This window comes from Rhizobium mongolense subsp. loessense (genome assembly GCF_900099775.1).
GTDB lineage: Bacteria > Pseudomonadota > Alphaproteobacteria > Rhizobiales > Rhizobiaceae > Rhizobium > Rhizobium loessense.
Genome location: NZ_FMTM01000002.1, coordinates 56,010 through 286,695 on the forward strand (window position 1 = coordinate 56,010; position 230,686 = coordinate 286,695).

At 59.5% G+C, this 230,686-nt stretch carries 198 protein-coding genes, 10 pseudogenes and 1 riboswitch (1 of these 209 running past the window's edge); of the genes and pseudogenes, 109 read left to right on the forward strand and 99 right to left on the reverse strand.

The window, feature by feature from the left end:
* Positions 1-60 precede the first annotated feature (60 nt).
* Together BLP23_RS07960 and BLP23_RS07965 are read right to left on the reverse strand one after the other, a co-directional pair.
* Positions 61-315 carry a YMGG-like glycine zipper-containing protein gene (locus BLP23_RS07960; protein WP_092584369.1) on the reverse strand — a complete coding sequence of 85 codons (255 nt, stop codon included), beginning with the start codon at positions 313-315 and terminating at the stop codon, positions 61-63.
* 26 nt (positions 316-341) lie between these two features.
* On the reverse strand, positions 342-656 hold the full coding sequence (locus BLP23_RS07965; protein WP_074071606.1) for a hypothetical protein: 315 nt from the start codon (positions 654-656) through the stop codon (positions 342-344).
* 236 nt (positions 657-892) lie between these two features.
* Here BLP23_RS07965 and BLP23_RS33620 point away from each other — a divergent pair, with 236 nt between their 5' ends.
* Positions 893-1,063 (forward strand): hypothetical protein, encoded by a 171-nt coding sequence (locus BLP23_RS33620; RefSeq protein ID WP_167363843.1) that lies wholly within the window; start codon positions 893-895, stop codon positions 1,061-1,063.
* Positions 1,064-1,364: 301 nt separating this feature from the next.
* Here the strand turns inward: BLP23_RS33620 and BLP23_RS07970 are convergent, their stop codons facing one another.
* Together BLP23_RS07970 and pcaQ are read right to left on the reverse strand one after the other, a co-directional pair.
* A complete protein-coding gene (locus BLP23_RS07970; protein WP_167363844.1) occupies positions 1,365-1,904 on the reverse strand; it encodes a DUF2380 domain-containing protein in 540 nt (179 codons plus the stop codon).
* Positions 1,905-2,248: 344 nt separating this feature from the next.
* Entirely contained in the window at positions 2,249-3,169 is a 921-nt protein-coding gene (pcaQ, locus tag BLP23_RS07975; RefSeq protein ID WP_092584371.1) for a pca operon transcription factor PcaQ, read from the reverse strand.
* Between the two features lie 92 nt (positions 3,170-3,261).
* Here pcaQ and pcaD point away from each other — a divergent pair, with 92 nt between their 5' ends.
* The 11 genes from pcaD to BLP23_RS08030 all read left to right on the forward strand — a co-directional run bounded on the left by pcaD (position 3,262) and on the right by BLP23_RS08030 (position 13,147).
* A complete protein-coding gene (gene pcaD / locus BLP23_RS07980) occupies positions 3,262-4,071 on the forward strand; it encodes a 3-oxoadipate enol-lactonase (RefSeq protein WP_092584372.1) in 810 nt (269 codons plus the stop codon).
* Positions 4,068-4,472, forward strand: coding sequence for a 4-carboxymuconolactone decarboxylase (gene pcaC, locus BLP23_RS07985; RefSeq protein WP_092584373.1), 405 nt, complete (start codon positions 4,068-4,070; stop codon positions 4,470-4,472). Before pcaD ends, pcaC begins: the two co-directional genes overlap by 4 nt.
* 9 nt (positions 4,473-4,481) lie before the next feature.
* Positions 4,482-5,231, forward strand: a complete 750-nt coding sequence (gene pcaH / locus BLP23_RS07990) for a protocatechuate 3,4-dioxygenase subunit beta (protein ID WP_092584374.1) — start codon at positions 4,482-4,484, stop codon at positions 5,229-5,231.
* A gap of 2 nt (positions 5,232-5,233) precedes the next feature.
* Positions 5,234-5,845 (forward strand): protocatechuate 3,4-dioxygenase subunit alpha, encoded by a 612-nt coding sequence (gene pcaG, locus BLP23_RS07995; protein ID WP_167363845.1) that lies wholly within the window; start codon positions 5,234-5,236, stop codon positions 5,843-5,845.
* 184 nt (positions 5,846-6,029) lie between these two features.
* A complete protein-coding gene (locus tag BLP23_RS08000; RefSeq protein ID WP_092584930.1) occupies positions 6,030-7,199 on the forward strand; it encodes an acyltransferase family protein in 1,170 nt (389 codons plus the stop codon).
* Between the two features lie 110 nt (positions 7,200-7,309).
* Positions 7,310-8,356 (forward strand): 3-carboxy-cis,cis-muconate cycloisomerase, encoded by a 1,047-nt coding sequence (locus tag BLP23_RS08005; RefSeq protein ID WP_092584931.1) that lies wholly within the window; start codon positions 7,310-7,312, stop codon positions 8,354-8,356.
* A 180-nt stretch (positions 8,357-8,536) separates the two neighbouring features.
* Entirely contained in the window at positions 8,537-9,709 is a 1,173-nt protein-coding gene (locus tag BLP23_RS08010) for an ABC transporter substrate-binding protein (protein ID WP_092584375.1), read from the forward strand.
* 104 nt (positions 9,710-9,813) lie between these two features.
* Positions 9,814-10,677, forward strand: a complete 864-nt coding sequence (locus BLP23_RS08015; RefSeq protein WP_092584376.1) for a branched-chain amino acid ABC transporter permease — start codon at positions 9,814-9,816, stop codon at positions 10,675-10,677.
* Between the two features lie 13 nt (positions 10,678-10,690).
* Positions 10,691-11,689 (forward strand): branched-chain amino acid ABC transporter permease, encoded by a 999-nt coding sequence (locus BLP23_RS08020; RefSeq protein WP_407691773.1) that lies wholly within the window; start codon positions 10,691-10,693, stop codon positions 11,687-11,689.
* Entirely contained in the window at positions 11,686-12,450 is a 765-nt protein-coding gene (locus BLP23_RS08025; RefSeq protein WP_092584378.1) for an ABC transporter ATP-binding protein, read from the forward strand. The genes BLP23_RS08020 and BLP23_RS08025 overlap by 4 nt, the downstream gene beginning before the upstream one ends.
* The gene (locus BLP23_RS08030) at positions 12,431-13,147 is read left to right on the forward strand and encodes an ABC transporter ATP-binding protein (RefSeq protein WP_092584379.1); all 717 of its coding nucleotides are present in this window, start codon (positions 12,431-12,433) and stop codon (positions 13,145-13,147) included. The genes BLP23_RS08025 and BLP23_RS08030 overlap by 20 nt, the downstream gene beginning before the upstream one ends.
* On the opposite strand, the gene BLP23_RS08035 is transcribed toward BLP23_RS08030, so the two are convergent.
* Entirely contained in the window at positions 13,144-13,668 is a 525-nt protein-coding gene (locus BLP23_RS08035; RefSeq protein WP_092584380.1) for a GNAT family N-acetyltransferase, read from the reverse strand. The genes BLP23_RS08030 and BLP23_RS08035 overlap by 4 nt on opposite strands.
* A 116-nt stretch (positions 13,669-13,784) precedes the next feature.
* On the opposite strand from BLP23_RS08035, the pseudogene BLP23_RS33020 reads away from it, so the two are divergent.
* Together BLP23_RS33020 and BLP23_RS08040 are read left to right on the forward strand one after the other, a co-directional pair.
* Positions 13,785-13,907 (forward strand): annotated as a pseudogene (locus BLP23_RS33020) (gluconate 5-dehydrogenase); the annotation flags it as partial.
* 362 nt (positions 13,908-14,269) lie between these two features.
* Positions 14,270-15,100 (forward strand): MBL fold metallo-hydrolase, encoded by an 831-nt coding sequence (locus tag BLP23_RS08040; protein ID WP_092584381.1) that lies wholly within the window; start codon positions 14,270-14,272, stop codon positions 15,098-15,100.
* Here the strand turns inward: BLP23_RS08040 and BLP23_RS08045 are convergent.
* Entirely contained in the window at positions 15,082-15,861 is a 780-nt protein-coding gene (locus BLP23_RS08045) for a polysaccharide deacetylase family protein (RefSeq protein WP_092584382.1), read from the reverse strand. The genes BLP23_RS08040 and BLP23_RS08045 overlap by 19 nt on opposite strands.
* Entirely contained in the window at positions 15,858-16,946 is a 1,089-nt protein-coding gene (locus BLP23_RS08050) for a glycosyltransferase family 4 protein (RefSeq protein WP_092584383.1), read from the reverse strand. The genes BLP23_RS08045 and BLP23_RS08050 overlap by 4 nt, the downstream gene beginning before the upstream one ends.
* A 221-nt stretch (positions 16,947-17,167) precedes the next feature.
* Between BLP23_RS08050 and BLP23_RS08055 the strand changes: the two genes are divergently transcribed.
* Entirely contained in the window at positions 17,168-18,886 is a 1,719-nt protein-coding gene (locus BLP23_RS08055; RefSeq protein ID WP_092584384.1) for an adenylate/guanylate cyclase domain-containing protein, read from the forward strand.
* Positions 18,886-19,764, forward strand: coding sequence for an FkbM family methyltransferase (locus tag BLP23_RS08060; protein WP_092584385.1), 879 nt, complete (start codon positions 18,886-18,888; stop codon positions 19,762-19,764). Before BLP23_RS08055 ends, BLP23_RS08060 begins: the two co-directional genes overlap by 1 nt.
* 198 nt (positions 19,765-19,962) lie before the next feature.
* On the opposite strand, the gene BLP23_RS08065 is transcribed toward BLP23_RS08060, so the two are convergent.
* Positions 19,963-20,442, reverse strand: a complete 480-nt coding sequence (locus tag BLP23_RS08065; RefSeq protein ID WP_092584386.1) for a class I SAM-dependent methyltransferase — start codon at positions 20,440-20,442, stop codon at positions 19,963-19,965.
* 124 nt (positions 20,443-20,566) lie between these two features.
* Here BLP23_RS08065 and BLP23_RS08070 point away from each other — a divergent pair, with 124 nt between their 5' ends.
* Complete coding sequence (locus BLP23_RS08070) at positions 20,567-21,742, forward strand: DUF3095 domain-containing protein (protein ID WP_092584387.1); 1,176 nt, start codon at positions 20,567-20,569, stop codon at positions 21,740-21,742.
* Here BLP23_RS08070 and BLP23_RS08075 read toward each other — a convergent pair.
* A complete protein-coding gene (locus tag BLP23_RS08075; protein WP_324613725.1) occupies positions 21,732-23,072 on the reverse strand; it encodes a nucleotide sugar dehydrogenase in 1,341 nt (446 codons plus the stop codon). The genes BLP23_RS08070 and BLP23_RS08075 overlap by 11 nt on opposite strands.
* 447 nt (positions 23,073-23,519) lie before the next feature.
* Here BLP23_RS08075 and BLP23_RS08080 point away from each other — a divergent pair, with 447 nt between their 5' ends.
* From BLP23_RS08080 to BLP23_RS08125, 10 genes are all read left to right on the forward strand, one after another.
* Entirely contained in the window at positions 23,520-24,863 is a 1,344-nt protein-coding gene (locus tag BLP23_RS08080) for an adenylate/guanylate cyclase domain-containing protein (protein WP_092584389.1), read from the forward strand.
* A 145-nt stretch (positions 24,864-25,008) separates the two neighbouring features.
* Positions 25,009-26,904 carry an ABC transporter ATP-binding protein gene (locus BLP23_RS08085; protein WP_092584390.1) on the forward strand — a complete coding sequence of 632 codons (1,896 nt, stop codon included), beginning with the start codon at positions 25,009-25,011 and terminating at the stop codon, positions 26,902-26,904.
* The gene (locus BLP23_RS08090; RefSeq protein ID WP_092584391.1) at positions 26,898-28,808 is read left to right on the forward strand and encodes an ABC transporter substrate-binding protein; all 1,911 of its coding nucleotides are present in this window, start codon (positions 26,898-26,900) and stop codon (positions 28,806-28,808) included. The genes BLP23_RS08085 and BLP23_RS08090 overlap by 7 nt, the downstream gene beginning before the upstream one ends.
* A gap of 1 nt (position 28,809) precedes the next feature.
* On the forward strand, positions 28,810-29,808 hold the full coding sequence (locus tag BLP23_RS08095; protein ID WP_040115158.1) for an ABC transporter permease: 999 nt from the start codon (positions 28,810-28,812) through the stop codon (positions 29,806-29,808).
* The gene (locus BLP23_RS08100) at positions 29,808-30,980 is read left to right on the forward strand and encodes an ABC transporter permease (RefSeq protein ID WP_167363846.1); all 1,173 of its coding nucleotides are present in this window, start codon (positions 29,808-29,810) and stop codon (positions 30,978-30,980) included. The genes BLP23_RS08095 and BLP23_RS08100 overlap by 1 nt, the downstream gene beginning before the upstream one ends.
* Before the next feature lie 90 nt (positions 30,981-31,070).
* Positions 31,071-32,279, forward strand: a complete 1,209-nt coding sequence (locus BLP23_RS08105; protein ID WP_092584392.1) for a glycosyltransferase family protein — start codon at positions 31,071-31,073, stop codon at positions 32,277-32,279.
* 11 nt (positions 32,280-32,290) lie between these two features.
* Positions 32,291-33,538 carry a glycosyltransferase gene (locus BLP23_RS08110; RefSeq protein ID WP_092584393.1) on the forward strand — a complete coding sequence of 416 codons (1,248 nt, stop codon included), beginning with the start codon at positions 32,291-32,293 and terminating at the stop codon, positions 33,536-33,538.
* On the forward strand, positions 33,535-34,668 hold the full coding sequence (locus tag BLP23_RS08115) for a glycosyltransferase family protein (RefSeq protein WP_092584933.1): 1,134 nt from the start codon (positions 33,535-33,537) through the stop codon (positions 34,666-34,668). Before BLP23_RS08110 ends, BLP23_RS08115 begins: the two co-directional genes overlap by 4 nt.
* 193 nt (positions 34,669-34,861) lie before the next feature.
* Positions 34,862-37,576 (forward strand): ABC transporter ATP-binding protein, encoded by a 2,715-nt coding sequence (locus tag BLP23_RS08120; RefSeq protein ID WP_092584394.1) that lies wholly within the window; start codon positions 34,862-34,864, stop codon positions 37,574-37,576.
* Positions 37,577-37,683: 107 nt separating this feature from the next.
* A complete protein-coding gene (locus BLP23_RS08125) occupies positions 37,684-38,154 on the forward strand; it encodes a cyclic nucleotide-binding domain-containing protein (RefSeq protein WP_022716669.1) in 471 nt (156 codons plus the stop codon).
* 72 nt (positions 38,155-38,226) lie between these two features.
* On the opposite strand, the gene BLP23_RS08130 is transcribed toward BLP23_RS08125, so the two are convergent.
* Entirely contained in the window at positions 38,227-39,561 is a 1,335-nt protein-coding gene (locus BLP23_RS08130) for an MFS transporter (protein ID WP_092584395.1), read from the reverse strand.
* Positions 39,562-39,929: 368 nt separating this feature from the next.
* Between BLP23_RS08130 and cyoA the strand changes: the two genes are divergently transcribed.
* The 5 genes from cyoA to BLP23_RS08155 are packed head-to-tail and all read left to right on the forward strand — an operon-like array spanning position 39,930 to position 45,000.
* The gene (gene cyoA / locus BLP23_RS08135; RefSeq protein ID WP_092584396.1) at positions 39,930-41,117 is read left to right on the forward strand and encodes a ubiquinol oxidase subunit II; all 1,188 of its coding nucleotides are present in this window, start codon (positions 39,930-39,932) and stop codon (positions 41,115-41,117) included.
* Positions 41,118-41,163: 46 nt separating this feature from the next.
* The gene (gene cyoB / locus BLP23_RS08140; RefSeq protein ID WP_092584397.1) at positions 41,164-43,167 is read left to right on the forward strand and encodes a cytochrome o ubiquinol oxidase subunit I; all 2,004 of its coding nucleotides are present in this window, start codon (positions 41,164-41,166) and stop codon (positions 43,165-43,167) included.
* A gap of 5 nt (positions 43,168-43,172) precedes the next feature.
* A complete protein-coding gene (gene cyoC / locus BLP23_RS08145; protein WP_092584934.1) occupies positions 43,173-43,793 on the forward strand; it encodes a cytochrome o ubiquinol oxidase subunit III in 621 nt (206 codons plus the stop codon).
* The gene (cyoD, locus tag BLP23_RS08150; protein ID WP_022716674.1) at positions 43,790-44,191 is read left to right on the forward strand and encodes a cytochrome o ubiquinol oxidase subunit IV; all 402 of its coding nucleotides are present in this window, start codon (positions 43,790-43,792) and stop codon (positions 44,189-44,191) included. Before cyoC ends, cyoD begins: the two co-directional genes overlap by 4 nt.
* A gap of 47 nt (positions 44,192-44,238) precedes the next feature.
* A complete protein-coding gene (locus tag BLP23_RS08155) occupies positions 44,239-45,000 on the forward strand; it encodes an SURF1 family protein (RefSeq protein WP_092584398.1) in 762 nt (253 codons plus the stop codon).
* Here the strand turns inward: BLP23_RS08155 and BLP23_RS08160 are convergent.
* The 3 genes and pseudogenes from BLP23_RS08160 to BLP23_RS08170 form a co-directional block, all read right to left on the reverse strand.
* Positions 44,903-46,489: pseudogene (locus tag BLP23_RS08160) on the reverse strand (ATP-binding protein); the annotation flags it as partial. The gene BLP23_RS08155 and the pseudogene BLP23_RS08160 overlap by 98 nt on opposite strands.
* 114 nt (positions 46,490-46,603) lie before the next feature.
* A complete protein-coding gene (locus BLP23_RS08165; protein WP_092584400.1) occupies positions 46,604-48,010 on the reverse strand; it encodes an FAD/NAD(P)-binding protein in 1,407 nt (468 codons plus the stop codon).
* 331 nt (positions 48,011-48,341) lie between these two features.
* Positions 48,342-49,271: an alpha/beta hydrolase gene (locus tag BLP23_RS08170; protein ID WP_092584401.1), complete on the reverse strand. Its 930-nt coding sequence runs from the start codon at positions 49,269-49,271 to the stop codon at positions 48,342-48,344.
* Between the two features lie 62 nt (positions 49,272-49,333).
* On the opposite strand from BLP23_RS08170, the gene BLP23_RS08175 reads away from it, so the two are divergent.
* The 3 genes from BLP23_RS08175 to BLP23_RS08185 all read left to right on the forward strand — a co-directional run bounded on the left by BLP23_RS08175 (position 49,334) and on the right by BLP23_RS08185 (position 54,474).
* Positions 49,334-50,530, forward strand: coding sequence for an acyltransferase family protein (locus BLP23_RS08175; protein WP_092584402.1), 1,197 nt, complete (start codon positions 49,334-49,336; stop codon positions 50,528-50,530).
* A 167-nt stretch (positions 50,531-50,697) separates the two neighbouring features.
* Positions 50,698-52,551 (forward strand): ABC transporter ATP-binding protein, encoded by a 1,854-nt coding sequence (locus tag BLP23_RS08180; RefSeq protein ID WP_092584403.1) that lies wholly within the window; start codon positions 50,698-50,700, stop codon positions 52,549-52,551.
* A 24-nt stretch (positions 52,552-52,575) separates the two neighbouring features.
* On the forward strand, positions 52,576-54,474 hold the full coding sequence (locus BLP23_RS08185) for an ABC transporter ATP-binding protein (RefSeq protein WP_092584404.1): 1,899 nt from the start codon (positions 52,576-52,578) through the stop codon (positions 54,472-54,474).
* 10 nt (positions 54,475-54,484) lie between these two features.
* On the opposite strand, the gene BLP23_RS08190 is transcribed toward BLP23_RS08185, so the two are convergent.
* The 7 genes from BLP23_RS08190 to BLP23_RS08220 form a co-directional block, all read right to left on the reverse strand.
* Positions 54,485-55,576: a Gfo/Idh/MocA family protein gene (locus BLP23_RS08190; RefSeq protein ID WP_092584405.1), complete on the reverse strand. Its 1,092-nt coding sequence runs from the start codon at positions 55,574-55,576 to the stop codon at positions 54,485-54,487.
* A 145-nt stretch (positions 55,577-55,721) separates the two neighbouring features.
* On the reverse strand, positions 55,722-56,837 hold the full coding sequence (locus tag BLP23_RS08195; RefSeq protein WP_092584406.1) for a Gfo/Idh/MocA family protein: 1,116 nt from the start codon (positions 56,835-56,837) through the stop codon (positions 55,722-55,724).
* Between the two features lie 10 nt (positions 56,838-56,847).
* The gene (locus BLP23_RS08200) at positions 56,848-57,633 is read right to left on the reverse strand and encodes a ThuA domain-containing protein (protein ID WP_092584407.1); all 786 of its coding nucleotides are present in this window, start codon (positions 57,631-57,633) and stop codon (positions 56,848-56,850) included.
* 65 nt (positions 57,634-57,698) lie between these two features.
* A complete protein-coding gene (locus BLP23_RS08205; protein WP_092584408.1) occupies positions 57,699-58,724 on the reverse strand; it encodes an ABC transporter ATP-binding protein in 1,026 nt (341 codons plus the stop codon).
* A 12-nt stretch (positions 58,725-58,736) separates the two neighbouring features.
* Positions 58,737-59,567 (reverse strand): carbohydrate ABC transporter permease, encoded by an 831-nt coding sequence (locus BLP23_RS08210; protein WP_092584409.1) that lies wholly within the window; start codon positions 59,565-59,567, stop codon positions 58,737-58,739.
* Positions 59,567-60,553, reverse strand: a complete 987-nt coding sequence (locus BLP23_RS08215; RefSeq protein WP_092584410.1) for a carbohydrate ABC transporter permease — start codon at positions 60,551-60,553, stop codon at positions 59,567-59,569. The genes BLP23_RS08210 and BLP23_RS08215 overlap by 1 nt, the downstream gene beginning before the upstream one ends.
* 69 nt (positions 60,554-60,622) lie before the next feature.
* Positions 60,623-61,873 carry an ABC transporter substrate-binding protein gene (locus tag BLP23_RS08220; RefSeq protein WP_407691777.1) on the reverse strand — a complete coding sequence of 417 codons (1,251 nt, stop codon included), beginning with the start codon at positions 61,871-61,873 and terminating at the stop codon, positions 60,623-60,625.
* Between the two features lie 319 nt (positions 61,874-62,192).
* Here BLP23_RS08220 and BLP23_RS08225 point away from each other — a divergent pair, with 319 nt between their 5' ends.
* Both BLP23_RS08225 and BLP23_RS08230 read left to right on the forward strand, forming a co-directional pair.
* Positions 62,193-63,209 (forward strand): substrate-binding domain-containing protein, encoded by a 1,017-nt coding sequence (locus BLP23_RS08225; RefSeq protein ID WP_092584412.1) that lies wholly within the window; start codon positions 62,193-62,195, stop codon positions 63,207-63,209.
* 191 nt (positions 63,210-63,400) lie between these two features.
* Positions 63,401-64,000 carry a HupE/UreJ family protein gene (locus BLP23_RS08230; protein WP_092584413.1) on the forward strand — a complete coding sequence of 200 codons (600 nt, stop codon included), beginning with the start codon at positions 63,401-63,403 and terminating at the stop codon, positions 63,998-64,000.
* Positions 64,001-64,083: 83 nt separating this feature from the next.
* Here the strand turns inward: BLP23_RS08230 and hppD are convergent, their stop codons facing one another.
* The gene (gene hppD, locus BLP23_RS08235) at positions 64,084-65,196 is read right to left on the reverse strand and encodes a 4-hydroxyphenylpyruvate dioxygenase (RefSeq protein ID WP_092584414.1); all 1,113 of its coding nucleotides are present in this window, start codon (positions 65,194-65,196) and stop codon (positions 64,084-64,086) included.
* Positions 65,197-65,324: 128 nt separating this feature from the next.
* Between hppD and BLP23_RS08240 the strand changes: the two genes are divergently transcribed.
* The 4 genes from BLP23_RS08240 to BLP23_RS08255 all read left to right on the forward strand — a co-directional run bounded on the left by BLP23_RS08240 (position 65,325) and on the right by BLP23_RS08255 (position 68,198).
* Entirely contained in the window at positions 65,325-65,810 is a 486-nt protein-coding gene (locus tag BLP23_RS08240) for an Lrp/AsnC family transcriptional regulator (RefSeq protein ID WP_092584935.1), read from the forward strand.
* Positions 65,811-66,129: 319 nt separating this feature from the next.
* On the forward strand, positions 66,130-67,116 hold the full coding sequence (gene nuoH / locus BLP23_RS08245; RefSeq protein ID WP_092584415.1) for an NADH-quinone oxidoreductase subunit NuoH: 987 nt from the start codon (positions 66,130-66,132) through the stop codon (positions 67,114-67,116).
* A gap of 30 nt (positions 67,117-67,146) precedes the next feature.
* Positions 67,147-67,713 carry an NADH-quinone oxidoreductase subunit I gene (locus BLP23_RS08250; protein ID WP_092584416.1) on the forward strand — a complete coding sequence of 189 codons (567 nt, stop codon included), beginning with the start codon at positions 67,147-67,149 and terminating at the stop codon, positions 67,711-67,713.
* Between the two features lie 44 nt (positions 67,714-67,757).
* Positions 67,758-68,198, forward strand: a complete 441-nt coding sequence (locus tag BLP23_RS08255; protein ID WP_092584936.1) for a CBS domain-containing protein — start codon at positions 67,758-67,760, stop codon at positions 68,196-68,198.
* On the opposite strand, the gene nuoG is transcribed toward BLP23_RS08255, so the two are convergent.
* From nuoG to BLP23_RS35065, 15 genes and pseudogenes are all read right to left on the reverse strand, one after another.
* Positions 68,192-70,810, reverse strand: coding sequence for an NADH-quinone oxidoreductase subunit NuoG (gene nuoG, locus BLP23_RS08260; protein ID WP_092584417.1), 2,619 nt, complete (start codon positions 70,808-70,810; stop codon positions 68,192-68,194). The two genes, BLP23_RS08255 and nuoG, sit on opposite strands and share 7 nt — an antisense overlap.
* A 32-nt stretch (positions 70,811-70,842) precedes the next feature.
* Complete coding sequence (nuoF, locus tag BLP23_RS08265; protein ID WP_092584418.1) at positions 70,843-72,108, reverse strand: NADH-quinone oxidoreductase subunit NuoF; 1,266 nt, start codon at positions 72,106-72,108, stop codon at positions 70,843-70,845.
* 4 nt (positions 72,109-72,112) lie between these two features.
* Positions 72,113-72,625, reverse strand: a complete 513-nt coding sequence (nuoE, locus tag BLP23_RS08270; RefSeq protein ID WP_092584419.1) for an NADH-quinone oxidoreductase subunit NuoE — start codon at positions 72,623-72,625, stop codon at positions 72,113-72,115.
* A gap of 19 nt (positions 72,626-72,644) precedes the next feature.
* Positions 72,645-73,859 (reverse strand): NADH dehydrogenase (quinone) subunit D, encoded by a 1,215-nt coding sequence (gene nuoD / locus BLP23_RS08275; RefSeq protein ID WP_092584420.1) that lies wholly within the window; start codon positions 73,857-73,859, stop codon positions 72,645-72,647.
* Position 73,860: 1 nt separating this feature from the next.
* A complete protein-coding gene (locus BLP23_RS08280) occupies positions 73,861-74,424 on the reverse strand; it encodes an NADH-quinone oxidoreductase subunit C (RefSeq protein ID WP_092584421.1) in 564 nt (187 codons plus the stop codon).
* The gene (locus BLP23_RS08285) at positions 74,421-74,924 is read right to left on the reverse strand and encodes a NuoB/complex I 20 kDa subunit family protein (protein WP_092584422.1); all 504 of its coding nucleotides are present in this window, start codon (positions 74,922-74,924) and stop codon (positions 74,421-74,423) included. The genes BLP23_RS08280 and BLP23_RS08285 overlap by 4 nt, the downstream gene beginning before the upstream one ends.
* On the reverse strand, positions 74,912-75,277 hold the full coding sequence (locus BLP23_RS08290) for an NADH-quinone oxidoreductase subunit A (RefSeq protein WP_092584423.1): 366 nt from the start codon (positions 75,275-75,277) through the stop codon (positions 74,912-74,914). Before BLP23_RS08290 ends, BLP23_RS08285 begins: the two co-directional genes overlap by 13 nt.
* 154 nt (positions 75,278-75,431) lie before the next feature.
* Positions 75,432-76,871, reverse strand: a complete 1,440-nt coding sequence (locus BLP23_RS08295) for an NADH-quinone oxidoreductase subunit N (RefSeq protein ID WP_092584424.1) — start codon at positions 76,869-76,871, stop codon at positions 75,432-75,434.
* A complete protein-coding gene (locus BLP23_RS08300) occupies positions 76,868-78,343 on the reverse strand; it encodes an NADH-quinone oxidoreductase subunit M (protein ID WP_092584425.1) in 1,476 nt (491 codons plus the stop codon). The genes BLP23_RS08295 and BLP23_RS08300 overlap by 4 nt, the downstream gene beginning before the upstream one ends.
* Before the next feature lie 8 nt (positions 78,344-78,351).
* On the reverse strand, positions 78,352-80,112 hold the full coding sequence (locus BLP23_RS08305) for a Na(+)/H(+) antiporter subunit D (protein WP_092584426.1): 1,761 nt from the start codon (positions 80,110-80,112) through the stop codon (positions 78,352-78,354).
* Positions 80,105-80,359 (reverse strand): hypothetical protein, encoded by a 255-nt coding sequence (locus BLP23_RS08310; protein ID WP_092584427.1) that lies wholly within the window; start codon positions 80,357-80,359, stop codon positions 80,105-80,107. The genes BLP23_RS08305 and BLP23_RS08310 overlap by 8 nt, the downstream gene beginning before the upstream one ends.
* Positions 80,356-81,819, reverse strand: coding sequence for a monovalent cation/H+ antiporter subunit D family protein (locus BLP23_RS08315; RefSeq protein WP_092584428.1), 1,464 nt, complete (start codon positions 81,817-81,819; stop codon positions 80,356-80,358). Before BLP23_RS08315 ends, BLP23_RS08310 begins: the two co-directional genes overlap by 4 nt.
* 4 nt (positions 81,820-81,823) lie before the next feature.
* Positions 81,824-82,126 carry an NADH-quinone oxidoreductase subunit NuoK gene (nuoK, locus tag BLP23_RS08320; RefSeq protein WP_074071540.1) on the reverse strand — a complete coding sequence of 101 codons (303 nt, stop codon included), beginning with the start codon at positions 82,124-82,126 and terminating at the stop codon, positions 81,824-81,826.
* Positions 82,126-82,620 carry an NADH-quinone oxidoreductase subunit J gene (locus tag BLP23_RS08325; RefSeq protein WP_022716706.1) on the reverse strand — a complete coding sequence of 165 codons (495 nt, stop codon included), beginning with the start codon at positions 82,618-82,620 and terminating at the stop codon, positions 82,126-82,128. The genes nuoK and BLP23_RS08325 overlap by 1 nt, the downstream gene beginning before the upstream one ends.
* Before the next feature lie 181 nt (positions 82,621-82,801).
* Positions 82,802-82,918 (reverse strand): annotated as a pseudogene (locus BLP23_RS35065) (ABC transporter ATP-binding protein); the annotation flags it as partial.
* 314 nt (positions 82,919-83,232) lie between these two features.
* Here BLP23_RS35065 and BLP23_RS08330 point away from each other — a divergent pair.
* The 3 genes from BLP23_RS08330 (at position 83,233) to BLP23_RS08340 (ending at position 85,699) form a co-directional block, all read left to right on the forward strand.
* Positions 83,233-83,550, forward strand: coding sequence for a co-chaperone GroES (locus BLP23_RS08330; RefSeq protein ID WP_092584429.1), 318 nt, complete (start codon positions 83,233-83,235; stop codon positions 83,548-83,550).
* 49 nt (positions 83,551-83,599) lie between these two features.
* Positions 83,600-85,234 carry a chaperonin GroEL gene (gene groL / locus BLP23_RS08335; protein WP_092584430.1) on the forward strand — a complete coding sequence of 545 codons (1,635 nt, stop codon included), beginning with the start codon at positions 83,600-83,602 and terminating at the stop codon, positions 85,232-85,234.
* A 72-nt stretch (positions 85,235-85,306) separates the two neighbouring features.
* Positions 85,307-85,699 carry a hypothetical protein gene (locus BLP23_RS08340; protein ID WP_092584431.1) on the forward strand — a complete coding sequence of 131 codons (393 nt, stop codon included), beginning with the start codon at positions 85,307-85,309 and terminating at the stop codon, positions 85,697-85,699.
* Positions 85,700-86,136: 437 nt separating this feature from the next.
* Here BLP23_RS08340 and BLP23_RS08345 read toward each other — a convergent pair whose 3' ends face one another.
* Positions 86,137-86,586, reverse strand: a complete 450-nt coding sequence (locus BLP23_RS08345) for a MarR family winged helix-turn-helix transcriptional regulator (RefSeq protein WP_092584432.1) — start codon at positions 86,584-86,586, stop codon at positions 86,137-86,139.
* A 67-nt stretch (positions 86,587-86,653) separates the two neighbouring features.
* On the opposite strand from BLP23_RS08345, the gene hmgA reads away from it, so the two are divergent.
* From hmgA to maiA, 3 genes are read left to right on the forward strand one after another with little or no spacing between them, the layout of a single operon-like run.
* Entirely contained in the window at positions 86,654-88,009 is a 1,356-nt protein-coding gene (gene hmgA, locus BLP23_RS08350; RefSeq protein WP_092584433.1) for a homogentisate 1,2-dioxygenase, read from the forward strand.
* Between the two features lie 39 nt (positions 88,010-88,048).
* Positions 88,049-89,065: a fumarylacetoacetate hydrolase family protein gene (locus BLP23_RS08355; protein WP_092584434.1), complete on the forward strand. Its 1,017-nt coding sequence runs from the start codon at positions 88,049-88,051 to the stop codon at positions 89,063-89,065.
* Between the two features lie 8 nt (positions 89,066-89,073).
* Positions 89,074-89,733: a maleylacetoacetate isomerase gene (maiA, locus tag BLP23_RS08360; protein WP_092584435.1), complete on the forward strand. Its 660-nt coding sequence runs from the start codon at positions 89,074-89,076 to the stop codon at positions 89,731-89,733.
* Positions 89,734-89,742: 9 nt separating this feature from the next.
* Here maiA and BLP23_RS08365 read toward each other — a convergent pair whose 3' ends face one another.
* The 3 genes from BLP23_RS08365 to BLP23_RS08375 all read right to left on the reverse strand — a co-directional run bounded on the left by BLP23_RS08365 (position 89,743) and on the right by BLP23_RS08375 (position 92,978).
* On the reverse strand, positions 89,743-90,690 hold the full coding sequence (locus tag BLP23_RS08365) for a lytic transglycosylase domain-containing protein (RefSeq protein WP_092584436.1): 948 nt from the start codon (positions 90,688-90,690) through the stop codon (positions 89,743-89,745).
* 67 nt (positions 90,691-90,757) lie between these two features.
* A complete protein-coding gene (locus BLP23_RS08370; protein WP_092584437.1) occupies positions 90,758-91,921 on the reverse strand; it encodes an aminotransferase in 1,164 nt (387 codons plus the stop codon).
* A gap of 25 nt (positions 91,922-91,946) precedes the next feature.
* On the reverse strand, positions 91,947-92,978 hold the full coding sequence (locus BLP23_RS08375; protein WP_092584937.1) for a LysR substrate-binding domain-containing protein: 1,032 nt from the start codon (positions 92,976-92,978) through the stop codon (positions 91,947-91,949).
* Between the two features lie 166 nt (positions 92,979-93,144).
* Here BLP23_RS08375 and speB point away from each other — a divergent pair, with 166 nt between their 5' ends.
* From speB to BLP23_RS08400, 5 genes are all read left to right on the forward strand, one after another.
* Positions 93,145-94,236 (forward strand): agmatinase, encoded by a 1,092-nt coding sequence (gene speB / locus BLP23_RS08380; RefSeq protein ID WP_092584438.1) that lies wholly within the window; start codon positions 93,145-93,147, stop codon positions 94,234-94,236.
* Between the two features lie 28 nt (positions 94,237-94,264).
* Positions 94,265-95,353, forward strand: a complete 1,089-nt coding sequence (locus tag BLP23_RS08385) for an ABC transporter substrate-binding protein (protein WP_167363848.1) — start codon at positions 94,265-94,267, stop codon at positions 95,351-95,353.
* Between the two features lie 107 nt (positions 95,354-95,460).
* Positions 95,461-96,498, forward strand: a complete 1,038-nt coding sequence (locus tag BLP23_RS08390) for an ABC transporter ATP-binding protein (protein ID WP_092584439.1) — start codon at positions 95,461-95,463, stop codon at positions 96,496-96,498.
* Positions 96,495-97,349: an ABC transporter permease gene (locus BLP23_RS08395; RefSeq protein WP_092584440.1), complete on the forward strand. Its 855-nt coding sequence runs from the start codon at positions 96,495-96,497 to the stop codon at positions 97,347-97,349. Before BLP23_RS08390 ends, BLP23_RS08395 begins: the two co-directional genes overlap by 4 nt.
* A complete protein-coding gene (locus BLP23_RS08400) occupies positions 97,346-98,143 on the forward strand; it encodes an ABC transporter permease (RefSeq protein ID WP_092584441.1) in 798 nt (265 codons plus the stop codon). Before BLP23_RS08395 ends, BLP23_RS08400 begins: the two co-directional genes overlap by 4 nt.
* Positions 98,144-98,570: 427 nt before the next feature.
* Here BLP23_RS08400 and BLP23_RS08405 read toward each other — a convergent pair whose 3' ends face one another.
* The 9 genes from BLP23_RS08405 to melA (BLP23_RS08450) all read right to left on the reverse strand — a co-directional run bounded on the left by BLP23_RS08405 (position 98,571) and on the right by melA (BLP23_RS08450) (position 110,533).
* Positions 98,571-99,689 (reverse strand): HPP family protein, encoded by a 1,119-nt coding sequence (locus tag BLP23_RS08405; protein ID WP_092584442.1) that lies wholly within the window; start codon positions 99,687-99,689, stop codon positions 98,571-98,573.
* A 67-nt stretch (positions 99,690-99,756) separates the two neighbouring features.
* Complete coding sequence (locus tag BLP23_RS08410) at positions 99,757-100,647, reverse strand: LysR family transcriptional regulator (RefSeq protein ID WP_092584443.1); 891 nt, start codon at positions 100,645-100,647, stop codon at positions 99,757-99,759.
* Positions 100,648-100,843: 196 nt separating this feature from the next.
* Positions 100,844-101,299 (reverse strand): hypothetical protein, encoded by a 456-nt coding sequence (locus tag BLP23_RS08415; RefSeq protein ID WP_139187039.1) that lies wholly within the window; start codon positions 101,297-101,299, stop codon positions 100,844-100,846.
* Between the two features lie 228 nt (positions 101,300-101,527).
* Positions 101,528-102,898, reverse strand: coding sequence for an alpha-glucosidase/alpha-galactosidase (melA, locus tag BLP23_RS08425; RefSeq protein WP_092584446.1), 1,371 nt, complete (start codon positions 102,896-102,898; stop codon positions 101,528-101,530).
* A 22-nt stretch (positions 102,899-102,920) separates the two neighbouring features.
* Positions 102,921-104,588, reverse strand: coding sequence for an ABC transporter ATP-binding protein (locus BLP23_RS08430; protein WP_092584939.1), 1,668 nt, complete (start codon positions 104,586-104,588; stop codon positions 102,921-102,923).
* Between the two features lie 10 nt (positions 104,589-104,598).
* Positions 104,599-105,732: an ABC transporter permease gene (locus tag BLP23_RS08435; RefSeq protein WP_040115063.1), complete on the reverse strand. Its 1,134-nt coding sequence runs from the start codon at positions 105,730-105,732 to the stop codon at positions 104,599-104,601.
* A 1-nt stretch (position 105,733) separates the two neighbouring features.
* Positions 105,734-106,741 carry an ABC transporter permease gene (locus tag BLP23_RS08440; protein WP_092584447.1) on the reverse strand — a complete coding sequence of 336 codons (1,008 nt, stop codon included), beginning with the start codon at positions 106,739-106,741 and terminating at the stop codon, positions 105,734-105,736.
* Between the two features lie 117 nt (positions 106,742-106,858).
* The gene (locus BLP23_RS08445; protein ID WP_092584448.1) at positions 106,859-108,946 is read right to left on the reverse strand and encodes an ABC transporter substrate-binding protein; all 2,088 of its coding nucleotides are present in this window, start codon (positions 108,944-108,946) and stop codon (positions 106,859-106,861) included.
* 120 nt (positions 108,947-109,066) lie between these two features.
* Positions 109,067-110,533, reverse strand: coding sequence for an alpha-glucosidase/alpha-galactosidase (gene melA, locus BLP23_RS08450; RefSeq protein WP_092584940.1), 1,467 nt, complete (start codon positions 110,531-110,533; stop codon positions 109,067-109,069).
* A gap of 212 nt (positions 110,534-110,745) precedes the next feature.
* Between melA (BLP23_RS08450) and BLP23_RS08455 the strand changes: the two genes are divergently transcribed.
* The 6 genes from BLP23_RS08455 to BLP23_RS08480 all read left to right on the forward strand — a co-directional run bounded on the left by BLP23_RS08455 (position 110,746) and on the right by BLP23_RS08480 (position 119,422).
* Complete coding sequence (locus BLP23_RS08455; RefSeq protein WP_167363849.1) at positions 110,746-111,633, forward strand: AraC family transcriptional regulator; 888 nt, start codon at positions 110,746-110,748, stop codon at positions 111,631-111,633.
* Positions 111,634-111,900: 267 nt separating this feature from the next.
* Positions 111,901-113,184 carry an extracellular solute-binding protein gene (locus BLP23_RS08460; protein ID WP_407691778.1) on the forward strand — a complete coding sequence of 428 codons (1,284 nt, stop codon included), beginning with the start codon at positions 111,901-111,903 and terminating at the stop codon, positions 113,182-113,184.
* A 91-nt stretch (positions 113,185-113,275) separates the two neighbouring features.
* A complete protein-coding gene (locus BLP23_RS08465; RefSeq protein WP_208603133.1) occupies positions 113,276-114,208 on the forward strand; it encodes a carbohydrate ABC transporter permease in 933 nt (310 codons plus the stop codon).
* The gene (locus BLP23_RS08470) at positions 114,205-115,047 is read left to right on the forward strand and encodes a carbohydrate ABC transporter permease (protein ID WP_092584450.1); all 843 of its coding nucleotides are present in this window, start codon (positions 114,205-114,207) and stop codon (positions 115,045-115,047) included. The genes BLP23_RS08465 and BLP23_RS08470 overlap by 4 nt, the downstream gene beginning before the upstream one ends.
* A gap of 28 nt (positions 115,048-115,075) precedes the next feature.
* Positions 115,076-118,099 (forward strand): alpha-mannosidase, encoded by a 3,024-nt coding sequence (locus tag BLP23_RS08475; protein ID WP_092584451.1) that lies wholly within the window; start codon positions 115,076-115,078, stop codon positions 118,097-118,099.
* Positions 118,100-118,252: 153 nt separating this feature from the next.
* Positions 118,253-119,422: an ROK family transcriptional regulator gene (locus BLP23_RS08480; protein ID WP_092584943.1), complete on the forward strand. Its 1,170-nt coding sequence runs from the start codon at positions 118,253-118,255 to the stop codon at positions 119,420-119,422.
* 35 nt (positions 119,423-119,457) lie between these two features.
* On the opposite strand, the gene BLP23_RS34370 is transcribed toward BLP23_RS08480, so the two are convergent.
* The 3 genes and pseudogenes from BLP23_RS34370 to BLP23_RS08490 all read right to left on the reverse strand — a co-directional run bounded on the left by BLP23_RS34370 (position 119,458) and on the right by BLP23_RS08490 (position 120,937).
* Positions 119,458-119,853, reverse strand: coding sequence for a hypothetical protein (locus tag BLP23_RS34370; protein ID WP_233426681.1), 396 nt, complete (start codon positions 119,851-119,853; stop codon positions 119,458-119,460).
* A 504-nt stretch (positions 119,854-120,357) separates the two neighbouring features.
* Positions 120,358-120,432: pseudogene (locus BLP23_RS34375) on the reverse strand (hypothetical protein); the annotation flags it as partial.
* 301 nt (positions 120,433-120,733) lie between these two features.
* Positions 120,734-120,937, reverse strand: a complete 204-nt coding sequence (locus tag BLP23_RS08490) for a response regulator transcription factor (RefSeq protein WP_022716742.1) — start codon at positions 120,935-120,937, stop codon at positions 120,734-120,736.
* 470 nt (positions 120,938-121,407) lie between these two features.
* Between BLP23_RS08490 and BLP23_RS08495 the strand changes: the two genes are divergently transcribed.
* Genes BLP23_RS08495 through BLP23_RS08505 form a run of 3 tightly spaced genes read left to right on the forward strand, consistent with a single transcriptional unit; the run spans position 121,408 to position 123,266 of the window.
* Positions 121,408-122,178, forward strand: a complete 771-nt coding sequence (locus tag BLP23_RS08495) for a PAS-domain containing protein (protein WP_167363850.1) — start codon at positions 121,408-121,410, stop codon at positions 122,176-122,178.
* Positions 122,126-122,653, forward strand: a complete 528-nt coding sequence (locus BLP23_RS08500) for a GGDEF domain-containing protein (protein ID WP_167363851.1) — start codon at positions 122,126-122,128, stop codon at positions 122,651-122,653. The genes BLP23_RS08495 and BLP23_RS08500 overlap by 53 nt, the downstream gene beginning before the upstream one ends.
* Positions 122,553-123,266: a putative bifunctional diguanylate cyclase/phosphodiesterase gene (locus BLP23_RS08505; RefSeq protein ID WP_092584455.1), complete on the forward strand. Its 714-nt coding sequence runs from the start codon at positions 122,553-122,555 to the stop codon at positions 123,264-123,266. The genes BLP23_RS08500 and BLP23_RS08505 overlap by 101 nt, the downstream gene beginning before the upstream one ends.
* Before the next feature lie 157 nt (positions 123,267-123,423).
* Here BLP23_RS08505 and glgB read toward each other — a convergent pair whose 3' ends face one another.
* The 4 genes and pseudogenes from glgB to BLP23_RS08525 form a co-directional block, all read right to left on the reverse strand.
* Complete coding sequence (glgB, locus tag BLP23_RS08510) at positions 123,424-125,631, reverse strand: 1,4-alpha-glucan branching protein GlgB (protein ID WP_092584456.1); 2,208 nt, start codon at positions 125,629-125,631, stop codon at positions 123,424-123,426.
* Positions 125,628-128,945 carry a maltose alpha-D-glucosyltransferase gene (gene treS / locus BLP23_RS08515; protein WP_092584457.1) on the reverse strand — a complete coding sequence of 1,106 codons (3,318 nt, stop codon included), beginning with the start codon at positions 128,943-128,945 and terminating at the stop codon, positions 125,628-125,630. The genes glgB and treS overlap by 4 nt, the downstream gene beginning before the upstream one ends.
* A 14-nt stretch (positions 128,946-128,959) precedes the next feature.
* Positions 128,960-132,208, reverse strand: a complete 3,249-nt coding sequence (locus BLP23_RS08520; protein WP_407691774.1) for a maltotransferase domain-containing protein — start codon at positions 132,206-132,208, stop codon at positions 128,960-128,962.
* Positions 132,209-132,551: 343 nt separating this feature from the next.
* Positions 132,552-132,746: pseudogene (locus tag BLP23_RS08525) on the reverse strand (NAD(P)/FAD-dependent oxidoreductase); the annotation flags it as partial.
* On the opposite strand from BLP23_RS08525, the pseudogene BLP23_RS08530 reads away from it, so the two are divergent.
* Both BLP23_RS08530 and BLP23_RS08535 read left to right on the forward strand, forming a co-directional pair.
* Positions 132,745-132,909: pseudogene (locus BLP23_RS08530) on the forward strand (ABC transporter permease); the annotation flags it as partial. The pseudogenes BLP23_RS08525 and BLP23_RS08530 sit on opposite strands and share 2 nt — an antisense overlap.
* A 283-nt stretch (positions 132,910-133,192) precedes the next feature.
* Positions 133,193-134,728: a cation:proton antiporter gene (locus BLP23_RS08535; protein ID WP_092584458.1), complete on the forward strand. Its 1,536-nt coding sequence runs from the start codon at positions 133,193-133,195 to the stop codon at positions 134,726-134,728.
* Between the two features lie 77 nt (positions 134,729-134,805).
* Here the strand turns inward: BLP23_RS08535 and BLP23_RS08540 are convergent, their stop codons facing one another.
* Together BLP23_RS08540 and BLP23_RS08545 are read right to left on the reverse strand one after the other, a co-directional pair.
* Positions 134,806-136,047 carry a flavin monoamine oxidase family protein gene (locus tag BLP23_RS08540; protein WP_233426658.1) on the reverse strand — a complete coding sequence of 414 codons (1,242 nt, stop codon included), beginning with the start codon at positions 136,045-136,047 and terminating at the stop codon, positions 134,806-134,808.
* Positions 136,048-136,237: 190 nt separating this feature from the next.
* On the reverse strand, positions 136,238-136,864 hold the full coding sequence (locus BLP23_RS08545) for a TetR/AcrR family transcriptional regulator (RefSeq protein WP_167363852.1): 627 nt from the start codon (positions 136,862-136,864) through the stop codon (positions 136,238-136,240).
* Between the two features lie 88 nt (positions 136,865-136,952).
* Between BLP23_RS08545 and BLP23_RS08550 the strand changes: the two genes are divergently transcribed.
* Positions 136,953-137,693 (forward strand): NIPSNAP family protein, encoded by a 741-nt coding sequence (locus BLP23_RS08550; protein WP_092584460.1) that lies wholly within the window; start codon positions 136,953-136,955, stop codon positions 137,691-137,693.
* A 362-nt stretch (positions 137,694-138,055) separates the two neighbouring features.
* Here BLP23_RS08550 and BLP23_RS08555 read toward each other — a convergent pair whose 3' ends face one another.
* From BLP23_RS08555 to BLP23_RS08585, 5 genes are all read right to left on the reverse strand, one after another.
* Positions 138,056-138,418, reverse strand: coding sequence for a response regulator (locus tag BLP23_RS08555; protein WP_092584461.1), 363 nt, complete (start codon positions 138,416-138,418; stop codon positions 138,056-138,058).
* A 284-nt stretch (positions 138,419-138,702) separates the two neighbouring features.
* A complete protein-coding gene (locus tag BLP23_RS08560) occupies positions 138,703-142,398 on the reverse strand; it encodes a PAS domain-containing protein (RefSeq protein WP_092584462.1) in 3,696 nt (1,231 codons plus the stop codon).
* A 676-nt stretch (positions 142,399-143,074) separates the two neighbouring features.
* Positions 143,075-143,725, reverse strand: a complete 651-nt coding sequence (locus BLP23_RS08570; protein ID WP_092584464.1) for a response regulator transcription factor — start codon at positions 143,723-143,725, stop codon at positions 143,075-143,077.
* Between the two features lie 235 nt (positions 143,726-143,960).
* Complete coding sequence (locus tag BLP23_RS08575) at positions 143,961-144,482, reverse strand: RrF2 family transcriptional regulator (RefSeq protein ID WP_092584465.1); 522 nt, start codon at positions 144,480-144,482, stop codon at positions 143,961-143,963.
* A gap of 410 nt (positions 144,483-144,892) precedes the next feature.
* On the reverse strand, positions 144,893-145,564 hold the full coding sequence (locus BLP23_RS08585; RefSeq protein WP_092584467.1) for a TetR/AcrR family transcriptional regulator: 672 nt from the start codon (positions 145,562-145,564) through the stop codon (positions 144,893-144,895).
* A gap of 88 nt (positions 145,565-145,652) precedes the next feature.
* On the opposite strand from BLP23_RS08585, the gene BLP23_RS08590 reads away from it, so the two are divergent.
* From BLP23_RS08590 to BLP23_RS08610, 5 genes are all read left to right on the forward strand, one after another.
* Positions 145,653-146,699 carry an HlyD family secretion protein gene (locus BLP23_RS08590; protein ID WP_092584468.1) on the forward strand — a complete coding sequence of 349 codons (1,047 nt, stop codon included), beginning with the start codon at positions 145,653-145,655 and terminating at the stop codon, positions 146,697-146,699.
* Positions 146,696-148,372 carry an MFS transporter gene (locus BLP23_RS08595; RefSeq protein ID WP_233426659.1) on the forward strand — a complete coding sequence of 559 codons (1,677 nt, stop codon included), beginning with the start codon at positions 146,696-146,698 and terminating at the stop codon, positions 148,370-148,372. The genes BLP23_RS08590 and BLP23_RS08595 overlap by 4 nt, the downstream gene beginning before the upstream one ends.
* A 504-nt stretch (positions 148,373-148,876) precedes the next feature.
* Positions 148,877-150,652, forward strand: coding sequence for an adenylate/guanylate cyclase domain-containing protein (locus BLP23_RS08600; protein WP_092584469.1), 1,776 nt, complete (start codon positions 148,877-148,879; stop codon positions 150,650-150,652).
* 806 nt (positions 150,653-151,458) lie between these two features.
* Positions 151,459-151,929 carry a transposase gene (locus BLP23_RS08605; RefSeq protein ID WP_092584470.1) on the forward strand — a complete coding sequence of 157 codons (471 nt, stop codon included), beginning with the start codon at positions 151,459-151,461 and terminating at the stop codon, positions 151,927-151,929.
* A gap of 292 nt (positions 151,930-152,221) precedes the next feature.
* On the forward strand, positions 152,222-152,836 hold the full coding sequence (locus BLP23_RS08610) for a hypothetical protein (RefSeq protein ID WP_092584471.1): 615 nt from the start codon (positions 152,222-152,224) through the stop codon (positions 152,834-152,836).
* A gap of 49 nt (positions 152,837-152,885) precedes the next feature.
* Here BLP23_RS08610 and BLP23_RS08615 read toward each other — a convergent pair whose 3' ends face one another.
* From BLP23_RS08615 to BLP23_RS08635, 5 genes are read right to left on the reverse strand one after another with little or no spacing between them, the layout of a single operon-like run.
* Positions 152,886-154,403 carry an ABC transporter substrate-binding protein gene (locus BLP23_RS08615; RefSeq protein ID WP_092584472.1) on the reverse strand — a complete coding sequence of 506 codons (1,518 nt, stop codon included), beginning with the start codon at positions 154,401-154,403 and terminating at the stop codon, positions 152,886-152,888.
* 19 nt (positions 154,404-154,422) lie between these two features.
* Entirely contained in the window at positions 154,423-156,126 is a 1,704-nt protein-coding gene (locus BLP23_RS08620) for a dipeptide ABC transporter ATP-binding protein (RefSeq protein WP_092584473.1), read from the reverse strand.
* On the reverse strand, positions 156,123-156,974 hold the full coding sequence (locus BLP23_RS08625; RefSeq protein ID WP_092584474.1) for an ABC transporter permease: 852 nt from the start codon (positions 156,972-156,974) through the stop codon (positions 156,123-156,125). The genes BLP23_RS08620 and BLP23_RS08625 overlap by 4 nt, the downstream gene beginning before the upstream one ends.
* Positions 156,971-157,909, reverse strand: coding sequence for an ABC transporter permease (locus BLP23_RS08630; protein ID WP_092584475.1), 939 nt, complete (start codon positions 157,907-157,909; stop codon positions 156,971-156,973). The genes BLP23_RS08625 and BLP23_RS08630 overlap by 4 nt, the downstream gene beginning before the upstream one ends.
* A 51-nt stretch (positions 157,910-157,960) precedes the next feature.
* Positions 157,961-158,851, reverse strand: coding sequence for a proline iminopeptidase-family hydrolase (locus tag BLP23_RS08635; protein WP_092584476.1), 891 nt, complete (start codon positions 158,849-158,851; stop codon positions 157,961-157,963).
* Between the two features lie 127 nt (positions 158,852-158,978).
* Here BLP23_RS08635 and BLP23_RS08640 point away from each other — a divergent pair, with 127 nt between their 5' ends.
* The gene (locus BLP23_RS08640) at positions 158,979-159,761 is read left to right on the forward strand and encodes a LuxR family transcriptional regulator (protein ID WP_092584477.1); all 783 of its coding nucleotides are present in this window, start codon (positions 158,979-158,981) and stop codon (positions 159,759-159,761) included.
* Positions 159,762-159,866: 105 nt separating this feature from the next.
* Positions 159,867-160,781, forward strand: coding sequence for a proline iminopeptidase-family hydrolase (locus BLP23_RS08645; protein WP_167363853.1), 915 nt, complete (start codon positions 159,867-159,869; stop codon positions 160,779-160,781).
* 204 nt (positions 160,782-160,985) lie between these two features.
* Here BLP23_RS08645 and BLP23_RS08650 read toward each other — a convergent pair whose 3' ends face one another.
* Both BLP23_RS08650 and BLP23_RS08655 read right to left on the reverse strand, forming a co-directional pair.
* Positions 160,986-161,957 (reverse strand): 3'-5' exonuclease, encoded by a 972-nt coding sequence (locus tag BLP23_RS08650; protein WP_092584478.1) that lies wholly within the window; start codon positions 161,955-161,957, stop codon positions 160,986-160,988.
* 110 nt (positions 161,958-162,067) lie between these two features.
* Complete coding sequence (locus BLP23_RS08655) at positions 162,068-162,652, reverse strand: DUF4304 domain-containing protein (RefSeq protein WP_139187041.1); 585 nt, start codon at positions 162,650-162,652, stop codon at positions 162,068-162,070.
* 150 nt (positions 162,653-162,802) lie between these two features.
* Here BLP23_RS08655 and BLP23_RS08660 point away from each other — a divergent pair, with 150 nt between their 5' ends.
* Entirely contained in the window at positions 162,803-163,315 is a 513-nt protein-coding gene (locus BLP23_RS08660; RefSeq protein WP_139187042.1) for a hypothetical protein, read from the forward strand.
* Between the two features lie 184 nt (positions 163,316-163,499).
* On the opposite strand, the gene BLP23_RS08665 is transcribed toward BLP23_RS08660, so the two are convergent.
* The 4 genes and pseudogenes from BLP23_RS08665 to BLP23_RS08685 form a co-directional block, all read right to left on the reverse strand.
* Positions 163,500-163,916, reverse strand: a complete 417-nt coding sequence (locus BLP23_RS08665) for a helix-turn-helix domain-containing protein (protein WP_092584481.1) — start codon at positions 163,914-163,916, stop codon at positions 163,500-163,502.
* A 1,798-nt stretch (positions 163,917-165,714) separates the two neighbouring features.
* Positions 165,715-166,610 (reverse strand): annotated as a pseudogene (locus tag BLP23_RS08675) (SMP-30/gluconolactonase/LRE family protein).
* Positions 166,611-166,669: 59 nt separating this feature from the next.
* Positions 166,670-167,701: an L-idonate 5-dehydrogenase gene (locus BLP23_RS08680; protein ID WP_092584483.1), complete on the reverse strand. Its 1,032-nt coding sequence runs from the start codon at positions 167,699-167,701 to the stop codon at positions 166,670-166,672.
* Positions 167,702-167,712: 11 nt separating this feature from the next.
* Positions 167,713-168,660 carry a 2-hydroxyacid dehydrogenase gene (locus tag BLP23_RS08685; protein WP_167363854.1) on the reverse strand — a complete coding sequence of 316 codons (948 nt, stop codon included), beginning with the start codon at positions 168,658-168,660 and terminating at the stop codon, positions 167,713-167,715.
* 88 nt (positions 168,661-168,748) lie between these two features.
* Here BLP23_RS08685 and BLP23_RS08690 point away from each other — a divergent pair, with 88 nt between their 5' ends.
* From BLP23_RS08690 to BLP23_RS08710, 5 genes are all read left to right on the forward strand, one after another.
* Positions 168,749-169,507: an SDR family oxidoreductase gene (locus BLP23_RS08690; RefSeq protein ID WP_092584485.1), complete on the forward strand. Its 759-nt coding sequence runs from the start codon at positions 168,749-168,751 to the stop codon at positions 169,505-169,507.
* The gene (locus BLP23_RS08695; protein ID WP_233426660.1) at positions 169,476-170,012 is read left to right on the forward strand and encodes a gluconokinase; all 537 of its coding nucleotides are present in this window, start codon (positions 169,476-169,478) and stop codon (positions 170,010-170,012) included. The genes BLP23_RS08690 and BLP23_RS08695 overlap by 32 nt, the downstream gene beginning before the upstream one ends.
* A complete protein-coding gene (locus tag BLP23_RS08700) occupies positions 170,009-170,896 on the forward strand; it encodes an NAD(P)-dependent oxidoreductase (protein WP_092584487.1) in 888 nt (295 codons plus the stop codon). Before BLP23_RS08695 ends, BLP23_RS08700 begins: the two co-directional genes overlap by 4 nt.
* A complete protein-coding gene (locus BLP23_RS08705; RefSeq protein WP_092584488.1) occupies positions 170,893-171,225 on the forward strand; it encodes a hypothetical protein in 333 nt (110 codons plus the stop codon). Before BLP23_RS08700 ends, BLP23_RS08705 begins: the two co-directional genes overlap by 4 nt.
* A gap of 160 nt (positions 171,226-171,385) precedes the next feature.
* Positions 171,386-172,405: a LacI family DNA-binding transcriptional regulator gene (locus tag BLP23_RS08710; RefSeq protein ID WP_167363855.1), complete on the forward strand. Its 1,020-nt coding sequence runs from the start codon at positions 171,386-171,388 to the stop codon at positions 172,403-172,405.
* A gap of 49 nt (positions 172,406-172,454) precedes the next feature.
* On the opposite strand, the gene BLP23_RS08715 is transcribed toward BLP23_RS08710, so the two are convergent.
* The 4 genes from BLP23_RS08715 to BLP23_RS08730 form a co-directional block, all read right to left on the reverse strand.
* Positions 172,455-173,186, reverse strand: a complete 732-nt coding sequence (locus BLP23_RS08715; protein WP_092584490.1) for an amino acid ABC transporter ATP-binding protein — start codon at positions 173,184-173,186, stop codon at positions 172,455-172,457.
* Positions 173,167-173,826, reverse strand: a complete 660-nt coding sequence (locus BLP23_RS08720; RefSeq protein ID WP_092584491.1) for an amino acid ABC transporter permease — start codon at positions 173,824-173,826, stop codon at positions 173,167-173,169. The genes BLP23_RS08715 and BLP23_RS08720 overlap by 20 nt, the downstream gene beginning before the upstream one ends.
* Positions 173,823-174,527: an amino acid ABC transporter permease gene (locus BLP23_RS08725; RefSeq protein WP_092584492.1), complete on the reverse strand. Its 705-nt coding sequence runs from the start codon at positions 174,525-174,527 to the stop codon at positions 173,823-173,825. The genes BLP23_RS08720 and BLP23_RS08725 overlap by 4 nt, the downstream gene beginning before the upstream one ends.
* A gap of 66 nt (positions 174,528-174,593) precedes the next feature.
* Positions 174,594-175,397 (reverse strand): transporter substrate-binding domain-containing protein, encoded by an 804-nt coding sequence (locus BLP23_RS08730; RefSeq protein ID WP_092584493.1) that lies wholly within the window; start codon positions 175,395-175,397, stop codon positions 174,594-174,596.
* 214 nt (positions 175,398-175,611) lie between these two features.
* On the opposite strand from BLP23_RS08730, the gene BLP23_RS08735 reads away from it, so the two are divergent.
* On the forward strand, positions 175,612-176,631 hold the full coding sequence (locus tag BLP23_RS08735) for a LacI family DNA-binding transcriptional regulator (protein ID WP_233426661.1): 1,020 nt from the start codon (positions 175,612-175,614) through the stop codon (positions 176,629-176,631).
* Positions 176,632-176,727: 96 nt separating this feature from the next.
* Here BLP23_RS08735 and BLP23_RS08740 read toward each other — a convergent pair.
* Positions 176,728-176,931 (reverse strand): annotated as a pseudogene (locus tag BLP23_RS08740) (substrate-binding domain-containing protein); the annotation flags it as partial.
* A gap of 536 nt (positions 176,932-177,467) precedes the next feature.
* Between BLP23_RS08740 and BLP23_RS08745 the strand changes: the two are divergent.
* Positions 177,468-177,812 (forward strand): annotated as a pseudogene (locus tag BLP23_RS08745) (GGDEF domain-containing protein); the annotation flags it as partial.
* Positions 177,813-177,928: 116 nt separating this feature from the next.
* Positions 177,929-178,033, forward strand: a pseudogene (locus BLP23_RS08750) (tautomerase family protein); the annotation flags it as partial.
* Between the two features lie 140 nt (positions 178,034-178,173).
* On the opposite strand, the gene htpG reads toward BLP23_RS08750, so the two are convergent.
* Entirely contained in the window at positions 178,174-180,066 is a 1,893-nt protein-coding gene (gene htpG, locus BLP23_RS08755) for a molecular chaperone HtpG (RefSeq protein ID WP_092584495.1), read from the reverse strand.
* A gap of 841 nt (positions 180,067-180,907) precedes the next feature.
* Between htpG and BLP23_RS08765 the strand changes: the two genes are divergently transcribed.
* Positions 180,908-181,654, forward strand: a complete 747-nt coding sequence (locus BLP23_RS08765) for a Crp/Fnr family transcriptional regulator (protein ID WP_092584497.1) — start codon at positions 180,908-180,910, stop codon at positions 181,652-181,654.
* A gap of 685 nt (positions 181,655-182,339) precedes the next feature.
* Here BLP23_RS08765 and atzF read toward each other — a convergent pair.
* From atzF to BLP23_RS08800, 7 genes are all read right to left on the reverse strand, one after another.
* Positions 182,340-184,166 (reverse strand): allophanate hydrolase, encoded by a 1,827-nt coding sequence (gene atzF, locus BLP23_RS08770; protein WP_092584498.1) that lies wholly within the window; start codon positions 184,164-184,166, stop codon positions 182,340-182,342.
* Positions 184,166-187,702: an urea carboxylase gene (gene uca / locus BLP23_RS08775; protein ID WP_092584499.1), complete on the reverse strand. Its 3,537-nt coding sequence runs from the start codon at positions 187,700-187,702 to the stop codon at positions 184,166-184,168. The genes atzF and uca overlap by 1 nt, the downstream gene beginning before the upstream one ends.
* A gap of 1 nt (position 187,703) precedes the next feature.
* On the reverse strand, positions 187,704-188,354 hold the full coding sequence (locus BLP23_RS08780) for an urea amidolyase associated protein UAAP2 (RefSeq protein WP_092584948.1): 651 nt from the start codon (positions 188,352-188,354) through the stop codon (positions 187,704-187,706).
* Positions 188,355-188,367: 13 nt separating this feature from the next.
* A complete protein-coding gene (locus BLP23_RS08785) occupies positions 188,368-189,186 on the reverse strand; it encodes an urea amidolyase associated protein UAAP1 (protein WP_092584500.1) in 819 nt (272 codons plus the stop codon).
* Complete coding sequence (locus tag BLP23_RS08790; RefSeq protein ID WP_092584501.1) at positions 189,183-190,010, reverse strand: ABC transporter ATP-binding protein; 828 nt, start codon at positions 190,008-190,010, stop codon at positions 189,183-189,185. The genes BLP23_RS08785 and BLP23_RS08790 overlap by 4 nt, the downstream gene beginning before the upstream one ends.
* Positions 190,007-190,825: an ABC transporter permease gene (locus tag BLP23_RS08795; RefSeq protein ID WP_092584502.1), complete on the reverse strand. Its 819-nt coding sequence runs from the start codon at positions 190,823-190,825 to the stop codon at positions 190,007-190,009. The genes BLP23_RS08790 and BLP23_RS08795 overlap by 4 nt, the downstream gene beginning before the upstream one ends.
* 62 nt (positions 190,826-190,887) lie before the next feature.
* Positions 190,888-191,961: a putative urea ABC transporter substrate-binding protein gene (locus tag BLP23_RS08800; protein WP_092584503.1), complete on the reverse strand. Its 1,074-nt coding sequence runs from the start codon at positions 191,959-191,961 to the stop codon at positions 190,888-190,890.
* Positions 191,962-192,035: 74 nt separating this feature from the next.
* Positions 192,036-192,144, reverse strand: a riboswitch (guanidine-I (ykkC/yxkD leader).
* Positions 192,145-192,481: 337 nt separating this feature from the next.
* Between BLP23_RS08800 and BLP23_RS08805 the strand changes: the two genes are divergently transcribed.
* The 12 genes from BLP23_RS08805 to BLP23_RS08860 all read left to right on the forward strand — a co-directional run bounded on the left by BLP23_RS08805 (position 192,482) and on the right by BLP23_RS08860 (position 203,234).
* Entirely contained in the window at positions 192,482-192,967 is a 486-nt protein-coding gene (locus tag BLP23_RS08805) for an Hsp20 family protein (protein ID WP_092584504.1), read from the forward strand.
* Positions 192,968-193,112: 145 nt separating this feature from the next.
* Entirely contained in the window at positions 193,113-193,334 is a 222-nt protein-coding gene (locus tag BLP23_RS08810) for a hypothetical protein (protein ID WP_022716806.1), read from the forward strand.
* A gap of 183 nt (positions 193,335-193,517) precedes the next feature.
* Positions 193,518-193,787 (forward strand): acylphosphatase, encoded by a 270-nt coding sequence (locus BLP23_RS08815; RefSeq protein ID WP_092584505.1) that lies wholly within the window; start codon positions 193,518-193,520, stop codon positions 193,785-193,787.
* Between the two features lie 170 nt (positions 193,788-193,957).
* On the forward strand, positions 193,958-194,611 hold the full coding sequence (locus BLP23_RS08820) for a Rieske (2Fe-2S) protein (protein WP_092584506.1): 654 nt from the start codon (positions 193,958-193,960) through the stop codon (positions 194,609-194,611).
* The gene (locus BLP23_RS08825; RefSeq protein ID WP_092584507.1) at positions 194,608-195,453 is read left to right on the forward strand and encodes an aromatic ring-hydroxylating oxygenase subunit alpha; all 846 of its coding nucleotides are present in this window, start codon (positions 194,608-194,610) and stop codon (positions 195,451-195,453) included. Before BLP23_RS08820 ends, BLP23_RS08825 begins: the two co-directional genes overlap by 4 nt.
* Positions 195,450-196,109 (forward strand): glutathione S-transferase family protein, encoded by a 660-nt coding sequence (locus BLP23_RS08830; RefSeq protein ID WP_092584508.1) that lies wholly within the window; start codon positions 195,450-195,452, stop codon positions 196,107-196,109. Before BLP23_RS08825 ends, BLP23_RS08830 begins: the two co-directional genes overlap by 4 nt.
* Position 196,110: 1 nt before the next feature.
* Positions 196,111-197,490: an amidohydrolase gene (locus tag BLP23_RS08835; protein ID WP_092584509.1), complete on the forward strand. Its 1,380-nt coding sequence runs from the start codon at positions 196,111-196,113 to the stop codon at positions 197,488-197,490.
* A gap of 24 nt (positions 197,491-197,514) precedes the next feature.
* Positions 197,515-198,612, forward strand: a complete 1,098-nt coding sequence (locus tag BLP23_RS08840; protein ID WP_208603142.1) for a BMP family ABC transporter substrate-binding protein — start codon at positions 197,515-197,517, stop codon at positions 198,610-198,612.
* Positions 198,613-198,615: 3 nt separating this feature from the next.
* Positions 198,616-200,139 (forward strand): ABC transporter ATP-binding protein, encoded by a 1,524-nt coding sequence (locus BLP23_RS08845; protein WP_092584511.1) that lies wholly within the window; start codon positions 198,616-198,618, stop codon positions 200,137-200,139.
* Positions 200,136-201,236, forward strand: coding sequence for an ABC transporter permease (locus BLP23_RS08850; RefSeq protein WP_092584512.1), 1,101 nt, complete (start codon positions 200,136-200,138; stop codon positions 201,234-201,236). The genes BLP23_RS08845 and BLP23_RS08850 overlap by 4 nt, the downstream gene beginning before the upstream one ends.
* On the forward strand, positions 201,233-202,144 hold the full coding sequence (locus BLP23_RS08855) for an ABC transporter permease (RefSeq protein ID WP_092584513.1): 912 nt from the start codon (positions 201,233-201,235) through the stop codon (positions 202,142-202,144). Before BLP23_RS08850 ends, BLP23_RS08855 begins: the two co-directional genes overlap by 4 nt.
* A gap of 292 nt (positions 202,145-202,436) precedes the next feature.
* On the forward strand, positions 202,437-203,234 hold the full coding sequence (locus BLP23_RS08860) for a creatininase family protein (protein ID WP_092584514.1): 798 nt from the start codon (positions 202,437-202,439) through the stop codon (positions 203,232-203,234).
* 2 nt (positions 203,235-203,236) lie between these two features.
* Here the strand turns inward: BLP23_RS08860 and BLP23_RS08865 are convergent, their stop codons facing one another.
* Positions 203,237-204,187, reverse strand: a complete 951-nt coding sequence (locus BLP23_RS08865) for a LysR family transcriptional regulator (protein ID WP_092584515.1) — start codon at positions 204,185-204,187, stop codon at positions 203,237-203,239.
* A 185-nt stretch (positions 204,188-204,372) separates the two neighbouring features.
* On the opposite strand from BLP23_RS08865, the gene BLP23_RS08870 reads away from it, so the two are divergent.
* The 6 genes from BLP23_RS08870 to BLP23_RS08895 all read left to right on the forward strand — a co-directional run bounded on the left by BLP23_RS08870 (position 204,373) and on the right by BLP23_RS08895 (position 210,434).
* On the forward strand, positions 204,373-205,389 hold the full coding sequence (locus BLP23_RS08870; protein ID WP_092584516.1) for an ABC transporter substrate-binding protein: 1,017 nt from the start codon (positions 204,373-204,375) through the stop codon (positions 205,387-205,389).
* A gap of 73 nt (positions 205,390-205,462) precedes the next feature.
* The gene (locus BLP23_RS08875; protein ID WP_092584517.1) at positions 205,463-206,290 is read left to right on the forward strand and encodes an ABC transporter ATP-binding protein; all 828 of its coding nucleotides are present in this window, start codon (positions 205,463-205,465) and stop codon (positions 206,288-206,290) included.
* Between the two features lie 2 nt (positions 206,291-206,292).
* Positions 206,293-207,132, forward strand: a complete 840-nt coding sequence (locus BLP23_RS08880; protein WP_092584518.1) for an ABC transporter permease — start codon at positions 206,293-206,295, stop codon at positions 207,130-207,132.
* On the forward strand, positions 207,132-208,445 hold the full coding sequence (locus BLP23_RS08885; protein ID WP_092584519.1) for a cytosine deaminase: 1,314 nt from the start codon (positions 207,132-207,134) through the stop codon (positions 208,443-208,445). Before BLP23_RS08880 ends, BLP23_RS08885 begins: the two co-directional genes overlap by 1 nt.
* A 1-nt stretch (position 208,446) precedes the next feature.
* Positions 208,447-209,856: an FAD-binding oxidoreductase gene (locus tag BLP23_RS08890; protein ID WP_092584520.1), complete on the forward strand. Its 1,410-nt coding sequence runs from the start codon at positions 208,447-208,449 to the stop codon at positions 209,854-209,856.
* Complete coding sequence (locus BLP23_RS08895; RefSeq protein WP_092584521.1) at positions 209,853-210,434, forward strand: NAD(P)H-dependent oxidoreductase; 582 nt, start codon at positions 209,853-209,855, stop codon at positions 210,432-210,434. Before BLP23_RS08890 ends, BLP23_RS08895 begins: the two co-directional genes overlap by 4 nt.
* Here BLP23_RS08895 and BLP23_RS08900 read toward each other — a convergent pair.
* Positions 210,431-210,820: a RidA family protein gene (locus BLP23_RS08900; RefSeq protein WP_092584522.1), complete on the reverse strand. Its 390-nt coding sequence runs from the start codon at positions 210,818-210,820 to the stop codon at positions 210,431-210,433. The genes BLP23_RS08895 and BLP23_RS08900 overlap by 4 nt on opposite strands.
* Before the next feature lie 451 nt (positions 210,821-211,271).
* Here BLP23_RS08900 and BLP23_RS08905 point away from each other — a divergent pair, with 451 nt between their 5' ends.
* The 3 genes from BLP23_RS08905 to BLP23_RS35215 all read left to right on the forward strand — a co-directional run bounded on the left by BLP23_RS08905 (position 211,272) and on the right by BLP23_RS35215 (position 214,618).
* Complete coding sequence (locus BLP23_RS08905; protein ID WP_092584523.1) at positions 211,272-213,140, forward strand: TPR end-of-group domain-containing protein; 1,869 nt, start codon at positions 211,272-211,274, stop codon at positions 213,138-213,140.
* A gap of 631 nt (positions 213,141-213,771) precedes the next feature.
* A complete protein-coding gene (locus BLP23_RS08910; protein WP_092584524.1) occupies positions 213,772-214,005 on the forward strand; it encodes a BrnA antitoxin family protein in 234 nt (77 codons plus the stop codon).
* 190 nt (positions 214,006-214,195) lie between these two features.
* The gene (locus BLP23_RS35215) at positions 214,196-214,618 is read left to right on the forward strand and encodes an SOS response-associated peptidase family protein (RefSeq protein ID WP_407691779.1); all 423 of its coding nucleotides are present in this window, start codon (positions 214,196-214,198) and stop codon (positions 214,616-214,618) included.
* Positions 214,619-215,314: 696 nt separating this feature from the next.
* On the opposite strand, the gene BLP23_RS08925 is transcribed toward BLP23_RS35215, so the two are convergent.
* The 3 genes from BLP23_RS08925 to BLP23_RS08935 form a co-directional block, all read right to left on the reverse strand.
* On the reverse strand, positions 215,315-215,521 hold the full coding sequence (locus BLP23_RS08925) for a KTSC domain-containing protein (RefSeq protein WP_092584527.1): 207 nt from the start codon (positions 215,519-215,521) through the stop codon (positions 215,315-215,317).
* Between the two features lie 243 nt (positions 215,522-215,764).
* Entirely contained in the window at positions 215,765-216,361 is a 597-nt protein-coding gene (locus tag BLP23_RS08930) for a general stress protein (protein ID WP_092584528.1), read from the reverse strand.
* A 24-nt stretch (positions 216,362-216,385) separates the two neighbouring features.
* Positions 216,386-216,700: a PepSY domain-containing protein gene (locus BLP23_RS08935; RefSeq protein ID WP_092584529.1), complete on the reverse strand. Its 315-nt coding sequence runs from the start codon at positions 216,698-216,700 to the stop codon at positions 216,386-216,388.
* 369 nt (positions 216,701-217,069) lie between these two features.
* Between BLP23_RS08935 and BLP23_RS33025 the strand changes: the two genes are divergently transcribed.
* Positions 217,070-217,360, forward strand: a complete 291-nt coding sequence (locus BLP23_RS33025; RefSeq protein ID WP_139187043.1) for a hypothetical protein — start codon at positions 217,070-217,072, stop codon at positions 217,358-217,360.
* A gap of 18 nt (positions 217,361-217,378) precedes the next feature.
* Positions 217,379-217,534, forward strand: a complete 156-nt coding sequence (locus BLP23_RS34380; RefSeq protein ID WP_092584531.1) for an entericidin domain-containing protein — start codon at positions 217,379-217,381, stop codon at positions 217,532-217,534.
* 460 nt (positions 217,535-217,994) lie between these two features.
* Here BLP23_RS34380 and BLP23_RS08950 read toward each other — a convergent pair whose 3' ends face one another.
* Entirely contained in the window at positions 217,995-218,909 is a 915-nt protein-coding gene (locus BLP23_RS08950) for a LysR substrate-binding domain-containing protein (protein WP_092584532.1), read from the reverse strand.
* Between the two features lie 118 nt (positions 218,910-219,027).
* Between BLP23_RS08950 and BLP23_RS08955 the strand changes: the two genes are divergently transcribed.
* The gene (locus BLP23_RS08955; RefSeq protein WP_092584533.1) at positions 219,028-220,101 is read left to right on the forward strand and encodes an alpha/beta fold hydrolase; all 1,074 of its coding nucleotides are present in this window, start codon (positions 219,028-219,030) and stop codon (positions 220,099-220,101) included.
* Positions 220,102-220,312: 211 nt separating this feature from the next.
* On the opposite strand, the gene paoC is transcribed toward BLP23_RS08955, so the two are convergent.
* The 3 genes from paoC to paoA are packed head-to-tail and all read right to left on the reverse strand — an operon-like array spanning position 220,313 to position 224,099.
* Positions 220,313-222,511, reverse strand: a complete 2,199-nt coding sequence (paoC, locus tag BLP23_RS08960) for an aldehyde oxidoreductase molybdenum-binding subunit PaoC (protein WP_092584534.1) — start codon at positions 222,509-222,511, stop codon at positions 220,313-220,315.
* A gap of 2 nt (positions 222,512-222,513) precedes the next feature.
* Positions 222,514-223,464: an FAD binding domain-containing protein gene (locus tag BLP23_RS08965; protein WP_092584535.1), complete on the reverse strand. Its 951-nt coding sequence runs from the start codon at positions 223,462-223,464 to the stop codon at positions 222,514-222,516.
* Positions 223,461-224,099 carry an aldehyde dehydrogenase iron-sulfur subunit PaoA gene (gene paoA / locus BLP23_RS08970; RefSeq protein ID WP_092584536.1) on the reverse strand — a complete coding sequence of 213 codons (639 nt, stop codon included), beginning with the start codon at positions 224,097-224,099 and terminating at the stop codon, positions 223,461-223,463. Before paoA ends, BLP23_RS08965 begins: the two co-directional genes overlap by 4 nt.
* Before the next feature lie 324 nt (positions 224,100-224,423).
* On the opposite strand from paoA, the gene BLP23_RS08975 reads away from it, so the two are divergent.
* Positions 224,424-224,702: an HU family DNA-binding protein gene (locus tag BLP23_RS08975; protein ID WP_092584537.1), complete on the forward strand. Its 279-nt coding sequence runs from the start codon at positions 224,424-224,426 to the stop codon at positions 224,700-224,702.
* Positions 224,703-224,907: 205 nt separating this feature from the next.
* On the opposite strand, the gene BLP23_RS08980 is transcribed toward BLP23_RS08975, so the two are convergent.
* On the reverse strand, positions 224,908-225,333 hold the full coding sequence (locus BLP23_RS08980; protein ID WP_092584538.1) for a VOC family protein: 426 nt from the start codon (positions 225,331-225,333) through the stop codon (positions 224,908-224,910).
* Positions 225,334-225,458: 125 nt separating this feature from the next.
* Positions 225,459-226,355 carry a LysR family transcriptional regulator gene (locus BLP23_RS08985; RefSeq protein WP_092584539.1) on the reverse strand — a complete coding sequence of 299 codons (897 nt, stop codon included), beginning with the start codon at positions 226,353-226,355 and terminating at the stop codon, positions 225,459-225,461.
* Between the two features lie 156 nt (positions 226,356-226,511).
* On the opposite strand from BLP23_RS08985, the gene BLP23_RS08990 reads away from it, so the two are divergent.
* The 3 genes from BLP23_RS08990 to BLP23_RS08995 all read left to right on the forward strand — a co-directional run bounded on the left by BLP23_RS08990 (position 226,512) and on the right by BLP23_RS08995 (position 229,110).
* The gene (locus tag BLP23_RS08990; RefSeq protein WP_092584540.1) at positions 226,512-227,501 is read left to right on the forward strand and encodes an aldo/keto reductase; all 990 of its coding nucleotides are present in this window, start codon (positions 226,512-226,514) and stop codon (positions 227,499-227,501) included.
* Positions 227,502-227,504: 3 nt separating this feature from the next.
* Positions 227,505-227,729 (forward strand): MDR/zinc-dependent alcohol dehydrogenase-like family protein, encoded by a 225-nt coding sequence (locus BLP23_RS33030; protein ID WP_139187044.1) that lies wholly within the window; start codon positions 227,505-227,507, stop codon positions 227,727-227,729.
* A 187-nt stretch (positions 227,730-227,916) separates the two neighbouring features.
* Positions 227,917-229,110 (forward strand): (R)-mandelonitrile lyase, encoded by a 1,194-nt coding sequence (locus BLP23_RS08995; RefSeq protein WP_092584949.1) that lies wholly within the window; start codon positions 227,917-227,919, stop codon positions 229,108-229,110.
* A 360-nt stretch (positions 229,111-229,470) separates the two neighbouring features.
* Here the strand turns inward: BLP23_RS08995 and BLP23_RS09000 are convergent, their stop codons facing one another.
* Positions 229,471-230,686, reverse strand: partial view of a SulP family inorganic anion transporter gene (locus BLP23_RS09000; protein ID WP_092584541.1) — the 3' portion only. It continues 314 nt past the right edge of the window; 1,216 of the gene's 1,530 nt are visible here — the last part of the coding sequence; the start codon falls outside the window, past its right edge; its stop codon occupies positions 229,471-229,473.

A 230,686-nucleotide genomic window follows, 5' to 3' on the forward strand; every position in this document is an offset into this window, starting at 1 on the left:
GGCAAAAGGCCACAAATGAGCCAGCTCTATCTGTTGGATGGATGCGATTCCGCCGTTTTACTAACAGCGTGCCTCGTAGGTCCGTCCGTAGCGATCTCGATACACGCAGTAGCCGCGACGTTCGGTCGAGCGTCCAATCAGGGCGCCGGCCACGCCGCCGGCAACGGCTCCGACCGCAGCACCTTCCCAGCTATTGCTGACGGCCCCGCCGATAACTGCTCCGGTGCCGGCCCCGATGGCCGTTCCCCTCTCCGTCGCTGTGCAGGATGCCAGGGCACCAACGAAGGCGCTGGCAAGGACGATATTTCTCATCATTTTGAACGCCTCCTTATCTGCCGATACTACTGCTGCGCGGGAGAGGCCGGCGGCGTAGCCGGTGCCGGCGTCGCGTTGTTATCAGCTGGTGCCATCGGCTTTGCCGGACCAGGGGTTGGCTCAGAATTCGTGGTGGATGCCGTGGGCTGCGGATCCGTATCCGGAGCACCGCTCCACAGGGTGTAGGCAACCGCAATCACGGCGATTGCTGCAATGGCGGCGGCCCAGCCCACCCATGCGCTGGATCGGGCGTGCTCCACCGGTGTCGTGCGCAGGTCCAGATCGGGGTTCGGGGTCGTTGTGCGATTAGGATCGTTCGGATTGTTAGGGTCGTACGTCATCTTCATTCTCCGCTTTCTGATGAATAAGGGAAGCGTTGGATGGCTTGTTTGTTCCGCTAGCGCTCCGGCCCGATCTCCTGTGTCGGACTTCGGTCTGAGATCAATCGGACTTTGGCCCCATGAAAAACCAAGTCCAAAGTCTTTCTGAACTTCAGACCGTGGTCCCGGCTCGGGAACGTCATTCACTGCCCGGCATTGGGGTGGCGTGACGGAAGAGCGGTCAAAGGAGGTTTGCAATGAAGGACGATGGATCCGCCCGTGGCAAAAGTGGCTGGAGCGTGGCGGCCGTCGTCATTGTCGTCGCCCTTGCCGCCTTGCTCCACGTCTATGGTCAACTCCTGTCGGGCGACAGCGAGCAATTGACGAGGAGTCTTCGCGAACCCGCGGCTACCGCCGATGGAGGCTAACGGGATCGAGAAGCACACGAGTTGACCCGCGGGGGCTCCATCCTCCGGTCGACTTTTCGATTGTTTGGCGACGAAGCGCGACAACGCATTCTCGCCGCTGCAGACCGATGTTGCTATGAAGGATCTGTGTTCATTCAATCGTAGACCAATATCTGGGGCCTCGTCGGCATGAAAGAGGCCGCAGCACGCGCTGAGAAAACGCAGCACCGAGATGCAGGTGATGGTCGAGCGACAGTTAAACGCCTAGAGTTCGGCACCTCAGATCCTAACGATGGTCCGATCCGCGGTCGCAACAACTGCCTCACGGAATGCAGTTCTTTTCAATGTCATTTGCCACAAACCTTGCAGCACGGTTCCAGGCTTCGCCCGTATCGCCTCGATACGTTATAAAACGGTCGCAGGTGGGCTTGTTGGTGTGGATGTCCAACAGGACATACTTCGCCCAGCCCACCAAGGTGCTCATCTTGTGAATCTCGCCTATGAGCAAGTAATTCGCGCCAGCCGTTTTCGCCTCTTTCGAAAGCTCCGCGATCCCCGGTTCGCGCGCCGTGCACCGCCCATTCTGGCAAGCCAACGAAGTGATGCTGATCTTGCTACGTTTCGAGAGACTGTCGCGTAGGGTTGAGACAAACGCCGTCAACCGAGCGTCGTGGTCGCGGAGCTGGTGACCCGCTTCGCCGGACGTGTCCTTAAAGTCAAAATTGGCAACGGCTAACGTTAGCGGTTCAATCGTGTCTGCAACGGCGACTGATGCAAAGGCGCTGGCACACGCCAACGATGTGGCGGCCCACCAACCTGGGAAGCACCATCTCCTTGCAACGTTAGAGCTCGCTTTTACCACGTCCTCCTCCCAACTTAGAATTGACGCCAAGCCAGGGGCAGCGTCCTATGTTGCCTCACGCGAGATGAACGCCGCTGCTATGCCGACGCGTTCATTAACCAGAAGTCTAGTGCAAGGATCGGCCACGATAGCCGCCCGTGATGCACGTCATCGAAAGGGTTTCAGAGAGGTAGCCCACGGCATCTCCGTCTCCGTCGTGTCAAACAGATTGCATAGTGTCGACCGCAACACGGCCCGTAGTCGCCACAAGTACAGCCGAGGGCTCGATTGGAGAACACGGCTCGCGGCTAATTAGTCCGTGCGTGGCGGCGCGATCAGTGTAGGCCGACATCCGCGCCACTTCATCATGCGGAAATCTCGCGCGCGGCCTCCCGGATCGTCTGCATCAAAATAGATAGCGGCAATGAGGGGATGGCATCCGTGCGCATCGTCAGACCCACAGGCCCTTTCGTTTCGCTCGTGTCGATCGGCAGTACCGCCAGCACGCCGTCCTCAATGTCGGCTGCCACAACGCCAGCCGATATGATCCAGATTGCGTCGCTTGACCGCAGGAAGGCGCGGCCGAAAGAATCGGAAACCGTCTCGATCTGGTTCGGCAGGTTTGGTACGCCGTTGGCGATTAGAAAACTTTCCACGAAAGGACGGATGATCGAGGCCCGCGTCGGCATCAGCACCGTGTAATCCGCGAGCGCGCCAAAGGGCGACTGCCTGGTTTTTAGCAGCGGATGGCCAGCCCGGACGGCAAACACCACCTGCTCGGAATAGAGATGCTCAAAGGAAAAGCCTGCCATCTTTTCCGCTCCTGCAAGGCGTCCGACGACAAGATCGAGGTCGCCCACTCGAAGCTGCTCCAAAAGCACCGCATTTTCCCCAGTCACGATCTTAATGCGGCTCCAGGTATTTTCTTTGAGGAATAGCTCCATCGCCTGCGGCATGACGCGCGTCGAAACCGTCGGAAGCGCGCCGATGCGGATCGGCGGAGCATCGCCCACCCGCTCCTGGGTGACGGAATCGAGGCCGTGGCGGAGCGCCGTCAGCGCCGCGCCCGCATGCTTCAGGAACACCTCACCGTACCGTGTGATCTTGATGCCGCGCCCGTCGCGCTCGAAAACCGCAACGCCCAGCACCTCTTCCAGTTCGCGGATCGTCTTTGTCACCGCAGGCTGGCTGACACGCAGGAGTTCAGCCGCCTTCATGACGCTTTTCTGCCGCGCAACCTCGACAAAGGTCTGTAGATGGCGAAACTTGATACGGCTGTCGATCATTGATCACATAACCCAGAAGTTATCGGAAAGCCACGAAATATCATTTTACCTAACCGGATTAAACATTCAATTTCGTGCCAGGAGGAAGTCCCGTGCAATTTGCCCGCGTCAACGATGTCACGATTCACTATCAAATCATTGGCGGCCCTGCCGACAAGCCGGTCATTGTCTTTGCCAATTCGCTCGGCACGGATTTCAGGATCTGGCGCGATGTGATCGTGCGGCTGGCAGGTGATTTCGCAATCGTGCTTTACGACAAGCGCGGGCATGGTCTTTCGGATGTCGGCCAGTTGCCGTATTCGATCGACGATCATGCCTCAGACCTGATCGGCCTCCTGGAGACGCTTGAGGTCGAACGGGCCTTCATCTGCGGCCTTTCGGTCGGCGGGCTCATCGCGCAGTCGCTTTACCAGCAGCGCCCCGACCTCGTGCGCGGCCTCATCCTTTGCGATACGGCACACAAGATCGGCACTGCCGAAACGTGGAACGCCCGCATCGAGGCAGTCGAAAAGAATGGGATCGGCAGCATCGTCGATTCGGTGATGGAGCGTTGGTTTACGCCGGCCTTCCGCCGCCCTGAAAATCGGGCCTATGCCGGCTACTGCAACATGCTTGCCCGCCAGCCCGTCGAAGGCTATGCGGCGACCTGCGGCGCCATCCGCGATGCCGATTTCACAAAAGCCGCAGGCAAGATTGCCGTTCCCACCATCTGCATTGTCGGCGATCAGGACGGTTCGACGCCACCGGACCTGGTGAGGTCCACCGCGCAGCTGATCCCGAACGCCCGCTTTGAAACGATCCGCGATGCCGGTCACATCCCTTGCGTCGAACAACCCGAGGCGCTTACCGCTGTCATCCGCGCCTTCATCGATATCGCCTTGCATGGAGAACCAAGCCCATGAATGAAGCCTCGACCCCGTCCGAACGCTACCGGCAGGGCATGGCGACCCGCCGCGCGATCCTCGGCCACGACCATGTCGATCGCGCCGAAGCAGGCTCGACGGCTTTTGACAAGCCGTTTCAGGAACTGATTACGGAGGCTGCCTGGGGACATGTCTGGTCGCGCCCGACCTTCACGAAACGCGAGCGCTCGATCGTAACGATCGCGCTTCTGGCAGCACTGGGCCAGGATGACGAGACTGCGATGCATGTTCGCGCTACGGCCAATACCGGCGCCAGCCGCGAGGATGTTTGCGAAGCGCTTTTGCACGTGGCGATCTATGCGGGTGTTCCGGCTGCCAATCACGCGATCAAGATCGCCAAACAGGTTTTCGAGCAGATGGACGCCGAAAAGACAGCCTGAGAGGAAGAGATGTCCGATATTTCGAACCGCAAGCCGGAAACCGGCGCCTTCTTTGCCCGCGACCGCGCCTGGCATCCACCGGCCTATGCGCCCGGCTACAAGACCTCGGTGCTGCGTTCCCCACAACGCGCGTTACTGTCGCTCGACGGCACGATTTCAGAGATTACCGGGCCGGTCTTTGGCCATTCGATCATCGGTGAACTCGACAATGACCTGATCCACAACTTCGCCCGCCCCGGCGAGAGTGCCATCGGCGAGCGCATTATCGTTCACGGCCGGGTGCTCGACGAGCGTGGCCGGCCGGTCTCCGGCGCGCTGGTCGAATTCTGGCAGGCCAATGCTGGCGGGCGTTATCGCCACAAGAAGGAAACCTATCTCGCGGCCATCGATCCGAATTTCGGCGGCTGCGGGCGCTGCATCACCGACGAATACGGGCAATACTCCTTCCGCACCATTCGCCCCGGCGCCTATCCGTGGCCGAACGGCGTCAACGACTGGCGCCCGGCGCACATTCATTTCTCGATCTTCGGCCACGGCTTTGCCCAACGGCTGATCACGCAGATGTATTTCGAAGGCGACCCGATGATCTGGAAATGTCCGATCGTCGCCACGATCCCGGACAAGGCTGCGATCGAGCAGCTGATTGCCCCGCTCGACTGGGGCAACACCATCCCCATGGACGCGCGCGCCTACAAGTTCGATATCGTTCTGCGCGGCCGCCGCTCGACCCTGTTCGAAAACCGGCTAGAGGGCAACTGATCATGCAGGAACTCGGCTATCTCAAGGAAACCCCGTCGCAAACGGCAGGTCCTTATGTCCATATCGGCCTGACGCCGAATTTCTGTGATATCGGCGGCATTTACGCACAAGACCTCGGCAGCGCGATGGTCAACGAAAAGACCCTCGGCGAGCGCATCACCGTGACGGGCCACATCTATGATGGAACAGGCGCGCCCGTGCGTGACGCGGTCGTCGAAATCTGGCAGGCCGACAGCGCCGGGCTTTACAACAGCCCATCGGAAATGCGCGGCGCGGCCGACCAGAATTTTGCCGGTTGGGGCCGCTGTCCGACCTGCGCCGAAGATGGCGTTTATAAATTCGAAACCGTCAAGCCTGGCTGCGTGCCCTTCAAGGACGGCCGCACGATGGCGCCGCACATCTCTTTCTGGATCGTCGCGCGCGGCATCAATATCGGGCTCCACACCCGCATGTACTTTCCGGAGGAAGCAGACGCCAACAAGGCCGATCCGCTGCTTGCCCGTGTCGAACACGGCGAGCGCATTGCAACAATGATCGCGAGCCGGGAAGACGCAACCTATACGTTTGATATCCGCCTTCAGGGGGAGAAGGAAACGGTATTTCTCGACATTTGATCAGCATGTAAGATAAGGCGATTTTCCCTCTAATGCAGGCGCTTCCCGCTGGAAGTCGATGCCGCCGACACCCCCGTTTACAACCAAAGAGCGCTGCACACGTGCCGAAACGACGATAGGCGGGTTGTTAAAAATGCTGCACCGCAGTAAGACTTTCGACGGGCTGAACGTTGATGGTGGAAACATGCAGAAAACATTCGGGCACGTCCTGACGGCACACAAGGGTCTTGGTCCAGGTTTTGACTTCCTCAGGATTGCCCTGGCTTTTTCAATCGTATTGGCACATTCATTTTTGCTGACCGGAAATGACGCTTTTTTCCGCTCGAGCCCATTGTGGTTTGCCGAATACGCACTGGTTCCGATGTTCTTCGCTCTCAGCGGTTTTCTGATCGCCGGCAGCGCTCAGCGCCTCAGCCTGAAAAACTTTCTTTTGAACCGGGGACTGCGCATCGTCCCCGCTCTTGCGGTCGATATCGTCGTCTGCGCGCTCATCATCGGCCCGCTGGTGACGACCGTCGCTTTGCGTGACTATTTTCTAGGCGCCGACTTCTACAAGTATTTTCTCAACATCATCGGCTGGATTCATTACAGCCTGCCGGGTGTATTTGAGGAAAACCCGACGCATCGGGTGAACGGAGCTCTGTGGACCGTGCCATGGGAAATCTTCTGCTACATCATCATGTCTGCGCTCATGATCACCTCGATCATCAAGTCATGGCAGAAGCTGGCAGTTTTGACCGGTGGCTTTATCCTGAGCGGGCTTATCGTCCAGTTCTTCGGTCATCTGCTGCCCTATCGCGTAAACCTGGTCTTGAGCACGCTGTTCGTCAGCCGCGGCGCCCAGCTGGTATTTGCGTTTCTGCTCGGGATCTTGGCCTATCAATTGCGGGATTTCATTCCGCATAAAAAATCACTGTTCTTGGCCAGCATGGCAGTTTCCGTCCTGGCGATGCTGTTCTTGAGCAGCCCCTCCATCGAGAGCGTGCCGAACAGACTGGTCGTAATCCCAGCGCTCGTCTATATCACCGTATTTGTCGGTCTGACGCCGGTGCCGCTGCCCTCCGTCTTTCACAAAGGCGACTATTCTTATGGCGTCTATCTTTATCACGACCCCTTTCTTCAGATTTTGATCAGTCTGGCGCCGGGCCTGTTCCTGATCCCGAAAACCGGCGCGCTCGCGCTCTATGCTATCGGCATCTGCGCCGCGATGGGCATCGCTGTCTTTTCCTGGCATATGATCGAAAAGCCGATCTTGGGCATGCGAAAGAAATTCTCGTTCGTTGCAAAGGCGCGAGGCGTCGACGAGAATGGGGATATAAAGATTCTGCCCGTCGAGAAACCGGTAAAGGCATAGTTGGCAAAGGGGCGGACATCCCGTGCGATCTCTGCCGGCATCTTTACAGCCGATGCGGTTCTGCATCGGCAAGCTGGCGGCAGAAATAGGCAAAATCAATGAGACGTCACGTGACCGCATCCGCCTTCGACCACCCATTCCTCAGCGGCCTTTTCGGAGACGACGAGATATCGGCCTATCTTTCGGCCGATGCCGACATCCGCGCGATGCTCTCCTTCGAGGCTGCACTTGCCAAGGCCGAAGGCGCCCAGGGCCTGATCCCGCAAAGGGCAGCAAGTCGCATTGCCGAAGCTTGTCGAGGTTTCACTGCCGACATCGCAGGCCTCAATGTTGCCACCGCCAGAGACGGCGTCGTCGTTCCCGATCTCGTCACGCAACTGCGCACGTCAGTGGGTGGCGAGGCGGCCCAGTATGTCCATTTCGGGGCGACCAGCCAGGACGCCATCGATACCAGCCTGATGATCAGGCTAAAGGCGATCGTCTTTCTTTTTGCCGGCCGGCTCGATGCCATTGTTCGCGCTCTCGACGCGCTCGATCGCCAGTTCGGCCAGAACAGTCTGGTAGGCCATACCCGCATGCAGGCGGCAATCCCGATTGCCGTTTCCGATCGTCTGCGGACATGGCGAGCGCCGCTTGAAGGCTATCACGGCCGGCTAAGGGGACAGACGTTTCCCATCCAGTTCGGTGGCGCGGCCGGGACGCTGGACAGGCTGGGCGGCAAGGCTGCCGCCATTCGCGCGTCGCTCGCCCAGGAACTTGGACTGGCCGACGAGCCTCAATGGCAAAGCCAGCGCGCGCCAATCGCCGACCTTGCCAACCTTTTTTCGCTGATCACCGGCAGCCTGGGGAAGATGGGCCAGGACATCGCCCTTCTGGCGCAGGCAGGCGGCGAGATCGAACTTGCCGGCGGCGGAAGGTCGTCAGCCATGGTGCACAAGCAGAATCCGGTCGGCGCCGAAACGCTTGTCGCATTTTCCCGCTTCAACGCCGCCCAACTTTCAGCCATCCACCAAGCGCTTGTTCACGAACAGGAACGTTCGGGTGCCGCCTGGACACTTGAATGGCTCGTGCTGCCGCAGATGATCATGGCGACCGCCGGCGCCCTGCGGCTTGCGCGTGAGCTGACCGGCAATATCCTGCGCCTGGGGGGTTCGTAGACAGGCTTCCTTCCTCACCCTTCGTCGCAGCCTCAGGAAGATGGGTAACATAATGCACCAGTTATGAATTACCTTATTTATTTCATTTTACATTACCGTTTCGCATGACACACTGACGTGAAATTTAGCTGCGCGCTAAGCCGGCGGTGGAGTCCGCCGTGAAATAAAGGGAGAGGAAAGATGAAACAGCTGGTTCTGGCCGCTGCGGCGGCGATCGTCATGGGTACCGCCGCCTATGCCGACACGATCAAGGTCGGGGTCGTTGGACCGTTTTCAGGTCCGTTCGCGCTGCAAGGCAAGAACTTCAAGGCCGGGATCGACGCTTATATGGCAACGAATGGCGCCAAGATCGGCGACAATACCGTCGAAGTCATATATCGCGATCTGCCGACCGCCGATCCGGCCAAATCCAAGGCGCTTGCCCAGGAACTCGTCGTCAAGGAGAAAGTCCAGTATCTGGCCGGGTTCTATTTCACGCCGGACGCAATGGCCGTCACACCCATCTTGGAACAGGCCAATACGCCGCTCGTGATCATGAACGCCGCAACCTCTGCCATCGTCACCAAGAGCCCTCTGGTCGTTCGTACATCCTTCACCCTTTGGCAAACCTCCATGCCAATCGCCAAGGTCGCTTTCGACAAGGGCATTAAGAAGGTCATCTCGGTTGTCAGCGACTACGGTCCGGGGGTCGACGCTGAAAACGCCTTCAAGGCCGGCTTCGAAAAGCAAGGCGGGGAAATCGTCGAAGCGATCCGCATGCCACTCGCCACCAACGATTTCAGCCCGATCATGCAGCGCATCAAGGATTCGGGTGCTGAGGGCGTCTTTGCCTTCCTGCCGTCCGGTCCGCCGACGCTTGGTTTCGTGAAGTCCTACAGCGAGAATGGCCTGAAAGCCGCCGGCATTCAGCTCTTTGCCACCGGCGACCTGACGCAGGAATCCGACCTTCCGGCGCTCGGCGATGCCGCGCTCGGCATATTGACGACATACCACTACGCGGTTTCGCATGACTCGCCCGAAAACAAGGCCTTCGTTGCGGCCGCCGGCAAGGCACTCGGCAATCCGGCCGAACTCACCTTCCCGGCCGTCGGGGCCTATGACGGCATGCACGTCATCTACAAGATGATCGAGGCAACTGGCGGCAAGCAGGATGCTGAAAAGGCTGTGGAAGCCGTAAAGGGACTTTCCTGGATGAGCCCGCGCGGCCCCGTTTCCATCGATCCCGAAAGCCGCCACATCACAGAAAATATCTATCTGCGCGAAGTCGCCAAGGATGCGGACGGCAAATACATCAACAAGGAAATCCAGACCTTTGAGAAGCAGGGGGATCCGGGTCTGGCGGCGACGAAGTAAGGGGCAAGGCTTTTCACCGGCAGGTGTTGGGGCGGGACGACGTCCTCAACGACGCAGGGCGGGCTTCAGTACCTGCTGAACGAGATAAGGAACACACGGGCCTCATGCAGACTGTCTTCAGCATTGCCGTCGACGCGCTTGCCTATGGCATGGTGCTGTTCGTGATTTCGATCGGCCTTTCGGTCACCATGGGCCTGATGCGGGTCGTTAACCTTGCCCACGGTGCCTTCGCCATGATCGGCGGGTACATTGCCTCCTATGCAGCGCGCGATCTTGGCCTCGGCTATGGCATTGCGGTACTTGTCGCCGTCACTGGAACCATCGTCATCGCCATTCCGATCGAACGCTTCCTCTACCGGCGCATCTACGGCGCGCCGGAACTGACCCAGGTTCTGATGACGATCGGCATCACCTTCTGCATCATCGGCATAGCCAACTACGTCATGGGTCCGACGCTGAAGACCATCCCATTGCCAGACGGCCTGCAGGGCTCCGCCAATCTTGGCTTCCGTACCATTCCGGTGCATCGGCTTTTTGCTATCTTCTGCGGCCTCGCCGTCGCAAGCGCCCTTTGGTACACGATCGAAAAGACAAGTTTCGGTGTAAAACTGCGCGCATCCGTCGATAATGCCGCCATGGCGGCCGCGCTTGGGGTGCGCACGGAGATCATCTATGCACTGAGCTTCGCAGTCGCCGTCGGCCTGGCAGCCTTCGGCGGCGTGGTCGGCGCCGAGCTCTTGCCGGTCGAGCCCTATTATGCGCTGCGCTACATGGTGACTTTCCTCGTCGTTGTCTCGGTCGGCGGCGCAGGCTCGATTCCCGGCGCTCTGATCGCCTGCCTGGTTCTTGGCGGCATCGACACCACGGGCCGTTACCTGATGCCCGAATACGGGGAATTCTTCTTCTATCTCGCCGTCATTGCAATCATCTGCGTTTTTCCGCGCGGCTTTGCCGGAAGGGTGAAGTAGGATGACGCTCGCCATGGACACGCAAACCACGACAGCAGTACAAATCCGGCGCAATCGCTTTTTCGGCCGCGATACAGCCGGCATTGCCGCAATCGTCGCGCTCGCCAGCATCGGCTATTTACTCTTCCCGGATAACCTTGCGCTGCTGACGCGCGTCATCGCAATCGCATTGCTCGTTCTCTCGCTCGATCTCGTCACCGGATATTGCGGTGTGGCGACGCTCGGCCATGCAGCACTCTTCGGCTCGGGCGCCTATGCAGCTGGCATCGTCTCGGCCCATTTCGGCATCACCGATCCTCTTTTGATGACGCTTGCCGGTATCATCGGTGGCGCTGCTGCGGGCCTCGTCTGCGGCATCGTCATCCTGCGTGCCCACGGCCTGCCGCAGCTTGTCCTTTCGATTGCGCTCATCAACCTCTTCCACGAATTCGCCAATAAGGCATCTTCCTGGACCGGCGGCAGCGACGGCCTGTCCGGCATCTCGGCCGATCCGATCTTCGGCACCTTCGAGTTCGACCTTTACGGCCATACCGCCTATGTTTTCGGGGTGATCCTGCTGCTTGTCGTTTTCATTCTTCTGCGCCTTGTGGTGCGTTCGCCCTTTGGCATGCTGTGCCGCGGTATCAAGGAAGATGCCTTGCGCATCCGGGCCATGGGCGCCTCGCCGAAAGCGGCGCTGATGAAGATGTATGTCATTTCCGGCGCCGTCGCCGGTGTTGGCGGAGCGCTCAATGCCATCTCCACACAGGTGGTCGGTCTCGACAGCCTCTCCTTCACGCTTTCGGCCGAAAGCCTCGTGATGCTCGTTCTCGGCGGCACCGGCTCGCTCTTCGGCGCGCTCTCCGGCACCGTCATCTTCATGCTCTTCGAAGATTATGTTTCGGCTGCAAACCCGTTCCACTGGCTGACGATGGTCGGCGCGCTACTGGTCGCTGTCGTTCTCTTCGCTCCGAAGGGCCTTTATGGGACTGCGACTGCCTTTTTCGTCCGCCGGAAGGAGACCGCGCAATGAGCCCCGTCTTCGAAGTCGTCAACCTCAGGAAATCCTTCGGTGGCCTCGTGGTGACCAATGATGTATCTATCTCGGTGGCAGCAGGTGACCGCGTCGCGCTCATCGGCCCGAACGGCGCTGGCAAGACCACTTTCGTCAATCTCGTCACTGGCAACCTTTCGCCCGACGCCGGCGATGTCCACCTCGGCGGCGAGAGCGTGACGAGAATTGGTGCGGCGGGCCGCGTCAGGCGCGGCCTCGTCCGTTCCTTCCAGGTCACACGGCTCTTCCAGGAAATGACGCCGGCCGAACACGTAGCGCTTGCGATCCTGCAGCGTGACGGACTCACTGGCCGGATGTTCGGCAACTATCTCGCGATGCCGGACCTCATGGCAGAAGTCACCGATCTGCTCGGCACGCTCGGCCTTGGCGATCTCATGTGCCGCAGGGTCAGTGAAATTGCTTACGGACAGCAGCGTCTCCTCGAGATTGCCGTCGCCATGGCACTGAAACCGAAGGTGCTGTTGCTTGATGAACCTGCTGCCGGCGTGCCGCAAAGCGAGACCGCCCGGATCGAGCAGGCGCTCGCCGGTCTGCCGACCGATCTCGCGGTGTTGATGATCGAGCACGACATGGACCTCGTGTTCCGCTTCGCCAGGCGTGTCATCGTGCTTGCGGCAGGCACCATTATCTTCGACGGCTCGCCGGTCGAGGTCACCAAGGATGCCCGCGTGCGCGAGGCCTATCTCGGGAGCTATGCCAATGCCAGCCACGCCGCTTGAGGTCGACAATCTCTCCGCTGGCTATGGACCGACGCGGGTTCTCGAAAACGTCTCATTCGCCGTGGCCGCAGGCGCCCGCCTTGCCATCCTTGGCCGCAACGGAATGGGCAAGACAACGTTGCTTGCGACGCTTGCCGGACAGACCAGGCGCTATGACGGCCGCATCCGCCTCGGCTCGGCAGACCTCACCGCCATGGCCAGCTCGGCTCGCGCCCGTCAAGGGCTCGGTTATGTGCCGCAGGCGCGCTGCATCTTCCCGACGCTGACGGTTGAGGAAAACCTCTTCGTCGGCCTCAAAGGACGGCCGAAGACGGCGCTCGAAGAGGCATACGCGATGTTTCCACGTCTGAAGGAGCGCCGCCGCAATCTCGGCGGCCAACTCTCCGGCGGCGAACAGCAGATGTTGTCGACTGCCCGCACGATTCTCGGCCGCCCCTCCGTTCTGCTGCTTGACGAACCCCTGGAAGGTCTCGCACCTATCATCTGCGAAGAGTTGATGGCCGCGTTTTCCGAACTCGCCAAGACCGGCGACATGACGATCCTGCTTGTCGAACAACGCATCCAGAGTGCGCTCGACTTCGCCGATCAGGTCATCATCCTCGAACGGGGGCGCCTTGCCTGGACCGGCACGTCCGAGGCGCTATCGACGGATCACGCCGCCGTGGAACGTCTGCTCGGGGTCGGCGGGCTGCACTAGGTCACGTGGCGTGGCGCCTCGTCATTCGTTATGTCGAAAGCCGCGTCATAGGTGACTGTGCCGGACGGCATTTCACCGCTGAAACACAGTGCCTGAAAATATTCGGTCGGAACACCTGCAAGCCTGAGGCGAGCATCCGCCTTGAAGCCGAACCGGCCGTAATATTTGGGATCGCCAAGCAGGACGCATCCCGTGGCGCCGAGTTTGCGGATGGATGCAAGTCCATCCTTCACCAGACCAGTACCGATCCCCTCGCCCTGCCTTTCGGGTGTGACCGCGATTGGTCCGAGGCCGTACCAGCCCAAATCCCTGCCGTTGATCATCACCGGTGAGAACGCGATATGGCCGACGATACGGCCTTCATCTTCGGCAACGAGCGTCACGGAAAGCGCTCTGTTCCCGCGCAGGGCATCGACAATTGCTGCTTCCGTCTGGCTGCTGTAGGCCTTGCCGGAAAACGCCGTACTGACAAGCCCGCGGATCGCCGGGATATCGGCTTTTGTCTCGTTGCGGATGCGCATGACGAACCTCCGTTGCAGTCCCGCACATAACAGACCGGAGCGCCTTGCGTCAAAACGATGCTTGCATCGACCCAAGGAGTCCTCTTCAATCGGGCACCGCGATAATGGAGCCCCGCTTGTCTTTCCCCTTATTCGACCTCACCGGCCGCCGAGCGCTTGTTACCGGCTCCAGCCAGGGCATCGGTCATGCGCTGGCCCTCGGCCTTGCAGAACACGGCGCTTCCCTCAACGCAACCGGCAACGTATCAGAGACCTGACAATATGATGGCCCTGCAATCGTTTGATCTCAATCTTGTGACATTCAATCCGACGAAGATGGGCTAGAAAAAGCGGAGAATTGTATTTTCGCCCCGGAAGAGCCACCTAATAGAGCAAGAGATGTCCGCCGACTTTCAGACACCGGCATTTCCGTTTACGCAACGCAAACCATATCCGGCGGCTTTCGGATCCAACTCCTGTGCCTTAGGAAAATCTACTCCTTCTGCTGCTAGCGATTGGGACAATAGGCAAGATAGAGGCACCCCGGCAGAATTCCGCACTTCGCATCAGGGTTAAACTATGATTACGATAGCGCTGTGCGGGAGCCCGATTTTGAAGAACCATGAGTAACGATCAGTTTCAGGTAAAATTTTGGGGCGTTCGCGGCAGCATCCCGGTATCGGGCCCCGAGTTCGATCACTACGGCGGCAACACCACCTGCATCGAACTGCGCTGCGGCGGCCACCGGTTGATCTTCGACGCGGGCTCGGGTCTGCGCGAGGCCGGGCTTGCGATGCTCAACGAAGGGGTCACGCAGGTCGATCTGTTCTTCAGCCACTGTCACTACGACCACATCATTGGATTGCCCTTCTTCAAGGCGATTTACTATCCCTCGATCAATCTCAACATCTGGTCCGGCCATCTCGACGGCAAGATGAGCACCAAGGATATGGTCGATCAGTTCATCAGCCCGCCCTGGTTTCCGGTAAAGACCGATATCTGCCAGGCAACGATGAACTTCCGCGATTTTCATGCCGGCGACATGCTTTCTCCGCGCGATGGTGTGCGCATCAAGACCTACAAGCTGAACCATCCCGGCGGGGCGATCGGCTATCGCATCGAGTGGGGCGGCCGGATCGTCGCGCTTGTCTTCGACGTCGAGCATATCCCCGGCACTTATGACCCGGTGTCTCTGGAATTGATGAAGGATGCGGATCTGGCGATCTACGACTGCACCTACAACGAAGACGAGATGCAGCGCTTCAAGGGTTTTGGCCATTCGACCTGGCAGCACGGCATCGAATTGGCCAAAATGGCGGGAACGAAACGCTTCGCGCTCTTCCATCACGCGCCATCACGCACGGACGAGCAGCTCGGCCAGATGGAAAAGAATGCCCAGGCGGCATTCCCCGGCGCCTTCGCCGCGCGTGACAATCAGGTCGTCGACATCTGATCTTTCAGAAGCTCAGCTGCCGGTTTCCATAAAATCGCCTGATGAGTGTTGGCCTCAGCGAGAAATGCCTCGGTAAATTTCCACGCCGTCTCGTCATGCGCGAGGTGATGGGTCAGCAAACCGACCGGCTCGTTTCGGCCTTCGAAGCGGTCCTGCAGTTCTCCCACAAGTTCGCTTACAACTTCGTCATGTGGCCGACCGACGCGCGGCCCCTTTCCGTCGGCTCGCCGTCCCATGATGTCGATATGGGTGTTAAGGAGCGGGATCGCCGCCTCCGCAGTCGCCCGGCCGAACGTCGACATGCATTCGAAACCAAGAGCCGGGAGCTTGGGAACAAGGCTGCCGTCGATGCGGTTCCATGGCGGCACCAGCATGGGAATGAACCTGGCCGGATGCAGCCGCTGCAGCGTCAGGAAGCCTTCATGAAGTTCGCCAAGCACGGCCTCCGCCTGCCGGTGTCCGCCAAGTTCCTGCTTTTTTTCTTGCGGCGACGCGTAATTGTCATGCGACCAGCCATGTACGGCAACGCTGACCCCGCTCGTACCCGAAAGCCGTTGAGAAAGTGCTGGACCGGTCTTTGCCGGGATGACGGCAACGGTCACCGGCGTCTCATGCGCGCTTGAGAGGCCGAGCAATCTGTCGAGCGCCGCCGTCGGCTCGATCGCATCGTCATCGCGCCACCAGAAGCGGGCCACCCTTCCAGCCTCCCGCCAGCGCGCGAGTTCCTCACGGAGGGGTTTCCAGATCGAACTGCCGCTCATGGTTCAACTCGTGCGTATCGTTTCAGTATTCTGTCGAGGTCTAAGGCAGCGATCTCCAGCGATCGCTCCTCAAGCACGAAGTGCCGCGCCGCCGCACCCATCTCCTGGCGTCGCGCCGGATCGTCCAGCAGGCGGCCGATGGCGGCGGCAAAGGCGTCGACATCGCCATCCGCCGTCAATATGCCGGTCACCCCATCCTCAATGACCGCGGGCACGCCCGCGGTCCGCTGCGCCACCACAGGCAGGCCGGCCGCCTGCGCCTCGAGATAGGCAAGGCCATAGGCTTCACCGCAACCGGGCCAGACATAGATCCCCGATCGAGCAAGCAGACTTGCGACGTCTGACGCACTTCGTTTGCCCAGCCAATCGATTCGGGCGGGCGCGAAATTCGAAAACAGCGCCTCGACTTGCGCCCGCATCGGGCCATCGCCGATGATGCCGAGCGTCCAGGCCTTGTCTTCGATTGCGCGCAGTGCCGCAGCCAGCACCTTATAACTCGCCATCTTGTCGCCGGCGCGCATCATGGCGACCGTCACGAGCCGTTTCGAATCCGGCAGCAGATCGATGTTTTTGATCGATGCCGTGTCGATGAACGGCTTGATTGAAGCAAGCCGGGCCTCGGGAACGGCCTGCGCGATCCCTGCTCCGTCGCGTTCCGTGAGCACGACGTTGACCGCCGCCTGCCGGATTGCCGCCGCGACTGTCGCCTGCGCCGATGCCCAGCCGCTGGCGTCGCGTTTGCGGGAATAGGACGCCTCGGCAGTCACATAGGGAATGCCGAATTCGGCCGCAAGCACGGGTCCGAAAGGATCCGGCGATTTGTAATACGGGTGATAGCAGAACCACAGATGCGGTTTTGGTCCACGGCGCCATGTGCTCTTTAGCCGGAAAAGCTCCGCCTGCCGCTCGCCCTCAAGCATAGCTGCCGCCTCGGGAGTTGGCGCAAAATTGCGGAATTCGGAGGCGATCTCGACCGAATGACCGCAACGATGCAGCGCCTTTACAAGCAGCCGTGCCATCAGGCGGTCGCCGGATGGTGTCGGATGGTTTGGGGATTTCAGCGGCGCGTAAAATGCAATCCGCATCAAGACGCTCCATTGAAAAAGCGCTTTATTGCGCCGCCCATCCAGCCTATCGCAAAAATTACCGCTATTTGTCCGTTTCCTTAAAAGTTACTGATAAACATATGGAATGTGATCGTGGCTGGAGAAGATGGCATTTCGCTTTCACCCCAACATCTCTAGAGCATGATCCTCGAAGCTGTGAAACGGTTTTCCGCAGGTCAAAACGTCAAGAACGGAAATGAATGGCAACCATCGCGGATATAGGCATTTTTTCGGAGCGCAACATCCGGCGCGCCCGGCTCGGTTCAGGCCTTGTCATGTTCACTTTCGTGGTCCTCCACCTGTCGAACCATGCACTCGGCCTCATTTCGGTCGCTGCTGCCGATGACGGCCGCCGCCTGTTTGTCGCCCTTTGGCGAAATCCGGTCGGCACGCTGATCTTCTACATCGCGATCTTCATTCACATCGCTCTGGTGCTTCGCTCGCTCTACATGCGTCGCAGCCTGGTCATGCCAAACGGTGAAATGGCCCAGATCGTGCTCGGCCTCGCCATCCCGCTGCTCCTGATCGATCATGTGATCGGAACCCGTATCGTCAATGAACTCTACAGATATGCCGACAACTACGAAACGGTCGTTCGCCAGCTGTGGATCGTCTCCTTCGGCAACGGCATCCGGCAGGCAGTCGCCCTTATCGTCGTCTGGATCCACGGCTGCATCGGCTTGCATTTCTGGCTGCGCTACCGGCCTTGGTACGACGGACTTGCACCGCTGCTTCTCGCGCTTGCCATCCTGCTGCCCGTGCTATCGCTGCTCGGCTTTATCGAGATGGGCCGCACGATCGCCGAGCCGGACTATGAGGGTCTTGTCGACACCGGGCGCTATCAGGAGAACCTGAATACCCGCTATTACTCCGACCCGCACGCCCAGCGGCAGATCGCGATGATACGCGCCGGGCTCTATGGCAGCTTCTCGCTGGCGCTTCTGTCCGTCGTCGCCGCGCGCACCCGCCGCAAGTGGAAGGAGCGCACTGACCAGATTGCCGTGCACTATCCGGGGGGCGAGACGATCAAGGTGCCGCGCGGTTTTACGGTGCTGGAGGCGAGCCGTCTCGGCGGGCTGCCGCATTACTCGGTCTGCGGCGGCAAGGGACAGTGTTCCACCTGCCGCATTCAGATCCTCGGCGATTACCAGCGCCTGCCGCAACCTGATCAACTGGAGCAGAAGACGCTCGAGCGCATCAATGCGGCGCCGGACGTGCGCCTCGCCTGTCAGCTGCGCCCGGACCATGACATCACCGTCGCGCCACTTCTGATCCCGGCGACCGAAACGGCCCTTCCTGCCAACACGCAGGAAACAAGCCCTGGCCGGGAGCGTGAAATTGCCGTGCTCTTCTGCGATATTCGCAATTTCACGAGTCTGACGGAAACCCGGCTGCCCTTCGACATCGTTTTCCTGCTCAACCGCTACTTCGCCCTTGTCGGCAAGGCAGTGGAACAGGCCGGCGGACGGATAGACAAGTTCATTGGCGACGGCGCCATGGCCCTTTTTGGCATCGGCACTTCGCCTGGCGAGGGCTGCCGCCAGGCGCTGAAGGCAGCCGAAACGATCACGTCGGAAATTGAAAAACTCGGCACCGAACTCGCCGATGAACTGACGATACCGCTTCAGATCGCGATCGGCATTCATTTTGGGCCGGCCGTCGTCGGGACGATGGGGTACGGCAGGGTGCGAAATCTCACCGCCGTCGGCGACACGGTAAACGTTGCCAGCCGTCTTGAAAACGCCGCCAAGGAGTTCGAGGCGGCGCTCGTCATTTCCGAGCCTGTGGCCGATCTGTCGGGCGCCGACATGCGCGGCATCGAAAGCCGCGACATCAGTGTGCGCGGCCGAGCGCTGCCTTTGAAAGTCTATGTGATCCACAAGGAACAGGCGGGTCGGCCGCTCAATGGGAAGGCCTGATGGTCGTTGACGCGTTGGGATCAAAAAAATACTGGCGAAAGCGCCTGCGCAGAGCGCGGAACGCCGTGGCAAGCCGCTTCTTCGACACGCGCTTCGGCCGGCGGTTGCTCATCGAGAACATCGGCCCGCGGGTCGTTTCCATGACCGTTGATGCCGGCGATCATCTGATGACCTTTTCGCCATCGGACTATATCGGCCGCAAGGTCTTCCGGAAGGGGCATTTCGAGCGCGGGAACGTCGATCGGCTCCTGGCGGTGCTGCGCGAGCGCGGCCTTTTGCGAAAGGACGGCGTCCTGCTCGAGCTTGGCGGCAATATCGGCACGCAGACGGTCTATTTCGCGCTGAGCAACGCTTATTCGCGCATCGTCAGCGTCGAACCTGATCCTCGCAATTTCCGGCTGCTGCAAACCAACATTCGCCAGAACCGCCTGGAGGAGACGGTCACGCTCGTCAACTGCGCCGCAGGCGAGACTGCAGGGGAGATCGACTTCTTTCTCAACGCAACGAACCATGGAAAGAGCAGCGCCATTCGACAGAGTTCATCGGATATGAAGGTGAGCGTCCCGGTAGCGCCGGTGGGCGACATCCTGCGCGAGGCAGGTTTCAATCCGGACGACGTCAGCCTCGTCTGGATGGACATCGAAGGATACGAGCCTGTCGCGTGCCGCTCCATGGTTCCGCTGATGTCGCGGCGCGTGCCGCTCTACATGGAATTCACACCCATTTTCTACGGTCCTGAGCAGACCCGCGATTTCGTATCGATGCTTGCCGGCTGCTATGAGGATTGCGTCGTCTTCTTCGAGGAGGGCGAGCAGGAAATGAAGGTCCGCGACCTGCCAGCCGGCATTGATCAGTACGACGTCCTCTTGCTGCCCTGATCCCTCGCTTGCGGCATTTATGGCAAGGGATTGATGGGAGTTGACGCCAAAGAACGACCGAAGCCGACGCAAGCGTGGGGTTTGCGTCCGCTGGCCCGCATCGCTTTGACCTTCGTCTCCTGCTTTGTCATCGGTGCGGATGACCGGACCGAAGGCGCCTCATCGAATGCACAATGCCTACCGCACGGGAAACCTGCGCTATTTCCGCCGATAGAGAAAATACCGTCCTTCCTTGATTCCGTCAGGCAGCGGCAGCGGCTCAAGCTCCGGCCAATCGAGCGGCAGACCGCTGACGGCGACGCCGCCCCTTGCAAGAACACCGGCCACCAGCTGCGGCAGCCACGTCAGCGTTATTGCATCGATCTCGTCATGGCCCGTTCCAATATCGGCATGGGCAAGTGCTGCACCGATACCGATGAAGCCTTGGCCGCTTTCGCGGATATCGCCCGTCACCATGTCGTTGGCAGGCGGGGTCGAGGCCGAATAGGAATGAACCTCGCGATCGAATGCGATTATCCGGCGGGTCGGGAAGTGCTCGCGCAAATGATCATAGGTCCGGCCATTTCCAAGGCCGAATTCCAAAACCGGACCTTCTGTCTCCTTCACCAGATCACAGATGGAATTGAGGATGTCGCGCTGAGCCGTCAAACGGCGGATGAAGCTGTCGAGGCGGCTCATCTATGTCCTTGTCCGTCATTGTTTTTTGCAATCCGGTGCTATCACATGAAACCGCGCAAAGTCGACCACCGTAAATCAAAATGCCGTTGCCGCGGCGACACGCGTCTGTGATAAAGGTCGGATCATGAATGCCGTTCCGGATCAACAATTCTTCGCGACAGTGCCGGTCTTCACCGATTTCGAGGACGTTACCGATGCTGGAAACTACCGGCCACTGCCGGACGGCTGGATTTTGGCGCTTGCCGATATCGTCGGATCGACGCAGGCGATCGAAGCCGGACGCTACAAGGACGTCAACATGGCGGGCGCCTCTGTTATCTCCGCCGTGTTGAATGCCGTCAGCAAGGGCGATTATCCCTTCGTCTTCGGTGGCGACGGGGCACTCATCGCTCTACCGGGATCCCTCGAAATGATTGCGCGCGATGCGCTCGCAGCCGTGCAGATCTGGGCCGAAGAGGAGCTCGGCTTCATCTTGCGCGCCGCCGTCGTGCCGCTCGCCGATATCCGCCGCGAAGGTCTCGATGTCATGATCGCCCGTTATTCCGCGAGCCCCTACGTCAGCTACGCGATGTTTTCGGGAGGCGGCAACAGCTGGGCCGAACGGCAGATGAAAGACGGCAACTACGCCGTTTCGCGCGCCGCGCCAGGCACCCGGCCGGACCTCGCCGGCCTCTCCTGCCGCTGGAACCCGATTGAATCGCGACATGGAGAAATCGTCTCCATCATTGCCGTTCCCGGCGCAATGGGAGCAGGCGCGGAGTTTCAGCAACTGGTCACCGCAGTCGTCGCGATTGCCGCAGAGCAGGGCCGAGGCGGCCATCCGATACCCCCGGAAGGTCCCAAGCTCTCCTTTTCGATGAAAGGCATCGATCGCGAAGCGAAGGTGACTGCACCAAAGGGAAAGCGCTTCCTGACAAAGCTCTTCATCGTGCTTCAGCTCGCCCTGCTTTCCGTGCTCTATAAACTTGGGATGCCGCTCGGCCATTTCGACGCCCAGCGCTACAAGGAGGATGTTGCCGGAAACTCGGATTTCCGCAAATTCGACGACGGGCTGAAGATGACGATCGATGTAGATGCCGCACGTCTGAAGCGGATCGAAAAGCTGCTCGATCAAGCGCAAGCCGGCGGCATTGCCCGTTACGGCCTGCACCGGCAGAAATCGGCGCTTATGACGTGTTTCGTGCCGACGCCGCTCTCACGCGACCACATGCATTTCATAGATGGCGCAAACGGCGGCTATGCCGTTGCCGCCGGCAAGATCACCGGCAAGGCTGTTTCGGCGGCAAGCTTCACGCCTTGATGACGTGACCTGCCGAAAGGCCGAGCCGTTTGAAGACGTTTCGCGTGTCGACAATGAGCGGCGCGTTTTTGACAAGCGTGGCGTAATCGATCTGGTCGTGATCGGTTGCGACCAGCACCGCGTCGTAATCGACCAAAACCTCCGGCGCAAGCGCCACGGATTTGCGTCCTTTCAGGGCCTGATGTTCGCGGGTCGGCGGAATTTCGGCCACAAACGGATCGTGATAATCCGCCTTGCCGCCGCGCTCCTCAATGATCTCGATCAAGCGTAGCGACGGGCTCTCGCGGATATCTGCGACATTCTTCTTGTAGGCAAGACCGAGGACCAGAACCCTGCTGCGGCTCAGTGCCTTCCCGCAGCGGATATCCAGCGCTTCTGCAAGCTTGCCGACGACATAGCGCGGCATAGCCGAATTGATCTCGCCCGCAAGTTCGATGAAGCGCGTCGGCAGTTCATACTCGCGCGATTTCCATGTCAGATAGAACGGATCGATCGGAATGCAGTGGCCGCCGAGTCCGGGCCCAGGATAGAACGGCATGTAGCCGAACGGCTTGGTCTTGGCCGCGTCGATCACTTCCCAGACATCGATGCCCATCGCCGCATAAACGGTCTTCAGCTCGTTGACGAGCGCAATATTGACCGAGCGAAAGATGTTCTCCGTAAGCTTCACCGCTTCGGCCGTCGCGTTGGAAGAAACGGGAACCACGGTTTTCACCGCCGCGCCATAAAAGGCTTTCATCAGGTCCAGCGCTTCCGCGCCGTCGCCAGCGATCACCTTCGGAATGGTCGCGGTGTGATAGTGCTGATTGCCGGGGTCCTCGCGCTCGGGAGAAAAGCCGACAAAGAAATCCACGCCCGATTTCAGGCCGGTCTTTTCCAGGATGACCTTCACGACGTCGTCCGTGGTGCCGGGATAGGTCGTCGATTCCAGAACGACGAGCTGGCCGGCACGAAGATGCGCTGCGATCGAGCGTGACGTCGCTTCGACATAAGAAAGATCCGGATCGCGATGCTTCGTAAGCGGCGTCGGGACGCAGATGACGATAACGTCGCAGGCCGCAAGCCCAGAAAAGTCCGTCGTCGCCGAAAAGCGGCCCGCCTCCCTCTCGGCGCTCAATGCCTCGTCGGCCACCGCGTCGATATAGGATTTGCGGGCATCGAGCGCCACGATCTTCTTCGGATCGATGTCGAAGCCGGTCACTTCAAAACCGCTTCGCGCAATTGCAATCGCCAGCGGCAAGCCGACATAGCCGAGCCCGATGACGCCCGCACGGGCCGAGCGGTCTTTAATCTTTGCGGAAAGGTCGGCGAAGGAGGATGGGCTTACCAAGACAGGTCTCTTCAATAAGAGGAAGTTAGGCGTGAGATAATGCAAGATTGCCGAGATTGAAACCCGCCGTCTTCTAACGGTGATGTGAAGCCGGCCTGATCGCCTTGCCTGCATGGGGCCGCATCTGTCAGGGCAGGTTTTTCCGGTGTGACCAAAAAGACTCGCAAGCTGCTCGAGATGATTGCCCAGGTGGAGAAAAATGCACAGATGCCATTGTTTCGCATTCCCGGCACGCCTATTTAAATCGAATAAGTGAATGACGGAAAGGGCTGCCCGTCCTCCCGGTTTTTGTGGGTTTGACAGGTACGTCTGCCGGTTCCGCGGCAGATCGTTGACACGATAATACCGCTCGTCCATCTTGAATTTCCGCCCTGCGCACGACAGTGCCGCGGGCCGGTTTTCTATCGTCTTCAGGAACGGACGTGCTTTATGAGGATAATACCAAGAATGAGCACGATCGAATCCAGCGTGTCCTCCATCCTTCTGGACCGCGTCGCCGAATGGCTGACAAATTCCTCGCTTGCCGGTGATGATCTCGAAAACATCGTTCGCGGGTTCTGCGAGCGGATTGCTGCCGCCGGTCTCCCGATCGCGCGCGTGCACCTGACCTTTTCGATGCTTCATCCGCTCTATGACGCATTGGGCTTCACCTGGCGGCGTGCGAGCGGCGTCACGATCGAAGGCTACCGCCATTCGGTGGGCGCAAAGCCCGACCGTTTTCTCCAGAGCCCGTATTACTATCTTCTCGACAACAATCTGCAGCATATCCGCCGCCGCATCTCGCTTGATGGCGCTGCGGAATTCCCGATCTTCGAGGACCTGCGGGCCGAGAAGATCACCGACTATCTCGCCTTCGTGCAGCCCTTCGGCGACGGTTCTGTCCAGGGCATGATGGGCTCGTGGTCGACGGACAATCATTTTGGCTTTTCCGACGACATGATCGACGCGCTGCTGCGCATGCAGAACCATCTGGCCGTCGCCGCCAAGATGGCCGTGCTCGGCAAGCTCGCAAACAACATGCTGACGACCTATCTCGGCGGCGACGCAGGCAAGCGCGTGCTGAACGGCCAGATCCGCCGCGGCGACGGAGAAACGATCCGGGCCGCCCTTGTCATGGGCGACATGCGCCAGTCGACGATGTATGCCGAAAAGGAGGGCCGGCAGGCCTATATCGACACGCTGAACGAGTTCTTCGACGCGATTGCAGCACCTTTCAACCGCAACGGCGGCGAAATATTAAGCTTCCTCGGTGACGGTTTTCTCGCCGTCTACCCCTGCGGCCGTCACAAGGATCCGTCGAAGATCGCCTCGCAGGCGGCCCTTTCTGCCGTCCATCAGGCGCAGGCCCGCGTTGCCGAGCTCAACAACGAACGCGCCGAAAAGGGTCTTGGCGCTATCAAATATGGCATCGGGCTGCATATCGGCAACGTGATGCTCGGCAATGTCGGCCTCAAGGACCGCCTGACGTTTTCGGCCTTCGGTTCGGCCGTCAACGAAGTCCAGCGCCTGCAGGCGCTGACGAAGAAGTACAATCGCGAGGTCGTCGCCAGCCAGGCGTTTGCCGGTTACTGCGGTGGCGAATGGACGACGCTTGGTGAAGAGAAGCTGCGCGGCATCCGCCAGAAGGTGACGATACTTCAGCCGCGCGCGCCCGCACAGGCACGCGCCATCGACGGGGATTTCCGCGAAGTCGCGCCAAATTGCCTTTCCGAAGCCGAACAGGTCATCCTCCTCCACCGCGATGCCAAGAAGCAGGCGAGGCGGGCGACGGCCGAGGGATTTGTTCAGTAGGCTGCGGCTGAAATGCTTGTTTTGCTTTTGTAAATCAGACGGAACGTGTCGGCTCCCCATGCCTGGTCATCAACTGGACACCCCGATTGCGGTACGATAGTGTGCCTTAACGGGAACAGAAAAGAGACTGGGGAATATCGTTGGTATGGCGTCCGCGTCCGACTTATTGCGTATCGAGAATCTCGACGTCTCATTCTCAGTGTTCGGAGACAAGCTGCGCGTTGTAAAGAATGCTGAACTGCGCATTCTTCCGGGCAAGGTGACCGCGCTTGTCGGGGAATCCGGCTCCGGCAAATCGGTTATCAGCCAGTCGATCATGGGCATCCTGCCGAACGCCGCAAAGGCGACCGGCCGCATTCTCTTCACCGATCCGCTCAACGGCGAGACCACCGATATCCTGCAGTTCGGCCGCGACAGCGAGGAAATGCGGGATTTGCGCGGCAAGCGCATGGCGACGATCTTCCAGGAGCCGATGACGTCGCTCTCGCCGCTCCACACCATCGGCAACCAGATCAGCGAGGTGCTGCTGATCCACACGGATGCCGACAAGACCGAGGCACGCGAAAGAACCCAGGAGATGCTCGGCCTCGTCGGATTTGCCAATCCGCAGCGCACCTACGACATGTATCCGTTCGAGCTTTCAGGTGGCATGCGCCAGCGCGCCATGATCGCAATGGCGCTGATCTGCAATCCCGCCCTTTTGATCGCCGACGAGCCGACCACGGCGCTCGACGTGACGATCCAGGCGCAAATTCTCGAGCTGCTGCGCGACCTTCAGCATAAGCTCGGCATGGCGATGCTGCTTATAACTCACGATCTCGGCGTCGTCGCCAACATGGCAGACGAGGTCGTCGTGATCTATCACGGCGAAATCATGGAAGCTGGACCCGTCAATGCGATATTTCGCGATCCGCAGCATCCATATCTCAAGGGCCTGATGGCTGCCGTGCCGCATTTTGACATGAAGCCGGGCGAGCGGCTGAAAGCGCTGCGTGATGTTCCGGTCAATCTGGAATCGTTTCTCGGCAAAGAGCGAATGGTGGGTGCGGACGGGCCGAAGCTTTTGCTCTCGGTCAACAATCTCTCCAAGGCGTTTGCGACGCGCAAGCGCAGTTTTTTCGGCAGAGGTGAAGCGGCAGCCGTGCGGGCCGTCGACGACGTCAGTTTCGATATCCGGCGCGGCGAATGTCTGGGGCTCGTCGGCGAGTCGGGCTGTGGCAAGACCACCGTCAGCAAGATCTTGATGCGCGCAATCACGCCCGATGGCGGCTCGGTGATCTTCAATGACGGCAAGGACGTGATCGACGTTCTTTCCGTCAAGGGCGACGATTTGCAAGCGCTGCGCACCAAGATCCAGATGGTGTTTCAGGATCCGGTCTCTTCGCTGTCGCCGCGCATGACGGTGCGTAACATCCTGAGCGAGCCGCTGGAAATCCACGATCGCGGGGACAGCGCCGAACGCAAGCAGAAGGTCGAAGCGCTGATGGGCGCCATCGGCCTCGACCGGCGTTACCTGAGCCGCTATCCGCACAGCTTCTCGGGCGGCCAGCGCCAGCGCATCGGTATTGCCCGGGCCTTAGCTCTTGGTCCCAAACTGATCATCCTGGACGAACCGGTCTCCGCCCTCGACGTTTCCGTGCAGGCACAGATTCTCAATCTGCTCAAGGATCTGCAGAAAGAGCTCGGCCTGACCTACCTCTTCATTTCGCACAATCTCGCCGTCGTCGACTATATGGCCGATCGCATCGCCGTGATGTGCAAGGGCCGCATCGTCGAAATCGCCCCGCGCGAGATCATCTTGCGGGATCCGGTGCATCCCTACACGAAATCGCTGCTTGCCGCCGTCCCCTTCCCCGATCTCGACCGGCCGCTCGATTTCGAAGAGTTGCGCAAAAGTGGCGCCGCCGACAAACAGAACTGGGGCATCACCTTTACCGCCGAACATGACGATGCGTCAGAACTTGCCTATGCCGATCTCGGCAACGGTCATCTGGTGCGCGCCCGTAAGGGTGCGGATGCAAAGGAACTGCGTGCATGGTAACCCGCCGAACCTTTCTCGGCGGCCTTCTTGGCGCAGCCGTCGGACCGGCTGCTGCACGTGATATGGGCGACCGCGATATCGAGCCGGAATTCCTGCGTGACCTGTTGACAGCAGATCGCATTCCGCCAATGCCCGAGCGGTTGCCGAAGCATCCGCGCATCATCAACATGAAAGAGGCCGGTCTGACGCCCGGCGTCTACGGCGGTTCTGTGCGCACCATCATCGGCGCCGCCCGCGACATCCGCTACATGACCGTTTACGGCTATTCGCGCCTTGTCGGGTATGACAAGCACCTGCGGTTCCAGGCCGACATTCTCGGCGGCTATACATCGGAAAACGATAGCATCTTCACCTTCCACCTGCGCGAAGGCCACAAGTGGTCCGATGGGCATCCCTTCACTGCCGACGATTTCCGTTACTGGTGGGAAGACGTCATTTCCAACAAATCGCTAACGCCCGGCGGCGGGGCGTTGGAGCTGCGGCCCCACGGCGTGCTTCCGCATTTCGAGGTGCTAGACGAATTCACCGTCCGCTACAGTTGGGACAAGCCCAACCCGAATTTCCTGCCGGCGCTCGCCGGCCCGTTGCCGCTCGTCATCTTCGGTCCCGCCCATTACCTCAAGCAGTTCCACAAGAAATACCAGGATGACTTCCGGCTTTCCGCACTCATGCGGGAAAACCGGGTGAAGAAGTGGGTTGACCTGCACATCAAGATGTCGCGCGCCTCGCGTCCGGAAAATCCGGAGCTGCCGACACTCGATCCATGGCGCAACACGACAGCACCGCCAGCCGACCAATTCGTTTTCGTGCGCAATCCGTTCTTCCATCGCGTCGATGAAAACGGCATGCAACTGCCCTATATCGACCGCTTCATCCTGAACGTCAGCTCGTCGTCGATCATCGCGGCCAAAGCGGGTGCGGGGGAATCCGACCTGCAGGCGACCGGCATCGATTTCAATGACTATACCTTCCTCAAGGAGGCCGAGAAGCGCTTCCCGGTCAAGGTCAATCTCTGGAAACAGGCGCGCGGATCGCGGATCGCGCTCCTCCCGAACCTCAATTGCGCCGACGAAGCCTGGCGCAAGCTCTTCCGCGACGTTCGCTTCCGCCGGGCGCTGTCACTTTCGATCGACCGTCACGAAATCAACATGGTCGCCTTCTACGGCCTCGGCAAGCCGAGCGCCGACACCGTTTTGCAGGACAGCCCGCTTTATAAGCAAGAATACGCCGACGCCTTCATTCAGTTCGATCCGGATGAAGCCAACCGCCTGCTTGACGAACTGGGTCTCAAAGCGCGTGACGGCGAAGGTTTCCGCCTGTTGCCGGACGGACGGCGAGCGGAGATCACCGTCGAAACTGCCGGCGAAAGCACACTCGATACCGACGTTCTTGAACTCGTCCACGATCATTGGAAGAATATCGGGCTTGCGCTCTACACGCGAACGTCGCAGCGTGACGTCTTCCAGAGCCGCGCCATGAGCGGCACGATCATGATGTCGACGTGGTTCGGCATTGAAAACGGCGTTCCGACCGCCGACATGGCGCCAAGCCAGCTGGCGCCGACCGTCGACGATCAGCTGCAATGGCCGATCTGGGGCATGTACTATCTGTCTGCCGGCCAGGAGGGCAGCGCGCCTGACCTGCCTGAGGCGGTCGAGCTCGTCGACCTCCTGAAACAGTGGGGTGCCACTGCCGACTTCCGCAAGCGCGAAGCGATCTGGCACAGGATGCTGTCGATCTATACGCAGCAGGTGTTTTCGATCGGGCTCATCAATGGCGCGCTGCAGCCGATCCTGCGTTCGGCCAAGATGCAGAACGTGCCGGAGCGGGCGCTCTACGGCTTCGATCCAACGTCTTATCTCGGCATTTACATGCCGGATGCTTTCTGGCTGAAGGAGGCGTGACGTGCTGAGATACATTCTCTGGCGGATTGCCGCCATGGTCCCCACGCTGCTCGTGATTTCGGCGCTCGTCTTTACAATCATCGAGTTGCCGCCGGGCGACTTCTTCGAAAGCCAGATCGCCGAGCTGCGCGCACAGGGCGAGAGCGCCAACCTGCAGGAGATCGAAGAGCTGCGGCAGCAATACGGTTTCGACAAGCCGGCCATCATCCGCTACTTCTATTGGGTCGGCGGCATGCTGCACGGCGATTTCGGCTATTCATTCGAATACCAGCTGCCGGTTTCCGCAGTGGTCGGCGACCGTCTGTGGCTGACGATCCTCGTTTCCTTCACGACCATCCTGGTGACGTGGCTGATCGCTTTTCCGATCGGCATCTATTCCGCTACTCATCAATATAGCTGGAGTGACTACGGACTGACGTTTCTCGGGCTGCTCGGCATTGCCATCCCGAACTTCATGCTGGCACTCATCCTGATGTATTTCGCCAATATCTGGTTCGGCATCTCGATCGGTCATCTGATGGACCAGAAATATCTCTCCGAGCCAATGAGCTGGGAGAAGGCGCGATCGATCCTGTCCCACCTGTGGATCCCTGTCATCATCGTCGGCACGGCGGGTACAGCCGGCATGATCCGCCGCCTTCGTGCCAATCTGCTGGACGAGATGCAGAAGCAATATGTGACGACTGCGCGTGCCAAGGGCCTTCATCCGACCCGTGCACTCATCAAATATCCGCTGCGCATGGCGCTCAACTTCTTCGTCGCCGACATCGGTTCGATCCTGCCGTCGATCATCTCGGGCGCCGAGATCGTCGCCATCGTGCTGTCGCTCGAAACGACTGGCCCGATGCTGATCAAGGCACTGCAGAGCCAGGACATGTATCTTGCCGGTTCTTTCCTGATGTTCCTTGCCTTCTTGAACGTCATCGGCGTGTTGATTTCCGATATCGCCCTCGGCTTCCTCGATCCGCGCATCCGTCTGCAAGGCAGGAGCACCAAATAATGTCGCCCTTGCCACCGCCCGGCGCTCCCTTGCAGCACTATGTCTCGACCGCACCGTTCGATCCCATCGCAACGGAATCGATGGCGGCTGCCAGTTCGCGTATTCACCTTGCTTCCCAAAAGCAGCTGATGTGGTGGAAGTTCAAGCAGCACCGTCTTGCGCTGGCTTCCGGCATCTTTTTGCTTGTCGTCTATCTGATGATAGTGGTCGTTGAGTTTCTGGCGCCTTACGGCCTGCACACGCGCAATGTCGACTATATTCATTCCCCGCCCCAGCGCGTGCACCTCTTCGACAAGGGCGAATTCGTCGGTCCCTTCGTCTATGGCCGCACGATGCAACTCGACCTTGACACGCTGCGCCGGGTCTACACCGACAATCCGAACGACGTTCAGCCGATCCGCTTCTTCTGCCGTGGCGATTCCTATAAATTTTGGGGCCTCGTTCAGTCCGATCTGCACCTTGTCTGCCCGGCACAAGGCGGCCAGATGTACCTGCTCGGCACCGATCGCCTCGGCCGCGACGTGCTCTCGCGTATCCTCTACGGCGCCCGGATTTCGTTGACAATCGGCCTGATCGGCATCGCAATCAGCTTCGTGCTGGGCATCGTCATCGGCGGCCTTGCCGGCTATTGGGGCGGCGTCTTCGACCTGATCGTCCAGCGGGTGATCGAGGTGCTGCAGTCGCTGCCGAGCCTGCCGCTCTGGATGGCTCTTGCAGCCATCATGCCGGTGACGTGGAGCCCGATCGTCATCTATTTCGGTATTACTGTAATCCTCGGCATCATCGATTGGACCGGGCTTGCACGTGCTGTGCGTTCCAAGCTTCTCGCGCTGCGCGAAGAGGATTATGTGCAGGCTGCCCAGCTGATGGGGGCAAGCACGCCGCGCATCATCGCGCGGCATCTTGTGCCCGGCTTCATGTCGCATCTGATTGCCTCGGCGACGATCTCGATCCCGGGCATGATCCTCGGCGAAACGGCGCTTTCTTTTCTGGGGCTTGGCCTTCGGCCGCCGATCACCAGCTGGGGTATCTTGCTCACCGAGGCCAAGAGCGTCAGCGTCATCGCCTTTTATCCGTGGCTGCTTTTCCCGATTATTCCAGTGGTTCTTGTCATTTTGGCCTTCAACTTTCTGGGAGATGGGTTGCGCGATGCAGCAGATCCCTACAAATAGCAGGCTTGGTGGAGATTTGCCGCTCTGCTGTGTCTCGCCCTCCGGAAAACTGGGGGCCTAACTATGTTGTTCGCCCCGAAGGAAATACCCATGGCCAGACGCGTGGAAGATGCTCGCATCCTGATGTACAGCCACGATACGTTCGGCCTCGGCCACCTGCGCCGGTGTCGGACAATTGCACATGCGCTCGTCGAGGATTATCGCGGTCTCAATGTGCTGATCATTTCCGGCGCAACGATTGCTGGTGCGTTCGACTACCGGGCGCGCGTCGACTTCGTGAAGATCCCCAGCGTGATCAAGCTTCACAACGGCGAATATACGTCGATGGCGAGCCATATCGATCTTCACGAAACGCTGAAGATGCGCGAATCGAGCATCCGCCATACGGCAGAGACCTTTCAGCCGGACATCTTCATCGTCGACAAGGAGCCGATGGGCCTCAAAGGCGAAATCGAGGACACGCTTGCTTATCTGAAGGCACGGGGCACGACATTGGTGCTCGGTCTGCGCGAGATCATGGATGCGCCGCATCTGCTCGATGCCGAGTGGAAGAGGAACGGTATCATGCAGAAGATCGAACAGTATTACGACAGCGTCTGGGTCTATGGGCCGCCTGATTTTTACGATCCGCTGATCGGCCTCGATGTTCCCCACAGCGTGCGCCGGAAGATGGACTTCGTCGGCTTCCTGCAACGCAGCGTTTCGGTCGGCAAGACATCGGTCAACGCGCGCAAGGACGATTACATCCTCGTCACCACCGGCGGCGGCGGAGATGGTTCCGACCTCGTCCATGACGTTATGAACGCCTATGAGCATGATGCGACGCTCGAGCAGAAAGCGCTGGTCGTGCTCGGACCCTACATGCCGGCGGCCGAGCGCTCGAAACTCGTCAGGAAAGGCGAAAAGATCCCCTATATCGAAGTGATCGAGTTCGACAACCATATGGAAGAACTCATGGTCGGCGCCACGGGCGTCGTTGCCATGGGCGGCTACAACACCTATTGCGAAATCCTGTCCTTCGACAAGCCGGCGCTCGTCGTGCCGCGGGTCAAGCCCCGGGAAGAGCAGTTGCTGCGTGCCCAGCGCGCCAGCGAACTCGGCCTGGTGGACATGCTTCTGCCCGATCAGTCGGCTGATCCGGTGATCATGGCAGAGGCGCTGAAACGGTTGCCGCAACGCCTGCCACCATCAAAGAGCGGACGCGATATGCAACTTCAAGGGCTCGACCATATTTCGCAAACCGTCGGCCACTGGCTCGACAATCGCGGCAGCCATCTTGCCGTCGTCGGCGCAGAATAAAGATCAAAGCCTTGCCGGAGCGTCGCAAGATTCTTGTCGTGCTGAAAGGCTATCCGCGCCTTTCCGAAACCTTCATTGCTCAAGAGCTGCTCGGCCTGGAAAAAGCGGGCTTCCATCTGACGCTGATTTCGATGAGGCGGCCGACCGACACGAAACGCCACCCGGTGCATGACGAGATCAAGGCGCGCGTCGTCTACCTGCCGGAATACCTGCACGAAGAGCCGCTGCGCGTCGTGAAGGGGCTTTTTGCCGGCTTTCGAAAGCCGGGTTTCAAGGCCCTGATGAAACGCTTTCTGACCGATCTGCCACGCGATATCTCCCGCAACCGCTTCCGCCGCCTCGGCCAGGCGCTGGTGCTTGCCCGCGAGTGGCCGGATAACGGCCAATGGCTGCACGCACATTTCATCCATACCCCTGCTTCTGTCACCGGTTATGCAAGCATTCTGACGGGCGTGCCCTGGACCGTCTCGGCCCATGCAAAAGACATCTGGACCTCGCCCGACTGGGAGCTGAGCACCAAGCTTGGCACCGCCCGCTGGGCGGTAACGTGCACGAGGAGCGGCTGGGAGCATCTGCGAAGCCTGACCGGGCGGCCGGATGCGGTCCACCTCAGCTATCACGGACTCGATCTGGCGCGCTTCGGCCGTTTCGAAGGCCAGCACTCCAACCGGGATGGCACCGATCCTTCCGACCCGGTTCTTCTATTGAGCGTCGGCCGGGCGGTCGAAAAGAAGGGGTACGACGTGCTGCTGCGTGCCCTCGCCCTGCTTCCAAAAAGCCTCAACTGGCGTTTCGAACACATCGGCGGCGGTGACGAACTGGCCAGATTGAAGGCGCTCGCCGCGGAGCTCGGACTTGCCGGCAACATTGTCTGGAAAGGCGCAATGGCGCAGAAGGAGGTCCTCGCTCATTACCGCAGCGCCGACCTTTTTGCGCTTGCCTGCCGCATTGCAGCCAACGGCGACAGGGATGGATTGCCAAATGTGCTGGTCGAGGCGTCGAGCCAGCGGCTGATGTGCCTTTCGACCGATGTTGCAGGCGTGCCGGAACTGCTGACAAACGGCGAGAACGGTCTCGTCGTTCCGCCGGAAGATCCGATGGCGTTCGCTGGCGCGCTTGAGGCGGCGATCCGCGATCCGGCGCTGCGAAGACGCCTGGGCGATGCGGCGGAAACATGCGTGCGTGCGCATTTCGACTATCATTCCAGCATAAAGCAGCTGATACACCTCTTCGAAGAGGAATGGCAACAACCCTCATGAGCGCAAAACGCATCCTCTTTTACGTCCAGCACCTGCTCGGCATCGGCCACATCGCGCGCGCAAGCCGCATTGCCGACGCATTGGTCAAGGACGGTTTTGACGTGACGGTCGCAACAGGCGGCTTGCCAGTTCCAGGCTTTCCCGGCGCAGGCATAAAGACCATAGCCTTGCCGCCGGTCGTTGCCAGCAATGCCGGCTTTTCGGGTCTTGCGGACGCCCACGGCAACGTCGCCGGCGACGACTTTTTGTCAAGACGGCGCGACCTGCTGCTTGCCGCATTTCAGGAGGTGCGGCCGCATGCCGTCATCACCGAGGCCTTCCCCTTCGGCAGGCGTCAGATGCGCTTCGAACTGCTGCCGCTGCTCGATATGATCGGCAGGACAGATCCAAAGCCAAAACTCTTCAGTTCGGTGCGCGACATTCTTCAAGAAAACCGCAAGCCCGGCCGCGATGAGGAAACCGTCGACCTGGTGAAGCGTCACTTCGACGCCGTGCTCGTTCACGGTGATTCGGATTTTGTGCGACTTGAAGATACCTTTCCGCTGACGGCCGAAATCGTAGACAAGGTACGATATACCGGTCTCGTTGCACCCCCGCCGGCCGCTGCTTCGACCGACGTTTTCGACATCATTGCCTCCGCTGGCGGCGGGGCCGTCGGCCTGAAGCTCATCCGCGCGGCCCGCGATGCCGCAGCCATGCTGCCTGCAAGTCATCGCTGGCTGCTCGTCACCGGTCCCAATCTGCCGGAAGCGGACTTTGTCGCGCTGAGCGGGGCGGCATCTGCCAACATCACGCTTGCGCGCTTCCGCAAGGACTTCCCCTCGCTGCTGCGCGGCGCGAAAGTCTCGATCTCGCAGGCAGGCTACAACACGGTCGGAGACCTGCTGCGAACGGATTGTCGTTCGATCCTTGTCCCCTTTGTCGCCGGCGGCGAAACGGAGCAGACGGTGCGGGCGAAGCGATTGCAGGCACTTGGTCTTGCCGCAGTTCTTCCGGAGCAAGGACTGACCGCCGAGCATGTGGCAGCGGCGGTCGAAAGAGTGCTTGCAGCACCTGCCAGAAAGGACGTCACGCTCGATCTGACGGGTGCTGAGACAACTGCTTCGATCATCCGCTCGATGCTTGGTTGAATCGCTCGCCTATTATGAAAATCCTGTGATATAACTGAAGCTCCGGCGAGAATCGGCATTCGACAGCAATCCGCATCGCCTTGACTTCCCTACATTACCCGGCGGTCCGGTTGCATGAATCTGTTTTCGGCATCTCCCCTTACGAATGGCCCCCTATCCGGGCCCGCCCTTTCCAATCAGGCTGACGGTTAGCATGGAAAAGAGCCTCGCCCGCTATATCTGGACGAACACGCGGCGACAGCAGCTTTGGATTCTGGCTGTGGTTGCCGTCTCGATGGTCCCCTATTTCCTGTCCTTCGATTTGCCGAAACAGATCGTCAATGGCCCGATTCAAGGTGATGGCTTCGCGAATGCGAATGCGACCCAGACCTTCATGCATCTTGCCTATGACATCCCACTCATCGGGCATGTCGAGTTCTTCGAGGGGTTCCAGCTCAACCGCCTTCAGATGCTGATGGCGCTGAGCCTCGTCTTCCTGATGCTCGTCGTACTGAACGGCCTCTTCAAGTTCTACATCAATACCTACAAAGGCCGCCTCGGCGAGCGCATGTTAAGGCGTATTCGATTCCAACTCATCGACCGGGTACTGCGTTTCCCGCCCGTCCATTTCAAGCGGGTGAAATCGGCTGAAATTGCCACGATGATCAAGGACGAGGTGGAGCCTATGGGCGGCTTCACCGGTGATGCCTTCGTCTCGCCTGCCCTTCTCGGCGGCCAGGCGCTGACGGCACTTGCCTTCATCATTGTCCAGAACTTCTGGCTCGGCATGATTGCGGCCGCAATCGTCGGCGTGCAGGCGGTCGTCATTCCGCGCATGAGAAAACGGCTGCTGGAGCTCGGCCGCCAGCGGCAACTGACAGCCCGCGAGCTTTCCGGCCGTGTCGGCGAGATTGTCGAGGGCATCGGCACGATCCACGGCAATGACACCTCGAACCTGGAACGCGCCGACATTGCCACGCGTCTCGGCCTCATCTTCTCGATCCGCTACGACCTTTACCAGTGGAAGTTCCTGGTGAAGTTCCTGAACAACTTCCTGGCGCAGGTGACGCCGTTCCTATTCTACGCGATCGGCGGCTATCTCGCGTTGCAGGGGCGCCTTGACATCGGCCAGCTCGTTGCCGTCATCAGCGCCTACAAGGATCTTCCGGGGCCGTTGAAGGAGCTGATCGACTGGGATCAGATGCGCCAGGACGTTCAGGTCAAGTATCAGCAGGTCTATGAACAGTTCAATGTCGAGCCGCTCATTGACAGCCGCATCCAGGAAATCCCGGCAGAAGCAATCGGCCCGCTGACTGCAGCCCTCGTCGTCAGCAACCTCACCCTCAGCGACGATAGCGGCGCGCGCCTGGTCGACCACGTCTCGGTCGAGATCAGGCCGAACGAGACCGTGGCGATTGTCGGGCCGAACGGCAGCGGTGCGGAGGCTTTCGCCGAAGCGCTCGGCCGCATCGTCTGGCCGGACTCTGGCCGTATCAGCATCGACGGTCGCGATCTTTTGGAACTGCCGGAATCGATTACCGGCCGTCGCATTTCCTACGCTTCCGCCGATACCTATTTTTTTCACGGAACGCTGCGCGACAACCTGCTTTACGGTCTCAAGCATGCACCGCTGACCGATCCCAACTACGAGGACCAGGCGGCACAAGAATTCAAATGGCATGCCACCGAGGCGCTGAAGGCCGGCAACCCGACGCTTGATCTGAACAGCGACTGGGTCGATTACAACGCCGCCGGGGCAACCGGACCGGACGATCTGCTGACAGCGATCCGACCGGTGCTCGATGCCGTGTTGATTTCGCAGGACATCCTCGACCTTGCGCTGCGCTCGACGGTCGATACGACAGTGCATGTGGCGCTTGCGGGTCGCATCGTCGACCTGCGTCGGTCGCTGCGAGAGCGTATGAAGGAGGAGAGCCTCGATGCGATCGTCGTGCCTTTTGATTTCGATAACTACAATTCCCAGGCAACGGTCGGCGAAAACCTGCTCTTCGGCACGATGAAACGGCCGATGATGAACAACCGCAAGCTTGCGGCGCACCCCTATTTCCAGCAGCTTTTCCGCGATACCGGCCTCAGCAACGACCTCTATGCGATGGGCCTGGAAATCGCCGAAAACGCCGTCGAACTCTTCCACGATCTGCCGCCCGACCACCCTTTTTTCCAGCAGCTGACCTTCATGACGGCGGATGATATTCCAACCTATCAGGCCTTGCTGCAGAAATTGCAGAGCCGCCGGTTCGAGGATGCGAGCATCGATGAGCGCTCGATGATCATCCGGCTGAGCTTTGCCTATATCGAGCCGCGCCATCGCTTCGGCTTGCTGAGCGATGAACTGATGGCCAAGATCGTGAGCGCCCGCAAGCAGTTTCACGAGCATATACCGGATGATCTGGCCGTTCTCATCGAGCGGTACGATCCCGAGCGCTTCACCTCCTCCGCAACGCTGATGGATAACGTGCTGTTCGGCCGTATCGCCTATCAGCAGGCGGACGCTTCCGATCGTATTCGCACCATCATGAGCGAACTCTTCGATGCGCTTGATCTTTACGACGACGTGCTATCGATCGGCCTTGAGTTTGACGTCGGTTCCGGCGGCAAGCGATTGACGATGGTTCAACGCCAGAAACTCAACCTTGCCCGCGCGCTTTTGAAACGTTCGGATTATTTCATCTTCAACCGGCCGCTTTCCGCGCTCGATCAGCGTGTGCAGGACCAGATCATCCGCAAGGTCGTCCAAGACCTGCACGAGGAGGGTAAACGTCCTGCGATCATCTGGGTTCTTTCAAACGCAAGACTTGCAGAAATCTTCGACCGGATTTTACTTTTTAATCGCGGAGATTTAGTGGAAGCGGGAAACTATCCGGAACTTTCCGAGAAAAACGGGATGTTCAAGGAACTGTTATCGTAATATTCTATTGCAGCGGCTGAGACGGCATTCTTGCGAGGGAATGCCAGTAGAGTTTTTTAAAGCGCATTCTCCTTCGGCGAGGAGAAGCGGCAGGGGGTGAGACGCTCATGCTGTTGAGAGATGAAGTCGAAATGCTGCGGCGGGTGCCGATCTTCGCAAGGATCGCCCCGGCGAAACTCAAGCTTTTGGCCTTCACCTCCGATCGGATGACCTACAAGGCCGGTCAGGATCTTTTCCACCAGGGCGATCCGGGCGACGCGGCTTATGTGGTGCTTTCCGGTACCGCCGATATTCTCGTGAATTCGCCTGCAGGCGACATAAAAGTCGCCGACGTCGAGGTCAATTCCATCGTCGGCGAAATCGCCATCCTCTGTGACGTGTCGCGCACCGCAACCGTCCGTGCCACCTCTCCACTGGAAGTGCTGCGCATCAGCAAGGAGCATTTCCTGAAGCTTCTCAGCGATTTTCCCGAAATTGCCGTCGAGATCATGCGCGTCCTTGCCGACCGCCTGAACCATACGACGGCGGAATTGACGGCCGCACGCGCTGCAAAGCAGCCGCAGGCGGCGCTTCAGTAATTTTCGGCAGGTTTTCGAACATGAATATAGCCCGCGCGGCCGAGGCCGGCGGGCTTCACGCTTCAGTCGTCGCTACTCGCGCTGCTCCAGCGCCTTGCTGAAGGCAAGAGCGGCAAGCGTGCAGATAGCGCCCGAAAGCAGGTAGTAGCCGACAAAGGGCAGGCCGAAGCGGCTGGACAGACCAAGTGCAACGAGCGGCGCAAAACCCGCCCCCACCAGCCAGGCGAGATCCGACGTGAAGGCCGCGCCCGTATAGCGATAGCCGCGGCCGAACCGCGAAGAAATCGAACCGGTCGCCTGACCGAACGAAAGGCCAAGCACGCCGAAGCCAATGATGACGAAAGCGTCCTGTCCAGTGTCGCCGGCGGCAATCAGCATCGGACCGATGAAGGAGAAGATCGCGATCAGCACGGCACAGACGGCAAGCTGACCGCGGCGGCCGATGCGATCGGCGATCAGGCCAGAAGCGATGATGGCGACGATGCCGACCATGGCACCGATGATCTGCACGACCATGAACGTGCCAAGCGGCTGGCTGCCGTAAAGGCTCATCCAACCAAGCGGAAAAATGGTGACGAGATGGAACATCGCAAAGCTTGCGAGAGGCACGAAGGCGCCGATCAGGATATCGCGACCGTGGACGCGAAGGACATCGACAATTGGCGCCGCTTCCAGTTCATGCTGCTCCAGGAGCGTGCCGAATTCTTTCGTCATGACGAGACGCAGGCGGGCAAAGAGGGCCACGACGTTGATGGCGAATGCAACGAAGAAGGGGTAGCGCCAGCCCCAGGAGAGGAAATCATCGTTTGAGAGATTGGCGATGAAGAAGCCGAACAGGGTGCTCGCCAGCGCAAAACCGATCGGTGCACCGAGCTGCGGGATCATCGCATACCAGCCGCGGTGCCGCTCCGGCGCATTCAGCGCCAGCAACGACGCAAGTCCGTCCCATGCGCCTCCGAGGGCAAAGCCTTGCCCAAGGCGAAAAAGCGCGAGCAAGGCTATCGACCAGTAGCCGATTACGTTGTAGCCGGGCAGGAAGGCAATCGAGGCCGTCGAGCCGCCGAGCAGGAAGAGCGCAATCGTCAGCTTTGTGCCGCGGCCGTAGAGACGGTCGATGGTCATGAACACAACAGAGCCGACCGGGCGGGCAAGAAAAGCCAGCGAAAAGATCGCGAAGGAATAAAGCGTCGCCGTCAGCCGATCCGGCGCGAAGGGAAAGACAAGCTGCGGAAAGACGAGAACCGAGGCCAGGCCGTAAACGAAGAAATCGAAAAATTCCGACATGCGTCCGATGACGACGCCGATCGCGATGCTGCCCGGCGAGACCGGCTTGTCATCGTGAATTCTGCGTGCGTCGCGTTCCAGCGTGCGCGATGACGGTCCGTAAGGTACCTGTGTTTCAGCCATTTAACGCCTCCCTCGTTGAGGAGCTTATACGAAGCGCCTCAAGACGATCTTGATCAAACCCGCCGGGTTATCAAGACCGGACGGCGCAAATAGTTCATCATCCATTCTCAAAATTGCATGGAGATCGCAAAATGCGCACGGGGAGCCTGGCGAAACTGGCCAACCGCGCATTTGCGGATATATAGGCCGGAAAAACATTTGATCCCGGCACAATCCTTCTTGAATCGATCAGGATTTTCACAAGGGCCGTGGAAATGACATTCTGCCGCATCGCGGCATATTTGCTGCACTGCGACCAAACACCTCATGTCACCATGCCGCTTCGTGCTTTAGTCGCGGTTCGGACGAAACAACAAGAGCTTAGAGACGTGCAAAAACTGATGAAGTTTTCCCGCCTTCTATCCGTGTTGCCGCTATTCATGCTGGCAGGGTGCAATCTGGTGGTGATGTCGCCTTCGGGCGATATCGCCAATCAACAGGCAGACCTTATCCTGGTCTCGACCTTCTTGATGCTTTTGATCATCGTGCCAGTCTTGTTCCTCACACTGTTCTTCGCCTGGCGATACAGGCGCTCGAACACGGCGGCGACCTATGATCCGGAATGGCATCACTCCACCCGCCTTGAAGTCGTGATCTGGTCAGCGCCGCTTGCCATCATCATTGCGCTCGGCGCAATCACCTGGATCAGCACGCACAAGCTCGACCCCTACCGCGCGCTTGACCGGCTGGATGCAGAACGCGCGATTCCCGCCGACGCGAAGCCGCTGACCGTCGAAGTCGTGGCGCTCGATTGGAAATGGCTGTTCTTTTATCCTGAGCTCGGCATTGCGACCGTCAACGAACTGGCAGCCCCGGTCGACGTTCCGATCACTTTCAAGATCACCGCGTCGTCGGTCATGAACTCCTTCTACATTCCGGCGCTTGCCGGCCAGATCTACGCCATGCCCGGCATGCAGACGAAGTTGCACGCCGTCATCAACAAGGAAGGCGAGTACGAAGGCTTTTCTGCCAATTACAGCGGCGACGGCTTCTCGCATATGCGCTTCAAGTTTCACGGCTTAAACCAGCAGGGCTTCGACGATTGGGTCGCCCGCGTCAAAGCGCAAGGTACGGCGCTTAACCGCGATGCCTACCTGAAACTAGAAAGGCCGAGCGATCGAGAGCCCGTGCGCTACTTCGCCAGCGCGGAGGCCGGCCTCTACGAGGCCATCCTCAACATGTGCGCGACGCCCGGCAAGATGTGCATGAACGAAATGATGCACATCGACATGATGGGCGGCGCAGGCAAGGAGAGCGCCGAAAACCGAACGCGGCTGGAATATGACAACCGCCATGCCGAACAGGGTGAACGCACCAATGCCCCGACCTTCCCTGCGACCGGCACGCCGGCACGCAGCGGGCAAGAGCCCGAGGGCACCGACGGCAACCCCCAGCAGCCTGACGCCCCGCCGCAGCAGGGCGGGCAAACCATGCCCGGGATGCAGCATGACGGTCATTCGATGCCCGGCATGGATCACGGCAGCGGCAGTCCGGCTCAACCGGGCAGCAACAATTAAAACCTGGCGCTTTGCGTCGCTAAGACACCAATGAACGGGTTAATCCATGTTTTCCAATCCTGACCTCCTGAAGTTCATCTTCGGCCGGTTGACCCTTGAGGCGATCCCCTATCACGAGCCGATCCTCGTCGCGACCTTCATAGGCGTGGTCATCGGCGGTCTCGCCGTGGTCGGCCTCATTACCCATTACCGATTTTGGGGTCCGTTGTGGCGCGACTGGATCACCAGCGTCGATCACAAGAAGATCGGCATCATGTACGTGATCCTCGCCGTCATCATGCTGCTGCGCGGCTTCTCGGACGCGATCATGATGCGGATCCAGCAAGCAATCGCCTTCAACGGATCGGAAGGCTATCTGCCGCCACACCACTACGACCAGATCTTTACTGCCCACGGCGTTATCATGATCTTCTTCGTGGCCATGCCCTTCGTCACGGGCCTCATGAACTTCGTGGTACCGATGCAGATCGGTGCTCGTGACGTCTCCTTTCCCTTCCTCAACAACTTCTCCTTCTGGATGACGACGGCCGGCGCCATCATCATCATGCTGTCGCTCTTCATCGGCGAGTTCGCGCGCACCGGCTGGCTTGCCTACCCGCCGCTTTCAGGCGCCGACTACAGTCCGGGGGTCGGCGTCGACTACTATATCTGGGGCCTGCAGGTTGCAGGTGTTGGGACGACACTGTCGGGCATCAACCTGATCGCCACCATCGTGAAGATGCGTGCGCCTGGCATGACCATGATGAAGCTCCCCGTCTTCACCTGGACCTCGCTTTGCACCAACGTCTTGATCGTCGCCACCTTTCCGATCCTGACGGCAACGCTTGCGCTGCTGTCGCTCGACCGCTACGCCGGCACGAACTTCTTCACGAACGACCTCGGCGGCAATCCGATGATGTATGTCAACCTCATCTGGATCTGGGGCCATCCGGAGGTCTATATCCTCGTACTGCCGGCCTTCGGCATCTTCTCGGAAGTGGTCGCGACCTTTTGCGGCAAGCGCCTGTTCGGCTACGCCTCGATGGTCTATGCGACGGTGGTCATCACCATCCTTTCCTATATCGTCTGGCTCCATCACTTCTTCACCATGGGTTCCGGCGCCAGCGTCAACTCCTTCTTCGGAATCACGACCATGATCATCTCGATCCCCACGGGAGCGAAGATGTTCAACTGGCTCTTCACCATGTATCGCGGCCGCATCCGCTATGAAGTGCCGATGCTTTGGACCGTCGGCTTCATGGTGACCTTCGTCATTGGCGGCATGACCGGAGTGCTGCTTGCCGTTCCGCCTGCAGACTTCGTGCTGCACAACTCGCTGTTCCTAATCGCCCACTTCCACAATGTGATCATCGGTGGCGTGCTGTTCGGCCTGCTTGCCGGCGTCAACTACTGGTTCCCGAAGGCCTTCGGCTTCAAGCTCGATGCCTTCTGGGGCAAGATGAGCTTCTGGTTCTGGCTGACCGGCTTCTATTTCGCCTTCATGCCGCTCTATGTGCTCGGCCTGATGGGCGTCACCCGCCGCGTGTCGCAGTTCGAGGACCCATCGTTGCAGATCTGGTTCATCATCGCAGCCTTCGGTGCTTTCCTGATCGCGCTCGGCATATTGTCGTTCCTCGTCCAGCTTGTCGTCAGCTTCATGAAGCGCGAGGAACTTGCCGACCATACGGGTGATCCATGGGATGCCCGCACGCTTGAGTGGTCGACGTCGTCGCCGCCGCCCGACTACAACTTCGCCTTCACGCCCGTGGTGCACGATCATGACAGCTGGTACGACATGAAAAACCGCGGCTACGAACGTCCCCTCGAAGGCTTCAAGCCGATCCACATGCCGAAGAACACCGGCACCGGGGCAATCCTTTCGGCCATCAGCGTGGCTCTCGCCTTCGGACTGATCTGGTACATGTGGTGGCTCGTCGTGGTCTCCGCCGTGGCGCTGCTCGTCGTCACCATTGCCCATACCTTCAACTATCGGCGCGACTTCTATATCCCGGCCGAAGACGTCAGCAAAACGGAAGGCAAGCGGACCGAATTGCTTGCGACACAGGTGTAATGACCATGAGCGATCATACTATCGACACGGCGCAAAAGCCTGAGTTCTATCTGACCGAAGAACATCATCCCGAAGGCAGCACAAATCTCGGCTTCTGGCTCTACCTCATGAGCGACTGCCTGATCTTTGCGGTGCTGTTTGCGACCTATGGCGTTGTTGGCCGCAATTATGCGGCAGGGCCCTCGCCCAAGGACCTGTTCGATCTGCCACTCGTGGCAATCAACACGTCGATGCTGCTGTTTTCTTCCATCACCTACGGCTTCGCCATGCTCCAGATGGAAAAGAACAGCAAATCGGGCACGCTGATGTGGCTGGCGGTGACCGGCCTGTTCGGCGCGGCGTTCATCGGTCTTGAACTTTATGAGTTCATTCATTTGATCCACGAGGGTGCAGGTCCATCGCGAAGCGCTTTCCTTTCGGCCTTCTTTACGCTGGTTGGGACCCATGGGCTGCATGTCACATCCGGCATCATCTGGATGGCAACGCTGATGGTGCAGGTTTCGATGTATGGCCTGATCGAAGCCAACCGGCGCCGCCTCATGTGCCTGTCGATGTTCTGGCATTTCCTCGACGTCGTCTGGATCGGCGTTTTTTCCTTCGTCTACCTGATGGGAGTTCTCGGATGAGTTCGCAAGCACCGGCACATGAGGACGCACACGAAGCCCATCATGGCCATAGCCATGGACACGGGGCAGGCCACGGCTCGATGAAGAGCTATACGATTGGTTTCGTCCTCTCGGTCATCTTGACCGCCATTCCCTTCTGGCTTGTCATGGCCGGTGTCTTCGAAAGCCCGGGGGTGACTGCTTTTCTTGTGATGGCACTCGGCGCGATCCAGATCGTCGTTCACATGATCTGCTTCCTGCATATGAACACCCGCTCGGAAGGCGGCTGGACGATGATGGCGCTGATCTTCACGATCGTGATCGTGGCGATCGCGCTTTCCGGGTCGCTTTGGGTCATGCATCATCTGAATACCAATATGATGCCGATGAGCCCTGAAATGATGAAGAACATGCCCTAGGGGCGTCGAGCGGGCGGCGGCAAGGCCGCCCGCGCAGGTTTTCCGCCATGCCAGACAGCTTTCCTTTACCGAAAGACCGGCGCCGACCATCCGTCAGGCTTACAATGCTGTGCAGCCTGATGCTTCTGTCGACGGCAGGTTTCGTCGCCCTCGGCCTCTGGCAGGTGGAACGGCTGTCCTGGAAACGTGACCTCATTGCTCTGGTCGATCAACGGGTCCACGCCGAGCCGGCTCCGGCCCCAACGCGAAGGGCAGTCAATGCCGCCGAGGACGAATACCGCCGCATAATGGCGACCGGCACATTGCAGAACGGCAAGGAGACGCTGGTCTATGCGTCGACCGAACTGGGTCCAGGCTTTTGGGTGATGACACCGCTGTCGCTTCGAGATGGCCGGGCGGTCTTGATCAACCGCGGCTTTGTGCCGACCGACAAGCGCGATCCGCAAACCCGGCCATCCGGCCAACTCTCCGGTCAGGTCACGATCACAGGACTGATGCGGATGACGGAACCGAAGGGTTCGCTGCTGCAATCGAACGATCCCGCCTCGGGCCGCTGGTATTCCCGCGACGTAGCTGCAATCGCGGCGGAAAAGCACGTGGCGGACGCTGCCGAGTATTTCATCGATGCCGACAACACTCCCAATCCCGGCGGTCTGCCGGTTGGCGGACTGACGCGCATCGTCTTTCCGAACAACCACCTCGTCTACGCGATCACATGGTTTGGCTTGGCGCTGATGGCGGCAGGCCTGCTGGCATTCGTGATCCGAAGCGAGGTTCAAACGCACCGGCCGTGGCAATCGTCCGGCTGATTGCTTCGGCAAGTTGTGCCTGCGAGAAGGGCTTGCCGAGACGCGGCAGGTCGATGAGGCCGCCGCCGGGCGGAATATCGGCATAGCCCGTGGCAAGGATGATCGGCATGTGCGGCCAATCACGGCGGATCGCCTCCGCAAGCTCTGCACCCGTCATCCGCGGCATGGCGTGGTCGGAGATGACAAGGTCGACCTGTTCACTGGAAAGGATGGCCAGCGCATCGGCACCCGATGGCGCCTCGATGACGTCGTAGCCGAGGTCTTCCAGCATCAAAACCGTGTTCATGAGCACAAGACTGTCATCGTCGACGGCCAGGATGCGCAGCGAGCGCGGAAGGCCGGGATGATCGGCCGCTTCCTGCGAAAGCTCTTCCGGTGCGTCATCCTGCGCCAGGACCGCTGGGAACCAAAGCTCGGCGACCGTGCCTTCGCCGAGGCGGCTCTTCAACAGCAGCCGGCCGCCTGACTGCGCGGCGAGCCCTTGAACCATAGGCAATCCGAGACCCGTGCCTTTCCCGACTCCCTTCGTCGTGAAGAAGGGTGTCGTCGCCTGCTCAAGTGTCTCTTCGTCCATGCCCTCTCCGCCGTCGATGACTGAGATGCAAAGATACGCACCGGCCGTAAGGATCCCTTCCTTTTCACCTACCGTCCGCTCCTGCGCTCTGACAGTGATTTTCCCTCCGCGCGGCATGGCATCACGCGCATTCACAATAAGATTGAGGATGGCTGTTTCGAGCTGGTTGGGATCGGTGGCAATTGCTGGAACGCCCGGCAGCATATCGATTTCCAGCATGGTCAGGGGCCCGAGCGAACGCTGCAGCATGTCGGCCATTCCGTCCATGAGCGTTGCAATCTCGATCGTCTTGACCGCCAGTTCCTGGCGCCGGGAAAAGGCGAGCATGCGCTGCGTCAAGGCGGCGCCGCGCTGCGCACCCTGGATGGCATTTTCGACGAGGGGCATCAGCTCCGGCTGCTCAGGCATCCGCTTCTTCAAAATCTCCAGGCTGCCGAGAACGGCCATCAGAAGATTGTTGAAGTCGTGGGCAATGCCGCCGGTGAGCTGGCCGATCGCCTCCATTTTCTGCGCCTGGAAGAGCTCTTCGCGTGCCTGATCGAGCGCACGCTGGATTTCGCGCTTCTCGGTCATATCGCGCGTGATCTTCGCAAAACCGATTACTTCCCCGCGATCGTCCGTGATCGCGTCAAGGACCACGTTCGCCCAAAACCGGCTGCCGTCCTTGCGCACGCGCCAGGCCTCTTTTTCGAAGCGGCCGTCGCGGCGGGCAATGTCAAGCGCACGTTCCGGCTCACCGGAAGCTCGGTCCTCCTCGGTGTAGAAACTCGAGAAGTGCCTGCCGATGATCTCTTCCTGTGAATATCCTTTGAGGCGCTGAGCACCGACGTTCCAGGTGGCGACGTGACCCTCCGGACTAAGCATATAGATCGCGTAGTCGGTGATGGCATCGACAAGTAACCGCAAGCGGCCCTCGCCCGTGAGAGACGCACCAATTCGATCCATCACTTCCATAAGCCCCCCGTGGGAAACACTCGTTTCCTAAACCGAAGGAGCCGCGAAATGGTTCCCGCAAAGATCCGAATAAATTCAAACAGCTCTGCTTTGAGGATAGAACTGCTCTGCGACCTTTTCCGCAGCCGCGTAGGCCTGGGTGACGATTTCAGGAACCAGATCGATATCCGGCAGGCTGCCAAGGCCGAGCGGACCGACGGCGAAGAGGCCGTCCACCGTCGATCCGTCCTCCAGGCAGAGGCCGCCGCGCTGATCGACGGCAAGCCCGAGCGAAAGCTCGTCGGGCGCGGCAAGGCCGGCGCCGATGAGGCTCTGCATCAAAGGCATCCCCAGATCAGGTGCCTTGCAGCGGCAGTCAAAAACACGCTCCGCATGGATGATTTCCTCGACATTTGATCCGGCCGGCGTGAAGAAGATGCCGCTGAGCCCCCGGCGGCCGGCCGTGCCTCGACGAAGGACAGTATTGCCTTCGGCAAGCTCGCGTTTCAAGCGCAGATGCATCGCTTCTGGCAGGCGGTTCCGGTGGCTGTCGTAGATGGCGCGCAGATGCCTATTGAACTGGCGTTTCTGATCGGCCGGCAGCGAACGCCAGAGAGAGCGGGCATGTCTGCGCAGACCGTTCATCACCGACTGCCAGCTACGGCCCTCTTCTTCTGCCTCGCGGCAGGCCGCGCGGATGAAGCGGACGATCTCGGGCAGCTTTTGCGGCAACGCCTCGGCCGGGAAAACCGGATCGGCGGAATTCGGTGTATGGCTCTGCGGCAGGAAACCATGCTTCGAGACAATCGTGATCTGGCCGTTGTAACCGCTATCGCGCAGTTGCAGCAACTGGTCAACCACGCGGATGCCGCTTCCAAGGAGAACAGCATGCGGCCGGGAGACGAGACGCTGGGCCCGCACCGGCGACCGATCCTCCGTCTCCGGCTCGGGCTCGCAAAGCCCATAGCCGGTGGCCAGGACGACGGTATCAAAGAGCGGATTGGCTGGATGGGCGCTTTCGAGCAGAAAGCGGTTTGCTTGGCTTCTGCGGATTGCGACGACCGGCTCGTGGCAGACCTGTACGGTGATATCCTTGCGGGCTGCGAGCGCTTCTGAAAAACGCTGATAGACGTAGTCGCTGAAAAGTGCCTTCGGAACGAAAATCTGGCGGAAACCCGGGATCGCGGCACGCACGGCAGCCCGGAATTCCGCATTGCTACAGAGCCAGTCGTTGAAGTCGTCGGCGTCGCCGAGCGACACCGAAAGATCGCGCACGCGGGTATTGAGTATCGTCGAAGCGCGCGCCGACGACAGCGCTTGGCCCCCGCTGACCGAGGAATTCGGATCAAAAAGCTGAAGATGGAACGGCGTCCGCACCGTTTTCATCAAGGCGATTGCGCTCATCATGCCGGAAAAACCCCGGCCGACGATTGCGATACGGCGGACAGCCGAAACCCGTGCCGTCGTCTTGAACTTCGAAGCAAAAAGTCCCTGAACCGTCATCTCAACTCCCTTGCGGGATCAGCCCGCATCGCGTCTCGATCAAGGTTTTCAACGCAGGAAGACACGCGCCTGCGTTGGTGAGGTTCGTGCGGCCGTCTGGAACGCTTGCCGCTCATCGAAGCGTTGAGCTTCGCCAGAAACGAGGGAACATTGCCGCCGTCATAGTCTATCAAACTAGTCGTGTATGAAAGCCCTAAAATGGGAAAGTGGCAAGCGTTTTGTTCGCGATGACTGCAGGCAAGTCAGCCAGAGCGCTGAAACTAAAGAGAGATTTGTCTTTTCCACGGCGCCTTGTGCTGCCTTGTCCAAGATACCTATTCGGACCAGGCGTCTATTTCACAACGCGGTCGATCAGGAAATTGAAGAAATCGCTATAGCGCGCCGGAATACGCTCTGCCCCCTCGAGAAGGGTCACGGCATGGCCGTTCCTTTCGGCGGTCTTTTGAAATTCTGCGCCGAACTTCGGGCTGTGAACAAGCGCCATGTGATCGCTCGACTGATCCTGCAGACCCCCCGAATAGAGAAGCACGATCGGCGGCGAGTTTGCGCGAACCAGATAGGAGGGTGACAGCGTCGAGATGTAACTCAGGAATTTATCCCTTTGCGCCAGAAAGGATTGGAAATCCGCTTCTGGCAGGCCAAAGGCATGGCCTCCGTAATTGATGGATGGACCGACCCAATCGCGCATTTCAAAGGGATCGATCGTGGTTTGCGCATCGATGCCGCCGACCGCCTTGATCGCCTGCAGCGAACCGTCCCCATTGACCGACAATGCCAGCCAGAGCGCATTGAAGCCGCCTGCCGAAGCGCCGTATATGGCAAGCCGTGTATTATCAATGCCAAGGCTCCCGCCGTTCTTCAGGAGATATCCGTAGGCCGATTTGGTATCCTCAAGCGCGGCAAGCACGGGCGGGAATATCCGGTCGCGTTTTGCCTCGACGAGATTGCGATAGTTGATCGCAACGACCGCAACGCCCTTCGACAGCATATAGTCCCTGGCATTGGCCGCGAGAAACTGCTTGTCACCATTCCACCATCCGCCGCCATGGACATAGATGATCGCCGGAAACGGACCGGCACCGGGCGGCTTATAGATGTCCATCCTGTTGCGGGCGTCGCTTCCGTAGGCGATGTCCTTGAAGGCAGGACCGTCCCTATCGGTCGAGGCCAAAACCTCGCAAGTTCCGGCCGCAAGTAAGAAAAACGCGAGCCCGGCTACAGCCAGCATCGCCGTGATACGCCTCGATAATCCGTAATTCATTCTGCAACCTCTCGCCGTCCGCCACGCGTTCAAATATAAAAAGTTTACAAGCCACGCACAATATGGGTGGACAACGGAATTATATTAATAGTAATACACTACAGAAACAAATACTCGAAATTTATTCGGGACATATACTCCTTTTGGATGATAGTATGCCTGAGAAAAAGCCTGCAACACATTACTATGTGGTAGATATAGTCAGAATTTATGCTGCTGCATTGGTTCTGCTATTCCACTTTTCAGCCTTCCAGCTTCCGCAAACTAGCGGGCCGGTGTTCGCCTTCCTCTGGCCATTCGATGGGGTTGGCAGCATTGGCGTTGAGATTTTTTTCGTGATTTCCGGCCTAGTGATCTCCATGAGCGCAGAAAGCGCCAGCGGCATGCACGGCGCTCTCCGTTTCATTCACCTGCGCGCCCTTCGAATCCTGCCGGCTTTGTGGATTTCCAGCGTCATAGGCTTTGCGGCCCTATCGCTGGCGGGCCAGGACATTACGTCTCTCATTCCTCCCCTCATCCGTTCCTCGGTCCTTTCGCCGGTCGGGCCTTATATTGATGGCGTCGTATGGTCGCTGGTGGTCGAGGCTGCATTCTACCTGACGGTCGGGATCACGATCGTCTTTGCGCCGCGTCTTTCTTTGGAAAATCTGGCGAAGATCATTTGCGCCGGAAGCTCGGTCTATCTCGTGGTATGGTCTGCGGCCTTTCTACTCGACAAGGACCTGTTTGCGACGCTTTCGCGTTTTCCTTCGAAGGTCTTTCTCATGCGCTACGGCGTTTTCTTCGCGCTGGGCATGTTGCTGTGGGCTCAACTGCGCGGTCATCGTCCCAAAGTCGCGATCGGCGCCCTGCTGCCAGCAGGTTTGATGTGCATTGTCGAGATAGTCGTGGGCAGGGATCTCTTATGGGGCATCGGCACCGGAGCCTGTGTGGTGTGGCTGACGGCCATAGCCTTTATGGTTTTTTGCATCATGCATGCGGACGCATTCGAGACCGGGTTAACCCATCGGCAGCGGACAATATTCCGATATCTCGGAAGCCTGAGCTACGCACTCTACCTTAATCATTACACGTTCGGCGGCTTGATCGTCCAAACGCTGGCGACAGTGCTGCCGCCAGTCTCGCGGGTGTCTGTCGGTTTGCTGTTTTGCGTTTCGGTTTGCGCCGTCCTTTTGATGTCCTGTTTCGTCACGTCCGCAGAAAGGATCGTGAAGAAACCTCTAATGCTGCGGCGTTCACCGCAATTGGGACCGAGCTGAGGAGCGGTTGTGATCGTCTCGCTCACGAGAAAATAACCAACTGGTGAATTCTTTACTTGAACGCCCAGGTAGAATCGGCGAAACTTAGCGCGCTAATCAATCCCTTCATGGAATTGCCGTCTTCTCGGGCCAGCGTCCGACCCATACATCTATTTGGAATCAATACCGTGAGCAGCGATGCGTCGATACGCGCGACGAAGCCTTCAGCTTCGCTTGCGCTTGTGAATGCGGCAGGCTGGGGCAAGGGCCTTTATACGCTGGTCCGCATCACCGTCATGGCCTTTCGTCACCCTTGGCAGGCGGGTTTGGCCATCGGCGCAACCCTCATCGCATCCACGTTCCAGCTTCTGATACCGCGCCTGCTCGGCCAGGCGGTCGACCATACCCAGGTTGCATTGACCGGCGGAGCGGCCGGCCAGCTGGCGCAAGAGGCGCTGCTGACGACGGCGATGCTTTTGCTCGGCGCCAGCGTGCTCCGCGGCGTCTTCACGATGGTTCAGAACTATTACAGCGAAAGCGTCGGCCACCACATGGGCTACGAGCTGCGGCTTGCCTGTTACGAGAAGATCCAGCGGCTCTCCTTCAGTTTTCACGACACGGTTCATTCGGGCGATCTGATCACTGTCGGACTGCTCGATCTCGAAGGCGTGCGAATGTATTTTTCGACAGCACTTGTGCGTGTGTTCCTGCTTTCGATGCTGATCGGGATCGGTGCGTACATGCTGATTTCGACCGATGTGGTTCTTGGCCTCCTGGCGTTGAGTTTCGTGCCTTTCGTCGGCTGGCGTTCCTCAGTGACGCAGCTGCGGCTGCGTGCCACGTGGCTCGACCTGCAGGAGCGGCTTTCGGTGCTGACCCGCATCATGGAGGAGAATCTCGGCGGCATCCGTGTCGTCCGTGCCTTCGCTGCGCAAGACCATGAGCTCTCCAAATTCGAGAAGGCATCGAAGAATGCGCTGACGCTTGCGCACCAGCGTGTCGGTATCCGTGTCGCCAATACCAGCGCCATGACCTTTTCATTCTTCGCTGCGATGGGCCTCGTGCTCTGGGTCGGCGGAGAAAAGGTGACGGCCGGCGACATCACCGTCGGTACGCTCGCCTCGTTCTTGACGTTCATGACCATTTTGCAAATGCCGGTGCGCCAACTCGGCCTGATGGTCAACGCCTTTGCCCGGGCATCGACATGCGGCACACGCCTCTTCAATCTGCTCGACCTGGAGATCGCCATACGCAATGCCCCGGATGCAAAGGAACTGAAGGTATCAGATGGCACGCTTCGTTTCGAGAATGTCGCCTTCGCTTATCCAAGCTCGGACATGCATCAGGTGCTTCACGGCGTTTCCTTCGAAGCGCGGCGTGGTGAAACGGTCGGCATCGTCGGCCCGCCTGGCAGCGGCAAATCGACGATCGCCCATTTGGTCCCGCGCTTTTATGACGTGACGAAGGGCAGGATCACGATCGACGGGCAGGATATCCGCAAGGTGACACTGCAATCGCTCCGCCGCGCAGTTGCCGTCGTCCAGCAGGATTCCTTCCTGTTCACGACGACCATCGAAAACAATATCGCCTATGGCGACCCATGGGCCAAGGAGCCGCGGATCGAGCGCGCGAGCGAAAGCGCACAGCTGCACAACTATGTCCTCGGCCTGCCGACTGGCTACGGCACGGTGGTCGGAGAACGCGGCGTTTCGCTGTCCGGCGGCCAGCGCCAGCGCCTTTCGATCGCGCGCGCGCTGATGCTGAGGCCGGCGGTGATGGTATTTGACGACTCTACGGCGGCGATCGACGCTGCCACCGAACAGCGCATCCGCGCCGCCATGCGCCAATACGCCGCCGACCGCGTGACGATCATCGTCGCCCACCGCCTGAGTTCGCTGATGCATGCCGACCAGATCCTCTTCGTCGAGGACGGCTGCATCGTCGAGCGCGGCACGCATGAGGAACTGCTGGCCGCCGGCGGCCGGTACAAGGCACTTTACGACTTGCAGGTGCGGCCGGGCGACGACGCTTTGAGCGCGTAAGAAACCGGCGCAGGGGAGGACTTCATGGCCGAGGAACTGGAAACCGAACGTTCCGACGTCCGCGAGGACGGACGCCGTCCGCCGCGGGCGGTGGTCGGCTCGCACCGCATCGAAGAGGAAATGTTCGGAAAGGCCTTCGACGGCAACATCGTCAAGCGCATCTGGGCTTTTGTCGAGCCATACCGCAGGCAAGTCATGTGGTCGGTCGTAGCCGTGCTCACCTTCACGGCGATGCAGCTGTTGATCCCCCTGATCATCCGCTACGCGATCGACCACGGCATGCAGCCGGGCGGGGATCGTTCCGCCCTCCTCTATTCGATCATCGCTTTTGTGATTGCGATCTTGATCAATTATGCGGCGAGCTACGCCCAGGAGACCCTGGTCGGCAACGTCGCCGAGGAGGTGCTCTTCGACATCCGCAAGGCAATGTTCTCCCATCTCCAGCGGGTCTCGCTTTCCTTCATGGACAAGACGGAGGTCGGACGGCTGATGTCGCGTCTTCAGGGCGACGTGAACTCCATGCAGGAGTTTCTCGAGACGTCAGTGCTTTCCGTCGGCGATATCGCGCTGCTCTTCGGCATCGTTTTCGTGATGCTCTATCTCGACTTCAGGCTTGGCCTGCTGACACTCTCCGTCTTGCCTGTGCTCTTCATCGTCCGTCTCTTCTGGCTGCCGCTGGCGCGCAAATCCTTCATGGCGGCGCACGAGACGAATTCCGTTGCGGCTGGTGCGCTTGCCGAGGCAATCCATGGCGTCCGCGCCGTGCAAAGCATGGATCGCCAGGGCGTCAATTTCACGCTCTATGACGACAAGGCGCACGCGAACCTCAAGACGCATCTGACCGCCGCCCGCTATGCCCAGGTGATGGTACCGATCGTTGATTCTTTGACCGGCGTGGCAATGGCTCTCGTTATCGTCGTTGGCGGGGCGCGCGTTCTGAACCAGGCTCTCGATGTCGGGGTGCTCGTTGCCTTTCTCTTCTACATCCAGCGTTTCTTCGATCCGATCCGCTCGCTGACGCTGCAATATTCCGTCATGCAGCGCGCCATGGCTTCGGGTCAGAGACTGACGGAGGTTCTCGATGTCCCGGTAGAGATCAAGGATGCACCGAACGCCATGGCGCTTTCGAAAGACATGGACGGTTCAGTTGAATTGCGCGATGTCGTCTTCGGTTACAATCCGAGGCACCCGGTGCTGAAGCATGTGAGCTTCAAGGTGAACCCCGGCGAAACAGTCGCCCTTGTCGGCCCCACCGGCTCGGGCAAATCGAGCTGTATGTCGTTGATCCACCGCTTTTACGACGTGCAGCAGGGCCAGGTACTGGTCGGAGGGCATGATGTACGCCAGCTGACGCAGGATTCACTCGGCGATCAGATCGCCATGGTATTGCAGGAACCGTTCCTTTTCACCGGTACCGTCTTTGACAACATTCGCTATCACAAGACAGAGGCGACGCGCGAACAGGTGATCGAAGCCGCCAAGGCAGTGGGTGCCCACGACTTCATCATGCGCCTGCCCGAGGGATACGACAGCGTGCTCGGCGAGCGCGGCGGCAATCTATCGCTCGGCCAGCGGCAGCTGCTCAGTTTCGCTCGTGCGCTGGTTGCCGATGCAAAGATCCTGGTGCTCGATGAAGCGACGGCGAATATCGACAGCTACACGGAAATGCTGATCCAGAAAGCGCTGGTTAAACTTCTCGAAAACCGCACCGGCCTCGTCATCGCCCACCGGCTGGCGACGATCCGGGAGGCCGACCGTATCATCGTCCTGCAAAATGGAGAGCTTATCGAAAGCGGTAATCACCGGCAGCTGATGACGAACGGCAAACTTTATTCGCGCCTCTACAATCTGAACTATCCCTCCTTCGACGATATTCCGGAGGAGGTTTTGGAAGAGACGGCCGTCAGCAGTTCGGCGACGTGAACGCAACTGCCTAACGACGACGCTGCCCGGCAGATCCCGTGTCATATTCTCCGCTTTTGGCGATGATCAGGGAGGGCAGGCTGGCGGCGGTGTTGCGTGCGTGGTCGATGACCTCTTGCAGATTGGCGGCATGTCGGAAGGATGGCTCCTGTCCGACGCCGGTCCTGACGGCCTCGGCAAACCGCTCGAAGTTCGTCGCAACGGGTTCAACCTCAACCCGCCGCCAGATCGCATTGTCGGCATCTGCGCCGGCACAGGTTCTAAGCGTCGCGCCGTTCGGCGTGTCGGTGACTTCGATTGCCCCCCTGTCGCCGTGGACCCGCAGCCGCAATTCGTTCAGGTGTCCGGTCGCCCAGCGGCTGGCATGGATGACGCCTAAAGCACCGTTCTGCAGCTCGGCCATCATCACGAAGCTGTCGTTTGCGTCGAGCTCGTATTCGCCAATCCTGTTACCCGGCGCCTTTTCGAAGGTCTTCAGTTGCGCAGCCGCAGTCTTGATATCGCTTCCAGCCCCGTAGACCACGAAATCGAGGATATGAATGCCGATGTCGCCGAGAACGCCGTTCGACCCATGCTTGCTCGACAGGCGCCAGAGCCATTGCGGCTGCGTCGTCCAGTCGCCCCAGGCCTTCGACACGAGCCAGCTCTGAAGGTAGGAAGCCTCGAAATGCCGGATCTGACCGATATCGCCGTTCAGCACCATTTGCCGAGCCTTCTGCAGCGGAGCGACATTGCGATAGGTGAGGTTTACCATCGTCATCTGCTTCGACCTCTCGGCGGCGTCGGCCATTTCTGCAGCCTGGGCGAAATTCTCAGCCAGCGGCTTTTCGCAAAAGACATGTTTTCCGGCCGCAAGCAGGGCCAAGGTCGTGGCATAGTGCACGCGGTCCGGCGTGACATTGGTCGCTGCGTCGAATTCGCCCCAGGCAAGCGCTTCCTCCAGTGAGTTGAAGGTGAGCGGAATATTGTGCCGGGCGGCAAAGGCACGCAGGCGCACATCATCACTATCGACCGCCGCGACGATCTCAACGCCTGCGATCTCTGAGAAACTCGTGGCATGGGCGTTCGCCCACCAGCCGGTGCCAAGTATGATCAGCTTCATTGTCGCCTCCTTATGCTTGCACCCGACCAGACGGGCACATGGGCGTCTGCGCCCGGCCTTCGGTCATACTTCATCAGGGCGGGACTTCAACATCGAGCCATGCGGCCCTTTGAACAGGCCGCATGGGGCTTCGTGCGGCAAGCGCTTAAACCGCGATCGGCAGCACCTCCACGTTGCCGGCGCCTTCCGGTCCGGGCGTCATGCCGGCCTCCTCCGACAGCAGATTGAGCTCGCGGCGCTCCTTTTCCGAGACGATCGCGAGATCGATGACCTTCTGCAGGTTGGCGGCATGACGGAAGTTCGGATCAAGCTGCTTGCCGGTCGCGACCGCTTCGACAAAGCGCTGGTAGTTGGTCGGAACCGGCGCAACATCGATATCGGCCCAGGTCGCCGTCTCGATGTTCTCACCAAAGCAGCCGCGCAGCTGCGAACCGTTCGGCCGGTGAATGACCTCGAGGCTGCCCCGTTCGCCGTAGATGCGAAGCTTCAGCTCATTGAGATGACCCGTCGCCCAGCGGGTCGCGTGAATGACGCCGAGCGCACCATTGGCGAAGTCGACAGACATCGTGAAGCTGTCGTTGGCATCGAGCAGATACTCGCCGATCTGGCCGCCCGGCGCCTTGTTGAAGGTTTTGAGCCGCGCAAAGACGTGGTCGATATCGGTTGCCGCGCCATAGGCGGCGAAGTCGAGGATATGGATGCCGACATCACCAAGCACACCGTTCGAGCCGTGACCGGTCGAAAGCCGCCAGAGCCAGCGTGATTCCGTGCGCCAATCCCCCCAGGCCCGAGACACCAGCCAGCTCTGCAGATAGGATGCTTCGACATGCTTGATCGTACCGAGTTCACCGGCGAGCACCATCTCGCGAGCCCGCTGCAGCGGCGCGACGTTGCGATAGGTGAGGTTGACCATATTGATCACTCCGGCCGTTTCCGCGGCAGTCGTCATCTCCAAAGCGTCAGTGTAGTTTTCGGCCAGCGGCTTTTCGCAGAAGACGTGCTTGCCGGCGGCAATCAGCGCCATCGTCGTCGGATGATGGATTCGGTCTGGCGTTACATTGGTGGCCGCATCGAAATCTCCCCAGGCGATTGCTTCCTCAAGCGCGAGGAAACGTTTCTCAATGCCGAAATGATCGGAAAATTCGGCAAGGCGTGTCGGATCAGTGTCGACAGCGCCGACGACCTCGACGCCGTCGATCAATTTGAAATGACTGACCTGGCTCTTTGCCATCGAGCCCGTACCAAGAACAAGAAGTCTCATCCTCGCCCCCTCAGCGATAACCGGCTTCGCCGGCCTGGTGCAATTTCGGGCCGCGCTCCACAATCGGTTCGTGCGCCTTCTCCACCGGAACGTTCGGGGCATCTGTGATGGTCTTAAGGTCGCCCTGCGGGTTATGGGCCCATTTGACAGCGTTGATGAGCACCTTGCGGATATTGGGGTCGTGATAGGTTGGATAGGTCTCGTGACCGGGGCGGAAATAGAAGATGTTGCCCGCCCCACGCCGCCAGGTCATTCCGGACCGGAACACCTCACCGCCCTGGAACCAAGAGATGAACACTGTTTCCAGCGGCTCGGGAACCGAAAACTGTTCGCCGTACATCTCCTCGTTTTCAAGGACGAAGTTCTCGTCGAGGCCAGCAGCGATCGGATGGCGCGGATTGATGGTCCACAGCCGCTCGCGTTCGCCTGCCTCACGCCATTTCAGCGCGCAGGGTGTTCCCATCAGCCGCTTGAAGATCTTGGAAAAATGCCCGGAATGAAGCACCAGCAGGCCCATGCCTTCCCAGACCCGCTTGGCGACGCGTTCAACCACTTCGTCGGAGACTGCGCCATGATCCTTGTGGCCCCACCAGGTGAGGACATCGGTTTCGGCAAGCCGCGCTTCCGACAGGCCGTGCTCCGGCTCCTGCAGCGTCGCGGTCGTCGCCCTGATTGCCGGGTCGCTGTTTAGCGCAGCGGCAATCGTGGTGTGCATGCCTTCGGGATAAATTTCCCTGACGACGGTATTGGTGTTCTCATGGATGTTTTCACCCCAGACAATGGTGCGGATAGGCACGGTCGTTACTCCTTGCGATATGAAGAGGACCGAGCCTGGGAGGTGGATCGATCCTTGGTGGATAATCAGGCAGCGCGCATGGATGCCTTCGCAAGCGCGCGGCCAGATTGGTCAAAACGGTGTATGTGGCCGGCAACTGGCGCAACGCCGAGCTTCTGGCCCGGCTCATGGCCGGAAACGCCGGTCTCACGTACGATCAGCGGCTCAGCTGCACCGATGTCCAGATAGACAAAGCTGTCGGAGCCGAGGATCTCCGAATGAATGACGGTTCCGCTCCAGACTGCCGCTTGCGGAGTGATCCGGATATGCTCTGCACGCACGCCGATCGTATGGGTATTGAACGGCTGCGCCAGGCCGCCGGACAGGAAATTCATCTTCGGCGAGCCAATGAAGCCGGCAACGAAGATTGAGTTCGGGCTCTCGTAGAGCTCAAGCGGCGTGCCGATCTGCTCGACAACGCCGTCCCTCAGCACGCAGATACGGTCGGCAAGCGTCATGGCCTCAACCTGATCGTGCGTCACATAGATCATCGTCGTGTTGTGCATGCTGCGGTGCAGCTTGGCAATCTCCAGCCTTGTCGCCACGCGCAAGGCGGCATCGAGGTTCGACAGCGGCTCATCGAAGAGGAAAACCTTGGGATCGCGAACGATCGCCCGGCCGATCGCGACCCGCTGACGCTGCCCGCCCGATAGCTGACGCGGCAGACGGTCCAGATAGGGCGATAGCTGCAGCATGCCGGCGGCTTGCTCGACCCTTTGCCGGCATTCATCCTTCGTCCGTCCCGCAAGCTTCATGCCGAAGGCCATATTGTCGAAAACCGTCATATGGGGATAGAGCGCATAGGATTGGAACACCATGGCGATCCCTCGCTTCGACGGCGCACGCTGGTTTACCACCTCGTCGTCGAAGGCGAGCGTGCCCGACGTAATGTCCTCGAGGCCCGAGATGAGGCGCAGCAGCGTTGATTTGCCGCATCCGGAGGGGCCGACGAAGACCATGAACTCGCCGCGGCGGATGTCCATCGTAACACCCTTGATGACCTCGAAGGCGCCGAAACTCTTGCGGATATTGTCTAGGCGGATCTGTGCCATTGGTCTACTCCCTCAGCCCTTAACGCCGCCGGCGGTCAGTCCCGAGATGATCCGGCGCTGGAATATCAAGACGAGAACAACAACCGGCACGGTGACAATGACCGACGCCGCCATGATGTTGCCCCAAGGAATTTCAAACTGGCTGCCGCCCGAAAGCAGGGCAATGGCAACCGGCACGGTCCGCTGCGCATTCGATGATGTGAATGTTAGCGCGAAGAGGAATTCGTTCCAAGCGGTGATGAAGGCAAGCAGGCCGGTTGTTACAAGCGCCGGCCACATGAGCGGCATGAAGACCCGGGTGATGATGACCCATGGTGAAGCGCCGTCGACGATCGCGGCCTCCTCGATCTCGATCGGCAGGTCGCGCATGAAGGTCGTCAGTACCCACACGGTGAACGGCAGTGTGAAGATCATGTAAGAAAAGATCAGCGCGAAAGGCGTGTTGAAGATGCCGATCCACCGAATGAGCTCGAAAAGGCCTGCAAGGACGGCGATCTGCGGGAACATCGACACTGAAAGGATCGTCAGCATCAGCAGCGCCCGGCCGCGGAAATTCACGCGCGCCAAGGCGAAAGATGCGGTGATTGAAAGCAGCAGCGACGCGGCAACCACGATCAACGCAACCATTATGGAATTTCCAAGGCTGCGGACAAAGCCGCCCTGGTTCATCACCGATGTGTAATTTCCGAATGAAATCGAACTCGGCCAGTAGTTGACTTCGAAAAGCGCGGTGCCGGTTTTGAGGCTCGTGAGGATCGCGTAGTAGAAAGGAAAAACGGCAACAAGGACGATCACCGCGACGAGCAGGTAGAAGAGCGTGTTCTTCGTGATCTGCAAGAGCATCAACGGTCCTCCCCACCGAGTTTGACGCGCCCGAACCAGATGTAAAGTACGGTGACGGACGCAATGATGAGGAAGAGAACTGTCGAAGCAGTTGCGCCATAGGCGAACTTGTCAAAGTCGAACAGATTCTCACGCGCCATGACCGACATGGTCTTGGTCTGGGCATTGTTGGGCGTCAGCACATAAATCAGATCAAAGATGCGCATCGCATCCAGCATCCGGAAGATCACGGCGACCATAATGGCAGGCCGGATCAGTGGCAGCGTCAGCCGCCAGAAGACCTTGACTGGATTGACGCCGTCGATTCTGGCAGCCTCATAGATATCCGCCGGCACCATCTGCAGTCCGGCAAGGATCAGAAGCGCCATGAAGGGCGTCGTCTTCCAGACGTCGACGATCAGAACCGCAATCATTGCCGTTTCCGGATTGGCAGTCCAGGCGATCTTTTCGCCGATGAGACCGACGCCAAGGAGGATATCGTTCAAAATGCCAAACTGGTCGTTGAGCATCCAGGCCCACATTTTTGCCGAAACGATCGTCGGAATTGCCCAGGGAATAAGGATTGCAGCGCGCACAATCCCGCGCCCGGCAAACTGTGCGTTCAGGACCAGCGCAACAATAAGGCCAAGCGTGGTCTCGATCATGACCGAGACCACCGTGAATTTGGCGGTGTTCCAAACGGCGCTCCACCAGACGGGATCGGCAAGCAGCCCACGATAGATGGTTCGCCCGCTCTTCAGCGTGACCCAAGACAGATAATTGCCGAAACCGATGAACTGCGCGTTGCCAAGATCGGTCAGCGACGCATTCGTGAAGCTGAAATAAATTGTTCTGAACAGCGGCCACCCGGCCACCACTGCCAATATAAAAAGCGTCGGCGCCAGAAACAGCCAGGCCGATCTGACACGCTCGGAGCGCAATTCGCTCGCCGACCTCAAAGCGGAGGCTCGCGGTTTGAGCGCTTGTGAAACTGCGATTTCGCTCATGGAAAGGCTATCCGTGCTTGAGACACCTGCAGACGGGACCGGCGGCTTGCCGGCCGCCGGTCCCGCTCATCACCAGCTATCGCCCTTAAGGGTCGTCAGGTCGGCCTCGAGAAGCTCAAGGTTCTCGGCCGCGGTCCCGTTGCCGGACAGCGTGTTGTGTACTGCCGTCCAAAACTTCGATGACACTTCGTTGTACTTCACCTTGGCTGTCGCCGAAGGACGCGGCACGGCATCCTGGAAGATCGGCTTCCACTCCGGCATGAAAGGCTGCGCGGCAGCGACATCCTTATCGTCGTAAAGCGCCACCAGGGTTGGCAGATTGGAAAGTTCGATGGCACGTGCCTTTTGAACGTCTTTCGACGCCAGAAACTTGACGAGCTCAATGGCCGCCTGCTGCTCGTCGGAATACTTCGAAACTGCGAGATTCCAGCCGCCGAGTGCTGAAGACGGCTTGTCGCCGACCGCGGCGACGGGAAGCGTCGTTACGTCGAACTTGCCCTTCACCGCGCTATCAGCGCCATTGCCGAGCGAGTAGGCATAGGGCCAGTTACGCATGAAGACGGCATTTCCGGTCTGCCAGACGCCGCGTGATTCCTCCTCCTGATAGGCGAGCACGCCAGGCGGGGAAATCGTGCCGACCCAATCCTTCGCACGGTCGATTGCGGCGGCTGCTTTTTCATTGTTGATCGAGATCGTTCCGTCCGGCTCCACGATCTGGCCGCCGCCGGAGGATTTCACCCATTCCAGCGCATTGCAGGTGAGGCCTTCATAGGAATTCCCCTGGAAGACGAAGCCCCACATGTCCTTTTGGCCGGCCGCGCGTTCCTTCTCCTGGATCTCCTTGGCGGTCTCGGCAAGCTCGTCCCAGGTCTTCGGCGGCTGCTTGCCGTATTTCTCAAGCAGGTCCTTGCGATAATAGAGCGCCGGCGCATCGGTATACATCGGCAACGCCACGAGACGATCGTTGACCGTCTGTGATGCGATGATCGAAGGAAAGAACTGCTCGACGACGTCTTTGGCAGCCTCCTTCAGGTCCACGAACTGATCGGCAAGCTGCGGCGCCCAGATAACGTCGGTCTGGTAGACATCGACGTCCTTGTTGCCGGCGGCAAGCCAAAGACGGTACTGCGAGAACTGCTCAGAACTCGACGACGGCATGCTCACGATATTGACCTTGTGGCCCGTCTTTTCTTCGAAGACGGCAAACTGCTTGCGGAAGAACTCGAGGTTATTGCCCGTCGAACTCGCCGCGAAGGAAAGCTCGGCTGCAGCCGCAAGATTCAAGGTACAAATCATGCTCACCGCCGAAACGGCGGCCATCAAACGATATTTCATGTCATCCTCCCATTGGCACACGAAAAATTGAAATCGATTTGGCTAGACGGAACATTGCAAAAGTTTTTTCAACCGTCAAGAGCGTGCATCTCAGAGATTCACAACGTCGCCAAGTTTCAATTTTCGTGTTTTATATCAAATATTTACACTGGTAAACTAGATGATCAGAGCAATTGTTCGTTTCTATTAATTGCTTGCAAGTAATTGAAAACGATTTCAAATCTCCCCAGACGGTGATAGACGAGATTGCCGAGCGTTCAACAATCCGTCATTGATCCGCACGGATCCAACTATACGTGTTCGAATGAAGCTCAAGGAATTCGCAAAACAAGTCGGCCTGTCGCCGACAACGGTAAGCCGAGCACTGAGCGGCTATCCGGAGGTAAGCGAGACGACCCGCGCACGCGTCGTTGCGGAAGCCCTGAGGCTCGGCTACCGGCCGGACGTCAACGCCGTCCGGCTGAAAACCGGCCGCGTCGGCGCGATCGGGGTCATCATGGGACGATTCGGTGAATTCCACTTCTCTGAATTCATGGCCGGTATGGCGGAGCGACTGGCCTCGGAGGATACTGATATCCTGGTGATCCCGATGGCCGATCGCGATCTCAACGAGGAGATGCAGACCTATAGACGGCTTGCCGAAAGCCGGCGCGTCGATGCAATTATCGTCCACTCCCCGAAACCGAACGACCCGCGCATCGAGCTTCTGGACAGGCTCGGAATTCCTTTCTTCGTGCATGGGCGATCGGATATCGCCATTCCCCATGCATGGCTGGACATCGACAATGAAGGGGCAATCCGGCGGTCGACGGAGCATCTGCTGGACCTCGGCCACCGCAGGATCGCGATGATCAACGGCCGCAAAGGACTGACTTATTCCATCCACCGCGATATCGGCTTCCGCAAGGCCTTCGAGGGGCGGGCTCTTGAGCAGGACGCCCAGCTGATCGCCCACGACACATTCACTGACGAGCTCGGCTTCAGACATGCCCGCTTTTTTCTGGAGAGTTCCAATCCGCCGACGGCTATCGTGGCCGGTTCGATGATGACAGCGCTCGGCGTCTATCGCGCCGTCCGATCCCTCGGCCTCGCTATCGGCGAGGACGTCTCTGTCATCGCCCATGACGATGTCTTTCCCTACCTGACGGCGGAAAACATGGCACCCTCACTTTCGGCAACCCGATCATCGATGAGAGCAGCAGGCGCAAGATGCGCCGACCTGACCTTGCAACTGCTGGGGGGACGCTCGGTTTCGGATATTCATGAATTGTGGCCTGTCGAACTCAATTTGCGGGAATCGACGCGTCCCGCAAGGGGATGAGTGCTCTCCTATTAGGCAGATGCACAACCCGAATGCACTACTGATAAACCGTTGAAATACATTCATATTCGACATTTTTTCATTGACGTTTCCGCCGTCTGTCACATAGCATTGCCGACACGATATTCACCGTGCTTACCCCGATGCGGCACCCGCAAACGACATTCTATGACTCAATGGGGAATTGATTAATGAAATCAACATTCAAGAGCGGTCTTTTGGCACTGGTCGCAACAGCGCTTCCAGCCGCCGCCTACGCCCACCCCGTTGCCGGTGAAGCAGCAGGCTTCGCGCATGGCTTCAGCCATCCCATATCGGGTCTCGACCATGTCCTTGCGATGATCATGGTTGGCGTCTTTGCCCATCAGCTTGGCGGTCGGGCAACTTGGCTTGTCCCGGCAACCTTCGTCCTTGTTATGGCCCTTTGCGGCGCGCTCGGTGTTGCGGGCATCGATATCCCATTTGTTGAAGCGGGTATCGCGTTATCGGTCGTCGTCCTCGGCGCGGTCGTGGCGTTCAACGCCAAGGCCCCAGCAGCCATTGCGATGGCCGTGGTCGGGCTGTTTGCGATCTTCCATGGCCATGCCCACGGCACCGAAATGCCGGAAAGTGCGGCGGGCGCTGCTTACGGGGGAGGTTTTTTGATCGCGACCGCTCTTCTGCACGCCGTCGGGCTCGGGTTTGGCTATGCGACCGGCCGCATCGGCGAACGCCGACGCTTCATCGTCACGCGCCTTGCTGGCGGCTTTGCCGCTGTGGCAGGCGCAGGCATCCTCGTCGGCATGATATGATCGTTCGACAAACACCAAAAATCTAAGAGCGGCGATCCGTCGATCGCCGCCTTTTCTCACCTTGTTCTCATACGCGGCTCTGGTTATTCGGCAGCCGTCGGGCGCAGCACGCCGCGCCGGATCTGATCAGCTTCGATCGATTCGAACAGAGCGCGGAAGTTTCCTTCGCCGAAGCCTTCGTCGCCCTTTCGTTGAATGAACTCAAAGAAAATCGGTCCGATGACGGTTCGCGAGAAAATCTGCAGCAGGATGCGGGTCGTGCCGCCATCCAAGACTCCCTCGCCGTCGATCAAAATGCCATGCTCTTTCATCCGCTCGATCGGTTCCTCATGGCCGTGTACACGCTCATGGGAGAGTTCGTAATAGGTATCGGGCGGCCCGGGCATGAATTTCAGGCCGTTTTCGGCGAGTTTGTCCGTCGCGTCGTAGATTGCCTCCGTACCAACGGCGATATGCTGAATGCCCTCGCCCTTGTACTTGCGCAGATATTCCTCGATCTGGCTGGTGTCGTCCTTGGACTCGTTCAGCGGGATGCGGATCTTGCCACAAGGAGACGTAATTGCCCGGCTCATCAACCCGGTAATGCGGCCGTCGATATTGAAAAAATGGATCTGCCGGAAACCGAAGAGCTCGCGATAGAACTCCCACCACTTATCCATATTGCCGCGATAGACATTGTGGGTCAGATGATCGAGGTAGTAAAAGCCAACGCCTTTCGGCTTCGGGTCGCGTTCACCCAGCCATTCGAACTCTGCATCATAGGGCGAGCCCTTCTCGCCGTAAGTTTCCACAAAATAAAGCAGCGAACCGCCGATGCCGACGATGGCCGGGATATCGACGGTCTTGTCCTTGCCTTCATACGGCCTCGCCCCCTTTGAAACCGCGTGGTCGAAGGCATGTTCGGCGTCGGTGACACGCCAGGCCATGGAGGGCGCGCAAGGGCCGTGTTCGGCGACGAAGCGCATGGCATGGCTGCCGGGCTCGGCATTGAGGAGATAGTTGATATCGCCCTGGCGCCAGACGGTAACGTCCTTCGTGCGGTGCTTGGCAACGCAACTGTAGCCCATGCAGATAAAAAGCTCGCGCAGTTTTTCCGGCTCCGGATGGGCGAATTCAACAAACTCAAAACCGTCAGTGCCGGCCGGATTGTCGGAAGTGATGCCTGTCGGCGGCGCGTCGTGCGGATAAGGGCCCATCGTTCTCTCCTCCAAACAGGATCCTGGATGACATTATGACGGGATTTTTACGCATTGTGCTTGCATTCATGCGCAATTCCGGCGATTCAATACATGTTTCATGCAAGAAAGCGGGGTATCGTGCACAAATGGAACAGATCGACAGATACGACCTAAAAATCCTTGCCCAATTGCAAGGCGACGGCCGCCTGACCAACAACGAGCTCTCGGAATTAATCGCGCTCTCGCCATCGCAATGTTCGCGCCGGAGGACACGGCTCGAGGCCGAGGGCTTTATCCACGGCTATCGCGCCGTGCTCGATCGCGGCAGGCTGGGGCTCGACCTCATGGTCGTCATCGCCGTAACCCTTGCGACCCACAACCGCGACAACGCCAAGCGTTTCGCAGCACTGATTGCGGACCTGCCGGAGGTGCTGGAATGTTACGCCCTGACCGGCGAAATGGACTACCACCTCAAGGTCGTGACGCCTGACCTTGCCGGACTTTCGCGCTTCGTCAATGACGTGCTCCTGCCACACGACAGCGTTCAGCATGTCAAGACGTCGATCGTACTCGCGACACTCAAGGACTTTCAGGGATTGCCTGTGCAGCAGCGCAGTCGGCCGTATGCCTGATTTATAGGTTTCGTACTATTTTGATCTGATTGAAATTGCGCCGACAAATTTGTTTGCGTTGGATTCTCCGACAATTTTGGCCAGAATCCGTTCCCTTGCCCAAAGCGGGACCTAAAGCTTCGCCCCTCAACAACCCTGGCAGGCTCACAAATCCGTTAAACGCGGTTCTAGCCATCGGGGAAGGCAGAATTGATTTCCGCTTTGCAAGTGGCGCGTCGCCGCTGTACCCTATCAAGCTGATAACTGCGCAAGTGCTCAGTGTATAGCCGGGCAAAAGTCCGGTCGCGCGTTTCAACCGATGAATAAGTAGCCGCGGATCATGGAACTTATCGTCGCCCTTGGTCTGATCGTCTTCAAGGTCGCGTTTATGATCGCGATCCTGCTGCTGCTGCCTTTGCCCCTGACCTGGCTGGAACGCAAGATCGCTGGACATATCCAGCAGCGGATGGGGCCAATGCGCGTCGGGTGGCACGGGCTGCTGCAGCCGGTGGCGGACGGAATCAAGCTCTTGACCAAAGAAGACCACATCCCGGACGAGGCCGACCGCTTTCTGTTCAAACTGGCGCCAATCCTGGCGCTCGCCCCACCATTCGTGGTGTTCGTCGCGATTCCGTTCGGCGAAACCGTCTCGGTGCTGGGCGCCGAGATCACGCTTTACGTCTCCAACATGAATGTGGCGCTCCTTTTCGTCTTCGCGGTGATCGGCATTGAGGTCTATGGTGTCATCTTCGGGGGATGGGCCGCGAACAGCAAATACGCTGTTCTGGGCAGCCTCAGGACTTGCGCGCAGATGATCAGCTATGAGATCCCGATGGGGTTTGCGGTCATCGGCGTGGTCATGCTGGCACAATCCATGAGCCTGCTCGAAATCGTACGGGCGCAGGCCGATGTCTGGAATATCATCTACCAACCGATCGGCTTCCTGGTGTTCTTCGTTGCCGGACTGGCCGAGGCACAGCGCATTCCCTTCGACCTTTCGGAAGCGGAAGGTGATCTGGGGGCTGGCTTCCATACCGAATACAGCGGTATCCGCTTTGCGTTTTTCATGATCAGCGAGTATGCCATCGTGTTACTGGTGTCGGTGCTGGTGGTGATCCTGTTCTTCGGCGGCTGGAACGGCGTACTGATCCCCTTGCCACCGCTCCTTTGGTTTTTGCTCAAGGTCTCGTTCTTCGTCTATTTGTTTATCTGGTTCCGTTTCACTTTCCCCCGCTACCGCTACGACCAACTGATGGCGATCGGATGGAAGGTCTTGCTTCCTTTGTCGATGGCGAACATAATCATAACCGGAATTGCTTTCTTTTAGGGGCCGCAGCGGCTCCGTAGCGGGGCGATGATGTCGCGCGCGCAGGACAGAATTGGAACATGGATCGGCTGGGCGTTCTTCGCCGACCTGGCGAGTGCCTTGGCTCTGACCTTCGGCTACATGTTCACCAGATCCGTCACCATGCAGTATCCGGACAAGGAAAAATGGTTGCCCTACCCGCGCTACCGCGGGCATCACTTCTTGAAGCGCGATGACGAGGGCGAGATCAAATGCGTGGCCTGCGAACTCTGCGCCCGGATTTGTCCCTGCGACTGCATCGAAGTCATCCCTTACGAGGACGAGAAGGGCAGCCGTCACCCGGCAAAATTCGAGATCGACACGGCCCGGTGCCTATTCTGCGGACTATGCGAGGACGCCTGTCCAGCGGACGCAATCGCGCTTGGCCAACAATACGAATTCTCGAGCTTTTCCTCGCGCGATCTGGTGATCGGGCGCGACGATCTGCTCGCCAAGCCGGGCAAGGCGGCAACCGGTGGCGGCGTAATTGCCGCGCGCCTGAATACGGAAAACGACGTGCTCGTCGAAACCAAAGAGACGCAGGGCTACAACTGGTGGCGGAATATACGGCGAACGTAAAGACGCGCCAGCTGTCAAACAATGCGCTCGGACAGGAGGCTCAGATGTTTGTCGGCGAAATCATGAAGAACAAGGGTGTCGGTGTCGTCGCGGTCAATCGCGATCAGACGATGGTGGAAGTCCTGAGACTGTTTCGCGAGAACAACATAGGCTTCGTCGTCGTCAGCCAATCAGACGGCGAATACCTTGGTACCGTGTCGGAGCGCGATTGCTGCAATGCGGTAGCCGAATACGGGGCCGCGGCGGCGATGATGCGAGCCGCCGACATCATGAACCGCAATGTAGCGACCTGTTCGACCCGGGACTTGCTGCCGGTCGCGATGGGAATCATGACCCGGCGGCGTACGCGTCATGTCCTGGTCATGGATGGGGACGACGTCGTCGGCGTCGTCAGCATCGGCGATGTGGTCAAACATAGGCTCGACGAAGCACAGCGCACGGAACAGGATCTGCAGGATTACATCTGCGGGAACAGGTATCACTGATCAAGGCGTGATGCAGCGTCAGGCACGCCACCGTCCGTGCCTTGGTGTCGATCCTTGGGATTTGACGGAGAATCCGTGAGACGGGCGGACGCCGTGGCCCGGTGAACTTCCACCGGACATGGATATACACCCCGACGCATCAGCCTGTTGAGGCGTAGGGCCCTGTAGTTTTCGGGGAGAAATACGAGGCCCTTGGGAAAGCGCCTGTTGACCTTGAGCTTCGCCGTCAATTCTCCCAGAGCGGATCGCACGACCACCGGCTCGCGATCCGAAAAGCCAAGTTGGGCGGCATCCTGCGCGCTCATCTCGACATATGGGTCGTCAGCGACTGTATTCAGGATCTCCGAGCGTTCGGAAAGATATCCGTTGTGGAACAGGCAGTTGCCGGTAATCAGCATCAGTCCGCCGGCTGCTTTCGCAGACGGCGGCGGCGCGAAGAACTCGCCAGCCGGTGGCAGCGGGACCGCCTTGGTGAATGCGCCGTCAGCGCCAAGCCCATCCTGCGTCAACCCGTGATAGGCCGGAACCCGCCGGGCAATCTCGTGGAAAATTTCGTCTTCTGTCGATGGCTGCAGCGTCTGGCTGCGCAGCGCTGCGACGAAGTCGAAGATTGCCAGATTGCCTCGCGCCTCGAAGGCGGGTTCGCGGAATTTGCGGATCTTCTGGGTCCGACCCTCGTTGTTGGTGAACGTCCCGGATTCCTCGCCGTAACCTGCTGCGGGCAGAACAACCTCGGCCAGGCCCGCCGTATCTGTTAGGAAGGTATCCTGGACGATCAAAAGATCGGCAGCGCCCAGCGCCCGCGTCACGAAATCCCTGTCGGGGTAGGCGATCAGGGGGTCTGCTCCGGCGAGGTAGAGCGCGCCCATCCGGCCACCGACGCAAAGCTCCAGCATGGCGTCGAGACCGGCGCCGGGTTCAGACGGGGTTTCGGCACCCCAGGTCCGCGCAGGGGTTGCACGGGCCGCATCATCGGTGAAGGCCCACAACCCCGGCAAAACTCCCATGTCCCAGGCGCCCAGCTGGTTGGCGCGGTCAAAGAGGAACTGCATCGCCAGGTGCTTGCCGAGCAGGCGGAGAACCTGCAGCAGGTTGCTGAGTTGCTGCAGCGTCGCGCGCGCTTCGGGTGATCTCAGGAGCTCGACGCTGACAAGCACAGTGACACTTCGGCTTTCCTTGAGCGCACTGGCCAGACGATCCGGCCCGTCGCTGCCGGAATTCACCGGCGGCCCGCCGATCGTCGCTTCGATGTCTGCAAAAGCCTCGCCCGGCAAGAAGTGACCAGCCGCTGCCACGAGCCCGGCTACCACCGCCGCAAGGCTCGCCGTTTCGCCGCCCGGCGGCACGCGAACCACAACGCGGGCATCGGCCTCCAGACGGGAGGGCCGCGCCGAAAGCATGTGCAATGCGGTTTGCCGCCGCCGCGCGCCGTCCCGCAGCAGGTATTCGGTGACCGGGTTCTCCTCGCTCACGTTGCCGCCGACGACGAGCACGCAGTCGTTGGCAATTATCTCTTCCAGTGGTGCGCGCCTGTAGAAGGCTGCCAATAATGGCCCGAGCGTATCGAAGGGCGCGGACCACCGCGACGAGCAATCAATGTTGTTGGTCCGGAATACCGTCCGCATCAGCTTCTGGAACTGATAGAGCACCTCGTTGGGCAGGCGCGGCGAGGCCAGCCCCCCTGCAGCCTTGTCTTCGACGGCCGACAGCCGCCGGCGCAGATAGTCCGCCGCTTCGTCCCAGGAAACCGGAACCAGAGCGCCATTGCGACGGATCATCGGCCGCTCGATCCGGTCCCTGCCCGAGACGAAATCGAGACCGAAGCGTCCCCGCACGCAGAGCGTTTCGCGGTTGACCCCCTCGTCCCACTTCGAGCGTACCCGCATAAACTCGCCCTTGCGTGTGCCCACCGTCAATTGGCAACCGGTGCCACAATGCGGGCAGACCGTGTCGGTCTCGACCAGATCCCAGGGCCGTGCCTTGTAGCGGTAGGGGAAACTCATGAGAGCGCCGACCGGACAGACCTCGATGCAATTGCCGCACTGATCGCAACTCGCAAGGCTACCCTCGAAGCCGGTAACGGCCGTATCCATGCCTTTTTCGACGGTGCCAAGCGCGACCGCGCCGACCACCTCCTCACACATCCGGACGCAACGCTGGCACTGGATGCAGCGGTTGACGTTCATGATGACGACCGGGCTGAGACGGATGTCTTCGGAGTGGAATACACGCTTGGGATCGTGGAACGCGCTCTTGTGGGGGCCGTATGCCATCACCATGTCCTGAAGCTCGCATTCGCCGCCCTTGTCGCAGATCGGGCAGTCAAGGGGGTGGTTGGCAAGCAGCATGTCGAGCATCGAAGATCGCGTTTCGTCGATCAGCGGCGTATTCGTCCGCACGACCATGCCATCGGTGACAGTGGTGGCGCAGGAGGGCTGCAGCCGCCGCAGCCCCTCAATCTCCACCAGGCACATGCGGCAGGAAGCGAGCGGCGGCAGCCGCTTCCAGTAGCAGAAGGTTGGAATGTCGATGCCCAAACGCTCGGCCGCCATGAGCACTGTGGAGCCAGCCTCGACTTCGAGCGTTTGTCCGTCGATCGTAACGCTAACCATGCTTCCTCCAAGCCCGCCTCAAACTCACGCTTTCAGTGAAACGGGCACCTCCGCTCCTCGATATGGGCGACGAACTCGTCGCGGAAATGCTTCAGCGCCGCCCGCAATCCCATCGCGGCACCGTCGCCGAGAGCACAAAACGTATTGCCGAAGATGCCTTTGCAGAGCATCTCCAGCTGCTCCAGATCGCCAGGCCCGCCCTCGCCGGCCTCAATGCGGCGCAGTACCTTTACGGCCCAGTTCAATCCTTCCCGGCAGGGCGTACACTTGCCGCAGGACTCGTGATGGAAGAACTCGATGATCCGCGTGGCGAGCTTGACCATGCAGGTCGAGTCGTCGATTACGATAACGCCGGCCGAACCAAGCATCGAGCCGGCGGCCGCAAGCGAGTCGAAATCCATCCCGACCTCCAGCCCGCCCTCAGCTATTAGCGGCGCCGAGACTCCGCCCGGAATTACAGCCTTGATCCTGCGTCCCGGCAGCGGACCGCCAGCATGCTCCCCGACCAGTTCGCGCAGCGGTATGCCCATCGGCAGCTCGTAAAGACCGGGTTTGCGCACCTGCCCGCTCAGGCAGTAGAGCTTCGGGCCGGGGCTCTTATCCGGGCCTATGGCCCGAAACCAGGCTGGCCCGCGCATCACAATATGCGGCACGCAAGCAAGCGTCTCGACATTGTTGATGACGGTGGGGCTCGAGTAGAGCCCGGCCACGGCGGGAAACGGCGGTTTCAATCGCGGCTGCGCCCGCTTGCCCTCGAGCGACTCGAGCATCGCGGTCTCCTCGCCACAGATATAGGCGCCAGCGCCGCAGTGAACGTGCACGGTGAACTTGAAATTAGAGCCTAGAACACTCGTTCCGAGATAGGACTTTTCATGAGCCTGGGCAATCGCTTGCTCCAGGCGGCGTATCGCCGTCACATATTCTCCACGGATGTAGACATAGGCGGTTTCGGCACCGATCGCGTAGGCGCTTACCGCCAGCCCCTCTATGAGCTGGTGTGGATCGCGCTCCATGATGATCCGGTCCTTGAAGGTCCCGGGCTCGCCCTCATCAGCGTTGCAGCACAGATATTTCGGCTTGTCGGGCCGCTTCGGCACGAAGCTCCATTTCATGCCCGTCGGGAATCCGGCCCCGCCGCGGCCGCGCAGGTTGGACTGTTTGACGAGGTCGATGACCTCGTCCGGCGTATATTCGCGCAGCGTCTTGGCCAGCGCCTGATAGCCGCCGCCGGCCTCATAGGTCGACAGCAAATGACTGTCCGGCACGTCGACATTCTTGAGAAGAACCGGCTCGAACATGACACTACTCTCCCGGCGGCCGCGCAAAGGCTGGCTCAACACTTTCGACCTCGCTCGCCATGTCGCGGAGGCTGTCCAGGAGCGCGTCTATGCGCGCGACATCAAGGTGGCCGTGGTATTCGTCGCCAACCTGCATCACCGGAGCCATCTCGCACGCACCGAGGCACTCGACGGTCGAAAGCGTGAACAGCCCATCCGGCGTCGTGCCGCCCTTCTTGATCCCCAGCACCTCCTCCAAATGCCTCAGCAGGTCCTCGGAACGGCGCAGCATGCACGAAACGTTGTCGCAGAGTTGCAGGTGGAACATGCCCACCGGCTCGATATGGAAGAGTGTGTAGAAGGTCGCCAGTTCGTAGACCCAGATCCGCTCGACACCCAGGATATCGGCGACTTCTTCCAGCACTGGGCCAGGCAAATGGCCATGCTCCCTCTGCGCGATCACAAGCGCGGGCATGATCGCTGAGCGCTGGTCGGGATAGCGCGCCGCCGCCGCCTCGATTTGTTCGCGCATGGTCATCGCGTTTTGAACCTCTTTGCTACTTGTCCACCTCGGCCATCACCGGGTCGAGGCTGCCGAGCACGGCGATCATGTCCGCCAGATAGCGGGCGTTGGTCACTCCAAAGAGTGCCTGAAGGTTGACGAAGGACGGTGCCCGCACCTTCATGCGGAACGGTTTGGGCGATCCGTCGCTGATGACGTAGAAGCCTAGCTCGCCCTTTGGCGCCTCGATCGCCGAATAGACCTCGCCCTTCGGCACCTTGAAGCCGTAGGCCGAGAGGTCGAAATGCTGGATCAATGCCTCCATCGAGCAGTGCACCCTGTCCTTGTCGACTGGGAAGGCGATTGTCGGCATGTCGATCTGGAACGGCCCCTCCGGCATCTGGTCGAGACATTGCTCAATGATCCGGATGCTCTCGCGCATTTCCTCGACACGGCACTGCCAGCGTGCATAGCAGTCGCCCTCCTTGCGGGTAACGACATTGAAGTCGAGCCGATCGTAGATCTCATAAGGTTCATCGCGGCGGATGTCCCAATCGACGCCCGAGGCGCGCAGGTTTGGGCCACTCAGGCCGAGATCGATGGCATCTTCGGGGGCGATCACGCCGATCCCTTGCGTACGGTTCAAAAACACCCGGTTGTTCTCGAGCAGCCGGTCATAGTCGCGAATGCGGTTCGGGAAGATGTCACAGAATTCCCGGATCTTGGGGAGGAACCCGTCGGGCAGGTCCTCGCGCACACCGCCGACCCGGCAGTAAGAGGTATGCATCCGCGCCCCGGTAATCATCTCCAACAGATCCATGATCATTTCGCGCTCGCGCATCGCGTAGAGCAAGGCGGTCATGGCGCCAAGATCCATCGGCAGTGCGCCAGTGATGAGGAGATGGCCCGAGATCCGTGCCAGCTCAGCCATCAACACACGAATATACTGCGCCCGTACCGGTGCTTCTATGCCGAGGAGTTTCTCCACGGCCAGCGCAAACGCCAAGTTGTTCGAAGGGGGGCAGAGATAGTCGAGCCGGTCCGTCAGCGGGAAAATCTGGGTATAGGTGAAGCTCTCGGCCAGTTTTTCGGTGCCGCGGTGGAGATAGCCGATATGCGGGTCCACGCGCTCGACGTACTCGCCGGTCAATTCGAGGACGAGCCGAAGAACCCCATGAGTGCTGGGGTGCTGCGGGCCGAGATTGAGAAGCACTTCCCTGGTATTGAGCGCTTCGCCTTCAGGCCTGCTGAGCTCGGTGACTTCAGTCATCTCAACTCTCCGGTGCGGAACGGCCTCCTTGCGGAATATCCCTGGTGGCGAGGTCCGGCTGTGTCGGCGGCGGGCCTTCGGCTCCAAACGGGTTCAACTTATCCTTGTATCCGCGCAGCGGAAAATCCTTTCGCTGCGGGAAACCCTCGAATCCCTCCCACATATAGATCCGGCGCAGGTCGGGGTGGCCCTCGAACCTGATCCCGTACATGTCCCAGGCTTCGCGTTCATGCCAGTTGGCGGTGCGCCAGACGCCCGTAACCGAGGAAAGCTGCGGCGGATCGCCAAGCCGGCACTTGATGCGAATCCGCCACCGATTGGGGAGTGAGTAAAGGTGGTATACCGCTTCGTATCGCGGCGTTTCTGGATAGTGATCGACCCCGCAGATGTCGGAGAGGAAGTTGAATCGCAGTGCAGGATGTTCCTTCAGGAACCGGCAGAACTCGACGATCGTCTCGGGAGGAACAGCAAAGACGTGAATGCCGTGCACGGAGCCGAGATCCTCGATTGCTCCCCCGAAACGCTCCATGATCGGACCCTGATCGAGAGGTCGCCCAACACTCATGACGCTGCAACCCGATCCAGAGGCGTGCCGGCCAGCGCGCGGGTCCTCTTGATCTTCTCTTGAAGCAGGAGGAAGCCATGCATCAACGCCTCGGGCCGCGGGGGACAGCCGGGCACATGGACGTCTACAGGCACGAAAGTTTCCGACCCCTGCACCACAGCGTAGGTGTTGTAAACCCCGCCTGAAATGGCGCAGGTGCCCATTGCAATCACCCAGCGCGGCTCCGGCATCTGGTCGTATAGCCGACGCACCACGGGGGCGAATTTCCGGGTCACGGTGCCGGCGATGATCATGACATCGGACTGACGTGGCGAAGGGCGGAACACCACGCCGAACCGGTCGAGATCATAGCGCGCGCAACCGGCTGAGATCATCTCGATAGCACAGCAGGCAATGCCGAAGGTCTCGGGCCACAGGGCTGACCTCCGGCTCCAGCTGATGATGCTGTCGGCCGTGGTGAACAGTACGCTATCACGGATCGCGTTATTTATTCCTCCCATTCCAACGCTCCCTTCAGCCAAGCGTAGGCGAAGCCCACGAGAAGCAGCAACATGAAGACGAACATCTCAACATAACCAATGAACCCGATCTCTTTCAGAACGACGGCCCAGGGAAAGAGGAACATTGCCTCGACATCGAAGACCACGAGCAGGATCGCAAGGATAAAGAACGGCACTCTGAAGCGGCCCCCGGCGGCCTCGCCCGACGGGTCCATGCCGCATTCGTAGGGCATGTTCTTTGCGGGATAGGAATTGGAGGGGCGCAGCAGCGAGGAAACGAAAAGCGTCGTCATCGCCACCAGAACAATTCCGGCAGTCATGAAGAGAACCGGCAGGAACTCCATTGCAGACATGTCGCATTTCCCCGGTCACCCACCGAGGGCCTTGCTCAGGCCGCGACCGGCCCCATTCGGACCGGCAATGCGGTCGCCCCAGTTAGTGACTTGGGCGCTCCTTTCTTTAATTGTCAGTGTATTCCCTCGGGGGAATCATTGCAAATCCAATAGATCAGCCTCCAAACACCGCATCTTGAGCAAGCCTCAGGAACCGTTCCGGAAACAGGCCGATTCCGAGAGTGCCGACGGCAGTGAAGGCGAGCGTCGCGCGAACCAGGGGCGTCAGAGCCGGCTCAAACGCCCTTTGTGGTTCGCGCATGTAGATCACCATGACGATGCGGATATAGAAGTAGGCGGCAACGGCGCTCAGCAGTACTGCGATGACCGCCAGCATGACGAAACCCCGCTCGACCAACGCGACCAGCACGTAGAACTTGGCGAAGAACCCGGCCGTTGGCGGGATGCCGGCCAGCGAGAACAGATAGAGCAGCATCAGAAGCGCCAGCCCGGGATGCGACCTGGCAAAGCCCGAGTAGTCTTCGATAATCTCGCCCGAGAAATCGCCGTTCCGCATCATGATGACGATGCCGAAAATGCCGAGGTTCATCAAAGAATAGATCAGCAGGTAGAGCATCACGCTCGCGATCCCGTCCGCACTGCCGGCCACTACGCCGAAAATGGCGAACCCGGCATGGGCGATGCTGGAATAGGCCAGGAGGCGCTTGAAATTGTCCTGCACCAGTGCCACGAAGCTGCCGAGTGCCATCGTCAGCACCGCAATCACTGCGACAACGAGCCAGGCGTCCGAGGCTGCAACCAGCGGATTGAGGAACACCCGCAGGATCACCGCGAACCCCGCAGCCTTCGGCCCCACAGACATGAACGCCGTGATCGTCGTCGGCGCACCCTCGTAGACGTCCGGCACCCACATATGGAACGGCACTGCGCCGACCTTGAAGACCAACCCCGCGACGATGAAGACCACCGCCAGCAGCAATCCGGGATCGAGCGGGCCGCCGGTCACCGTAGCCGTCATGCCGTCCAGTTGCGTCGTGCCGGTGAGCCCGTAAACCAGCGAAACGCCATAGAGGAAGATCGCGGTCGAGACCGCGCTAAGGATCACATATTTCAGTGCCGCTTCGTTCGAACGCGGCTCTCGCCGCAAGAAGCCGGTCAGTACATAGGTGCAGAGCACCATCAGTTCGAGGCCCACATAAAGCGACAAGAGATCGGTCGCCGAGGCCATGATCATCATTCCCGAAAGGGCGAAGAGCAGCAGAACATAGTATTCACTGCTCACGATCCCCTCGATGTCGGCATATTTTCGCGACAGGAAGAATGTCAAAACAGTGGCTAAGTAGAACACGAACTTGAAAAAGACCGCAAAGCTGTCGGCGACGAACATGCCCGTGTAGGCCGGCCGCACCTCGCTCGCCAGCATGAATGTCCCCAGGGCGGCAATCAGCACGACGGCGACGGAAGCCCAGACAAAGAAATGTTCCTGGCCCTTCCGCACGAGCTGGCCAAGGATCAGCAGGATGCAGGCCCCGGTGATCACCACGATCTCGGGCAGGCTCGCTAGAGCCGACTGGAAAAGCTGGGCGGCGGTCATTGGCCGCTCCCCTTGGTGTGCACCTGCGCCAGCAGATGCTTCACCGAGACGTCGATGATGTTGAGAAAGGGTTTCGGATAGAGCCCGACCCAAAGCACGAAGACGGCCAGCGGCAGGATGGCAGCCATCTCGCGGGCGTTCACGTCGCGTATCTTGAAGCGGGCGCCGATGCTGGCCGGACCAAGTGCTACTCTCCTATACATGCCAAGAAGATAGGCCGCGCTCAACAAGGCGCCCACGACCGCGGCCGCGCCGGCGGCCAGGTTGGCCGCAAATCCGCCCGACAGCACCAGCAACTCGCCGACGAACGAATTCGTTCCCGGCAGGGCCATCGACGACAAGGTGAACAGCGCCAGAAACACGGTATAGACCGGCGCCACCTTCATCAGCCCGCCATAGTCGGAGATACTGCGCGTATGCGTCCGCTCGTAGATCAGGCCAACGAAGAGGAACAAAGCGCCCGTCGTTACGCCGTGATTGAACATTTGCAGGACGCCACCCTCGAGCCCGCGGAGGTTCAGCGCAAAAATCCCCAGCGTTACGAAACCCATATGACTGATGCTGGAATAGGCCACCAGCTTCTTCAGGTCGTCCTGCGCCAGAGCAAGCAATCCGCCATAGACGATGGCAAGTGCCGAAAGCCCCAGCATCAGCGTCGAATAATATATCGACGCCTCCGGCAGCATCGGCAAAGAGAACCGCAAGAACCCGTAGGCACCCATCTTCAGGAGCACTCCGGCCAGGATGATGCTGCCAGCCGTAGGCGCCTGCACATGAGCGTCCGGCAGCCAGGTATGAACCGGGACCATCGGCACCTTTACGGCGAAGGCGATCAGGAAGGAGAAGAAAAGCCAGGATTGGATCCAGAACGGTAAATCCTGACCTGTGAGCGCGAGAATGTCGAAGGTCCTGCCGCCGTGGAAATAGAGCACGATGACACCGATCAGGAACAGGAGGCTGCCCGCCAGCGTGTAGAGGAAGAACTTGAACGCGGCATAGACCCGGCCATCCCCGCCCCACACCCCGATGATCAGGTACATCGGGATCAGCATCGCCTCCCAGCAGACATAAAACAGAAACAGGTCGAGGGCGCAGAATACCCCCAGCATCAGCGCCTGCATGACGAGCAGGCTCACCATGAACTCCTTCACCTTGCTGGCAATCGCGACCCACGAGGCGAGCACGCAGATCCACCCCAGCAGTGCGGTCAAGAACACGAAGAGCGCGCTGATCCCATCGATACCGAGCGCGTAGGTGATCCCGAGCATAGGCACCCACGGGTGTATCTCAGTGAACTGCATCTCGTGGGTCGTCTGGTCGAAGCTGACCAGCATTGCAATGCAGAGAGCCAGGTCGAGGACGGTGATACCCACCGCTGTCCAGCGCACCGCATCAGCGCTGCGGAGAAACATGAGAACCACTGCCCCGGCGGCAGGCGTGAATACAATGAGACTGAGGAGCGGCAATCCCATCGCACCCCCTACCGCCATGCCACGGCGAAAACGACGGCGGCGGCGATCAGACCGGCGATCATCGCCAGCACATAGTGGGTCACGACACCGGTCTGGAGCCGCCGCAACGCCGCGCCTGCGCGCAGGATCGAACGAGCGACGCCGTTCACGACGGCGTCCACACCGTTAAGGTCGATCCGCAATCCTTCTCGTGCCGACCCGTGCAGGAAAGGTAGTGCCGTTGTCTCAGACACCTCGCTCACCGCCTTCTCGTAGCGCGCCAGCGGCCTTTCGGCGAGCCACATGAAGTACCGCGCACCCTTGCGGTAGAACCAGTCGGTGTCCAGGCTGATCGTATTTTCGGGATCGAGCGCTCGCAGGAAAATGACAAAACCCAATGCCGTGAACATCAGCACGCCAAGGCTCTCCGTAATATGGAGACCCGTATATGGTTCGAAGTCGACCGGATAGGGTAGCAATGCATAAAGCGGCCGCGGGAACACCCCGATCGCAATGCACAGCACCGCCGCCATACCCATCGCAACCAGCATGTTGCCGGGCGGGTCCCTGGCCCTCAGCCCTTGGTCCCTACCGAAGAACATGTAGTACGGGAGCTTGAGTCCGGTGTGCAGGAACGTCCCAGACGATGCCATCGTCAGCGCGAGCACGACCAGCGCGCGATGATCCTGCCCGGCCGCTGCCACCACCATCGACTTGGTGACGAAACCCGAGAAGAACGGAAATGCCGAGATGGCTAAGGCGCCGATCATGTAGAGCGTCAAGGTCAGCGGCATGGTCTTGTAGAGCCCGCCGAGTTCGGTGAGCTTACGCCGCCCAGTGACATGAATCACCGCCCCCGCACCCATGAACAAAAGCGCCTTGTAGAGAATATGGGCGAAGGCATGGCTGGTGGCTCCGTTCACCGCCATCTCGGTTCCAATGCCGACGCCCGCCACCATGTACCCCACCTGGCTGACGATGTGATAGGCAAGGAGCCGCCGGCAGTCGTTCTCCAACACCGCGTAGATAACGCCGTAGAGCGCCATCGCGGTGCCGAGCCAGACGAGAAGCTCGGTTCCCGGAAACGCCCGCGCCAACACGTAGACGGCGGTCTTGGTGGTAAAGGCGCTCATGAACACCGCGCCTGTGACGGTCGCTTCCGGATAGGCGTCGGTGAGCCAGGCGTTGAGCGGCGGCACTGCGGCGTTGAGGATGAACCCGGCAAGGATCAGGTAGACGGCCACGCCCATTTCTCCCTCGATCGGGCCGAAAAGAGATGAACCTGTGGCGAGCCCGTGAAGAACCACGCCGCCGAGCAGGCAGACCCCACCGCTGATATGGACCATGAGATACCGGAACCCTGCCCGGATCGCATTGTCGCCTCCCTGGGCAAAGACCAGACAGGCAGAGGAAAATGCCATGCCTTCCCAGAACAGATAGAGCGTCAGGTAGTCACCGGCGAACACCACGCCGAGTGCGCTGCCGACGTAGATGAATGCGGCCACATGCTGGCCGGTGCGTGTCAGGTGCAACGCGTAGACCGTGCCGATCAGCGCCATGACGGTGAAAACGGTGGCGAAGACGATACTCAGCCTGTCGACCTTCGCAATCAGGATTTCCTGCCCGATAAACCTCGCCTCGCCATAACTGCCCGGCTCCATCGTGAACACGGCAAGGATCGCCAGCGTCGGGATCAGCAGCAGATAGGCCTTTCCGATCGATCCCCTGAGGAACGGTATCGGCAGAGCACCGAGAATGAAGAGCAGAGCCGGATGGATGAAGTCAGTCATAATAGTCCTCGCGCCGCATCAGCCCGATCCGATGACCGAGAAACTTGGAAACGAAGATGAGCAGAACGCAGGAGCCGAAACCGTAGACGGCGGACCAGCCAGGCAGGCGCTCCCAAAGATATTCGGCGTGTTCGCGAGAAACCAGAAAGTCGGAGGCGACGATCAGAACGAGTGCCAGATAGAACAGTCGGCGGCGCTGCCTTGCCCATTCTTCGTCACCAAAGAAGTCGACCAAGCGCTTGATCATCTGACCACTCCGTCCGCCAGGGTAAGAAAATAATCGGGGAAGATGCCCATCAGCACCGATAGAATGGCGGTCGCGACAAGCGGGATCGTGATCATCGGAATTTCCCGGACCGTCGTCCGGCTCTCCTGCGGTTCGGTCCCGAAAAAGGCGACATAGCTGACCGGCAGGAAATAGGCGGCGTTCAGGATCGAACTCACCAGGAGTACGACCAGGAATGCGATCTGTCCCGCCTCCACCGACCCCAGCGTCAAATACCATTTGCTGACGAATCCCGCAGTCGGCGGCACCCCGATCATGCTGAGCGAGGCGACGAAGAATGCCCCCATCGTCCATGGCAGCCGGCGGCCGATGCCGGCCATGTCGCTGATGTTGCGTTTTCCCGACGCGCAGTAGATCGACCCGGCGCAAAAAAACAGCGTGATCTTGGAAAAGGCGTGCGCCGCAATGTGGATGATCCCGCCGACCATTGCGACCGGCGACAACAGGACCGCGCCCAAGACGATGTAGGAGAGCTGGGAAACCGTCGAATAGGCGAGCCTCGCCTTCAGGTCGTCCCGTGTCAGGGCGTAGACCGACGCCATCAGGATCGTGAATGAAACCAGATAGGCCGTGGCGATGCCGAGGCCCAGCTCTCCGACCAGCCCGACGCCGAAGACATGGAACACCACCCGCAGCACACAAAACACACCCATCTTGACGACAGCCACTGCATGCAAGAGCGCGCTGACAGGCGTTGGCGCCACCATAGCGGCCGGCAGCCAGGCGTGCATGGGCATCACCGCAGCCTTGGCGAAGCCGAAAAGATAGCAGAAATAGACGACCGTCAGCAGCGGCGCCGAGGCATCGACACCCTCCAAGAGCCCCCCCGCCACAAAGTCGAGCGACCCCGCGATGGAATAGGTCAGGGCCAGCGCGGCAAGCAGTACACTTTTCGACGCGCCCATCAGATAGACGAGGTATTTGCGGCTTCCCGCCCATCCCTCTTCGTCCTCGTGGTGGTAGACGAGCGGATAGGTAACGAGGCTGAGCACCTCGTAGAAGATCACCAGCGTGAAGAGATTTGCGGCAAAGGCCCCTCCAACGGCCGCCGCGAGGCTGGTGGCGAAACAGGCAAAGAATCGGGTCTGCGCATGCTCGTTCAAGTGCCGCATGTAGCCGACGGAATAGACCGCAGCGACGATCCATAGGAGTGACGAGACGGTAGCGAACACCATGCCGAGCGCATCCGCCCGGAAAGCGAAGTCGGCCCCCGGCAGGATCTCGAACAGGCGCAAATCGACGGTTCCGCCCGCCAACACCGTGGGCGCCATAGAGGCGACAATCGCAAACAGGACGATCGCGGCCAACGGCGAGACGAGATCGCGGATTTTCTCACGGTTGTTCAAAAGAAGAACTGCCACGGCGGTCAGGCCCGGGACGGCGACGGCAAGCAGCGGCCTGATCGATATCACCGGGTCCAAGCCGCTATCCTTTCATCATGGTCACGTCGTCGACCTTGAGAGTGGATTTGTTCCTCACAAGAGCGACCAGGATGCCAAGAGCAACGGCAACCTCCGCCGCAGTGATTGCTATGACGAAGATGGCGAAGATCTGCCCGCGGAAGTCGTCGTAGATGCGTCCGAATGCGATGAAATTGATGTTGACCGAGTTTAGCAGCAACTCCAGCGACATCAGCACGACCAGAATATTGCGCCTGAGCAGCACGCCCGCCGCTCCGATTACGAACAGAACCACCCCGAGCAGGATATACCACGACAGCGGAACCATCACCCCCGCTCCTTCCGCGCCAGCACGATGGCGCCGACCAGAGCCACCAACAGAATGACGGAGGCGACCTCAAACGGCAGAAGATAGCCGGCGAAAAGCGTCGTGCTGAGCTGCCTGATCTCATCGCCACCGCCCACAGGGACGGTGACCGAAAAGCGATCGCTCCAGAGCACCAATGCCGACATCTCGATCCCAAGCAGAACGAGCATCACCAGTGCCGGCAGGTTGCCCCCTGGCAAGAACCGCTGCGACATTGCCTCACGCACATCGATCATCATGATCACGAATAGGAACAGGACCATGATCGCGCCGACATATACGAAGATCTGGATGACCGCGAGCAACGGCGCTTCGAGCAGGACGAAGATTGCCGAAATCTGCAGGAAACATGCCATCAGCGCCAATGCGCAGTGAACCGGATTGCGCGCCAGGACCACGGTCAGGGCCGTGATCACGGACACCGTAGCGAACAGAAGAAAGAACCCCTGAGCCATCGACGCGACCCTCCCACGCGAGCTGTCACTCGGCGCGAGACGGCCGGATTTGAAATAGCTCCGCACTTCAGGTGCATTCATAAATTGTGCCCTAGTATCGGATTTTTCACAAGATTATTGTCGGCGGCAGACAAACCACTGCGGTTCTGATTACGCTCAGCCGCTCGCCACGGTCTCGAAGCGCCGCCGCCATGGCAATCCAGACATGCTTGCGTTCCCCGCCGGAAAGCTGGTCCGTCGGTCTTTCGGCAAGATCTCTAGGTTTTGGTTGCGACGGGGGCGCCGCCACGGCTTCGTCCCTGGTCTGCGCCGGCGAGCATCAACCGTCTGCTTGCCGGCCGGCCTTTATATTCATCCGGAAAATAGTCTTATCAATCTATAAGAATCTCGTCGTCTGTTCTGACGTATAAGAGTTCATTGTCTAAATGAATCTTTATGAGCGTCGAACCAAATTCAGCGGATTATTCTAGAGCTTTTTGTAATTTTCTAGCGGATGATAATTTGGATTATCCGCTCGCATATAATAATTCTTGGCAATCCTACCAATCGAGTGCCAGAGATGTTATGTAATAGATGCGGCCGCCCTATGCGCCGACCGCAGAAAGATCCCTCATGACATTCCGTCCCCTCCACGACCGCGTCGTCATACGGCGCGCGAAAGGTGATCTAAAATCCAAGGGCGGGTTCATCATTCCCGACACGCCCAAGGAAACGCCGCAGGAAGGCGAAATGATCGCCGTTGGGCCGGGCTTGCGCGACGAAAATGGGCCGCTGATGCCGCTCGACATGGAGACCGGCGACCCGATCCTATTGGGAAAGCGGACGGGAACCAAGATCGGGATCGATGGCGAATATCTCCTGATCATGAAGGAGTGCGACATCATGGACATCGTCGAAAAGACCGAGGCGACCGCCGACACGGCCGCCTGATCCGCCGAATTCCGACCCCGGCTCTCAAGACCGAACTGGACCACAGACAATGTCTGCCAAAAAAATCATCTTCTCCACCGACGCACGCGATCGTCTTCTTCGCGGGGTCGAGGTGCTCAACAATGCCGTCAAGGTAACGTTGGGCCCCAAAGGCCGCAACGTCGTCATCGACAAGTCCTATGGCGCGCCACGCATCACCAAGGACGGCGTCGCGGTCGCCAAGGAAATCGAACTTGCGGACAAGTTCGAGAACATGGGCGCGCAGATGGTGCGCGAGGTTGCATCCAAGACCAACGATCTTGCGGGTGACGGCACCACAACCGCGACGGTGCTTGCAGCGTCCATCTTTCGCGAAGGCGCCAAACTTGTTGCGGCCGGGATGAACCCCATGGATTTGAGGCGCGGCATCGATCTTGGCGTTGCGGCCGTACTCGCGGAAATCAAAGCGCGCGCCACGAAGGTCAGCTCATCGAGCGAGATCGCCCAGGTCGGCACGATCGCCGCCAATGGCGATGCGACGGTGGGCAAAATGATCGCTGATGCGATGGAAAAGGTTGGCAACGAAGGTGTGATCACAGTCGAGGAGGCCAGGACGGCCGATACGGAACTCAATGTCGTCGAGGGCATGCAGTTCGACCGGGGCTATCTCTCGCCTTACTTCGTAACCAATGCCGAAAAAATGCGCGTGGAGCTGGAGGACCCATATATCCTTGTCTATGAGAAGAAGCTCGGCAATCTGCAGGCAATGCTGCCCATCCTCGAAGCCGTGGTGCAGAGCGGCAAGTCGCTGCTTATTATTTCCGAGGATGTCGAAGGCGAAGCTCTGGCCACGTTGGTCGTCAATAAGTTGCGGGGCGGATTGAAGGTCGCTGCCGTCAAGGCGCCGGGCTTCGGCGATCGCCGCAAGGCCATGCTGGAGGACATCGCCATTCTGACGGCGGGCCAGATGATCTCCGAGGATCTCGGCATCAAGCTGGAAAATGTCACGCTGGATATGCTCGGGCGCACCAAGCGGGCACTGATCGAAAAGGATACGACCACGATCATAGACGGCGCCGGTACAAAATCTGAGATTGCTCGACGCATCAGCCAGATTAAGGCGCAGATCGAGGAAACCGCCTCCGACTACGACAAAGAAAAGCTGCAGGAGCGCCTTGCAAAACTCGCCGGCGGCGTTGCGGTGATCCGCGTCGGCGGCTCGACCGAAATTGAAGTCAAGGAAAAGAAGGACCGCATTGACGATGCGCTGAACGCCACCCGTGCGGCGGTCGAGGAGGGTATCGTGCCGGGCGGAGGCGTGGCCCTGTTGCGCGCCAAGTCGGTCCTTTTGGGGCTAACTGCAGAAAACGCCGACGTGACAGCGGGGATTTCGGTCGTACTGAGGGCGCTGGAAGCCCCGATCCGGCAGATCGCCGACAATGCCGGTGTCGAGGGCTCGATCGTTGTCGGCAAACTCGCCGACAGCACGGATCACAACCAGGGGTTCGACGCACAGACGGAGACCTACGTCGATATGATCAAGGCTGGCATTGTCGATCCTGCCAAGGTGGTGCGGACCGCTTTGCAAGACGCCGGCTCAATCGCAGCACTTCTGATCACCGCCGAAGCGGTGATTGCCGATATTCCCGAAAGAGAACCTGCACTGCAGGCCGGAAGCGCCGGCATGAACAGCATGGGATACTGAGGGCAGTGCCTGAGCCACTCGGCCAGGACGGCCGCAGCGGTGAACCAAACAACATTGGCAAGGAGAATTCCAATGGCAATACAGAGCAGCAGCAAAACATCGATTTCCCAACGTTTCGACAGCTATCAGCCATCGAAGACGATCCTCGTATGGGCTTGTGTCGTCACCGCAGTCGCCACGATTATCGTCGGATTTAACTGGGGTGGCTGGGTGACGGGCAGCACTTCCCTCAAAGCGGCGACGACTGCGGGCGAAACAGCACGTGGAGAACTTGCATCGGCCATATGCGTTGACCGGTTCAACAGTGCGACGGATGCCGCCGCAAAACTCATTGAATTTAAGGCTCTTCCAGACAGCTATAAGAAGCGCCAGTTCATCGAAGCCGGCGGATGGGCGACCATGCCAGGACAAACCTCAGCCGACAGCAAGATCGCCGAAGGCTGCAGCACCGCGCTCTCCGCCTGAAGCCTCCCGCCTTCGACTCGCTTGGCGCCCCCATTCGGGGTGCTTCCTCTGTCCGCCACAACAGTACATGAAGCGTGATCCGTTTCGAGAAACGAAGCCTCCGCCGCCTGCCGAAGGAGATTCAGCGATGGAGGCTTCTGGGTTACCTGTCTGCTCCCAAGGTTTGAGATCGCCCTACGGTCTGCACGATGCCGCGCGTCGACGTGCTCGAATGTCATGGAGGCCTCCTGAAACCTACCGCGGAGCTCGGGGTAACTCCGAGAAGATGCGTCATTTGCGGATGTCTGATTCCGCCTATCATCGCTGAGAGCCGCAAAACTCGTCGTCGTGCGGATGCCCAGTGGAGGCGCGGGCCAGTTTCATGCGGCCTTGCAAGACAACGGCAATTCGCCCGCAGGATCTGGACCTGCGGCCCTCCACGCTAGCGCCTATCCGAGCTAACGGCGCCGTTTCACCATGGCAGCCTCCACAGCAGTCAAACCGGAGGAAAGCGCCTTCAGGCCCTCTTCGCCAAGAAGGGACGCTACTTCCGCCGAATAATGAAGGGCGAGCATCGTCAGTTCGCGATAGGCAGTGCTTCCGGCAGCCGTCAGCTCAAGATATTCGACGCGGCGGTCGTCCTGGTGCTGCGTCCGCTTCAGCCAGCGGCGTCTCTCAAGTGAAAAAACCGCCCGGCTGACCTTGGTCTTGTGCATCGTCGAATGAACGCCGACCTCCTTTGCCGTCATACGCCCTGAACTCCCAAGTGCTGCCAGCGTGCGCCACTCCGGCCGCGTCAGGCCATATTTGGCCTTGTAGGCGGCGGCAAAGCGCAGGGCGATGAATTCCGCGGCGCGATTGAGGCGAAACGGCAGGAACTGCTCGAGATCGAAATCACCGGTGTCCATGGCTTCCTTGATAGTTACAAAATCGACAGTTACGTTTGTAACTATATCTGCAGAGGAGGTGCAAGCGATGCTGGACAAGACGAGGAGCACGGCTGCCGATGCCGTCGTCAACAATCCGAAATACATGCCGGGCTTCGGCAATGATTTCGAGACGGAGTCCCTGCCCGGTGCGCTGCCCCAGGGCCAGAACAGTCCGCAGAAATGCAATTACGGGCTTTATGCCGAGCAATTGTCAGGCTCGCCTTTTACCGCGCCGCGCGGCACCAACGAACGCTCCTGGCTCTACCGCATTCGCCCGAGTGTGCGCCACACAGGCCGCTTTTCCAACGCCAGTTATCCCTTCTGGAAATCAGCGCCCTGTCTCGATGATCATTCGCTGCCGCTCGGCCAGCTGCGCTGGAACCCGATCCCGGCGCCGGCCGACGAACTCAACTTCCTCGCCGGCATCCGCACGATGACAGCGGCCGGCGATGTCATGACCCAGACCGGCATGGCGACGCATGCCTATGTCTTCAATGCCGACATGGTTGATGACTACTTCTTCAATGCCGATGGAGAATTGCTGGTCGTGCCGCAGCTTGGCGCCATTTGTGTGTTCACCGAAATGGGCATCATCGACGTCGAGCCTTTGGAGATCTGCCTTATTCCTCGTGGAATGATCTTCAAGGTAGCGCGCCTCGGCGAGGGTCCCGAGTGGCGTGGCTATATTTGCGAGAACTATGGCGCCAAGTTCACGCTGCCGGATCGCGGACCGATCGGTGCCAATTGCCTCGCCAACCCGCGCGACTTCAAGACGCCGGCGGCCGCCTACGAAGACAAGGAGATCCCGTGCCGTCTCCACGTCAAATGGTGCGGCAAGTTTTATGCGACAGGAATCGGCCATTCGCCACTCGACGTGGTGGCCTGGCACGGCAACTATGCGCCGTTCAAGTATGATCTGCGCACTTTCGCGCCCGTCGGCGCAATCCTCTTCGATCATCCGGATCCATCGATCTTCACCGTGCTGACGGCGCCTTCGGGCGAAGAGGGAACGGCCAATGTCGATTTCGTCATCTTTCCACCACGATGGCTGGTGGCAGAACATACATTTCGTCCGCCCTGGTACCACCGTAACATTATGAGCGAGTTCATGGGGCTCATCCATGGTCAATACGATGCCAAGGCGGAGGGTTTCGTGCCGGGCGGGATGAGCCTGCACAATATGATGCTGCCGCATGGGCCAGACTCCACGGGCTTCGAAAAGGCATCCAGCGTCGATCTGCAACCGGTGAAGCTCGACCACACGATGGCCTTCATGTTCGAGACCCGCTATCCGCAGCAACTGACACGATACGCAGCCGAGCTTGAGACGCTGCAGGATAACTATCTCGAATGCTGGGACGGTCTGGAGCGCAAATTCGACGGAACGCCCGGCATCAAGTGAAGCCGTTTACCGGCTATTCAAAAAACGGAAATCAAACGCATGAAGCTTGCAACGCTCAAGGATACCACCCGTGATGGCCGCCTGGTCGTCGTTTCCAAAGACCTCAGCCGATGCTCCGATGTGAGCCATATCGCCCGCACGCTTCAGGCCGCGCTCGACGACTGGGCACACGCTGCGCCACGCCTAGCGGCGGTTGCGGAGGGTCTGGAAACCGGCGCGCAGCCAGCCATGCGATTTCACGAGCACGATGCCGCATCACCGCTGCCGCGCGCTTATCAATGGGCGGATGGTTCAGCTTACGTCAACCACGTCGAGCTGGTTCGCAAGGCGCGCAACGCGGAGATGCCAGAAACCTTCTGGACCGAGCCTTTGATGTATCAAGGTGGCTCCGACAGCTTTCTTGGCCCGCGCGACGCCATTTTGATGGCGGACGAATCCTATGGTATCGACATGGAGGCGGAGATCGCTGTCATCGTCGATGACGTGCCAATGGGCTCCACGATCGACGAAGCGCGTAGCGCCATCCGGCTCGTCATGCTCGTCAACGATGTTTCCCTGCGCGGATTGATCCCGGCCGAGCTTGCAAAAGGCTTTGGATTCTTCCAGTCAAAACCCTCCTCTGCATTCTCGCCGATTGCGGTGACGATAGACGAGCTTGGTGATGCCTGGGATGGCGGCAAACTGCATCTGCCGCTCCTCGTCGACCTCAATGGCCAGCCCTTCGGGCGCGCTAATGCCGGTATCGACATGACATTCGATTTCGGTCAGCTCATTGCCCACGCTGCCAAGACGCGACCGCTCGGCGCCGGCACCATCATCGGCTCCGGGACGGTCTCCAACAAGCTGGACGACGGGCCGGGCAAGCCGATCTCGGAAGGAGGCGCCGGCTATTCCTGCATCGCCGAGATCCGCATGATCGAAACGATCGGGACCGGCGCGGCCGCAACGCCCTTCATGCGGTTCGGCGATACCGTCCGCATCGAGATGAAGGATGTCCATGGGCGCTCGATCTTCGGAGCCATCGAGCAGGTCGTTGCGAGATACGAAAGGCAGTGAGCGCAGACATGGCCAGCGAAACCGTTCTTTTCGACTACTGGCGCTCTTCGGCAAGCTATCGCGTCCGGATCGCACTCAACATGCTGGCAATCCCTTATCGGTCGGTTCCCGTCGATCTCCTGGCAAGCCAACACAAGCAGGCGGCTCATCTCGCGCGAAATCCCCAGGGTCTGGTGCCCGTGCTTGCCATCGACGGCGAGATGCTGACCCAGTCGCTCGCCATCATCGAGTATCTTTCGGAAACGCGGCCGAATGCAGGCCTGCTGCCCTCGGATGCTTTGGGTCGCCAGCGCGTCAGGGCCCTTTCTTATGCCATCGCAATGGACATTCATCCTATCTGCAATCTGAGCGTCGTTTCCCACGTCATGCAGCAATCGGACGATCCGCACGCTGCCCGGCTGGCATGGATGGGCAAATTCATCCGCGAGGGCCTTGACGCTTTCGAGCGTATGTTGAGGGCGCCGGAGGCCGGTGAGTTCTGCCATGCAGATCAGCCTACGATGGCTGACCTTTGCCTCGTGCCGCAGATCTACAATGCCCGGCGCTGGAACGTCGATCTTTCCGCCTACCCGCGCGCGGCAGCCATCGCAGAAAAATGCGAAAGGCTGCCTGCCTTTGCTGCGGCTCATCCCGATCGGGCGGCGGGCCCGAACTTTCCGGCAAAATAGAAAAAGCCCTTATTCATTCTTGAATACCAGGCAGACGCCGCCGCGCTTGCGCACCTCGGTGCAGACCTGATTTGCCTCCGTCCTCGTTTGGCGCGCAACGCGAGCCACATAGCGCGGCCGGTAACCGAAGCTGCGGTCTCGCTGGCGTAGAATTAGTGGTTTTTCGGCGTTTAGAGGCGCCGGCAACTTGTAAACGTCTTCCAGAAAAAGACTACGCGCTTCCGCAGGATCGAAGTGCGCGGCCAGCTGCGCGCCCCAGGGCGCCCACTCGCCTTCGGGCTGCCAAGGCGTATTCTTTAAACGGCGGCTTTCGGCAAGAGCAGTACAAGCCTCCAGGAACGTCTTGTCCTTATCGAGTTCCGGCGCTGCTTTGTCGGGCGGGCTGCTCTTCCATTCTTCAATGCTGTGTGCGGTGATCGCCGTGACATAGCTTCGTGTTTCGAAAGGCAACGCGCCATGTTCGAGGAATGACGAAAGGCTGTTTTCGCCGGCATTATAGGCTGCCGCTGCAAGCCCCAAATTGCCGAAACGGTTACGCAATTCATTCAGATAGGACGCCGATGCCTGCAGCGCGCTGAGCGCATCATAGCTGTTTTCTAGGCCGCGCAATTTGGCAGTGTCCGGCATGAATTGCGCAATCCCTTGAGCGCCTTTCGGACTGAGCGCATCGGGGCGAAAACGGCTTTCCCGCCAGATGAGCCGTGCAAAATAGTCAGGAGGAAGTCGGTTAGCGCGCGCAAGATGATCGATGGCCATGCAAATGTCGGCGCTGAAGCTCTCCTTTCTGACGCAAAGGGCCGGCCCGCCTGCCGAAGCCTCTAGAGAATAAAGGCATGCCGGCGGCGCGGCACGCCATTCGGGCTGGGAATGTCCAGGGTGGCTGCCAAAAAAAGTGGCAATGAGCGCACCTGCGATCGGCGCAAGTCTTTCGGCTGCCTTCCCTATGGAGCGCCTCATCGGTGCCCTCTCCCCTACTCCATCGGATCGTCGGGGCGAGACTATCACAAAATTGCGCGCAAGCCGCCTATCGCAGACGCTCGTGCAACTGCGAGATCACGCCAACTTCGGCATTGGCGAAGGCAAGCCGGAGATAGTCCTCCTGTCCCTCGCCAAAATAGCTTCCGGGGATACAGATCACCCCGGCTTCCTTCGCCAGCTTTTCCGCCACCTCGGCGGAAGGTGTGTTGCCGTAAGGATGCCGGATGAAGGCAAAGTAGGCGCCGACGGCGGCGATCGACCAGCCGTCCGTTGCTGCCATGACCGCTTTCAGCGCATCGGCGCGGCGGGAGATTTCCAGTCGATTTGCCACGCGCCAGTCCGCCAGAATTGGAAGCGCTGCCGCTACGGCGACCTGAGCCGCCCGCGGGGCGCAGATCTGCATGTTGTCCATGATCTTCGTGATCTCGCCGAGGATGCGCGGACCTGCTGTGATCGCCCCCAATCGATGTCCCGGAATACAGAAGGATTTGGAGAAACTGTAGAGGAGGACTAGCGTCTCTTCCCAGCCCTCGATGGAGAGCAGGTCGTGCGGTGCTCCGGCATCGGTCGGCAGAAAGTCCCGATAGGTTTCGTCCAGGATCAGCCACGCTCCATGTTTTTGGCAGAGCTGAAAGAGTTCGCGAAGCAGCGCCGGCGGGTAAACAGCACCGGTCGGATTGTTCGGCGAAACGACCGCAAGGCCACGCGCTCCCGACAACAGGGCCTTTTCTGCCGAGACCAGGCTGGGCAGAAAGCCTTTTTCGGCATCGCAATCTACGAGAACACGTCCGATCCCTAGCATCGAAAGCGTGGTTTCGTGGTTGAAATAGAAGGGATTGGTGAGCGCCATCGTCTCGCCCGACTTGGCAAGCGCGATGGTGGTGCACATGAAGGCCTGGTTGCAGCCCGAGGTAATATGGATGTTGGCGGCAGAAACGCTTGCGCCATAGACCGCCGACACATGTGTCGCATAAGCCTTTCTGAGCACCTCCTCCCCCTCGATCGCCCCGTAGCCGGTCATGGCCGGAGAGGCGGCCGCCTCGCCGAGGAGCCGTAGCATCTCGGGATGGGCCGGATAGCCGGGTACAGCTTGGGACAGATCAATCAGCGGCCCTTTGGCACCATCATAGTCACTTGCCCAGGCAAGTACGGAGGGGATGGGCGGCGGCGACAGACGGACGACCAGCGGATTTGGATGAGCAAGCGGCATTCCAGGGCTTTCCTTGAAAGATCGATCAGGATTTCAAACGGCGCTTGACGGGCCGTTGTGCCGCAGCGCGCGCGCGGGAGACAGGCGTGAAGCTTTCAGCCGCCCCCGCCAAGGCGTCAACGCGTCCGCGCCCGCGGATCGCACGCCGGGCGGACGCCTGCGGTTCTGCTCCGCGGTCGCTTTCGAGCGCCGAGAAAAACCAGTCGACAAAGACCTTGACGATCGGCGCGGAACGCACTTCGTTTCGGCAGGCGACATAAAAGGCATCATTGGCAGGAACGGAGAGATCGAAGGGCACGACGAGTTCGCCTTGAGCAATCAGGCTACCGGCCGTAATCGTATCGCCAAGTGCGACCCCCTGCCCGCTCAAGGCCGCCTCCGTCGAAAGGCGCGCATCGCTCATGAAGTGCTGCCTGCCCCGCGCCATGTCCAGCGCGTCCGCTGCCGCCAGCCACGTGTTCCATTCGCGTCCATCGTCGCCGTGAAGCAGAACATGGTCGCGCAGATCGCGCACCGAACGCACTGCCCGGCTGTTCATTAAGGTTGGACTGACGACCGGAAAAAGCTGCAGGTTGCTCCAAAGACGCGCCCAGCAGTCCAGCCAGGTCCCGTCACCATAGAGAATACAGACATCGATATCCGGCGAGTAAAGCAGCTCAGGATCATTGGAGGCGACGAGCGTCAGGCTGATATCGGGAAACTGTTCGCTGAACTGGTGCATGCGCGGGATCAGCCAGAAGGACAGCAAGGCCGGAACGCATGAAATTCTAAGGCTCCCGCTTGTCGACGGACGGGTCACCAGGGCCGTTGCCGCCGCAATGTTCTCGAATGCATGTGTCAGAGCCGGCAACAGCAGGGCAGCCTGCGGCGTAAGCTTCAGCCGTTTACCATTGCGCTCAAAGAGCGGCGTGCCGAAGACCGCCTCCAGCGCCTTGATCTGATGGCTGACGGCACCATGGGTAACATTGAGCTCGCGCGCAGCCGCCGAGACCGAGCCCCGGCGGGCAGCCGCCTCGAAAGCACGCAGAGAATTCAGAGGCGGCAGTCGGTTGAACATGGCAATCTGCATGTGAATAAATCTCACGCTTACTGCTATAACAATGTGAGTTGCATTTCCAACCTTTTTGTTGGGTAATGCAGAAAAAGCAAGAACGACGAGGGGAATGACGTGAGGCCGCAGCAAGGTTCCGCTTCCCCGCCGTTAAGACAAGAGGTGAACCGGAATGGTCTGGAATCAGACGAAGCTCGAAGAACTGCGCGCAAAATTTGCCGACAGCCATGGCGGCGAAATATTCGATCCCGACTTTCGCAAGGTAGCCGACAAGATCTTTTCAAAAAGCGGCACGCGCCTTGCGCCCTATGCCGGGGTTCCGACATTTCTCAGCGCACCCTATATGCAGGTTGCCGCCGACGAGCCGGATTTCGGCAATCTGCAGGTTGCAATCACCGGCGTTCCGATGGATCTCGGCGTCACCAACCGTCCGGGATCGCGCTTCGGACCGCGGGCACTGCGCGCAATCGAGCGCATTGGTCCTTATAACCATGTGCTGGGCACGGCGCCGCTGTTTGATTTGCGCGCAGCCGATATCGGCGACATCCCCTTCCAGAGCCGTTACCGACTGGAGCTTAGCCATGAGGACATCGAAAAACGCATCGGCCAGATGGTCGATGCAGGCGTCGCACCGCTTTGCGTCGGCGGCGATCACTCGATAACTCACCCGATCCTCAAGGCAGTCGGCAAGAAGCAGCCGGTCGGCATGATCCACATCGATGCGCATTGTGATACCGGCGGCGCCTTCGACCAGACAAAATTCCACCACGGCGGTCCATTCCGCAATGCCGTTCTCGACGGCGTGCTCGATCCGACACGCACGGTGCAGATCGGCATCCGCGGTTCGGCAGAATATCTCTGGGAGTTTTCCTACGAATCCGGAATGACCGTGATCCACGCCGAGGAGGTGGGCGGCATGGGCATGTCCGCGATCATCGAGAGAGCGAAGGAAATCGTCGGCGACGCGCCGACCTATCTCTCCTTCGACGTCGACAGCCTCGACCCGAGCTTTGCGCCCGGCACCGGCACGCCGGAAGTCGGCGGCCTGACGACACGGGAAGTTCTGCAATTGATCCGCGGCCTGAAAGGGATCAATCTTGTCGGCGGAGATGTTGTCGAGGTGGCCCCGCAATATGACGCGACGACGAATACCGCCCATGCCGGCGCCCAGGTCTTGTTCGAAATCCTGAGCCTGATGGTCTTCAGCCCGTCCATCGGCAGCAAGGCGGCTAAAAATCGGCAACGACCGGAAACTGCAACATGACAGACCAAACAAAAGAGGGAACAAAGCCATGAAAACCATTCTCGACAAGGCGGTCAGCCGCCGAAACCTGCTGGCAACCGGCCTGGCCGCCACCAGCATTCTCGCCATGCCCTCCATTTTGCGGGCGCAGGACAAGTCGCTGAAAGTCGGCGTCTATGGCGGCTACTTCAAGGATTCGTTCGACAAGAACGTCTTCCCGGAATTCACCAAGGCGACCGGCATTGCGGTCGAATCGGTTGCCGAACCGACAGGCGAGGCCTGGCTCGTGCAGCTGGAGCAGGCTGCCAAGGCCGGCCAGGCGCCTGCCGACCTTTCGATGATGTCGCAGGTCGCAATGCTCAAGGGCCAGGCGACCGAGCTGTGGACGCCGATCGACACAGCAAAGCTCAAGAACGCCTCCGGCCTCATCGACCGCTTCGTCAACAAATATCCGGATGGCCGTGTTGCCGGCGTCGGGGCCGTTGCGTGGTACATCACGCTCGTCACCAATACCGACGTCTTTAAAGAAGCGCCGACCTCCTGGAATGCCCTTTGGGACCCGGCAAATGCCGACAAACTCGGCTTGCTTGCCCTTGTTTCCAACTCGTTCCTGCTGGAAGTGACGGCCAAGACACATTTCGGCGGCACGAACGCACTCGATACGGAAGAGGGTCTTTTGAAGGCGTTCGAAAAGCTTGCCGAGGTGAAGCCAAATGTCCGCCTGTGGTATCGCGACGAGGCACAGTTCGAGCAGGCGCTGAAGTCCGGTGAGATCCCGATGGGACAGTATTATCACGACGTCACCGGCCTTGCGGCCGCCGATGGTTTCCCAGTCCGCTCGACGTTCCCCAAGGAAGGCGGCATCCAGGATTCCGGCTGCTGGGCGTTGTCGCGTGCCTCCAAGAAGACGGAAGAGGCACATATTTTCATCGACTACATGTGCCAGCCGGCCATCCAGGCACTGATGTCGCGCAAGGTAGGCACCGCGCCAACGATCAAGCGCGAGTTGCTTGACCTGACCGACAAGGAGTTTGCAGCCGTCGCCTCCGACATCGAGCCGATTACGCCGCGCTACGATCTTTATCAGACCAAGTCCGATTGGCTGAACCAGAAGTGGACGGAACTCATCGTCGGTTGAGCTTTCGAGACTGAACGCCCCATAACAACGCATGCGCCTTGCGCCTTTGACGGCCGGGGCCTATGCGGGGGCAGTCGTCCTATGCACGTGGCCCATGCGGGGGATTTATGTCCGGACTAGCACTCAACAATATCACCAAACAATTCGGCGCCTTCACCGCCGTCGACAATGTGCAGCTCAACGTTCCCCATGGCACGTTCGTCTGCCTGCTCGGACCCTCCGGCTGCGGCAAGACAACGCTGCTGCGCATGATAGCCGGTCTCGACATGCCGACGAGCGGCGCCATTGTGCTCGACGGCAACGACATTACGGCCGTCCCGACCCACAAGCGCGATCTGGGGATGGTGTTTCAGTCCCTCGCGCTTTTCCCTCACCTGACCGTCGGCGAAAACATCGCTTATCCGCTGCGGATCCGTGGCACGGCCAAGGAAGCCCAGAAGAAGCGTGTCGATGAGCTGCTGTCGCTGATCCATTTGCCCGGCTATGCAGACCGGCCCGTGAACAAGCTTTCTGGCGGCCAGCGCCAGCGTGTCGCAATTGCCCGTGCACTGACGATTTCGCCGAAGCTCTTCCTGCTCGACGAACCGCTGTCGGCCCTCGATGCAAAACTGCGCGAGGCCATGCAGGTGGAACTCCGGCAGCTGCAGCAGACGCTTGGCATCACGACGATCGTCGTGACCCACGACCAGCGCGAAGCAATGACGATGGCAGATACCGTTGTCGTCATGAACAGTGGCGAACTGCGCCAGGCAGCAAGCCCGATCGAGATCTACCGCCGTCCCGCCGACCGCTTCGTCGCCGATTTCATCGGCTCGACCAACCTGCTCACGACAGAAGCCGACAGCGCCGGCCGCGCAACGGTCTTCGGCAAGGTCATCGAAGGCGTTCTGCTTCCGCCCGGCCTTAACAGGGCAACGATCTCGGTGCGGCCGGAGGACGTGCATCTGACAGCGCCAGGCGGCGACACTATTGCTGGCAGGGTAACCTTCATTCGCGATCTGGGCGGCACGATCGAGACCTTCCTCGATCTATCCGGAACACAGGTCGTCGCCGTTTCGACGCCGCGCGAAAGGCCGGCCGTCACCGTGGGCCAGGAGGTTGGCGTCAAGCTCTCGCCGGAAGTCTGCGTGGTACTGCAAAAATGAGGCGTGAACCACCACAAAGAATTGCCGATTACTGGCCGCTTGCCTTCCCGGCCGGAATGCTGACGGTCTTCTTCGTCATTCCTTTCGCAACGATGATTGCCGTCAGCTTTTTCCAGCGGCAGCAGGGCGGCTTTTACACGCCGGCCTTCGTATTCGACAATTACGCCCGCTTCGTCAGTCTGTTTTTTGGCAGGGTGCTAGGCTTTTCGCTGATGCTTGCAATTGCCGTCGCGATCTGCTGCATCGTGCTTGGCATTCCATTCACCTATCTGCTGACGCGCATGGGACGCAAAGCCCAGGTGATTTGGCTGGTGGCGCTGCTGGCGATCCTTTCGCTTTCCGAAGTCATCATCGGCTTTGCGTGGTCGACGTTGTTCTCACGCACCGCCGGCATCACCAATCTGCTTGTCATGGCAGGCCTCATGCAGCAGCCCGTGGCTCTGACGCCGAGCTTCGGCGCGGTACTGGCCGGCATGGTCTATCAGGCCCTGCCTTACACGATCCTGATCCTCTATCCCGCGCTCATTCGGCTTGACCCAACCTTGACGGAAGCGGCGCGCACGCTCGGCGCATCGCCGGTCAAGGCATTTTTCACTGTCGTCCTACCGACATTGCGCAACACCATTATCGCAACGCTCATCATGGTCTTCATTTTTGCGCTCGGCTCCTATCTGCTGCCACAGATTCTCGGCCGTCCGTCGCACTGGACCTTGTCTGTGCTGATCACCGATCAGGCCGTCTATCAGTCGAACATGCCCTTCGCCGCCGCAATGGCCGTCTTTCTGGTGCTGGTGACGCTTGCCATGGTCGGGCTGACGGTGCTGATCGGCCGGAAGGGAGATGCGGCATGAACACGCTGCTCCGCCGTCTTTATTTTTCGCTCATCGGACTTTTCCTGGCGGCACCCATGATCGTCGTTGCCGGAGTATCTGTAAATGCGAAACAGAGCCTCACCTTCCCGCCCCAGGGCTTTTCGCTTGGCTGGTACGGTGAGATATTCACCAATGCGGAATGGCGCAACGCGCTTTTTGCGTCGCTCACGCTTGCGGTTCTGTCCGCAGCACTTGCAGTGCTCATCGCTTTGCCGCTTGCCTGGTTCTTGTGGCGGAGAATTGCGCCATGGGCGAACATCTTCCAGCTTTTGGGCGTCGCGCCTTTCACCCTGCCACCCGTCATTACCGCACTCGGCCTTTTGACTTTCTGGGCAACGACCGGCTTTTACGGCGCACCGTGGACCGCCGTGATCAGCCACGCGATCTTCTTCGTCACATTGCCACTGGTGACGCTGTCGCTCGGCTTCACCGCAATCGATCGCTCCTTCGTCGAAGCGGCGGCGACGATGGGGGCGAATGAGCGGACGATATTTACGACGGTCGTCTTACCGCTGATCCGGCCCTACCTGATTTCGGGTTACGCCTTTGCGTTTGTGCTTTCGCTGAACGAATACATCGTCGCCTACATGACCGTCGGCTTTACGATGGAAACCCTGCCGATCAAGATCTTCAACGCGCTGCGCTATGGCTATACGCCGACCATGGCCTCGGTGACGGTCCTCTTTGTCGCAATCGCAGCGCTCGTCTTCGGCGTCATCGCGCGCTTCGGCGATCTTCCGAAGTTGCTGGGTGCGATGGCGGCCGAAAAATGAATGACAATAACCGCCCCGGTTTCATCGCATCGTCAAGCGGCCATCAACGGCACATTGGCTACCGGCAACGTAGGAGGCGTCGCCAAAAGTAGAGCCGCCTCCCCGAGCGATCCGATACGACCGACGGGCACCGCACGTTGCTGAGGAGCTCGTCTTCGAATCGTGCTCGCAAGTCGCTTGCACGGGAACTCCTGCGGCAAATGCCGTGCTTGTCTGCGCAAGGTGACCGTTACTGACACCCGTCACAACGCTACCGCCTTCGGCGGCAATTCTCGTTGGTCCGGCAAGTCCGATGCGCTTGTACCTCCGGTGACAAGAACGCGCTTGGCCGTTAAAAGACTGCCATTGAGAAGTCCTCTGGGCCGGGCTGGCGCGAGCGCGCATCTGATGTTGCTTGGGCCAGTGCCGATGAGAACGTCGCCCGGCTTTAGGCGACACTCTGTCGGGCGACGCGGTCCGTCGGAACGAGACGCGCCATTGCAGCGAGAAGATCGGTCTGCGAGATCAGCCCGATGATCTGCCACGCCTGGTCGATCACGACAACGGCGTGCGTTTTCCCGTCGCTCAGGACTGGCAAAAGGCCGAGCGCAGGCGCGTCAGCCGAAGTTGTCGCCGGTGCCGACATAAGAGCCTCAACCGGACCGGACGCAAAAGCGAGTTCTCGAAGTCCGACGCTCCCTACGAGCTTGCCGTCAGGCTGTTTGACCGGCAGTGTGCGGACATTGTGCCGAAGCAGCAGCGCATGCGCCACCTCAACAGTGGTGTCGGGGCTGACTGCAATGACATCACGCGACATGATGTCTGAGCATTTCAGGTCCTTGTTGGACCGCACCGTCGCTTGAATTTCGACTTCTCGCAAAAGCCGGCTCAGATCTGCACGATCGATGTCGAACGTTTCCTTCAGCACCTGGAGCGCCGCATCGACGTCCTCCTCACGAAATCCGACCCGCAGGTTTGCGGGCGGATCCTTGGTATGATGCGTGTTGGCCGCGTTGACGACGACATGCGGATAATTATGCCGGGACAGCTTGTGAAACAGAAGTCCAAGTGCCACCAGGATGCACGAATTCAAGCCCACCGGCACGAACGGGAAGAGCAAACCCCAACTTGCGACAGGCGCACCGCCGAGGACTGCGGTCAAGGCCGCCGCTCCGCCGGGTGGATGCAGGCAGCGGGTGAACGACATTGCCGCAATCGCAAGCGCAACGCCCACACCAATTGCGATGATTGGGTCATGAATTAGATTTGCGGCAATAACCCCCATGAAAGCAGAAATCGTGTTTCCACCGATAATCGGCCAAGGCTGCGCCAATGGGCTTGACGGAACAGCAAAGAGCAGCACAGCCGAAGCCCCCATCGGCGCGACAATCAGCGGAAGGTGAGGGCCCTCGCCGAGGAGGCCACCGCAAATGAGGCCCGTGAGGGCGATGCATGCAAGCGCACCCACACATGAAACCAGTCGCTCACGAAGTGTCGCACCGGCAAGGATGGGCGTAAACAGACGAAAACGCCAGCCGGACAAGGCTTCACGATGTGGGAAACGCATAGATCACCTGTGGAATTGTCAATGAGATGTGCCCACACCCGACAAGAGGATCGGGCGATGGCACCGGTTATGAACTTGCCCCATCTGCGGAAAGAAGGGCCGTTCGAAACGTATCCAGCTCTGAAGACCGTGCATTCTTACGTGTGAGAAACGAGGTTTGCGCTGAACCCGCAACCACCGTCTGGATCATGTCACGCGACACCTGCAACTGCGACAGGATCGAGGCTGGAACGACACCAACGGCGCCTCCTGCAAGGACACTTGCAGCCACGGCGTGGTAAGATGACATCTCGATCGTCATGAACGGCGGAGGACGGCCAAGCCAATCGTCGGCCATGCGCCGATAGGTGCATCCGGCTTCAAGGGCCGCGAGTGTGCCAACGGTGATCTCCGTGGCATTACGAACTGGCGGATGATCCGGAGGAAGAATGATCAGGACCTCCTCGCTCCAGAGCGGCGCGAGCTCAAGCTGGCAAAAATCAACGTCGGCAAGCCAGGCGGCTGCATGCTTGCCGATGGGCAATGCGATCAAGGCACAATCGAGTTCCTCTGCCAAAACGGCGCGGGCGAGATCCCGCGTCGCACCCATTGTCAGCCGAAGAGAAATATGAGGAGCAACGGTTGCGAAGCGTGGCAGAATGTGCGGTAGCCGGCTTGCCGCCGTGCTCTCCATTGTACCGACACGCAAAGTCGCCGGCCGGCCGGAGGCCGACAACGAATGGCGCGCCTCGTCAGCCAATGCCGCCATTCGCTTGGCGTAAGACAAAAACAGCCGCCCTTCGCGCGTGAGGGTCATCTGCTTTCCATCCCGATTGAAGAGCAAGACACCGAGATCCTCCTCCAGCTGCTGGATTCGCGTCGTAACATTGGAAGCGACGCGCCCAAGCGCCGCGGCAGCGCGCGTCACGCTTCGATGTTCGGCGACGGACAGAAAGACACGGAGCGACGGAAAATCCACGTAAAGTCTCGATTTCAGAATATTGAGCCGCTATTATTCTCATAAACAGAATACGATCAAGTCGCTGTAGAGAACGGATTTTTCAAAATTTCAGCTGCTGCTGAGAAGGAAATTGCGCAACTTGCCGAATGCTCGCAGCTTGACGATGCCAGCCGGGGCGCGCTCGACCTCGCTTGGGGCGCCGGTCGCGATGCGTTTAACCGTCAGCGGCACGCAAGGAACTCATTCGCCACTGAGCGGCTCCTGCATGCTCTTTGAGCATTGAGCGCAATATATCGGCAGCGCCGGCATGACGCCAGGGAGCAACGCACGGCAAACAAATGGCACGCCACTTGCTTTGCCATGCGCGCGTTCTTTTTGAAAGGTTCCGGTCGATGGTATTGCCTTTTGTTTTTCTGAGCATCGCAATCGGCTTCAGCGTGAGGGGATGCTTGCCGGCTTTCGCCGCGTATCCCGAGATGGCTCCACGGAAAATCACGCTCACCATGCTGGCGTCAGCCATCTGCATCTCGGCCCTCGCTCTGGCCTTTTCCGGCCGCGGCGTCTTGCTGGGAGGCGCGATTTTGGCGTCCGGGCTCGCTGTTGCTTCGGTTACAAGAACAATTCTTCGCCCGGCCACCATGGTCGCAATCGCGGCGACCTGCCTCGTCATTTACCTTTATCTTTCGCCTGCGCAGATCATATAAGAAAAGCCGTAAAACGTCCTGAGGCGCAAAGCTTCACCCCAATCGTGATCCGCACGCGCGGGCGTGCGGTTTTGGAACTTTCACCTTTTTGGGGAGACATTACGAGGCAAGTGGCGGATCCGGCAGGCTGAAGGCGAGGCCGGCGACAAGCCTCGCCGGCCTAAACGAGCTGCCCGAAGGGCGTCGCTTGCACACTAGGCTGCCTGCCCCTTCTTGGCTGCTCTTGCCCAGGCCGGCAGCCAGTCACCGTGGGTGGAAAGAAGATCGTCGACGAGCGACCAGATCTGGTCGAGGTCGAGTTCAGCTGCGGTATGCGGATCCATCATCGCAGCGTGGTAGATGTGTTCGCGATCTTCCGTCATCAGTGCCTGGACGGTGAGCTCCTGAACATTGATGTTGGTGCGGATGAGCGCTGTCAGCTGTGTCGGCAGGTTGCCGATGAAGGTTGGCTGAATGCCCGAGGCGTCGACCAGGCAAGGCACTTCGGCGGCGCAGTTTGCCGGCAGCGAGGTGATGCAGCCGTTGTTGCGGACATTGCCGTAGACGACCGACGGTTCGCCAGTCCAAACCGAGTTGATGATGGAGGAAGCATATTCCTTCGATTGTTCGACCTCGATCTTCTCGGCCGAGCGGTAGGCTTCGGCCTGTCCTTTCCAACGTTCGATCTGCTCGATGCAACGCTTCGGATATTCGTCGAGCGGAATGCCGAACCTCTCGATCAGGTCCTCTCGGCCCTCTTTGATGAAGTAGGGCGTGTATTCGGCAAAATGCTCCGAGCTCTCGGTGACGAAATAGCCAAGGCGTGTCAGCATCTCGTAGCGCACCTTGTTGGGGCAGCGCGGGTTCCAGCCTGGCTTCGGGGCACGGCCTTCACGATAGGCGCGGACAAGATCGGGATAGAGGTTCTTGTAGGAACCATCCGCCTGCCGGTGCTCGAACGTCAGATAGAAGGCCATATGGTTGATGCCGGCCGAGCGATAGCGGATTTCCTCATATGGAATGTCAAGGTCATGCGCCAGCTCCATGGCCGTGCCCTGGACGGAGTGGCAGAGGCCAACCTGCTTGATTGCCGGATATTTTTCCGCAATCGCCCAGGTGTTGATGGCCATCGGATTCACATATTGCAGCATGATCGCCTCCGGGCAGACGGCGAGCATGTCCTCGCATATCTTCCAAAGGTGCGGCACGGTTCTAAGCCCGCGCATGATGCCGCCAACGCCGAGTGTGTCGGCAATGGTCTGGCGCAGACCGTATTTCTTCGGCACTTCGAAATCGGTGACGGTACAGGGCTCATAGCCGCCGATCTGGAAGGCGACGACGACGAAGTCTGCGCCTGTCAGCGCCTTGCGCTGATCGGAGTAAGTTTCAGCCTTGGCCCTTGCCCCCAGCGTCGAAATCAGCTTGTTGACAACGACGGCGCTTTCTTCGAGACGCTGCGGATTGACGTCCATCAGCGCGATCGTGGCGCCCGACAGCGCCGGACGCTGCAAGACGTCGCCGACGATGTTCTTCATGAAGACGGTGGAGCCTGCTCCGATAAACGTGATCTTGGGATTTCGTGCCATTATAACCTCCGGCATTCGGCAATCATGCTACCTCGAAAGCGGCTTTAACCAGCCGTTCGGTGTAGGCGGTCTTGGGATTGGATAGAACTTCGTTGACGGGCCCCTCTTCCATGATGCGGCCATGCTGCATGACGATCACCCGGTGGCACAGCGCCCGCACGACCTTAAGATCGTGCGAGATGAAGAGGTAGCTCAGGCCCCGCTCGTCCTGCAGCCTGCGCAAGAGCTCGATGATCTGCGCCTGGACGGAAAGATCGAGCGCCGACGTCGGCTCATCGAGCAAGATAAATTCAGGTTCGAGGGCGATAGCGCGGGCAATGGCGATGCGCTGTCGCTGGCCGCCGGAGAATTCATGCGGGAAGCGCGAGAGAATATGGCCCGGCATGCCGGCCGCAATCAACGCCTCGCGCACCCGGTCCATGCGCTCGGCTTTAGTCGCGCCTAGCCTGTTGACGACCAGCCCCTCCTCGATGATCTGGCCGATTGTCATGCGCGGGTTAAGCGACGAGAACGGATCCTGGAAGACGATCTGCATGCGCGATCGTAGCGGCCTCATCTCGGCGCGCGAGCGGCCGTGGATGGGCTGGCGGTCGAAATAGATCTCCCCGCCGTCCGGATCGTTCAACCGGACCAACGCCTGACCGAAGGTCGTTTTGCCGGAACCGGATTCGCCGACGAGACCAAGCGTCTCATGGCGGCGAAGCGTGAGGCCCAGGCTGTCGACAGCGACAAGTTCCTTCATCTCCGGCTTGAAGAACGTGCCGTGGCGCAGCATGAAGGAAACGCGCACCCCCCTGGCATCAAGAATGATCTCGGAATTTTCCGGCAATGGGTTGGCCTGCCCGCGCGGCTCGGAGCCGAGCAGATGCTTCGTGTAAGAGTGCTGAGGATTGGCAAAGAGCCTTTCCGTCGTGTTGTGCTCCCGCATCTCGCCATGCTGCATCACATAGACATAGTCGGAGAACTTCCGCACGACCGTGAGATCGTGGGTGATCAGGATCACCGCCATGCGCAGTTCCTTCTGCAGGTTGCGGATAAGGTTCAGGATCTGCGCCTGCACGGTGACGTCCAGCGCTGTCGTCGGTTCGTCGGCGATCAGGACGTCCGGATCGTTGGCGAGCGCCATGGCAATCATCACGCGCTGGCGCTGGCCACCTGACAGCTGATGCGGATATTGCTTCAGCCGGGCTTCGGGATCGGGAATTTGCACGTGCTTCAAAAGCTCCAGTGCCCGCGCTTGCGCCTGCCGGCGGCCGAACTTCTGGTGTACACGGATTGCCTCGACGATCTGACTGCCGACCGTATAGATCGGGTTGAGCGAGCTCATCGGCTCTTGGAAAATCATCGAGATACGGTTACCGCGCAACTTGCGCCGGGCGCTTTCGGAAAATTTGAGGATATTGGCGCCGTCATAGTCGATGGCCGATTTCGGCGAGACAACGGCGCGCTTCGAAAGAAGCCCCATGACCGTGCGCGCGGTTACCGATTTTCCGGATCCGGACTCACCGACGATCGCGATCGTCTCTCCGCGATAGAGCTGAAACGAGATATCCTTGACCGCCTCGACGAAGCCGTCTTCGACCTTGAAGTTCACCGCGATATTGCGCGCGTCGATGATTGGACTTTCCTTGCGGCCATCATGATCATGGCGGACGGCCGGCGCAACGGAATTGACGAGAGAAAGGGCCATCTTCACCACCTCAATAAGGATCGACTGCGTCGCGCAGGCCATCGCCCAGCGCATTGAAGGCAAAGACGGTCACAAGCACAAAGCCGACAGGGGCAAGGATCCAGGGATAAGTGCCGATGACGGAGTAATTCGCCGTATCCTGCAGCATGAGACCCCAGGAGATCAGTGGCGGCTTCACTGCAAAGCCCAAGAAACCGAGGAAGGATTCGAGCAGCACGACGCTCGGGATGTGGAGTGTCACCGATACGATCACGTGGCTCATCACGTTCGGAAAGATGTGCTGAAAGATGATGCGCCGGTCAGTCGCGCCGACGGCCATCGCCGCCCGCACATAGTCGATGCGCGCCAATGCCAGCGTCTTGCCGCGAACCTCCCGCGACATCTGCGCCCAGCCGAGTGCCGACATGACGACGATGACGAAGGCAAGGAAGACGTTGGTCGGAGCCGTCACCGGGATAAGCGACGTCAGCGCCAGATAAAGCGGCAGTTGAGGAAATGCGAGAACCAGTTCGACGAAGCGCTGAACCCAGACGTCGAATGTGCCGCCGAAGTAACCGGAGACCATACCGACGGTCGTGCCGACGAGCGTGACGATGAAGACGACGGTGAGAGCGATCACCAGCGAAATGCGCGAGCCGATGATCGCGCGCGAAAGCACGTCGCGTCCAAATTTGTCGGTGCCGAGAAAATGGACCGGCTGGCCATCTGTCGAACCGAAGAAATGCCGGTTCGCCGGGATGAGGCCGAAAAGCTTGTAGTCCGCCCCTTTCACGAAGAAGCCGAGGTAGCGGGGATTGTCATAATCCGGACCGACGATCGGCTGGAAGGTGACGGGGTCGAGTTCTTCTGAATCGGCGAGTGCATAGACGCGCGGCTGAAAGACGAAGTTGCCATCCTTGTCGTGGAAGCTAATGGCCTGCGGCGGCGCGAAGCCGACATCGGTTGCCTTCGGATCCATCGGCGCGAAAAAATCCGCAAAGACGGCCATGATGATCAGCAGCCCGACGAGGATGAGGCCCATCATGCCTGTCCAGGAGCGCTTCAAACGGCGCCACACGAGCGCGATGTAGCTTTCGTTGCCGTGCGGTGGCTTCTTGATGGTTTCTTCGTGCGGTGGTGGCAGGGAGGAGTCGAAAGCGAACATATCAGGCTCCAACAGACTGACGGACACGCGGGTCGAGCAGGGCAAGCAGCATATCGGCGATGATGTTGCCGACAATCAGCGTTGCCGACAGCACCATCATGAAGGTCGCGGTAACATAGACATCGCCAATCGCCATGGAACCGACGATGGCAGGACCGACGGTCGGCAGGGCGAAAATGATCGCCGTCTCGATTTCTCCCGTCAGCATGTAGGGAAGAACGACGCCCTGGTACATGACGAGTGGATGCAGCGCGTTGGGCACCGCATGGCGCATGACGACCGCGCTGCCGGTCAACCCTTTCGCCTTGGCCGTTTCGACATATTGCGCGTTCAGCGTATCAAGGAGATTGCCGCGCATGACGCGCATATTGTAGGCGAGTCCCCCGAATGTGGCGATCGCAACGACTGGCCAGACATGACTGACCAGATCGACGAACTTCGCCCACGACCATGGCGCGCCGCCATATTGCGGCGAAAAGAAGCTGCCGATCTCGGAAATGTTGAATTGAAAAACCAGCAGGTAGACGATGATCAGCGCCATCAAGAAGCGCGGCACCGTCATGCCGAGAAATGAAATGCCGGAAAGAAGGCTGTCGATCCAGGAATATTGGCGTGTCGCCGCCCAGATGCCGAAACTGATGCCGAGCACGGAGGCAAAGAGATGGCACACGAGGGCCAGGAGCAGCGTGCGCGGCAGGCGCTCTCCGACGACGTCGGCAACCGGCTTGTTATAGTACATGCTGTAGCCGAAATCGCCGCGGGTGACGATGCCGCCGATCCAGTTGAAGTATTGGATGACCATCGGTTGATCAAGGCCGTGCTCGACGCGGTAGGCCTGGGCCTGCGCCTCCGCCTGCGCATAGGAGGCTCCGCTCTGGTTGATGAGTTGGGAGCGGATGTAATCGGAATAATCGCCAGGCGGTGCCTGAATGATCGCGAAGGTCACCACGCTCAGGATGAAGAGCACAGGGATCGCTGAGGCTATGCGCACGAGCAGGAATCGTAACATCGGACGGTTCGCTTCTCCTTGCCGCCAGTCGCTCTTGGGCAGCGCGGCCGGCTTGTTGGTTATGACCGGCCGCGCGCCACGCGCGGCCGGAAGCTCACTTTCATTTGGGAGGGAGCTCTAGTTCAGCGGACCCTTTTCTCCCGGCTTGCCGGGAAGTTGCTCGGGGAAAAGTTCATATTTCTGCTGCTTGTCGGCAGCCACCCACAGGCGTTCGCGGATGACGGAATCTTCAGCCCAGTTGAACATGAAGATCGGTGTCCCCTGCGGGATGTTCGAGAAGCGCTTGTTGATGATCAGTGCCCCCGGATATTCGGTGAGGCCGACGGTGTTCACGTGCTCCGTCGAAATCTTCTGATACCCCTTCATCAGGCTGACCCGCTCCTCGTTATCCTGGCTTGTCCTGAACTTGTTGACGATATCGACAAGCTCTTTTTCGAAGGGCATCAAATCGAGCTGGTCGTCCTTGCCGGCACGGTGATGCCAGCTGGTGCGCGGGCCGACAGGGGCGAGTTGCTCTGTATTTTGCACGACCGAAGCCAGTTCCGTGGTGTTGCGCTGGATCAGCCAGTCGAAGCGGCCGGCATAGTGCGCATCATCGCGCTTCGGTCCGTCGAGCGCATTGATAATGATCTTGAGGCCTAGCTTCTCCATCTGGCCGACGACGCCTTCTGCGAGGCTCTTGTCGGTGGCATAGTCGTTGTTGACGAGCAGCACGATTTCGACGTTCTTTCCGCCCGCCTGCCCGGCGGGGAAATTCACGAAGCCGTCGCCATCCGTATCCTTCAGGCCCGACTTGGCAAGTCCGGCCTTCGCGCCCTCAAGGTCGTATGGATAGTAGAGCGTCGATTGCCGATCGTAAAAACTCGTCCCGGAGGACAAGCCGCCGGCGTAGATGGCCGTGAACGGTCCCTTGACGAGCGAATCGCCGATGGCTTTGCGGTCGAACGCCATGGTGACAGCCTTACGGAAATCCTCGTTGCGGTTCAGCTCGCGGATCGCCTGGCCACGCGCATCCGGATCGCCCCAGCCGTTGGCCGAGAAATTCATACGCAGGTTATAGCCAATCAACCGGGGGCCGAAGGCGAGACGGGCGGGTGCCGTTTTTTCGGCAGCACGTTTCAGCGAAGCAACGAAATTCTCAGGCTGTTCGAGGTTCGAGAAGTCGCCCGAGCCGGCGACCGCCTGAACGTCACGGTCCGCCCAGGTCGAAAGCTTGTAATGCAGCTCGTTGAGATAGGGGAGTTGGTTGCCCTTTTCGTCGACCTTCCAATAATAGGGATTGCGGCGCAGCACGATGATGTCATCCGGGCGGTATTCGACAGGCACCCAAGCGCCCATCACCGGCATGTTCATATATTCCGGGGGGAACGCATTCTTGAACTGGACGTACGTGTTCTTCGAATATTTGGGATGCTGCGGCTTCAGGACATGCGATGGACCCGGGCAGAAGTTGGGATAGGCCATCGTGTAGAGATATTGCTTCGGGAAGGCCTCCTTGAAGGTCCATTCGACGGTATAATCATCGATCTTCTTCAGCGTCGTGCCGGTGCCGAAGGCTTCTGGCGATGCGCCCCCGCCGAGAGGCGAGACATTCGGGTCGATAACCTCGTCTTCCCAGTAGAACATGATGTCGTCGGCGTTGAAGGGGGCACCGTCTGACCACTTCGCACCTTCGATCAGATGCATCGTCAGCTTGTGGCCGTCCTCGGACCACTCCCAGCTCTTGGCAAGGTTCGGCAGCGGCTCGGTATCCTTGGCCTCCACCTGGAACAGCGGCGCGGTGCGCGTCAGGCATTCCGAAAGGCCGATATCGATACCGCCCCAGCCCTGAGTCTGGCCCGCGCCGTAGTTCCACCCTTCCGGCCGCCCGCCGATGACATGGCGCATGGTATCGCCGTATACGCCGATACCATCGGGCATGTTTTCGGTCTTGAAGACCAGCGGCTCTTTTGGAAGCCGATCCTTGACCGGGGGAAGCTTGCCGGTATCGACGAAATTCTTCTTCACCCAGTCGGGTTCGTTATATTCTGGTAACGCCTTGAACTCCAAAATGGAGTCGCGGGCAACGTATTTGATCTTGCCTTCAGCGGGAAACGGCGCGGGCTCCGGCGGAATGGTCGGTTCGGATGCATAGGCATTCATGGCCGCGGCCGAGATGCTCAGCGTTAGTCCGGCGAGAATGCCAATTTTGCGAAAATGTCTCATCGTCTCTCCCTCTTGTTCGGAGCGCTTGCGCTCTCCGGTTCTCCTCTAGCGGCGTGAAATCGGGTCTGAGGCGACGGCTTTTCCTCCCGGAAAACCGCCGCAACCTGCCTTCCACGAAGTTCAGACGGCCTGTTTCAAAGCCGCCTTTTCGGCGCGCAGCTCCTCGATCGAGCGCACGCTGCGGCGTGCAGCGCCGGCCCAATCACGCGTCTTCACGCTCGATTTCGACAGGCGCTCCTGCGCAGCCGGCACGGCGTCGGCATATTGCGGCAGCCAGCGGGCTTGAGCCACGACCATTTCATCGACCATCTGCCAGACCTCTTCGGGCGTCGAGACGGCACCGACCAAGGGGTCGTGCAGCACCGCAAGCTTCAAAAGTTCGATATCGCCGCTGATCGCCGCATGGACGGACATGCGCTGAACGTTGATCGACGAGATGCACGTTGCCGCACAGGCTTCCGGAAGGGTGATGCCGGAGACCATGTTGATGCCGAAGCGATCGACGAAGCCGGGCGACTCGATGACGGCGTCGGCCGGCAAGTTGGTGATGACGCCATTGTTCTTGACGTTGAAGTGGCCGCGATAGACCCGGTTGGTCTCCAACGCCTCAAGGATATGGCTTGCATGCTCGTTGGAGCGTCTGGACGGATCGATCGGCTTCGACGCCGATTCAAGAAACTGCGGGAACTCCGTCTCGAACCAGTTGCGCGTTTCAGTCGAGTGACGGAGATAGCCGCCGGTCTCACCGTGGATCCAGTCGGACATGTCGATCCACTTGGTAATTTCCTCCGGACGCTTGCGATACCACGGCAGATATTCGGAAAGGTGCCCGTTGCTTTCCGTCGAATAGACGCCGAAGCGCTTCAAGACATCAATGCGCAGCTTCTCCTGCTGCGAATAAACCGGATGCGCTTCGAACGCCGCAAAAAGCTCGTCCTTGCCGATCTTGCGGCCGTTGAGGCGCAGGTCAATGAACCAGGTCTGATGATTGATGCCGGAGCAGACATAATCGAGATCCGAAAGCGACCTTGCGCCGAGAACCTCGGCAATCTGTTCGGCCCCGTGCTGCACCCCGTGGCACAAACCGACGGTATCGACCTTGCCATATTCGATCGCAGCCCACGTATTCATCGCCATCGGGTTTGCATAATTCAGGAATTTCGCGCCGGGTTCAGCGACTTCGCGGATGTCCCTGCAAAAATCGAGAATGACGGGAATGTTGCGCTGCCCATAAAGGATGCCACCGGCGCAGATCGTATCACCGACGCATTGGTCGATGCCATATTTCAGCGGAATACGGATATCGTCGGCATAGGCTTCGAGACCCCCGACGCGCACGCAGCTGATGATGTAGCGAGCGCCTTCGAGCGCCTTGCGGCGGTCGGTCGTTGCCGTGACCCTGGTCGGCAGCTTGTTCGATTGAACGATCTTGTCGAGGATCGCCTTGATCATCTGAAGGTTATGTTCACTGATGTCCGTCAGCGCGAATTCGACATCCTTGAACTCGGGAACGCACAAGATGTCCGTAAACAGCTTCTTGGTGAAGCCGACGCTGCCTGCCCCGATGATAGCGATTTTGAAACTCATAATCTTCACCTCAATCTGATCAAATGCTAGGTAAAAGACGGGCAGGAGAGGAAAGACCACATGGCGGCGCATGCAGTCCGAAAAAGCATAAATAACGCCTATATTTCCTCCCGGCCGTTCTCTCGACCGCGATCTCTTCCTCTTATGAAGGGGGATTATGCGGATATTCGCGGAGGTGGCCAGAGAAGGATTATGCTTTCGAGGGTAATTTTGTGCTGCGGGATTTGATCGCCAACGGCCAGTCCATGAGGACAATCTCACTGCCGCGCGGGCGCCAGCGCCTGCACGCCATGCCGACGAGTGCTGGCTATGAGGTGCGGGAAAACGAAGTCTACGACTGGGACGGCAGGCGGCGCGGCCAGACTCCCTTTACCGTGCTGCAGCACACAATCAGCGGCACGGGTCGCCTGCGCTACCAGAACCGCAATTACAGGCTCCAAAGCGGCGATACACTCTTGGTTCTCGTGCCGCACAATCACCGCTACTGGCTCGAAAAGGGCGACCGTTGGGAATATTTCTGGATATCGATGCACGGCGAGGAGACGCTGAGAATCCACAAGATGGTTCTTGGGCTTGCCGGTCCGGTTCTAAGGCTCCAGCCATCGACCATTGATCATCTCGCCGACTGCGGCCTTCGCCTTGTCAAGGGTGCTTCAACGCCCGGAGCAGCGTCGGCGATCGCTTATGAAGCGGCCATGGCGCTATATGACGATGTCTTCGGTTCTCCCGCTTTTGCGGCAGACCTCAGCGCCATGCAGCCGGTGATCGATCATATCCACGCCAATCTCGACCAGCCGTTACCGGTGAGCGAACTTGCGGGCATCGTCGGTCTCAGCCGCGCGCATTTTTCCCGCAGTTTCGCCGAAAGCGAAGGCATGCCGCCTGCCGAATATGTGCTGCAACAAAGGCTGCAGCGTGCGGCAAAACTTTTGACGAAGGCCGACTTCCTGCCGGTCAAGGAAGTCTCGATCATGTGCGGCTTCGAAGATTCCAACTATTTTTCCAAGGTCTTCCGCCGCGTTTACGGCATCACGCCCACAGAGTTTCGAACCACCGGCATGTATGCAAGCATCGGCAATGCCAGACATCGATCGGCATGATCAGGCCCCGGGCTGACATCTCAGCGCGTCGCCGCCGGAAATGACACAGGGAAATTTCCGTATGGCCTGCTTGCTTGTAAAGACATCGGGGAGAGTTTTTTCAATCCGGAGGACCGGACAGAACCTATATTTTTTGATCAGTGATCCAACCTTGACACCAAATGAATGTGACTTAATCTATTTTCGCGGATCAGAGCGGTTGTTGGAGGCAGCGGCTCAAATCAGATCCTGACCCGGGAGGAGACACTCGTGAGGAATACAGCACTCATTCTTGCACTGGCGGCGACGACTTTCTTGGCCGCGCCGCATGACAGCCCGGCACAAGAGGCCATCACGGGCGACATCGTCGGAAAGCCCGATGCACCCAACAAGCTGGTTTTCCGGATGACCACGGATGGTCCGCGCAACAACGAGCCGGCTTACGCACAAGGCTACAGCAAGCTGTTCAACGACTTCATCGGCAAGCATTCCGACTGGCAGATCGAGTTGCAGATGATGTCGGGGGATATCGGACAGGAACAAGCGCGCATGCTCGAGCAGGCCAAATCGGGATCGGCCCCCGATTGTGCAGCCGTCGATTCCTTCGTGTTGCCGCTCTTCAAGAAAGCCGGCGTCTTGCAGTCCTTCTCACCTTACTTCACCAAAGAGGAAATTGACCAGCTCTTCCCCTTTATCCGCGAGGGAATAACCGGGTCGGACGGCAACATCTACGCATGGTGGTGGTCGACGGACCTTCGCGTCCTTTACCGCAACAAGGAAATTGTTCCTGATGCGCCACAGACCTGGGACGACTTGAAGAAGGCGGCCCTTTCCTCGGTCGAGCAGGGAATGGAAGGCGTTCTGTTCAATGGCGGCCGCTATGAAGGAACAACATTCGACTGGCTCGCCAATTTCTGGGCCCAAGGCGGCAAATTGGTGGATGACGATGGCAAGCCGATCTTTGGCGAGGGGGAAAATCGCGACAAATTCATCAAAGCCGTCAACTATTACCGCGATCTCGTTGAGTCCGGAGCCGCTCCGAAACGCGTGGCGACCATCGGCAACTATGACGACTTCAATGCAGCGGCTGCGGCCGGTACGACGGCGCTATTCGTCGGCGGCAATTGGCAATACGCACAGCTCAAAACAGCGCTTGATGCCGATGAATTCGCCAAATGGGCTTTCTCCCCGCTTCCTGGCCCGGCAGCGGACCAGCGCTCAACGGGCACCGGCGGTTGGACGGTGGCGGCTTTCAGTAAGGACACTGAGAAGGTGAAGCTGTGCGCACAACTTGCCCGCGACATCTATATGGGACCTGCCAATGCGCTGCAGGAACAGCTTCCGACCCGCGCTGATCTCTATGACAAATACGAAGTGTTTTCCTCAGACGCCAACAAGACCTTTGCGGCAGCGCTGAAGTTCGGACAGGCAAGGCCCGGCGCACCCGTCTATCCTGAAATCTCAAATCAGATTCAGATCATGATGGGCAAGGTCCTGACGGGCGTCCAGCCGACCGAGGCCGCCGTCGACGAGGCATTCGGCGCTTCTCTTAGCGCCTTCAAACGCAGCTGAACACCATCTGGCGGCGCGTGCCGAAAACGCCTCGTGCCGCCAGGAACCCTGCGCAACCGCTGCCTAACGATGAAATGGCCGGATCGGACCGATGATGGATGCAAGCATTGCCGCCAGGGGCTCCCAGAGGATCGGCAGGAAAGCCGCCGGACGGCATAGTCCCTCCCCGCTGCCTTGGCTTATGCCGCTCATTCTTGTCCTTGGCGTCTTTTATCTTTACCCCTTGCTGGACGTCTTTCGCTTTGCGTTCACCAACGTCTCGCTGCTTGGCACGGACGAAGAATATACGCTGCAGACGATCGTCACCACATTGTCAAAGCCCGAGCTCTTGCAAATCCTGTGGGTGACATTCGTCTTCACGGCGTCAAGCGTCGTTGTGCAGCAATTCTTCGGGCTTTTCATCGCCTTGATTGTTTTGCACAGCGAAAAGCGCCGGCTCTTCGGCTCGACAGTCGTGCGAACAACAGCCCTTGTCGCCTGGGTTGTTCCGGGCATTGCCGGCGGCATCATCTGGAAAATGCTTTTCAACGAAGCGCCGTTTGGCGGATTGAACAGTCTCTTGCGCCTCATCGGTGTTCCGGCTGTGCAGTGGTTGTCGGATCCGCACATGGTCATGTGGTCGGTCATGATTTCCAATGTCTGGCGCGGCACGGCGTTCTCGATGGTTGTGATGTATGCGGCGAGCAAGGCCATCGATCCTGTTCTTTACGAGGCTGCCGAAGTTGACGGCGCAAATCCGTGGCAACGGCTGATCTATATCACTCTACCCCAGCTGCGGACCGCTATCCTCGTCAACATGATCCTCATTACGATCCAGACCCTGAACACGTTTGACGCAATCATTTCGCTCACCGGCGGCGGCCCGGGCCGCGCGACCGAGGTTCTCTCGCTTTACACCTTCAACGTCGTGTTCCGAAATTACGACCTTGCGGGCGGCGCGGTCTTGTCGATCCTGATGCTTACAATCAGCCTCGGCCTTGCACTCGTCTATGCTCGTTTTCTGCCAAGAGGAGAACCGACTTGAGGCCTCTCAGACAAGATCGCATTGGCGATGCGCTAAGCTATCTGTTCCTTGCCATAACGTTTCTTTTCTTCGCCTGGCCGTTGCTTTGGCTGCTGTCGCTTGCGCTAAGAACGCGCAAGGAAATCTTTCTGGGCGTGAGCCGTCTCATCCCCAAAGCGCCAACCTTGGAAAATTTCGGCGCCATCTTATCCTCCGACAAGTTCGCAGGATATCTTTGGAATGCGTTGATCCTGTCCTCGTGCAGTGCAATCGGCTGCCTGATCGTGGCGCTGCCTGCAGCTTATGCCTTCTCCCGATTTCCGTTTCGCGGCAAGGGAGCTTGGATGATGGTCCTGCTTGCCTTTCAGATGATTTCACCGCTTGTTATCATGGTGCCGCTCTACCGTTACATGGCAGCAATTCACCTCACCGACAGCCATTTCGGTGCAACGATGGTCTATATTGCGCTCGCGGTACCAATGGTGACGTGGATATTGAAGGGCTCAATCGACGGCATTCCGAAAAGCCTCGACGAAGCTGCCGTCATTGACGGCTGCGGTCATTTTAGCGTCTTTTGGCGCATCATCCTTCCCTTGTCGGCACCAGGCATTGCCTCAGCCTTCATCATCTCGGTCATCGCCGGCTGGTCGCAGTTTCTCGTCCCATTTCTTCTCATCAGCAAGGAATCGCTCATGCCCATTGGCGTGGGGATATTCCAGTATGCCGGAACTCAAAACGACTCCTCCCTCCAGTTGCTGGCAGCGGCCTGCCTTGTATCGGTCGTTCCAGCCATTGTTGCCTTTCTCGCCCTCCAGCGGCTCATCCTCGGCGCCATGACGGAGGGCGCCGTCAAGGGCTGACATTGCATTCACACCTCAGGATCTCATCATGACGCTTACTCTGACCCAACGCCTCGACCGCATTCGCGTCCGTATCGCAGAGCTGGAATATTGGCGTTCGCGCGAAACAATTGAGATGGACGGCTGGACCTTTGAAGGAGAGCCGATCGCAATCGGCGACCCATGGCCACGCAAAGACGGCACGGTGCGCTTTTCCGGCGCAATCACCTTGCCGGGCCATTGGCCCCTTGACGACGCTCGGCTCGTGCTTGACCTTGGCGGCGAAAGCCTGATCACGATCGCCGACGAGACCGGCAATGAGACACGGCTCGGTCTCGATCCCTATCACCGGGAATTCCTTGTCCCTTCGCGCAGCATCCGCATCTCTTCCGAAACTGTCGCGCGCCTGCCCTTTGGAGAACCCGTGCGGCACCCGAGGTTGGAACGTGGTGCGGTCATCTGGCTAGACACTGCCGTTGACAGGCTCTGGCTGCTCTTGCGGCAGATCACGGAGGCGGCCGAAATCCTCGACGGCCACGAGGTCATTCCGCATCTCCTGGATGTCGCCGAACACGCCATGCGCGGCCTCGACTGGCCGTCGGCCACCGCCGCCTATGTCGCGCGGACGGCGCCCTCGCCGGTTCAGCAGAAGATCTGGCAGTTGCCGCCACTTGAGGTTTCACCTGAGGGTCTTAACCAGAGCCAGCGGGCCAGTGTGCTCGAAGCCTACGAAGCACTTGTCGGACAGCTTAAGCAACTGCGCGAGCGTTTTCCGCCGCAAGGCGAGATCGCACTGACCGGACATGCGCATATCGATCTCGCATGGCTTTGGCCCTACAGCGAAACCCGGCGGAAGATGCGCCGTACATTCCACACGGCGTTGTCGCTCATGGAGCAATCGTCCGATTTCCGCTTTAATCAGTCCACAGCCCACTACTATGCGCAGATTGCCGAAGACGATCCAGGCTTGCTGGCCCGCATCATCGAACGGGCAAAGGCAGGCCAATGGGAGACGCTTGGTGGCATGTGGGTCGAACCCGACACCAACATGCCGACCGGCGAGAGCCTCAGCAGGCAGATCCTTTATGGTCAGCGCTATTTCGAAAAGACCTTCGGGGTTCGCCATACCGTCTGCTGGCTGCCCGATTGCTTCGGTTTTTCCGGTGCCCTGCCCCAGCTTCTGCGTCAAGGCGGCATGAACAGCTTCTTCACAATTAAGGTCAACTGGTCGGAAACCAATCAGTTCCCGGCCGACCTCTTCTGGTGGGAAGGGCTCGATGGCAGCAGGGTCCTTGCCCACACATTCGACAATCCGATGCAGGGCTACAATGGCTTCGTGCGCCCGGATTGTTTCGTGCCGACCTGGAAGAACTTTCGCCAGAAGGACAAGCACGACACCACGCTGCTTGCCGTGGGCTATGGCGATGGCGGCGGCGGCGTGACGCCGGAAATGATTATGCGAGAAGAACAACTGCGCTTCTTCCCGGCTTTGCCGAAAGCACGCTGGACACGGGTCCACGACTTCTTCGAGGAGGCGCATGACACGGCAGCCAAGAAGGACCTGACGGTCTGGCAAGGCGAGATCTATCTCGAACTGCACCGCGCAACGCTCACAAGTCAAAGTGCCGTCAAGCGGCTGCACCGAAAAGCAGAGCGCAGTCTGGTGACCGCCGAGACGCTGACGGGCCTTGCTTATCTTCTGGGGGGCGAGCAGCCGGCATCGATGGAGCGCTCATGGCGTGTCGTCTTGAAGAACGAGTTTCATGACATCCTGCCCGGCTCCTCGATTGCCGAGGTCTATGTCGATGCCGCCAACGAACTCGACGCAGTCGTAGCAGAGGCGCGCTCGACTCAAATGGCGGCGATGAAATCGATAGCCGCACAACTGCCGGTTGGCGAAGGCAACAATGTTCTGGTGGTCAATCCGTCGCTGTCTGAGCGTCCCATCCGCTTGACGCTATCGGACGGCAGCACAATCTCGGCCGGGGGACAGATCGCCCCGCTTGGGATTGCTGTTCTGGCGAGCGAAGCGCTCCAGCCAAAGACCGGCCTTTCGGCTGGGCGCGACTACCTGGAAAACGCTGTCCTGAAAGTCAGGCTTGCCAACGACGGCTCGATCGCCAGCATTTTGCACAAGCCAACAGGACGTGAGGCGCTTGAGGGCTGCGGCAATCGCCTTTTCGTCTATCCCGCCGACAAGCCGCGCAATTGGGACGCCTGGGATGTCGAAGAAGACTACGTGGCTCGTGGCGAAGAGATCACTCATCTCGACAGCCTTGAACTGATTGAGGATGGCCCCCACAGGGCGGCGATCAAGATCGTTCGAACCTGGCGCCACTCGCGCATTACGCAGGTTCTGTCGCTTGGTGCCAACGCGCGGCGGCTGGACATACAGACAGAACTCGACTGGCATGACCGGCGTGTCTTCCTTCGCACGCTGACGGGCGTTGCCGTGCGTCATGCGAGGGCGACCTGCGAATGCGCCTACGGGGTCGTGGAACGTCCGACCCATTCGAACACGTCCTGGGACGCTGCGATGTTCGAAGCGCCTGCCCACCGCTTTGCCGATCTTTCGGAGCCTGGCTTTGGCGTTGCCATCCTCAATGACGCAAAGTATGGCCACAGCGTGCGCGGCAATGTCCTGGGCCTCTCCCTCCTGCGCGCGCCGGTCTATCCTGATCCGCTTGCCGACGAAGGTATCCAGACGTTTACCTATTCACTGATGCCACATGAGGGCTCGTGGTACGAAGGGGGTGTGAGGGAGGAGGCCGAAGATCTAAACCAACCGCTGTTGGCCGTCGCCGTCGCAGATCGCGCAACGGGCACATGGCAGCCGCTCGCCGCGGTCGGGATTGATGCGGCACTTTCCGCTGTCAAGCCCTCGGAGGACGGCGATGGCCTCATCGTGCGCGTGTACGAGCCTGCCGGGCGGCGCGGGAACTTTGAGTTACGCCTTCCGCCGCGTTGGCAGAACATAGGCGTCGTCAGTATCCTCGAGGAGCCGATGGAGAAGGTGCCGAATGCCGGTTTGCGCCCCTTTGAGGTCAAGAGCTGGCGAATAGCCAGGACTTGACCCGATACGGCCCGATGCAACACCGCTCTTGGGGCGCTTTTCGCATCCACGACAATCGCCTAGTTTGCATTGAGATTAGGTCACGGCGAAAGGATACCGGGATTGATACTGTCGGGCTCGAATACGGAGCAGGCTGCGGCGGCCAATCGGGCCATGATTCTCGCCGCAATTCACCGCGGCGCCCCGATTTCGCGCACGGAGCTTGCCCACCAATCGCGGCTGACGAAACAGGCCGTCACCCGCATCGTGGATCGATTGCTCGATGAAGGACTCGTTATGGAGGCGCGCCGCAGGCACGGTTTGCGAGGACAACCTGCCATCGAGCTTGAGATCGATCCCGAAGGCGTGTTTTCGGTCGGCGCGAATATTGATCGCGATCACCTCACGATCGTCGCTGTGGATGCAGCCGGCACGGTGCGCGGACGCATCCATCACGAAAGGCGCTTTCTGCTACCGGACGACTTCGCGGGCTTGATGGCAGACGCGCTATCTTCCTTCAGACGCCGCAGGGTCATCGAAGAAGCTCGTCTGGCGGGGATTGGCCTTGCTATTCCTGACTGGCTCGGAGAGGTTAAAGTAATCGGCTTTCCATCAGAATACCGGCAATGGAATGGCTATGACGTGCGCGGTGCGCTGGAGGCAATTTCCGATCATCCGGTGTTCATCGACAACGACGCCAACGCTGCTGCGCTCGGTGAAATCGAGTATGGCCTCGGCACGGAAATCGGCAGTTTCTTTTACATCCTCGCCAATGCCTGTCTCGGCGGCAGCCTCGTCATAGATGGGGTCCGCCATAAGGGCGCCAGCGGAATCGGCGGAGAAATCGGCTGGCTGCCGGTCGTCTTTGATGATGGCCCGTTTGCAGGAAGCACCCAACCACTCGGCGAAATGTTCTCGCTGTTTATCCTGTTTGACTATCTTGAGCGCAATGGCATCAAAGCGACAACCCCGGGAGATCTTCTCAACCTCGACGACGCAGGACGCAGCCGCGTCAGCAGGTGGCTGCGCAAGATCAGCATCAAGCTTGCCCAAGCAATTGTCGATATCGGCATGATCGTTGATCCGGAAGGCGTTCTCATCGGTGGTCGCTTTCCTGTCCGCCTAATTGATGAACTGCTTGTCTACGTCCACGAGGAGATTACCCGGCTTGGCGCACGAGCGCCGTCCCTTCACCGGGCGGCCGGCTCGGAAGATGCCGCGGCTCTTGGTGCTGCCGCAATCCCGCTTGCCCATCGCCTGGGGTTGCCATCGGCCGAACCGGGTCAGAGGTTTCGAAATCCAATCAGCAGCCGACAGTCCCAGGACCCGGTCACGGTAGCGTGACGGTTGGCAGGGCGCGTCAAGCGACGCCCGAAAAATCATGGACGGTCATCGGGCAAGAGTGTCTCGGAGAACGGTCGCAATGCGGCGCCGACAGCGACCCCTGCCCACGGAAAGGACGCACGCCGCACGGATGGTATCCAAGGCGCAATCACGAGATCGCGAATTTTGTCGTCCCGTTCGCGCGACAGGCGCGCAATGATTGCCTCGAAAACATCATCGGGCAGAGCACCACCGATGAGGATGGCGCCCGGAGCGATAAATCCTGAGATCGCCAGGACCGCCTCATGAAGATGGCGCGCAGCAATCGCCACCCAGCCATCCGTTGCGCCCGGGTGGGCTGCAAGGTACGCTTTGAGCGAGGGCAAGGTCGCGACTTCGTTCAGGCTTGCGCCATCAACACCCGAGCGCATGTCGCCGATCTGGCCAGCCAATCCGTGAACACCCCGAAACGGCCGCCCGCCGATCAAAAGCCCGGCGCGCACAGTCTCGTCGACGATGACGATTACCAGACCGCCTTCGCGGTCACCTATGCCCAACATTCGCTCGGCATTGACCGCCGCCTCGGTGTCATCAAGAAAAAAGAGCGGGCCAACGTCCAATTCAAGGCTATCTTCAATGGCTTTCCGATCGAGCGGCAACCCGGCCGAGAGAGCAATCCCGCATCCCAGCAGTTTGCCAGAGGGGCCAGCTGCATGGCGTATGTGCAAAACCGCCTCCTTGATGTCTTCGGATTTTGTGAAGGCGCGCTGTTGAGGGATTTTGCCGGCAAGATCCATGACGACAGCTTCGCCGCCATGCGCACCAAGGCGGATTCCCAAGGAATATGCGGCGTCGGCTCGCAACGAGAACTCGAGCGCCGTGTAATGCGCAGTTGTGGGACGCTTTTTCCCGCTCACCAGGCCCGCATCGGCCAGGCGGCGCATAATCCCCGTTATAGCCGGCTCCGTGAGCCCAAGATGCCTGGAAAGCTCCTGGCGGGTAAGCGGCCCAAAGCGGCGCAGGAGCCCCATGGCCGTGCGGGAATTGTGATCTGCAATGTCGACCGGGCTGATGCCTGGACGATCATCGTTGCGATCCCGCCCCCTCGATGCGCCAGATACCGAAAGCCGCCGTCCTGTTTTCAAATCAAGCCATTCCCGATACGATCGACAATGCAATACCGGGTCTTGGCCTGCATCAAAATGAAAAAATGCGTTTACGGGCAAACTGAAGGAATGGCGCCGCCGCCAAAACGGTAGCCGGAACAGGCGAACCGCCCGAGCACGCCGGTCATTTCCCTGCGCAGGTCCCAGAGCAGGCGTGACGCTTTCATCATTCGATCACGCCTGTCCTTAGCGCCGCGGCCACCAGAGCCGTGTCCTTGTAGACTGCAAATGTATCCTTCAGCGCTTCGATATGCGTTCGCACGGTATGCACCGAGCACCCGAGGATGATCGCAATCTCCTGCGCGCTCTTTCCATCGCACATGAGCGTCAGGATTTCCCTCTCTCGCTTGGTGATGTGGATCTCGTTCAAGTTCTTCCTCTTCGCTTAACGCATTGCGTGGCTCCTAATAGATATAGGTGCATCGTGCGCTCGCCGGAGGCGGAACGAACCCGTTTTCAAGAATTCTGGGTGCACCTCGTGCAACAATGCGCCACCGCTACCCGGTCTAAGCATTGCGGCGGTCTCGACCGCACCCTTTATTCCGTTGAAACCGGCATCGAACGATTAAGGCTCGCAGCATCTCCGTCAGTCTCTAGCTCGCGCGTTCTCTCAATGGCAGAACCTGCGGCCTTATATAAGCACTTGCGGAGCAAAGCACGACGGCAATCATGCCGGAAGTGTCGGCTTGTTTGCACGCTCAGAAGCGATTGCGACACGATATGGTTGAGCAACTTCGAAGAAAAGGCATTTTTATTGCGTCCTGCGCACTTTATGGTTGCGTTTCATGCCGCCTGTTGCAAAGGTAGATTATGCTTAGTTCCTTCCGTATTCTGGAGATTATGCAGCAGGGTGTCGCGCTGCTGGATGCAGACTTACGGGTTGTGATTTTCAACGATCGGATAGGGAAACTGTTGCGGGCCCCCAAAGGGGCTATTGACGTCGGCGTCAGTGCGACAAGGATAGCCGCTCAGATTCCGATTCTTGGCCGGACGCAGCAATCCGACGGCAGTCAAGGGAGCTGGCTCACGCATCTCCTCACATGTTCAACCTTGTTCTATCAGGAGATCTCAGTCGGTGACCGGATCGTCTCGTTGACCTCCACGCCGGTCGACGACGGCGGATGGTTGGTCAGCTGTGATGACATTTCGGCGCTGGCCAGCATAAGAAAGGATATGGCCAACCAGAACCGCCGCTTCGATGCGGCACTGGCAAACATGCCGCACGGTCTGTGCATGTTCGATGCTGACAAGAGCCTGCTGTTATGCAACGCAGGCTATTGTCGCTTGTACGACCTGCCCGAAACGTTGACACGGCCGGGAACGCCTCTTTGGCAAATCCTCGACTATCGGCAAACAGCTGGAAACGCGCCGGTTCAGCAGGAGGCGTATTTCGATGTTGTCGTCGAAGCCGCGCTAAAGGGTTCCGCTGCCAGTGAGAATATCGCCCTGATGGATGGCAGGGTGATAAAGATCACACATAACCCGATGGAAAATGGCGGCTACGTCGCAACCCATGAAGACGTCACCCAATTCGTGCGCGCCGAAGAACAGATCAAACATGGCTGGTCACGACCCGCTGACTGGCCTGCCCAATCGCACGCTCTTACGTGAGAGGCTTGAAAAGAAATTGGCCCTTGGTAACGGGAACAAGCGCAGCGCGCTGTTATGCCTGGATCTGGACCACTTCAGACATGCGAATGATACATTGGGGCATGCCGTCGGCGACCTCCTGCTGAAGCCCGTAACCGACAGGCTGAAGACATGCCTGGGTGAAAGCGATAGCATCGCCCGGCTGGGCGGCGACGAATTCATCGTCATTCAGGAGGAGGTCCAAACGAAGGAACGCGCCGCGGCACTTGCGCAGAGACTCGTCAATGCTATCGGCGAAACGTTTGTCGTCGAGGGGCAGCCTGTTCAAATCGGGGTAAGCATCGGCATTGCGATTGCTCCTGACGACGGCGAAACGGCAGATGCTGTGCTGAAGAATGCCGACACCGCTCTCTACAAAGCAAAAACGGATGGCAGAGGCACTTATTGCTTCTTCGAACCCGCAATGGATGCCGGCATCCCAAAGCTCACCGGATGAATTCATCCCGCTGGCGGAAGAAACCGGCTTGATCGTGCCACTCGGGGAATGGGTGTTGCGCCAGGCCTGCAAGGATGCCGCAAACTGGCCGGCGCATGTAAGGGTTGCGGTGAACCTTTCCCCAGCCCAGTTCAGAAGCCCCTCGCTTACCCATGCGGTTATTTCTGCCCCTGCTGATTCCGGTCTGTCGGCTTTTCAGCTTGAACTCGAAATCACCGAATCCGTCCTCCTCACTGACAGCGAGGCGGCCCTGGCAACCCTGCACCACATCAAGGGACTTGGAGTGCGGATTGCGATGGACGACTTTGGTACCGGATATTCCTCATTGAGCTATCTGAGGCTTTTCCCGTTTGACAAGATCAAGATCGATCAATCATTCATCCGTGAACTTGGAGATTCCAAGGATTGCGCTGCCATCGTGAAGGCGGTGGTTGATCTGGGATCCAGCCTTGGTATCACGACCACTGCCGAAGGCGTCGAAACGACCGACCAGCTCGATCAAGTGAGGGAGCACGGCTGCACCGAAATTCAGGGATACTTCTTCGGAAAACCTCTGCCTTTCAGTCATGTCGAGAAACTCCTGCGTAAAGGCTTGCCTTCCCAGTCGCGCTGAGAAGCCTTCGGAAGCCAAGCCGCCTGACCGCTTCTTGTCTGACAAAAGCGCGGCACACCATCGCGGGCAACCGGCTTCGCCGCTGCATTCCCTCAAAGGACGACCGGGCGCCGGACGCCTTGGCATCCGGCGCCACCCCAGCGCAGATGGAAGAACGCTACTCCTTGTGCCTTAGGAAAACCGTTGCGAGCGGCGGCAGTGTCAGAAGGACGGAATACTCCTTGCCGTTACTTGGCTGGCGTTCTGCCCAGACCTCAGTCTGGCCAAGATTGGCCCCCCCATAGATCGCCGCGTCGGTATTCAATACCACCTGCCAGCGGCCCTCCGTGGGCACACCGACCCGGTAACCGTACCGCGGAACAGGGGTAAGATTGGACATAATCAGCATCAGCGACGAGCGGTCGGGCGAACTGCGAAGCATGCCGTAGACGGAGTTTTCCGCGTCGTCCGCGACCGCCCACTCGAAGCCAGCGGCATGAAGGTCGCTGAATTGTAGCGCCGGCTGTTGCGCATAGAGCCTGTTGAGGTCGCGGATCAACCGCTGAATACCTGCATGAGCGGGACTGTCGAGCAGGTCCCAATGAACGGAACCATCGTGGTCCCATTCACTCTCCTGGGCAAGCTCGCAACCCATGAAAATGAGTTTCTTGCCTGGATGCCCCCACATGAAGCCGTAATAGGCGCGCAGATTAGCAAGCCGCTGCCAGTGATCGCCGGGCATCTTTGCGAAAAGCGAACCCTTGCCGTGCACAACCTCGTCGTGGGAAAGCGGCAGCATGAAGTGTTCGGAATAGGCATAGATCATGCCGAACGTCATCGCCGCATGATGGTATTTGCGGTACACTGGATCCTCCTGCATGTAATGCAGGGTGTCATGCATCCAGCCCATGTTCCACTTGAAATCAAAGCCGAGGCCACCGTCCTCGGGACGCGTCGTGACCCCTGGCCAGGCGGTCGACTCTTCAGCAGCCGTAAAGGCATGCGGGCACCGATGATGGATGATGCTATTCAGGTGCTTGAAGAATTCCACCGCCTCCAGATTCTCGCGTCCGCCATATGCGTTGGGGATCCATTCGCCCTCGTTGCGGCTGTAGTCGCGGTAAAGCATTGAGGCGACCGCATCGACGCGCAGACCGTCGACGTGATAGTGCTCCAGCCATTCCAGGGCACTGGCGATCAGAAACCCTTTCACCTCGTTGCGCCCGAGATTGTAGATCAGAGTGTTCCAGTCCTTGTGGAAGCCCTCGCGCGGGTCTTCGTGCTCGTAAAGCGCGGTGCCATCGAAGCGGGCAAGCCCCCAGACATCGGTTGGAAAATGCGCCGGCACCCAATCGAGAATGACGCCAATGCCGGCAGCATGGCAGCGATCAACGAAATAGGCAAAGTCATCCGGGAGGCCGTAACGGCCGGTCGGGGCAAAAAGGCCGAGTGGCTGGTAGCCCCAGGAGCCGCCGAACGGATGTTCCATGATCGGCAACAGTTCGATATGCGTAAAGCCGAGATCTTGGACATAGGGAACCAGCCTCTGGCTGAACTCGACCCAGTCGAGGGGCCGGTTTGCCTCCTCGGCAATCCGAAGCCAGGAGCCAAGATGCACCTCATAAACTGACAGTGCGCCTTCGAGCGCGCGCTCGGCGCGGTGAGCACGCATCCAGTCTTCATCGCTCCAGCGGAAAGGTTTTGAGGGCGCGACGATCGAAGCCGTAGAGGGTGCAGCCTCGCTGGCTCGGGCAACCGGGTCGGCCTTTTGCGGCAGGAGATTGCCATTGGCATCAATGAGTTCGAACTTGTAGCGTTCTCCATGCGTCAGGCGCGGGATGAAGAGTTCCCATACGCCGGCTGAAGGACGCAATCGCATCGGATGCCGGCGACCATCCCAACTGTTAAAGTCGCCAACCACGGAAACCCGCCGCGCATTGGGTGCCCAAAGACAAAATCGCACGCCTTGTATGCCATCGATCTCCATCGGAATGGCGCCGAGCGTGCGGCCGAGATCGTAGTGGGTGCCCTGAGAAATTAGATGCAGGTCAAGCTCACCGAGCAGCAATCCAAAAAAATAGGGATCCTCCGTCTCCTGCACGGCATCCGGCCAGTTAATGCGAAAGAGGTAATTCGTCGTGCTGCCGATTGCCCCGGCAAACAGGCCACCTTCGTGAATCGTCTCCAGTCTGGTCAGCACGCGGCCGGTGTCAGCCTCGACCACGTCGACGGATGCTGCCCCGGGCAACAAGGCTCTTACGACGGTTAAATCGCCATACTGGTGGCGTCCGAGGATCGAGAATGGATCACCGTGACGGCCTTCGACGAGAGCCTGAAGGCCCTCCTGGACAGTGCCGATCATCAAGTCTGTTCGCTCGTATCTCATGCGACTTTCTCCAGCAGTCTCGATGCGATGGCCGAGAAACCGCCAAGCGGCAAAGCCAGCCAGCTGGGTCGGTTGCGCGCTTCATAGGCGATCTCGTAAGCGGCTTTCTCCAGCAAGAACAGATCGAGGATGCGACTGCGCGAATTGGTCGGAATATTGAGTTCGCGCACGTCTTCGATCACTCCGAAATAAGCAGCCAGGAATGCCTGCTCGGCCAAGTCGATGAAGCGCCTAACGAGTGTGCTGTGTCTTTGATCTTCCACCTCGCTTACCCGTTCCAGGTCAAGATCGGCGGACGCCGCCAGGTAGCTAAACGACCTCAGGAGGCCTGCGACATCTCGCAGAGGATTGGTCTTTGCGCGGCGTTCGGCAAGATCGCGTGCGGGCTCGCCCTCAAAGTCGATGATGTAGGCATCCCCTTCCGCAACCAGGACCTGGCCGAGGTGGAAATCGCCGTGATTTCGGATCATCAGCGTACCGACTGCAGCCTTGGCGAGATCGTCAACAGCATTCAAGAGATCCTCGCGCTGCTTGACGAGAAAGACGATCTGCTGCGCCAGCGCCGGCGCAAGACTGTCGCCGCTTGCCTTAAGCATGTCGAGGCTGACGCGGATTTGCTCCCTTACAGCGTTTGCCCAGCGAGCGGCGTCTTCATCGGTGATGCGGACGGGCTTGAAGGCTTCGTCGTCGGTCGGGCGCGCCAACGCCGCATGCAATTCGCCGAGCCGCTTGCCAACGGTCGCAGCGAACTCGACGAGCGGCTTAAAATGCTCGTCGGCCGCCTTGCCGTCGACCCCGGTCACCACGACCTCGTCGGTCGAGCGACGCAGATTGGCCAGCATCCAGTTCCACGCATCGCCCTGATTGCGAATGGCTCTTTGCACGATAATCAGCGTGTAGCGGCTGCCGTCGGGTGTGATATGAACGACTTCGCCGAGCAGGTGCGCGGTATTGGCATATCCGACACTGGTCAGCTGGCGTGTCATCTCGACTTCCGGATGGACACCGGGGAAGATATGGCGGATGAGTTTTACCATCGCCATATCGCCGACGATAAGCGAGCTGTTGGATTGCTCGGCAGAAAGCCAGTGCACTTGTATGTCATCATCGACGCTCATGCAGTCGAGCTGCGCGGTCCCTGCAAATTCGAGCTTGCCAGCGCGACCGGCAATGACGGCACGGTCGCAGAGGCCTCGTATGACGCCGCGTGCAAGACCTTCCATCGCAAATCCGTCAGTCAGGAAGCCGACGCGACGGCCCTGACGGAGACGGGCAAGGGCAAGCTGCTGGGCAAGAGCGCTCGGCTGGCTGTCATCCCACCACACGGCAAGCGGCAGCAGGTATGTCTCTTTGCGGGCTTCCAGCTCGGCTTCCAGTTCTGCAAACAAGATGTTGCCGGCGAATGGAAACGGCATGGCGGAAATCAGGGACGCACGCATTAACCTCTCGCCCTTGGCGGCGAACCAGCGCCGCTTGCCAAGATAGGCCGGCAGCACCTCGCTCGAAAGCGTACCTGAAAGCCGGGGCTCATCGAGCAGTTCCTGCAGGTCGCGACGCACGACCATGGTCACCATGTCCTGCATCTGCTCGGGAGGCTCGGCGCGCCATGCGGGGCCATCAGTCTCCTGACTGAGCTGGAACCAGAAGAAACCATAAGGGGGCAGCGTGAGCAGATACGTGAGTTGACCGATCGGCGGGAAAGGAGACATGCCCGTCAGCTCAATCGGGACGTAACCGGCAAAATTGGCAAGATCCAGCTCGACGGCTTGCGGCAGGCGCGACAGGTTGGCCACGCAAAGGATCGTTTCGCCCTGGTATTCCCTAAGATAAGCAAGGATTTTCCTGTTGCCGGGCGACAGGAACCGTAAGGAACCGCGCCCAAATGCAGTATGCTTGTTGCGCAAGGCCAGCATGTGCCGTGTCCAGTTGAGCAACGAATGGGCATCGGCCCCCTGCGCTTCGACATTGACCGCTTCGTAGCCGTAAAGTGGATCCATGATGGGCGGCAGAACGAGGCGGGCGGGGTTTGCCTTCGAGAAACCGCCATTGCGGTCCGGGGACCATTGCATCGGCGTTCGCACGCCATCGCGGTCGCCTAGATAGATATTGTCGCCCATGCCTATCTCATCGCCGTAGTAGATCACGGGAGTACCGGGCATCGAAAGCAGAAGCGCGTTCATCAGCTCGACGCGGCGGCGGTCGCGCTCCATCAGCGGCGCAAGACGTCGCCTGATCCCGAGGTTGATGCGCGCGCGGCGATCGGCGGCGTAGATATTCCAAAGATAGTCCCGTTCGTCGTCGGTGACCATCTCGAGCGTCAGCTCGTCATGATTTCTCAGAAAGATCGCCCATTGGCAACTCTCCGGAATTTCGGGCGTTTGCCGCATAATATCGGTGATCGGAAACCGATCTTCCTTGGCGATTGCCATGTACATGCGCGGCATCAAGGGGAAGTGGAATGCCATGTGGCATTCATCGCCGTTGCCGAAATAATCGCGGGTATCCTCCGGCCATTGATTAGCCTCGGCAAGCAGCATCTTGCCAGGGTGAGTGGAATCGAGTGCTGCACGGATCTTCTTCAGGATTCCATGCGTCTCTGGAAGGTTCTCGTTGATTGTCCCCTCGCGCTCGACCAGGTAGGGGATTGCGTCCAGTCGGAAACCATCGATTCCGGTTTCCAGCCACAAGCGCATTACGCTTAGAAGCTCTTTCAGCACGAGCGGATTATCGAAATTGAGGTCGGGCTGGTGGGAATAGAACCGATGCCAATAATAGGCGCCGGCGACAGGATCCCAGGTCCAGTTGGACTTTTCAGTGTCAAGAAAGATGATCCGGGTTTCCGGGAACTTCTGATCCGTGTCCGACCAGACGTAGAAATCGCGTTCTGGCGAGCCGGGAGGCGCCTGGCGCGCCCGCTGGAACCACGGGTGCTGATCGGAGGTGTGGTTGATGACGAGCTCGATAACGACTCGCAGCCCACATTGATGTGCGGCTTCGACGAAGGCCTCGAACTCCTCCATGGTGCCGTAGTCCGAACTGACATTGGTGTAGTCGGCGATGTCGTATCCATCGTCACGGCGCGGGGACGGGAAGAACGGCAAGAGCCATATGACGTTGGCTCCGAGCGAAGCGATATGATCGAGCTTCTCATGCAGTCCCTCAAAGTCGCCGATGCCGTCTCCATTGGCGTCGAAGAACGACTTGATGTGAAGCTGGTAAATGACAGCGTCCTTGTACCAGAGGGGATCGGAATCTTGCGCGCTGGTCTGCGTCCCGGTCTGCGGCTGGCTGCGGCTTGTGGTAGCGACGTCCATTTTGCTTTCCTCCCTTATCTCACACGCCAGATCGAAAACGGCAGCCCGGCGTGCGGATCGAGCCGGAGGCGCTGAACCTTGCCGGTCAAGGTGAATTTGTGACCGTCGATCAGGTCTTCGAGATCGAGCGCGGCATGGTCTGCGAGGTTCCATGACCAGAGCGGAATTTCCACATCTGCCTCGTGGGCATTATGCGGATCGAGATTGACAGCGATTAGCAGAGCGTTCTCACGCCCGGGGCTCGCCTTTTCGTAGAACATGATGTTGTCGTTCCAGGCGGTGAGAAGCTGCAGGCCATGGTGGGAATGCAAAGCCGGGTTTTCCTTGCGGATGCGGTTGAGCATCGTGATTTCGGACTTGATGTTGCCCGGCCGATCATAGTCCCAGGCCCGGATCTCGTATTTTTCTGAGTCGGCATATTCCTTGCGCTTGGCGTCCGGGCGACCCTCGCAAAGCTCAAAACCGTTATAGACCCCCCATAGTCCCGACAGTGTTGCTGCGAGCGCGGCACGGATGAGATAAGCCGGACGGGGCGCATTTTGCAGAAAGTCAGGATTGATGTCGTGCGTATTGACGAAGAAGTGCGGACGGAAGAATTCCTTGGGTTCTTCCGTCGTGATCTCACGCATGTACTGTTCCAGTTCCCACTTGGCGTTGCGCCAGGTGAAATAGGTGTAGGACTGCGAGAATCCGACCTTGGCGAGCCGGTACATCACCTTGGGTTTCGTGAAGGCTTCCGACAGGAAAATGACCTCCGGGTGCCGCGATCGGATATCAGCAATCAGCCACTCCCAGAACGGGAAAGGCTTGGTGTGCGGATTATCGACCCGAAACAGCTTTACACCGTTGTCGACCCATTTTTGAACAATGTCGCGCAGCGCAATCCATAAGGACGGGATTGCCTCACCCGCATAGAAGTCGACATTGACGATGTCTTCGTATTTCTTAGGAGGATTTTCCGCATAGCGTATGGTCCCATCCGGTCGCCAGTCGAACCAGCCCGGATGCTGCTTTAGCCACGGGTGATCGGGAGAAGCTTGAATTGCAAGGTCAAGCGCTATCTCCAGGCCCTCGTCCTTGGCCGCATCGACCAACCGCCGAAAGTCCTCGAAGCTGCCGAGTTCGGGGTGAATTGCGTCATGGCCGCCTGCCTGCGAGCCAATCGCGTAAGGACTGCCGGGGTCGCCTGATTCTGCACGCAGGCTGTTGTTCTTACCCTTGCGATTTGTTGTACCGATCGGGTGAATAGGCGGAAAGTAGAGCACGTCGAAGCCCATTGCGCGAATGGCCGGCAACCGCTCGATAACATCATCAAATGTGCCGTGACGATTCGCATCGCCGCTCTGGGAGCGCGGGAATATCTGGTACCAGCTTGCGAAGGCGGCAGCCGAACGCTCGGCATCGAGCGGGATGACTTGAGACCGGAGCCGGTAAGGACGCCTATCTGCCGCCGCCATCAGCTCGGCGGTTTCTGTGGCGAGCAGGATTTCGGTGCGCCGTGCATCCTGCGTCTCCGCCAGTTCGTCGAACAAGGCTTTCAGTCGGCTCTTGATCTGACCGTCGGCGTGATCGAGCGCGTCCAGCACGAGATTGATGCCTTCTTGGATTTCCAGCCGGAGATCGAGACGTGCCTCGTGCTTCTTAACCAGTTCATAGCGGTAGATCTGGAAAGGGTTGCGCCATGCTTCCACAACGAATTCGTGCCGCCCCAGGCGCTTTGTCACGAATTCCGCACGCCAGCGGTCATTTTCGACGAGCTCCATGCGGACTTCGTTCCACCCGCTCTGGTCGGCCGGGCGCCAGAGAAGCGCCGCCGACAGGGGGTCGTGACCGTCTCCAAAAATATCGGCTTCAACCTTTATCGTTTCGCCGACAACGCGTTTGACCACGAAACGGCCCTCATCGACCGCCGGCGTGATTTTTTCGATCGCCAATCTGGCAGACGCTGCGGCCTCGCTTGCTGCAGGTACAGCAAGTGCGTCAATAATGGGCACGGACGACAGTCCCTCGAAAACGCGAAGCTCACCGGGTTTCAACTTCAGTTGGGCGTCAAGGATCTCATCGTCGGCCTGCGGGTTGCTCAGCGGCAGAAATGAGGATGCGGCCTCCCGCACAAGATTGAACGGAGCGCCAACGCTGCGACGCAGGTCACGATTGAGGACGACGACACGCACTTTCTGCGAGCTTGGCATATCCTCCTGATCCGTCTGCATCAGAGCAACGGCCGGCGTTTGGCTGGTGGAGATGAGCTTGAGCGGCCGACGCGCGAAACCGGCAGCCGTCTTGTTCGTCCAGGCGTTGACGGCGCGGATATCGCCGGAAAGGTCGAACGCGCCCTGTTCGCGAATGCCGCGCAGCCCGGTCCCGTCCCCATGCATCGGATCAAGCGGTGCGGCAGCACCATACTCGAAGCCCATTGGGATCATCAGGCCGCTGGCAAATGTAGAAGACAGCCGCAATGCTCGGACGGCTCTGCGCTGTAAAACCTCCCAGCTGTCGGTGCCGTGGGCGACGCGCTTGCCGAACGGCGCTTCCGGAAAGGTGATCTGATAACCGATCTGCCGCTGGATCTGGTATTCCTCCATGATCCAACGTTCCTCGAGGTCCCACCATGCCAGCGAAGAGAAGCTGCCATCAAAACCAGTTCCCTCCAGGCCCTTGCGGACTTCGAAGTCGCTGCCCGGCGTCCAAGCCAGAAAGGTTGTTTCCGGCGCAGACTTGCGGGTCGACAGGATAATGTTGAACCAGGCTTCCGGTGCCAGGCTTGCGATGCCCAGGCAGCGAAAGCCTGCAATTCCGAGGCCGGTAAGCAGCCTGATCCGAGCGAGCCAGTCGTCGAGATGGCCAGTATCACGTGCAGGGTCGATGCACCGGCTGCCGGCTTTGTGCGGCGGCACGCGTGGATCGGCGACGACGGAACCTGAAGCCTCGTCGACGGCCACCCGATCAATGGCCAGGTCGAGCATGATCTTGAGCTTGTTGTCTGTTGCGGCTCGGACCAAGGCTCCGACGGCCTCAGTCACAGAACTTCCCAGCCCCAATGCGGGATCGAGGCGATCGAAGCCTTTCGTGACAAAGACACTGCTGTTATGACCGCGTTCGAAAAGTGGAGCCGTCAGGACCGTGTCAAAACCAAGGTCTCTCGCATGCGCAAAAACCTCCCTCCACGCCGCCAGACCCTTCAACATCAGGGGATGCACGTAGTAGATCTGCGGCGGAAGTTGCGAGCTTCGCGACACGAATTGCGGGCGCGTGTTCATCATGAGTCCCTAACCTTTTCAGCATTAACTGCAACGCCGCCGTGCTTGTTCCTTCTTTTTTGCTGGCTCAATCGACCATCGTTTCCGGACATGGCGCCGGGTTGGGTATGCGAGCTGGCTGACCGGATGACGATCTGGCGAGCGTGATGCCCGCTGTAAGCAGCCTGTCCTGGAGGGTCCGGAAAGCCGCAGTTTGCAGTCGATAGTGCCGACATGGCAGCGCGTATAAGACAGCGCCGTCCAAGGCCGCGGCCGATCAACCACGCATTAAGTGGTACCGTTTAGGGGAGATCATGGACGCACGCCTAGGCGTGTCGATTTTCATTCTTGGGCCAGCAGTCGCCTATCATCGGCTTGCGCCAAAATGGCTAAAGCGCTGGGAACGGAACGGCGTCAGATCGATCAACGGTTTCCGCTTTGAGACGAGATCTGCCACGAGCCGCCCGGTGATGCCAGCCAGCGTCAACCCGAGGTGGCCGTGCCCGAAGGCATAGGTCACATTCGGTGACGTCGGCGAGTTGCCGATGACGGGAAGCGAATCCGACGAACGCACCCTGCCCCGTCAGATGTGGAGCGGCGTTCGCGAGACACTGAGCCCGACCATCGCTGCCGTCGCAACGCTGCTGATCCTATTCTCAACACTGTTTCTCGCAACTATCCAGTGGCTTCACCGGCGCGCCGAACGCCAAAAGCTCATGCACTGATCGGGCTTTGCGCCAACGCCTCTGGCGTGCTGTTCAGGTGAAACCGAATTGGTCTTCCCAGCGGCAAGCGGCCCAGGACCGCTTTCGCCTTCCCCCGGCCTGAACGCCGGGTTTCCCGCGAGGTTCAGGATGAAATCAACCGAGCTGGGCGTTGAGTGACATCGAGATCCTGTTTTGGATTCACAGGACGCCCAGCAACGACGCTTGATGGTTTTGAAGCACTCACTCCGGCCAACATCGTTTCAGGAGATGCCGGACACACACATATGGGATAGTGTCGATTATGAGCTTTTTTGAAAGCCTCCTCGTCTTGTCTCTCGTGGCGATCCTGCTGCTGCAGGTTTCGCGACGTCTTTCGCTTCCCTATCCTTCCCTGCTGGCGATGGCGGGCGCTGCAGCTGCGCTTGTGCCGGGGACCCCATATGTCTCACTTGAACCTGAGACCGCCCTTGCTTTGTTCATCGCACCCGCGCTGATGGACGCAGCATTTGACTTTCCAGTCCGAACTGCCCGGCGCTTCTGGTTGCCGTTGCTCGTCTTTGCCATCGGTGGCGTGATTGTCACAGCATTCGTCGTTGCGCTTGCAGGATCATGGCTTGCCGGCTTGCCGTTTGCGGCCGCGCTCGTCCTTGGGGCCATTGTCGCACCACCCGACGCAGCAGCGGCAACGGCGATCCTTTCAGGGGTGGCGATACCTCGCAGCACAGATGCCGTGCTGCGAGGGGAAAGCCTTTTCAACGACGCCGCCGCCCTCCTCATATTCGGGGCCGCGCTCGCGGTACATTCAACGGGGAATCTCGGTGTTACCGTTGGCCTGCATTTCGCCCTTGCAGCTCCGGGCGGCATCCTTCTCGGTATTTTGGCGGCTTTCGTCGGCAAGCATCTTTCCGGTTTCGTGTCCGGCACCTTGGGCGGAAACCTGCTTCAGTTCGTCCAGACGTATCTGGTTTGGATTCTTGCCGAACATCTGGGACTGTCGGCGGTGCTTGCGGTCGTGGCCTCGGCCATGGCCATGGCAAGCAGCGTCGCGACATCTGCGCGCATGCGGGTCCAGTCCTATGCGGTCTGGAGTGCCGTCGTCTTCGTCCTCAACATCATGGCATTCCTGTTAATGGGCATGCAGATCAGAGGCATCATCGCAGGCATGCCGGAGGGTCAGCTCGGCCAGGCCTGCACATTCGCTGCGTTTGTCGTCGCGATCGTCGTTCTCGTTCGGTTTGCGGTCTGCATCGGCTATAACCGTATCCTGGCCCGCCTTGCACGCCGCCGCGGACGAAAGGAACCAGCGACGATCAAGCAGGCGGTTCTGGCCAGCTGGTGCGGAATGCGGGGACTGCTTACCCTTGCGACAGCATTCGCGCTGCCGAACGATTTTCCTCAGCGCGATACAGTCGTTCTGACTGCTTTTGCGGTGGTTCTTGCAACACTCGTCATCCAGGGACTAACGCTTTCGCCCTTGATCCGGTGGCTGGGTCTCGACGGGCGCGCAACGGCAGCCGAGGAGCTGCGGGCCTGTCGCGCGCAGATCACAAAGGCCGGCATCTGCGCACTGGAGGATCAGACCGGCCCGGAGGCGGCGCTTTTGAGAAGCAAGTTTCTGATCGAGCAGAAAGCACTTTTCAATGGTGATGGAGCCTCCTCACTTGAAACCTACCGAAAACTGGCGCTGGGCTCGATTGCCGCCCAACGCATGGAGCTTGAGCGACTTCGTTCCGAGAATGAACTGAACGTCGACGAGTACAATCTGCTGCTTGAGGAGATCGACTGGCGAGAGCTTTCTGTCTTGCCGCTCGAAGATCGGAAGATTGAGGAGATCTGAAATTGCGCGCCTGCATCCCTCGTGTCCCCGCGAGAATGCATGATCCTGTCGCGTGCTGAAATTCTTGCCCGCGTCTTTCAGGCGATGGTCTTCATAAGCTCCTGCGCCGCGATCACTCCAGTGTCATATGCGCCGTGCGCCGTCGAATAGCGCCCAGTCGAACAGGCTTCACCCGCAAAGAAGATGCGATTGTCATGCGGAGCGGCAAGCGTTCTGCGAAGATCAGCAGCGCCTGGGCTGGCGTATGAATATGAGCCGCCGATGTGCGGATCGGAGCCCCATGCCGAAAAGGAGATCAATGAGAGCTGCCGTCCGATGTCGGATCCCAAAGCGCGCTTCAGCTCCGCAAGTGCGAACTGGAACGCCTCCTTCGGTCCCCCACGTTCTAAGTCCTGTGCCAAATCCCCTGCATAATATCCCTCAACAACGGGATTTCCGAGGGGCCTGATTTGGTAGGCACCTGTCCGGCGTTCGCGATAGGAGCCAAGAAGATGACTGTCCAGCGGTAAGGTGTCTGGCCTTTCCACCTTCATGAACAGCTTGTTCGCAAGGCCGAGGGGCAGGCGGGAGGCTGCATCGAGTTTTTCCGGAAGCGAGGGGAAAAACGCGATGCGCTCACTCGCAAGCACATTCGTGGAGACGGTGACGATTACTGCCTTGACACGGAAGTGACCTTTCGATGTCAAAATACCGACATGATCCGCTGCGCGATGATCGATGCGTTCCACGGCGGTCTGCAGCTCGATCGCAAGCGGTCTGCCATAGGCGGAAACAACCGTTCCATAGCCTTCACGCACTCGCCAGTCGGGACCGGGACCGGGCTCATACCGCTGGAGGTCGACAACCGACGATCTATCAAGTCCGGCTCCCGTGATGAAGCCACCGACCGCGTGGACGTACTCGTTCCACCTGCCGCCGGCCGGCAGCATGCTCGAAAGCGCCGTATCCTCGCCCTCATGGGAATTGATCCTCTCAAAGAATGCTTCGAGGGCGCCGATTGCGGACCGGGCGTCGTCGTTTGTTTCCAGCTTACGTCCCCCCTCGTCCCATGGGGCGCGGGTGTCATCGATCGTAAACCCAAGTTTTCGGGCGATCGCCGTCCAGGAATTCGTTCTTGCCCCATGCAGCCATCCGCATCCGACGTCAAGGGCGCCCAGTCCCGCACCGAAATGCTCGGTCCGCGCTCGCCCTCCTATACGTGCGGACGCCTCCAAAACGACGAGCGAAAGGTCCGATCGCGCGGCCATGAGGTGCCGGCCCGCCGCTATGCCGGCCGCGCCAGCGCCGATGATCGCCACATCTACTTCATTCTCAGTCACAATGGTGACTCCCGATTGAGCCCAGAACGGCCATGGTGATCCATACGCACCAGCGCCAGCATAGCTTTACGCAGAGCCGGGGAATAGCTGCAGACACTGACCGCTTCCATCAGCCAGTGTCGGAGGAGATGCCGCCTGAATACGTCGGAGCCGTCAAGATGCGCGCTGCGGACCTTTCGCCGCTGTCGTTTCATGGTTTCTGGCCCGGACAAAGATCAAGGTATTTCAATAGTTCCTGGCCGCAGTCTTTGAGAGCAGAACTGCTTTGGCTTGCCTTCGCGATCCCCATTGCCCCCCAGTATGATGCAATTATGAAGATTGCTGCGGCCTCGGCATCAAGGTGAGCGTAGCGTCCGGCGAGTTGATCCGCGCGGATCTTTTGCGCAAGTTCGCTTCTCCATTGGTCGAGGATTGCGATGGCGGCCTCCCGCATGGCGCCGTCTTGTCCAGCCGGTTCGCTCACCATGTTGCCAAGCGGACATCCAGACACAAAGCCCTGTTGATCCAGTTCTCGGATGATCTTGGTGAATATGGCTTCTATGCCGTCGGATGCCGCCTTAGCCTGTGATATCGGCTTGATCCAGGTTTCCTCGACCGCGTCGGCGACATTGCCGTTCAAAACTGCAAGACCCAGCTCCTTCTTGGTCGGGAAGTGATGTGAGAACGCTCCACCTGTTACGCGCGCCGCCGCCTTCAGGTCCTGAACGGTCGTAACGCCGTAGCCACGGGTGGTGAAGGCGTTGAAAGCGGTGTCGACAATTCGCTTTCTTACGCCTTCCGGATCATTCGTTCTTCGCTTCTGCAGACCTTTCGCCATTGAAAGGTTCTGTAGCATAACTTGACAAACAGGACAATCGACCTGTAATTAACAAACAGGACAGCTATCCTGTTTTTTTGAGGGATCAATGTGTAACGCCACGCCAGCCGATTCAGTCTTTGAACTCCGCCAGTACCGTCTCCATCCGGGTGCGCGCGAAACGCTGATCGACGTTTTCGATCGAGAATTCCTGGAGACACAGGAGGAGGCTGGCATACGCGTCGTGGCTCAGTTTCGCGATCTCGATGATAGCGACAGCTTCGTCTGGCTGCGCGGCTTTGCGAATATGGAGTCGCGAAGAGAGGCGCTCGGCCGCTTTTACGGAGGTCCCGTCTGGGCGCGCCATCGTGATGTCGCCAACGGCACAATGGTCAATTCCGACAATGTTCTGCTGCTGCGACCTGCCAACCTCGACCCGACTTTTCAGCTGTCCGCCACAGAGCGGCCGCGCTGCGGCAGCACTTTGCAATCGTCCGCGCTGTTTCTTTGCGCGATCCATTACACTGCGCCGGGTAAAGAGGATGCTTTTGCTGCCTTCTTCGAAAATGAGCTACGCTTACCGCTTCTCGAAAGTGGCGCGACTGTCCCTGCAACCTTCATGAGCGAACACGGCGCCAACACGTTCCCAAGGCTCCCGATCCGAGAAGGAGAATCGGTCTTTGTCGCTCTCTACCGTTTCGCGACGCCGCAAGCTTATGCCACTCATCTCGGCGCCCTTGCAGCGTCGCGGAAGTGGACCGAGGAACTCGAACCGCAAATTATGCAACGCACGTGGCGGGCGAACGAGGTGCTGAGGCTTTCACCGACGTCACGATCATTGATGCGCTAGTTTTGTCGGAAGCCTCCACCAACGGCATCTGGAGAGCTCCTCATTCGCCTCGGCCCAGCCACGAAGGGGCCCGCCAGCCATTTGTGTGGGCGGCCGGTCACCGTGACAGGCGTCTTTTATCCAGGGAAGATCGCCTCAGCTGCATTGAGATGTCTAAAGTCTTCAATCGCTCCAGCAATGAAAGGCTGAAAGTGCCGACCGGCTCGCTGGCAAATGCGCCATGAAAATACCTTCGACCGCTCCGCGCACTCACCATGCACCCGGCGCAGTGGCAATCAGTGCGGTCACTCGCTGACCGTGAACGGCCGGAAGCTTCAGTGCCGATCTTACGAAAGCGTTTTCAGGATGCGATGAATTCTTTTTCAACTGCCTAAGGCCTCGCCGATGGCCGCAAGCAGCACTCGACCATCGAAGGGCTTACGAAAAAAACCGCTGATGCCCTGGGCGCGACCCTGATCCGCGATCTCATGGCGGCCCGTGATCAGGAACACCGGCAATTCCGGATGCGCCTTCTTCACCAAGTCACGAAGTTGAAAGCCATCCGTGCCTGGTATTCCTATGTCGGTGATGAGGACATCCACACCTGACAGCCCGCTCGTGAGCAGCGATTCTGCGGAAGAAAAGCTGCGTGCCACGTAGCCCCCGGACTCCAGGAGTTCTTCCAGCGACTCAAGTACCCTTGGGTCGTCATCAACAACCGCCACGACAGGTCTTTTTTTGCTCATGCTCTGCTCCCTCTCGCTTGACGCGAGTGAGTTGTTGACATTTCCAACTCCGGTTTCCCCCGCATAACGCTCCTTTTTGGATTTTCTGCATGACCCCGCTGATCCGCAGTTCTGGAGTGGCCTATCTGTTAAGACACCGCTCCCCGTAAAGCGGCTCGCTTCCTCGGCGCATCAAGTTCAGGACGCTCGGGTCTTCTCCCGTTCCTGGCCGATTGCCGCCTGTCTGAACGCTGTTCGGATGCGCGCATCGTCATTCACGCTCCATCCGAATGGATCATTTGTTGTCATGGAGCTGTGTTCACTTCGGCCGGCAATGTGAAGATGAATTTCGCTCCGTGTGGTTCGTTATTCTCGGCCCATAGCTGTCCACCATGCGCCTCGACAATCGAACGGCAGATCGCAAGCCCCATGCCCATCCCGTTCTCTTTCGTCGTAAAGAACGGCTCGAATATCTTGTCAGGAAACTGAACGCCACGGCCATGATCACTGATCTCAGTCTGAACCATGTCACACATCCGATGTACCCGCACCCGAAGAACCCTGTCATTTTGAACTGACGCCATCGCGTCCATGCCGTTGCGAATGAGATTGATCATAACCTGCTGAACCTGGACGCGATCGAACGCGACAAGCCGAAGATCGTCCTCGACCTCGATGCTCATGCGGACGCGGCACCGTGACGCCTCCTCGGCTACGAGTTCGCGCACCTCGGCGATGACGCCGCCGAGGGTCGTACAATCTCTCGTGTCCGATGACTGTCTGAACAAGGCGCGAATGCGGCTGACGACGTCGGCGGCGGAATTTGCGCTGTGGATGATACGCTCGACCGTTTTTTGAGCTCGCTCGATATTCGGTGGCTCGGCTGTGAGCCAACGCTGGCAGGCGCTTGAATAATTCATCACCGCCGCCAGGGGTTGATTGACCTCATGCGCGATGGATGCCGAAAGTTCGGCAAGACTGGCCGCCTGGCTTGCGCGGGCGAGGCTCTCTTGCGCTAGCAGCAACTTTTCCTGAGCACGAACCTCACCGTCGATATCCAGGCAGATGACGTTCCACTGCACAATGGCGCCGTCGGCGTTGCGCATTGGCGCTGCGCGCGTTTCGACCCAGCGATACTCACCATCGAAGCGCCGCAGACGGTGTCTCCGCGCATAGGGCTCACCGGTGGACAGAGAATGGGCGTACTGCTCCTTGACGCCCGCGACGTCGTCTGGATGAACGCCGGCGTCAAGTGTGCCGGCCAGCCGGGACTTTCCTGCGCCGTCCAGTTCTTCAAGCTCGTATCCGAGGAATTCGCGGAGCTGCTGGCTGCGATAGACCGGCTCGCCATCCGGCGCCGCGCAATCGATCAGGGCCGGCAGCGTTTCAACCAGCTGCCAGAGAAAACGCTCTCTCTCTCGCAGCGTTTCCTCGGCATGCATTTGATCTTCGATGTCGTGACAGAGGCCGTACCACTGCAGGATGCGCCCGCCATCATCGCGCAGCGGCTCAGCGCGGGCCGACATCCAGCGATAGACCCCATCCGCACGGCGCAGGCGATAGTTCAGGGAAAAAGCCTCGCCGGTGGCGAAAGAGTGATTGAGCGCCTCAGCCAGCCGGGTTGCATCATCGGGATGGACGAGCGCTGCTATGGCGGCGGCCAGCCCGCTCGATTCCGGCCTATCGTAATCCCCCACGTCCAAACCGAAGAACTCGATCATGCGCTTGCTGAAGAAAACCGGCTCGCCCTCTGGACTTAGCCGCCAGAGCAGGCTTGGAACCATGTCGACGAGCTGCGAGAACTCCCGTTCCCGGTTGAGCAGCGCCATTTCAGCCTTCTTGCGCTCTGTAATATCGATAAATCCGACCAGACTCTTGTCGGCGACGGCGCCTGGACGGGCGGTTGTGAAAAGGACGTCGATGACGCTGCCATCCATTCGCGCCACCTGGGTCTCCTCCTGGAAGACCTCCTCGCCGCGATAACGCGCCTCAATGGAGCGACGTATGGTGGAAATGCTCGGCTGCCAGTAGCGGGTAATTGGCCCGTGCATCTCCACGGCATTTTTTGCACCGAACATCTCGATGATATGTTGGTTGACCTCTTCAACCTCCAGAGCTTCCACGGCGCGCGGCAGGAATTCGGGGTGCTCGTCGATATAGGTCTGGAGTTCCGTCACGCCCTGCGCCCGCAACTCCTTGAACAAGGGAATAAGCTTGCTGGCGCCCACCTGCGAGAGCCCGATCGGCATATAGTGGAACAGGTCGCGGTAGCGACGCTCGCTTTGCTGCAAGGCCTCCTGCGCCGTCACCAGGTCATCGATATCGAGGCAGACGCCATACCATTGCACGATCCGGCCCTGGGGGTCCCGCAGCGGCTCCGCACGCCCCTCGGTCCAGCGATAGGTTCCATCTGCCCGATGCTGACGATACTTCATCACGAAAGAGGTACCAGTCTCGAACGAGCGCGCGAGCGCCTGCTCCACCGCCTGCCTGTCGTCCGGGTGGACATCGGCCAAGGACCGCGAGGCGTCCGACGCGGTCAAGTCTTCGAGCGTGACGCCGACCATGTCTATGAGCCGCTTGTTGATGTAGGACGGGCTCCCTTCAGGCGTCGTGCTCCAGATAAGAGCGGGCACGGCGTCGATTAGCTGCCGGAGCTTCCGCTCACTTTCGCGCAATGCTTCCTGTGCACGCACCTCGTCATCGATATCGATCGAAATCGCCAGCCATTGCACAATCACGCCGCCTTCATCCCGCAACGGTTCCCAGCGGCCATCGACCCAGCGATACGCGCCGTCCGCGCGACGCATACGATATTTCATGGAGTAAGGCTCACCGGTGGCCAGGGAGTGTCGGACCGTCTCTAGCAGACGGGCTGCATCTTCGGGATGGACAAGGGACTTTATGGCTGCCGCCATCCGGCTCATGTCCGGCCTATCCAGTTCGGCCACGTCGTTCAATCCGAAGAAATCAAGCAAGCGCTTATTGAAGAAGGTCGGCTTGCCTTCAGGCGTCAGACGCCTGATCTGGACGGGAACCATGTCCACGAGCTGCGAGAGCTCCCGCTCCCGGTCGCGCAATGTCTCCACGCTTTGGTGCAAGGTGAGCAGCGCCAGCTGATGCTGCCGGGATATAGCGGCCACGATGAGCGCAGAAAATGCGGAGGTGGCCAGAAAAAGCTGCAGCATGATCTGCTTGTGCTTCAAGGACTCGGCATCGCCGGCAAATTGGCTGTCGCCGGATATCGTGAATACCGCCGTGATCAGAGCAAGGAGGGTCAAGGCGACGGCGGCGCCTCTGAACTCAAAGCGCGCCGCAGCCCAAAGAAGAGGCGGCATGATGATGTAGGCAAAGGGCAGGTAACCGCTCAAGGAAAGGGCGCCGACACCCAGAAAGATCAGCCCCAGGACGCAAGCTTCCATCCATCGCGCGGCCGGTAGTTCGGTCCTGCCGCGCCAGTTCTGGAACACGACCAGCGCCAGTGGCGCTACGATTAGGATCCCGGTGGCGTCTCCGATCCACCATAGTGGCCAAGCCGCCACGAAGGTCTGCGATTGTATGCCAAACCACGCAAGTGTCGCACTTCCCACCGTCGCGCCTACGACTGGCGCAATTCCCGCGGCCAGTACGACGAATGCGAGAACTTCCTGCAAGGTTTCCAGCCGAACCGGCCGCCTGCAGGTCCGGTTCACAAGCCAAGCGCCAACCCCCGCTTCCAGCGCGTTGCCGATATAGATCAGGAAGGCTGCAGGCAGCGGACTGTGGAACCACAAGAAATTGCTGAACAGTTCAGCCAGGCACCCCGCCAGCACCCACCACGGCCAGCTGTACCTGGAGGCGACGACAAGCGTGGCAATGAAAAGGCCGCTCGCAGGCCAAATGGAGATACCTGTTCCAGGTACGATTGCGAGCGACTGGGCGAATCCGCAACCCAACACATAAGCCGCAATGAAAAGCCCCAGGTGGAAGAATTGGGGGCGATGCGACCAGAAGCACATCATCGGCTGCTCCTGTCGTACAAAGGAAGCCTGGGCACTGTCAGCGCTTGGCCCGGCACTTTTACCCAATATCCGGCCTGAACTATCATACCCCAACTTAATCCCAGCGTGCCCCATGGTTATTGTGGACCCTCCTCACGAAAGCCGGGATAGGTCCTGGGCTTATGTACTTAGGATACTTGGAAGCACGCAACAAAAACACCTATTCCGAAGAATAGGGTCCGGCAGCTTGTCGGTGAGCCCCTTTTTTGGGTCCCCAGGCAGTTCAGGAAGGACGGGGGCTGGAGCGGCATGTTTTGAAGCCGACGCGCCACCATGATCTCCCAGGCTGCATGGAGCTCGTCATTGGGATCGCACGAGATGATATTCCGACTCACGAGCGTCTCCACTGAGACCTTCGCAGGTTCCCGGTACGTGAGATGGCGAACGAAAAATGTGGACGACAGCGCGAGCAACTCTCCATCGCCGACGCGTTGTTTTCGAGCGGCTTTTGCCGGGTCAAAGGGCCGTAGATCATAGAGACGAAGCGCCCGTTCTGGAACCAAATCTCCGCCGCCTTGAAGGGCCGGTCCTTCAACCACCGCAATGACAGGCGGCTCGAACAAAGGGACAGCCTTGCAACCGGGGCTTCTCAGAGCGCCTTTTAAAAGTGCCGCCTAATCCCTCCACAAACCCATGTCTAGGGTTGGCACTTTTCGCGAAGGTCGACGGGCAGCGTATCCCAGGCGCGGATAAGCTCACCGACAGAAATGGTCCGCATCTTACGCATCACGTTGCTGCGATGGAGCTTCACGGTGATCTCGCTGATTCCAAGATCGAAAGCAATCTGCTTATTGAGGCGACCGCGGGCGACTTCGCGCAGGACCTGCCGTTCGCGCGGCGTCAACGTCGCAAACCGCCCGACATGCTGCTTGATGGTCTGCGCTTGTGCCCGTTGCGCGAGATCAAGTTCGATCCCGGCTAGCACCGCGTCGAGCAGGGTCTGGTCTCGAACGGGCTTTGTAAGGAAATCGACGGCTCCGGCCTTCATCGCCTGCACCGTCATCGGAATGTCGCCATGGCCGGTCAGGAAGATAATAGGCTTTGGACTGCCCCTCGCAGCGAGTTCAGACTGAAGGTCCAGGCCGCTCGATCCTGGCATGCGAACGTCAAGCACCAGGCAGCCAGGCCTCTCGGGAAGCTCCGCTTCCAGCAGTTCGCACGGCGCGGCAAAACAACTGACTTCGAGACCGACGGACAACATGAGCTCCTGAAGCGAGTTCCGAACCTCCTCGTCGTCGTCAACGACGAGAACCAACGGGCAATCGCAATCTGCGGCGAGCGTTGTCATGGGACTACCTCCGTAGGCGGCAAGCTCTGAAAACGAAAGTCTTGCCGTCGGCGCACCAATGTTCCGGCTGTGATTGCGTCCAATCCTGGCTCCCGGGCGGGCGATTAATATCTCGCTTCATTGCCACATCTCCTTCTGCTTCCCCGACGTCACGCATTTCAGCCGTCGCCTGAGGCTGAAGCAGAATTGGTCTCCCGAGCTCCGGCGGCACTTGGGCAGCCCTCAGCAAGACGGATCACGCCGCGGGCTTTCGGCGACGAGACTTCGTCCGTTCGTCAAACCAATCACGAACCTCATTCGAAAAATCAGGCGGCGCCTTGCGGCCCACGACGCGTCCCACATCCGCCAGCGACTGACTGGCCAGAGAATCCCTCATTGCCTTCTCCGCATTGAGCATCACCGCATGGATCGCGCAGACCCCTGCCGTTGCCCACTCCGGCGGCTGGTGACCGAATACAGCGCAGCGTCCGCGAATTTCGTGGCAATCAAAGAGTGGTTTTTGGCCCTCGATCGCATCGACGACATCCAAAATGCTGACACTCTCGGGCGCTTTGGCAAGCAGATATCCGCCCCGCACCCCTTCCGAGGCCCGCACGATTCCGGCCTTCTCGAGCTTCGGGAATATCTTGGCCACGAAGCTTGGAGAAATCCCCTGGAAGTCAGCCAGGTCACGGCTGCTCACCGGCGCCTCGGGCGAACCAACGAGCCAGAGCAGGCAGTGCAATCCATATTCCACGCTAACCGTCAAATGCGCCATTACACGGACTGTATCACTCCGAGTTATAGCAGGCAAGGCGAACGCCGATACACCGCACTGGCGTGATTACAGCACATTACTCATCATGATACCGTCCTGAAATCCGGCAAATGCAATATCGGTAGGGTAGCGGGGACGACCGTGCATCACGATGCTCGTTTCGTTTCCACCAATGCCGAGCGAATAGAACAGGCAAAGGCCGATTGGCGAGAAAGGCGCTTTCCCGAAGTGCCGGGAGATGACGGATGCGCGCCACTGCCCGAGGATGAGCAAGCAGCAGGTAGAAACAAGGAGCCCGCCTTGCAACGGAATACGCAAGCGACAGCGTGTTCAGCTATGCCAACCAGCGCGTCCCCACGCCCCAGAGCGTTCTCAAGTGCCAGGTAGGGTAGTTTGGACTGCTTGCGGGCTCACCCCAGGGCCTTCGCGCGTGGCGGGAGGTCGTTAGCCACCGGCGCGGTTCGTTTTTGAATTCCATCGAGGAAAATCGCCACGATCGAACCGACGACTTCCTCTATCGCCTCAGGACCCAAGGGTGGGCGCAAGCCGAGCACGACTTGCAGGTGTGTATTATCGCGCAACATACCGGCAAAATGATCTGCAACCAATTTGCAGTCCTCAACCTCGATTTCGCCCCGTTCCCTCGCCTCTTCCAGAACCTCGGCGAGACGAAAAGAGGCGCGACCGGGTCCTCGATCATAGAAGGCCCTGGCAAGATCAGGGAAGCGAAAAGCCTCCGCCATGATTGCACGGTACACGCCGATCATCGTGGGCGACATGTAGACTTCAACAAGCTTGCGAGCGAATTGCATCAACGTGTCACGGAGATTGCGACCGACGATTTCTTCGACTGCCAACGTGCTTAGCGCATTATCGGCTCCCTCGGACACCAAGGCAGTGAACAGGCCTTCCTTGCTTCCAAATTCACTGTAGATAGTTCGTTTCGACCCGCCGACGCGATCAATGATCGCATCCACGCTGGTAGCGGCATAGCCCTGCTCGAAAAATACGGTGGCAGCGGCCAGCAGAATCGCAGATCGCCGTTCATCTGAGGACGATCGTTTTGCTGTCCTGGTAGCCATCCCGTCCATCCTTTTGTTGTCACTTGACGGATACGGTACGTTACCGTACTTGTCAATGGTAACGATCAGTACCAGTTAGGATCCGCAGATGCGAAACACGATCAAAATCGGAACTCTGGGGGCTTTGGCTGCCCTTATCGCGGGGCTTATTTGGTCCTGGGGATGGCAATGGGTGACGACGGGCCGTTTTGAGGAGGTAACCGACAACGCCTATGTCCGGGCCGACATCACCTCTCTGGCGCCGAAGGTCGCAGGCTATGTCCTTGAGGTGGGCGTTACCGACAATGCCATGGTCCAGGCAGGCGATATTCTCTTTCGTATCGACGACAAGGACTACAGGGCTCGGCTGGCTCAGGCAGATGCCAATGTTGCTTCCGCCCGTGCTGCTCTCGTGAATCTGGAAGCCGAGACACGCTTCCAGAAAGCCGTAATCGCTCAAAGTGAAGCCCAGCTCCAATCCGCACTCGCCGCTCAGACACTGGCGACGCAGAGTTTCGACCGATATCGCGCGCTAATACGCGCCAGCACTGTCAGCCAGGCAAAGTTCGAAGAAAGCGAGGCGGGCATCGCCCAAGCTGACGCTTCTGTCAGCGCCGCACAAGCAGGAATTGAGGCCCAGAATAGAAAGCTGGACGTTCTGGCCGCCCAAAGAGATGCTGCCCAGGCAGCGCTTTCTCAAGCTGAGGCTGCTCGTACATTGTCTCAGATCGATCTCGACAACACGACGGTGCGCGCCCCGGTGAGCGGCGTCGTCGGCAATCGTCAGGTGCGTGTCGGCCGATTTGTCACCACTGGAACGCCGATGCTCGACATCGTCCCTATCCGTGACATTTGGATAGTTGCCAATTTCAAGGAGACTGAACTTAAGCATATTCGTGTGGGCCAGCCGGTGCGTATTTCAGTTGACGGCTACCCCCATGCCGAGATTCGGGGCGTAGTCGACAGTCTCGCGCCCGGGAGCGGCGCTGCCTTCAGTCTGATCCCGGCGGACAACGCGACAGGCAATTTCGTTCGTGTCGTTCAGCGCGTGCCAGTCAAGATCAGGCTGACGAGTATCCCGTCGCAGGTGCGCCTCGTGCCTGGTCTTTCTGCCCGTGTATCGATCCGCACCGTAGAAGAGGGGGAAACGTCATGAAGCTTGGAGTCATCGATCCGGACCGCGTCGCACCGGTCAACACCAGAACCTCCTACGGAACCATGCCGACGTTGCTTGTGGTTGCCGGCATTGTTTTCGCCGCCCTCACTGAGGCGGTGGCTGGCACGGTCTTGTCGACGGCCCGGCTCGACATGATCGGCGATACCTCAGCCACCCTCGACCAGTTCGCGCTGCTGGAAGTTGGATATACGGCCGCCAAGCTGACCGCCTTTATGCTGACGCCCTGGCTCATGGGCAGGGTTTCATCACAGACGTGCCTTCGCGCCGCGACAGGGATCATGACGCTCGTCTGTGGAGCGGCCGCATTGACTTACAATTTCGATACCCTCGTGCTTCTGCGATTGCTTCAAGGGCTGGCCGGAGGAGCGCTCCTGGTGAGCGGACAGACATTGCTGTTCCAGACCTTCTCCCGTTCTCTTCAGCCTGTCGTTCAATGCTTTTTTGCCTTCGGAGCGGTGGTCGCACCTGCAACGCTCACGCCCTACATGCAGGGGTGGCTGCTCGACAGCCTGTCGTGGACATGGATATTCCTGAGCATCGTGCCAATCGGCCTGGTGGCGCTAGCACTTCTTGCGTCGACGGATCTTGGCGCTGATGCGCAGACACGAGCAGTTAGACTAGACCGGTCCGGTGCAGTGCTCTTTACCATCGCCGCATTTTGTCTGACCTACGTCCTCAATCAAGGCAGCCGTTGGGATTGGTGGGAAGAGCCGATGATCGTGCACTTGGTGTTCGTGGGCGTCGCATCCTTGCTCTTGTTCATAGCCTTTCAGCTTTGCGCGACGGGCTCCGATACCGTTCTTGATCTTGCGACTTTCCGGAACAGCGGATTTGCGTTTGGCTTCATCGCAAGCTTTGCAGCCGGTTTCGCGCTGTTCGGCAGCGCCTATCTCATACCGTCCTTTGCCATTTCCGTGCTTGGCATGACTCCGACTGAAGCGGGCATGCTGCTCCTCCCCAGCACACTGATGTTCATTGGCGCACTGCTCCTGACCACCTTCCTGGTCAGGCGGCGCAAGCTCCCACCGATCATCACGGTACCTTTCGGTATCCTCGGCTTTATCGTAGCCATGTGGATGCTATCGGGTTCCAACGGCGAAAGCGGCTTTTCGGACTTGATGCCGGCCATCCTCCTGCGTGGTCTTGCACTAGGTTTCCTCTTTCTGTCGATCACTCTGATCACGTTGCTGGATCTTGAGGGGCCGCAAATCGCCTACGGGGTTGGGCTCTTCAATGTCGGCCGCCAGACCGGCGGGCTTTTCGGCGTGGCATTCATGCAGACGCTTCTCGATCACCAAACGGCTTTGAATAAGGGCGTCATCGCCACACACATCGTCCCGGGCCGCGTGGCTGTAACCGAACGACTTGCCCTGCTGACCAATAGCCTCATCTCGCGTGGGATGGAGTTGAGTGTCGCTGCTAAAGCTGCTGTGCAGATCCTCACAAGAGAAGTGACTGCACAGGCGAGCATCATCGCCTTCGACGCCGCATTTCTTACTCTTTCCCTTTTCTTCATTGCCGCGGCGCCGGTCCTGATCGCCTTGAAAATTATAATCGGCAGGGCTCTCAGTTCCCGAAGCGAGACGCCTAACCATGCCGGCAGAGGATTTGGCATCGGCGCTCACGCCTTCGCCGACAAATTCGTGCGTTGAGGACAACAGGAACCCCGTCCTGTCTGGAAGTATGTTTCAGCTCGGTGGCCTATGCAGTCGACGAGCCGGAAGGTGTTGATGTGAGCAAAATCGTCATACGACCTCCTGCAAGTCCTCATTGAGTGCCGGCAATGCCGACCGCCGAACTCGAGAAGGCTACTGCGATGACCCTCGCCGAAATGAGCGCAATTCGTTGGCAATGCACCAACGCTCCGGCGTCCGGGCTGACTACTCCAGATTGTGCGAGTGGAGTTCGGGCGCATGGCGCCCCGTCATCGAGGAACTGAGGTCACTCCGAAGCCTGGTCTCCCTCGACGGTCGCCACATCCGTGCTCCTAAAAGGAGGAAGGGCGGGTTGCTCGCGATCAATCCGCTCGCCGCAGACCTTAGGCGCAATTTTCTCGAACGGACGGCCCCCTCACCTCTAAACCTCATATAAATTCATTCCTATGCTGAGGCATTCTCTGGCCTATGTGCTAATCTGGGTCGACGGGAACTGGAGCTATGAGTGAGACGCGAAAACTTGCGGCGATCCTGGTTGCGGATGTAGTCGGTTACAGCCGTCTTGCTGGTGCGGACGAGGATCGCATCTTAGCGCGGCTGCGGACGCTGCGCAGCGATCTGATCGAGCCGACAATCGACGTCAATCATGGCCGCGTGGTCAAGCGTACCGGGGACGGAATTCTTATCGAGTTCCGTAGCGTCGTGGACGCCGTGCGCTGCGCGATCGAGGTGCAGACGGCCATGATCGATCGCAATACCGGCGTGTCGGGTGAGCAGCGCATCGAGTTCCGCGTCGGGATCCATGTGGGGGACGTAGTCGAGGAGAGCGACGGCGATTTAATGGGCGACGCCGTCAATATCGCTGCGCGCTTAGAAGGAATTGCCAAGCCCGGCACGATCTGTCTCTCCGAAGATGCTTACCGCCAGGTGAAAGCGCGGCTTGATTTTGCGGTGACTGATCTCGGCCAGCTCCATCTGAAAAATATTGCAGAGCCGATGCGGGTCTATTCCCTCCAGATCGGAACAGCCCCCCCGGCGGCGGTACGGACGCCGCCGACTGCAACGGAACTACCTTTGACTGCGGCCAATCCTGATAAAATCTCCATTGCCGTATTGGCGTTCAACAACATGAGCGGCGATGCCGAACAGGAATATTTCTCCGACGGCATTAGCGAGGACATCATCACCGACCTCTCGAAGCTGTCTGAATTGCACGTGATCGCCCGCAACTCCTCTTTCGTATACAAGAATGCAGCAGCCTCTGTTCCACAGATGGCCAGGGCGCTTGGTGTCCGCTACGTGCTCGAGGGCAGCGTGCGCAAGGCCGGCAACCGGGTTCGTGTCACAGCGCAATTGATCGATGCAAGCAGCGGCGGGCATGTCTGGGCCAGCCGGTATGACCGTGACCTGAGCGACATTTTTGCGGTTCAGGATGAACTCACACAGGAGATCGTGGCCGCGCTCAAACTGAACCTCACGCGTGGCGATCAGGATCGGTTAACTCGGGCGCGCGCAGTCGATGTCCAGGCGTATGAACTCTTCTTGCGGGGGCGGGAGCAGGCGTCGACACATTCCCGAACCGGAAATGTCGCAGCTCGCAGCTTGGCGACCGACGCGATCGCTATCGATCCAGGATATGTCGCAGCCCAGGCACTCATTTCTTTCACCCATGTGCTCGACTACGTCAACGCCTGGAGCACCGATCCGGAGGAGTCGCTGCGCTTTGGACTGGAACTCGCGCAGCAGGCAGTGGAGATGGCCGAAGAACAGCCCGACGGCCACTTCGCGCTGGGGATGGCTTGCATGTGGAATCGGGAACTGGAGAGGGCGCGGACAGAGGCGCAACGAGGCCTCGTGCTTTCGCCCAACTCCGCCGAACTCCTCATGTTGATGGCCCATATCCAGATATTCTCTGGCGATCCCGCAGATGCCCTTGAGACACTTGACGCTTCCATGCGCTTGGACCCGCATTATCCAGAAGTTCTTCTCCAGTTTCTCGCCGATGCACGCTTTTCTCTCGGCGAGTATGAGCAAGCGATTTTTGCGATCACGCAGCGCCTGGCACGAAACTCCCAATCGGAGACCGCCTACGCGCTGCTTGCGTCATGTTTAGGACACCTAGGCCGGCTGGAGGAAAGTCGACAGGCTTGGGAGACGGCGCTCCGGATAAACCCTGACTTTTCTATCGAGCGGCGCCGCCGCGTCCTTCCATTCAAAAACCCCCAGGACTTTAACCATCGCGTTGAAGGTCTCCGCAGGGCAGGACTGGCGGTCTGATAGGCTCTGATCCATTTCCACCGGCCCAACTGCGTGGCCGAGATCGTCTAGTCCAACGATTGGAGTCCGTCGGCCGGCTCGCGAGGCATAAACCAATAATCGGTCAGGGCGCATGCGACACGTCTGTCAAAACTTCGAGGTCTCGATTTGCTGAAGCTTGAGCCAATTCAGCGTTTCGTTCATCCCAGTCAATTTCGCAGCACATACGATGCAGGCCGAAATCCAAGTCGTCGGGCCCGAAGCGGTATTTCGGCAACCCACCCCGGGGCCGGTGCCCGACATTGCTACTTCAACCGATCGCTATCGTTCCGCAAGTTCCGAGCAGTCTTGAATCGACGAAGGTGAACACCTTTCCGGTCAAGTTGGGATCTACTTCGCGTACCAGCAGCCTCTTGCAGGCTTCCGACCGGCGGCTGGAATAGGTCTCAACTGGCAGTCTGTGTCGCCTACCAAGCGTCAGAGTTTCACCGATAGCCATAATCGCGCTTTGGCTCATTCGTATTCCCGTCGCGAACTTCCACGATAGCTCGCGGTTGCTGCGGAGACAATTCGCCGTTTCGAGCCTGTCAGAGGTCTCGCGGCAGTCGAGGAAGCAATCAGGAGTCGACGTCGGCAATGGGCGATATACTCTAAGCAAAAGCATGCGCGTTCTTCAGGACAAAGCGAAGTTTAGGCGCCAGTCGCGCAGCGATCGTCGGCAGAATGTCTCCCCACCTTCAACGACTGCAAATGAGGAGGCTGACGGTAGTGTTGACTCTGGAGTTCACTCAGCAGAAAACAGGCGATCGAATAGAGAGGAAGTAATGATGGCTAACGAGAACACCCCAGGACCGGTTGCTGCAGTTGAGGCGACGGATGCAGAGGCAAAAGCACCTGCTGCCAAGAAGCAGAAGCCACCACAGCGTCAGAAGACGACCGTCGAACCTGCGCGAGCCGCGCCAAAGGCAAGTGCCGCAAAGTCGCAGGTTGCCAAGCCGAGGACGTATAGCGAACAGGAAAAAACCGGCAAGCTCAAGCTGATCGAAAAGGCAATCACCGAAGGCAAGAGCACCCTCAAGGATGCGATCAAGAGTGCCGGCATATCGGAGCAAACCTACTATAACTGGAAACGGACCGCGACGCCCGTCGTTCAGAAAAACGTGAAGCCTGTTCCTGCCGGCGATGAGCTGGCAGATCTTGTCCAGCTCGAAAAAGAGAACCAAAAGCTTCGCAAGCTTCTGGCGGAAAAATTGCGCTCGGAAAATTCGGAGCTGCGCAAGCGGCTCGGCCTGGATTGATCTAGGAACGACGCCGAGCAGGCGGTCATCTTCGCGATTGACCGCCTGATCTTCGTTGACTCCAGAGGCTTGGTCGCCTCCAGGCTCTGCGTCTAGGAGAGCGATCGCGGCAGCGAATGTCTCCTGCTCAAATGACCCTCTGCAACGGGATTGTTGGCGCGAAGTATTCGTCGTTCTCTCGGACACTGGGCAGTTGAAGCGCGCGGCAAGGCGATATATGGGTTCGCCAGCAGGAACGCAGTCGCGCTAATCGGCGCCTGCTATTTAGCGATTTGCTCAAGGTTGAAACCATATGAAAACGCCACAACGGAAATTCGTTGTTGAATTCAAGTCGGGTCGACGACAGACGAAGGCGCGGACGACCTCAATTTGGGGTGACACCGATCTCAAGGCTTTGGTTCGTGAAGCGGAAGATAAGGCGCCGCATCTGTTCAATTCAAATGCGGCACCTGGTAGAGCTGACAAGGGCAAAGAAGACATAGCGCCTGATACGATGAACTCGGGCTCTGCTGGCAAAGACGCAGGCGAGCCCAGCGTTGCGGGAGCATCGACATCATTAGGTGACGGCGCAAAGGCCGCCTTACCAAAGCAAAATGAGACCACTGTTGCGACTGCCGAGCTTATTGAACCGGTGCAAGAGAGCGCGCCGGTGTTTCAGCCCAAGCGAACATCAAGCGACACTCCTCGAAAGCCTGTGCTCGGTCCCGTCCGCGCGACCGCGCATACTGCAATGGGGAGGAACAAGCCCCGAAGCGTGGAAGCCGCAACGGCTCGCGATGCGGTTTCCCTCGAGGAAGTAACTATCCTTGAAGCAGAAAACAAGCGGCTCAAGAGGCTACTGGCAGAACGGCTTCATGCACAGAACCTGCAGCTCAAGAAGATGCTCGAGCGCTTCGAAGCCACGTAAGAGGCCAAGGGTCGCGCGGGCACGCGCGACCCTTGCCGCGAGGTAACAGCTACTGGTTCTTCACGGTGTCTTCCAGGAAGAACCGGCCGAGCGGGTTCTGGTAAAAATTCTCAACATTCTTGCGCGCTACGTTGATGTAGGGGCTGTAATAGAGGTCGATCCAGTTCACGTCCTCCTTGGCCATCTTCTGCAGATCGAAATACATCTGCGCGCGCTTGGCCGGATCCAGTTCCTGACGCGCCTTGGCGACGAGGTCCTTCACCGCATCACTTTTATAGTTGGTCATGTAGTTGTTATTGGAGTCGTGACCGAGAACGAAGGTCGTCTTTTGGTCCGGGTCGAGAATGTCGTTGGTCCAGTAATTGACCGAAATATCGTAGTCGCCGTTGACAGTCATATCCCATTCCTGACTGGGATCGACCTTCTGAAGATTGGCGGTAATGCCGGCCTTGGCGAGCTGCTGCTGGATCAACACGGCCGTCTGCTCATCCACTTCATCGCCGGCACGCAGCAGATAAGTGAGCGTCAGGTTGGAAACGCCGGCATCCGCCAGCATTTGCTTGGCCTTTTCCGGATCGTAGGGCCGCTGCAGGTTGTCGGCATAGTGATAGAGCGCGCCCTTCGGAATGTAGGAATTGGCGATCGTACCCTGTCCGAACGTGACGGCATCTACGATCGCCTTCTTGTCGATCGCCATGTCGAGCGCTTGGCGCACTTCCTTCTTGCCGAGATCGCCATGGGCGTGGTTGATCAGCAGATGGTCCTCGCGGGTCGAGGGATCGGTGAGCACGGTAAGGTTCGGATCCTTCTTCAGTTCCTCGACGCGAGAGAAAGGCACGAAAATCGCCGCATCCAGTTCCCCCGCCTCAACGTTTAACATGCGGGTATTGTCGTCAGGTACCGAGATCCACTCGACTCCATCGAGCTTCACCCGATCCGCCTGCCAGAAGTTCGGGTTTTTCTTGAGGATGATGCGGTCACCGCGTCGCCATTCCTCCACGCTGAAAGCGCCGGAAGCGATCGGCTTTTCGGCATAAGCGTCAGCGCCCAGGGATTCCATGCCCGCCTTGGAGATGACCGAGGCGTTCGGAAGCGCGAGCGTTGAAAGGAATGGCGCGGAGGGGTTCTTCAGCTTGATGGTCAGCGTGCGCGGATCCGTCGCGACCGCAGTGTCGATCACCTTGTAGGAATCGCTCCAGAGCGAGCTTTCGTCGTCGCGAATGCGCAGGAGGCTGAAGACGGCATCTTCGGCCGTCAGCGGCGTTCCGTCGGAGAATTTCGCATCGCGGATCTTGAATGTATAGGTCAGGCCGTCATCCGAGGTAGTCCAGCTTTCGGCAAGGCCAGGCTCCAGCTTGGTGCCGGTCTTGTCGACCCGCACCAGCACGTCATAGACGTTCGAGAAGACCCAGTTGTCGATGTTCTGCGCCGTCTTGATCGGGTCGAATGTCGTCGAATCCTCGCGGCGGCCGATCGTTAGAACGCCGGCCGCTTCCGCATAGCTGGCGCTGAGGGTGAGGGCAGCGGCGAAGGCGGCAAGCCCGATAGATTTCCACCTGATGGTCATGATGTTGTTCCCTTCGTTGTTATGGCATGTATTTGATGGATTGGATCGGTTGGCCCGGCGTCGGCTCGACACCTTTGAACCGAGGCTTATCCGGATCGATATCTGGGATCGCCGCGATCAGCGCGGCGGTATAGGCATGCTTCGGCCGTGAAAAAACCTCTTCGGACGGCCCCTCCTCGACCACCTCGCCGCGGTACATGACGACGGTGCGAGTGCAGAGATGGCGCACAATCGCCAGGTCATGGGCAATGAAGATCAACGTCAGGTTCATCTTGGCCGCCAGATCCCGGAACAGGCCGATGATCTGCGCCTGGATGGTCACGTCTAGCGCTGCCACGCATTCATCGGCGACGATCATCTTGGGATTTACAGCCAGTGCCCGCGCGATGCCGGCCCGTTGGCATTGGCCGCCGCTCATGCTGCGCGGCTTTCGGTGTGCGAATTCGCGGTCGAGCCCGACGAGGTCGAGCAATTCGCCGATGCGCGCCGGAATGTCGAGTTTGGCGACCGTGGCCTGCACCGTCAGCACCTCAGCCAGCGTCTGGCCGATCGTCAACCGCGGGTTCAGCGCGTTGAACGGGTCCTGGAAGACCATCGCCGTCTCTCGCCTCAGCTTAGCCAGTCCCGCCCTCCTCTGCTGGGCAAGGTCGATGCCGTCGAAGCTGACATGGCCGGAAGAGATCGGCGTCAGGCCGAGGACGGCGCGGGCAAGCGTGCTTTTACCGCTACCGGATTCGCCGACGATGCCGACCGTCTCGCCCGGCATGATCTGCAGGCTGACGCCGGAAACCGCGCTGACGGTCTTGGCGGCAGCTCCTTTGAAGAGCCTGCCGCCGGAAGGAAAGCGCACGTGCAAGTCGTCGATCTCAAGAAGCGGCTTCAATGCTCCTGCCGAGCGCGCGGTCTCGCTCCCGGCGGAGACGCCAATCTCTGGCATGGACGGATGGCTGTGGATCAGATTGATCGTGTAGGGGTCTTTCGGGCGGGAGAGGATCGCCAGCTTCGGACCTTCCTCCAGCAGCCTGCCACCACGCATAACGGCGATACGGTCGCACGTCTGTGCCACGATGCCGAGATCGTGGGTGATGAGGATGATGGACAGCCCGCGCTTGTCCCGCAGATCCATCAGAAGGTTGAGAATTTGTGCCTGGATGGTCACGTCGAGCGCCGTCGTCGGCTCGTCGGCGATCAGGATTTTCGGATTGCAGGAAAGCGCCACGCCGATCATCGCGCGCTGGCGCATGCCGCCCGAAAATTCGTGCGGATAGCTGTCAAAGTGCCGAACGGGATCCGGAAAGCCGACCTGCGCCAGGATCTCGATGGCAGCGGCGCGCGCATCGCGCGCATTGAGGTCCTGATGATAGCGGATGCCTTCTGCGATCTGGTCGCCTATGCGCATGACTGGGTCGAGATGGCTGGTGGGGTTCTGGAAGATCATGCCGATTTCGCTGCCGCGCACGCTTAGCATCTCAGCATCGCTGATGGCGGTGAGATCACGGCCCTCCAGAAGCACGATGCCTCTCTCGATCGTTAGTCGCGAGGAGGGCAGGAGGCGGACGAGCGAGCGGCAGAACAGGCTCTTGCCGGAGCCGCTTTCGCCGACGAGACCCAGAATTTCGCCTTTTGCGAGATCAAGCGACACGGCATCGAGCAGAATGCAGGCCCCGCTGTCGAGATGCGCTTTGACGGTCAGGTCGCGGACGGAAAGAACGGACGCGCTCATTCGTGCACTCCGAGCCGTTCGCCGAGAGCATCGCCGAGCATGCTGAAGCCGAAAGCGAGGCAGACGATGGAAAGCCCAGGAAACAGGGTGATCCACCATGCCGTGGTGATAAAACTCTGGCCCTCCGCCACCATCACACCCCATTCGGCGACCGGCGGCTGCACGCCGAGGCCGAGATAGCTGACGGCCGCGCCGGAGAGCAGCACCAACACCGCATCCGACATCGCAAAGACGATCGAGCCGGCAACCGCATTCGGCAGCAGGTGTCGGAACATGATGCGCATCCGCGAAAAGCCGAGGCTGACGGCTGCCACCGCATAGTCGCTGTTCTTGAGCACCAGCATCTGCGCCCGGATCAGCCTGGCATAGGAAACCCAGCCGACCAGTGCCATGGCGATGTAAAAGCTGCCGAGCCCCGGTCCGAGGATGGCGATGATCGATAGCATCAATACCAGGAAGGGAAAGGCGAGGATGATATCCACGAGCCGCATGAATAGCGCATCGACGATGCCACCGAAAAAGCCGGCGATAGTGCCAACCGCGGTGCCGATGAGAAAGGGGAAAGCGACGCCGATCAGCGCGATCTGCAGGTCGATCCGCGCGCCCCAGATGACGCGGGAAAGCACGTCGCGGCCGAAATTATCCGTGCCGAACGGATGCAGCAGCGAAGGCGCCTGCAGGCGGGCGTCGCCGTTTTGAAGGATTGGATCATAGGGTGCCAGAACCGGCGCGCTTGTCGCCAGCAGGACGAAGAACAGCAGGATGCCGACGCCGGTCGCCAGCATCAAGTGCTTGCTGACGATCGTTCGCCAGCCGATGGAACCTGACGAGAGGGTATCGACGCTCATAGCTTCACCCTCGGATCGATCGCAACGGTGACGATATCGGCGACGAAATTGACGAGCACGGTGGCGCAGGCGAAAACCATGGCAACGCCCTGCACTACCATATAGTCGCGCGAGAAGATGGCGCGCACGAGAAGCTGTCCCATGCCGGGAAGCGCAAAGACGCTCTCGACGACGACGGTACCACCGATGAGCCAGCCAATATTGACCGCGAGAAGGTTGACGGTCGGCACCAGCGAATTCGGTACGACATGGCGCCAGAAGACGATGCGTTCGGGCATGCCGCGGGCGCGCGCTGCCGTCGCCACGTCGGATTTAAGAGATTCGATCATCGCCGCCCTGAGGCTGCGCGTCAAAACGGTCGAGAGCGACAGCGCCACCGTCAGGCTCGGCAGGATCAGATGCGCGAGCTTGTCGCCGATTGATGCGCCATAGCCTGAGACCGGCAGCAGGCCGAGTTCGACGCTGAAGAGGATGATGAGCATCAGCCCGAGCCAAAAGGGCGGGAAGCCAATGCCGAAGGTAGAGACGATGCGCACCGCGTGATCGGGCGCCTTGCCGGCATTGCGCGCGGCAATCGCTGCCATCGGCACGGCGATCAGGATCGACAGAACGACGCTGGAGGTGACGAGCGCAACAGTCGGCTCGATGCGGGTGACAATCAGTCTCAGCACGTCGATCTTGTAAAGGATCGATTTGCCCATTTCGCCATTGGCAAGGTTTTTCAGAAAATACAGATATTGTAGCCACATCGGCTGATCGAGGCCGTACTGGGCACGGATATTGGCGATCGCCGTCGGCGTGGCGCGCGAGCCGAGCAGGTTGCGTGCCGGATCACCGGGGATCAGCCGCACTAGAATGAAGGTAATGACGCTGATGCCGAAAATGACGGGCAAAAACTGCAAGGGTCGGGTGAGGACGAACCTATAGCGATGCATGGCGATGCCAGCGCCTCCGTATTGTTCGGATGTCGGTCGCCATTCTTTGCATCAGTTCCGCCTGTGCCGCGACAGGAAATCGATCAACGCTGGATAGTAGTCTGCGGGATTTTCGTAAAAGGGCATGTGGCTGGCATTGGCAAAGACCTTGAGTTCGGCATTCGAAATGGCGAGCTTCATCTTCAGTGCGCAGGCCGGCGTCAGTTCGTCGTGCTCGCCCGTCGTAATCAGTGTCGGCACGGTGATGCGAGGCAGGTCGGGAATACGGTTCCAATCCTTGAGGTTGCCGATATAGAGGAATTCGTTCGGTCCCTGCATCGTGCCATATGGCCCCAAGTTCCAGTCGTTGAGCGACCGGCGCACCGGCGCCGGCCATTCCGGCAACCGGCAGACGTGGCGATAGTTCAAAATAGTGATGGCTGCGAGATATTCCGGATGGTCGTAGGTTCCCTGCGCCTCGTGCTTCTGCATCATGGCAACCGTCTCGGGGCCGAGCGCCGCGCGCAACCGCTCGAGCTCGGTAATGAGATGGGGCATGTCCGCGACCGTATCTTCGAGGATCAGCGTCTGCAGGTTTTGTGGGTAAGTGAGCGCATAGTCGATTGCCAGCCAACCGCCCCAGGAATGGCCGAGCATGTGCACCTTGCCGAGCCCGAGCGCCTTGCGCACCGTCTCCGTCTCCTCGACATAGCGCCCGATCGTCCACAGTGCCGGATTGGTCGGGCGATCTGAAGCGCCCGTGCCCAGCTGGTCGAAGGCCACCACGCGATAGCCTTTGTCAATAAGACAGGAATGCGCATCGCGCAGATAGTCACAGGGCAGTCCCGGCCCGCCGTTCAGGCAAAAGATCGTCTCGGGGCCGGAGCCGAAGCTATAGGCGACGACCTTATAGCCATCGACTCCGATTTGGTGTCGCGCCTCGGGTTCGATTTCACGCCACATTGACCACTCCGGCGAAGATTCTCCTTGCTCAATATTTGAGCATGTCTAAATTTTTACCTCAAACGACGGTCCGCGCCAGCTATAAGAAGTGATAGGGTCGCCAGGGAATACGAGCCGGAGTCAGCCGATGCTTGACGAAATCGAAACCATCAGACGCCAGTTTACGGCTCATCAGACACTGGATGGCCGCATCGATCAGATCTTCGAGGCCATGAAGACAATCGGCTTTGAAGCGCTGATATATGACTATACCCCGGTGGCTTACGATCTCGACGGCGCGATCATGCTTCCGTCGCTGCTGAAGCTTCGCAACATTTGCGGCGACATGCATGACTACTGGTTCAACCGCGGGTACTTCCGCATCGACCCGGTGCAGCAGGTCGCGCTTCGCACTTCGACACCCTTCTTCTGGAGCTATGATGCCGACGCCGACACGCTGATCCGCCGCTTCATGACCGAGGACACCGCGCCCGTCGCCCGCTATCTGAGCGAAAGGGATATGTCGACCGGCGTGACGGTGCCCATTCATATGCCGCGCGGTGACTATGCCACAGTCACCGGCATCCGCTTCGGGGCCAACAAGGAATTCGAGCGGCACGCCTTGCGCTATATCGCCGATTTCAATCTGCTCGCCCATGTCTTCCATGAAGCGGCTTACAACCTGTTCGATGCCGACGTCTTCCATGTCGGCAAGGCGAGGCTCACGGAACGGGAGCGCGAATGCCTGCGCTATTCGGCCGAAGGATACTCCGCCAAGGAAATCTCGCGCATCATCGACCGCTCCGTGCCGACCGTGGTCATGCATCTAACCGCCGCGGCCAAGAAGCTCGGCGCCAAGAACCGCACGCAGGCTGTGGTTCGCGCCACCCATTATCGCCTTTTGGAAGAGCGCTCATCCTATAACTTGTGATAGCTGCCGCGCTCTAAAGCACCACGCTATGCTTTCTCAATTGCTCGCCGCAGCGTCGCGTGTCACTCGTGGCGCGCAAAGGCGGCTGTGACACTTCGAATCTGAATGGAGATCCATGTGGTTGCAATTGCGTCGAAGGAAGCCTTTCTGCCCTTTCGCGAGTACCAGACCTGGTATCGCATCACCGGCTCGCTCGACAGCGGCAAGCTGCCACTCGTTGTCGCCCATGGCGGTCCTGGCTGCACCCATGACTATGTGGACTCCTTCGCCGAAATTACCGAGATCGACGGCCGTCCGGTCATTCACTACGACCAACTCGGTAACGGCAATTCCACCCGCCTGCGGGAAAAAGGACCGGATTTCTGGACGCCGGCGCTCTTCTTGGAAGAGCTGGATGCGCTCCTGAAGCAGGTCGGCATTCACGACCGCTATGCCTTCCTCGGCCAGTCTTGGGGCGGCATGCTCGGCGCGGAACATGCCGTGCGCCGGCCGAGGGGCCTGAAGGCGCTCGTCATCGCCAATTCCCCAGCCAACATGCATACCTGGGTCGCTGAAGCCAACCGGCTGCGCGAGGAACTGCCGCAGGAGGTGCAGGATACGCTCTTAAAGCACGAGCAGGCCGGAACGATTGCCGATCCCGAATATATTGCCGCCTCGCGCGTCTTTTATGATCGCCATGTCTGCCGCATTGTACCCTGGCCGCCGGAAGTCGCCCGCACCTTCGCCATCATGGACGAAGACAACACCGTCTACCGCCACATGAACGGCCCAACGGAGTTCCATGTCATTGGCACGATGAAGGATTGGACCATCGAAGATAGGCTGCCGCTCATCGAGGCCCCGACGCTGCTGATCTCGGGCAAGTTCGATGAGGCGACCCCGCTGGTCGTCAAGCCCTATGTCGACCGCATTGAGAGATGCGAATGGGTGCTCTTCGAGCAGTCGAGCCACATGCCGCATGTGGAAGAGAAGGCACTCTGCCTGGAGACGGTTTCGGCTTTCTTGCGACGACACGATTGACGGGAAGCAGGTTGCCACAGGCCCAACGCCGGTGCGCTGGCAAGTCCCGGCTCGCAGCACTTTTGGACGGCATTGATCGTCCACCCGAAGCGATCGCCGCAGACGCCCCAAGACCGCGGTTTCTGTCGGTTTAGCCAAGTGCTCCGGCGCAAACCCGGTGGCAGATCGGCCGTCCAGCCATGCGCGATGCGCACCGGGCGGTTGTTAGGCCGCCCTGAAGCGGTCAAAGGCGGTGAGACGCTTGATTGGTGGATCTGCGTCATCCCAGCGATAGACTTGCGTACGCAGATAGCGGAGTTCGTCATCGAGTGCCTCTTCGGCAACTTCGATCCACCAGGACTTCGGACGGCCGTCACTGCCATCCGACCAGCGATAGCCGCGTGCTTTCAATTGATCCTTCATGTCGTAGGGGCTGTTTTCCGCAAAGATGCGGGCGCGTGATCGCTGGCTTGCTTCGTAGAGCTCGGAAAAAGGTGTTCGACCCGATTCTCCTCCACCCTCCGCGAGCACCTCAAGGAGGGCAAAGCAGTCGTCAACCGCCCGGTGACCCTCATGAAAATAACCGGCCTGGCCAATCAGATAACCGAGCTTTGTTCCTTCAAAGCCGCGCGACGCCCAGTCGATTTCAGAGACCGAACAAGCCCATGCTTTTCCGGCAAAGATTGGTGAAAAGGTTTCGCAGAACGGCCGGTCGAAGCCGGCATTGTGGGCAATTACGAGATCAGCAGGCTCGATGACGGCACGAAGCTGATAAAGATCGATCCTCTGGTCGGCCACCATGTCGCCGGAGATACCGGTGAGACGTGTGATCTCCTCCGGGATTGGATTGCTGGGCTGCTGAAGAGCGCTATAGAGGCCGATGACATCGCCGATATTGCCCGTCTCATCGAATGTGAACGCAACCGCGCCAATCTCAATAATCTCGTCCTTGCGATGATTAAGGCCGGTTGTTTCAGTGTCGATGATCACGCCTTTCAGCGGAAATCCGGGTCGCGCAGCCGCGGTCACCAAACGTGGCTCGAGTTTTCTCAGGATACGGTAGCGGCCAGTCTCGTGGAGTTGCCGCACCATATCATCTTCGCGCAACGCAGCCGGAGAATGGCGCTTCGTCGATGAGCCTGCGCCCTTTGCAGGTGCCGCCCCGTTGGCATCAAACAGATCGAACTGCTGCGTCATTCACTATCTCGGTCTAATTCTCAAATGGTTCTCCGGAGTGCATCATCCGCCAAAGTCGCTATAAGACATCCGCTCGAACAAATCAGGAAGAAAATTGAGGCCTGAAAAGATCAGTGGCCGCTCCCGGCGCCCCTGTTGTCGTCGCGACCGAACAGCAGCGCCGACAGTACGCGTCGGAAGACAGCGGCGGGCCTGCGGCGGAGTTCATCTTCAATCGATCGCCGGGGCCGCAGGAGAGAACCAAACAGTCCCTGCGCCTGCTCAAGGAAGGGCGCTGCCCCGTCGCGCAGGAGGGAGACCACCTCGAGACGCAGCTCCGAAGCACCATCGAGCTCGGCATAGGAAAGCTGGTCGAGCCGGCAGGCGGCGCCTGTCTGCGCGAGCGATGCGATTCGCCAATGCGTGTTGTTGCGGTAGCTCGGTGCGCGCCAGTCGCCGTCCCTCGCGTCTCGGCCGAAATTGATGAAGCAGGAATTGCCATAGCGGCTCTTCTGGATCTCGACAAAGGTCGTCGCGAACCAGCCGGTGCGATGCCAGCGGACCCCTTTCCGGACAAAGCCGAGCGGCAGAAAGATATCGTCCACCTCCTTCGTCAGAAGCTTCAGCGCCCGCTTGCGCGTTGTCGGATCGAGGGCCTTCCACGCCTTAATGGCATTGCTGTCGGCGTCCTCCATCGTTTTGTCGGTCTTTTCCACCTATTGGCGTCCCTTCAGTCGGGTCGAATGGCAGTGTCAGCAGACAGGAGGCGGGCGCGACGGTCAAGAGTTTGCCGGTCGTGCGTAGTCGACGGCGGGCTGATTCGGATCCGTCGCCGGGCAAGGTGCAAACGCTGTTCGCGAGGCGTCTTGATCATGCTAGGATCAGGCCTTTCCACTGAAGGTATTCTTGGGTTGGTATTGATGATGAACGGTAAATGTGTCGGCGGCGCCTACCCAACGATCCCGAGGTTATGTGGGGGCATTTTTCTGCTCGTTGCCAACGCGGCATTCGCCGAAACCTTCGTAGACACGAATGTCGTGTCTGTCGTTGAAGGCGGACACTGGCAAGAAGACGGCGTCGGCGAAGGAAGTTACCGCATCATCGTCGTGAACCAGGGCTTTGAGCACGTCTCGTCGCGCGTCGTGGTGGAATGGAAATCAGTGCCGACTGAAACACATGACGCCCAAATCGTGCACTCCGTGGAACTGGTTAAGGGTGGCTTCTACAGCATAGGCATACCGGAAATGACTTTTTCCAAGGACGGGGCACGCGTCGAGTTGAGGGGCACCGCTACCTACACGCCCGCCATGCCGGTCGTATGTCGTTTCGGTCTATCTCCTGGCGGCAAAGTCGCCCGGATCAAAGGGTGTGAGGACTAATGATCGGTCCTGCTCAAGTGACGGAAACTGCGTGAACGGCGGCCAGGCCGCGTCAATTGCCCGGCTGTCGCCTCGCCGCCTGCCCAACCACCGCATCTTGCTGTTGCAAGTTTTGCAACGGAAGTGAACAGCAAGCCTCAACCGCCATGGGCTGGAAGCATCCTATTCTTGGGATCCGTGAGTATCAGTCGTCGCCTTCCAGCGATGCAAGCGACTTTACCAAACCCACGATCTTTTGCCGTATTCGGGGGTCTTTTACAGCAAGGAATGCGCGGTTTAGCGCGAGCCCCTCGGCGGTGGAAATAAATCCCGTCAGATCGTCCATGCCCTTCACCGAACCTGATTCACTCTCATCCGCTCCCGCCATTCCTTCGAAAAAGAATGAAACAGGCACGTTCAGACAGTCGGCAATGCCCTGAAGCCGGCTCGCCCCCACCCGGTTGCTGCCCTTCTCGTACTTCTGCACCTGCTGAAATGTGACACTGACCCGTTCAGCAAGCGCTGACTGGCTCATGCCAAGCACCCGTCGTTGCATACGGATTCGCCTTCCGACTTCTATGTCGACTGCACTTGGCTCCTTCGCATTAACGGATTTACTCATGATCTCTCCAGTGCGCCTCAGGGAATTAAAATGAGATTGTGCCAGTGTGGAAACGTTGTCGATTGATCCAATCTAGCTAGTTCTTGAAGAGGTGTCCCTCATTCTCTTCTATGACAGGCGTGCCTTTCAATCCCGGCCTAATGGTCCGCCCTGCTCTGTGTCCAGGATAGCTGCGACCAGCGCCAGTGCGGTCAGAGCATACTGTCGGGCACCGATGAGGCCATTCCCGACCCCATCCCCGACAGGCCCTCCCCCGGCTGGTGGGATGGTGACCGCTATGTCCGCCAAATGTACTATCCCTGGGTAATAGCGCTTCTCGTCGAAGAGGCTATCATGGATTCATCAAATTCGTACTGACGGCTGACCACGGATGTACTGGCAGCCGTGGTCGATTGATCAGGAAGGGCTGGTGCGCGTGTCGCCCGGCCCTTTCCTTTAGGATTGCGGCTGCCAGATTGACACGGTCCTTCATGGAGATGGGCTCAAATGCCGCACCGAGACACCGTCAGGCCCAGTCGGGCAGGTGTAAAGAGCGAATATCAGACCAAAGTCCAACCGTTTTCAGACTTCGTGCCGATACCACCTCTCGGCAGCTACAGTATGCTTGTACGCGAAAGGGTTGTGAGTTTTCGCCATGGCTAAAATCTTCGTTGTTGGGATGTCACTCGTAATGGTTGTTTTCTGGGGTTCCGTCGGCGTTCTGATGTACTCCCTGCTTACGTGAAGTCGTTCTGCGCAACCCGTCCCACCCGGCCGGGTCGATTCGATTGCTCGAGGAATAGTTGACACCCATTGGGTAGCCGAACGCCCAGCTGTGCCCTATAGTTTCCTTAAAGCAATGGAGGTTTGCCTGAGGAGGGTTTAGATTATGAGCGATACCGCTGTTGGTTTTATGGTGGCAGCTGAACTGTCGGCCCTGTTCTGGGCCGCAGCGCTCATGGTGGCGTTATCGATCTCTTGACGACGCACGGCCTCTTCATCTTTACCTTGGCTGTCGCGACGTCGATGAGCAGCATTTGCTATAGGTCTCGACCTTCTGGCCGGTCGGCACATACTCCCGTTTGTAGTAATCTTCTCTCAGTCGCGAACTCCAGGCGGGCTGGCAAGGATCTGCCGACGAACTCGAGCGGCCAAGGCACACCGATAATATAACCCGTTCCTCCGAAGCGGCTGGCGACGCCCAGGCAGCTTTTTCGCAGCGGATTTACATGGGACGCAGCCTGCGCCGAAGAGACTGGGCTGAGCCCGGCATCGACCGTAAAGCGCGTTGGCCACCTTGCCGCCAAAGTAATCAGGTCAAAAGAGGTGTTCCCAAGCAGATCGTCACAGGATCCGATGATCCAACCCGAGTATTGGTGCGCATCGTGCACTGAAGCCCGCAAGAGATGCCGACCGATTTTGAGGCAGGTTTAGGAGAGGCGGCGGAATTTCGATCGACTTGCACTTCGCCCGGCAATCGCGGTAAAGCTGCGTGATGGACGACAATGTCATCAAGTTTCGCAAGCCCAGGCCGCCCCGTCAGCGAGATCCCCGTCTTCGCAAGATTCTCATTGTACTCGGCGAGCTTGTTTTGTTTGCGGTCGCCTGGCTCTATTTCGCATTCGTGGGTGCCCCGGTGGCTTCTTGAGCCTGCCGCGAGCTTCGAAGGGGGCACTGGCTGCAGCCTCCAAGACGTTCGGCTTGACAGGCAGCTTCAATGGCGATGTGCGAGACAAATGCACCAGCAAAATCGCCTTGAAGAGGTTCGAACTGAAACCCTAGTGTTCGATTTCAGAGTTGATCGCGCGATCAGGTGAACTCACGGATCTTGAGCACCTCTTCGATTGAGGACGATTCCATAAATGCTCGTTGTCGCAGCGATGAAGAGCTGATGTTTTGCACGACCACCGAAGCAAAGGTTCGACACGAGCTCCGGGACGCGAATCTTGCCCATCAGATGACCGTCTGGGGCGATGCAGTGTACCCCATCGGCTGCCGAAGACCACAAGTTACCTTCACCATCGATCCGAAACCCATCCGCGCATCCGGGATTGATGGCGCAAAACACCTCTCCGCCGGCAAGCCTACCGTTGGACGCAACATCGAAGACCCGGATATGTCGCGGATCTGAGCCGAACATCCGCCCGGTGTCGGCGACATAGAGGCGAGATTCGTCTGGACTGAAGGCTAGGCCGTTCGGACAGGCAAAATCCGTCAGCACAGCTTCGATTTTTCCTGAGGGCTCGACCCGGTAGACGTGGCATAGCAGTTCTTGCTCGGCACGAAAGCCCTCGTAGTCGGTCATGATCCCGTAGTGCGGATCGGAAAACCAGATCGAGTTGTCCGATTTTACCACGACATCGTTGGGAGAGTTTAGCCGCCTGCCTCGGTAGCTGTCGGCAATTACAGTGACGGAACCGTCGAGTTCCGTCCGTGTCACCCGCCGCGTTCCATGCTCGCATGTCACCAGCCTGCCCTGCTTGTCCCGCGTATTGCCATTGGCAAAGTTTGACGGCTCTCGGAATACCGATACCCCAGCGCCCGCGGACCAGCGAAGGATGCGATTATTCGGAATGCCCGAGAACAGTAGGCATCCCGCGTCGCCGAACCAGACCGGGCCCTCCACCCAGTCAAACCGGTGGCGATCTGCTTGACCGGCGCATTGCCGAGCACATAGGTGCTAAACAGCGGATCAAGCACTTCGAAACATGACATTGCGCTCTTCTCCCGGATTTGCCGAGCCTCGGACAGCCGGACGCGAGTTGGGACTGGTGTCAATTGAAGGCAATCTGCGCCTTCATCGCCTGGCTGCGATCAGTTGCCAGTTCGAAGGCCGTCACAGCGTCTGATAGGGGAAGTGTGTGGGTAATCAGCGGCTTCACGTCGATCAGCCCCTTTTGCATCAGTCCGACACCGGTCGCAAACTCCTCGTGAAAGCGGAAGGAACCACGCAGGTCCAGCTCCTTGGCTGTAATCGCCATCATCGGGAGGTTCATGTCTCCACCAAGGCCAAGCTGAATAATCACCGCGCGCGGGCGAAGAGCAGCGATGCCGGCAACCAAGGCAGGCGCGGCACCGGAGCACTCGTACAGGACGTCGAATGAGCCCTTTTGAGCTGCGTAAGGGGTCAGCGCATCCGGCTCGCCTCCCATATTGATGGTCCTGTCGGCGCCAAGCTTGCGTGCCAGCGAGAGCGTGAAATCCGAGAGATCCGTTGCGACGATTTCGGCGGCGCCGGCACGGCGGGCTGCGAGGATCGACAGAAGGCCGATCGGCCCGCAGCCGGTCACCAGAACCCGTTTACCCAATATTTCTCCCGCCCGGCGAGTGGCGTGAAGAGTAACGGCCAGGGGTTCTGCGATCGCCGCTTCGCCTGGGGTAAGACCGTCCGCCGACACGCATTGAAGGGCATCGGCGACGAGAACCTCTCGAAATGCTCCCTGGACATGCGGGAAAGGCATGGCACTGCCATAAAACCGCATATTGAGGCACTGATTGTGAAGCCCTTCCTGGCAATATAGGCAGGACCGACACGGCCGGGAGGGAGAAACAGCGACGAGCTGGCCCGATTTCAATCCCTCAACGCCCGGGCCGACTGCTTCGACATACGCGGACACCTCGTGACCAAGGATCATCGGCTCCCGCAGCCTGACGGCGCCGAAGCCGCCGTGATTGTAATAATGCAGATCGCTGCCGCAGATACCACCGGCTGCAAGGCGCAGGCGCACTTCTCCGGCTCCTGGCGTTTCGATCGGGCGCTCCTCGATACGCAGGTCTTTCGGACCGTGAATGACGATGGCTTTCATCGGCGCGCTCCTTAAAGAACCGGGGTCAGCAGGGGCTGACCGGAAAAATGCGCCATGAGATTGTCACGAACAAGCTGTCCCATGGCCTTGCGTGTTTCGATGGTTCCAGATGCGTGGTGTGGCTGCAAGAGCACATTGTCGAGGGCGAGAAACCGTGGATTGAGCTTCGGCTCACCTTCGAACACGTCAAGGGCGGCCGATCCCAGCGCACCGCATTCGAGTGCATCAAGCAGGGCTTCTTCATCGATATTGGAAGCGCGGGAAATATTGACCAGCATCCCCTCCCCGCCGAGGGCCGCAATCACCTCGCGGCCGACAATGTGGCGGGTGGCGGCGGAAGCGGCCAAAGTGACGAACAGGAAATCCGAACGCGCTGCGAGCGCTACCGGATCGGCGACAAATTCCCAGTCGGCGGCAAAATCTTTTGGCGCTACATCGGAATAAGCGATTTGCATATCGAAGCCCTGAAGTCGTTTGGCCACTTCATAGCCGATCCGGCCAAGGCCGAGTACGCCTGCGCGGCGGCCCCACACGCGACGCTTCAGCGGGTAGAGCCCCTTTGCCGCCCAGCTTCCGTCCTTTACCCAGCTTTCCGCGCCAATCATGCCGCGCGACAGGCACAACATCATCGCCACGCCAAGATCCGCTACGTCGCTGGTCAGCACGTCCGGTGTGTTGGTGACGCGGATGCCACGTTCCCGGCAAGCCGCCAGATCGACGGCATCAAAACCAACCCCGTAGACGGAAATCAGCTCGAGTGAAGGGCAGGCCTCGATCATGGCCCGGCTGGCGCCGAGTTCGCCTCGCGTGGCGATCGCCCGGACATTGGGGCCGACAGCAGCAAGAAAGTCCGACTTATCGGGGGCCTCGAAGTAGCGATGTACCGAAAATGCAGCATTCAGAGGCGCTTCGTCCCATTCCGGATAGGGCCCGACTTGAAGGATCTGGGGTTTGCTCATTTCGGTGTCTCCGTCCCTTGACAATTAATGTTATCGATAACATAAAGGTGGGCATTGCGATTGTCGAGACAAAAAATGAGGGAAACCAATGGGGCAGGACTTGTTTGATTTGACGGGCCGCCGAGCCCTCGTCACGGGATCGTCGCAGGGGATCGGCCTTGCCCTTGCGCGCGGTCTTGCCAATGCGGGTGCCGAAATCGTGCTCAATGGCCGCAACGCCTCAAAACTTGCGGAAGCCGCCAGAGGTCTCGGCGGCAGCACGCATCAACTGGCGTTCGACGCGACCGATCATGAGGCCGTTCGCGCAGCAGTGGATGGCTTCGAAGCAACGATCGGTGCGATCGACATCCTCGTAAACAATGCGGGAATGCAGCATCGCACGCCGCTCGAGGACTTTCCGGCGGACGCGTTCGAGCAGCTTATGCGGACCAATATCTCCACTGTTTTCAACGTTGGCCAAGCGGTCGCACGGCACATGATCAAACGCGGAGCGGGCAAGATCATCAATATAGCCAGCGTACAGACTGCATTGGCACGTCCCGGCATTGCACCCTACACCGCGACGAAGGGCGCCGTGGGTAATCTGACCAAGGGAATGGCCACCGACTGGGCCAAGTACGGGCTGCAATGCAATGCCATTGCGCCCGGCTATTTCGATACGCCATTGAACGCCGCTTTGGTTGCCGATTCCGCTTTTTCCGCCTGGCTGGAAAAGCGCACGCCGGCCGGCCGCTGGGGCAAGGTGGACGAACTGGTCGGCGCCTGCGTGTTCCTCGCCTCCAACGCATCCTCATTTGTGAACGGACATGTGCTTTATGTTGACGGTGGCATTACGGCCTCTCTTTGAGGTTCCGCAGCGACTGGTGCTGATGGGGGTTGCAGGGTGCGGCAAGTCCTCTGTCGGGGCCGCGCTCGCCGCGCGAGTGGGGGCGGCATATCTCGATGGCGACGACCTTCACCCGTCGGCGAACATCGACAAGATGAGCCGCGGCATGGCCTTGGACGATGAGGATCGCTGGCCATGGTTGACCCTCGTGGGCGAGGCTCTGGCCAAGTCCGAAGGGCCGCAGATCGTCGGCTGTTCGGCGCTCAAGCGAGCCTACCGCGCTCACATCACGCAAACTTCCGGAGAGACGATCACCTTCGTTCATCTTGCCGGTACGCCCGAGGTCATCAAGGCGCGAATGAATGCAAGAAAAGGTCATTTTATGCCGGCCGGCCTGCTGACGAGCCAGTTCGCAGCGCTGGAACCACCGGAGGCGGACGAAAACGCGTTCAGCGTGGATATCGACCGACCGTTCGGCGCCATCGTCGAAGCAATCGTCACGCAACTGGAAGGAATGAAAACATGACGAACAAGGTTGCATTGATTGGCGCCGGCGCGATGGGCGGCGCCATCGGAACGCGGCTCGTCGAAACCGGGAACCATTTGACGGTCTTTGATCTCGACACGACCAAGATGCGCGAGTTGGTCGACAAAGGCGCTCTGCCGGCGGCAAGCGCGGCGGAAGCAGCCGCCGGCTCGGACTATGTCATCCTCAGCCTCAACTCGGCGAAAATCGTCCGGCTCGCCGTCTTCGGAGAAGGCGGCGTTGCAGGCGGCGCCAAGCCCGGAACTGTCGTCATAGACATGTCCTCGATCGACCCGGAGGCGACGAAGGCCCTGGCGTCCGAGGCAGCGGAAAAGGGCCTGCGCTGGGTCGACAGTCCCCTGTCGGGTGGCGCGCCCAAGGCATTGGTCGGACAGCTTACGCTTATGGCCGGCGGCAAGGAACGAGATGTCGCTGATGCATACGAGGTGTTGCGGCACGTTGCCTCCAACTACACGCATATGGGGCCTTCCGGCGCCGGCCAGACCACGAAGCTGATCAACCAGGTTCTCTGCGGGCTCAATTTCCTGGCCGTGGCGGAAGCGACGCAGTTGGCTCTCGACGCCGGCGTGGATGCGGCAAAGATCCCGCAGGCATTGAAGGGCGGCCGGGCCGACAGCGCAATCCTGCAAGAATACATGCCGCGCTTTGTCGTCAAAGATTACCGTCGCACCGGAAGGATCGACAATATGGTCAAGGATTTGAGCGGGGCGCAGGATCTCGCCCGCCGCACCAATACCGCCATGCCGCTGACGGCGCTGTGCGCCGAAATTCACCGCATGCTGACTGCCGCCGGTCTCGGCGGTGAGGACCAAGCCGCCCTGATGGAATTTTTCAAGGGGCCCAACAAGGACATCGTACAATGATCACACGCTATGCCCTCTTCGAAGGAAAAGTGAAGGACGGTCAAACGGAGGCGTTTCGGGCCGCTGTGCTCAACGACATCCTGCCGAAATGGAAGGCCTTTCCCGGCGCCCTCGATGTCCGGGTAACCTTCGCCGATGCCCGCGATGAAGGAGCGCCGGAAATTCCCATGATCCTTGCGATCAACTATCCCGATCTTGCTACCGTCGAGGCCGCGCTTGCGAGTCCAGCCCGCACCGCGGCCAAGGCAGCGACGGAAGAGGTATTGGCACGCTTTTTCGACGGGCGAATCCATCATCATGTGACCCAGGCAAACGAATTCCGGCTCTAACCTCGACGCCGTGGCGGCTGGTTTGTTCTTGGCTGTTCGACTACCAGCAAGGCGCCAGACCCAAAGTCCGACCGTCGTTGAACGAGGCGAAATCACGACCTGCTTGCAAACTAGGCGTAAAGCCGGTTGTATTAAGCTGGTAACGATAACATGGATGCAAATGCCCAATATTCGTAAACCACCAACCATGGCGGATGTCGCCCGCATGGCGGGCGTGTCGCCGATGACGGTGTCGCGCGCTTTCAAGCGCGACACCTCCGTCAGCCAAGAGACACGCGAGGCTGTCAGACGCGCAACCGAGGAACTTGGTTACGTCTTCGACAGCACGGCTTCCAATCTTCGATCACAGCGCACGGATTTCGTGGCCGTTACAATCCCCTCGATCAACAATGCCAATTTCGCTGATACGGTGCGGGCGCTGTCGGACGGCTTGTCGGATAAGGGCTTGCAGGTCCTGCTCGGCTACACGAACTACGACGTTCGTGAAGAAGAGCGGCTGATCGAGCAGCTCTTGCGGCGCAAGCCCGAAGCAATCGTGGTAACGGGCGGCAAGCATACATCGCGAGCCCGCAAACTCCTGTCGAATGCCGGCATCCCCGTCATTGAAACCTGGGACCTTCCGGAAGATCCGATTGGACACGTGGTTGGGTTCTCCAACGCATTGGCGGTGCGCGAGATGATCGATCATTTTGTCACCGTCGGCTATAGAAAGGTCGCCTTCATTGGTGGTGATGCTGATCGCGACACGCGCGGCAGCGATCGTCGAGCCGGCTTCATAACCGCGATGGAGGATCACGGGTTGGACGCGACGCGCCTGATTGCCGCCGGGCCGCCGCCGATTTCAATGCGCGAGGGCGCGAACGCGATGGGCCGGTTGCTGGAGCATTTCCCAGATACCGAAGCGGTCATCTGCGTTTCTGATCTTTCCGCCTTCGGCGCCCTTACCGAATGTCAACGGCGCGGCATTGCGGTGCCGGACCAGATTGCCATCGGCGGCTTCGGCGACTACGAGATCGGCGCAATTTGCGTTCCCAGTCTGACAACGATCAATGCCTTTGCTGCCGAGATCGGAGCAAAAACGGCGCAGCTCATTCTCGACGTCCTGGACGGGTCGCTTTCGGACAGCGCGGCCGTGATAACGATCCGACCGGATTTGATCCTGCGCCAAACAAGCCGCTGAGGAAATAGCGGGCCGGAAGAAGATTGCTCGCCCACCCGCTCTGTCACGATTACTTCACGTCCGATTTCACAAACTGCCGCAACTCGGGCGTCTGTGGATTAGCAAACAGCTCGGTGGATGCCCCCTGCTCCCAGATCGTGCCCTTGTGCATGAAGATCGTCTGCGTAGCCACCCGCCGTGCAAAACCCATCTCATGCGTGACAAGTATCATGGTCATTCCATCGCGGGCCAATTTCTCCATGACCGTCAGCACTTCCTCGGTCAGTTCCGGATCGAGGGCAGAGGTGACTTCGTCAAAGAGCATCACCTTCGGACGCATTGCAAGTGAACGGGCAATTGCCACACGCTGCTGCTGGCCGCCGGAAAGCTGGTCCGGATAGGCATCGAATTTTTCCGACAGGCCCACGAGCTGGAGGACCTCGCGGGCGATCTCCCGTGTCTGCGCCTTCGCAACGTCTTTGACAATGCGGGGCGCCAGCATGATGTTCTCGCCCACGGTCAAATGTGGAAAGAGGTTGTAGCTTTGGAAGACGATGCCGACATCGGTGCGCAGGCTTCGCAGCGCCTTTGCGTCTCCTCCAAGCGCATGGCCGGCGATCTCTATGCGACCGGAATTGATCTTTTCCAAGCCGTTCATGCAGCGCAGCAGCGTGCTCTTCCCAGAACCTGACCGGCCGATCAGTGCAAAGACCTCTCCGCGCCCGACGCTGAGCGATACGCCCTTGAGAACCTCGAGCGCACCGAAGCTCTTGTGAACATTTTCAACGATTACTTCCGGCATGAAGCCTCCTTTCCAGCCAACGCGACAGCTGGGACAATGGGTAGCAGACGACGAAATAAAGAGCGGCCACCGCGATGAAGACACGGAAGGGCTGGAATGTCGTGTTATTGACAAGCTGCCCTGCGCGGGCGAGTTCGACGAAGCCGATGATCGATGTGATCGACGTATTCTTGACCACCTGCACCGCAAAGCCGACGGTTGGCGGCAGCGAAACGCGGATTGCCTGGGGCAGGATGATGTAGCGGTATTGTTGAAGGCGGGTCATGGCAAGCGATTCCGACGCTTCCCATTGCTGCTTCGGCACCGCCTGGATGCAGCCGCGCCAGATTTCCGCGAGATAACCTGATGCGTAGATCGTCATCGATGCGCCGGCGGCAAAGAGTGGCGGCAGTTCAAGCCCGGCAAGGCTGAGGCCGTAATAGGACAAGAACAGGATCATCAGCACCGGAATGCCCTGGATAACCTGAATATAAGAACCTGCGGCAAAGCGCACGGCCCTGATGGGCGAGGTTCGGGAAAGCGCCACGGCAAAGCCCAGCAGACCTCCACCGACAAGGGCGATGACCGTCAGGAGAATGGTCCACTGCAGTGCTTGCAGCAGGAAACCGAATTCGTCGAAACCGAATGTTCTCAGCGTCATGCCGGCACCTCCGGCAGGGCCGTCATCGTGCGGCGGGCAACCCGCCTGCCAAAAAGCCACATGCCGATGAATGCCAGGCCAGCGCGCAGCGCCAGTGCCAGCGCGAGATAGATCAGCGTGACGACAATATAGACTTCGAAAGACCGGTAGGTCTGCGATTCAACGAAAGCAGCCGAGGCGGCAAGCTCATGGGTCGAAATTGCCGAGCAAATGCTGGAGGCCAGCATCATCAACACGAACTGGCTGCACAGCGCCGGATAAACCTTGGCGACCGCCGGCACCAGAATGACGTGGCGATAGATCTGGAAACGCGAGAAGCCAAGCGCCTCGCCCGCTTCGATCTGAGATTTGTGCACGGCCTCGATGCCGGCACGGATGATTTCCGTTGAATAGGCGGCAAGATTGATGGTCATGCCGATCAGCGCCGCCGTATCGGCGCCCACGCGAAAACCGAGCCCGGGCAGGCCGAAATAGACGATGAAGAGCTGGACCAGAAAGGGCGTGTTGCGGATCACCTCGACGTAAGCATCGACAAGATACCGCACGGCACCGCCCTTTATGGAGCGCAAGGATGCAAGCATGACACCTGCTGCCGAACCGAGAATGATCGAAAGGATCGACAGCTTGATCGTCAGCCAGATACCGCTAAGGATTTCGCCTTGATACTGGGCCAGCACGCCGAATTGAAATGTGTAGGACATAAACGAGCTCCGTCGAAGTTTCGCGGCCTGCCGGTGCCTCACCGGCAGGCTTTCACGCAAGCTCAATCAGAAGGACGGAAGGGTCGGCATCGGACGGCCTGTCCATTTCGTCGCGATCTTGTCGAGATCGCCGGAGATCTTCATCAGATAAATCGACGTATTCAGCCATTGACGCAGTTCGAAATCGTCGAGCTTCGTCGCCATCGAGTTGCCCTGCTGGAAGAAGGTGAAGCCGACCTGGAGGCCAGCGTCCGGACGCTGCTTGATGATCGCCTCTCCAACAGTCGACGGCAGTGCGACCGCATCCGCCTGACCGGCAATCAGCGCCTGCGCACTGGTGGAGTCGTCTTCGAAAACCACGATCTCCATGCCGGGGACCGCCGCCTTGCGAAGAGCGGTTTCCTGTGACGAACCCCGATTGACCGCGACGCGCTTGCCCTGAAGATCGGCAAGGCTCGCAAACTTCTGGTCGGGACCGGATATGATGTCCATGTTAAAGGCGCTGTAGGGCTGCGTAAACATGACGGTCTTGGCACGCTCACCCGTGGGGGCCAGCGTCGCAACGAGAAAATCGACCTTGCCGGTCTGGAGCGCTGGAATGCGGGCCGGGGGCGTCAGTGGGACGAGTTCGACCGGCAGCGAGAGATATCCGGCAATCAAATTGGCGACGTCAACGTCGTAGCCGGTCGGATTACCTTTTTCATCCACCATCCCCATCGGCGGCGCACCGGTCAGAACGCCGATCCGGACCGTGCCGCGTGATATGATGTCATTGAGCGTGACCGCCCCGGCTTCGGCCGTCATCGCCAAGGACGTGATGGCGAGTGCGGCTGCCGTTACAACCGCGCGCATAGACTTACGAACATTCATGACATTCCTCCACCTGATTTGACTGAGCTCTTGCTCGTGCATGCGATCTCTGGAGCGACAGAAACCGCTCCATTACTCGCCTCCTCTGGACTCCCTTGCACCGGGCATTGCATCTGAATGGTGCAAAGGTTATCGTTAACCTCTTTTTATGTTATCGATAACAATTGGGCTGTCAAGCCAGTTTTTATTTTTTCAAGGCGCGGGGATGAGGCAAGTGGCAAAGGATAAGACACGGATAGTCACGCTGCTTGATGTGGCAGCAAAGGCAGGCGTAAGCAGCATGACAGTCTCAAAGGTGATGCGAGGCGTCGGCAACATTTCCAAGGAGACGCAACAAAGGGTTAGATGTGCCGCAGACGAGCTTGGCTATCTGCCGAACAACCTTGCCGGATCATTGAGTTCGCGCAAGAGCCGGATGGTAGCAGTGATCATCCCCTCGATCAGCGACATCGTCTTTTCCGAAGTGCTGAGTGGGGTAAACGCCATCCTGCGCCCCAATGGACTTCATACCTTCATCGGAGAATCGCATTTCGATCCCGGCATCGAAGCAGACCTCGTCCGCGAGATGCTGTCCTTCCGCCCTGCAGGGCTTTTGCTAAATGGCGGCATGGCACGAAGCACCGCTTGCGACAAATTGCTAGAAAGACGCACCTGCCCGGCCATTCAATTGTGGGATTGCGACAATGAAGATCTCGATTTCAGCGCCGGCCCTTCGCACATGGAGGCAGGGCAACTCGTTGCTGCGCATTTCCTGGAGCGCCGCCTCAGGCGCGTTGCCTATGTCGGAGCCGAATTGGAAAAGGATCTCTGCGCCCGATGGCGCTACCTTGCCTTGCGGTCTTCGCTTGCGAGCGCCAACATCGACGTGATCAGCATGGTTTGCGAAAATCGGCCCAGACAGGCCGAAACAGGACGCGCCCTTACGCAGGAATTGATCCGTGACCATCCCGAGATCCAGGCTATTCACTTTTTGAACGACGCGATGGCGCTTGGTGGCCTCTCCTATCTGCACGAAGCGGGAATTCCGGTTCCAGAGCAGATGTCCGTGGTGGGATTTAACGGCACGTCCATCCCCAACACGGTCCGAACCAGACTTACGACCGTTGATATACCTCGCGCCGAGATCGGCAAGACGGCGGCTCAGGCGCTGTTGAATATACTTGCAAACGTGCACGTGAACCGATCGTGGCGGGCTGAGATCCAGCTCATCCAGGGCAACACGACGAGACGATGATCGATCGTCTGTTCATCCATCCGTCAATATCGCTTGCGACGCAACATGCAAAAGAATGGCACCATTCGCGGTGCCCAGTTTCCGGGAGGGAGGCTGCTACATCTTGCCCCAGAGCTTTTTATACTCGTCGCGGTAACCGTTTTCCGGATCGAACGAGTTCTTGGGACCGCCATCGAATTCGACATTGTCGGCGGTGACGACATGGAGCGGGGAGAGATAGCCAGACCACTGTTGGCCGGCAAAGGCGCGGTTCAACTCGTCGACAAGCTGCCAGCCCTGCAGGTTGAGGGGTCGGGATAGTGCTCATATAGTCGCCACGCATTGACACATGCTCCCGCGCCAGCCGTTCGTCGATCGTCGACGGCCAAGGTGGAAGGCCACCCGTCGGCTCGCAGTGATAACTTTCACGAAAAAAGGCCCTGCGGGCTGGGGGCAGACGGGGCAGGGCCAGATGCCAGATTAGGACTGGCGGAACGCACGCCCCCTGGGCGTCGATGGTCTGGGAGAGCGTGCGCGAGATCGAAGAATAACATATTTCTCGCGCATCGAAGCCTGTCCCAAAGGCTTAAGCAAAGGAGTAGTGAGACGGCCACGTCTCAGAGTGAGCAAGCATCTTCGGATCCACAAGTAATCGGACACGCGCGAACACGTGTGCCGGAAAGGGCATCCGGCACGGCCAAGGTACGTTCAAAAATCGGCCGCGGTTTGTCGCCGTCAGTCGACACGACATCATCGACCTGATCCGCCCCTCACCCGCGACTCCTCGAACTGATCCCTTTTCTCCGGGCGATTGTGCGACATGTACTGCCCAGTGCCAGCCAAAGCGATGTTTTGATATGACAGAGACTTTCGAGCAGTTTTTGCAGTTGACGCAAACCACTTCCGCCTTGATTGCCGTCTCTGACGCTGATGATCGGCTGCGATATGCCAATGACGCCTTCCGCTCAGTCTACTTCATCGATCCCGATGAGTCTCCGCTGTGGCCCGATCTGATGCGCCGCAATTTCGAACTCGCACGGGCACGGTCACGTATCGCCGATTTCGATGAATGGCTGCGATCGACACAATCGCGCCGCGGCAAAATTGGATTTCGGGCCGAGACGGATTTGGTCGATGGCCGGTGGCTGTGGATGACTGAGGCCGTTCAAAAGAATGGCTGGATGCTGTGCATCGCCAGCGACAAACGGGAGAAGCACGCCCAACCACATCGCCGGGGTGGCTTCGCCGCCATATGCAGTCAATCTTTCAACGCCACCGAATAGTACCAACTTAAAGTCCAGCCTCGGCGAACACCTTGCCGCACACCATCGTGCTTATCGAAGAGGTGAAGGACGGCGGTTACGGCCGCGCCGATGAGATCTTTATTCTGCCGGACGTCTATCGCAGCAAAGAAGGCACTTAGGTGGCCCATTACCGGCGGACATGCCGTCCGCCGGCAAAGTCACATTCGTACCGCGTCCTGCCCATGTCGGGCACGGTTCGGCAAGCGTTACCTGGTGACGTTGACGATTGCGGCAGGGTAAGCCTACCGCCCGCTCTCCATCAAGATTGCAACGCTCTTTGGAATACCCGTGTCAGTCTCTCGGCAAAGGCACGGGGATCGACGGGTCTGTCGCCATCAAGGATCCGTGCTTGGTCAAGCAGGAGCAATGCTGCATCCTCCCTTAGCGAAGAGCCGTCGTCTTTGGCAGCAATTCCTTTCACCAGCGGATGTTCGAGATTGATCTCCAAGATGGGCTTTGCAGCCGACTGGAGTCGTCCTGCGCCCTGCAGTATCTTTTCCATCTGGCGGTCGTAGCCTTGCTCAGATGCGACGAGGCAAACCGCACTTTCCGTCAGTCTATCGGAGGCACGAACATCCGACACCTGGTCTGCAAGCGTCTCGCGGGCAAAGGCGATGAAGTTCTCGAGATCCGCCGGCGTTTCGCTCTTCGCGGCTGCTTGGTCATTGGACGTGGCGAACTGCGCCAGGTCGGCTGCCCCTTGCGTGATCGATTTGAAGGTCTTTCCCTCGAATTCGGGTGCATTCATCACCCAGAAGCTGTCGATGGAGTCGGTCAAAAGGAGGACCTCGATGCCGCGAGCGCGAAATCCTTCTAGCTGCGGCGATGCCTTCAGCTGATCCAGGCTGTTGCCGGTCAAATAATAAATTGCGCTCTGATCCTGTTTGGCATCTTTCACATAATCTGACAGAGAGCGATACCCGTCACTCGAGGCCGTGGTTCTAAAGCGCGACAGGGCAATCAGCTGCGAGCGGCGTTCGAAATCCTCGTAAATGCCTTCCTTAACGACTGAACCGAAAGTCTCCCAAAACTTGATGAAGGCGTCCGCATCGTTCTCGGCGAGTTTCTCGATTGCTGCTACGACCCTGCTGGTTACGCCCTTCCTGATCGCCGCCAGGATGGGGCTCGCCTGGATCATCTCGCGCGAAACGTTGAGGGGAAGGTCTGCGGTATCGATCAGGCCTCTCACAAAGCGAAGATAACGCGGCATGAGTTCGGCGTCGTCGGTGATGAAGACACGCTTTACATAAAGCTTCATCCGGCCCTTGCGGTCGGGATCGAACATGTCGAACGGCTGCGATCCCGGAACGAAGGCTAGTGCAGTATACTCATGCCGTCCTTCGGCCCGGAAATGAACAGTCACCGCAGGCTCGTCATACTGTCCGGAAATGCCGCGGTAGAAATCCGTGTACTCTTCGGCCGAAATGTCACTTTTCGAACGCGTCCAAAGAGCCGTACCGTCGGTGAGCTGGATCGCTTCGGCGCCCGGCTTTTCGATGATCGTGATCGGCACGGGAACGTGGCCGGATTGCTCCTTGACAATCCGCTCGACCGACCAGCGGGATGTGTAGGTCTTGGCGTCCTCCATCAAATGCAAAGTGATACGCGTGCCACGGGGCGGAGCATCCACCACGTCCACGGGGCTGACGCTATAGCTGCCCCGACCATCGGACGACCATAACCAAGCCTCATCGGCGCCCGCACGCCGGGAAACCACGTCGACGCGTTCGGCAACCATGAAGCAGGAATAGAAGCCGACACCGAACTGTCCGATCAGTTGTGCGCTCTCGCCGGCCTTGTTGGCCTCAATGCGCTCCATGAAGGCACGGGTTCCCGAGCGGGCAATGGTGCCGAGCGCCTCGATCAATTCGTCACGGCTCATACCAATACCGTTGTCCTCGACGACCAATTGGCGTTTTTCCTCGTCGAGCGATAGCGTAATCCGGCCGTCCGGATCGTTTGCAAGCATTGTGGGTGTCGCAATCGCCTCGAACCGCAGCTTCTCGGACGCATCGGCGGCGTTCGAGATCAGTTCACGCAGAAAGACATCCTTGTCCGAATAGACCGAATGCACCATCATGTGCAGAAGGCGCGCCACATCAGCCTCGAAGATGTGGTTTTCGGCAGTATTGTGCGTGGCGGTCGTCGTCATACGTCATGATCTCCCATGATGAAAAAAACGATCGATCAGGTGGCAAAGACTTCGATTGAATTCAAGATGTTTCTTCAACATCGAATGAAGCGCAAGGCTCAAGTGCGCTTGCGCCGGCTTTATTGTCGGCAACGCGTCCCATTCTCCGCTGACGATCTCGGTGTGCTTGTCCCTGGACCAAGCAGCAGCGCCCGCAGGACGCGCCTGGCTGACGGATCGCGTGCACTGCCCCGTTTTTCGGAGGAAGACCAATTCGATACGCAGCGGCGAAGCACGAGCGAGCTCGACACAGACAGGCTGGTCGAGCCGCCTGGCGAGTACCTCTGCGCGAGCCACACGAATGTGTCCTTGCGCGTGGTTGCGAGTATCTGGGCTCACGCCGATCCGCATCCTGCGGGTCGACAATATCGCTCCGGCATTGGCGATGCATCTTCAACCGGTCACAGACGGCGCTGGCGGCTCTCAGACCGGTTCTTCCAATATAACTTTCCTTTGGCAAAGAACGAGCGCATGATTGCCGCTTGTCCGCAGATGGGAAACGCTCACGCCTGCGAACCGGCTCTTTCAACGGAGCGGATGCCTTTGACTGGCGGATGATCGCTGCGCGGGAGGATGGAGTAACCATTCTCGTCCTATCGGTCGCAGCGACCATCGAATACCCTGGCCGTCATCGAATATGGCGCCTCTGGAGCTCCCCGAGCAGCCGCCGCAGTTATGTCAGAGCTGTACAGAGCGCTTTCAAGTTCTGGCCCTGTGCTGTGCTTGGACGCATAAACCAGCGAATAGCTAATCCTCGTGGCGCTTGGTGTGGGACCGGGCTCTAACCTGATTGGAGACGTCGATGCCATTTTTCTCCCAGGCGACCGTTGCGAACAGACTGCTTAGGGCATTGGCGCCGGAAGCCTTCGAGCGGCTCAGTTCGGAAATGACCGCAATCGATCTTGGCCTCAGACAAGTTGTTGTCGAATCCGACGCGCCCATCTCACATGTTTGCTTTATCGAGAGCGGCCTTGCGTCAATGGTTGCCGTCAGCTCCGACGATGAGGCGGTTGAGGTCGGGCACATTGGACGCGAGGGCCTTGGTGGCCACCATGTGCTGTTAATGAGCGACCGCACCCCGAACAGAACATTCATGCAAGTCGCCGGAACCGGAATAGCTGTTCCGGTCGAACCCTTCATGACCATCATCGACAACCATAAGCCGACGAGACATTTGCTGCTGCGCTACGTGCATTCGGCGAACTTGCAGCTTGCTCATTCAGCTCTTGCAAACGCGCGCTACAGCATGCAGGAGCGCCTCGCGCGATGGCTGCTGATGTGTCATGACCGTCTCGAGGGCGACAATCTCGCGCTTACCCATGAATTCCTGGGAATGATGCTCGGGGTTCGGCGTGCTGGCGTGACAAACGAGTTGCACATTCTCGAAGGCATCCACGCCATCAGATCAACGCGGGGTAACGTACGCATCATCGACAGGGAAAAGCTCAAGAAAATTGCCGGTGGCTGCTACGGCCTGCCCGAGGCGGAGTACGAGCGGCTGATAGGCATTCCAATGAGCGTGGCGCATCGGGCTATTCGCATCGCTTGATCGCATCTGCAAACTGAACAACGCAAAGAAGTGCGGCCTCAGAGGCTGCGTACGTCGCGGCCCTGTAACATCGGCCCAGCTGGTCGGGCTGCGCCGTGGCTGGAGCGCTTGATCGATCCGGCATGTCCGAAACCGCGCAATACCTTTTAGCCATTCTTGCTTTCTGCGCGCCGGTGGTCGCAAAAAAATCGCGTTGAAATCCTCAGCGAGCGCGGCCAGGACGCGGTCAGGCGCGCCATCGAGCCGTGTTAGCTGTGGCATCAAGTCGTCGGATAGATTGGTCGAGAGGCTCAACCATGATTGCGCGCCAGCGCCCGCTGGCCATCCTTCGTCTCTGGCAGTTGACGAAACCAGAACCGGCTGACGACTGTTTCCAGTTCGAAACCTCCGGCCACACGTGGCGTGATGTGTCAAGCTTACCGCTGAATCCGACGACGGACTTGGTATGCCGGCAAAAATCTGGCGGCCGCAAGTGGCCTTTGCTGGATCGTGCTGCTTCTATGAGGGCTATTGCTTACGGCGCCTGGTTGTGAACTCGGCGCTTCACATCCTCCATAAGGTCGTGTTAAGGCCGCTATCCATTGGGGATCGCACGAGGCGAACGACACGAAGGGCGAAACCGCCATACCCGGTCTCGGAGGGGAGCGTCGTTTTTGAACGGGAGACCGAACCGCCGGTGATATCCTCATCCTCTGTCCTTTTCCTCTGTTTCGGTCTTCAATCGCATGTAGTGTCGCCAGCCGCCGAGTTCGGTGATCTCGTGCGCACCATCGACGGCATAGGCTTCGCAGATAAATCCCGAGACGCTGGAGCCATCATCGAGAACAAGCTTGCCGATGCCGAGCGGTCCGGGGATATTCTGCACGAAGCGACCAAAGGCTTCCGGAGGCAGCGCCCAAACTTCGACTTCGAGGCCTTTTCCCTGATACCCAGGTTGGCGCACCAGGCCGGGTTTTGGCGGGGCGGTGTTTGGAAGGACAAACAGCCGGTAGTCACCTGCAGTCCGGCAAGTTTTGACAAGGCGCCCACCTCCTGCCGTGAGCTCATAATTGAGCGGCATGCCAGTCAAATGTGCCCCGACGACAGCGATCGGCACCGAGCGATCATCGGCCTGCGGCGCGTGGCTTACCTCGGGGATGACGGCCTCGCGGTCCTTACCCATCCCCATATTCAAGGTCCGGTGCATGGCGTCGGCGAAAGGCGCGAGAGCGTCGTCGGTAAAGGCGGGGCCGATCAGCGTCACACCGGCCGGCAGGTGGCCGTCCGCATCAAATCCGGCTGGAACAGCGATCGCGGCGCAATCGAGCAGGTTGACGAAGTTGGTGTACCGGCCGAAATGACCGTTTTTGACAATCGGATCCGCCATCATCTGCTCGACCGTATAAGTGGTCGGCGAGGTCGGCAGCATCAAAACATCCGCTTTTTGCCATTCCTGCCTGGTCTTCTGCCGGAGCGCTTCGAGCTTGTATCTGCCCTCGAAGGCGGCAACGGCATCATAGGCTTTGGCACCCTCGATGATCGTGCGTACCGTCGGATCAAAATCACCGGCATTCGTCGCGAGAAAATCCTTCACCGCGGCCAGCCGTTCGGCGACCCAGGGGCCGTCATACAGCAATTCGGCCGCCTGCCGGAACGGGGCATAATCGAAAGGAACGATGGTGGCACCGAGAGCACGCGCCCTTTCGATGGCCGCATCATAGAGGCCCTCGACATCCTTGTTGCCGAAGAATTCCCGTTCGGCTCCGTCGAGCACGCCGATCCTCAGGCCGGAGGCGGGCAGGTTGGCGGGAACTGCGTGGCGTGAGAAGGGGTCGGCGGCGTCATAACCCTCCATCACTTTGCGGATCGCAACGCCGTCGCCGACCGTCGCGGCAAAGACGGTGACGACATCGACGCTGCGGCAGGCGGGAACCACGCCGACATTCGGCACGAGCCCCGGCGTCGGCTTGATGCCGACCAGATTGTTGAAGGCCGCCGGCACGCGGCCGGAACCGGCCGTATCGGTGCCGAGCGCGAAGCTCGCCAGGCCAGAAGCAACGGCTACCGCCGACCCGGAACTCGAGCCGCCCGACACATAATTTCTGTCGAAGACCGAGCGCGGCGCGCCGTGGGGCGACCGCGTGCCGTTGAGGCCGGTGGCGAACTGGTCGAGATTGGTCTTGCCGATCACCAACGCGCCGGCGGTTGTCAGCCGCGCCACCACCGTCGCGTCCTGGTCGGGGCGATAAGCAAAGGCCGGGCAGGCCGCCGTCGTCGGCAAGCCGGCAACATCGATATTGTCCTTGACCGCGAAGGGGATGCCCCAGAGCGGGAGGCTGTTTGGCCCGGGAGCGCGCGCCATCAGATCCCTGGCGGCGGCACGCAAGTCATCGTCGGGGGTCTGTGTGATGAAGATCGCCGGATCATCGGCAGCTCTGCGTCGGGCGATCACCTGCTCGGCGAGATCGAGAGGCGAAAGGCCGGCTGCATAGGCGGATTGGAGCGAAGCGAGATCGAGAATGGTAGGGAGCATCAGATTTCCTCCAGCACGACGAGGACATCGCCGGCTTTCACGTTGCGGCCGGGGCCCGCGCGCAGATCGCGGACGCGACCTGGGGCATGGGCGGTCACATTAATTTCCATCTTCATGGATTCGATAATGGCGAGCGTCTGACCGGCGGCAATCGGCTGGCCTTCCTCGACGAGGATCTTCCAGACGTTTCCGGGTACGGCGCTTTCGACGCCAAAGCAGCCTTCGGGTATTTCGCCCCCAAGCCCACTGCCGGTGCCCTCGTCGACGACGAAGCTGTCAAGGCCGAGATCCTTCCAGCGCTTGCGTTCGGCCTCGAACGCCGATTGCTGATTGGCCTTAAAGGCGCCAATGGCCGGTGCGTTGGCAGAAAGCTCCGCCTCATAGGCCGCATAGCTGAATTCGGTTTCCTCGATGCGGACTGGATAACCGCCATAAGGGAAGGCGGCGCGCGCCTCTGTCAGTTCCTCGTGGCTCACGGGGAAGAAGCGGATCTGGTCAAAAAAATCGAGCAGCCAGGGCTTGTCCTTGGAAAAGAACGGCGTCTGGCGCCAAGTGTTCCAGACCTGGATCGTCCGGCCGAACAGCTGATAGCCGCCGGGACCTTCCATGCCGTAGATGCACATATAGGCACCCCCGATACCGACGGCATTTTCCGGCGTCCAGGTTCTGGCGGGATTGTATTTTGTCGTCACCAGCCGATGCCGGGGATCCACCGGTGTGGCAACCGGAGCGCCGAGATAGACGTCGCCGAGCCCGAGTACGAGATAACTGGCGTCGAAGACGACCTTGCGCACCGCCTGTTCGTCGGCCAGGCCGTTGATGCGTCGGATGAACTCGATATTCGATGGGCACCAGGGCGCATTCGGCCGGACGAGTTCCTGGTACTTGCGCATCGCAAGTTCGGCATCTGAATCGTTCCAGGAGAGCGGCAGATGCACGATCCGGCTTGGCACCTTCACCGCCTGCGCCGGCGGCAGGGAAGCTTCGATCTCGGCGAGCAGGCCAAGAAGGCGTGTACGGGTGAGGCCGCTTCCGCCATAGTGGATCTGCAGCGATCGTATGCCGGGGGTAAGATCGATAAGCCCGGTGAGCTTCGCCTCCTTGATCGCCTGCATCAAAAGATGGACACGCAAGCGGAGCGCAATGTCGAGCTGCATTGGCCCATATTCGACCAGCAGGTTGTCGTCTCCCTGTCGGCGATAGATCACGGGGACCGGCCCCGTCTCGTTCCGTCCGACGATCGGGCTGCCGGCGGCATCGCCGATGCGCTTGACCATCGGCCCGGCGATCGGGTCTCCGGCGCGTTTCACCGCGTGGAAGCGGATCTTGTCGCCGGGTTTGAATTGGCCCATCTTCCATTGTTCGTCGCGCGCAATCACGGCCGGGCAAACGAAACCGCCGAGACTTGGTCCGTCGGGGCCGAGGATGATCGGCATGTCACCGGTGAAGTCGATTGCGCCGACGGCATAGGCATTGTCGTGCAGGTTCGACGGGTGGAGCCCCGCCTCGCCGCCATCGGCGCGGGCCCACGTGGGCGCCGGACCGATCAACCGCACGCCGGTGCGGGCACTGTTGAAATGGACTTCGTATTCCGTCGAAAACAGCGTTTCGATGTCTTCCTTCAGAAAGAAATCGGGAGCGCCATGCGGACCGTAGAGGACGCCGACCTCCCAGGCGCGCGTGAGCTCGGCTGGGTCGTCGGCCGGCTTTGATGTCGGCTGCGGCGTGCGGGCAAGCCGCAGCACATGTCCGGCGCGAAGGGTGCCGGTCGCATGGCCGCCGAACTGTCCCAGGCCGAAGGTTGCTCGCGAACCGAGCACGACCGGTGCTGCAAATCCGCCGGCGACGGCGAGATACGAGCGCTGGCCGGCGCCAGCAATCGTCCCGATCGCAAGCGTCTGGCCCGCCTTGACGAGGATCGCCGTTCCGTGCGGAATCGACATACCGTCGAGGGTCATCGGCATGTGCGCGCCGGCAAGTGCGACCCTGACATCGGAGAGGAATTTGAGCACTGGGCCGGATACGGTGAGTTCGAGAGCTGCCGCCTCGTCGGCATTTCCGACCAGCCGGTTGGCATGGCGGAAGGATCGCTCGTCCATCGGCCCGCATGGCGGTACCCCGACGTGCCAGAGACCCAGCCGCCCGGGCAATTCCTGTAAGCTCGACTGGGCGCCTGGCGCGATCACCTCGACGACGTCGGGTACGAAGGCGAAATCATTGAGCGCCGTCGTCGCCACATCACCACTCGACAGGAGCTGCGAAGCCGCAATCGCCCTCAGATAATCGAGATTGGTCTCGATTCCGGAAATCGCGCTTTCCATAAGAGCCTTGCCGAGTGCCGCGATTGCGGCGGGGCGATCCTCGGCCTTCACGATCACCTTGGCAAGCATGGGATCGTAATAGGGGCTGACCTCGGTGCCGGTCTCGATCCAACCATCGACACGCACGTTTTTCGGAAAAACGACCTCGGTCAGCAGTCCAGCGCTTGGTCTGAACTCCGCATGCGGCATTTCGGCATAGATGCGCGCTTCGATGGCCGCGCCGCTGGGTATGAGGGCCGCGTTACCGGCCAGCATATCCTCCCCAGCCGCCTGGCGGATCATCCATTCGACGAGATCGATGCCGAAGACGGCCTCGGTCACCGGATGTTCGACCTGCAGGCGGGTATTGACCTCGAGGAAGTAGAATTCCTCACGCGCAGGATCGTAGATGAATTCGACCGTTCCCGCCGAGCGGTAGCCGGCGGAGGCGCCGAGCGCGACGGCCGCGGCATGCAGGCGCGTGCGAATCGCATCCGGCAATCCCGGCGCCGGTGTCTCCTCGATCACCTTCTGGTTCCTGCGCTGTAACGAGCAGTCGCGATCGCCAAGCGCGATCACTCGGCCATTGCCATCGCCGAAGATCTGCACTTCAACATGGCGGGCCTTGGCGACAAAGCGCTCGAGATAGACGCGCGCATCACCGAAGCTTGCACGCGCCGTGCGCTGCACGCTCTCGAAGGCCGCCGTCAGTTGTTCGGGGTCATCGCACAGGCGCATGCCGATGCCGCCGCCGCCGGCGGTCGATTTCAGCATCAGCGGATATCCGATGTCGGCCGCGGCCGTGAGCGCGGCTTTGCTCGTCTCCAGCAGGCCGCTGCCGGGAAGGAGCGGCACCCCGCAGGCTTGCGCCAGTTCGCGGGCGGTGTGCTTGAGCCCGAAAGCCGCGATATTGCCGGGCGTCGGGCCAATGAAGGCGATGCCTACCTTTGCCAGCCGCTCGGCGAAGTCGATATTCTCCGAAAGGAAGCCGTAGCCGGGATGGACGGCCTCGGCACCTGTTGCCATGCAGGCCGCGATGACGGCCTCGACGTCGAGGTAGCTTTCGGCCGCCGGCGCCGGGCCGAGCCTTACCGCCTGGTCTGCCATCAACACCGCCTTGGAAAAGCGGTCGACATCCGAAAAGACGGCGACCGATGCAATACCCATGCGCTGCAACGTCTTGATGATCCGGACAGCGATCTCGCCCCGGTTTGCGATGAGAACCTTCTTGAACATGTCAGATCTCGCTGTCCCAGACCAGCACCCGGATCGGGGTAGGATCGAAACCGTTGCAGGGATTGTTGATCTGCGGGCAATTGGAAATGACGAGCAAAACATCCATCTCCGCTTTCAACTCCACATAGTCACCGGGCGCGGAGATCCCGTCGACGATCGTCATCTCGCCGCTTGGCTCGATCGGAACGTTCATGAAGAAATTGATGTTGGGGACGACATCGCGCTTGCTCATGCCGTGCTTGGAGACCTCAAGAACGAAATTGTCCCGGCAGGCATGGAGATATTTCGTGCCGTGGCCGAAACGTACCGTATTGCTCTCGCAAGAGCAGGCACCGGCGGACGTATCGTGGCGCCCGCAACTGTCGGCGGTCATTGTCAGCATCACCCGGCCCTCATTGGAGATGATCCTCGTGCCGGTCGAAATATAAGCCGCGCCCTGTTCGCGCATCGTATCCTGGTTGGAGTAGCGTTCGGAAAAGTCCTCGGCATTGTAGAACAGCGTGTCGATCGCCTGTTGGCCGTAGGTGTCCTCGATACGGATGGTCTGGCCCTTGCGGACCACCGCCGAAAATGGTGCCTCGGCCGAGATGTAATGGTCCTGTGCGGCGTTTTTGAGCGTGCGGCCCGGCGCTGTCTGAATGAAATCGGTCATGGTCATGTTTCCCTCACACAGCTGCCCGCGCGTTGTTTTCAAAGCCGCGAACAGCCTCGGCGGTCGCAGTCCGGCAAAGGTCGCCGCTCGGGGGCTCGGTCGCCGCGATGCGCGTGACGGTCACCGGGTTGGGTCGATAGACCGTGTCCGGATTGAGCGGATGGGGGCAGTTGGAAAAACCGACGATCATATCCATCTCGGCGCGCAACTCGACATAATCGCCTTCGTGCAGAAGTTCCGGCTTCCACAAAAAAGCCCCGTTCCGGTCGACGCGGACCGGAGCAAACAGTGCAAGGCCCGGCGGAATGTCGCGTTTGTCGAGCCCGGCTTTGGCTGCAAGGAGGATCAGGTTGTCACGGGTGTTGCGTGTCCCCTGTCCGTATTTTGCCGCGTTCGACGTGAATGTGGAACCGCCCACCAGCCCGTCGTGGGCCCCGGACGAGTCTTCCGTCACCGAAAACATCACCCGCCCCATGTCAGAGAAAATCACACGGCCTTTCCCCAGAGCAGTTGTCCACTGCACTTTCACTGTATCGGGCAGGTTCAACCGCTCGCTGGTGTCGGCGGCACTCCAGGCGATGAGGGAAATGGTCGAGAATCCGCCATCGAGACTGACACGGAATGCCTCGTGCTTCTTGATATGGGTCGACCAATACCAGCCGCCCGGGATTACCTCGCGGTGAATGATCTTGTCGGGCGCGATCTCAGGCGCCGGCAATGGGCTCGCACCGGGCAGTGCCTTGGGTGCAAATTCGAGCCCCTTCTTCTGATGTTCCTCGTAACGCGCGCGGTTGGCAGCGATTTCTTCCGGCGAACGTCTGACGCGTGTCATGGCTGGGTTTCTCCTGACGAAGCCAGGTCGTCCCGGCAATGCCCCTGGTAAGCGACCAGGCCGTCCCGGTCGGGGCTGAAGATCGAAGGCGCTCCGGCTTGGCGTGGCGGCCAGATTGAGATGTCCTTAGTGATGGTCGCGCCGTAGCGCAGCTTCTCCTCGGGTCGATCGCGGCGGCGCTCGAAGGCGACCACGCGGCTTGCAAGCGTGAAAGCCTCGCGCATGTCATGGGTCACCATGACGACGGTCATCTGCGTTTCGTGCCAGAGACGTTTCATGAGGATGTGGATCTCGGCGCGGATGCCCGGGTCGAGCGCGCCGAATGGCTCGTCAAGCAACATCACCTTGGGCTTCATGATTAGCGCCTGTGCAAGCGCCAACCGCTGCTGCATGCCCCCGGAAAGCTGTGCCGGATATTTGTCTTCCGCCCCGGCAAGGCCGACTTCGCCGATCAATTGCTGCGCCTCGGCAATCGCATTGCGCCGCGCCGCGCCGAAGAGCTTCGCCATGTAGCGTGCGCCGGAAAGTTCCTTGCCGAGCAGCACATTGCCGAGCACGGTTAGATGCGGAAAGACAGAATAGCGCTGGAAGACGACACCACGATCGGGACCGGGCTGCGCCGGAAGAAGCTCGCCATCGAGCAAAATCCGGCCCCTGGTCGGCTGTTCCTGACCGAGCAGCATACGCAGGAACGTCGACTTGCCGCAGCCGGAAGGCCCGACAAGTGCGACGAAGGCGCGCGAAGGGACGGTCAGCGACACGTTCTCAAGCACGATCTGGTCGCCATATTCCTTCCAGAGATTTTCGATCCTGAGTTCGCTCATCCCTGCTTCTCCAGTTCAGACCAGGGGAAGACGGCGACGCGGATGCGATCAAGGACGTAGTTCGTCAGGACGGCAAGGAGCGTGATCCAGACGACATAGGGAAAGATCACGTCCATCGCCAGATAGCGGCGGACGAGGAAGATGCGGTAGCCGAGGCCGGATTCCGAGGAAATCGCTTCGGCCGCGATCAGGAAGAGCCAGGCAGGCCCCAACTGCAGCTTGAGGCAGATGATCAGCCGCGGCAGGATCTGCGGCAGCACCACGCGCAAGGCGATCTGCCACGAGGAGCCGCCAAGCGTCTCGGCCTTGACGACCTGCTCGCGCGGCAAGTCCAGCGCCTTCAGGGCCAGGTCACGGATCATCGTCGGCGCGATGCCGATCACGATAAGAGCGATCTTGGATGTCTCGCCGAGACCCATCACGATGAAGAGGATCGGAAGCAGCGCCAGGGGCGGCACCATAGAGACGACAGCGATGAAGGGAGCGAGGAGCGCCCGCAGATACGGAAGCATGCCGATCAGCATTCCGATCAGCAGCGCTGTCGCTGTGGAGATGCCGAGGCCTGCGAAAAGCCGGATCAGGCTCGCCCAGGTATCCGACCAGAACAGGTATTCGCCGGTACGCTGATCCGCGATGAAGGCCATGCGTTCGATCGCCTGGGAAAAGCCGGCGAGAGTGGGCAGCAGCTTATCGTTGGCATTCTCGGACAGGCGCGCCGCCGAGCCGAAGGCATAGGCTACGATCAGCAGCACGAAGGGCATCAGCATCAGGGCAAATTGCGCGCCCCGACTTGGCTTGAGATTGATCCAGCGCATGAGGAAAGCTCCGCTGATGAAGGAATGACACGGCGCAGTTTTCCCGCGCCGCCGGTCGAACTTCAGAGCGTCCCGTCAGCGGCCGCCTTCATGTAGGTCTCGGTGAAGCGCAGCTTGACGTTGCCGCTGTCTCCGAGGATTTTGCCGTCCGGCATTTCGATCCCGACGACATCCGCCGATGGCGCGCCGCTGCCGAGCAGGCCTTTCTCGAATAGGAAGTTGCGCACCAGATCCATCGTCTTGGGAAGACTCTGGGACACGGTGAAGGCGACGGCGTCAGCGGGCTTGGCGAAGAGCTTGGTCGCAGCGATCTGCGCCTCGAAACCTTTAAGGTCGGTGCCGGAGGCCGACCCCATCGTCTCGCGGGCTGCCTTGCCGTCCGGCGTATCCGCCTCCATCAACGCCGCGGTCTCATACCAGATGCCTGCCAGCGCCTTGCCGAAGCTCGGATTGTCCTTGAGCACATCAGTATTGGCGACCATCAGGTCGATGATTTCGCCAGGAACCTGCGAACTGTCGAATACCTTCTTGGCCGAAGGATCCTCAAGGATGCTGGAGACCAGCGGATTCCAGGTGACGACGGAGGTGACGTCGGGCGTCTTATAGGCGGCGACCATGTCGGCGTCGGACGTATTGACGACCTTCACGTCGCGCTCTGTCAGCTTGATGCTTTCGAGCGCGCGAGCAAGCAGGTAGTGCGAGACGGAATACTCGACCAGATTGACATTCTGCCCCTTGATTTCGGCAAGACTCGTCTTGTCCTTGAGGATTACGGCGTCATTGCCATTCGAAAAGTCGCCGACGATCACGGCAGTCGTATCGACGCCGCCGGCGGCCGGAATGGAAAGGCCATCCATGTTGGTGAGCGTCACGGCGTCGAAGGCACCGGCCGTATACTGGTTCATCGACTCGACGTAGTCGTTGAACTGGGTCACGTCGATCTTGATGCCGTATTTATCGGCCCATTTCTTGACGATGCCGTGGTCGGCAGCATAGCCCCAGGGCATCCAGCCCACGTAGATCGACCATGCAACCTTGAACTCGGTCTTTTGGGCAGCCTCGACAGCGGGTCCGAGGCCCAGGATGAAGTAGGCGGTCAAGGCGGTGATGGAAAGAAGCTTCGAAAAAGTCTGCATTGAAATTCCCCTTTTGCTTTTTTCAAAAAGGGATTGGCAAAGACCATCGCGCCGCCAATCCCTTGGCTTACGAGGTCTCCCGGGCTTTTGTCCCGCCGTGCATCCGGCAGGATTTCTCTCCCACCGACGGCAGCTCTCGGACCAGCACGCTTGTCAAGCGCCGGAACCCTAGCCACCAACTCAGTATTGTCAAAGCAAGACGCGTGCCAGTTTCTGCTAAATTGATTCTAAAAGGTTTTTCTATTGTCTCGGTTTTCTCACAGCGGCACCGAGCGGCAACTGCTCATTATTTAGGCGCAGCTGACCCAATGAGGAAGATGGCTGAGGAAGTGGCATTTCAGGAACGGCAGCGACTATTTTTAGCACTCTCGGGCCTGGAGTGCCAATTTTTCTCTGAACGCTCTTGAACCTGAAAACTCCGCAAACCAAATCAGTTCCGTCAGCCGCCAGTACGGGGCTGATGTTGGAGACGCGAGTTCCATGCGTCTCCATTCCATGTTGCTTTACGGAGGATATGGCTATGAGAAACGAATTCGACTTCGCCCCGCTTTACCGGTCCAGCATCGGCTTTGACCGCGTCTTCAATCTCCTCAACAATGCGCAGCGATTTCAAGCTGTCGATACCTGGCCGCCTTACGATATCGTCAAGGCAGGCGAGGACGAGTATCGCATAACCATGGCAGTTGCAGGCTTCGCCGAGGAAGATCTGTCGATCACACATGAGCGAAACGTGCTCGTTATTGCCGGTGCGAAGCCCGACCAGGAGGATATGCAATATCTGCATCACGGCATCGCCGGCCGCTCATTCGAACGACGCTTCGAGCTGGCCGACCACGTCAAGGTGCTTGGTGCGAGCCTGAAGAACGGCCTTCTGTCGGTCGAGCTGAAACACGAGATCCCTGAAGAGATGAAGGCGCGGCGCATTGCTATCGGAACGAATGAGGTCAAGCAGGCCAAAGAGGAGACCGGGCCGCTACAGATCGAAGGCGAAAAGCAGGTGGCTTGATCGAACATGACCACGAGCCGCGCCGGGATTTTAGACGGCGCGGCATTGCCGCGGATTCGACGCGTGTCCTATTGGCTGCCAGCAGCGACACAGTGTGCTCAAAGTCGCAGTCATGAAGTGCCGAACGTGAGGAAGGTGATTGAAAATGACCCTATCGTCAGGAGAAGTAAGGGCCATCATCGGCCCGGTTGACGAGGTCTTGCTCGCAGACATCTTGGCGACAGGGGCTTCGGCAAGGGAACTGGCAGAAGCCTGGGCCTGGGTGAATGCTGAAGAAGCTCTGGCCGATGAAGGCCGTCCGTTGCCGACGGGAAGGATTGCGCGGCTTGTTGATCTGCTGGATCCCGGCCAGGAGAACGAACTGTGAAGCGCCGCTTGCGTGACTGATCGGCGGCAAAGGGCAGTGCCTACCGAAGAGGCGCGAGCCTTGTGTGAGGCGAGCGGCAGAACGCGACAGCCAGCGCGGCTGGGGCGCGCTTTGATGACCACCCTTTCATAACTCCACTTGGGCGCTATGCTCCATGCCAGGATATTAAGCATAGGGCCTTTCATGACGGACCAAGATCAAAGCGACTTTCGGGAGCGAATGACGATCGTCGGCGAACTTGACGCCGCCTCCTTCCTTCCTTGGATCCGACGCCATGCCGCTAAGCTCGGGCTTGCGCAGGCGATCGCCCATACCAGTCCCGATCGGGTCGAGCTCGACATCACCGGGCCCGTGGAGCTGATCGACATGATGGAGATCGGATGTTTGCTCGGGCCCATCGATGTCTGGGTCGAGACGATACACCGCACGCCCATTCACGGGGGCGCCGGCTGACGTTGCGATCGATCCTTTTCCGGCTGCATTGCACATCGTATGCCTTATATTTAATCAAGATTGCCAATGCGAAAAAATTATGCAAACGTGACCGCACTGATTGGCGGACCGCCGGCCCTTAGCCGCGGATTCACCAACCAGGCCATTGATTTTATATAGAAAGCCGAGTGATGCTGTCTGACACGACGGGCTCTTGGACGCCAGTCGCCCTTTCCGCGGATCTGCCAGCGGGAACTGTTATTCCGGCACGGACGCCGGCCGGGCCGATTGCTCTTTGGCGAAGTCGGTCGGGGCACGTGACAGCATCGGCAGACCGGTGTCCGCATCGCGGCATGCGCTTATCTCACGGCTTCGTGCGTGGCGAGGCACTTTCGTGCATCTATCACGGCTGGAGCTACACCCGGACCGGAAGCTGCCTGCGCATCCCGGCTCATCCAGGCCTCACGCCGCCCGAAACGATCCGCTTGGATACGCAACAGGTCGAAGAGTCTGACGGCGTCATCTGGGTTGCCGCAGAGCAACTTATGGCTCGGCCCCCGCGGCTTGAAGGCCTTGTTCCATTGCGCTCCCTGGTGGCAGATGCCGGCACCGAGGCGGTCGAGGCTGCTGCAAACGGAAAGGCCGGCCCGGAAGGCCTTGTCTGGCATGCGCAGAACAGCCAGACGATCCGGCTATTGCTCGTCCCGCAAGACAACGGCCAGACATTGATTCATGTCCTGCTGGACAATGACAGCTGCCTGGCCGCGCGCATTGCCGCGTCACGGGCATCCGAAACTCTGCGGCGGATGGCCGAGAAGCTTCAGACGAAAGGGAAAGCGTCATGAGGCAAAACGCGATGATCGACGAGTGGTATCCCGTCGGTCTCTTCAGCCAGATCGACATCGATGGGCGCAAGACCGCCCTGATGGGAGAGCCTATCGAAGTGGCGCTTGACGCCCACGGAAACATCAACGTGAAATCCAGCGACGGGCGCTTTCTCCCCGTTTGCCTCCGCTACGGCCATATCTGGTCCTCCCTCGGCAGCCCTCGCAAGGATCTTTTTCCGATTCCCGAGGCCGATCAGCCCGGCCGCCGGTTTGTCGATGTGGGTGTCGCTCGCGTGCGCTGCTCGCCGCTGCGCGCAGTGGAGAATTTTCTCGACATAGCGCACTTTCCCTTTGTGCACACCGACATCCTGGGCGCGGAGCCACACACCGAGGTTCAGGACTACAAGGTCGAAATCCGCGAAGAGGTAGATGAGGTCTGGGCCACGCAGGTTAAATTCTACCAACCGCAGGCTGCCAAGTCGGCAAGCGGCGGCATCACGACCGAATACATGTACCGCGTGCCGGCGCCGACCTGCTCCGTCCTTTACAAGACCTGTCCGCCCCGCCCTGGTGAATGGGATGTAATCGCCCTCTTCGTCCAACCCCTCGCCGAAGACCTGTGCGACGTCTGGCCGTGGATGGCGCTCTTCGACGATGTCACGCCGATGACCGACCTCATTCACTTTCAGCAGACGATCTTCCTGCAGGACCGGTCCATTCTCGAAAACCAGATTCCCAGGCTCCTGCCCCTCGATCCCGGAATGGAAATCCCCACCAGAGCCGACCTGACCTCGATTGCTTACAGACGCTGGCTGAAACGCCACCACTACACCTACGGGGCACAATTGGTGGCGCAATGAAGCTCTATGATTATATTCTCTCACCCAGTTGCTACAAAGTTCGGCTGATGGCGGCACTGGCCGGCGTGAAGCTGGAAATCCGGCCGGTAGATTTTCATCCCGGCGCCGAGCATCGCAGCCTCGAGCTCATGGCGCTCAATCCGGCGGGCTCGATCCCGATCTTGGAAGATGGGGATCTGATCCTGACCGAATCCGCCGCCATGCTTACCTACCTCGCCGCCAAGGCGGCGCCAACGTGGCTGGGCAGCGGGACGCCGGAAGAAACAGCACGCGTCCAGCAGTGGCTTTCGTTCTCACACCGGCTGACCGCCAACCTCGGAGGCGCGCGCCTTCATGAAATGCTTCTGCGGCCGGGGGACATCGCCTCGCTTCAAGCACAAGGGATTGCTGCGCTTCGCGAACTGGAAGCGAACCTGGTCGAACAGGGCTTGCGCGGATATCAATTCCTCGCGTCGAACCGCCCGACAATTGCTGATATCGCTTGCTTTCCTTACGTGGCGCTCGCGCCGGATGGCGGCATCCCGCTCGACTCCTATCCCGCCATCAGGCTCTGGTCGCGTGCAATCCGCAGCCTCGATAATTTTGTCGAGATGCCTGGCATCCATAGGCTGCACGAATTAAAGCCCGAACCCTACGCCGAACCGGGCGAGGTGTGACGTGGCCGGTTATCTCCTAACGAACTGTGCTGCCGTCATCGCCAACGATGGCGAGGGGCTGCGTGTCTGCCGGAACGTGGACCTGCTGACAAACGGTCCTTCGATCGAAGCGATCGGCGAAAACCTCTGCAAGGGAGAGCTGCCGGCCGGGACCATCACCCAAGACGCGACCGGCTGGTTCGTCTATCCGGGGCTCGTCAATACCCACCACCACTTCTTCCAGTGCTTCGTGCGCAACCGGGCGGATCTCGATTGGACGAAGCTGGCGGTCATCGAATGGCTTGATCGCATCTATCCAATCTTCTCGCGCCTGACCGAGGACTGCTTTTACCATGCCTCCGTCACCGCCATGGCGGAGATGATCAAGCACGGCTGCACGACGGCCTTCGACCACCAGTATTGCTTCCCGCGCCGCGCTGGAAAGCAACTGATCGACCGTCAGTTCGAGGCAGCCGACCTGCTGGGCATGCGCTTTCATGCAGGCCGCGGCTGCAACACGCTGCCGAAGTCCGAAGGCTCGACCATCCCGGACGCCATGCTGGAGACGACCGACGAATTCATCGCCGATTGTACGCGTCTGATCGACACCTACCACGACAGGACCCCCTTCAGCATGCGGCAGGTCGTGGTCGCACCCTGTCAGCCGGTCAACTGCTATAGAGAGACCTTCGTCGAGGCGGCAGCGCTGGCGCGCGACCGCAGCGTGCAACTCCATACCCATGTCGGCGAAGGCGAAAGCCCTGTCATCGAGGCTCGACACGGCATGAGGACGGTGGATTACTGCGCAGAAATTGGATTTGCCGGTCCCGATACCTTTTATGCCCATTGCTGGGAACTCACCCATGACGAACTGCGCATGATGGCGGCAAGCGGCACCGGTGTCTCCCATTGCCCCGAGCCGGTTTATCTGGTCGGCGCCGAGGTCACCGATATTCCGGCCATGTCGGCCTTCGGTCTCCGCGTCGGTCTCGGCTGCGATGGAGCGGCCTCGAACGACAATTCAAACCTGATGAACTGCTTGCGCTCGGCCTATATGCTGCAGTGTCTGACAGCCTCGACACGCGCCCATCCCGTCCCGCCTCCGGTCGATTTTCTCGGCTATGCGACGACCGGCGGCGCTGCCCTCCTCGGCCGCCGGGATATCGGCCGGCTTGCTCCAGGGCTGGCCGCCGACCTCTTTGCAATCGACACCCGGCGCATGGACTACATAGGCACGCGGCACGACCCGCTGAGCCTGATTGCCAAAGTAGGCATCGGCATGCCGACCGACATGACCATGATCAACGGACGCATCGTCTGGGCTAAGGGCGAGTTCATCGGGCTCGACGAAATGCGGCTGTTCGCCGAAGCCGAGGCCGCTCTCGCGACAATGGAATTCTAAAAACGAAACAGGGGAACTGACATGCTGAAAAACCTCAACCGCAGAACATTGATAAAGTCTGTTGCCGCCTCGGGCCTTGCAAGCGTGCTTGGCGGCCGGTCCTCCATGGCAGCCGACGAGCCACTCGGTATTTCTCTCGTGATCCCTTCGCCGGTCGGTGACGTCGGCTGGGGACACGCCCTTGCCGCCGGCCTCGAACCCGTCAAGGCTGCGTACGGCGACAAGGTAAAGGTCACGGTCATCGAGAACATTCCGGAAGGTCCGGATGCCGACCGCATCATGAACAAGACTGTCGCCGACGGAAACAAATTCCTGATCGCCGGCTCCTTCGGCTATCAGAACGGCGCCCTGCAGATCGCCCGCCGGAATCCGGCGGTCAGCGTACTGCATGCCTCCGGCTTCCAGGTAGCGCCGAACTTCTCGCCCTTCGCAGCCAAGTATTTCCAGGGAACCTATCTGCTCGGCATGGCAGCCGCTGCGCTCTCCAAGACCGGTAAGTTAGGCTCAGTGTCGGCCTTTGCCATTCCCGAACTGATTACGTCCATCAATGCCTTCACGCTCGGTGCCCAGTCGGTGAAACCGGATATCGAGGTGTCCGTCGTGTGGGTGAACTCGTGGTTCGATCCGGCCAAGGAGCAGGAAGCTGCGAAGGCGCTGATGGCGCAGAAGTGCGATGTGATCTTTTCCAATGCGCAGGACACGCCCTCGGTCATCTCGGCCTGCGAGGAAGCCGGCGTTTACGCGTTCAACCTCAACTCGTCGATGAAGAAGTACGCGCCTAAGGCCTATCTCGGCTGTGTCGCCACCGACTGGTCGCCGTTCTTCAAGGCCTCGGTGGACGCTCATATCGCCGGCACGTTCAAGGGCGGCAATGCCTTCCTCGGCGTCGCTGAAAAGGTCGTCGAGGTCGTAGACTGGAATCCGGATATCCCGGCCGACGCCATGGCGAAGATCAAGGAGATCGAGGCGAAGATCGCCAGCGGTAGCTTTACTCCCTTCACAGGGCCGATCACCAAGGCCGATGGCAGCGAAGCGGCACCGTCTGATGCAACACTCACCGATGGCGAGGTCGTCGCCATGAATTGGCACGTCAAGGGCGTCACTACGCCTCTGCCGAAGTGAGCCATGACCGTTCCGCTCCTGTCGCTGCGCGGCATTTCCAAGAGCTACGGCCAGAACCGGGCCAATCAAGCCATTGACCTGGACGTGGCCCCGCAGTCGATCCATGCAATCCTCGGAGAAAACGGGGCGGGTAAATCGACTCTGATGAAGCTGATCTATGGCGTAGAGCAACCGGACAGCGGAACCGTTATCTGGGAAGGAGAACCTTTGAGCCTCGCATCCCCTGCGGAGGCGAGGCGCAAGGGCATCGGCATGGTCTTTCAGCACTTCTCGCTATTCGAGACCCTGACGGTGGTGGAGAACACGCAACTGGTCGTTTCGGGCCGAAAAGCCGAACTCGCTGAGGGCATCCGGAAGCTCGGGCGCGACTTCGGGCTCGAAGTCGATCCCCTCGCCCATGTGCACACGCTTTCGGTCGGCGAGCGGCAGCGGGTGGAGATCATCCGCTGTCTGCTGACAAACCCGAAGCTGCTGATCCTCGACGAGCCGACCTCCGTGCTACCGCCGCAATCGGTGGAGAGACTCTTCGAGACATTGCGTCGCCTGCGCGACGGTGGCGTCTCCATTCTCTTCATCTCGCATAAACTGGAGGAAATCCGCGCGATCTGCGACAGGGCGACCATTCTGCGGGGCGGGTGCGTTACCGGGCATGTCGATCCGCGAAAACACGATGCTCATGACCTGGCCCGCATGATGATCGGCCGCGACATGCCGGAGCCCATGCCGGCGCTGCCCATTTCTGGCGGGGAAAAGCGGCTTGAAATCATCGGCCTCGACTATAAGCCGGATGACCCCTTCGCCATGCCGCTCTCCACTTTAAGCCTCACGGTTCGTTCGGGCGAAATTCTCGGCATAGCCGGAATTTCCGGCAACGGGCAAAGCGAGCTTGCCTCGCTCATTTCCGGCGAAGTGGTCCTGCCAGGAGAACAGCGCGAGCGGATCTACATGATGGGAAAGGACGTGGGCACGCTCAATGCGGCTGCTCGCCGGCAGCTTGGATTTGCCTTCGTTCCCGAAGACCGGCTTGGGCGTGGCGCCGTACCCGAAATGTCCCTCACCCAAAACAGCCTGCTGACCGCTCATCCGCTCAACCTTCTCAGATACGGTCTCGTTGACGAAGCGAAGGCGATGACGTTCACCGATGAGTGCATCCGCCAGTACGATGTCCGCACGCCCGGCCCAGAAGTGGAAGCCGGCTCGCTCTCTGGCGGCAATCTGCAGAAGTTCATCGTCGGCCGAGAGATCATGCTGTCTCCCAAATTGCTTTTCGTTGCACAGCCGACATGGGGCGTCGACGTCGGCGCTGCATCGGCCATCCGCAGGCGGCTTGTCGGGCTGCGTAACGAAGGCATGGCGATCCTCATCATTTCAGAGGAGCTCGAAGAGCTTTTCGAACTCTGCGATTTCATTCAGGTGTTGCACCACGGCACGCTGAGCCCGGCTCTCGTCACACGCAACACCCGGCCGGAGGATATCGGCCGATATATGATCGGTGCACATTCTTCGCAGGAGACGGCGCCGGCATGAGGGCTTTATTTGCAGCTATCCTTCCCACCCTTGTCCGTCGGGAGCGCGCATCGCTGACCGCCACCTTGCTTGCGCCTGCCGTTGCTCTGGGAGTGGCTGCCATTCTCAATCTCGGACTTTACGTGTTGATGGGCCGCGATCCGCTCGCAGTCTTCTACGCCATGCTTCTCGAACCCTTCCTCTCCTGGGCGTCGTTCTCGGAAGTCATGCTGAAGACAGGCCCCCTTCTCCTCATCGCGCAGGGCCTGGCGATCGGTTTTCGCGCCAAGGTCTTCAACATCGGTGCCGAGGGCCAGTTCATTCTGGGCGCGATCTTCGCCTCGGCCATCCCCGTATGGTTCCCGCAGGCGACGGGTCAATGGATTTGGCCACTGATGCTGTTCCTTGGCGCACTCGGTGGTGCTTCATGGGCATCGCTTACCGCCTTCTGGCGCGTCAGGCTCAACGCGAACGAGATCCTCGTTTCCCTGATGCTGAGTCTCGTTGCTGCGCAGTTGCTCAACTACCTGCTGCTTGGTCCCTGGAAGGATCCCAACGGGTTTAACTTTCCTCAGTCTGTGATGTTCCAGTATGACGCGATGGTGCCGATCTTGATCTCCGGCACCCGCATCAACGTTTCCCTGCTCCTGACGATCGTCGTGTCGATGGCGGCATGGATCTTCATGCAGAAGAGCTTCATCGGCTATAAGCTCCAGGTCGGCGGCCTCGCGCCGCGTGCCGCCGGCTACGCCGGTTTCAACGAAGGGCGGGCGATCTGGCTTTCCCTTCTCATTGGTGGATGCGCCGCAGGCCTTGCTGGCGCAGCCGAGGTTGCCGGTCCCCTCGGCCAGTTGCAGCGCTCGATTTCGACGGGTTATGGCTATGCAGCTATTATCGTCGCCTATCTCGGCGGCCTGCATCCAATCGGGATCGTGGTCTCTGCACTGTTCATGGCGGCGCTCTACATCGGGGGGGACAATGCCATGGTGTCGGCAAACCTGCCGATTGCCGCGGTCCGCGTATTTCAGGGTAGTCTCCTCGTCGCCTATCTCATCGCTGTCGCCTTCGCGCGGTACCGTCTCGAATGGCGCCTTTCCGCCTGCCGGAGCCAGCCATGAACGCCATCGAATTCATCCTTGCCGGGATGCTCGCGGCTGCGACACCGTTCCTCCTTGCAGCTCTCGGCGAGCTGGTCGTCGAGCGAGCCGGGGTTCTCAACCTGGGCGCCGAGGGTTTGATGGCGTTCGGCGCGGTGCTCGCCTTCATCATCGTCTATCATGGTGGAGGCCATCTTTTGGGTTTCGTCGCCGCCGGTCTCGGCAGCGCCGCACTTTCAATTGTATTTGCCGTCATCGCGGTCGGACTTCGGGCAAACCAAGTAGCGACAGGCCTTGCGATCGGCATTCTCGGCCAAGGCCTCTCGGCGCTCTTCGGCAAAACCTATGAAAGCCTCACGGTCAAGGGGCTTCCAAAGTTTGCCTTTCCCTGGCTTTCCGATATCCCAGTGATCGGCCACCTTTTCATCCAAGACGCCGTCGTCTGGCTTTCGCTTGCCGCAACATTCGCCATCTGGGCGATGTTTGCCTATACGAAGACCGGTCTTGTCGTCCGGGCGATCGGCGAGAACCCCAAAGCCGCCCATGCTGTCGGGTATTCAGTCATCGCCGTGCGCTTCGCCGCCATCGCATTCGGCGGAACGATGGCAGGGTTTGCCGGCGCCTACGCGTCGGTCGTCTACACACCGCTTTGGGCCGATGGGATGATCGCCGGTCGTGGCTGGATCGCAATCGCGCTCGTCGTCTTCGGGACGTGGCTCACCGGTCGGATCTTTTTGGGGGCGTGCCTCTTCGGAGCCGTTTCATTGACGGGTCTCGCAGCCCAGGCGGCCGGCCTGGACGTCCCATCACAACTGCTTGCAAGCCTGCCCTATCTCGTCACGATTGTCGTGCTGGGCATCATTTCGGCGGACCGCCGCCTGCTTAAGCTGAATGGCGTCGCCTCGCTCGGCGAGCCTTTCGAACGCTAGCATAACGCAAAGCGGCCTTTGAAAATTCGGGTGTGAAGAGAGTTCGACCCATGAACCTGCATTGCGGCGCAACCGGCCGTTGGCCGAAGGCGCGCGTTTCGGACCGCATTTTCTCTTCGGATTTTGATCGAGAACCTGTGTCGGAAAAATCATTCCGACTGCCACCTGGGCAAGCTTAGACCGTACTCTTGGCACCTCTCGCAAAAAGGCATCGGCATTGGCGCAAATTGATGCTTTTCGCATGCACGCAGGTTCCTTACTCAATAATGGAGACCAAGGAAGGGATGCGGCAATGGCGATGCCATTTTACTGGAACGAGCTCAATACCTCTGACTTCGCGGCGCTTTCTTGCGACACGACCATAGCCATCCTGCCGATCGCGTCGACAGAACAACATGGGCCGCATCTGCCAATCGCCACCGACGTCGCAATCGCAAACGGAATGCTTGCGGTGTTGCGCAAGGAGCGTCCCGAAGACCTCGACATACTGGTCCTGCCGACACAGGAGATCGGCAAGGCGAACGAACATATCTATGGCGCGGGCACGCTCTCGCTTGGTGCCGAACTTTTGATCCCGGTCTGGACTGCGATCGGCGCAAAGGTCGCGGAAGCTGGCATCCGCAAAATGGTGATCGTCAACTCGCATGGCGGCAATGTCGACATTATGAGCATCGTCGCGCGCGAATTGCGCGTCCGTCACCAGATGGCCGTGCTGTCGACGCAGTGGGGCCGGTTCGGACATCCGGAAGGCATGATCAGCGAACACGAAGCAAAATACGGTATTCACGGCGGCGAGGTGGAGACCTCCCTGATGCTGCATTTCCGGCCGGACCTGGTGCGCATGGACAGGGCGCAGAATTTTGCCTCGAAAGCCGAATGGATGCGGGAACGGTCGAACTATATTCAGCCTTTACCCCCGCATTCGTTGGCGTGGATTGCGCATGATCTCAATCCCAACGGCGTCGTCGGCGACGCCTCGCGCGGCACGGCGGAAAAGGGCGCAGCCATCTGCCGCCATCAAGTGAAGGGCTTCATCGAGATGCTCTATGATTTGAAACTCTATCCTCTTTCAAATCTCTACACGAAGTAAGGTCAACCGGCAGCCGGCTTGTCGGGCGCGATGTGCCCCTTGACCTGAAGTTCCTGCACAAGGCCGGCAAGCTCTGCCAGCAGGTATTCCACGAACAGGCTCGTTGCGGCGTCCAGCGGCGCTCGCACACGGGCAAACAGCTTCATCGGCTGCTGGCGCGCATGCGGCTCGGCGACCGGACGGAAAACCAGCTCCCCCTTTCGGCACTCGGTGATCACGTCGAGCGGATTGAGCATTGATAACCCTGCCCCGCATTTCACCAGCTTCTTCAGCATCTCCGAAGCATTGGTCTCGAGCACCGGCTCGACATGAACATCGAGCCGCGCAAGTGCAAGATTGATCACTTCGCGCAGGCTGGTGCCCTGTTGGGCCAGCACCAGTCGCTCCTGCACCACGTCCGTCAGGTTGATCGGGCCAGGACCGATAAGCCGATGGCCGGGTGGCAGGACGACGCCGATCGGGATATCGAAAGTTCCGAGAGTGCGTATTCCAGGTGTCGCCGGAATGTTGAAGCCGAGGCCGATATCCACCTCACCCGACAGCACGGGATTGACCGTCATCGTGCCGGCATCATTCCTGACCTGGAAGAAAACACGCGGATGTTCCAACTGAAAGCGGCTGATGATTTCCGCCAGCGGCCCGGCGGCAAGCCCGACCGTCGTTACCAGACGCACCTTGCCCGCCTGCTGCATCCTCAGACTGCGGATGCGGCCCTCCAAACGATCGTAATTCTTCAGAACCTCGCGAATGTGTTCTATGCACAATTCGCCGGCCGCAGTCAGCCTGAGGCCGCGCGGCAGGCGCTCGAAGAGCGGAGCGCCCATTTCCGCCTCCAGCGCCAGGATCTGCCGGTTGATGGCGGAGGAAGCGACGTTCAAACGCGCCGCTGCCTTGCGGATAGAGCCCGACCGCGCAATTTCGTTGATGTAGAGAAGCTTCCTGGAATGCAGCATCGCGTGCCCTCGGTGCATCAAATTTAAGCACGCAGCCCAAATTAGGAACGCGCACCGTGTGAGATGCCAAAAAGGCATCGTTGCGCACGAATTTTGATGCTTTTCAAAGAGCAACGCAATCGCTCAAATAAAGAAAATGGGGTGCCGGTAGGGGCAATCCCTGGCACCATAGGGGAACGCCGAACATGTCCAATGCACTGAAAAATATTGCACTCACCGCATTCCTTGGTCTGGGGGGCGCGATCACCACGGCGGTGCCGGGCCACGCACTCGACAAGGTAAGCTATGGCACCAACTGGCTGGCGCAGGCCGAGCATGGTGGCTTCTACCAGGCGGTCGCCGACGGCACCTACGAGAAGTATGGTCTCGACGTCAGCATCGTTCAGGGCGGCCCGAATGCAGCAAACAGCGCGCTGCTGATATCCGGCAAGATCGACTTCTACATGGGCGGTTCACAGGGCGAAATCACCGCCGTCGAGCAAGGCATTCCTTTGGTGGATGTCGCAGCCATCTTCCAGAAAGACCCGCAGGTGCTGATTGCGCATCCTAATGCCGGAATCAACACCTTCGAGGATCTTGCCAAGCTGAAGACGCTCTTCCTCGGCAAGGACGGGTACCTGACCTACTTCGAGTGGATGAAAGCCAATTACAAAGGCTTCAAGGACGAACAGTACAAACCCTACAACTTTAATCCTGGACCGTTCATCGCCGACAAGGAGTCTGCCCAGCAAGGCTACCTGACGTCCGAACCCTACGAAATCCAGAGGCAGACGGGCTGGGAGCCGAAGGTGTTCCTGCTCGCCGACAACGGCTATACCCCATACTCCACGATGATCACAACGACCCAGACGATGATCGACACGAAGCCGGACGTCGTCCAGCGCTTCGTCGATGCCTCGATCGAAGGCTGGTACAATTACCTCTACAGTGACAATAGCAAGGCGAATGAACTGATCAAGAAGGACAATCCGGAAATGACGGATGGTCAGATCGCCTATTCCATTGCCAAGATGAAGGAATTCGGCATCGTTGAATCCGGCGAGGCCATGGACAAGGGCATCGGCTGCATCACCGACGCGCACTACAAGAAGTTCTTCGACGAAATGGTGGCGATCAAGATCTTCAAGGCAGACACGGACTATACCAAGGCCTTTACGGCCAAGTTCGTCTGTAAGGGCACCGGCATGTCGTTGAAGAAGTAAGCCACAGGGCTGTGTGAAGAGCTTGCCGCGCCCCAGCGTCAAGCTGCATCCTCTTCAAACAAAGAGACCCGCAATGCCCCTAGCCGAAGTCCAGACGGCGCCGCTGACTGAAAAACGCAAACGGCCGCTGGTCGCCATGCAGTCCGTTTCGAAGGTGTTCTCCAGCGGAACGGTCGCGCTTTCTGGCATGTCGCTCACGGTCGAGACTGGCGAGTTCATCAGCCTGCTCGGCCCGTCGGGTTGCGGCAAGTCGACTGCCCTTCGCATCATCGCCGGCCTGGGTGATATCACGTCCGGCAGCATCGACTGGCCAAGTTCGCGCATCAACGCAAAGGGACTTCCCGAAGGCGATATCGGTTTCGTCTTCCAGGAGCCGACGCTGATGCCGTGGAAGAATGCCTTTGGCAATGTCCATCTGCCACTAAAGCTGCGCGGCGTTTCAAAGGCCGCGGCACGCGATCAGGTCATGAGCGCGCTCGCGACCGTCGGCTTGCAGGATTTCGCCGGCGCCTATCCGCGCGAGCTCTCTGGCGGCATGAAGATGCGCGTCTCGATCGCCCGTGCGCTCGTAACCAAGCCGAAACTTCTCTTGATGGACGAGCCCTTCGCGGCACTCGACGAAATCACCCGTCAGAAGCTGAACGACGATGTACTGCGGCTCTGGAAGGAAACGGGCATCACCGTGATCTTCGTCACCCACTCCGTCTTCGAATCCGCCTATCTGTCTAGCCGCATCGTTGTCATGAAGGCGCGTCCCGGCCGGGTTCATGCAGATCTTTCGCTTGTGACGAGCCGCGAGCGCGACGCGCATTATCGCACCTCGGAAGAATACCGGCGCGCCTGCGAAACGGTCTCCCATTCGCTGATCGGGGCGATCAACGCTGCAAAGGGAGATCGTTGAAGATGGACACAGCCGACCCCTTCGCGCCGTCGATCCGCAATCGGCCCAACCCCAAGCGGCGTGATCTGGCGCTTCGCATTTCCGTACCCTTCGCCGTCATAGCCGTCGTCGTCTTGATTTGGGGGCTCTATGTTAAGCTCTCCGGGGTTCCGCCCTATATCCTGCCCGGACCGATCGCCGTGGCCAATGCCTTTTCCACGGATTGGGGCACGCTCGCCCCCGCCCTTTGGGTCACAACGAAGATCACCTTCATGTCGCTGATGCTGGCACTGGTTGGCGGCGTTGGTTTTGCGATCTTCCTCGTTCAATCGCGGTGGATCGAGATCGCCTTCTACCCGCTTGCAGTAATCCTGCAGGTAACACCGATTGTGGCTATATCGCCTCTCATCCTCATTTATGCACCATCGACACAGGTGGCGCTCCTCATCTGCGCTTTCCTCGTTGCCTTCTTTCCGATCCTTTCCAACATGGTCCAGGGCCTGAAAAGCGTCGATCACAATCTGATCAATCTCTTCGAGCTTTACGGTGCCACGCGTTGGCAGACGCTGCTCTATCTCAAGCTGCCTGCAGCCCAGCCCTATTTCATGACAGGGCTCAGGATCGGTGGCGGGCTTGCGCTGATTGCCGCTGTTGTGGCGGAATTTGCCGCCGGCTCAGCCGGTGCCGGTTCCGGCCTCGCCTTTCGCCTGCTCGAGGCCCAGTATCGGCTGAACATACCCCGACTCTTCGCGGCGTTGCTGATGCTGTCGTTGCTCGGCGTCGCAATCTTTGCCGTCACGTCCTTCATCTCGTGGCTCAGCCTGCATCGCTGGCATGAAAGCAGCCTGAAACGGGAAAACTGATGACCTATTCCTTCATCTCACCTCCCAATGCCGGCCGATTCGTGCTGAGCAATGCAACGCTTCCGGCGGCAGCTGTCAGCGGCTACGCCGCACCGGCCGAAGAGGGTCTCGTCAGGGCTGATATCGTCGTCGCAGACGGTCTGGTTTCCGCCGTTCTGCCGCCAGGCGAAGCACCCGCGGACTACGCAAGGTCCGATCTTAAGGGCGGCATGGCCTGGCCATGCTTCATGGACGTTCATACGCATCTTGACAAGGGACATACCTGGTCCCGCAACGCCAATCTCGACGGCACCTTCATGGGAGCGTTGGAGGCGGTGCGCGTCGATCGGGAGGCGCATTGGTCCGCCACAGACGTCAGAATGCGGATGGAATTCTCGCTACGCTCCGCCTACGCCCACGGCACCAGCCTCATCCGCACGCATCTCGATTCTATCGCTCCGCAGCACAGGATTTCCTTCGATGTCTTCGACGACGTACGGGAAGCCTGGAAGGACAGGATTACGCTTCAAGCTGTCGCGCTCTTTCCCATGGAGCTCATGACAGATGCGGCCTATTTCGCCGACCTCGTGACGGTCGTTCGCAATCATGGCGGCCTGCTCGGCGGGGTCACGAAGATGGGACCAGACCTCGCCTGGCAGTTGGATACGCTTTTTCGTGCGGCCGCAGACAGTGGGCTCGACGTCGACCTGCATGTAGACGAAACGGACGATCCGGGCGCTGAAACGCTAAAGGCAATCGCCGACTCGGTGATCCGCAACGGCTTTCAGGGCAAGGTCACGGCAGGCCACTGCTGCTCGCTCGCCCGACAGGACGACGATCTTGCTCAGCGAACTGTCGAATTGGTCGCCAGCGCCGGCCTGTCGATCATCTCGCTTCCGATGTGCAACATGTACCTCCAGGACCGCCATCCGGACCGCACGCCACGATGGCGTGGGGTGACGCTCTTCAAGGAGCTGGCCAAAGCCGGAGTCAAGACCGCCGTCGCGTCCGACAATACCCGCGACCCGTTCTATGCCTATGGCGATCTTGATCCGGTCGAGGTTTTCCGCGAGGCGGTACGCATCCTGCATCTCGATCATCCTCTGGATACGGCTGCTCGCATCATCACCACCTCGCCAGCGGCGATCGTCGGCCGCCCGGATATCGGCCGGATCGCCGCCGGAAGCCCGGCCGACCTCGTCCTCTTCAGCGCCCGGCGCTGGAGCGAATTTCTCTCCCGTCCGCAGTCTGACCGCGTCGTGCTTCGGCGCGGCAAAGTGATCGACCGCAGCCTGCCGGATTACCGTGAACTCGATAGTGTCGTTGGAGCCTGACATGCCGGATTACGAGAAGATCAAAAAGGAACTTGCAGGCATAGCCATCGAGGACAATCCAGCGCTCGTGCGTCAAAAGAGCCGCGATTTCTATTGGTACTCGCCGATCCTGAAGGCCCAGCTCGACAACGTGACCGCTGATCTCGTCGTTACGCCGAAAAACGAAGCCGAAGTAATCCAGGCGCTGAAGGTCGCCTTCGCACATGGCGTACCCGTGACGCCGCGCGGCGCCGGCACCGGCAATTACGGCCAGGCCATGCCGCTTTCCGGCGGCATCGTGCTCAATCTTGCGGCCATGGACAAGATCAAGGAAATCCATCCTGGGCGCGTCATCTGCGAGCCGGGCATCGTCATCGCGCAACTGGACAAGCAGACGAAGGCCCATTCCGGCCAGGAACTGCGCTTCCACCCGTCGACGGCCCAGACCGCAACGATCGGTGGCTTCATTGCTGGCGGCTCTGGCGGCGTCGGCTCGATCACCTGGGGTGGACTGCGCGACCTCGGCAATATCCTGCGGCTGCGCGTCGTTACTATGGAAGCAGAACCGCGGGTACTCGACCTGACGGGTTGGGACCTGCAGAAGGTGAGCCACGCCTACGGCACGAACGGCATCATCACCGAGATCGAAATGCCGCTCGCGCCGGCCTACGATTGGGTGGACGTGCTGGTCGGCTATGACGATTTCATGACGGCCGTCCGCTTCTCCGATAAGCTCGCGCGGTGCAACGGCATCCTCGTCAAGGAAATCGCGCCGATTGCCGCCCCGATCCCGCATGACTATTTCACCCGCCACCGGCCCTACATCCGCAAGGATCAGTCACTCGTCGTCTTGATGATTGCCCCGCACTCCATGGATGCGTTTCTTGCCTTTGCGGCATCGCAGAACGGCGAGATCATTTTCCGTTCCGACAAGGTGGAGAGCATGCGGGGTATTCCGCATGCCTACGAGCTTGCCTGGAATCACACGACGCTCCGCGCGCTGAAGATCGATCCGAAATTCACCTATCTTCAGGTCCAGTATCCGGGACCGGACCATGTCGAGAAGGTTCAGAAGATGGTCGAAATCTTCGGCGATGAAGTGCCTGGGCATCTCGAATTCATCAGGTTCGACGGCCAGATCCAGTGCTCCGGCCTGCCTTTGGTGCGCTACACGACGGAAGAGCGCCTCGAGGAAATCATCAAGATCCATCAGGATCATGGCTGCCCGATCTTCAATCCGCACCGCTATACGCTGGAGGAGGGCGGCATGAAGCGGACCGACAAGATTCAGCTTGCTTTCAAGCACGAAACGGATCCAAAGGGCTTGCTCAATCCCGGCAAGATGATTGCCTGGGAGAACCCGAATTTCGACTTCTCGGCAGGCAAGAACTATCTGTTCCCGGGTCTTGCCAGCATCATGGAGCCCTCATGAGGGTTCTCGTCCTTCATTCCCATCCGGTGGAAGCAAGTTACGGTGCTGCCCTTTACCGACAGACGCTCGATAGTCTCGTCACGGCCGGACACACTGTCGATGGCTGCGATCTTTATGCGGAAAGCTTCGATCCGGTGCTCTCCCGTGGCGATCGTCTCGTCTATCATGAATATCCGGAGAATATCGCGCTGGTGAAACCTTATGTCGATCGCCTCAAGCAGGCGGAAGGGCTCGTCATCGTCACACCCGTGTGGAACTTCGGTTTCCCGGCGATCCTCAAAGGATATTTCGACCGCGTCTGGCTGCCGGGTGTATCTTTCGAGCTGGTTGACGGACGGGTGCAATCGCGGCTCCGGCACATCCGAAAACTAGCAGCCGTCCTGACTTACGGCGCCACGCCTTTTCGCGCCTTCGTCGCCGGCAATCCGCCGAAGAAGATCGTCAAGCGGGTGCTGCGCGCCCAGATAAACCCACTGAGGCCGGTCACTTTCCTCGCCCATTACGACATGAACAACTGCACGGCGGAAACGCGCGCTGCATTCCTTGGTAAGGTGAAGACGGCAATGGAGCGGTTCTAGAAAACCTTAGCAGCCGTCACTTCGACCTCGACCAGAAATTCCGGCCGGGTGAAGCCACTGACGATGATCAGCGTCGACGTGGGCTTCAGGTCCGCGGTAACGCGGTCGCGCACGGCCATATAGGCCGAAAAATCCTCGCGCCGCGTCAGGAAGCCCGAAATGCGGATGACATCAGCAAAGCTCATATCCGCCTCTTCGAGTATAGCCCTGATCGCCTCGAAGCACAGCTCGGCCTGCGCCGTCACGTCTTCGGGCACCGTGTCGTCGAGGCCGATCCCGAGTTGGCCGGATGTCACCAGCAACGAAGCTCCGGGCGGCACCAGCAGGCCGTGATTATAGTTTCCGAAGGGTCGGCGAACCGACGGCGGATTGAAAACCTTCGTCATGGAAGAGCCTCGTTGGAACCCTATCAGTTATAGCGAAAACCGTCGTGGTTCCAAGACCGTAGCCTCATCTCCCAGAGGGAAACCCTAACGCCGCCGTCCAGATCACGTAAAGGCCATCCAGTTCGACCTCAATTGCGTTAGCTTACCCGGCATCCGAAAACCGGCCGCAGCCATGGCGATTGTCTTCTTTTTCCTTAGCCCGTGAGACAGATCTCGACGTGCTGCGGTTTCAACTGTTTGGAAGCACAAGGCTCAATCGTAAGACCGCGTAAAAATTATGGAACTTGACCCGCACCCTCGGAATATCGGCGCTCGTGAACGACCCGAAAGCGCAAGTTCGAAGGACTTGGCGGCAGCAAAAAGAGACATTCATCAGCCGCTGGAGTATGATCGGATTGGCCTGGAATTATGGCACCCCGAGCGTGGCAGTACACGGAAACGAGATGGTCACATGGACGATCCGACGGTGCACAGACGTTTGACGGCAATCCTCGCCGCAGACGTTGTAACTTATAGCCGACTCATGGGCCGGGACGAGGAAGGCACTCACGCGGCATGGAAATCGCATCGCAAGGAACTGATCGACGCCAAGATCGCCGAATGTGAGGGTCGCATCGTGAAGCTCACTGGCGACGGATTTCTGGCGGAATTTCCGAGCGTCGTGAATGCGGTCACCTGCGCGGCCACAGTCCAGCGGGGCATGCTAGAGCGTAATGCGGGTGTGCCGCAGCGCAGCCGAATAGAGCTGCGTATGGGCATCAACCTTGGGGACGTGATCGTTGAGGGCGACGACATCTTCGGGGACGGCGTCAACGTGGCGGTGAGGCTTGAAAGCATAGCGGCGCCGGGCGGAATCGCGGTCTCTGCAGCCGTCCGAGATAATGTCGGCAACCGGCTCGATGTTCGGTTCGAGGACATGGGCGAGCAGGCGCTCAAGAACATCGACAGGCCCGTGCGCGCTTATGGCATCTCCCTGGACTTTCCTCCGGCTCCGAGCGGCTCGGATGCGAGCCAAGTAGAGCCTTGGGAGATCGAAAAGCCGTCCATCGCGGTCCTGCCATTCAACAACATCAGCGGCGACCCCGAGCAAGAATATTTTAGTGATGGGATCACCGAGGACATAATTACCGACCTGTCAAAAATCTCCGGTTTGTTCGTCGTCGCGCGCAATACGGTGTATACCTACAAGGGCAAGCCGGCGAAGGTGCAGCAGGTAAGCCAGGATCTCAGGGTGAACTATATTCTGGAAGGAAGCGTCCGCAAGGCCGGCTCGCGTGTGCGCGTCACCGCGCAGCTCGTCGAGGGCAAGGGCGGAGGCCATCTCTGGGCCGATCGCTACGACCGTGATCTCACCGACATCTTCGCCCTCCAAGACGAGATCACCCATACCATCGTGGACCACTTGAAGGTCAAGCTGCTGCCCGAGGAGAAGAAAGTCATCTGTCAGGCCCCGACCGGGAGCTTCGAGGCTTATGCGTATTACCTTAGAGGACGGCATTTCCTGCATTGGCACTCCAAATCTCATTACGTCATGGCGAAGCGCATGTTCGCCATGGCCGTCGAACTCGACCCACTCTATGCCCGGGCCTACGCCGGAATTGCGGACTGCGATTCCTTTCTCTTCCTTCACTATAACGCTGATGTCTCGATCGACGGCATTTTGGCGGCCAGCGCCAAGGCGCTGGATCTTGAGAACGGTCTTGCAGAAGCGCATGCTTCACTCGGCCTCGCTCTTTCGCTTCGCGAGCGACATCGGGATGCGATGGCGGAGTTCGATCAGGCAATTGCCCTCGATCCCAATTTGTTTGAAGCCTATTACTTCTATGCCCGCGCCTGCTTCACCCAGGGCAAACTGGACGAAGCGGCCAGGCTTTTCCAGCGCGCCGCAGAAATCAAGCCTGACGATTACCAGGCCTTGCTTGTGCTCATCAACGTTCTCCGATCGCTCGGGCGCGAGCAGGAAATGAAGATAGCGGCGCGTGAGGGTGTTGCGCGCGCCGAGCGTGAGCTCGTTTTGCGTCCGGAAAATGCGAGAGCCGCCTACCTGGGGGCTTTGGGTCTCGCGGCCCTTGGTGAGCTGGATCGTGCTAAGGAATGGGCAGGGCGCGCATTGACCATCGATCCCGACGACCGTCTGGCGAAATACAACGTCGCTTGCTTCTACTCGCTCGAGGGTGAACATGAACGAGCGATCGGCCTGCTGGTGGAGCTTCTCCCGGGCGCCACCCACGAAACAAAAAGGTGGGTGAAATACGACTCGGATCTCGACCCGATCCGTCGTCATCCGCATTTCTTTAAGGTGCTTGAGCTCCTCGACTAAGAGACACTGATCTGGAAACAGATTTTCAGGTTGCCTCGTCCTTCGCCGCCAGTCATCGCCTCGAAGCCGACTTGGAGAGGGCGGCAAATGGTGTCAGAATGCCGTTTCGGCGCGACAACGGCCTGGGCTTGCCAATTTCAAGCCATTACGTCCCCATCGGCACGCATTAAATTGGTTTTCGGATTTCCGGCATTCCATGAGGACGAAAATCATGACTCAGGCGTCAGACCCCACCTCGCGACGACGCCCTTGCTGTTCAGCTAACGGTTCCCATCACCAGGGCCTGTCGAGGACTCTCACCTCCAAGTCATCGGCCGGATACCATCCCGGCCAAACGGTGTTCACACACCACGCGCATGCCTGGCGCACAAACGAAAAGGCGCTCGACCCTTTCGGGGAGCGCCTTCTCAGACCCGGACGGCTTCGAACGTAGCGGCAATTGCCGCTGCAGGAAGTTATCGAAACGGGTAGTGAGCGATAGGTGTGATGGCGACGCGGGCATTTCAAGTAACAAGACATCGTTTGCACACATCTTCGGCGGGTTGGAGCGGTTCACATAACCGGCGAAAAGGTGATATGCCTTTAACGGATCTGACGGTTACGGCTGCTGTCTAAATAGAAAGATTCGCTCATGGCAAACCCGCCTCGCAGACCTCTCAATCCAATGGACGCGGCCGAAGCGCTGTTCAAGCCAGCGAGAAAGGCCGCAGCACCCGCGGTCGACCGGCCAGCGGCCCCAAAAACGAAAGAGCTTGTCTCGCTCAAGATTGACAGCGATGTGCTCGCCTATTTCCAGGAAGACGGCCCCGGCTGGCAGGATCGCATCAACGAGACATTGCGGGCGGTAATGAGAGACAAGACCTGAGCCGCTCGATCGAAGCGCAGCCAAATGTCCGCTGGCGCGGCTCGATGTCTGCCACTGCAAAATGATGCAATTATCTCGCGCCCGGACGACCGGATCACCAATCCGAGCTCGATTTCGGGCCGACGACATCAGATTCGGCGATACGGGCCTGGTAATGCGCACCCGTAAGAGCGTCGTCAGCCTGTCTCCCATGAAGGACGGCTTGCGGCCGCCTTCAATTTCCGGTCTCCGAGGCCGCTACTTGCGCGACAGCAAGAGGTGCCTCGTCCCTGCCTCGGCATTCTTCGAGCTACGGGCACGAACTATCGTAACGCCGCATCGGTCCACCTTGGTCGGCGCACCGTTCATGGCTATCGGCAGCCTTTGGCGGGAGAGCGAAGAAAACCACCCCGCGTCGTGCACGATGTTGACCACAGAACCTGATCCAGGCTTCTGCCCAATCCTGGCTCGACAGATCGTCGTCCTTGAGCCGCAATCTGGCGGCACCGGCTGGAGCTCACAACCCGAAGCAGGACTTCTGCGGCCGCGACCGAAGGCAGCCTCCGAGAGCCCAGTTCTCAATTTTTGTTGTCCGGTCATCGGACGGAACCCTTTGGTGACTGTCGCCAAGTAGCGTAAAATCGACATCTCGGCCAACGAGGATGGTCAATGAGGGAGCGATTTTCCAGAGAATCCAAAGCTTGCTGCATTGCGGCAGCAATCTCGTTTTGGTCTTATGCCCCAGTCTCAGCAGACTGCCGATCAGCCCTCGACACCCCGGAGTGGCCAAGGATCGCCAGGTCAATTGCCGCCTTGCAGCTGTGCGAACAGATTCCCGTCGGTCCAAATCAAACCGTCCGGTTTCAGGTGGAGTCGGTCGATTTCTGCTCCGTTTCGGGGAGTGTCTCCTCCGTCACGGCAAGGGCATTGCTGACGTGCGAGGCCGATTCAGAGGCGCTTTTTCAGACGCCGCCACTCGACAGTCAGGTTGTGGCCACGATAACGCTTGATACTGTTGAGTGCCGGATAAGAGATACAAACCTTGACATCAGCGGCGAAATTGGCGCGCTCTTGTCTGGACTGACAGAAACCCAACAGATCGCCCGCGATTGGGCCCAATCGCAGCTCTCAGTCCTATGCGCCATGTACCGATGAGAGTATGTTCGCAGCCTGTCCGAATCCGGCGTTAGGTTCTTCGAAGTTCCAGATAGGACAAGATCGCTCGCACGGCCGTGGTTCAGGACACCGTCTGCCAGATACGGCGTATGTCCTGGTGGTTCGTCCCTTCTCGCCACACCCCAGCGCCGCCACCCCCCGGAGGGCCAACACGTCACTCCTCCTTGGAAATTCGATATGTGAAACGATTCTTGATATGGGCGTTGAAGAACCTTCCCTTCGAGAAGGCCCGCCGAAACGCCGCATATGTCTCGGGAGGAACATCCTCGTAGTCGTAGCGGTTCTCGCTGGTGACCAGCCAGACCGAGAGTGTGCGGGTCGCCGCATCATAGTTGGTGTTGCGGATCAAATGAGAAGGCATTGCCCATTCCGTCCCTCAGCCACCATCTCGTCCCGCTCAATCGCTTGCTGACGCAAGTTGCAACCTAGGCTGCAGTCTCGAGCCCTCGGGGGCAACGACCGGACGGTTATGACAAGGCTCGATGTGGGCCGAGGCCAAATCGCCAGTCGTCTGGTCGCCGCTTCCCGAAAAAAGTGTCCAGCCTAACGCAAGTCGCGCGACATCATAGGCAGACCCGAAGAGAGTCGTGCTCTCAATCCCGCGCTAGAGTGCGTTACGGCGGTAGCGGTTCCGTTCCTGTTCGATCTGCTCGGGGCTATAGGGATCGAGACTGTCGTCGAACCGTGTCCAGCCCTCCTCCATATAGGCACGGCGGCGTTCGGCCGGATCCACCCAGTTGGAGCGCCGGAGGATGGCTTCGGCTTCAGCGACCCTACTTTCGTCCACCCTTGCAGTCACGAGCGTCCCGCCCCGACGCACGCCCTCCGCATAGAGGTGAGCATTCTCTTCCGAGACTCCCGAACTGGTGAGCGCTCCAATCAGGCCGCCCGCAGCTCCGCCAGCAACTGCGCCAGCAGCGGCGCCAGCCGCGGTCGCGGCAAGCCAACCGGCTGCGACGACAGGTCCTACGCCTGGAATGGCCAAAAGACCCAGCCCGGCAAGTAGTCCACCGGCGCCACCCACCGCCGCGCCGATACCGGCGCCGGTTCCCGCACCTTCTGCTGCGCCAGAGGTGTCCTGATCGCGCCCATTGTTGGAGACGATACTGATATCATCCGAGGGAATGCCGGCCGACTCCAGTTCGTTCACGACCGAGCGCGCGTCCGCATAGTCGTCGAATAGTCCAGTTACAGTTCTCATTGTTCTTCTCCTTGATGGTGCTGGTTACTTGGCGACTACATTTCCTTGGTAGTCGAGTGCGACCGATAACGATTTGCCGTCTTTGGTGGCGGACGCCATCCAGATCCCCTTGTCATCGAGCTTCAGGCCTTTGACATCGGTGTAACCTGCCTTCTCGATGCGCTCCTTGGCCTGGGCTTCCGTAAAGCTGTTGGCACCTTCGACAGGCGCCGCCGGGTTTTTCGTGTCCGGGGTCGCTACTGCAGGTGTATTTCCGTTCGACGAGGGAGCGGGGGTGGTCTGGGCAAGTGCAGAGAGCGCGGATGCCCCGAGGGCCACCACGATAATGATGTTTTTCATCGGTGTTTCCTTTTTTGCCGACCTCATGTCGGATCCGTGATCAGAGAAACACCATGCTGCCTTTTAAGTTCCAGCCGGCGCAGGTATGAGTTGGTTGCCGGCCGGAATTCCATTCTTTCGATTGATTGCATCCAGAGGCGAGCGAAAAATGCACCCCCTTCGTCGCTGATCGGAACATGCCGCGCGGGCGTCGCGTTCAGGTTTGTCTCTTACACTACCGTCGAAGAGTTCAAAGGCTCCGCCGCACTCGATGCAGAGGATCTCTGCGGCCAGGCCGGCGAACATATGAAATCGCGCGCCGCGCTTATTCTCGCCGCGACGGAACACACGCCCTCCCCGGCAGTTCTTCTTTCATGGAAGGAGATCGTCATGATCAGCGGAACAAAAGGTGCCCGATGGGAGGGTGTCAATGAAAACGGCGGACGGCCTTTATGCCTGCGCGCCGGGCAGAAGGAACGCCGGCAAGATGACAAAAGCGTTGAGCACTGGGGCCAGGCTTTACCGAAATTCGGTCAAGGCACCACCGGTCCCAAGGCAGACGACCTTGCGAGGATGGACGCGCTTCGCGAAGCTGCGCGCAGGCACACCGACGTATTTCTCTCCGAGAGTACCAAGGATGTCGACCAACAAAAGGCGTCGCGAATTCGCAAACGGCCCTAAACTCAAAGGAGCTATGAGATGTTACCGACGACAAAAATCGCCGCCGCCTGCTGCGTGCTTCTCGCCCTTTCCTCTTGCGGGAACACTATCCGCGGCGTCGGGCGTGATACGGCCAACACCGTGGATGCCACCCAAAATGCCGGAAATCGGGTAGGCAGAGCAGCGGCGAATTGAGCGGCAAGCACAGTAGAGACCCGTTCTCGGCCATTCGGGCCAAATTCGCGGGCGGACCTTTCCGCCGGTCGGCCAACGCCTGCGTTTAGGGATCGGAAAAGCGCAAGGGCCCGGAAGCGCGACGGCTGACGACGAGCGCATCGGAGCTCACGCGAAACCGTGAGCGCCGACGCGCGGCTTGTGCAATTCGTTGAAGGCGGGCTTCCCCCTCGTTTTCAAGGTTGTGTTTCGACATAGCGCTTGACCCCAGCGTGCGCATTGAACATTGGCGCCTGCGGCACTAACTTCTGCAACCGAATGCATGAGATATCCGGCCTTGCCAGGGTCGATGTGTCGCTTGGAAGGGTAATCTTCCGCATTTGTTCACGCCAAAGCGGCTCCTCTTCCGACCCTGTGTTAACCGGGACAGCAGCTGTGCCTCCAATCGTTAAAAGGCTTTCGCGTTGGTTAGGGAGGCAGTCTACGCTTCGGACTTCAGCTCCTGACTTGTCGATCGTACCACCTCCAGGAAGCTTCGCAGTGCTTTTCGCGCACCTCGTGGCTGCCATCCCATGGCCAATTCCCAGGCCAGGTCTACAGGTGCATCAATCAGTGGGATGAATACTACACCAGCGATCTTCATCGTCGTCGCGCCCAAGGGCACCAATGATACGCCAAGCCCCGCGGCGACCAAGCTCAAAATCGTATGCATCTGCCTTGCTTCCTGGACGACATTCGGTACGAACCCCGCCGTCCTGCAGGCATTTGTAATCTTCCCATGTAGCGTCGGGCCTTGTGGGTAAGGAAACATAATGAAATCGTGTCCAGCCAGATCAGCAAGCCGGCAAAACTTCGAAACAGCGAGGGGGTGATGTGATGGTGCTGCGACAACCAGCTTGTCCCGGTGTATCAGTTCCACGGCGAGGCCATCGACAATCTTGATCGGCGGATGGAAGAAGCCAAGATCGATATCACCGCCGGCAAGATCGGCCAATTGCGCCTCCGTGGAACGTTCATCGAGGCGAATTGTCGTATCTGGCCAAACCTCGTGGAAGGCGCGAATGGCTCGAGGAAGCAGCCGATAGAGAGCTGCGGAGACAAAGGCGATGGAAATCAGGGCAAGGTCGTCCGAAGCCGCTCGGCGGGCCAAGCGAACGGCGTCTTCAGATTGTGCAATTGTTCGACGAGCCTCCTCCAGAAACACACGACCCGCTGCAGTGAGGCTCACCATGCGTTGCGTCCGCTCGAATAGCGGAAATCCCAAACGCTCCTCAAGCCTCTTGATCGATTGGCTAAGCGGTGGTTGCGCCATGCCGAGCCGGGCAGCGGCGCGTCCGAAATGCAATTCTTCGGCAACGGCAATGAAATGCCGCATATGGAGTAAGCTGATGATCATATCAAGACAATATCAATAAACACTGTTTTGATATTTGAAAAATTCACCCGCAACACCGATTTACGGTCGATCCAGTCGAGCCAGCCCATGGGCGGAAAATGATCTCGAAGGAGTGACCATGCAAAAACTTGCTTTTTATTGCGCTGCCATCGCGACGACCTTCGGTGTTGTGCCTACATTCGCAGAAGTCGAACGCAAGGATTTCCGGGTAAATGCTGAGCCTGATGTCGAACTGGCTATCCGGGAGGTCCGCAAGACAGAGGCAGAGCGCAACGGGCCTCCCATCGTCCTTGTGCATGGAGCACGGGTGCCGGGTATTGCCTCCTTCGATTTGCCGGTCGAAGGAGGATCACTGGCTGCGGACTTGGCAGCGAGAGGATACCAGGTATTCATCGTGGACGTCCGTGGCTACGGCAGATCGGACCGTCCCGGACAGGATGGTCCGCCGGAGGGCCGGCCGCTGAGCCATTCCAACGAAGTCGCCCGCGACATCGATGCTGCGGTCGAGGCTATCCGGGAAAGGACTGACAGCCGGCAAGTCGGGTTGCTCGGCTGGGCCACCGGCGGACATTGGGCAGGCATGTACGCATCTCTTTTCCCGGAAAAGGTCAGCCACCTCGTCGTCTATAATTCACTTTACGGCGCAACCTCTGGGCATCCGACACTTGGATCGGACAGCGAGACCGCCGACCCGAATGATCGCCGCCGCTTTAACATTGCGAAGTTCGGGGCCTACCGGTTGAACACGGCTGCTTCACTCATGCCCTCCTGGGACAAATCCATTCCTGTCGACGCCAAGGAAAGCTGGCGTGATCCGGCAGTGGTCGCAGCCTACCAACAGGCGGCGGTGGCGTCCGATCCGACATCTGGCGATCGGAAGCCAGCTGCATTCCGCTCCCCTTCCGGGGCAATGGAAGACAGCTTCTATCTTGCCTCCGGCAGGCAGCTTTGGGACGCTGCATCGATTACTGCACGCGTGCTGATCATCCGTTCTGAGAACGATTTTTGGAGCCGTCCCGATGACGTAACGACGCTTGAAGGCCACCTCGTCAATGCTGCCCACGTCCGTAGCGTCACGATTGCGGGCGCCACGCATTATGTCCACCTCGATCGTTCCGAGCGTGGCCGTTCGCAATTCCTCACAGAAGTGGTGGGATTGCTCTCGGAATCCGACAACTCCGCAAGCCGGTGAGCTCATGTTCAACCGTGGTATCCTCTCACTCAAAGAGCCTCTAGGCAGCGGCTGAATTCTGGTCGCGCCGAAGGCTCCCGACGAGTTCGGCACCGTCGTCGGTGGATAGGTGCCCTTGTGAGCCTCGGTTGGGATAAGGGGCTCAAGACCCCGTTCAACGCGGTTCTGGCTTGCCTGGCGGCGGTTGCGATCGCAACCACCGCCCGAAACGCTAAGCGGTGTCTGGAAGGCCGCCGATCAGTTTGTCGATGGTGATCGGATAGTGCCGGACCCTGACGCCGGTCGCGTTGTAGATGGCGTTGGCGATTGCGGCGGAGACACCGCACAGCCCGAGTTCGCCGACCCCCTTCGCCTTCATCGGTGACGACATCGGATCAGTCTCGTCCATGAAAATAACGTCCTGATGAGGGATGTCGGCATGCACTGGTACCTCATAGCCGGCAAGATCGTGATTGACGAAGAAGCCGCGGCGGGCGTCCACCGCGAGCTCCTCCGAAAGAGCCCCGCCCGCCCCCATGGTCATCGCACCGATCACTTGGCTGCGCGCGGTAATCGGATTGAGAATGCGTCCCGCCGCGCACACCGCCAGCATCCGTCTGATGCGCGTTTCTCCCGTGGCGACGTCTACCCCGACCTCGACGAAGTGCGCGCCGAAGGTCGATTGTTGGTGCGTTTCGGAAAGCTTGCCCCATTGGATAGTATCTTCACCAACCAGTCCCTCGGCGCCCGCTGCCTCTGCCAGTGACACCGACCGGTTGCCGGAGCGGACCTCGCCGTTTTCGAAGACGACATCCTCGGAATTGAAACCAAGTTTCTGCGCAATGGTTTCCCTCAGCTTTACGCAGGCTGCGTAAACACCCGCCGTCGAGCAGTTGCCCCCGAACTGCCCGCCGGAACCGGCGGACACCGGAAAGCGGGAGTCGCCAAGCCGGACCGCGACCTTGTCGACGGTGACGCCCATCATCTCAGCCGCAGTCTGCGCGATGATGGTGTAGCTGCCCGTTCCGATATCGGTCATGTCGGTTTCGACGGTAACGACCCCTTCCCGGGCGAGGCGGACGCGTGCTCCGGAAGGAAGCAGCAGGTTGTTGCGGAAGGCGGCTGCAACGCCAATGCCGATCAGCCAGTTGCCCTCACGCTTCGACCCCGGTCTTCCTCGTGCGCTCCACCCGAAGCGCTCGGAGCCGAGCTTCAGACATCCGACGAGATCGCGGTGAGAGAACGGCCGCGCGGGCTTCTCGGGATCGACCTGGGTGTCATTGATAATCCTAAACTGCACGGGATCGAGACCGAGCTTTTCGGCCATCTCGTCGATGGCGATCTCCAGCGCCATCAAGCCAGGCGCTTCGCCTGGAGCACGCATCGCGTTGCCTTCGGGAAGGTCGAGCGTCGCCAGCCGCATCGCCGTCATGCGGTTCGCGCCGGCATAGAGCAACCTGGTCTGATTGACGGCCGTCTCGAGCTGTCCGCCTTTCAGATCGCCTGACCAGCTTTCATGAGCGATCGCGGTGATCTTGCCGTCGCGTTCCGCTCCGATGCGGATGCGCTGGATGGTCGCCGGGCGGTGGGTCGTGTTGTTCATCATCAACGGACGCGGCAGGGCCACTTTTACTGGTCGCTTCGCAGCCTTTGCTCCAAACGCGGCAAGGACGGCGTCGGCACGCAGAAATAACTTGCCTCCGAACCCGCCGCCGATGAATGGCGACATCAGATGAATTTTCTCCTTTTCCACGTCGAGGGTGGTCGCCAGGTCTGACCGCCACCAGTCTATCATCTGGCTCGAGGTCCAGACCGTCAGCTCGTCGCCATCCCAGGCTGCGATGGAGGCATGCGGCTCCATCATCGCGTGGGACTGGTCCGGCGTCGTGTAGGTTTCGTCGATAGTGATCGGAGCCGTCCTGAAAGCCGCATCGAAGTCGCCGGCAGCTGAGTCCGGCTGCTGGGACTCGTCCGGCTTCACCGCCGACTTCTTCGCCTCTTTGAGGTCGAAGGCGCCCTTCTCTTCGGCATACTCGACCTTTACCAGTGCTGCGGCTGCGCGGGCTTGTTCGAAGGTTTCGGCCACGACGACGGCGATCGCCTGGTGGTAATGCTGGATCTCGTCACCACCGAAGAGCTTGGCGGTGTTAAACTTGCCTTTCTTCCGTTCGCCGACTTCAGGCGCGGTCACAACGGCGATGACGCCTTGCGCCTTTTTTGCGGCAGAGACGTCCATGGATTTGATGCGGCCCTTGGCGACAGCCGCGCCCACGGGATAGCCGTAGGCGTACGGGACCTTGGTATCGTGCCATTCGTAGGCGTACATCGCCAGGCCCGTCGTCTTGAGCTGGCCGTCGATGCGATGGATCGGCTGGCCGACGACCTTGAGCTGGTCGATCGGGTTCGTAGTTGCTGGCGTATCGAACTGCATGGCTATCCCCTCGCTTGCGAGATGACCGCTGCGAGCGTGCGCTCGACCAGGTCCACCTTGAAACGGTTCTGTTCGGTAGGACGGGCGTCCGCGAGAAGGACACCAGCGGCGGCGCGGGCCCCTTTCGGCAGCTCGGCTTCGGCCGCCTCGACGCGCCAAGGCTTGTGGGCAATGCCGCCGACGGCGACGCGACCGGTCCCATCGGGTTGGATAACCGCGCCTACGGAAACGAGTGCGAAGGCGTAAGAGGCGCGATCGCGGACCTTCCTGTAGATATGACGCCCTCCGATCGGCGGTGGGAGGATGACCCCTGTGATGAACTCACCGCGGTCGAGAACCGTCTCGATATGCGGAGTGTTGCCCGGCAGGCGGTGGAAGTCGGCGATGGGGATGGAACGCTGGCTGCCGTCTGCCTTTACCGTTTCGACCACGGCGTCCAGCGCTCGCATGGCGATCGCCATGTCGCTCGGATGGGTGGCGATGCAGGCCTCGCTCGTGCCGACGACGGCGTGCTGGCGGGTGACGCCGCCGATGGCCGAACAGCCGCTGCCTGGCTGGCGCTTGTTGCATGGCTGGTTCGGGTCGTAGAAGTACGGACAGCGCGTGCGTTGCAAGAGGTTCCCCGCCGTCGTCGCCCTGTTGCGGAGTTGACCGGAAGCGCCCGCGACGAGCGCTCGGGACAGGAGCCCGTAATCTCGACGAACGGTTTCGTGTGCCGCAAGATCCGTGTTGCGAACCAGGGCTCCGATACGCAGTCCGCCGTCCGAAGTGGCTTCAATCTTGTCCAATTCGAGGCCGTTCACGTCGATCAGATGCGTCGGCGTCTCGATCTCGAGCTTCATGAGGTCGAGAAGGTTGGTGCCCCCGGCGATAAATTTCGCTTCCGGATTGGAGGCGGCCGCTTGGGCCGCGGCTTCGACGGACGAGGCCCGTTCGTAGGTGAAGGCTCTCATGCTTTTGTCCCCGCGACCTCGACGATGGCGTCGACAATGTTGGAATAGGCGCCGCAACGACAGATATTGCCGCTCATGCGCTCGCGGATCTCGGCCGGGGTGACGGCCACCTTGGCGGTTAGGTCGCCAGTGACGTGGCTCGGGATGTTCGCCTTGATCTCCTCCAGCACCGCCAGGGAGGAACAGATCTGCCCAGGCGTGCAGTAGCCGCACTGAAACCCGTCGTGCTTGACGAAGGCCGCCTGCATCGGGTGGAGATCGCCTGGCTTTCCGAGACCCTCGATCGTCGTAATCTGGTTGCCTTCATGCATGACGGCAAGCGTCAAACACGAGATGACGCGACGGCCGTCGACCATGACGGTGCACGCGCCGCACTGGCCGTGGTCGCATCCCTTCTTCGTACCCGTCAGATGGAGGTGTTCGCGCAGCGCGTCGAGGAGCGTTGTTCTATTGTCAACGTCGAGATCACGCCTCTCGCCGTTGACGGTGAAGGACATTTTCGTTGTGTAGTGCATTGCGTTTTCCGCAGATTGTGCCGCCGCTCCCCCAGCTGCGACGCCGGTGATCGCGACGGTCGCGGCAGACGAGATAAGTAAGTCCCGACGGGAGATTTCGAGTTGAATGGGGTTATGCATGTACAGGTCCACTTCACGCTCATTGCATGGAGGCGCGTCTATCCGATCCGGTAAAGGCGCCAGCAGGCTAGATAGAGCAGAAACGAGCGATGATTAGGCCTTCCTGCTGCATACCCTTATCGATCTGATTCATGAATGGCGTTCCAACAGGCAAGTGTAAGGTTTATGCCGGCCATACACGCTCAGCCTCTCGTATCATGACCGCCGAAGGGAAGTACGCATCAAATCAGTGGATTGATGCCGTCGAACCCGTTCCCTCTCTACCCTTTTGCGAAGCTGATGTGTCAAGGTGGATAAGGAAACGTTCAAGAGGAACCGCCTTACATGACGACGACAAACGAAATCGCAGACAAGATTGCCGGTGAACATGGCCTTACCAAAGTCCAGAGCAAAGCCGTCGTAGAGGCGGTCTTCGCCTCCATCACGTCGGCCGCCACATCTGGCGCCGAGACCTCGATCCCAGGCTTCGGCAAGTTCAAGGTAAAGGAGACGCCGGAGCGCGAAGGCCGCAATCCGTCAACCGGGGCCACCGTCAAGATCGCTGCTGCAAGGAAGCTCGCCTTCACGCCGGCCAAGGCAGTGAAGGATGCTCTGAACAAGTGATCTTTCGGATCAAGGAGGCCCGCCTTTGAACTGACCCCATTTAGTTGGGCAGTTTAGAAGGCCGGGCTGATTTTTGGGCTGAGTTCTGTACCGTGCAGGGCTCAGCGCCTGCGTTCGCACAAATCTGCAAGGCAGCATCCCCGGCGCGGCACGTTTGCCAGGATGCAGGCATCCGTTCCGTTCGCTGGAGCGGACGTCAAGTCGTTCAATCCTGCGGTGGCACATTGGCCGGATTCCACACCACTTCCCAAAGGTGGCCGTCCGGATCCGTAAAGTATCCAGCGTATCCACCGTAAAACGTTTCCTCAGCGGGCTTTACGATGGCTGCTCCCGCAAGCCGGGCCTGTTCCATGACCTCGTCAACCTCACGGCGATGCGAGACGTTGTGGCCGATCGAGAACGAGGTGCTGCTCGCGGGCGCTTTCGCCAGACCGCTGTCGTGAGCCAGATCATCCTGAGCCCAAATCGCAAGTTTAACCCCGCTGGAAAGGTCGAAGAACGCGACGGCGCCATGCGCGAACTCACGGCCGACGATCCCTTGAGTGGGCAGTTTCAGGCCGTCACGATAAAAGACAAGCGAGCGCTCAAGATGGGCAACACCCAGCGTCACGACAGAAATTCGCGGTTTCATGGACATTCCTCCATCTCAATCAGCTCCGCCAAATCCGAAGTCGACGGGGCTTCGATTTGTAAACAGTACTGCCGAAAAAGTACTGGCGCGCTTGCGTAACACTCAGAGTTGTTTTTTCTTTGACTCTAGGCCGACCGATATCTCAAAGCGTCGACCAGAAGCGCGAATGCGGGCGAAGCCAGGCGGCGGTTTGGATAGTAGAGATGATAGCCAGGAAATGGTGGGCACCAGTCCTCCAGCACCGAAACCAATTTACCCTCCTTCACCAGCGGACCGAGATGATCGTCGGGGAGACACGTCAACCCGATACCGCTCAAAGCGGCGTCGATTATCATCGGCACATCATTGCAGATGAACTGGCCGTCGACGCGGACGTTCAGCGGGCGTGTATCTTTCTCGAATTCCCATGCGTAGAGCCCGCCGAGCGTAGGAAGGCGCAGATTGATGCAGGTGTGCTGCGTCAGGTCGTGAGGTGTCCGAGGCTTCGTATGGCGCTCGAAGTACTGCGGCGATCCGGCAACCACCATGCGAAGCTCCGGTCCGATCCTTACAGCGATCATGTCCTTCTCAACGCCCTCTCCGAGCCGTATGCCAGCATCGAAGCGCTCAGCGGCCAAATCAACGAACCTTTGCTCGATCGATATTTCCACGTTGATTTCGGAAAATTCGGCCATCAGACGTTTCACGGCAGGCATGAGTATGGTCTCGGCCGCGTGTCGACTTGACGTGATGCGTATCGTTCCGGCGGGCCGCTGACGCAACGCGCTCAAGGCATTGATCCTGCTCCGGATGTCATCGAAGGCTGGGCGCAGAGTTTCGGCCAGTTGCTCGCCTGCATCAGTAGGAGAGACATTGCGCGTCGTTCGTGTGAGCAACCGCACGCCCATGCGCTCTTCCAGACGGCGCACGGTGTGGCTCAACGAAGACTGAGATGTTCCGAGCTGTGCAGCCGCGCGGGTAAAGCTACGCTCCTCCGCGACTGCGAGGAAGGCGACAAGATCCCCGAGTTCGTCCCGCTTCATTCATGAATCCACAGCATAGGTCCATGCCGAACCTAGCACCTAATAGATCGTGGCCGCCAGCGCTAATTTGAAGGTCACGCGTTTCATCATCATCGGCGGTTGCGCCATGGCAGGTGTAGCCCGACAGGTCCCACCACGCAAAAATGGAGAATGCAAATGCAGAAACGTGTCCTTGGAAAGAGCGGCCTGGAGGTATCGGCTCTCGGCTTCGGGTGCATGGGGCTGAACTTCAGTTACAGTCACGCCCTGAGCAGGCAGGACAGCGTGGCGCTCATCCGCGCAGCGGTCGAACGCGGCGTGACCTTCTTTGATACTGCTGAGGTCTACGGCCCATTTACCAACGAGCAGATCGTAGGTGAAGCGCTCGCGCCGGCCCGCGACCGCGCGGTCATCGCAACCAAGTTCGGCTTCAACATCGAAGACGGGAAGATGGCGGGACTGAACAGCCATCCCGAACACATACGCGAGGTCTGCGACGCATCGCTGAAGCGGCTCGGTGTCGAGGTTATCGACCTCTTTTATCAGCACCGCGTGGATCCGAACGTGCCGATTGAGGATGTCGCCGGCGCGGTGAAGGATCTGATCGCAAAGGGCAAGGTCAGGCACTTCGGACTGTCCGAACCTGGCGCGCAGACGGTGCGCCGCGCCCACGCCGTCCAGCCCGTTGCGGTACTACAGAACGAGTATTCGCTTTGGACCCGCGGGCCGGAAACCAACGGCATCCTGGCCGCGTGCGAGGAACTCGGTATCGGCCTTGTTCCCTATAGTCCGCTCGGCAAGGGATTCCTCACCGGTGCGATCAGCAAGGAGACGGAGATCGGAGACAATGACTTCCGTAAGATTCTGCCGCGCTTCACTCCTGTAGCGCTTGAAAAGAACCAGGCCCTCGTCGATCTGTTGAAACGCATCGCAGGAGAGAAAAGCGCGACACCGGCTCAGGTCGCTCTGGCCTGGTTGCTTGCCCAAAAGCCGTGGATCGTGCCGATTCCGGGCACCACGAAGCTGCATCGCCTAGAAGAGAATCTCGGAGCAGTCGACGTCACCCTGACGGCCGCGGACCTTACCGAGATCGAGGATGCCGCTGCGACGATCGAAATTGAGGGGGAACGCTATCCGCAACAGCTGATGGCCACTACCGGGCGCTGATGCTTGGACGAGTTGGCGCAGAACTGTGCCCGCCCGTGCGGCAAGATTGGTGCTGGGCGGTCTGGCGCAGTCCGCCGCTTCCTGTCCTACCTGATGGACCAGATACTCGATCGCATCATCGACCCAGGCAAGGTTTTCGCCCGCGAACCGTCGCTTGCCGAAGTCGCCGAAGGCTATGGCGCCATGGACGAATGCCGCACAATAAAGACGCTGCGCAGGTCCAATTGAACGTCGGCGAGGCGCTGCTATTGCGGGACGCGTGCACATAGTCCGGTTCATGAATGGGAGATATGGACCCAATCGGATGCAGCAATCTAATCGAATGGGATTCGTCACCCATCTCTCACACACTAGACGCGACGCGCTACTGGTGAGCTAGCGTTCACGGGAGCAGACCATGGAAGAGGAAAGCCATATGAAGAACATTGCCGCAGGCATCGCCATTTCCGCTCTCGCCGCGGCAGGAGTCGAGGCTCAGGAACGTCGCCGGGTCGCTCCACCCGCCGTCTACGACGTCGCGCCCGGCCTTGCCCACTTCACCGACGATGTACTCTTCGGCGAGGTTTGGGAACGAGCAGAACTTGCACCTCGCGATCGGAGCCTCGTCACCGTCTCGGCGATCATCTCGACCGGCAAGACGGCGCAGATTGGCGGTCATGTCCGACGTGCTCTCGACAACGGCGTGAAAGCCGAAGAGATAGGCGAACTGGTCACCCAGCTCGCCTTTTATTCCGGTTGGCCGAACGCCATCTCCGCCGTAGCAGAGACTAAAACAATATTTGACGAGCGTAACATCGCTCCGGTCAAGAACAGTGTGGCGGCCCGGATTGAGCTTGAGGCTGCCGCCGAGGCGGCTCGCGCAGCGACGGTCAATGCCTCCGTCGCTCCGACCGCCGCTGGGCTTGCCGATCTCACAAACCGCGTGCTTTTCGGGGACCTCTGGCAGCGGCCAGATCTTTCGGCCCGCGACCGCAGCCTGGTTACGATGTCGGCGTTGATTGCTATTGGACAACCGGAGCAGCTTTCTTTCCATGCGAACCGGGCGATGGACAACGGCTTGACCCGCGCAGAAGCATCTGAGGTCGTAACCCAGGTTGCCTTCTACGCGGGTTGGCCACGAGCCATGTCCGCAGTGCAGGCGCTCCAGCGGGTGTTCGACAGTCGCAAGACCGCCTCTCAAGCAGCAGCGGCCTGGGCCGACCTTAAGATAACCCGCGTGGACCAGGGCCGGGCCAGAGCTCCCGAACAATATTTCACGGGCGAGGTTGAGACCTCCGGCTTCTATCGGGGCGATGCGCCCGCCCGCATAGGCGGAGCGACAGTGTCCTTTCCGGCCGGGGCCCGTACGGCATGGCACACCCACCCGCTCGGTCAAACGCTCTTCATCGTCTCCGGCCGCGGCTGGGTTCAGACAGAAGGAAAGCCTATCGAGCAGGTCGGACCGGGCGACGTGGTCTGGATACCGCCGCTGGTCAAGCACTGGCACGGCGCGTCGGCAGGCGAGCCGATGACGCATTTTGCCGTCGCCGAAGCCCTAAATGGCAGTTCGGTCACCTGGCTGGAGAAGGTTTCCGACGAAGACTACAGCAAGGGTCGCGAAATCGATTGACTGGCCGGCGGAGCCTGAACGAGGAATCGATGCGGAACAGGATCTGACGACGAACTCTTCCAAAGGCTCTGTCTCTGAGCAGCCGGCTTCACGCGAGCAGGCCGGCGTTCTTAGGGGCTTGGGCCATAAGGTGAGCGTGGGCACCCGCGCAATCCAAAAAAGCTCCACGAACTGGGTGGGCATTTTCTGCGGCAAATCATCCTCGCAATTACGGAAGCAAATTCCACAAATGCAACGTGAGCGCCGGGGTTGGAGCGTTCTCTGGCTCCCGCCATCATGGCGGGTTCGTTTTAGGCTGCCGGTTCAGTGAGACGGGCTTTAGACGGGAGGGCAACGGAAGAATTGCCCTCCCGCGAACAATCAGGCGGCTTCTGCTGAAAAACGCGCAAATAGCGGCTTAAGGCGGGGATGACGCACCGCCTGAGGCGGATGAATCTCGACGGTCCGGCCGGATTTCGTCTCACGCCTGAGCCATTCGCTGATGGTCTCCGCACTGGTGTGATCAATATAAAGCAGGTGTTTGCCGATGATATTGACTTTACGGCCTTCGGGCAGCCCTTCGAGCGTGCTGAGCAGCACCGGCACGTCCTTGCAGGTGACCGCTCCGCCCAGCCGGACATGAATTTCATCGTCGACCTCGGAATGCCTGATTGCGAGCTTTCGGCGCAGATAAGGAAGAACCTCTAGGATCGACAGCGCAAGGCCGAGCGCCACCCCGACCAGCAGGTCCTGCAGGACGACCATGGCCACCGTGACGGCCCAGATTCCAACCGGCATGAGACCATGATGTTCGAACAGGTGGCGCACATGGTGAAGGCTGATCAGCCGCCAGCCGGTGACGAGCAGCACGGCGGCGAGCGCCGTCAAGGGTACCATTTCCAGCAATCCCGGCAAAAGCGCAACAAGGCCCAGGATCCATACGCCGTGCAATACTGCCGAGGCGCGCGTGCGAGCCCCAGCCTGGATGTTGGCTGATGAACGGACGATAACACCGGTGATAGGCAATGCCCCGAGCAATCCGCAAAGCCCGTTACCGACGCCTTGGGCGAAGAGCTCCTTGTTGAAGCGCGTGCGTCCCCCGTCATGCATGCGGTCGACGGCGGCGGCCGAAAGAAGCGTTTCGGCGCTCGCAATGACGGCAATCATCAGGATCGTCAAGATAATGCCGGGCTGCGCCAGCTGGCTAAAATTCTCGACCGTCGGCATCGATATGCTCTCTGCCAGTGAGGCAGGCACTTCCACACGGGCGATCGGGAGTTCAAGTGTTGTCGTCAGGACCGTCGCGGCAGCAACTCCGACAAGCGCCCCCGGAACCAGCGCCAGCCATTTGGGCCGGAATTGTTCCCAGCAGACCATGGCGAGGAGGGCGATGAGACCGACCAGCAGCGCGACGGCCTCGTTGGTCACGCTGGCGCCCCACAATCTACCGACACTCTCGTTTATCGCGGTGACATTCTCGATACCACCTGCGGCAGGCTTGGCATCCATGAGCACATGGACCTGTCCGAGGATGATCAAAATGCCGATGCCGGCCAGCATGCCATGAACGACGGCCGGCGAAATTGCTCTGAACCAG

Coding starts and splice junctions, on each gene's coding strand:
- BLP23_RS08190 (WP_092584405.1), bottom strand. CDS start 55,576: ATGAAGCTGATCATACTTGGCACCGGCTGGTGGGCGAACGCCCATGCC.
- BLP23_RS08100 (WP_167363846.1), top strand. CDS start 29,808: ATGTCGCCCTTGCCACCGCCCGGCGCTCCCTTGCAGCACTATGTCTCG.
- BLP23_RS08620 (WP_092584473.1), bottom strand. CDS start 156,126: ATGAGCGCGTCCGTTCTTTCCGTCCGCGACCTGACCGTCAAAGCGCAT.
- BLP23_RS08105 (WP_092584392.1), top strand. CDS start 31,071: ATGGCCAGACGCGTGGAAGATGCTCGCATCCTGATGTACAGCCACGAT.
- BLP23_RS08310 (WP_092584427.1), bottom strand. CDS start 80,359: ATGATCAAGCGCTTGGTCGACTTCTTTGGTGACGAAGAATGGGCAAGG.
- BLP23_RS08700 (WP_092584487.1), top strand. CDS start 170,009: ATGACGAACAAGGTTGCATTGATTGGCGCCGGCGCGATGGGCGGCGCC.
- BLP23_RS08545 (WP_167363852.1), bottom strand. CDS start 136,864: ATGGCGAAAGGTCTGCAGAAGCGAAGAACGAATGATCCGGAAGGCGTA.
- BLP23_RS08925 (WP_092584527.1), bottom strand. CDS start 215,521: ATGCCTTCTCATTTGATCCGCAACACCAACTATGATGCGGCGACCCGC.
- BLP23_RS08290 (WP_092584423.1), bottom strand. CDS start 75,277: ATGTCTGCAATGGAGTTCCTGCCGGTTCTCTTCATGACTGCCGGAATT.
- cyoB (WP_092584397.1), top strand. CDS start 41,164: ATGTTTTCCAATCCTGACCTCCTGAAGTTCATCTTCGGCCGGTTGACC.
- BLP23_RS08055 (WP_092584384.1), top strand. CDS start 17,168: ATGGCAACCATCGCGGATATAGGCATTTTTTCGGAGCGCAACATCCGG.
- BLP23_RS08710 (WP_167363855.1), top strand. CDS start 171,386: ATGCCCAATATTCGTAAACCACCAACCATGGCGGATGTCGCCCGCATG.
- BLP23_RS08170 (WP_092584401.1), bottom strand. CDS start 49,271: ATGAATTACGGATTATCGAGGCGTATCACGGCGATGCTGGCTGTAGCC.
- BLP23_RS08230 (WP_092584413.1), top strand. CDS start 63,401: ATGAAATCAACATTCAAGAGCGGTCTTTTGGCACTGGTCGCAACAGCG.
- BLP23_RS08590 (WP_092584468.1), top strand. CDS start 145,653: ATGCGAAACACGATCAAAATCGGAACTCTGGGGGCTTTGGCTGCCCTT.
- BLP23_RS08295 (WP_092584424.1), bottom strand. CDS start 76,871: ATGACCGCCGCCCAGCTTTTCCAGTCGGCTCTAGCGAGCCTGCCCGAG.
- BLP23_RS08395 (WP_092584440.1), top strand. CDS start 96,495: ATGAGGCGTGAACCACCACAAAGAATTGCCGATTACTGGCCGCTTGCC.
- BLP23_RS08570 (WP_092584464.1), bottom strand. CDS start 143,725: ATGACAACGCTCGCCGCAGATTGCGATTGCCCGTTGGTTCTCGTCGTT.
- BLP23_RS08500 (WP_167363851.1), top strand. CDS start 122,126: ATGGCTGGTCACGACCCGCTGACTGGCCTGCCCAATCGCACGCTCTTA.
- BLP23_RS08495 (WP_167363850.1), top strand. CDS start 121,408: ATGCAGCAGGGTGTCGCGCTGCTGGATGCAGACTTACGGGTTGTGATT.
- BLP23_RS08825 (WP_092584507.1), top strand. CDS start 194,608: ATGAGGCAAAACGCGATGATCGACGAGTGGTATCCCGTCGGTCTCTTC.
- BLP23_RS08640 (WP_092584477.1), top strand. CDS start 158,979: ATGCTTGACGAAATCGAAACCATCAGACGCCAGTTTACGGCTCATCAG.
- BLP23_RS08865 (WP_092584515.1), bottom strand. CDS start 204,187: ATGCTGCATTCCAGGAAGCTTCTCTACATCAACGAAATTGCGCGGTCG.
- BLP23_RS08035 (WP_092584380.1), bottom strand. CDS start 13,668: ATGCGCATCCGCAACGAGACAAAAGCCGATATCCCGGCGATCCGCGGG.
- BLP23_RS08210 (WP_092584409.1), bottom strand. CDS start 59,567: ATGCTCTTGCAGATCACGAAGAACACGCTCTTCTACCTGCTCGTCGCG.
- BLP23_RS08885 (WP_092584519.1), top strand. CDS start 207,132: ATGACCTATTCCTTCATCTCACCTCCCAATGCCGGCCGATTCGTGCTG.
- BLP23_RS08990 (WP_092584540.1), top strand. CDS start 226,512: ATGCAGAAACGTGTCCTTGGAAAGAGCGGCCTGGAGGTATCGGCTCTC.
- BLP23_RS08630 (WP_092584475.1), bottom strand. CDS start 157,909: ATGCATCGCTATAGGTTCGTCCTCACCCGACCCTTGCAGTTTTTGCCC.
- paoA (WP_092584536.1), bottom strand. CDS start 224,099: ATGCATAACCCCATTCAACTCGAAATCTCCCGTCGGGACTTACTTATC.
- BLP23_RS08060 (WP_092584385.1), top strand. CDS start 18,886: ATGGTCGTTGACGCGTTGGGATCAAAAAAATACTGGCGAAAGCGCCTG.
- BLP23_RS08175 (WP_092584402.1), top strand. CDS start 49,334: ATGGGTGGACAACGGAATTATATTAATAGTAATACACTACAGAAACAA.
- BLP23_RS08375 (WP_092584937.1), bottom strand. CDS start 92,978: ATGTTCAACCGACTGCCGCCTCTGAATTCTCTGCGTGCTTTCGAGGCG.
- BLP23_RS08975 (WP_092584537.1), top strand. CDS start 224,424: ATGACGACGACAAACGAAATCGCAGACAAGATTGCCGGTGAACATGGC.
- BLP23_RS08385 (WP_167363848.1), top strand. CDS start 94,265: ATGAAAACCATTCTCGACAAGGCGGTCAGCCGCCGAAACCTGCTGGCA.
- BLP23_RS08255 (WP_092584936.1), top strand. CDS start 67,758: ATGTTTGTCGGCGAAATCATGAAGAACAAGGGTGTCGGTGTCGTCGCG.
- BLP23_RS08895 (WP_092584521.1), top strand. CDS start 209,853: ATGAGGGTTCTCGTCCTTCATTCCCATCCGGTGGAAGCAAGTTACGGT.
- cyoD (WP_022716674.1), top strand. CDS start 43,790: ATGAGTTCGCAAGCACCGGCACATGAGGACGCACACGAAGCCCATCAT.
- BLP23_RS33620 (WP_167363843.1), top strand. CDS start 893: ATGAAGGACGATGGATCCGCCCGTGGCAAAAGTGGCTGGAGCGTGGCG.
- BLP23_RS08370 (WP_092584437.1), bottom strand. CDS start 91,921: ATGCCGCTTGCTCATCCAAATCCGCTGGTCGTCCGTCTGTCGCCGCCG.
- BLP23_RS08870 (WP_092584516.1), top strand. CDS start 204,373: ATGTCCAATGCACTGAAAAATATTGCACTCACCGCATTCCTTGGTCTG.
- groL (WP_092584430.1), top strand. CDS start 83,600: ATGTCTGCCAAAAAAATCATCTTCTCCACCGACGCACGCGATCGTCTT.
- cyoC (WP_092584934.1), top strand. CDS start 43,173: ATGAGCGATCATACTATCGACACGGCGCAAAAGCCTGAGTTCTATCTG.
- BLP23_RS08795 (WP_092584502.1), bottom strand. CDS start 190,825: ATGCGCTGGATCAATCTCAAGCCAAGTCGGGGCGCGCAATTTGCCCTG.
- nuoK (WP_074071540.1), bottom strand. CDS start 82,126: ATGGTTCCGCTGTCGTGGTATATCCTGCTCGGGGTGGTTCTGTTCGTA.
- BLP23_RS08955 (WP_092584533.1), top strand. CDS start 219,028: ATGCAAAAACTTGCTTTTTATTGCGCTGCCATCGCGACGACCTTCGGT.
- BLP23_RS08965 (WP_092584535.1), bottom strand. CDS start 223,464: ATGAGAGCCTTCACCTACGAACGGGCCTCGTCCGTCGAAGCCGCGGCC.
- speB (WP_092584438.1), top strand. CDS start 93,145: ATGGTCTGGAATCAGACGAAGCTCGAAGAACTGCGCGCAAAATTTGCC.
- BLP23_RS08685 (WP_167363854.1), bottom strand. CDS start 168,660: ATGAGCAAACCCCAGATCCTTCAAGTCGGGCCCTATCCGGAATGGGAC.
- nuoH (WP_092584415.1), top strand. CDS start 66,130: ATGGAACTTATCGTCGCCCTTGGTCTGATCGTCTTCAAGGTCGCGTTT.
- BLP23_RS08285 (WP_092584422.1), bottom strand. CDS start 74,924: ATGGGAGGAATAAATAACGCGATCCGTGATAGCGTACTGTTCACCACG.
- BLP23_RS08765 (WP_092584497.1), top strand. CDS start 180,908: ATGCCATTTTTCTCCCAGGCGACCGTTGCGAACAGACTGCTTAGGGCA.
- maiA (WP_092584435.1), top strand. CDS start 89,074: ATGGCCAGCGAAACCGTTCTTTTCGACTACTGGCGCTCTTCGGCAAGC.
- BLP23_RS08910 (WP_092584524.1), top strand. CDS start 213,772: ATGGCAAACCCGCCTCGCAGACCTCTCAATCCAATGGACGCGGCCGAA.
- BLP23_RS08225 (WP_092584412.1), top strand. CDS start 62,193: ATGAAGCTCAAGGAATTCGCAAAACAAGTCGGCCTGTCGCCGACAACG.
- BLP23_RS08030 (WP_092584379.1), top strand. CDS start 12,431: ATGCCAGCCACGCCGCTTGAGGTCGACAATCTCTCCGCTGGCTATGGA.
- atzF (WP_092584498.1), bottom strand. CDS start 184,166: ATGCTCCCTACCATTCTCGATCTCGCTTCGCTCCAATCCGCCTATGCA.
- nuoE (WP_092584419.1), bottom strand. CDS start 72,625: ATGACCATGCGCGAACAAATCGAGGCGGCGGCGGCGCGCTATCCCGAC.
- BLP23_RS08995 (WP_092584949.1), top strand. CDS start 227,917: ATGAAGAACATTGCCGCAGGCATCGCCATTTCCGCTCTCGCCGCGGCA.
- BLP23_RS08390 (WP_092584439.1), top strand. CDS start 95,461: ATGTCCGGACTAGCACTCAACAATATCACCAAACAATTCGGCGCCTTC.
- BLP23_RS08900 (WP_092584522.1), bottom strand. CDS start 210,820: ATGACGAAGGTTTTCAATCCGCCGTCGGTTCGCCGACCCTTCGGAAAC.
- BLP23_RS08195 (WP_092584406.1), bottom strand. CDS start 56,837: ATGAGACTTCTTGTTCTTGGTACGGGCTCGATGGCAAAGAGCCAGGTC.
- pcaQ (WP_092584371.1), bottom strand. CDS start 3,169: ATGATCGACAGCCGTATCAAGTTTCGCCATCTACAGACCTTTGTCGAG.
- BLP23_RS08880 (WP_092584518.1), top strand. CDS start 206,293: ATGGACACAGCCGACCCCTTCGCGCCGTCGATCCGCAATCGGCCCAAC.
- BLP23_RS08665 (WP_092584481.1), bottom strand. CDS start 163,916: ATGAGTAAATCCGTTAATGCGAAGGAGCCAAGTGCAGTCGACATAGAA.
- BLP23_RS08020 (WP_407691773.1), top strand. CDS start 10,691: ATGGACACGCAAACCACGACAGCAGTACAAATCCGGCGCAATCGCTTT.
- BLP23_RS08610 (WP_092584471.1), top strand. CDS start 152,222: ATGAAAACGCCACAACGGAAATTCGTTGTTGAATTCAAGTCGGGTCGA.
- BLP23_RS08305 (WP_092584426.1), bottom strand. CDS start 80,112: ATGACTGACTTCATCCATCCGGCTCTGCTCTTCATTCTCGGTGCTCTG.
- BLP23_RS08165 (WP_092584400.1), bottom strand. CDS start 48,010: ATGACGGTTCAGGGACTTTTTGCTTCGAAGTTCAAGACGACGGCACGG.
- BLP23_RS08040 (WP_092584381.1), top strand. CDS start 14,270: ATGAGTAACGATCAGTTTCAGGTAAAATTTTGGGGCGTTCGCGGCAGC.
- BLP23_RS08930 (WP_092584528.1), bottom strand. CDS start 216,361: ATGAGAACTGTAACTGGACTATTCGACGACTATGCGGACGCGCGCTCG.
- BLP23_RS08560 (WP_092584462.1), bottom strand. CDS start 142,398: ATGATGTGCTTCTGGTCGCATCGCCCCCAATTCTTCCACCTGGGGCTT.
- BLP23_RS08905 (WP_092584523.1), top strand. CDS start 211,272: ATGGACGATCCGACGGTGCACAGACGTTTGACGGCAATCCTCGCCGCA.
- BLP23_RS08325 (WP_022716706.1), bottom strand. CDS start 82,620: ATGGCTCAGGGGTTCTTTCTTCTGTTCGCTACGGTGTCCGTGATCACG.
- BLP23_RS08330 (WP_092584429.1), top strand. CDS start 83,233: ATGACATTCCGTCCCCTCCACGACCGCGTCGTCATACGGCGCGCGAAA.
- BLP23_RS08790 (WP_092584501.1), bottom strand. CDS start 190,010: ATGAGCGAACTCAGGATCGAAAATCTCTGGAAGGAATATGGCGACCAG.
- BLP23_RS08645 (WP_167363853.1), top strand. CDS start 159,867: ATGGAGATCCATGTGGTTGCAATTGCGTCGAAGGAAGCCTTTCTGCCC.
- BLP23_RS08440 (WP_092584447.1), bottom strand. CDS start 106,741: ATGTTACGATTCCTGCTCGTGCGCATAGCCTCAGCGATCCCTGTGCTC.
- hppD (WP_092584414.1), bottom strand. CDS start 65,196: ATGGGCCCTTATCCGCACGACGCGCCGCCGACAGGCATCACTTCCGAC.
- BLP23_RS34380 (WP_092584531.1), top strand. CDS start 217,379: ATGTTACCGACGACAAAAATCGCCGCCGCCTGCTGCGTGCTTCTCGCC.
- BLP23_RS07965 (WP_074071606.1), bottom strand. CDS start 656: ATGACGTACGACCCTAACAATCCGAACGATCCTAATCGCACAACGACC.
- BLP23_RS08800 (WP_092584503.1), bottom strand. CDS start 191,961: ATGCAGACTTTTTCGAAGCTTCTTTCCATCACCGCCTTGACCGCCTAC.
- BLP23_RS08120 (WP_092584394.1), top strand. CDS start 34,862: ATGGAAAAGAGCCTCGCCCGCTATATCTGGACGAACACGCGGCGACAG.
- BLP23_RS08050 (WP_092584383.1), bottom strand. CDS start 16,946: ATGCGGATTGCATTTTACGCGCCGCTGAAATCCCCAAACCATCCGACA.
- BLP23_RS08695 (WP_233426660.1), top strand. CDS start 169,476: ATGTTGACGGTGGCATTACGGCCTCTCTTTGAGGTTCCGCAGCGACTG.
- htpG (WP_092584495.1), bottom strand. CDS start 180,066: ATGACGACGACCGCCACGCACAATACTGCCGAAAACCACATCTTCGAG.
- BLP23_RS08815 (WP_092584505.1), top strand. CDS start 193,518: ATGACGGACCAAGATCAAAGCGACTTTCGGGAGCGAATGACGATCGTC.
- uca (WP_092584499.1), bottom strand. CDS start 187,702: ATGTTCAAGAAGGTTCTCATCGCAAACCGGGGCGAGATCGCTGTCCGG.
- BLP23_RS08535 (WP_092584458.1), top strand. CDS start 133,193: ATGAGCTTTTTTGAAAGCCTCCTCGTCTTGTCTCTCGTGGCGATCCTG.
- BLP23_RS08205 (WP_092584408.1), bottom strand. CDS start 58,724: ATGGCACAGATCCGCCTAGACAATATCCGCAAGAGTTTCGGCGCCTTC.
- BLP23_RS08080 (WP_092584389.1), top strand. CDS start 23,520: ATGAGCACGATCGAATCCAGCGTGTCCTCCATCCTTCTGGACCGCGTC.
- BLP23_RS08985 (WP_092584539.1), bottom strand. CDS start 226,355: ATGAAGCGGGACGAACTCGGGGATCTTGTCGCCTTCCTCGCAGTCGCG.
- BLP23_RS08355 (WP_092584434.1), top strand. CDS start 88,049: ATGAAGCTTGCAACGCTCAAGGATACCACCCGTGATGGCCGCCTGGTC.
- BLP23_RS08550 (WP_092584460.1), top strand. CDS start 136,953: ATGTGTAACGCCACGCCAGCCGATTCAGTCTTTGAACTCCGCCAGTAC.
- BLP23_RS08875 (WP_092584517.1), top strand. CDS start 205,463: ATGCCCCTAGCCGAAGTCCAGACGGCGCCGCTGACTGAAAAACGCAAA.
- BLP23_RS08855 (WP_092584513.1), top strand. CDS start 201,233: ATGAACGCCATCGAATTCATCCTTGCCGGGATGCTCGCGGCTGCGACA.
- nuoG (WP_092584417.1), bottom strand. CDS start 70,810: ATGGTTAGCGTTACGATCGACGGACAAACGCTCGAAGTCGAGGCTGGC.
- BLP23_RS08010 (WP_092584375.1), top strand. CDS start 8,537: ATGAAACAGCTGGTTCTGGCCGCTGCGGCGGCGATCGTCATGGGTACC.
- BLP23_RS08845 (WP_092584511.1), top strand. CDS start 198,616: ATGACCGTTCCGCTCCTGTCGCTGCGCGGCATTTCCAAGAGCTACGGC.
- BLP23_RS33025 (WP_139187043.1), top strand. CDS start 217,070: ATGATCAGCGGAACAAAAGGTGCCCGATGGGAGGGTGTCAATGAAAAC.
- BLP23_RS08430 (WP_092584939.1), bottom strand. CDS start 104,588: ATGGCCCTTTCTCTCGTCAATTCCGTTGCGCCGGCCGTCCGCCATGAT.
- BLP23_RS08345 (WP_092584432.1), bottom strand. CDS start 86,586: ATGGACACCGGTGATTTCGATCTCGAGCAGTTCCTGCCGTTTCGCCTC.
- BLP23_RS08015 (WP_092584376.1), top strand. CDS start 9,814: ATGCAGACTGTCTTCAGCATTGCCGTCGACGCGCTTGCCTATGGCATG.
- BLP23_RS08585 (WP_092584467.1), bottom strand. CDS start 145,564: ATGGCTACCAGGACAGCAAAACGATCGTCCTCAGATGAACGGCGATCT.
- BLP23_RS08520 (WP_407691774.1), bottom strand. CDS start 132,208: ATGATGAACACGCGCCCGCAATTCGTGTCGCGAAGCTCGCAACTTCCG.
- BLP23_RS08240 (WP_092584935.1), top strand. CDS start 65,325: ATGGAACAGATCGACAGATACGACCTAAAAATCCTTGCCCAATTGCAA.
- hmgA (WP_092584433.1), top strand. CDS start 86,654: ATGCTGGACAAGACGAGGAGCACGGCTGCCGATGCCGTCGTCAACAAT.
- BLP23_RS08215 (WP_092584410.1), bottom strand. CDS start 60,553: ATGAGCGAAATCGCAGTTTCACAAGCGCTCAAACCGCGAGCCTCCGCT.
- BLP23_RS08340 (WP_092584431.1), top strand. CDS start 85,307: ATGGCAATACAGAGCAGCAGCAAAACATCGATTTCCCAACGTTTCGAC.
- BLP23_RS08155 (WP_092584398.1), top strand. CDS start 44,239: ATGCCAGACAGCTTTCCTTTACCGAAAGACCGGCGCCGACCATCCGTC.
- BLP23_RS08950 (WP_092584532.1), bottom strand. CDS start 218,909: ATGATCATCAGCTTACTCCATATGCGGCATTTCATTGCCGTTGCCGAA.
- BLP23_RS08820 (WP_092584506.1), top strand. CDS start 193,958: ATGCTGTCTGACACGACGGGCTCTTGGACGCCAGTCGCCCTTTCCGCG.
- BLP23_RS07960 (WP_092584369.1), bottom strand. CDS start 315: ATGATGAGAAATATCGTCCTTGCCAGCGCCTTCGTTGGTGCCCTGGCA.
- BLP23_RS08465 (WP_208603133.1), top strand. CDS start 113,276: ATGATGGATGCAAGCATTGCCGCCAGGGGCTCCCAGAGGATCGGCAGG.
- BLP23_RS08625 (WP_092584474.1), bottom strand. CDS start 156,974: ATGAGCGTCGATACCCTCTCGTCAGGTTCCATCGGCTGGCGAACGATC.
- BLP23_RS08690 (WP_092584485.1), top strand. CDS start 168,749: ATGGGGCAGGACTTGTTTGATTTGACGGGCCGCCGAGCCCTCGTCACG.
- pcaH (WP_092584374.1), top strand. CDS start 4,482: ATGTCCGATATTTCGAACCGCAAGCCGGAAACCGGCGCCTTCTTTGCC.
- BLP23_RS08415 (WP_139187039.1), bottom strand. CDS start 101,299: ATGACGAGGCAGGTCGCCGCGATTGCGACCATGGTGGCCGGGCGAAGA.
- BLP23_RS08725 (WP_092584492.1), bottom strand. CDS start 174,527: ATGTCCTACACATTTCAATTCGGCGTGCTGGCCCAGTATCAAGGCGAA.
- paoC (WP_092584534.1), bottom strand. CDS start 222,511: ATGCAGTTCGATACGCCAGCAACTACGAACCCGATCGACCAGCTCAAG.
- BLP23_RS08575 (WP_092584465.1), bottom strand. CDS start 144,482: ATGGCGCATTTGACGGTTAGCGTGGAATATGGATTGCACTGCCTGCTC.
- BLP23_RS08070 (WP_092584387.1), top strand. CDS start 20,567: ATGAATGCCGTTCCGGATCAACAATTCTTCGCGACAGTGCCGGTCTTC.
- BLP23_RS08935 (WP_092584529.1), bottom strand. CDS start 216,700: ATGAAAAACATCATTATCGTGGTGGCCCTCGGGGCATCCGCGCTCTCT.
- BLP23_RS08045 (WP_092584382.1), bottom strand. CDS start 15,861: ATGAGCGGCAGTTCGATCTGGAAACCCCTCCGTGAGGAACTCGCGCGC.
- BLP23_RS08405 (WP_092584442.1), bottom strand. CDS start 99,689: ATGCGTTTCCCACATCGTGAAGCCTTGTCCGGCTGGCGTTTTCGTCTG.
- pcaG (WP_167363845.1), top strand. CDS start 5,234: ATGCAGGAACTCGGCTATCTCAAGGAAACCCCGTCGCAAACGGCAGGT.
- BLP23_RS08860 (WP_092584514.1), top strand. CDS start 202,437: ATGGCGATGCCATTTTACTGGAACGAGCTCAATACCTCTGACTTCGCG.
- BLP23_RS08085 (WP_092584390.1), top strand. CDS start 25,009: ATGGCGTCCGCGTCCGACTTATTGCGTATCGAGAATCTCGACGTCTCA.
- BLP23_RS08720 (WP_092584491.1), bottom strand. CDS start 173,826: ATGACGCTGAGAACATTCGGTTTCGACGAATTCGGTTTCCTGCTGCAA.
- BLP23_RS08635 (WP_092584476.1), bottom strand. CDS start 158,851: ATGTGGCGTGAAATCGAACCCGAGGCGCGACACCAAATCGGAGTCGAT.
- BLP23_RS08090 (WP_092584391.1), top strand. CDS start 26,898: ATGGTAACCCGCCGAACCTTTCTCGGCGGCCTTCTTGGCGCAGCCGTC.
- BLP23_RS08705 (WP_092584488.1), top strand. CDS start 170,893: ATGATCACACGCTATGCCCTCTTCGAAGGAAAAGTGAAGGACGGTCAA.
- treS (WP_092584457.1), bottom strand. CDS start 128,945: ATGGACGTCGCTACCACAAGCCGCAGCCAGCCGCAGACCGGGACGCAG.
- BLP23_RS08600 (WP_092584469.1), top strand. CDS start 148,877: ATGAGTGAGACGCGAAAACTTGCGGCGATCCTGGTTGCGGATGTAGTC.
- BLP23_RS08810 (WP_022716806.1), top strand. CDS start 193,113: ATGACCCTATCGTCAGGAGAAGTAAGGGCCATCATCGGCCCGGTTGAC.
- BLP23_RS08505 (WP_092584455.1), top strand. CDS start 122,553: ATGCCGACACCGCTCTCTACAAAGCAAAAACGGATGGCAGAGGCACTT.
- BLP23_RS08830 (WP_092584508.1), top strand. CDS start 195,450: ATGAAGCTCTATGATTATATTCTCTCACCCAGTTGCTACAAAGTTCGG.
- melA (WP_092584446.1), bottom strand. CDS start 102,898: ATGGCACGAAATCCCAAGATCACGTTTATCGGAGCAGGCTCCACCGTC.
- BLP23_RS08365 (WP_092584436.1), bottom strand. CDS start 90,690: ATGAGGCGCTCCATAGGGAAGGCAGCCGAAAGACTTGCGCCGATCGCA.
- BLP23_RS08000 (WP_092584930.1), top strand. CDS start 6,030: ATGCAGAAAACATTCGGGCACGTCCTGACGGCACACAAGGGTCTTGGT.
- BLP23_RS35215 (WP_407691779.1), top strand. CDS start 214,196: ATGAAGGACGGCTTGCGGCCGCCTTCAATTTCCGGTCTCCGAGGCCGC.
- BLP23_RS08730 (WP_092584493.1), bottom strand. CDS start 175,397: ATGAATGTTCGTAAGTCTATGCGCGCGGTTGTAACGGCAGCCGCACTC.
- BLP23_RS08130 (WP_092584395.1), bottom strand. CDS start 39,561: ATGGCTGAAACACAGGTACCTTACGGACCGTCATCGCGCACGCTGGAA.
- pcaC (WP_092584373.1), top strand. CDS start 4,068: ATGAATGAAGCCTCGACCCCGTCCGAACGCTACCGGCAGGGCATGGCG.
- BLP23_RS08445 (WP_092584448.1), bottom strand. CDS start 108,946: ATGAGACATTTTCGCAAAATTGGCATTCTCGCCGGACTAACGCTGAGC.
- BLP23_RS08400 (WP_092584441.1), top strand. CDS start 97,346: ATGAACACGCTGCTCCGCCGTCTTTATTTTTCGCTCATCGGACTTTTC.
- BLP23_RS08300 (WP_092584425.1), bottom strand. CDS start 78,343: ATGGGATTGCCGCTCCTCAGTCTCATTGTATTCACGCCTGCCGCCGGG.
- BLP23_RS08480 (WP_092584943.1), top strand. CDS start 118,253: ATGATTCTCGCCGCAATTCACCGCGGCGCCCCGATTTCGCGCACGGAG.
- BLP23_RS08025 (WP_092584378.1), top strand. CDS start 11,686: ATGAGCCCCGTCTTCGAAGTCGTCAACCTCAGGAAATCCTTCGGTGGC.
- BLP23_RS08650 (WP_092584478.1), bottom strand. CDS start 161,957: ATGACGCAGCAGTTCGATCTGTTTGATGCCAACGGGGCGGCACCTGCA.
- BLP23_RS08555 (WP_092584461.1), bottom strand. CDS start 138,418: ATGAGCAAAAAAAGACCTGTCGTGGCGGTTGTTGATGACGACCCAAGG.
- BLP23_RS08115 (WP_092584933.1), top strand. CDS start 33,535: ATGAGCGCAAAACGCATCCTCTTTTACGTCCAGCACCTGCTCGGCATC.
- BLP23_RS08065 (WP_092584386.1), bottom strand. CDS start 20,442: ATGAGCCGCCTCGACAGCTTCATCCGCCGTTTGACGGCTCAGCGCGAC.
- BLP23_RS08980 (WP_092584538.1), bottom strand. CDS start 225,333: ATGAAACCGCGAATTTCTGTCGTGACGCTGGGTGTTGCCCATCTTGAG.
- BLP23_RS08250 (WP_092584416.1), top strand. CDS start 67,147: ATGTCGCGCGCGCAGGACAGAATTGGAACATGGATCGGCTGGGCGTTC.
- glgB (WP_092584456.1), bottom strand. CDS start 125,631: ATGAGATACGAGCGAACAGACTTGATGATCGGCACTGTCCAGGAGGGC.
- BLP23_RS08185 (WP_092584404.1), top strand. CDS start 52,576: ATGGCCGAGGAACTGGAAACCGAACGTTCCGACGTCCGCGAGGACGGA.
- BLP23_RS08805 (WP_092584504.1), top strand. CDS start 192,482: ATGAGAAACGAATTCGACTTCGCCCCGCTTTACCGGTCCAGCATCGGC.
- BLP23_RS08850 (WP_092584512.1), top strand. CDS start 200,136: ATGAGGGCTTTATTTGCAGCTATCCTTCCCACCCTTGTCCGTCGGGAG.
- BLP23_RS08890 (WP_092584520.1), top strand. CDS start 208,447: ATGCCGGATTACGAGAAGATCAAAAAGGAACTTGCAGGCATAGCCATC.
- BLP23_RS08595 (WP_233426659.1), top strand. CDS start 146,696: ATGAAGCTTGGAGTCATCGATCCGGACCGCGTCGCACCGGTCAACACC.
- BLP23_RS08475 (WP_092584451.1), top strand. CDS start 115,076: ATGACGCTTACTCTGACCCAACGCCTCGACCGCATTCGCGTCCGTATC.
- BLP23_RS08785 (WP_092584500.1), bottom strand. CDS start 189,186: ATGACACGCGTCAGACGTTCGCCGGAAGAAATCGCTGCCAACCGCGCG.
- BLP23_RS08605 (WP_092584470.1), top strand. CDS start 151,459: ATGGCTAACGAGAACACCCCAGGACCGGTTGCTGCAGTTGAGGCGACG.
- BLP23_RS08220 (WP_407691777.1), bottom strand. CDS start 61,873: ATGGCCGCCGTTTCGGCGGTGAGCATGATTTGTACCTTGAATCTTGCG.
- BLP23_RS08280 (WP_092584421.1), bottom strand. CDS start 74,424: ATGAGTGTTGGGCGACCTCTCGATCAGGGTCCGATCATGGAGCGTTTC.
- BLP23_RS08680 (WP_092584483.1), bottom strand. CDS start 167,701: ATGAAAGCCATCGTCATTCACGGTCCGAAAGACCTGCGTATCGAGGAG.
- nuoD (WP_092584420.1), bottom strand. CDS start 73,859: ATGACTGAAGTCACCGAGCTCAGCAGGCCTGAAGGCGAAGCGCTCAAT.
- BLP23_RS08715 (WP_092584490.1), bottom strand. CDS start 173,186: ATGCCGGAAGTAATCGTTGAAAATGTTCACAAGAGCTTCGGTGCGCTC.
- BLP23_RS08615 (WP_092584472.1), bottom strand. CDS start 154,403: ATGACCATCAGGTGGAAATCTATCGGGCTTGCCGCCTTCGCCGCTGCC.
- BLP23_RS08125 (WP_022716669.1), top strand. CDS start 37,684: ATGCTGTTGAGAGATGAAGTCGAAATGCTGCGGCGGGTGCCGATCTTC.
- BLP23_RS08435 (WP_040115063.1), bottom strand. CDS start 105,732: ATGTTCGCTTTCGACTCCTCCCTGCCACCACCGCACGAAGAAACCATC.
- nuoF (WP_092584418.1), bottom strand. CDS start 72,108: ATGTTCGAGCCGGTTCTTCTCAAGAATGTCGACGTGCCGGACAGTCAT.
- melA (WP_092584940.1), bottom strand. CDS start 110,533: ATGAGTTTCAAAATCGCTATCATCGGGGCAGGCAGCGTCGGCTTCACC.
- BLP23_RS08780 (WP_092584948.1), bottom strand. CDS start 188,354: ATGACCGATTTCATTCAGACAGCGCCGGGCCGCACGCTCAAAAACGCC.